Source organism: Catonella sp. (assembly GCF_057250765.1).
Genome location: NZ_DBHIEC010000003.1, coordinates 1 through 198425, shown reverse-complemented (window position 1 = coordinate 198425; position 198425 = coordinate 1). Strand labels below are relative to the sequence as shown.

The following is a 198425-nucleotide window of genomic DNA, read 5'->3' as shown; positions in this document are numbered from 1 at the left end:
CGTGATAGCCTTAATAGTAAATGTAATATGGTAACTACAAGACCGTGGGAACTTTGTTTTCCTGCGGTCTTTTGTTATAAAAAAAATTTAAAAAAATTTAAAAAAATATTATAAAAAGGGTTAAGTTTTGATGGTAAAATGCCGATAAAATACATGGACTAAGAATACTTACGTAAAGGAGAATGTTATGTGGGAAAAAACCAGACTTAAAAGAGGTGCCCTAAGCGTGACACTCGCTTTAGGACTTGTGCTTACAAGTTTCAACCCTCTTGGCGTATTTGCAAAGGAAGCAGGGGGAGAACAGACTACAGCATTCAGCGAGAGCAGAGTGCTTGCAGATGCCGGGGCGAAAGAGCTTACCTGGAAAGACAGCTACCGTCTGGATCGCACTGTGATGCAGGATGGCAATGTTATTCAGAGTGGGTCAAATGAACCAACCGGTATAATAAATCCAAATAAGAACTTCAGAGTTAATATGAGTGTTGAGCTGCCTGTAGCTACAGATGGCAACGCAAGACCATATCTGAAAAAGAACGACTTTATTCGTATCCCTATGATAGAAAAGGGAGTAAAGTTAACAGGCAATTTAGACCTTGGCAAGTTAGATGCCAAATTCATGGTAAATGGTACCGAGCATACAGTTAAGAATGCGTTTTCAGCGAAGGTAGTAGCTGACAATGCTACAAAAACTGTATACATGGTTATGACTTTACTTGTTGACAACAACGAGTTACAGGATGCAACAGACTTAAGGGCCAATATCAAGATGGACTTTGATGTTGATCAGGACAGCATGGGCAAAGATGCAAAGGGAAACTATATCTATTCTGCAGAGAAGAAGATATATCTTGGCAAGTTTGACAACAAGTTTGTTGTAGAAAAGACCGGAACCATAGACTACGACAATGGAAACGTTGATTGGACCGTAAAGGTTGAGAAAAAAGGTGCTGCTGGAGAGCAGACTTCATTAGCAGGTTATAGACTTGAAGATCCTATTGGAAAAGTAGGTGCCTATATACCTAAGACCTTTACTGTTTATGAAGCGGGTGCAAACAACGCACCCGGCAACAAGATATTTGGTGATGACGGCAGTACTTCATCAGATTTTAAATATGTAACAGGCGTGACTGATGCAGGCAACAACAATGCACTTACCTATGTATTCCCTGCGAATGCGCCAGGCAAGGCAATAGTTAAGTTTAGTACAAGCTTAATGAAGGATTCTTCAGATACATACTATACTGATCTTAGAAATGGCTTTACCAGAGACAACACTGCATATTTGTATCAGAAGGAAACAGATGGGAAATATACTGTTAAAGTTGCTGAGAACACCACAACTGTCAGATGGGGCGGAATGTGGGGAGTTAAGTATCACGGAGGCTATTCCGAGAAAAACGGAATAAGAGATGCACTCTTAAAGGATCACCTCAGTGACAAAGGAATGACAAAAGACAGCTTTGCTGAGCTTGATGAGGACGTTAAAGTAGAAAACGGCAAACATAAAGTACAGTGGGATATCGTATTTGATGCAACAGATAAGAATCTCACAAATGTAAAGCTTAGAGATGAACTTCCTCTTACCGGGCGTTATTCAAAGAAGGTAATGGCTTTTGATAAGGCAATGGTAAGAAAGTGGGATGTAACCGGACATAAGTGGCTCTATTTTGATTATGCAACCGGGACCTGGGGCACTGATGTAAAATACATCACAACTCAGCCACAGGACGGTGTATACGCGATAGGCGATCTAAACACTGTAGCAAAGTTAACAATCTGGTCAGAAGTAGAAGGCTTAAAGGGTATTGACAGATTCAGTAACAATGCAAGAGTTATGTGGGGTAAGGACAGCAAGAAGTACGTAGACCTTACAGAAGGCTTCGACATCGGTAAAAAGAGCATAATTAAAAGAGCAGAGGGTAAGTATATTGAATCTAACCCTACCTGGAATATAAAGGTCAGCAAGGGAACCGTTGATGAGAACAAGGCTAAAGGTATCAAGACCTATGTTTACGATACTTTGATTGATACAAGCATTGGAAACTCAGATGAGTACTATAAGCTTATAAATGGCACAAGTGCTGACAAGGTTGCTGCCAGAGAGAACTTCTCACTTGAAAATGGCGAAAAGAAATTCGCTTCAGGAGTGAAAGTAGCTGATATTGTATATCAGGCAGGTACTGCAAAAATGAGCTATGAGGACGGTTCATTTGCAGATAGCTTAAATAACGGAGCACTTAAGGCCACTGTACATACTCTTTACTATACAAAAGGCACAGAGAAGAAGGCTGTAGGTAAAATCTTAGAAGTAACAGGCTTTGAAGATTGTACCAAGACTCTTGATAACGAGGGTGACAAGTGGTATCCTTTCTCATTCAGAACTAATATACTTGACGCTGATTCACTTACCGGTGGCGCAAGACGTGGTAATGACAGCAACTTAAAATACAATCAGGTTATGAACTTAGCTTACCTTTATGGATCAGGTAAGGTTGGTAAAAATGGTGAAGAAGGCGTAGAATACGGAAGCTTCAGTGATTATTGGGCAAACTTCAACCATAGAATGATTCAGAAGGATGCACTCACAAGTGAAGCGGCTGAAAAGCTAATCGCAGGCGGCGAAAGCAGCTACACAGCTGCAAATGCAAATGATGTTGTAAATGGTACATCAGGTGCATATGCAAAGGACTATAAGTCTGTGATATTCCGTCTTAGCGTAAATGCTGAAAACATAAAGAAATTAGACACAAGTAAGCTTGAAGCATTTATAAAGGACAGCATAGACAGTAAGTTCAAGATAGTTCCTCTTAATGATAAGGATAAATACCTTGTATTTAAGGGAACACCTAGAACAGCCTTTACAGGAGCAGGCTATACCAATGATGCTTATGTAATAGCTGAAGGAAGTCCTGTTGATGCAAATGACGTATTCACAGCAAGTGAAAATGTATCAAACGGATATAAACTTGACACAACATTTACCCTTAAGAAGCTTGACGCTCCTTACGTTATTCTCCTTAGAGCTCAGATAAGAGACGGAGAGAACGGAGACGAGAAGAAGATTATCAATTCAAAGGGTGCTGTGACCAACGATGTGACAGTAACACTTCACGATGTAACTTTTGATGGAAGTAAGGGTAAGGATTACAGCCTTTCAAGCAGCAAGAGTGTTGACTATGATACCAGATTCTTAAGTAAGGAATATAAGGTAGAGCAGGGTGGAATCATAAGATGGACCATAGAGTACAATCCATCTATTATGGATGCTGGTACCAAGAGTGAAATCGAAGCTGCAAAGGATGACAGCGCAGCAGACAAGAAAGATATTACCCTGTACGACATACTCGAGAAGGGACTTAATGTATTCTCAGAAAATGGCAAGCCAATTCTTGGCAAGGGATATTACAGCCTTGAGATGGTTGGCAAAGACGGAAATAGCGTTCCATATTCTGATAAGTTAACAGACCTCCTTTCATTTGGTAAGGAAGGTGGTAAGGAAGCTCTTACACTTAAGATACCTAATAATGAGAGAATGAATAAGTTTATTTTCTCATATAGTACCATTCTTGATAAGAATGCACCTAAGGATATAAAGAATACAGTTCAGATTCGCATTAACGGTGAGAAGAAGTCAGAAGCTGAAGTTGCAACATATACAGTTTCAGCAGGTGTCTCACTCGATACCTTCGTTACAGAAGGCAACTTAACAGCGAAGATAGTAAAGACTGATGCCGAGACAGGAAGACCTATCAAGGGTGTTGAGTTTGAACTCACATATCCAAATGGCACTGTTAAGAAGGCAGCTACAGATGCAACAGGTGTAGTTAAGTTTGCTTCACTTGAAGCAGGAAATGGTTACAAGTTAAGAGAGCTTAGCGCTGAAGGCTATGAAGTAGACAAAAATACTTATGTATTCAATGTTGAGCGAATCACCGTTCCTAATGGCAAGACACTTACCATCGGTGGCTTTGCAGTAGAAGGCACACCTGTAGGCGAGCAGCAGTTAAAGTTCGGTGACGGTGTTGTAGGTGGCAGTGATGGTAGAACTATCGTAGCTACCAACAAGAAAATAGGTGAGTTAAAGGATGAAACAAGCTTTAACCTCATTAAGGCAGATTATGATGTAAACAAGGATGTAATAACCAAGGCAGGTGTGACAGTCAATGAAATTAAGTCACGTCTTGATGGAGTGAAGTTCACACTTACTTCAGGAAGTTCAGTAATTGCAGAGGGAACCACCTCTACACCTGCAGGAATTGTTACATTTGAGGGTCTTGCCAGTGGTAAGTACACACTTAAAGAAGCCTCTGCAAAGGCAGGATATAAGGCTCTTGATAAGACTTACACAGTGGTTGTGACAACAGCCGCAATCAATAAGGCAGCTGGTAAGGCTGTGGTAGATGAGATAGCAGTAGTGGAAAAGGATGAAAATGTTGGATTGGTTGGTGACACTATTGTAGTCCTCAATCATAAGGAGAATGTAACTCCTAATCCGGTACCGGGTCCAAACCCAAACCCAAATCCAAATCCAAACCCAAATCCAAATCCAAATCCGGGACCAACCCCAAATCCGGGTCCTAACCCAAGTCCTAACCCATCACCAAACCCAAGCCCTAACCCAAGTCCAAATCCAAGCCCTAACCCAAATCCTACACCAACAGTACCTACAACAGATATACCTAACAACGATACACCTACCTATCCATCAGACAATTTCCCAAATCCGAACGATCCAAAGAGTCCGGATGAGTTCGTTTCAGTTGATGACAACGGAACTCCAAAGGGTAGATATGTAAAGAAGAAAAAACCTGATGGAACTAACGAGTATGTAAAGGTTAATGATGACGGTACTCCTAAGGGTACAAAGGGCGGTAAGAACAGGCTCCCAAGAACCGGTGGTTCAGATACCATGGTTTATTACTTAGGTGGAGCAATGCTCATCTTCCTTGCATCAGGCATTGTTGTAAGAAGAAAAAAAGTTAATAAATAATTAAGCACTAATAAGAGATCATCGTTTTGGCACTATGCTAAGACAGTGGTCTCTTTTTTTGTTGAGAAAAATATAATAAAAAAAGATTTGAGAATGGGTTGCAATTTTTCTAAATGGTGCTATAATTGCGAATGGGTTGCAAAAGTTTAACTTTGATACATGAAAGGAAGAGAGATGAAAAATAAGAGAAGTTTGTTATTTATGCTATGTGGAATGCTGTTAATTCCACAATTTTTGGCAGATACACAGGTGCTTGCTGCAAAAAAGGCGGAAGCAGGGAATGAGGCAGTTGTTGTTAAGGATGGAGAGCCAAAGAACGATGAAAAATCTGGTGAAAAGCCTGAGGAGACATCTGGAGAGAAATCAGACAAAGAGTCTAAAGACAATCCGGAAGAATTGACGTCTTCTATCAAACAAGATAAAAGTAAAGCTGATAAAGCTGAAAACAAGGAAAAGAAAAAGGAAAAAAACAAGAAGAAAAATAAGAAAAAGAATAAGAAGAAGAGTAAGGGCAGAAATAAAAAGAATAGCTTAAAAAAGAATAAAAAGAAGAAAGCAAAAAAGGACAGTAAGAAAGGCTCTAAGAACAAAGCAAAAAAGGGTAAAAAAGGCAAGAAGAATAACAATAGCAAAAAGAGTAAAAAAGGTAACAAGGATAAAAATAATAAAAAGAAAGATAACAAGAAGGTGAATGAGGAAAAGAACTTAGACCTTAAAGAAGAAGAGGTTGGTAAGATACCAGAGACTGATAAGTACAAGCCTGTGGATAATACAGACTTTAGCAATGCAGGAATTGTAAATGAACATTCAGGAAGGAGTAATTCCTCATCAGGCAAAGAAAACAAAGAAAATATCATTAGAGAGTATACGGTTTTTGGCGAATATACAGATGTTGACGGGAAACTAAGATTCAAGGCAGGGAATGCCATATCCTTACCGGAGAGTGGCTATATAGGATTTATTGCAACCGGGGAAAATACCGGTATAGAAGATAAGCTCACCTGGGAAGGCAAAGACCTTGAGAGCATTAAAAAAGGAATCAAAGGAAACTATGTTATTACCTGTATGACTAGTGAAAATGTAGTAATCGGAGGTAAGGATTACGGCAAGCTTAAGTTCTTGGCCTACATCATAGTAGAGTAAGTGAGGATGATATAATGATTAAGAAGAATGGAAAGAGAATATTAGCATCGGTTTTATCTGCTGCCCTTGCTATTTCTTTAATTAACTATAAAGTGGATGTAAAAGCAGCTGATGAAGCGAAAAATCCTGCGTTTACAAGAGTAAAGAATGTATCAGCAGAGGCTAAGCAGGCTGATATTATGAGTAAGGCTGAAGGCATAGAGCCTAAATCAGATACTCTTAAAGCTGAAGAAGATAAGCAGGTTAGAGTCATAGTGGAGCTTGATAAGGATTCGGTTCTTGATGAGGCTAATGAAAGAAATATGAGCCTCTCATCACTTAGCGAGAGCTTTAAGGAAGAGAAGAAAAAGGAGCTTAAATCAGAGCAGGATGAAGTGATTGCGGAGATTAAAAAAAGTAATATTGAGGCAGATACTTCGGATGTAAGAAACTATGACACTGTATTTAATGGTGTAGCACTTAATGTTAAAGCAGGGGATATAGATAAGATTGATGACATTGATGGAGTAAAAAATGTATACATATCAGAGGAATTTGAAAGACCACTGCTTACTTCATCAGGTGAAATGACAGGAGCAGTCTTTGCAGGAAACTTAGACTACAAGGGCGAAGGCACTGTAGTAGCGGTGATAGACTCAGGTATTGACTATAACCATAAGGCATTTACTCTGGATGATGAGAGTAAAGCGAGGCTTTCTGAGGCGGAGGTAAACAAGCTGATTGAAGAGAAAGGGCTAAACGGGAGATATTATACACCAAAGATTCCTTACGGATACAATTATTATGACTTCAATACCAATCTCTATGACAGCTATGGAGTGATGCATGGAATGCATGTATCAGGGATAGTCGGTGCCAATGATAAGGAGAAGAACCTTTACGGAGTGGCACCAAATGCACAGATACTCGCACTTAAGGTATTTTCGGATGATTTGCAGTATCCAACTACCTTTACGGATATATGGTTAAAGGCCATGGATGACGCTATTTCTCTCGGCGCTGATGTTGTCAATATGAGCCTCGGTTCATCTGCAGGGTTTTCTGTAGAAGGAGAGAAATACCCTGAGACTGAGATGTTTGAAAAGGCAAGAAGGGCAGGTGTGGTAGTTACAGTTGCTGCAGGAAATGACGGAACCATAACCGATGGTAATTACTATGGTGTGAAACCGCTTGAAGGAAACTTTGATACAGCCCTCATTGCCAATCCTGCACTTGATGAAGGCTCATTTGCTGTTGCCTCTATGGACAATCTAAAAAAGTATTCCCGTGCAATAGGCTGGAAGGAAAAGAAAACCAATGAGTTTAAGGAACAGGCTGATGTAGTGCCTGGAGCCAATGCACCTGCTGACAAGCTTACGGGAAAATGGATAGAGCTAGCCGAAGGAAGGGAAGATGATCCTTTTATAAAGAGAAATATAAAAGGGAATTTTGCTGTAATTGAGCTTGTAAATGACACAGAAGGCAAACAGGCATTTGTAGAAAGACTTAAAAAGATAGTAGCGCTTGAGCCTTCAGCCATAGTATTTTACAATCCTGAATCAGAGGCAGAGAGGATAGGCAGAAATATAAGCCTTGGTGATGAGGCAGGCAATATAACTGTGGTAAGGATTAAGCGCAGTACATTCAATAAAATAAGCAACGCTAATAAAATGTCTATGAGATTTACCGTGGATATCTTTATGAATGAGATACCTTTCGAGAATCCATCAGCGGGCAGGCTTTCATACTTTTCATCCTGGGGGCCTACTCCTGACCTTAGAATCAAGCCGGAGATTACAGCTCCTGGCGGCAGCATTTATTCAACTGCGGAGGATGACAGGTATCAGAACATGTCAGGAACCTCCATGGCCTCACCACAGGTGGCAGGAGCCAGTGCACTTATCAGACAGTATATCAGGGAAAATCAGTTAAATGTAGACAATGCTTCTGACTTTACCAAGCTGTTGCTAATGAATACAGCAAAGCCTGTACTGTACAAAGAAGATACTCCTTACTTCGTAAGGCAGCAGGGAAGCGGTGCTCTTGACCTTAAGAATGCACTCGAGACTACTGTTGTAGTAAAGGCTGAGGGCACAAATGACAATAAGGCTGACGGCAAGCTTGAAATAAAAGAAGTAGGCGAAAAGAAGTTCAAGGCTAAATTAACCTTAGAGAACTTTGGTAGTGAGCCAAAGACTTACAGCATTAGTACAAGGGCAGTATACGAGCCTGTTACTGAAGGCTATAGGACGGAAACTCCTGAGGTTGTCTACTCTCCTCAGAGCTTTGAAGGAAGAGAAGTTACGGTTTCAGGAAAATCAAGTAATACAATTGAACTTGACTTTGACTATACAGGTGCAGATGAAATAAAGATAAACAACTTCTTAGAGGGCTTCATAGAGCTTAAAGAAGTGGATGATGAGAGTACACTTAGCATTCCTTTCCTTGGCTTTTACGGTGACTGGGAGAGTGAAAGGGCTATAGATGCTTTTCAGGTAAAAGAAGATGGTAGTGATAAGAGAGAGGTGCAGTTTTTTGTAAACAAGCTGGTTAATGCTGCTTCATCTATGTTCATTACAAGTGCTACACTAAGGCTTCCTGTAGTAAATGATACCCTCTATTTCTCGCCTTCAGGAGCTTATCACAAGGATGTAGCAGTAAGGCTTGCACCACTTAGAAATATGGATGAGATAGAGTATTCTATAATAGATGGTGATACCAATGAGACACTGAGGGTAATAGGCAAGTCTCTAAAGGTAAGAAAGCTTAACAGCCTCGGAAGAAAGACAAGCTTTAACATTATGCCTGATTCCTGGTGGGATGGAAGAATAGGAGGCAAACTTGCGACAGAAGGAGTCAATTATATATATCAGATAAAGGCTAAGCTAAATACCGGCAATTCAGGTGGTGGTAACAATGAGCAGGTATACAGGTATAAATTAAAGGTAGACTCTACAGCGCCGGAGCTTAGTGACGATATTGAAGTTAAAAGTGTAGAGGGGAAAAACAGACTAAAGAGGGTTAAATTCAAGGTAAAAGATAGTGGCAGCGGCATAGAACAGATTTACCTTAATTCACTTAAGTTTGTAGGAGAAGAGGGAAATAACCAAAGCGGACCCGCTCTCCCTCCGGGCGTAGACCCTGCACCTCCGGGCAAGAAAAAGCCTTCTTCAATTGGCAATAAGCCTGCTGCAATAGATGGAATAAGTGGAGAAGACTTAAAGCTTGGCAAGCCTAAATTCGGCAAATACCTTATTCTCAATTTTACAGATGAGGCAGAAAAAGATGGTAAAATACTGCCTAAGGTGACAGATGGAAAGCTTGTTATCTCAGATGATATGATTCCTTCAGACCCTTCAGAGAGCAGGGAGATATATGTTAACAGAAACGGCAGCAGGAATGAGGAAATAGAGGTAGATTCAAGCTTCCTTGCCGATGCCTCACATATCTACATTACAGTTAAGGATTACCTTAGCAATCAGCGTAATGTGACAGTGAAAACAGGAGAGAGTGCAAGCTACAATTCTGTTAGCTTCTTAAACTTCTATGATTCAATGAAAGACAGAGGGGTTAAGGTTTACGCTGATGGGAAACTCCTTGACGATGACAAGTATGATACACTTGACAAAAAGGTAGGCTTAAAGCTTGTAATGCCTGATGATAACTGGCATCTAAGCACGATATACATAAGAGAGGGACATTCTGTAAAATATCTTATCAGAGACAGCAGAGTTCAGCCCGGAATGAAAAAAGAATATAACTATTCTTATGATAAGAATGAACGGGCAGTTAGCTTTACCATAGACCCTCTTAAGAGCAACAAGGAGATAGTGACAAGCTTTGCTAAAGGAGCCATGCCAGAGGAAGCAGAAGAAAAGGATATAAAGGTTGATCTTAAAAAGGCGGGGCTTGGCAACTTTAAGGAAATAAAGCTTGACAATAAGGACATTACCATAGGTGAAGATGAGATTCTTAAGACGAGAAGCGGATATGTTAAGCTTGACCTTAGGTTTAAGGACGGAGTAAAGCCTGTGGTTAAAGGAGTCATCCTCCATAAAAAGGACGGAGAAAATATCATTCTTCCGCTAAAGGGCGCACTCGATCTTGATACAGGAGCCAGTGGCTACAGCTTTGCCAGGGGCTTTTCAGTTCAGATTCATTATAATTTAACTGATGATACTCAGATAGAGATAATCTATGAGGGAAGTGAAGCTGATAAAAAAAGTACACCTTACGGAAATGACCTCTATAATGACGGCTACAACGGGGTAAATAACACTAAGACCAAGTATCCTGTAGTCTTTCTTGAAAGCCCTGCCCTTATGGATGTGATACCTTCTAACAATGAAAAAACCGTAAAGGTTGAAGGCTTTATCGGTAATGTAAAGTCAGACGATAAGGTAGAGACCATAGAAGTATCACTTGTTGATGATAAGGGCAAGGTAGTAGGTGAAAAGGTGGCCTTAAGTGGCGATGATATTAAAGCCCTTGCTAAGAAATATTCATACGGTGGGAATTCACCGTACAATGGCCTTGGTTACACATTTTCAGCTACACTTCCCGTAAAGGACTTCTGTGTAAATATCAGGGTAGAGACGGTTACAAAGAAGGGAGAAAAGGCAAGCATAGTAAGACGTGCCTTCTATGATTTGACTGACCCAGTGCTTACTTATGAAGTCTTAACGAGAAAGCTCGACTCTTCTTCAGCAACCATTAAGCTCCATTCCACTGATGATTCCTTAAGACTTAAGCTCTACAATGGTGACTCACTCGTAGGCATTGTAGATAAGACAGACAGGACCATGGCTTACGGAGGAGTGGTAATTGATAAAGAAATAACAGTACCGCTGAACCTCGGACAAAATAAAATTAAAATCAGTGCTGTGGATTTGGCAGGCTTTAAGGATGAAAAAGAGATAAGTATTTTTAGAACCAAATAACAAGAGTACCCTGGCTGTAGCAAACCAATTGCATAGGATATCGATTGATTTAGATCAAACAACATATTATCTCTGTTTAATACCCCGCTTACATTAGCGGGGTATTTTGCTGCCATCATTTTATTTGCAAATCATCTAATTTATAGTATACTTTTTACATAGACTTAAAGCAGAGTGTTAAATGTTTTTGCAAGGGTTTTGCTAAGCGTAGCTGTGGCAAGCCTGTATCAATGGGAGTCAAAAGCTTTTGACAAGCACATCATGAAAAAAGTAATTTGTTAATGGGGGTTTGGTATGTATAAGGTTTTGTTCGCAGAGGATGAACTACTGGTACGTATAGGGCTTCAAAATGCGATAAAGTGGAGCGATTATTCCATGGAGTTGGTGGCACAGGCAGATGATGGCGGCCAGGCCTTTGAACTTTTTCAGAAGATAAGGCCTGATGTAGTCATTACCGACATAAGAATGGATGTGATGGACGGTCACGAGCTTATAAGGAAAATACGCGAGATAGACAAGGAATGTGCCATTATAGTAATTTCCTGTATAGATGATTTTGAGGTTATAAGAAGGCTGGTACCCCTTAAGATAAACGGCTATGTACTTAAAGCCACACTAAATATGGAGGAAATCAACAAACTGCTTCAGGAAACTAGGGAATATCTGATAAGCATCGGCAGAAGTGGCGAGGATAAGCCTGATAATGAGAATTTCTTAGAAAAAAGACTGAAGAAATACCTCCTTGGTGAAGGCAGTGAGCCCATCTGGAATGAAAATGAGAAGATGAAATATCTCTGTAAGTTTTCATTAAAGGCTGAGGATAGGGATAAAATCAATGACTCAGCTGTTAAATTTATCAACGAACTTCTCATTCATCAGTTCAAAGAGGGTGTTACCCTTATGTTTGAAAAGCCTGTTAACTTCTACATTTTCCTCCCTCTAGACAATGAAAATCTTGAAAAGAGGGTGGAAAGGGTTAATGAACTGGTGGAGAGCTTTCTTGGCATAAGACTCTCTTATACCAACAGTGTGAGACAAAGTAGGGAAAAGATACTGGACTGGTTTACAAGACACGAGAAATCAGGAGATGACGTAAACAATTCCTCGGGCTTAGATAACTCCATAAAGACAGCTATTGACTATATCAATGCTAACCACGGAGAACAGCTAAGCCTGGCCAAGGTGGCTGGTGTGGCAGGGGTATCGCCTACGTATTTTTCAGCACTATTTAAGAAAGAAATAGGTAAAAACTATGTGGAATATCTAAACGAGGTTAGACTTAAGGCTGTACTTAAGGAGTTTAAGGTAAGTGATGCCAAGATATCCTTTATAGCTGAAAAACATGGCTTTCCAAGTCAGGAGTATTTTTCAAGATATTTTAAGAAGGTAATGGGAGTGTCTCCTGCCAAATGGAGGAGGAAGAATAGTTGAATATAAAGCAAAGTAAGAAAATAAATTGGAGAATAAAAGCTCTACTCTCAATACTTGTATCTGTGATAGCTATAGTTATCATTCTTTTTGGCATTACCTATGTGTATTTTGAAAAGAAACTGGAGGATAATACTAAGAAGGTAGCAGAGGCTGCGTTTAGACAGGCTGATAAAGAACTAAAAAAGATGCTTAGTACGGTTGAAGGTGAGGTCAACAGATATGGAAGCCTCACCATTCCTTTAGAGTATTTAAGAGACGACTACAAAAATGATGTTGATAAAAGTGTAGTTTCTATGCAGATAATAAAGGAACTGGATGGGATGATGTTATTAGACCCTAATATAAGCGCTATCTCTTTAATAAAATCAGATGGAAGCTTCATATTCTCGACATCAGACAGAAGTAGAAGCGGTAAAACCTTGGTAAGTGGCAGCCTTAAAAAAGCACTGAAAAAAGCAGAAGAAAAATATCCATATATGATTTGGGTATCAAATTATGAAACTCAGGAAAACGGCGAAAAAGCCTTTAGTCTTATAGCTAATAAGCCTTCTTTTATTGGAATTAAGTACCTGGGAAAAGGAAGTGGAGGAGAAAAGGATGTCTTTATCGTAGCCGGTGTGAATGAAAAATCCGTCAGAAAAACCTATGAATCGGTGGTATATAATGGCAGTACCGCCCTCCTTGTAAATGATGACGGTATAGTAATATCAGAAACAGGAGAAGCTCTTCTTGGCAAGAAATTTGAGAGAAAGGCAGGCTTTCAGACTATTGAGCACGAACTAAAGAACTTTGACTGGAAACTCTACAATCTTGTTCCCAAAGAAGGTTACCTTAAGGATACTAAGGACATTAGAAGATTCGGTACAGTTGTCGGCTTTATCAGCTGTATACTCATACTTATAGCGGGCCTTATATGGAGCAGGAGATATACAAGGCCTATCCAGTATCTTATGGATCAGATGAAACTTGTTCAGGAAGAAAACTTTGACATCAAGCAGCCCGGACATCAGGGATGGGAGGAGCTTGACACCCTGAACTACGAGTTTTACCTCCTCGTTGTCAAACTAAGAAAATACATCTCTGATATCAAAGCAGTTGAAAGAGAAAATACTAAAAAAGAACTTTTGGCACTTCAGTATCAGATGAATCCACACTTCCTGCTTGGCTCCATTAACTCTATCAGGTGGATGGCGGCTCTTACCAACAACAGCGTGGCGGCAAACGCACTTGAAATCCTTGCCAAGATTCTTACTCCAATCCTTAGAAATCCTGACTTCTTGTGGAAGCTTGAGGATGAACTGGTATTTTGTGAGAACTATGTATCTATGATGAATATTCGTTACGGTAATACTATGGAGTATAAGGTCATCTGTGACAATTCACTTCTTAAGGAGGATTTTCCAAGGATGATACTACAGCCTATGATAGAGAACTGCTTCATCTATGGAAGTGATCCTCTTGACAAGAGAGTTATAACTGTCAATATAAGAAAAGAAGAGATGATGAAGGTCTCCATAAGTAACAGTGGCGTAAATATGGACAGGTCTAAGCTTGACAGCCTCAATGATATGCTAAGGAATAATACAGGTAATTCCGAGCATATTGGACTATCAAATGCTAAAAAAAGGCTGGATATTTTGTACAAAGATACAGGTAATATATGGCTTGAACAAGATGATAAAGGCACTTTGACGGTTGAAATAAGGTTTTAATCCTGTTAATTTATTAACTATCCTTTAAATAAGTCAAATCACATTAATTAAAGTCAAAAAAACAAACAGAAGTTTTAAGGAAATATAAAAAAATACAATGTTTTACAAAAATACATCAAGTATTCTTTGTGCAAATTGTTTATAATAAGACCGTAATACTTAAATAAAGTAGTGAAAGTGAGGAGAGTTTATGAAAGGGAAAAAGGTTTTATCGTTATTGTGTGCTGTGACTATGGCTACAACACTGCTTGCAGGCTGTGGCGGCACAAAGACAGATTCTAAGGGTTCAGCAGCAGGTTCTGCTTCTAAGGCAGCTACCTCATCAGCAAAGGCTTCAAGTACAGCTTCAAATGCAAATGCTGATACTTCAAAGCATGTTGACATTACTATCGGAGGACTTAATCTCAAGGATACTGATGAAGCTAACTGGCCTACCGAGACTGTTGAAGAGCTTGAGAAGAAGTTTAACTGCTCAATCAAGTTCAAGGGATATCAGAAGGATAGCTTAAACCTTGACTTATCAGGTGAGAACACCACAGATATCGTTCAGATTAACGAAGACAACATAGACGGCGTATTAAGAGGAAAGCATGCGGTTAATCTTGAGGATTATAAGGCTATTGCTCCTAATATCTTCGCTGATGCATTTAACTTCAGAAACAACGTAATGAAGAACTTCAAAAGCGATGACAGCAAGGGACAGTACTTTGTGACACCTCATGTTACAACAGACAATGTTGAGGAGACATTTGGTGCTATACTTCCTTTTGGCTATGCAGTAAGATGGGATTTATATAAGGAAATCGGTTCTCCTAAGATTACAAATGATGATGAGTATATAGCAGCATTAAAGAAAATGAAGGAAAAATATCCAAAGACAGAGTCGGGTGATGAGACTTATGCATACTCCATCTACAACGATGCTAAGTTACACGCTTACTTCCATAAGGGCTGCCTTTCAGAGGGATATGTTAACCTTGAGGGCGGACTTTATGTACAGAATGTAAAGACAAATGAACTTGTTTCAGATATCTACGATGTAGATGAAGGTGGTAAGGTTACTCCTTTCTGGGCAGGTGTTAAGTTCTACAACAAGCTCTACAGAGAAGGACTTCTTGATCCTGATGCATTTATCACGAAGGGCGAGGACATAAGAGAGAAATACAGCAAGGGACAGTATCTTGGTGGTCAGAACAACTGGTACTTTGGTGATTACAACAGCAACGAGAGAAAGAAAGATCCTAACACATTAAAAGAGTTTGTTTTACTTCCATCTTATATGGGTTGGGCAAATGAGCCTAACAAAGCAGGTTGGAGCGGAAAGTACTACTTCGTATCTTCACATTCACCTAACATTGAGAGAGCAGTTATGGTGCTTGATTATCTTCAGAGCCCTGAAGCTTCAAGAGATACTAACTCAGGTGTTGAGAGTAGATGGGAAGTTAAAGACGGCAAGGCAGTTCTTAAAGATGATACAAAGACAATCAAGTCAGATGGTGCAAGAGCTGAAGAGCTTACAAAGTCAGGTATCGGCGAGAGCAATATGTACAGCAGTGTAGGATATGCAGATAATGATGTTTTAGCTGACGGCGGTATGGTTAACCTTTTCCTTGCGAGTGATATACTTGCAGACACACTTACAGCAGCTGAAAAGGATATGTGTAAGACACTTAAGATTGCACTTCCATCAGACCTTCTTAAGAATGGTATCGCTGAAGGCAAGAATATCGATATGAGAGATACAAAGTCGGCTATCAGAATGGTAATTCAGGCGGCTACAAAGGATATCAACCGTATCGACGGTAACGTGGAAGAAATTACAATTAAAGCTCTTCCAAGCCTCGTACAGGCTAAGACAGATGCTGAATTTGATGCAGCAAAGGCTAAGCTTATGGAAGACTTAAAGGCAGCTAATGTTGAAAAGTCAGTAAGCTGGTGGAAAGAGAACTGGAACACAGCAGTTTCTAACCTTGACAGCATGAAGTAAAAAAGTATTACGGCGCGTCTTAAAACACGCGCCGTTTGTATATGAAACGGAGGGAATTGATGTCAAAATCAAAAGCTTTAACTGCGGCAAAACCAAGAAAAGACTATAAACTTTTATACTATGCCATTCCATTTATGATAATAGTGTTATTGTTTAACTACGTACCTATATTTGGATGGATATATGCATTTTTTGATTATGTCCCGGGCGTTAAGTTAAAAGACAGCGAATTTGTAGGTCTTGAATACTTCAAGCTCATATTTACGGATGCAAACGTGTGGAGGTCATTAGGCAACACGTTTATATTTGCCATTCTTGGCATATTGTTTTCTCCACTTCCAATGTTCTTTGCAATATTGTTAAACGAAGTAAAAAACGGTCCTGTAAGAAAGATAGTACAGACTTTTACTACCCTTCCCAATTTTATCAGCTGGGTAATTATCTTCTCTTTGGCATTTACCCTTTTTTCATCAGATGGACTTATTACTACTCTACTCTTAAAGATAGGAATAGGAACAGAGGGACAAAACCTCCTTGGTGACGGCAATGCGGTGTATATCTTCCAGTCACTGCTTGGACTCTGGAAGGGACTTGGCTGGAGTTCAATCATATATCTTGCAGCCATAGCCGGCATCGACCAGGAGCAGTATGAGGCTGCAAGAGTAGACGGAGCAGGATACTTCAGATGTGCCCTTCATATAACTATGCCTGCAATGATAGGAACCTTTGTTGTACTCTTTATCCTAAACATAGGTAATTTCTTAAATACAGGATATGAGCAGTACCTCCTTTTTAAGAATTCGCTTACAGCAGATAACATCGAGGTTCTTGATCTTTATGCTTATAGAATAGGTCTTGAAAATATGGATTATTCATACGGTGTTGCTATTAGTATTATCAAATCCGTAGTCAGCGTTGTCTTAGTAACCTTTGCCAATCTGGTAGCTAAAAAGATGCGCGGCAGTGCGGTAGTATAGGAGGAGATTATGAACAATCATATTAAGAGCTCTGCTTCAAGACGTGTGTTTCAGGTATTTAACTATATATTTCTGCTTTTTATAACGTTTATATGTATATATCCATTTTGGTATGTTGTTATTTATACACTTTCAGATCCGTCAAAGGCTGGAGAGGTTCCGCCTGTACTCATACCATCGGGATTTTCTTTGGAAAACTACAAGCAGATACTCACGTTGAATGGCTTTCTGCCTTCTCTTGGAATTTCGTTCGCAAGAACGGTTGCAGGAACCGTACTAAGCGTTGGAAGCTGTTCTTTCCTGGGCTACCTTTTCTCAAAGGAGAATATGCCTTTTAGAAAATTCCTATACCGCTTCCTCATACTTACGATGTATATAAGCGGTGGAATGATAGCTACTTATATTGTTATCAAAAGCTATGGATTGCTTAATACCTTCTGGGTGTACATCATACCTGGTATGATTTCAGCGTATAATGTAGTTCTTATTAAGACCTATGTGGAGTCTCTTCCTGCCTCCCTTGAGGAGTCAGCCAAGCTTGACGGTGCAGGAGTCCTCACTATATTTACAAAGATAATTTTCCCTCTCTCAAAGCCTATTATTGCTACAGTGGCAGTATTTGTGGCAGTTGGCCAGTGGAACTCATGGTTTGATAACCACATTTATACAAGAGGCGTTGAAGAGCTAAAGACCTTGCAGTACCTTCTTTACAATTATTTGAATGAAGCACAGAGAATAGCAGAACAGCTAAGAAATGCTACTTCAAATGCAGATGCAAGTGTACTTATGCAGGAAATTTCTTCAAAGGGCATAAGAATGTCTATCACTGTACTTGCGGCCCTTCCTATTTTCCTGTTCTATCCATTTATGCAGAAGTATTTTGTAAAAGGTATCATGGTTGGTGCTGTTAAGGGTTGATTAGTTGAAAGGAGAGAATATGAGTTACAAATACGAAGAGCTTGATAAGAGGCTTATAAGCGTTGCTCCATCGAAAAGACAGGTGGAGTACCAGCAGAGAGAGTTTTATGGATTTATCCATTTTACAGTAAATACATATACCAATAAGGAATGGGGCCTTGGGGATGAATCACCTGAGATATTTAATCCTTATGACTTAGATGCAGAGAGCTGGGTAAAGGCAGCTGTAAGTGCCGGAATGAAGGGGTTAATCCTTACCTGCAAGCACCATGACGGCTTCTGCCTCTGGCCATCCAAGTATACAGAACACAGTGTAAAGAACTCTCCGTATAAAGATGGTAAGGGAGATATAGTTAAGGAATTATCAGATGCCTGCAAGAAGTATGGCATTAAATTTGGAGTATATCTTTCCCCTTGGGATAGGAACTGTGCCGTATACGGTACAGGTAAGGAGTATGATGACTTCTATATCAATCAAATGACTGAACTTCTTACAAACTATGGGGATGTCTATACCTTCTGGATGGATGGAGCCTGCGGTGAAGGTCCTAACGGCAAGAAACAGGTATATGACTGGGAGAGATATTATGCTAAGGTTAGGGAATTGCAGCCTGAGGCTGTACTATCCATCTGCGGTCCTGATGTACGCTGGTGTGGCAATGAAGCCGGTGTAGTGAGAAAAAGCGAATGGAGCGTAGTATCAAAGCTTATGACATCTCCGGCTTTTACAGCAGAGCTTAGTCAGAAAGAAGACAACGAAGAATTTAGAAAAAGAGCGATAGATCCAACCAATGAAGAGCTTGGAAGCAGGGAAGTACTGGAAAATGAGCCTGAACTTGCCTGGTATCCTGCTGAGACTGACCTATCCATCCGTCCCGGCTGGTTCTACCATCCTGAAGAGGATGATAAGGTAAGAAGTCTTGAGAACTTAAAGGATATTTACCTAAAATCAGTTGGAGGTAATACAGCCCTTCTACTCAATGTCTGCCCTATGAAAAACGGAAGATTCCACGAAAATGACACTAAGAGGCTTGCGGAGCTGGGAGATTTCATAAGGGAGAGCTTTAAGGATAATCTTGCTGATAAGGCAGAAATTATCTCGATACCTGAAAAGGGAGACAGGGGAGAGGATATAAGCAGTGTAAGAGTAGATGACTACGAGACTTACTTTAAGACTGAGGATGGAAAAAGAGAGCTTTGCATAGAGCTTAAGTGGGAAGAAGGAGTAAAGGCTTCTTACTTGGTATTAAAAGAAAATATACTGCTAAGCCAAAGAGTTGAAACATTCAAAGTATATGAGAAGGCTAAGGAGGAGGACTATAAAGAAGTCTATGATGGAACGGTAATAGGCTACAAGAGGATTGTTGCTTTAAGTGGAAAAGAATTAACGGGCATAAAAATAGAAATAACAGATTCAAGAATAGCACCTGCCATATCTTTTGTAGGAGTATATTAAATCTCCACAGTCCACCGAGAGCTTTTTTGGGTGGCGGATGCCTAATGTGATAAAACGTAAAAAACGAGGAAGCATATACTTCCTCGTTTTTTGAACTCTTTTGCAAGCAAGAGCTAATCGAATTCTATACTTCCCACACCTGTATAAATCTAACTTATTTATCAAGGTAACGCATACGTTCCTTTTCTTTTTCCTTTTTCTTTTGAACCACTGGCTTTGGCTTCTCATAGGCATTATCCAGGTTATTTATCATCTTAGCCTTGCACTCCGCACAAAAACGTCCGGTTCTAATCATCTTGCCACAGTTATCACACTCAAGACCGATACCGGATTCCTGCGAGAAGGAAAGGCGTTCCTCCCTAATCCATTTTTTAATCTGAGGAATAGAAACCTTACATTCTTTGGCTACGGTATTTATATTAGCATGAGGGTTTTCACGGATATAATCCTTAGTTATCGCAAATTTCTTCTCGAGTTTTTTCATACAATTGGGACATAGCCTTGGACCTGAGGTGTAGTTGAACAGATTGCCACAAGCTTTGCAGTTTGTTACTTCCATCTATAATCATTCCTTTCCAAATATTATAATGCTGTACTGATGAGGGCCACAGAGGATAATGAAGCCTTAAATCCCGTTAACACCTGCTTCGCTAGCCTATGTAGCTCTTACTGAGGCCACACAAAGTACGTAAACCTTGTCACTGCCTGCATCCTTAAGTGCTTTTGCACAGGCATCGGCTGTACTTCCTGTGGTATAAATATCGTCAATGAGGAGGACATTCTTTATATAATTTCCGTAATATTTTGAATTTTTATTTACACGGAAGGCCTCTCTTAGGTTTGCCCGCCTTGCAATGTGATCAAGGTTCTTTTGAGCAAGGGTGTTCTTTGAGCGTAGAAGATAATCCTCGGAGACAGGCAGTCCAAGCCTCTCTGCTAACTTTACAGCAATCAGTGCAGATTGATTGAAACCACGAGTCAAAAGTCTGTCAGCATGGATTGGGACCGGAACCAGGATATCTACCTCCAGTTTATCTATAAGAGGGGCAAAATGTTCGTATAGTTTGTCGGCGTAATAGTCTGCAAATTCCCTCCTGCCCTTGTACTTAAAGGCGGAAAGTGAAGCCTTAACCGTGTTGTTATACGGCCACAGAGAAAAAGCCTTCTCAAAGCTAAAACTGTAGCGTAAACAGGTGTCGCAGTACTCGGCCGTCTCCGATATTATCTGTCTTCCACACTTGTAGCAAAGAGGAGGAGCTACGGGCTTAAGTATATCCTTGCACGTATCACATACCCTGTTCCCCCTTGGTATAACGATGTCATCACAGACAGGGCATCTTGTAGGATACAGCAGATTAAGCAGTCTCTTAAACATACTACCTCCAAAGTGGTGTAGGGTAGACGGCATGCTCTATAAGGTCATTTAGAGACGCCTTCACCTTCTCTCTATCCTCCTTAAAGGTAACTCCGAACCAATTAGCTGAAGTCTTTACCACCTCTACATCTATCTCGCCGTCTTTTAAGAGCTCATTAACTGCATTTGGTATGAGGAACTCAGCCTTCAAAGGATCATTTTTATCAAGGCTATCGAGAAAGGCCAAAAACTTTTTCTCAAGCAGAGGAAAGATTGAAGGGGTAAAGCCCATCATATTCATGGAAGCGGTGTCAGTTAACGAGAGACTCCGCTTATTGCCTGAAGCGTCAAGGCCAACAACTTTGTCACCTTCCCTTTCTATGCCATAAGTTTCTTCTATAGATATAAGTCTGCCACCTTCGTCGCATTTACATATGCCCCTGGTCACCTTTCCGTTGTCGCTTAGAGTGTTCTTAAGGGTATAACCAGCCAGGCAAAACCTTGGCTTTTCAAGGTTAAGTATTGTGTTTGAAAGGAAAATCTGAGATTTTACATAGGGCTCCCTTCCATAGAAATCATCGGCATTTATTATAAGAAAAGGCTCATCTATGTATTCCTTAACGGAAAGTATGGCCTGGCCGGTGCCCCAAGGCTTTGTACGGCCTTTAGGAATGTCATATCCATCTGGAAGGTCCTCTAAGGACTGGAAGGCAATATGTATAGGAACATTTGCAGTTTCCATTATCCTATTTCCGATGACTTCCATAAAATCATCATATATATCTTCTCTTATTATAATTACAATCTTATCAAAACCCGCTTTAACAGCGTCAAAAATAGAATAATCCATTATTATTTCGCCACCCGGTCCAAAGGAGTCGAGCTGCTTGATACCGCCGTATCTGCTCCCCATGCCTGCGGCCATTACTACTAAGGAAGTAATATTCATACCAAAGTCCCCCGTATCTTATCTAATCCCCAATGTGGGTTTATTACAATAATAACACAATGCTTAGTTACAGTCAAAAGGAAGATTATTCTATGAGCGTAGAATAAAATTTAATAAATTATATCTTCTACAAATGTAGTAAGAAAAAATATAAATATTACAAATATTAAAAAAATCTTAAGTAGGAAGGCCTTGCCTCCCGATAGGCTTGAATACTGAATTGTTTTGGCAAAAGCCAGTGTGGCAGAATTGCGTATTTATTACAAAAATTACATGATTTAATTCAAAAATTATCTACAAAAGGTTGACAAAAGAATTTTACTGTGGTATGATTTCATTTGTACAGTTAATAAATTTGTAACATATTGATTGTAAATTAAGTTATGAAGGTTCTTTTCAAGGAGGAAACTTATGCGTCGTAAAGATTTTATCCGCAGATGTGGGATGGGAGTAGCAGTTGTTGCAGTATCAGCAGCAATGCTTTCAAATAATGGGGAAGTTAAGGCCGGAAGTAACGCTAAGATTAGCGGACTTGCAGGTATTTCGCTTTTTGTTGATAACGCCTATGTACAGGGAGAGAACAGAGTAGTTAAGACTAAGCTTGACTCAGTAGTTCCTGTTGACAAGGTTCTTAGTTCTTTTAATTCTGATTTAGTTTCTGCATTTGGCCTTGATACCGAATCACTTGAAGGTGTAGTTGAGGATAACCAGACAGCTACAGCACCTGCGATAAGCGCAGACCAGCAGTCAGATGATTCTGACGATGGCGAGGAAGAAAATAAGAGTGCTGACGAGATGGAATCAACTGAAGATGAAGTTAAGTCTAAGTATGAGAATATTGGTATTTCAATTGCAGACCCTTATGTAAATATAAGGAAGAAAGCAGGAGAAGACAGCGAGATTATCGGAAAGCTTTATAAAGGAAGCAAGTGTGATATTCTTGAGACCAAAGGCGACTGGGTTAAGATTGAATCCGGTAATGCAAAGGGATTTATTAAGGCAGAATATTTAGCAAGAGGATTTGATGCTGAAAAGCTTATAGACGATTATGGCACAAAAGTTGCTGAGGTTAAGGTAGAGACTCTTAACGTTAGATTTGAAGCAAATACCGATTCAAGGATTGCAACTCAGATTCCGGCAGGAGAGAAGCTCCTTGTGTTAAAGCAAAAGGGTGATTGGTATGAGGTTGCTGTCAGCGATGGTGATGGTGATGATGACAGGATTACCGGTTGGGTTTTAGCTGACTATGTAAAGGTTAAGATTCAGTGGAAGCACGCTATTACTATTAAAGAAGAAAAGGCTGAAGAGGCAAGACAGGCAGCGGCTGAAGCAGCGTTAGAGGCACAGCAGGCAGCACTTAAGGCTGAGCAGGATGCAGCAGCTGCAAGACAGCAGCAGGCAGCACAGCAGGCACAGGCTCAGGCAGCAGCACAGAGACAGGCTAGACAGAGACAGACTCAGGCACAGACCAAGAATACACAGAAGGCCGTAGCACAGACACAAACACAGACTAAGGTACAGACAAGTGCTGCAGGAAGTGGAAAGGGTCAGAATATCGCAAACTTCGCACTTAACTTTGTAGGCAATCCTTATGTATGGGGTGGCACAAGTCTTACAAGAGGTGCTGACTGTTCAGGATTTGTAATGTCAGTATATGCAAATTTTGGTATCGGTCTTAACAGAACATCAAGAGCACAGGCTTCTAACGGCTATGCAGTTGGCATGGGTGAGTTACAGCCTGGAGACTTAGTATTCTATGCTGCCAACGGAAGAAGCATTTCACACGTTGCTATCTATATTGGTGGTGGAAGAGTTGTACACGCAAGTACTCCTCGTACAGGCATCATAGTATCATCTGTATATCATCAGACACCTTGCTGTGCGAGAAGAATCGTTAAATAATTAAACATGAATTTATATAGGCTATCATATCTATAGATGTATCCATTTGGATATTCTAAAGATATGGTAGCTTTTTTATTCTGAAGATATGGCAGCGTTTTTATTCTGAATATTCTGAATTAAAGAAAGTTTATAATAAACTTGACAAAGGGCGCTTTGTGTAAATTGCACAAAAAATGTAAAATTAAATTGTGCGTATCAAGGTTGTTAAAATTTCTGAGGTGGATAATCATCAAAATTTATCCACAGGATTTATGTCGAAACTAAGTCAATTAATGGTTATACACAGAGTTATCCACAATATCCACAAAAATTTAAGGTATATCCACCCTGTCAAGGATGAAAATCTGTTTTGTCTGTATTGATAAAAATGTGTAAATGCACTAAAAAAGTATATTCAGACTTGACAGATATTATTTGAAACATTTTAGATATCATAACAGTAATATTCAGATAATAAATAGAATAGAGCAGAAAATTTTTTAAGATATATTTGATTTTTATATTACTTTATTGTATAATAAAGATAGCCCGAAACCCATTTAATGGGGTATAAACCAAGGCTGTAACAAAGTATTACAGCAGAAAGAGGTATTGTATGAAATATGTTATAACAGGAAGAGGTACCAACGTTACAGACGGACTTAGGAGTGCTATTGAAGAGAAGCTTGGTAAGCTTGAACATTATTTCGCACCGGATACAGAGGTTCATGTTACCCTTAAGGTAGAGAAAGACAGACAGAAGGTTGAGGTGACTGTACCGGTTAAGGGACATATCATAAGAGCCGAGCAGGTAAGCGATGATATGTATGTTTCTATTGATCTTATAGAAGATATAATTGAAAGACAGCTTAGAAAATATAAAACAAAGATAGTTGATTCAAAGCAGAATGTAGGAAGCTTTACCTCCGAATTTATGCAGGAAGATGACTATGAAGATGAGGATGTGAAGGTTATCAGGACTAAGAGGTTCGCAGTGAAGCCTATGGATCCTGAAGAAGCTTGCGTACAGATGGAGCTTCTGAATCATAGCTTCTATGTATTTAGGAACGCAGAAACAGATGAAGTGAATGTTGTTTACAAGAGAAAAGGCGGAGATTACGGACTTATTGAGCCTGAATTCTAATATGAGATTGTGAACAAAATGTAAAAAATGCCCTTCGGGGCATTTTTTTATTGAAACATTGTAAAAGTAATGATAAAATGGATAACATGAGTAAATGTATCACGATATATAAGTGAGTCTGATTTACCGATATATATTTTAACCCAAGAAATTGGGAAAAATCGAGCAAAAGAGGAAGATTATGAGTTTTATTGAGAAGATTTTTGGAAGTCATAGTGAAAGAGAAGTAAAGAAGCTTAAATTTGCAGTGGATAAGATAGAAGAACTGGGACCTGCAATGGAAGCTTTAAGTGATGATGAATTAAAAGCTAAGACAACAGAGTTTAAGGAAAGACTCGCAAAGGGTGAGACCCTTGACGACCTCCTTATCGAGGCTTTTGCGGTAGTACGTGAGGCTGCTTGGAGAACTCTCGAGCAGAAGCCATACAGAGTTCAGATTATGGGTGGTATCATTCTTCATCAGGGAAGAATTGCAGAGATGCGTACAGGTGAAGGTAAAACTCTCGTATCTACCATGCCGGTTTACCTCAATGCACTTGAAGGAAAGGGCGTACACGTAGTTACCGTCAATGACTACCTGGCAAAGCGAGATAGTGAATGGATGGGACAGGTTCATTCTTTCCTTGGGCTTACAGTTGGATGTATATTAAATGATATGGAGCCTGAAGAAAGAAGAGAGGCTTATAACTGCGATATTACTTATGCTACCAACAACGAGCTTGGTTTCGATTATCTTAGGGATAACATGGTTATCTATAAGAATCAGCTTGTACAGAGAGACCTCCACTACGCGGTTATCGACGAGGTCGACTCCGTGCTTATTGATGAGGCAAGAACTCCTCTTATCATCTCAGGACAGAGTGGAAAGTCCACCAAGCTTTATGAGCTTTGTGATATTCTTGCAAGACAGCTTAAAAAAGGTGAGGCAAACAAGGAACTTAGCAAGATTGATGCCATTATGGGTGAAGATGTAGTCGAGACAGGTGATTTCATAGTAAATGAGAAAGATAAGAATGTAAGCCTTACTCTCGATGGTGTGGCTAAGGTGGAAAAATTCTTTAATATAGAGAACCTTGCTGATCCGGAAAATCTTGAGATCCAGCACAATATCATCCTTGCTCTTCGCGCACACTACCTTATGTTTAAGGATAAGGACTATATAGTTAAGGATGATGAAGTTCTTATAGTTGATGAATTTACAGGCCGTGTAATGCCGGGTAGAAGATATTCGGATGGTCTTCACCAGGCTATAGAGGCTAAGGAAAAGGTTAAGGTTAATAGAGAAAGCCGTACTCTTGCAACCATCACCTTCCAGAACTTCTTTAATAAGTATAAGAAGAAAGCCGGTATGACTGGTACAGCTCTTACAGAGGAAAAGGAGTTTAGGGATATCTATGGTATGGACGTTATTACCATTCCTACCAATCGCCCTGTACAGAGAATTGACCATGATGATGCCGTATACAAGACAAGAAAAGAAAAACTTAATGCCATTGTTGATAATATAGCAGAAGCCTATGAGAAGGGGCAGCCTGTACTCGTAGGTACCATTTCCATTGAAAAGTCTGAGGAACTCTCTGATATGTTGAAGAAGAGACATATCCCTCACAAGGTACTTAATGCTAAGTTCCATGAACTTGAGGCTGAGATAGTTGCTGAGGCAGGTCAGAAGGGAAATGTAACAATCGCAACCAACATGGCCGGCCGTGGTACCGATATTAAGCTTGGTGAAGGTGTGCTTGAACTTGGAGGTCTTAGAATCATTGGTACTGAGCGCCACGAATCAAGACGTATAGATAACCAGCTCCGTGGCCGTGCAGGTAGACAGGGTGACGTGGGTGAGTCTAAGTTTTATCTCTCCCTTGAAGACGACCTTATGAGACTCTTTGGTTCAGAGAAGCTTAAGACCTTGTTTGATACTATGAAGCTTCCTGAAGGTGAGGAGCTTAACCACAAGATGCTTACTGGCGCCATCGAAAGAGCGCAGAAGAAGATAGAGAGCAACAACTTCAGTATCCGTAAGAATCTCCTTGATTACGATAAGGTAAACAATGAGCAGAGAGAGATTATCTATGCGGAGAGAAGAAGGGTACTTGACGGAGACAGCATGAGAGAGGTTGTCTACAAGATGATAACCGAAACTGTTGAGAACAAGGTAAATATGTGCATAGGTGATGATTCTGTTGCAGAAGATTGGGATATTGCTGAACTTAACCGTTTGCTTTTGCCTATCTTCCCATTTGAAGAGATTAAGCTTACAGAAGAAGAGCGTAAGCACATGAGAAAGAGTGACCTGGTTCAGAAGCTTAAGGAGCAGGCAGTTAAGCTTTATGAGGAGAAAGAGGCTGAGTTCCCGGAGCCTGAGCAGTTAAGAGAAATTGAGCGTGTCATCCTTCTTAAGGTTATTGATACCAAGTGGATGTCACACATAGACGATATGGATCAGCTTCGCCAAGGTATCGGACTTGCAGCTCTCGGACAGAAGGATCCTCTTGTAGAGTATAAGTTTGCAGGCTACGATATGTTTGATGACATGACTACTGCAATCAGTGAAGATACTGTACGTGCACTTATGCATGTAAGGATTGAGGAGCCTGTTGAAAGAGAAGAGGTTGTAAAGGTAACCGGAACCAACAAGGATGAATCTGTAGGTAAGGCACCTGTAAGAAGGGCTGAAAAGAAGATTGGTCCTAATGATCCTTGTCCTTGTGGAAGTGGAAGGAAGTACAAACATTGCTGTGGAAGGACTAATTAGTTATCACATGAATAACTTTTGAATGGAGTTACAGACATAATGAAAAAAATCGAAGACTACATTAGAACAATACCTGATTTCCCTGAAGAAGGGGTTATGTTTAGGGATATAAGCACAGTCCTGTCTGACAAGGACGGACTAAGGATGGCAGTTGACCAGATGGCAGCTGCGCTCGGTGATGAAGACTTTGACATTGTTATCGGGCCTGAGTCAAGAGGATTTATCTTTGGAGTACCTATAGCCTACAATATGCATAAGGCTTTCGTACCTATCAGAAAAAAGGGTAAGCTGCCAGGAGAAACCGTATCTGTAGAGTATGACCTTGAATACGGATCTGCTGAGCTTGAAGTCCATAAAGATGCGATAAAGCCCGGAGATAAGGTTGTTATCGTTGATGATTTGATTGCAACCGGAGGAACTACAGAGGCCATATGTAAGCTTATTGAGAAGCTTGGCGGGAAGGTAGCTAAGATAGTTTTCCTTATTGAGCTTGAAGGCCTTAAAGGGAGAGAGAAGCTTAAGAACTATGACATGGTTTCTATAGTAAAGTATCCGGGAAAGTAGATTTGCTTATAGTGGGCGTCAGTTCTGTGGCGCTCATTTTGTTTTGTGAGAGTTTTGGCAGGGTGTAAGATGCACCTTAAGAGTATATACATTCGGGGGAAATATGAGTGTTATTGTTGAAATATTAAAGGCTATTATATTTGGAGTAGTTGAAGGAATTACAGAATGGCTTCCTGTAAGCTCTACCGGGCACATGATTATCTTACAGGATATTATGCCGTTAAATGTGTCAGAAGGCTTCTGGAAGATGTTTAATGTGGTTATTCAGCTGGGAGCCATTATGGCTGTAGTATTACTTTTCTGGAATAAACTATGGCCTGTTAAGGAAGTAAAGGGTAAGAAATATCTCAAAATGGGTACTATGAAATTGTGGGCGAAGATAGTTATAGCCTGCCTTCCTGCTGCTGTAGTAGGTATTGCACTCGATGACTTCATAGACGAACATTTCTACAATCCAAGTATGGTGGCAGCTGCACTTATAGTGGTAGGTGTTATCTTCATATTGATTGAAGGGAGATTTGCTTATATTAAGAAAACAACGGTAACAAAGCTGTCTGAAATAACATATAAAGAAGCTCTCATAATAGGAGTGTTTCAGCTTCTGGCAGCTATTTTCCCGGGGACATCAAGGTCTGGCGCTACTATAATAGGAGGGCTTATGTTAGGGCTCTCAAGAAAGGTTGCTGCTGAATTTACATTTTTCCTTGCTATTCCTGTTATGTTTGGAGCGAGCCTCTTAAAGACTGTAAAGTATCTGTTTGCAGGGGGGATAGCGTTCACCGGTCTTGAAGTCATGATACTTATAATTGGCATTGTTACAGCCTTTGTGGTTTCAATATTTGTAATAGGAGGATTGATGAACTATATCAAAAAGAGGAATTTCATGCCTTTTGGCTGGTATAGAATAGCCTTAGGTATAGTGGTAATAATCTACCAAGCTTTGCGCTAATCTTGATTTTTAGAGCTAATGGAAATATAATAGTCTTCATAAATATCCGATAAGAAAGGATGGTCTTTTTAGGCTTAGGTAAGGTATATGGCAGATAACGAAAAAATAGTTGTAAAAGATGCGGAAGAGGTAAGAAGTAAGATAACTGATTACATGTCTTCCAATGAGAGTATTAAGAAAAAAATGATGGCTTCTGAAAAGGAGCTTGATTCGTTTGCGGAATTTACGCCTAAGGAAGAACTTTTTGATAAGTTAGTTAAGACCATATACGAATATCATCCTTCAACAGATATCAGCCTTATTAAAAAAGCCTATGAACTTGCCGACAGCTGTCACGAGGGACAGCTTAGAAAGTCCGGAGAGCCTTATATCTGCCATCCTCTATGTGTAGCTATCATACTTGCAGAGCTTGAGCTTGACAAAGAAACCATCATAGCAGGAATATTACACGATGTCATTGAAGACACGGCCTGTTCTCCTGAAGAAATAAAGGATATTTTTGGAGAAGAAGTTCTTCTTCTGGTTGACGGAGTTACCAAGTTAACTCAGTTACAGTATTCAAAAGATAAGGTAGATGTTCAGGCTGAGAACCTTCGTAAGATGTTCCTTGCTATGGCAAAGGACATAAGGGTCATCCTTATTAAGCTTGCTGATAGACTTCACAATATGCGTACTATGGAGTATCAGTCTCCTGCAAAGCAGATAGAAAAGTCCAGGGAGACTATGGACATATATTCTCCTATTGCACAAAGACTTGGTATCAGCAAGATTAAGGTTGAACTGGATGACTTATCCTTGAAATATCTTCATCCTGATGTCTACAAGGATTTGGATGAAAAAATCAGAGAAAAAGCCCTTGAAAAAGGTGAATTTATAAAGTCTATAGAACAGGAAGTGGCTGAGCACATTAAGGCAGCAGGCATAGAAGCTACTATCGGAGGCAGGGTTAAGCATTATTTCAGCATTTACAAGAAAATGGTAAATCAGAATAAAACCCTTGACCAGATTTATGATGTATTTGCAATCAGAATAATAGTGGACAGCCTCAAGGACTGTTATGCCTCCCTCGGTGTAATACACGAGATGTATGTGCCTATTCCAGGCAGGTTTAAGGACTATATAGCTATGCCTAAGTCCAACATGTATCAGTCCTTGCATACTACTGTAATAGGGCCTAAGGGGCAGCCTTTTGAGATTCAGATTCGTACCTACGATATGCATAGAACGGCTGAATATGGTATTGCAGCCCATTGGAAATACAAGGAAGGCAGTGACGGTAAGAACAATAAGGCCAGCGAGGAAGCAAAGTATAACTGGCTTAGACAGATACTTGAATGGCAGAAGGACATGTCTGATAATAAGGAGTTTTTAAGCGTCATTAAAGATGACCTAAACCTCTTCTCGGACAGCGTTTACTGCTTCACTCCTACAGGAGATGTAAAGAATCTGCCTGTTGGTTCTACACCTATAGACTTTGCTTACAGCATCCATTCTGCTGTAGGTAATAAGATGGTTGGTGCAAGGGCAAACGGCAGACTTGTGACCATTGACTATGTTATCCAAAACGGTGACAGAATTGAGATTATAACCAGCCAGAACTCAAAAGGGCCAAGCCTTGACTGGCTTAAGCTGGTAAAGAGTACCCAGGCACGGTCTAAGATAAATCAGTGGTTTAAGACAGAACTTAAGGAAGACAACATAACCCGCGGCAAAGAGCTTATGGCTAACTACGCTAAGTCACATGCCTATGTGCTAAGTGACCTCTTAAAGCCTGAATTTATGCAGATTTGTATGCAAAAGTACGGCTTTAAGGACTGGGAGTCTATTTGCGCGGCTGTTGGTCGTGGAGGCCTCAAAGAAGGTCAGATTATCAACAAGTTAGTAGAAGAAAAGAAGAAAAAAGAAATATCTGAACTTACTGATGATGATATTCTTGATAAATACGAAGACCAGTCCGTTACCCCTGCCAAGACCAGCCGTTCAAAGGGCGGAATTGTAGTAAAGGGCATACATGATGTGGCTGTTCATTTTTCAAAATGCTGCTCTCCGGTACCGGGGGATGAAATTGTTGGTTTTGTGACAAGAGGAAGGGGGATTTCCATACACAGAACTGACTGTATCAATGTGATGAATCTTCCTGAGGAGGATAGAAAGAGGCTTATTGAGGCTGAATGGTCGCCTGAGGCCACTTCTCAGACAGATAAGCTCTACACTACTGAAATAAAGGTGTATGCAAACAACAGAAGTGGACTTCTTATTGAGGTGTCAAGAGTATTTACAGAGGCCGGCATCGATATAACTTCGGTTTCTGCGAGAACCAATAAGCAGGGAATAGCTACTCTTGATTTGATGTTTGAGATAAAGGGAAGAAATCATCTAAACAGTCTTACCTCAAAGCTTAGAAGCCTTGACGGAGTAATCGATATAGAGAGGACAGCAGGCTGATGAAGATAGAAGTTGAAAAGCTGGTGCTTGGAATGGTAAGCACCAATGTATATTTAGTATTTTACAATGGAAACTGCCTCATTATAGATCCATCTGATGAGGCAGAGAGGATAATAGACTGCATTGAGGAGAGGAAGGCAAAGTCACTTGCTATCCTTTTAACTCATGGGCATTTTGACCACATTATGGCTGCCCCTGCCCTTGCTAGGAAGTATGGCATCAAAATATATGCAGGAGAGGCTGACAGGCAGCTCTTAGAGGATTCTAATCTTAATCTATCGAGAAGATTCTTAGGCGAGGATTTTACATTAGAGGCTGACGAGTACGTAAAAGGTGGCGATGAGCTTCGGTTTGAAGGCCTTAAGTTTAAGGTCCTGTATACTCCGGGGCATACTGTGGGAAGTATCAGCTTTTATACGGAAGACCTCGCTGATAATGAGGCTTTTAAGAAGGCTGCTTTTACGGGAGATACCTTATTTGCAGGAAGTGTGGGCAGGGTTGATTTACCTACAGGAAATGAAGACACAATGAAAAGGACGCTTAATGAAGTGATTAAGAAGCTGCCTCCTGATACAGCAGTATTTCCGGGGCATGGAGCTGCCACAACCATTGAAAGAGAGATAATGCACAATCCATATTTAAGATAAATTGAATATGAAAATTACTGTAACTTTATCATAGGGTGTCAATGCTTTGCCGCCCATATCATATAATGTTTAGAAAGAAAATCGGATGATTGAAATCAGACTTGAAGACGCATCCTTTGAACAGGATATAAGACCTTTAGTTCGAGCATTTTTTAGCAGGGAAGATATGAAGGTTATTATATGTGACTTTGAAGAACCTCAAGAGGTGGACGCAAAAGTCTCTGGCTACGTGCTATCAGTTCATAATGATGAGAAGTTGATAGAAATGTGGTTCAAGGATGATATGAAAAAGACTGTAAGAAAAAAATATGAGTACAGTGAAATAGAAGAGGATAGAAGATTATACAAAAATGAACTAAAAAAGGTATTATACTCCATACTAAAAGAGTATACGGGTGAAGAGCTTCCTTGGGGAACTCTTACAGGAATCCGTCCGACTAAGATAGCCTGTGACTATATAGAAGAAGGCAGATCTGATGAAGAAGTAAGAACGTTTTACCACGAGCAGTATCTATGTGGAGAGGAGAAGACAGAACTTTCTATAGAGATAGCCAAAAAGGAGAATTCTCTTTTAAGGGGAATGGATTATAAAAATGGATACAGCATTTATATAGGAATTCCATTTTGTCCAACTACCTGTCTATACTGCTCATTTACCTCTTATCCAATTGGTACATACAAGAAAAAGGTAGGAGAATACTTAAAAGCACTTTTCAAGGAAATAGATTTTGCCTCAAACATCCTACCTCATAAAAAGTTAACTACAGTCTATATAGGAGGTGGTACACCTACCGCACTTTCTGCGGAGGAACTTGAGCTTTTAATTGACTACATCAATACGAAGCTTCCTATGGCAGGGGTTAAGGAATTTACCGTAGAGGCAGGAAGGCCTGACAGCATTACGAGAGAGAAACTTAAAGTAATGAAAAGGCTTGGCGTGAAGCGTATGTCCATCAACCCTCAGACCATGTCTGATAAAACACTTAAGTTCATAGGAAGGATGCACGATGCAGAATCTGTCAGGACTGCCTTTCATATGGCTAGAGAAGAGGGGATGGAAGATATCAATATGGACCTCATTGTGGGGCTTCCGGGAGAGAGTGTAAAGGATACCGAATATACTCTATCTGAGATAAAAAAGCTAAACCCTGATGATCTTACAGTACACGCACTTGCAATAAAGAGGGCGGCATCACTTAAGCTAAAGCTTGATGAACTTTCAGATGTCATCCCTATGGATACTGCGAGGCAGCAGGAGTTAACTTATGAATATGCAAGGGAAAACGGTTATGAGCCATATTATCTTTACAGGCAGAAAAATATAGCTGACAACCTTGAAAATGTAGGCTATGCAAGACCTGGCAAGGAAGGCCTCTACAACGTTCTTATTATGGAAGAAAAACACCCTATCATAGGACTTGGAGCAGGCTCGTCCTGTAAGTTTGTATTTAGAGATGGCAATAGAATCGAGCGTACTGAAAATGTAAAATTTGTTATGGACTATATTGAACGAATTGATGAGATGATTGAGCGTAAAAGAAAATTTTTAGAAGAATTTGGAGAGATGCTATAATGATAAAAGCTGACATCAACTCAGGCTGTAAGCTGTCCCACGAAATTGTTTTAGAAATTGATTTGGATGACTTGATGAAACACGGTATAGTTGTGAGCAATCTGGCTGAAATGGTGGCAAAGGAGCTGGGAGAGCCTTCTGAATTTGTTGAAAAAATGGCTCAGGCAGGACTTTTACACGATATAGGAAAGCTTCGAATAGCTAACTATCTCTACGGAAGGAAGGATGGAGAGCTAAAGGTTGAAGAAATTAAATATGTAAGGATGCACTCCGTGCTAAGCTATGGTATACTAAAGAAACAGGGCTACGAGCATACCATACTTGATGCAGTTCTTTATCATCACGAAAACTATGACGGCTCAGGCTATCCTAACAACCTAAAAGGAGAAAACATACCGCTTGGAGCAAGGATACTTAGGATTTGCGATGTATTCGGAGCTTTGGTGGCGCATAGGCCTTATAGGGATGCCTTCACTGTGGACAAGGCTATAAGACTTATGATAAAAGAGATTAAGAACTATGATATGGCTTGTTTTCTTGCACTCCAAAGAATAGTAAACAGCGAAAGTTTTGGCAAGTTGTCACAGATAATAGAAGATAATAAGAAAAGCAGCAAAAATATATATCAGAAAACATCAGTTAATTTAGACTTGTGGTAAGGAGAGATATGATTACAAACAGACCAAAGGGAACCCAGGACTGGTTCGGGGAAAATATGTGGAAGCGCACCAGGATAGAGGCTATAGCAAGGGAACTTTGTGCGGCTTACAATATGGGAGAAATTATAACCCCTGCATTTGAACATACTGTACTTTTCAACAGGAGCGTTGGCGATACTACAGATGTAGTACAAAAGGAAATGTATACCTTTAAGGATAAGGGTGACAGGGAAATAAGCCTCAAGCCTGAAGGAACAGCGGGAACTATAAGGGCTTATCTTGAAAATAATCTCTATGCACTTCCTCAGCCCATCAAGATGTTCTACTTTACTCAGGCTTTCAGATATGAGAGACCTCAGAGTGGAAGGCTTAGACAGCACCACCAGTTTGGTGTGGAGTTCGTAGGTTCTCCCGAGCCTATAGTTGAGGTTGAACTCATTACACTTATAAGCGAATTTATTAAAAGAATTGGCTTAAAGGATGTAAAACTTCACATCAACAGCATAGGTTATGGTAAATGCAGACAGAATTACAATGATGCCCTTGTGAACTATCTAAAAGACTATGAGTCAGAGCTTTGCGAAGACTGTAAGGTGAGGATGAAGAAGAATCCTTTAAGGGTAATTGACTGTAAGGTACCAAGCTGTAAGGCTATAGTCGAGAAGGCTCCAAGGACAATCGACTTCCTTGATGAAGAGTGTAGGGAGCATTTTGAGAAATTAAAGACTATGTTAAGTGAGCTAGGCATCCCTTATGAAGTAGATACAGGGATAGTAAGAGGGCTTGACTACTACACTAAGACAGTGTTTGAATTTGTGGATAAGGATGGTTTCACCCTCTGTGGAGGCGGAAGGTATGACGGACTTATCAAAGAAATAGACGGTAAGCAGGATATTCCTGCGGTAGGCTTTGGTATGGGTATCGAGCGCATACTTTATTTTCTTGATAAAGAGGGGGTAAGCCTTGGTGAAATGCCTCATCCTAAGCTATATGTAGGTGTGATGGGGGATGAAGTTAGGAGTAAGGCCTTTGAAATAGTTACAAGACTAAGAAATAAGGGCATTATAGTGGAAACTGATTATCTCGACCGCTCGGTAAAGGCACAGATGAAGTATGCGAATAAGCTGGGAGTAGACTTTGCTGTGGTTATTGGTGAGAATGAGATAGAGAGTGGTGTAGTTATGCTAAAAGAAATGGAAACAGGAACCCAGACTGAAGTAAAACTGGAAGATTTGGAAGCAAAGTTTATTTGCGGATAAGGAGATAAAAATTGATGGGCAGAGACGGAAACGTGATGGTGTGGGATTCTGAGAGACAGATATTTAATGAGCTTACCCCAACAGAAATCATAACCTACTTACTTCCTGACGGCAGCGTGGAATGTCAGCTTTTCTTAGGATGGCTGCCTCAAGTTAAGAGCGTTTTCCTATACAGACGCAAGAGAATGGAGATAGTGTTTGTAGATGGGATGACATATAATATTCCTAATATGCCTTATTTATATGACAAATTATTTTCAATGAGGCATGGAATTTAAGATATATTGTAACTAAGCCTTATACGGGCTTTAGATAAACTTTATAAAAAGAGGATGAAACTATGGCAGAATCAATGAAGGGTATGAAAAGGACCCACAGATGTACGGAGCTTAGTAAGGCTGACGTGGGCAAGATGGTTACGGTAATGGGCTGGGTCGCTAAATATAGGAATAAGGGAGGTCTTATTTTCATAGACCTCAGAGACCGTTCAGGTATCTTACAGCTGGTGTATGAGGAGCAGGACTGTGGAAGTGAAGTATTTGAAAAGGCAGCAAAGCTTCGTAATGAATACGTAGTAGCGGCTACAGGAATAGTAACCGAGAGAACAGCTGTCAATGAGAATATACCTACGGGCTATATTGAGATAAGGGTAAAGGAGACAAGGATACTCTCTGAGGCAGAGACAACACCTTTTGAGATAGTAAACGACCTTAAGACCAAGGAGGAATTAAGACTTAAATACAGATATCTTGACCTTAGAAGACCTGATATGCAGGAGAAGCTTATGCTAAAGAGCAGGGTTTTACGTCTTATGCGTGACTTTATGGCAGATGAGGGGTTCTTAGAGATAGAGACTCCTATTATGTGTAACTCTACTCCTGAAGGGGCAAGAGACTATCTTGTACCAAGCCGTGTAAATCAAGGCAGCTTTTATGCCCTTCCGCAGTCGCCACAGGTGCTTAAACAGCTTCTTATGCTTTCAGGCTTTGACAGATATTTCCAGATAGCAAGATGCTTTAGAGATGAGGACCTTAGAGCTGACAGACAGCCTGAATTTACTCAGGCAGACATGGAGCTTTCTTTCGTAGATGTAGACGATGTGCTTGATGTAAATGAGCGTCTTATAAAGCATATTATGAAGGAAACAAAGGGCATAGACATAGAGCTTCCTCTTCCTAGGATGAAATGGAAGGATGCTATGAATGACTACGGCTCAGATAAGCCTGATACCAGATTTGAGATGAAGCTCGTAGACGTATCAGAGGTAGTAAGAGGATGTGGCTTTGGAGTATTTACTTCGGCTCTTGAAATGAAAAACGGAAGTGTAAGAGGTATCAATGTAAAGGGACAGGCAGCCATGCCTCGTAAGAAGATTGATGTGCTTGTAGACAAGGCTAAGGGCTTTGGAGCCAAGGGACTTGCATATCTTGCTGTGAATGAAGACGGCACTTATAAGTCCTCTTTCTCAAAGTTTATGACAGAAGAAGAGCTTGATAAGCTTGTCCAGACTATGAAGGGTGAAAAGGGAGACTTACTTCTTTTTGCAGCTGACAAGACTTCACTTGTATGGAATATCTTAGGTGCACTTAGGCTTGACCTTGGAGAAGAGCTTGGACTTATAGACAAGAGTAAGTTTAACTTCCTTTGGATAGTGGAATTTCCTCTTCTTAGCTGGAATGAGGATGAAAACAGATTCCAGGCTGAGCATCATCCTTTTACTGCTCCTATGGAAGAAGACTGGGCAAATGCTGACAAGGATCCGGGAAGCATAAGAGCAAAGGCTTATGACATAGTATTAAACGGATATGAGCTTGGTGGAGGATCTGTAAGAATATACCAGGATGATGTACAGGAGAAGATGTTCGAGCTCCTTGGATTTACCAAGGAAGAGGCTCACAACAGATTCGGCTTTCTCCTTGATGCCTTCAAGTACGGAGTGCCTCCTCATGCAGGACTTGCTTATGGAGTAGACAGATTTGTAATGCTTCTTGCAGGGGCTGAGAATATAAGAGAGGTAATAGCCTTCCCTAAAAATAAGGATGCAATGGACCTTATGCTTGGTTCACCGGGCAGGGTTGATACAAAGCAGCTTGATGAACTGGGAATTACGGTTAAAGCAAAAGAAGATTAACTACAAATATATCATATTTTTTAATGCTGTGGATTGTTTACAAGATTAAATATGATGTTTCTATTGATAACATGTTAAATAAATGGTATATAGGTTATAAGGCTGTGTAGTGTCTATAGCCTATATACCAATTTTATTATATGTCACCCACATTATCTTATTGAAATCCACGAGATTCCATGTATCAAGAGATATAATGGAGGGTATTGCGGCTTTGCAGTCATTTGCCCGACAGACAGATATAAGCCGTATAAGATATTGTTGAAAATTAAGGAGAAAGCTATGAAAGTAGAAATAAGTGATTTTGGGAGAGCAAAAGATGGATCAGTAGTGAAATGTTATTCTCTTAACAATGAGAGAGGAATGAAGGTAACCCTCTTAAATCTTGGCGCCATAGTCAAAGATATAATTGTACCTGATAAAGAGGGTAAGCAGGTAGATGTAAACTTAGGCTACGATAATGTGGAAGGATATTATGATAATGCCGAGGCTCTGGGTAGCTTTGTAGGCAGAAATGCAAACAGAATCGGTGGAGCCAAGGTAATCATAGACGGAGTTACCTATGAACTTGAAAAGAATGACGGAGAGAATAATCTTCATAGTGGAAGTAACCGCTCTCACTATATGCTCTTTGATGCTGAAGTTCTTGAAGATGAGTATGCTGTAAGAGTTAGGTTTATGCGTACATTTAGGGATATGGAACAGGGATTCCCGGGCAAGGCAGAGCTAAGTATAACCTACACACTTACAGAGGATAATGAACTTATCTTAGAATACAGGGGAGTAGCTGATAAGGATACTGTTATTAATCCTACCAACCACAGCTACTTTAATTTAGACGGAGAGGGAGATATCCTCGGACACAAACTCTATGTAAATGCGGATAGGTTTACAGCCATTGGAGAAGATATGATACCAACCGGTGAACTTGTGGATGTGGAAGGCACTCCTATGGATTTAAGAGTAGCTAAGACTGTGGGAGAGGGAGTAGACTCGGATTATCACTATATTAAGCTTGCAAAAGGCTATGACCATAACTATGTATTAAATAATACTGTAGTAGAGATAGAGAAGGTGGCAGAGTTTTCTTCTGAAAAGAGCGGAATAACTATGGAAGTGATGACGGATTTACCGGGAATGCAGATATACACTGCTAATTTCCTTGAGAATAAAAAGGGAAAAGGTGGAGTAATTTACGGCAGAAGATCGGGTTGCTGCTTTGAAACCCAGTATTTTCCAAATGCCTGCAATGAGAAAAACTTTAAGTCAAGTATAATAAGTGCGGGAGAGGAGTATAGAAGCACTACAGTGTTTAAGTTTAGGTCATAAATACATCTGTTGTAAAAAACACTTAATATAGTTTTACAACATCGACTAAATAGTGTAAACTGAATTTGTATTAGACAAGTAAAAATAATATTGATTGGAGAAATGAAAAATATGAAGAAGCCCGTAATTGGAATTTCAGGAAGCCTTATAATTGACTCTTCAGGTAGCTTTGCAGGCTACAAGAGGTCATATGTAAACAATGATTATATCCTCTCTGTAATTAAGAATGGGGGTATTCCATTTATTATTCCATTTAATGAGAATGAAGAAGTTATTAAGGAGCAGATAGAAATGGTAGATGGTCTCCTGCTTTCAGGCGGACAGGATGTAGCTCCTAAGAATTATGGAGAAGAGCCTACGCCAAAACTTGGTGATATTTTTCCGGAAAGGGATGACTTTGAATATGCTCTCCTTAAGGCTGCACTTGAAGCAAAGAAGCCAATACTTGGCATTTGCAGGGGCTTACAGATAATCAACACATACTTTAACGGAAGTCTCTACCAGGATCTTAGCTATATTGGAACTGAAGTGCTAAAGCACAATCAGGTAAATTCTCCTTCAATGGTGACACACTCTGTTACTCTTGATAAGTCTTCAAAACTCTTTGATATCTTTGGAGAGGAGAAAATTAGAGCAAATTCCTTCCACCATCAGGCAGTGAAAAAGGTAGGAGACGGTCTTGCCATATCTGCTAAAGCTCCTGACGGAGTTATTGAAGCCATTGAAAAGACTGATTATCCTTTCCTTGTTGCAGTACAGTGGCATCCTGAGATGTTACACCTGACAGTGGAAATGATGAATAAATTATTTATACGCTTCATAAAGGAGGCTGCGAATGAATAAAAAAATGAAATTCTGGTCTATAGTGCTTCTTACAATCAACTCAATCATCGGTACGGGAATCTTCCTTTCGCCGGGAGGAGTTACTAAGCAGGCAGGAAGCATGGCGCCTTTTATCTATATTTGTGCTGCTATATTTGCAGCAGTGCTAGCAGTAACATTTGCGGCAGCAAGCAAATACGTAGTTAAAAATGGTGCAGCCTATTCCTATGCAAGAGCTGCATTTGGAGCCAATACAGGTATGTTCATAGGTGTAACCAGATATGTATCTGCAAGTATTGCCTGGGGAGTTATGGCTACAGGTGTAGTAAAGAATGCACTTTCAATAGCGGGCATGGATCCTAAAAATATGGTTAATGTGACCGTTGGATTTTTAGTGCTGATGCTTCTCTTATTTGTAATAAATGTTAAGGGTACAGCTTTCTTGACACTTATAAGTGATTTGTCTACAGCGGGAAAAATGGCAGCTCTTGCAATCACTATAATTGCAGGTGTGGTAATTATAATTATGACAGGCGAGAATCACATTTCAGATGTTGAACTTCTTACCAATGCCGACGGTAGTGCGCTAATTCCTGCTATGGATGCAACTGTATTTGTAACAGCTGTTATCTCAGCTTTCTATGCATTTACCGGATTTGAAAGTGTAGCTTCCGGTGCTAGCGATATGGAAAATCCTGAGAAGAATCTTCCGAAGGCTATTCCTCTTGCCATCGGTATAATTGCTGTAATTTACTTTGGTATAGTGCTTGTGGCAATGATGATAAATCCTGTTGCCCTTGTACAGTCAGAGGAGGTAGTTGTACTTGCTTCAGTATTTTCAAACAAGATAATTAGAGGAATTATTGTCATAGGCGCCCTTATTTCTATGTTTGGTATAAATGTAGCTGCTTCATTCCATTCTCCTAGAGTATGTGAAGCGATGGCTAAAGATGGTATCTTACCAGCCTTCCTTGGAAAGCGTAATGCAAATGATATTCCTCTCAATGCCTTCGTACTGACAGCAGCACTTGCTATAATTGTTCCTATGTCATTTATGTATGATATGCAGGGAATTATGATAATCAGCTCAATAGCAAGATTTGCACAGTTCATTATTGTTCCTCTTGGTGTTATCGTATTCTTTATGGGTAAACAGAAAGAAGAGATTATCGATGCAAAGAAAAATATAATTACAGATGTAGTCTTACCTATAATTTCAGTTGTACTTACAGTTATTCTTCTTTATAAGTTTAACTGGAAGGGACAGTTCTCAGTTACAGATGCTGAAGGAGTTTCACATCTTAACTGGTATGCAATCACAGCTATGATAATAGGATATGTAGTACTTCCTATAGTTGTATATATCAATTCAAATTCAAAGAAAAAATAGGAACCGGAGGTAATGGCAGTGAAAGGATTAAATACCAATATGCTTCATGGTTATCCGGTAATTGACGGATATACAGGTGCGGCTTCCATACCTAAGTATCAGACATCTACGTTTGACCAGAAGAGCTGTTATGTAGATGGCAAGAAATACAGCTATACAAGATTCGGAAACCCTACAGTTATGGCACTTGAAAGTGCAGTAGCTAAGCTTGAAGGCGCTAAGCATGCCCTCGTATTTTCATCAGGAATGGCAGCCATTAGCAATGTGCTTATGCTTGCAGGAGCAGGAGGTCATGTAATCTTCCCATGCGAAGTGTACGGGGGTACCTTCCAGTTTGCTACAGAGGTTATGCCAAGGCTTAATATGGAGGTTTCCTTCCTAGACTATGACAATTTGGAATTAGTTGAAAGTACAATAAAGGAGAATACTAAGATACTCTACATTGAGACTCCATCTAACCCTCTTCTTAAGGTAACGGACATAAGGAAGCTTGTAGAGATAGCTAAGAAGCACAAACTAATAACCATAGCAGATAATACCTTTATGACTCCTTTCTATCAGCGCCCTCTTGAGCTTGGAGTAGACATAGTTGTAGAAAGCATGACCAAGTTCATAAATGGACACAGTGATGTGGTAGCAGGAATGATTGCAACCAACAGTGATGAATACATAGGCTGTCTTGGACTTTTCCAGAAGAACTTCGGTGCTATCATGGGAGTAGAGGATGCCTGGCTTGTACTTCGTGGAATGAAGACCATGGGACTTCGAATGGAGAAGTCTGTGTCTAACGCAGCTGCTATCTCAGAGTTTCTTGCTAAGCAGCTAAAGATAAAGACAGTATATTATCCGGGAATACCATCCTGCAGATACTATAAGATACAGATGAGTCAGGCAACTTCCGGTGGAGCCGTATTATCTTTTAAGTTTCACAAGAAGGAAGATATGGATAAGTTTGTTGAGAGAATTAAAATACCTATTTACGCAGTGAGCCTGGGAGGTGTTGAGTCAATTATTTCTCACCCTGCTACCATGTCACATAAATGTATGTCTAAGGAAGACAGACTTAAGTACGGAGTAACAGATGAGATTCTAAGACTTTCCTGCGGTATTGAGGACATCGAAGACCTCATTGAAGACTTAGAGCAGGCACTTGCAGACTAAATATTTGGCTATTAAGTTACTTTGATTAAATTTAAAACCTGCATTTTCTTTTGGAAGATGTGGGTTTTATTTCATTATACAGTTAGTCTGATATATCAATGGATTATAATTATTCCAACCACTTACTTATAATAACAACAATTATATACTCAATTATCCCGTAAAGGGTAGAGAGCAAGGAAATAACCAGGTAGGCTGCAAGATTATTTATATCTGAAATTTCCGCTACGGCCATAGCAAGTGAGATAATACTAAGTAAGACACCTGCAGGAATGGCAATGTGCCTAAGTAGAGAAAGGATATCATCAAATGAACGCTTTCCGGATATAAGCACTGCACCAAGGTTGATAAAAACCAAAATAACCAAGGTTGGTAAGTCAAAAAGACCTGCGATTACCTCACTTAAATTAAGACTTGAAAGTATTCCTATTAGAAGAGCAGCTGCAATAAACAAAGCAAGTCCTGCAAACAATTTTGCAGCTACCTTCTTCTTGGAAAACTTATTCTCACGAATAATCTCGACAATATTTGTTTCAGCCTTTTCAAGGTAAATATCTTCGTTAAGATATTCACCTGAAAGCAGCTCATTTACTTTGATATTAAGAGCATCACATAAAGTTTCATAATAAGAGATATCTGGAAGACTTTTGCCTGTTTCCCACTTTGATATGGTCTTATCACTCACACCTATTTTATCTGCAAGCTCCTTTTGAGTAAGTCCGGCCTTTGTTCTAGCCATTAAAATAAAATTGCTTATTTTCCCAGTATCCATACTTTACCTCCTAATAAGTGATTGTGCCTATATTATAGAGCCAGAGCAAAGGAGAGTGCAACCTACAATTTGTAGAATAGCTCTACTATCCGTAGAATGGTACGAAAAAGGAACCAATACACTTATCTGAGTGTGTTGATTCCTTTCCTATCAAATGGCATTAAATATTCTTAACACTAACATCATTAAATTTTATTTTGTTCCATAGATTCTATCTCCGGCATCTCCAAGACCCGGAAGAATATATCCATTTTCGTTTAGCTGTCTATCGACTGCACCAATGTAAATATCTATATCAGGGTGAGCTTTGCTAAGAGCCTCAACCCCCTCAGGAGCAGCTATGAGGCAGAGAAAGCGAATACTCTTTATTCCTCTTGCTTTGAGACGGTTGATTGCAGCTATTGCAGAACCACCCGTAGCAAGCATTGGATCAACTACAAAAATATCTCTTTCATCAGCATCTTTAGGAAGCTTACAGAAATATTCCACAGGTTCTAAGGTCTCTTCATTTCTGTACATACCGATGTGGCCTACCTTAGCGTTAGGTATGAGATTAAGTATACCGTCTGCCATATGTAGTCCTGCACGAAGAATAGGTACAATACAAAGCTTCTTTCCTGCAATTTCCTTAACTATTGTCTTCTCTAAAGGCGTCTCTATTAGCTTATCAGCAAGATGAAGATCTCTTGTTGCCTCATAGCAAATGAGCATCGCTATTTCTGAAACTAAGTCACGGAATTCTTTGGTTGATGTATCCTTGACACGCATAATACCGATTTTATGCTGAATTAATGGGTGATCCATTACTATTACTTTTGACATGATATCCTCCTGAATCTACTAACTGAAATTTCTTAAACTATCTACTAAATTTTAATTCAATAAAGCAATAATTACAAGAGGGTATACAAAAATAAATAAGAAAGTATACGTATTCTACGTAGAGAAATTTAATTTCTTAAGAAATTACAGAAGAATCTTCAAAACAAAAAATGATTCCCCTACAAGCGGGGAACCACTTAAGAAAGAACTAATATTACTTGTTGCCTGATGTGCTTGAGCTGCTTGTTGTAGAAGAAGTTGTGCTTCCTGTAGTAGAGGCAGCAGCACTTCCTGTAGAAGAAGTCTTACTTCCTGTAGCAGAAGTATTCGCATTGCTTGTTGTTGAAGCACTCTTATTTGCTGAAGCAGAAGTATTTGTAGTGCTTGTTGTTGTCTCTTTCTTTCCACATCCTGTAACAAGACCTGCTGTACCAACAGCAAGTACAAGAGCTGCAGTTAAAACTAATTTTGTCTTTTTCATTTTTTTAATCTCCTTTTTGTGTTTTTGTTATTTTCCTAATTGAAAATTACAGTAACAATAAATAACACTATGAGAATAAAAAGTCAATAAAATAGATAAAAAATACACAGATTATTCACAAAATCCAATCAATAAAAATGTAATAAAAATAGCTGTCTGCAAGCATAAAACCTACAGACAGCCTTCATAAGTCTATATCCCAAATATAATAAACTGACCTATAATGAGTATAACTACTGTACAGGCTTAAGAGCTCCATCAATTTCAGCAAGAGCCTTAGCTCCACCCTCCACAGTAAAAATCTTGCTCTTATCGATTCCGGCTTCAATTAAGATACCGGTTGTCTTCTCAGCGCCTCTCTTACCTGAGTTACATACGATGTAGATGTTCTTTCCATCATTAAGCTTAGAAGTAGCATATTCCTTCATAGCTGACTCAAGAGAAGTATCATCAAGAGGGAAGATTGGCTGCCACTCAGAACCTTCAACAGCACCCTTCTTATAGTTCTCTTCTTCTCTTACATCAAGGATATGGCTGTCTGTAACCTTTAATACATCAGCAGCTGGAATGTACTGATATGCTACTGCAGAAGCGGTACCTGCAGTGGAAGTCTTACTTGTGCTATCACTTTTGCTTCCACAACCTGTTACAGCACCTGAGATACCAAGTGTAAGTGAAAGTGCAGCTACTAATGCGATAATCTTTGTATTCTTCATTTTGAACTCCTTTACTCACTTTTTTCATTTGCAAAACATACTATACCTTTTATCACGATAACTTAAATAAGTCAAATAGAAATACGAAATAAAGAGGCATATTTATTATAAATGTTTATAATCACAATAAGTTTTGATTATCATACCACTGTGAAATATATTCTTAAATATGAAGTGCTAAAAGTCATATATTGTACTCTTAAAAGTACAATATATGCGTATTTCAGGGCTTTTTATGTATTAAAAGATAAACATTATCAAAATTAGTTGACTTTAGATTGTACGTAATCTATATTTAAGTCAAGAAGAAAAAACAACACTTAACAAAACTTATATACTAAGTGAAAGAGGTTAATGATGAGAGAAGAATGGAGCGGCTTTACACCGGGGATTTGGGAAAAAGAGATCAATGTTCGTGATTTCATTCAGAGAAACTATACCCCATATGAGGGAGACGATACCTTCCTTGCAGGACCTACAAAAAGAACCGAGGAATTGTGGGATCAGGTAATGGATCTTACATTGAAAGAGCGAGCTAAAGGCGGAGTGCTTGACATGGATACCAAGATAGTATCTACAATCACCTCACACGGACCGGCATACCTTGATAAGGAGAAAGAAACTATAGTTGGTTTCCAGACAGATGTACCTTTCAAGCGTTCCCTTCAGGTAAACGGCGGTCTCAAAATGGCTATGAAAGCCTGTGAGAGTAACGGATACGAAGTTGATCCTCAGATAGTGGAGTTTTATTCCAAATATAGAAAGACACATAATGACGGCGTGTTTGATGCGTATACAGCTGAAATGAGAGCCTGCCGAAGCAGCCACATTATCACAGGCCTTCCTGACGCATATGGAAGAGGCCGTATAATAGGAGATTACAGAAGAGTTGCTCTTTACGGTGTAGACAGACTTATCGAAGAGAAGAAGAAAGAAAAAGAGACAACAAGAACTACAATGTACTCCAATATCACAAGACTTCGTGAGGAGCTTTCAGAGCAGATTAAGGCTCTTAATGAACTTAAGGAGCTTGGCAAAATCTACGGCTTTGATATATCAGGACCTGCTCACGATACCAAAGAAGCTGTACAGTGGCTGTACTTTGCTTATCTTGCGGCAGTTAAAGAGCAAAACGGTGCGGCGATGAGTCTTGGACGTACCTCAACCTTCCTTGATGTCTATGCAGAAAGAGACCTTAAGGCAGGAAAATATACAGAAGAAGAGATTCAGGAATTTATTGACCACTTCGTAATGAAACTTCGCTGTGTTAAATTTGCAAGAACTCCTGATTACAATGAAATCTTCTCAGGAGATCCTACTTGGGTAACAGAGTCAATTGCAGGTATGGGTATAGATGGAAGAACCATGGTTACAAAGATGAGTTTTAGATATCTTCATACCCTCTCAAACCTTGGAACCTCACCTGAGCCAAACCTCACGGTACTTTGGTCAGTTAAACTTCCTGAGAACTTCAAGAGATTCTGTGCTAAGACCTCAATCCAGTCTTCATCCATTCAGTACGAGAATGATGATTTGATGAGGGTAACTCACGGAGATGACTATGCCATAGCTTGTTGCGTATCTTCTATGAGACTTGGTAAGGAAATGCAGTTCTTCGGAGCTAGAGCAAACCTTGCAAAGTGTCTCCTCTACGCTATAAACGGAGGAGCAGATGAGGTTAGCGGCAAGCAGGTTGGACCTAAATTCCGTCCTATTACAGGTGATTACCTTGAGTTTGATGAGGTTTGGGAGAAGTTTAATGACATGATGGAATGGCTTGCAGGAGTATATGTCAACTCACTCAATATCATCCACTATATGCACGATAAATATTGCTATGAGAGAATCCAGATGGCTCTTCACGACAAGAACGTACATAGATGGTTTGCAACCGGTATTGCAGGACTTTCAGTTGTTGCGGATTCACTTTCAGCTATCAAATATGCTAAGGTTAAGGTCATCCGCAATGAGGCAGGGCTTGCAGTTGATTACGAGGTAGAGGGTGACTTCCCTAAGTATGGTAATGATGATGACAGAGTAGATAATATTGCCTATGATGTAGTTGACATTTTTATGGGCTACATCAAGAGAAATCATACCTATCGTGATAGCGTACCTACAACATCAATACTTACAATCACTTCAAATGTAGTTTATGGACGCGCAACCGGCTCAACACCTGACGGCCGTAAGAAAGGTGAAGCGTTTGCACCTGGAGCTAACCCAATGCACAGACGTGATACCCACGGTGCTATGGCAAGTCTTAGCTCAGTTAGTAAGCTTCCATTTAAGGATGCACAGGATGGTATTTCAAATACTTTCTCAATTATTCCTGATGCACTCGGCAAGGGAGACAAGATATTCTTTGGCGATTCAATTGAATTTGACAATAAATTTGCTTGTGCCTGCGATGAGCCAAATGTCATTATCCCTGAGGGAGAGTAAAGCAGTCTTTCAGGTATACGGATACCTGTTGATGATAAAAGAACAGTTAATTAACCAACCTGAACTTTACAGATATTTGTGAAGTATTTAGGGTAATAACAGTCTGTGAAGCAGACAAAATGAAAGGAGAATACTATGTCAGTTAGTGAAGCTCAGATTGATAACCTTGTAAACCTTATTGATGGTTATGCAGAAAAAGGTGGACACCACCTCAATGTAAATGTATTTACTAAGGACACCCTGCTTGATGCTCAGGCACATCCTGAGAAATACCCACAGCTTACCGTTCGTGTGTCAGGCTATGCAGTAAACTTTGTAAAGCTTACAAAGGAACAGCAGGATGAGGTTATTTCAAGAACCTTCCACGAAGGAGTATAAGAAGTTTGGGTGGCTGTCGCATTAAAGTAGCTTTGGTGTGACAGCCTTTTTTGGAGGCAGCTATGGGAAATGAAGAGATTAAAGGAAGAGTACATTCTATAGAGACCTTTGGTACTGTTGATGGTCCGGGAACAAGGTATGTGATATTTTTGCAGGGATGTCCAATGCGCTGTAAATACTGCCACAATCCGGATACCTGGGACTTTGCAGGTGGTAAGGAAATGACTCTTGATGAGATATTTGCAGGATATTATTCTAAGAGAGAATTCTACAGAAAGGGCGGTATAACCTGTACAGGTGGTGAACCGCTTGGACAGCTTAAGTTTGTAACTGCTTTGTTTAAGAGGGCTAAGTCGGAAGGGATACATACCTGTCTGGATACTTCGGGAATATATTATCCTCTTAAGCCTGCTAATAATGGAAAGACAGAGGAAGAATATCTAAGCAGCGGCGCTTACAAGAGTTATGAAAAGAGATTGGCTGATTTTTCTGAACTTTTTAAGGTGACTGATCTTGTACTTTTAGATATAAAACACTCCGATCCGGAGGGACATAAGGAGCTTACAGCCAATTCCATTGAGCCTGTTCTAGCCTTTGCCAAGGCGCTTGAAGAACACAAAATCCCTATTTCAATCAGGCATGTAGTAGTTCCCGGAATTACATTTAATAAAAAGGAGCTTCGAGGAGTGGGTGAAATCATGGCGGGGCTTAACAATGTAGTCGGACTAGAAGTACTTCCTTATCACACAATGGGAGTAAATAAATATAAAGAGCTTGGAATGACATATCCACTTGAAGGAGTACCAAGTTTGTCCAAAGAAGAGGCAGCGGCCGCAAAGAATATCATACTTCATTCCATGCAGGAAAAGAGAAAAAATGATGGCAGGGACTAATCCACAGTCATCATTTTTTTCTTTATTAGCATATTTTAAAAAATCAATAGTATGCTTTAGAATTCTTGTAAGGTAAGCAGCTTATAATTTAGCCTTCTCTAAACTTATCCTTATATTTCCTTGTAACTATGTAGTAGCAGACTAAATGACTTAAAAATGTAATTGTCCAAGTCACCGGATATGATATAAATAGTATGTCAAGTGTCCTAAACTTCACAAATACAGTATATATCCATACTATCCTTAGTCCACATGCACCTACCAGTGAAACTATCATAGGTAGGATGGAATATCCTATACCACGCATCGCACCAACCATTACATCCATCAGTCCGCATAAGAAATACATTGTAGATATAATGGACAGTCTTATAAGCCCATAGCTTATCACCTCAGTTTCATTGTTGTAAGCAGAGAGCAGAAACTTACCAAAGAAATAAGCAGAATTGCCAAGTACAAGACCGGTTATCGTAACAATAATCAGGCAGTTGATAAGCACCATTTTTATACGCTTAAATTTCCCGGCACCGAAATTTTGACTGGTGAAGCTTATGCAGGTTTGATGTAAGGAGTTCATTGCTACATATACAAAGCCCTCTATGTTGCTGGCCGCTGTATTTCCAGCCATGACAGTTGAGCCGAATGAGTTGACTGAGGACTGTATAAGTACATTTGATATTGAAAAGATACAGCCCTGAAGTCCGGCAGGAAGCCCTATTTTCATAATATCAATACATTTCTCGGTAGTAATCTTAATCTTATTTAGGTGGAGCCTGATTGCTCCTGTTTCGTGCTTCAGGCAAAGAAGTATGAGCCCACAGGAAACTCCCTCAGAGATAACTGTTGCAATAGCAACACCGGCTACACCCAAGCTAAATACAGTGACAAGAAGAATATTTAGAATCACATTTATCACACCTGCTATAGTCAGATAGTATAGAGGACGCTTTGTATCTCCGATAGCCCTAAGAATGGCAGCACCAAAGTTAAGTATGAGATTAAGTGGCATGCCAAGGAATAATATTCTCATATAAAGAGTGGATTGGTCTATAACATCTTCCGGGGTAGACATCATTTCAAGCAGGGGACGGGTAGCTATAATGCCTATCACAAGCAGGATGAAACCGCCAATAATGCCAAGTGCGACAGAGGTATGTACGGTTTCAGAAACAGACTTATCATCTTTTGCTCCCTGGTACCTTGCGACAAGGACATTGGTACCTATGGATAGTCCCATAAAAAGGCTGACTAGGAGATTGATGAGTGAGCCTGTAGAGCCTACAGCGGCAAGAGCAGTCTTTCCTGTAAATCTTCCTACAACTATAACATCAGCAGTATTAAACAGTAGCTGAAGTATACCGGATAGCATTACAGGGATAGTAAATTTAATTATTTTGGTAGTAAGCGGACCTTCTGTCATGTCCATACGATAAGAAATTCTAGCTGTTTTTTCCGCCATGATATCTCCTTAGAATCAAATATGTATTGATATGAGTGCCAAATACTTCTGACACTATCACCACTAATCATTGAATATTAACAATATTCATATCCTTTAATTCTATTACAGACTTGCGATAAAGTCAAAGGCAATTAATCCTCCATTTACACTGCGAAATTGAATAATAAAAGCTAATAATTATGAGATTTATGTATAGATAATTTTAGAAAATGACATAATTTTAACATTAAATTCTGTAATACTAAGTGATAAGAGACAAATAGCCTGAATAAATAGCGATTATTGGGGGGATATAATGTTTAGAATTGCCATCTGTGATGATGTTAAAGCAGTATGTGATGACATAAAGAGTGTTATTTTAAGCAGTGATAAACTAAAAAATGGAGAATTACATATTGATGTATTTAATAATGGAATAGCTCTAATAGAAGAATTAAAAGATAATATACGATATGATCTTATATTTTTAGATATTGAGCTTGGAGAGATTAATGGTGTGGAGGTGGGGCATGTCATAAGGGATGAAATCGAAGATTATAATACTAAGATAGTATACATATCCGGCAAAAATAGCTATGATAGACAGCTCTTTGATGTTCAGCCCATGACATTTATAAGTAAACCTATTGAGAAGGAAAAGGTTATCAAAGCTGTTCTTCTGGCACTTAAAATTTCAAATAGAGAAAATAAAATCTTCAAGTTTGCAAGCTTTAAGAGTACTATAAAGGTTCCTTATTCGGAAATATTGTACTTTGAAAGCTACAAGAGAGAAATTAAAATAATCTGTGTAAAAGAAACCTATAGCTTTTATGGGAAAATGGAAGAAGTAAAAAAACAACTGCCTGAGTTTTTTATACAGCCTCACCGCTCGTATATAGTAAATTATGAGCAGATTAAACAATTCAAACCAGATAAAATTATTACTTTTAACGGAGACAGAATTCCTATAAGCCAGCCCAGGCGTAGAGAGATAAAGGAAATACAGATTAGGATAGAAAAAAAGAGGATGGAAGATGAGCTTAATTAATATTATATTTGTAATAATTAATGTCTTGGGAGTTTATACAGTATATAAACTTATGGGGTTATTTTGTGGTGTTGAGAAGATAAAGAGTAAAAAAGCTTTAATAGGAATTTACTTTGTTTATTATTTATTAAGCTGTATGAATTTTATGTATATAAATATACCTCTTGTTCTACTGTCATTTAACCTTTTAATGTATTTTCTTATTAGCCTTAATTACAGAATAAGTATAAAAAAGAGGGTAATGGCGGTTGTTTACACATACCTGATTCAAATATTGGTTGAAGTTCCATTTATAATATCAGCAAACTATCTTGGATTAAATATTTTTGAAAAAACTGATTTGAAGTCAATGTATATGATTATAAGTGTAAGATTATGTACATATTTAGTGGTTATAATCTTAGACGGTTATATGATGACAAAAAGAGAAGAGACTGATATTCCTTTTTCCTCATGGATAGGGATTGTGAGTGTGCCTATAGTTACGTTAGTATTATTGATTTTATTTTTGAATATTTCTACTCTTGATAATAAAATAGAGGTTATTTTAGCAGTAACTCTCATAGCACTGGTGAATATTGCAAATTACTTTTTATATAGCAGTACATTAAATATAATGCGAGAAAATAATAGAAAGGCTATAATTGAACAGCAAAATGAATATTACGTGAAACAGTTTGATTTAGTAAAAGAGAATATGAATAATGTAGAGAGACTTAAGCATGACATGAAGAATCATATATTTGTGCTTAAAACTCTTTATGATAATGAAGAAAAAGATGAATATGAAGGTTATGTTAGGGAACTGTTAAAAGAAATGGAAGGCAGAAAAAAACTGGTAAATTCAGGAAATATTGTAGTTGACAGCATTGTAAATTATAAACTTTTAGGACTTGTAGAGAGCGATATTGAATTTTTAGTGAATGCAAATATTCCTGATAAGCTGGAAGTTTCAGATTTTGATTTAACTACGATACTTGGTAATCTGCTTGACAATTCGGTAAGAGCGGTAAAAGAAACAAAAGAGAATAAATATCTGAGTATTGATATGCAGTACAAATCCGGAAGACTTATTATCCGGTTAGTGAATTCATATAAGCATGTAGAACAGATAAAAAACAGTAAGTATTTTATTTCAACAAAAAAAGATAAACATAAACATGGAATAGGTCTGCTAAATGTTGAAAGAACTGTTGAAAAATATAATGGAATGATAGATATGAAACTTGTAGATAACAGGTTTGAAGTAATGGTGATTTTATATTGTTGAGGTTACCAAATGTATAATGCTCTAACATCGATATAAATGGTGATGTTGGAGTATTTTTTTGTGTTAATGTATTTTCAAAATATAAGTTATTACATTTAAACCTACATTTCGTTACATTTTGGGCATAGAGCTTTTTAATAGTGTATAATGAAAACAGCTTAATAAATAGTGAATACTAGGAGGTGATTCCAATGGTGTAGTAAGAATTATTAAAGAATTGCAGTAAAATCATATCAGAAAGGAAACCTAAGTATGAAAAGAAACATAATTCTAAAAACATTAGCTTTCTCACTTGCCATAACCTTATTATCAATGCAAGGAGTTTTTGCAGCTGGCGCTGAAATTCCTAATAAGTTTAAGTTAGAAGAAATTACTCCGTCAGCAACTAGAAATGACGTGATAAGGTCATATGACACATATCAGGGAGAGGTAGTTATTGTTGAAGAAGTAGTCAAACTACTAGATGGTGCAAAAGCCTATTACGTTGGACCGGTTAAATTTTTAAGACGCGATGGATGGTTTGGAAGATATAGGTACCTGGGAAAATTGAACGAGTTTAAGTTTATCAAAATGGTTAATCCGGATGGTACAGTTGTAACACCTACAAGCCAAGGTAATAAATATTAATAGCTTCTAATTTGGAATGGTACTTAGTGCTGTTGCATTAAGGAAAATACTGTATATTGTTACATTAGTGCAACAGCATAATTTTACACAATTTACTTGGAAAGAAATGGAGGCTGTTATGAAGAAGTTTATTTGCAATTGGATGCTTCCGTTACTTTTAAGTATAATAATATGTTTTACAATCTCTAGATTTGTCTTCGTAGTTACGGTATCTACTTCATCTATGGATAATACACTAAAAAAAGGAGATATTTTACTGGTAACACGCATAAATTTAGAGGAATTAGTCTATGGTGATATAATTGTTTTTAATCATCGTATATTTAATCCTAATGAAGCTGCTTATGACGAGAAATATGTGAAAAGGCTTATAGGTTTACCTGGTGACGAGATTCATATATTAAATAATCAGCTTTATATTAACAATAAAATTATTAAGGAAAAATACATATATGATGATGGAGATACGCGGATGTTTAGCGGGGAGTTTTCTGTTCCTGATAATGAATTTTTTGTACTCGGAGATAACAGAAATATCTCTTATGATTCCAGATTTTGGGGTTATCCTTATGTAAAGAAAGAAGATATTATAGGTAAAGTAGTTTTTAATTTTTCAAACCTAACATATTAGACGTTGTTTTTATTTGTATTTTTAAAATATGTTGGAGTGTTTATGATGAATTCACAGAATAGAATAGGAGATAATATTGTATGAGAAATAAAATGACTAAAATTATGAACAAGGCAGTTTGTATGAGTGCATTGTTTTTTGCATTTGTGAGCGCAAATACTTCTTGCGTTTTTGTATTTCATCAGTCTAAGATGCCTGAAAATGTCAAAAAACTTCGCAGGTTTTAGCTATGGAAACTTTATCCGAGAAAATCATGACAAATATCATTAAGGGTGGAGAGCCCATAGCTTTTAGCAAAGACGTATACGTGTATGGTCTGACTCAGCTTTTTAGAATTTTACTGAATTTATTTACAACGATTATAATGGGCTTATGTATGGGAATGCTTCCAGAGAGCTTAGTATTTGTTGTTTACTTGATGCTTATTAGATCATATTCAGGAGGTTATCACTCTAACAGCCCTTTAAGATGCTATTTAATATCAGTGATTGCTGTGACAATAGCACTTGGTAGTATAAAATTATCTGTATGGAATGTATATTCAAGTGTTCTGTTGATGGTAATTTCGAATACTATACTTTTACTATATGCACCAATAGGACATAGAAATAAGCCTTTGGACGATATTGAGACCTTGGTATATAAAAGAAGGTTAAGATGGATATTGATGGTTGTAGCTGTAATTAACATGATATTTATGTATTCCAATCAAATAACATTGGCATTTGCGGTAACCTCAGCAGTTATATTAAGTGCAATGATGCTTTTGGTACCCCCCCCTCCAATTTATTATAGATGTCTGATATATATAAAATTTGATAAAAGAATTTATTTTAAGCTTTAGTTTTGTAAAAAACTCCTTAGGCAGTGTGGTTATGGCTATCTCATATGGGCTTTTGCCAAACAAAGACTTCCTCACATAACTGTTTAAAAGTTCTTTTCCAAGCTTTCTTTCGAGGCTGTCAAAAAGCTCCTTAACACATTTTGCAGTATGCTCTTTAAGTTTGAATGCAAGCTGCATATGAAACTGTGTGAAGTAAAGTGTGAGCAAAACCTGAGAATCTTCTTTTTTACCTTCAACGCAGTCCATCTGTACTACAGGGACATCGTTTTCAGAAATATACTTTCTAAAATCAGAGTATAGGTGTCCGATTTTTCTAACACTTTTTAGTTTTGGTGCTGTTCTAACCTTTCTTTTTCTTCGCTTAACAGCCTGTGGAAGGTCTATTATTCCTACATCCATTTCCCCTGCCATAACAAGCCTTCTTAAAGTAGACTCGCTAATATTAAGTTCACTTACATTGCTCTTGGCTATATGGTAAAGTGACTGTCCTTTTTTTATGCGTGGCGAGACTATACTGTTTATCCTTGTTATGTCATAAAGAGTAAGGTCAAAACCATTTCGTGATTGTACAAGGGTGTCACAGTAAGCTAAATGAGCCTTTTTAGCATCGTAGAAGTGTTTTTCCAGACGGCAGTATCCTCTTTTTGTACATCCGTTGCACAGCTTTATAGAGGAACCGTTCCAGTGTTCACAGCTTTTTTTGTTATAATGTTCACAGTATTTTTTGGCAAGATGGCATGAGCGGCATTTTTATTACAGTCTTTGGAACCGCATACATGCTTAACATTGCATCCATTATAATCATTGCAGTCACAGATATTAGGTATTTTGACAAGTGAATGCTTTTGTATTTCTCTTGAAATGGTAGAAGGGGATTTCTCGAGGAAATCAGCAATACTTCTTGCAACGATATCTTTCAATGTAAATGCAACAGGGGTACCTGTCAGAGTAAGTGCAACACCATGTTGCATTTACGTTGAAGAACTACAGTCCAAAGTGCATAGGAAACTTATTCGCTTTTCAAGTTGCTTATTATCTGGATTTAGCTTATAATAATGGAAAGAAGGGGTTAGGGGGGAAGTAGTATTGAATACTGAAATAAAAAATGCAGTTAATTCTGCAGGGGATAAGGCACAGTATGATGAGAATGCCAAAAGGCTTTTAGGAAATAAGAGCATACTTGCACATATTCTTACAAGTACAGTTGAAGAATTTAGGGATATGAATCCCGCAGATGTAGAAGGGTACATTGAAGGAGAGCCTTGTATCAGTTCTGTTCCTGTAGAGCCCGGGCTTACTAATATAAAGCAGGGTTGAAAAAGACTAGCAGGACTTAATTCAGAAAGTATAGATATAAATGAAGGTACGGTAAGATTTGATATTGTGTTTTATGTGAGACTGAAAGATGGAGTATCGCAGATTATAATAAATATTGAGGCACAGAAAGATGCCCCATCAGGATATAATATCTTAAACAGGGGGATTTTCTATGCCTGCAGGTTGATATCTTCTCAGAAAGAGAGGGACTTTGTAAATACTAACTATGATGATATTAAGTGTGTTTATACCATTTGGATTTGTATGAATATGCCTGAAAACAGCTTGGATTATTATCAGTTGGCCAATAGGAAAGTTTTGGGTTCTAGAACGTGGGAAGGGAAGCAGGATATGATTAATATCGTATTAATTGGTCTTGCAAAAGATTTGACAGAACAGAAGAAAGAATATGAGCTACACCGTTTGCTTGGTGCATTGCTTTCAGGAGAGCTTAAAGGACAAGAAAAGTTGGAAATAATTGAAAAAGAGTATAATATTCCGATAAATGATGAAATTAGAAAGGATGTGGATGTTATGTGTAACTTGAGCTTAGGAATTGAAGAAAAAGCTACGGAAAAGACGATTGAAAGTGTTGTGATGAAGATGTACAGTAATAATTTCTCATTAGACCAGATTTCAATTGCCACTGATAAGAGCGTGGAAGAAATAAAAATGATAATCGAAAAAAATAATGAGATTTTGGCACAAGTTTAACCAATTTTAATTAGTAATGATTTATGAGGAAGTGGACACTATGTGTAACTTAAGTCAGGGAATAGTGGATAGGGTAACAGCAGAAGTAACAGCAAAGAATTTGATAGACTTTATTATGAAGATGCATCAAAAAGGCTATACACTTGAGCAGATATCTGAAATAGCAGAAAAAAGTGTGCCTGAAATCGAAGAAATTATAGATAAGAATTCTGTTTTAGTGTAATCTGAATCCGTGAAGTTAAATCCTAACTTTTATGAAAACGCCTACAATACTGTGGTTTATTGGCTGAAGAATTTTGGCGCATTCAAGGAGCAATATATACGAAAGGAAAAGTAATTCTATTAGATAGAAACAGAGAGTGTGCCTGTCCAATTTTAGGGACAGGCATTTTGCTACAATAAGTTTCACAAAGAGAACAATCAGAGCAGGTTTGATCCACCTTTCAATCCTTGCCTTTCCATCTCCCACCCTGTATAATAATCATAAGAATAAATCCTGTGGGGTGGGTAATGAAGAAACGAAAACTATTTTGTGAAATTTCTCCATTTACGTATGAAATTTCCTTGTGGAAAGAAAGAATCAAAAGAAGGATAAGGGATTTTAAGAATTTAACCAAATTCGCGAAAGACAAGAAGACAGAGAAGCTTCCTGTCCTACTTTACGAGCATAAGTCCTTGATGAGAAGAAGACTTGGAGGTGTAAGGCAGGATTTACAGGAAAATAAGGTGGTGAATCTTGGCTTGGCGGCACCTAAGGTTTCGGGGATATTGATTAGGCCTGGTGAGGTCTTTTCATTCTGGAGACTTGTGGGCAATTGCACTGCGAAAAAGGGCTACAAAGAGGGGATGACCATTTCTCTTGGCAAGGTTTCGGAAGGTGTTGGCGGTGGAATGTGCCAATTTACCAATCTACTGCACTGGATGGTGCTTCACACACCTCTTACTATCACTGAACACCACCATCATGATGGCTTTGACCTCTTCCCTGATTTTGGAAGGCAGGTTCCTTTTGGGACGGGAACTTCTATTTTCTACAATCATATAGACTATAGATTTAGAAATGATACAGACCAGACCTTTCAGATTCTTGTGTATACAACAAAAGAGTACCTCTGTGGAGAGATTCGCTCTGAAAAGGAATTGCCTGTGAGCTATCACGTGTATATAAAGGATGAAAAGTTTGTGCGTGAGGGAGAGGACATTTACAGGGTTGGAAAGGTTTATAGAAGGTGTAATGATAAAAAGACAGGAAGGCTTTTATCTGAGGATTTGTTGAAGGAAAATCATGCTAAGGTGATGTATGAGATTGAAGAGGAAAAGGAGGAAGGGGAAGTTTAATTAAGCCCTATATTTAGATATTAGTGTTAAAAAAATTTATTGAATAATGCTGAGAAATAGATTAGAATATAGCTATAAATCGTATTTGATTAGTAGTAAATACATAAGAACGAGGTGTTGTGTTATGGCAACTTCGAGTATTACAAGAAATTTTGTCATTACAGGAAAAGATAAAGTTGAGGCTTTTGCAAATGCTTTGGAGGAGTCTGCCAATGCTTTTGTTTCTGAAAGAAAGGTTTCAGCTAGACAATTAACAGATTCGGATGAAATTAAGGATCTTATGATGAAGGCAAAGAATAAGAAAACTAAAGGATAGGTTTTCGTATATAAATATTCGTGAGTATTTAAAGCATACTAATCAAAATCCCCTCTTATGTATGACCAAAACCTCATTTTATATTAAAAATTATCAATTTAGGAGCCTTGAAATCGCAAATTTCCGGGCTCTTCTTTTCTATACTTTTCATTCTAAATATGCTATATTGATACTTAAAAGATGACTTTTAGGAGAATTTTAACATGGATCACTTCATTTTACATAGCGAATACGCCCCTACGGGAGACCAGCCACAGGCTATTGAAGAGCTTGTAAATGGTTTCAAAGAGGGTAACCAATTCCAGACTCTGCTTGGGGTTACGGGTTCAGGTAAGACATTTACCATGGCAAATGTCATAGCCAAACTAAACCTCCCCACCCTTGTCATTTCACACAACAAAACCTTGGCAGCTCAGCTCTACGGTGAGTTCAAGGAATTCTTCCCTGAGAACGCAGTAGAATACTTTGTATCATACTACGACTATTATCAGCCTGAGGCATACGTGCCTTCATCTGACACCTACATAGAGAAGGATTCCGCCATAAATGATGAGATAGACAAGCTCCGCCACTCCGCTACAGCTGCACTATCTGAGAGAAAAGATGTTGTTGTGGTTTCAAGTGTGAGCTGTATATACGGACTCGGAGATCCTATCGACTACGAGGATATGACTCTTTCCGTGCGACCGGGGCAGATAAAGGACATGGAAGAGGTTGTAAAGAGGCTAGTAGACATCCAGTACACCAGAAATGATATGGATTTTAAGCGTGGTACCTTTAGAATCCGAGGCGATATAGTGGAAATCTTCCCTGTAGCATCCACAGATAGAGCCATCAGGCTTGAGTTTTTTGGTGATGAGATAGACAGGATATCAGAGGTTGATGTGCTTACAGGGACTGCGCTTGCAGAACTCTCCCATGTGGTAGTCTTCCCGGCTTCCCACTATGTAGTCGCCCCTGAAAAAATGAAAGAAGCCCTTGCCAAACTTGAAGATGAACTTGACCTCAGGGTAAAGTATTTCAAGAGTGAGGATAAGCTGATAGAGGCACAGCGTATCAAAGAAAGAACTAATTTTGACATAGAAATGATGAGGGAAACAGGATTTTGCTCCGGTATAGAGAACTATTCAGGCCCTCTTTCGGGAAGACCGCCGGGCAGTATGCCTTTTACCCTTATCGACTATTTTCCGGACGAATTTCTTATCATAGTGGATGAGTCACATATCACGATTCCACAGATAGGAGGAATGTATGCGGGAGACCGTTCGAGAAAGACTACACTTGTAGAATACGGTTTCAGACTACCCTCAGCCCTTGACAACAGACCTCTTAATTTTACGGAATTTGAAAATAAAATAGACCGCATGCTCTTCGTATCTGCAACTCCTTCGGAATACGAGGCAAAGCACGAGCTTCTTAGGACTGAGCAGATCATAAGGCCGACAGGACTTGTAGATCCGGAGATCAGTGTAAGACCTACAGCGGGGCAGATTGACGACTTGATAGCCGAGGTCAAGAAGGAAACTGAGAAGAAAAATAAGGTTCTTGTAACCACACTTACCAAGAAAATGGCAGAAGATCTCACCGACTATATGAGGGAGGCAGGCATCAGGGTAAGGTATCTGCACTCTGACATAGATACTCTTGAAAGGTCAGAGATTATAAGGGACATGAGGCTTGATGTCTTTGATGTACTGGTTGGTATCAATCTCTTAAGGGAGGGACTTGATATACCTGAGATTACTCTGGTAGCGATACTTGATGCAGACAAGGAGGGCTTCCTTCGTTCGGAAACTTCCCTCATCCAGACCATAGGTAGGGCAGCAAGAAATGCAGATGGCCATGTAATAATGTATGCAGATACAATCACAGGTTCTATGAACAGGGCTATAACGGAGACCGAGAGAAGACGAGCCATCCAGATGAAGTACAATGAGGAGCATGGAATCATTCCTCAGACGATAAAGAAGAAGGTTCGTGACCTTATCAGCATATCTAAGAAGGTTGAGGAAGACAGCTCCAAGATAATAAAGGATGCTGAATCTATGAGCGAGACTGAGCTTAAGGCCGTTATCAAGGAGCTTACCAAGAAGATGAATCAGGCAGCAGTTGAGCTGAACTTCGAGCTTGCGGCAAAGCTTAGAGATGAGATTATTGAGCTAAAAAAGCATTTGGTTGATTTGACTGCTATGTAAAGTGGGGAAAATGCCTAAAGTAAAGATATGAGTAAGTAACTGTTTTGAAAAAATAATCTTCCTGAGAGACCGAAGAGTGGAGAGGCAATATCATAAATCGCAAAAGATTTCGCGTTTAGGAAAAAGAAACTTGGAGTAACATATTATAAACTATGTTACCGCGATTGCGAATTGTGTATATTTAGCTTTCTCTTTCGGTCTCTTATTAATTTTAACAATAATTTCTGTAATTTATATTAAGTCTCCATTAACAATAAGGGTTAATTATTTATAGTTTTATTAAATACTCCTTGACAAAATATACAAAAAATAGTATAAAAAATAAGGATTAATCAGACAATATAGATAAAAACTATAATTAATATTATTTATAGGGAAAATCTATAAAACAATGATTGATTATACTTAATCAATTCACATTGAAGATAAGTTATATCTATGGTATTTGCTTGAGAATTCATTAATCAGCTGTTTCCGGCCAACTCAGCAAAATTAAATTTCGAATAATATTATGGATATAATCAGTCTGCTCTAAGTAATCGTTTAAGTAGCAACTTTTATTTATTTTATTCACGATGAGGAGAATCAGAGATGAAGAGAAAAGCGTTATTAGCGGGCTTTATGTCAGTTTCACTAGCATTTAGTTCGCTTGTAGTACCAGCAGGGGCAGACACAGCGTTAGAAAAGTTAACAGGAATTGAAAGAAAAGTTGTTTATGCTGCGGATGAAGCCAAAATTACCGTGGTTGGTATGGATAGTGAATCCATAAACCTTAATGGTGATGTTTTTAATGTTGAGGAGGATGAGTACCCTGATTTTGGTTTCGAATTGCCTGTAACAAGTGACGGGATTACAATTGATAAGAGTAAATTAGTTGAGAATATTGAATATACGCTTAGTATTTCTATTTTTAATGACAATTATCAGCCTGATAATTGTCGATTTGTTACTAAATCCGGCAAAAAGTCAACCAAGTTACTCTTTAAAATGGTAGATGGGAAGCTTAGAGAATATGATAGTGAAAATAATAAATTATCAGAAACCCCTTTAACTAAAATTACCGTACTTAAAGAACAAGATAAAAATGATGTCAAACTTCCAAACTTTGATGTTGTGTATGAGGATGGTAGCAAGGTTGAAGATGGTGTATTAATTAATATAATGGGAAATGGGGACGGTACTAAACTCCCTGTTAAAAATGGTAAAATTGCTTCAAATCTCACAATAAAATCTAATACATTGACATCAATAGGCTTCGCTAATGCAACTGTTAATTCAAAGTTGGCTAAGGTAAAAGAGTCAGTTTATGGTGATGAGACAACAGTAGATGTATTTGTCGATGATAGTGGTAAAGCATATATAATGCAAAGCTTATATGATTATACAAATAAGTCAACCCCATTTACCAAGATTACACTTATAAAGAAGACTGAAGCCCCTCTTTACACAGGCCCTGTGGTAGTCCCTGGTGGAATTCAGGTTGGGAATGTTGTGCAGCCAATTGAAATCATAAACAACATTACAGACGACAAGACAGCTCTCGGCGAGTCTTCAGGAGCAGCAGTAAAAGGCAAGAGAATTCCTCATGGTAAGGATGTAAAGGTTGCTGATATAGCTGTTGAATTTGAAGATGGCACCAAGGTTCCTGATGGTGTTACCTTAGACAACTTCCGCATGAAGGACATCTGGGCTGAGCCTGCACACTATAAAGTGAAAGACGGTAAGATATCAAGAATAGTACTTAAGGCAGATGAGCAGTATAAGCTTGGCTTTGATGTGACTAATGCTGACTATAATAACTATGAAGTTATTGGTGCTTATAAGAGTAAGAAGCTTCTTAGAGTATATGCACGTTATGAAGGCGGAGTGCTCCTAAAGTATGATTATGATGAGGGTATTGAAGCACCAGAGGAAGAGATTTCAAAGATTGTCATTAAGAAGACAGACGGTAAGCCTTCCAAGCTTCCTGTGTCTACTTCCTGCTTAATGAACCTTATACTGAGCGACCATGGATATCAGCCACAGGGCGTACTTCCTTTTAGGCTTGTAAGACTGGATAATAACAAATCAACACTGATATATAGCACCAATGATGGCTTACTTTCACTTAATGGAGAAGCTGGTGTATGGTATGAGATGAAACTTGATAAGAATCCTCTCTACAAGCTAAAAAATAAGACTGTATTTAGATTTGTGCTTAATAAAGAAGGAAAGTATGTGGCTTTACTTAAGGGATACAAGAACCCTGATAATCTGGAAGGAGTTGTGACAAGCTACTATGTAGACCTTATAAGACTTGACGGCAAGATTCCTGTAGGTCCTGCTCTTGACACTGATGAATGTGCTACAGGTGCGAAGTACAGCCTCAAAGACTACAAGATTATCTACAATACAAAGAGGGCGTTAGTTAAGGATATACCTGTACAGTTTAAGTCAGCAGCATTTAAGAAGCCGGTTAAGTTTGAAGTTTACAATGCTACAAAGCAGAAGGTTGAGAAGGTTGTTCTTTCAAAGAACGGCAAGCTTTCAGGACTTAAGCTAATAGTTGGAAATGACTACATCATTTCAGCCTTAGATAAAGAATACAGCATGAAGAATGCTTACGTAACTATCAGTAACGACGGTAAGAAGCTTATTACAAGCAAGGCTCCATACGGTGAATTCAAGGGATTTAAGCTTGCTAAGCGTGAGAAAGCGTTGACAGATGAAAAGCTAGCTAACAGAGTACCTTACAAGCTTCCTGTATATGTACTTGGCAATAACAAGAAGAAGGTTAACAATGTAACACTTAAGTTCATCTCTCCTAGAGAGGCATTTGAAGCTAAGGTAGTAGATGGATGGGTAGACCTTTCACTTCTTGAGGATACCAACTATGTCATGGAAGTAGTAAAGGGCAACTACGCTATAGATGCCTTCCCGCTTACAGTGAAGGATAAGTCAGAATTCGGCGCAAAGAAGTATGTATTTAACCACTTAAGCTGTGGAAGTGTCCAGGCACTTTACCTCATCAACAAGAAGCAGGCTCATAAGAATGACACTACTTTGGTAAGCTCTGACGGCACAACCAAGGTAACAGGCTTTAGATTTGGCAACGGTGAGTACGCACTTTCTTCAAGAGTGCTTAAGAATGTTAAGGTACCTGAGCTTAAAGGCAAGAAGTACCTTGTACTTGATGTTGACACAGTAAATATGTACAGAGTTGAGCTCTCACCTCTTGCATACGGCAATTTCAAGGTAACTACTACAGTTGCCGGCAAGAAGCCGGTTAAGAATGTGTACTACATTGATGGAGCTGGTAAGCTCCAGAAGGTTAAGTTCACACAGAAGGGTGACAAGCTTACATTCAATATGAACAGTATGGGAAGATACAATACTATAATTGAATACAAATAAATCTTGCAAGAAAAGTAATTAACAAAGTTTTAGCTAAAAGTCTAATGTGGAGCATCTGCATTAGACTTTTGGCGAATCATAAAGATATTGTAGTCAAAAGATGGTAATTATCGTGCAATCAAGACTTAATTAGATTCTTATGCTTTGGTACTTGAAGTAACAAATTATATTTGGCGGATGGTATATAAATGTAAATATATTTAGGGAAATGCAATGACTAGGAGTTAATATGAAATCTAACTTGAAGAAAATATCTGTAATAGCAGCGTTCATCCTTTCAGGCTCGGTCTTTGCAGCAACAGGCTGTAGTGGGCATCCTGCATACAAACTTAAAGACGGTGAGAGTTCCAAGGTGCGTATTATAGAGAAGGACGGCAAGCTCGTTAAGCTTGAAGTTAATCAGAATACGGTTACAGAGGCAGCTCTTGCAGCTGAAGATAAAGCAGGTAACTCAGGCTGTAAGATTAAAGGTCTAGGTAGGCAAAAGACAGAGGAAGCAATCAAGCCTGAAAATGAGCTTAAAAAGGGAATAGACATTAAGGGAAAGAGCAAAGAAAACAATAGAGAAGATAGTAAAGAAAATAATAAACAAGACACTAATCAAGACAACGAGAAAGACAACAAGAAAGACGGTAAAAAAGATAATAAATCGGATAATAAAAAGAAAAATAAAGATAAGAACAAAAAAAAGGATAAAAAAACCGAAAAAGGAAATGAGAACAAGTCAGGTAATAAACCTGCCAAAAAGAAAATCTGGGTCCCTGCAGTATACAAGACAGTTAAGCATCCTGCTGTAACAAAGCAGGAAATGACTGTCTACTGGGTATGCCAGTGTGGCGAAGTTTTCTATTCAGATGAAGACTGGCAGGCACACCGCCCAAAGCCTTGAAACGGCAAACATAGCTTTGCGGAGCAAAGAATAGAGACAAAAGAAGTTGTTGTAAAAAAGGCTTGGACAGAGAAGGTCTTGGTAAAAAAAGGATACTGGAAATACGAATAAAGGAAGGATTATGGGAAAGCAAATTATTAAATCACTTATGCTGGTGGCACTTGCAGGAGTCTTAGTACTTACAGCTAAGCCAGAGATGGTTGTAGCTGATACAAAGACAGATAGTATTGTAATTTCTAAGTCAAAGGTCAAAATGACCATAGGAAATGAGATTACGATAGGTACAAGTGAAAGTGATGACATTACTGTAAATGTATACACTTCTAACAAGAATAAGGAATTTAAAATTAGTACTAAGGATAGTAAAAAAGTTAAGATTAAAAAGTCAGGAAAAGTTTATAAGGTAAAAGCAATAAAGAGCGGCAAAGCAAATCTTAAGCTAACTTTATCAGCCAACAAAAAGGTTAGTAAAACTCTTAAGTTAAACATCAGAAAGAAGAGTGTTGCTGATTTTGGTGAGGTAATAAAGGTTACCGCAAAGAACTTTGATAAAGAAGTGCTTCAGGAAAAAGGGATTGTAATTGTTGATTTCACCACTAAGTGGTGTGGTTACTGTCAGTTTTTGGATCCTCTTTACAAAGAGGCAGCTAAAATCAGGCAGATATATAAGTTCACCAAGGTTGATGGTGATGAAGACCGAGAGCTTGTAAAAAAGCAAGGAATAGAAGGCTTTCCTACGTTACATCTCTATAAAAATGGTAAATTGATTAGAGAAGGTGGCTACTGGACGGATATGACGGTTTGGGATCTTCTTGACTGGATAGAACTTCGATAAAAGTTTCTAAATAGGTAAAAACAAAATTAAATATGATACAATTAGCAATAGGGTTAGAATGAAAACTATCGTATTGGCTGTGATCTAAGAAAAAGTCCTGTAGTCTGCTAAAAGTGGATTACAGGGCTTTTTTGCTGTCTATGGAATATATAAGAATTGCGCTAGAGAGTAAAGTCTAATGTGGAAAATCTGCATTAGACTTTTGGCAAATAATAGGGTATACTTTATATTGTTAAAGAAGCTTGGACAGAGAAGGTTTTGGTTAAAAAAGGATACTGGAAATATGAATAACAAATAAAGGAGAAATTATGACAAACAAAATTTTAAAATCACTTATGTTAGGAGCTCTTGCAGGCAGCTTGATATTTACTGCCAAGACAGAGCTTACACTGGCAGACACCAAGGCAGACATTAAGGCTGGCGCTAAGGCGGACAGCATTGTACTTTCAAAGTCAAAGGCTGAGCTTACAGTAGGAGATGAGATTACCATAGGAACAGGTGAAAGTAATGACATCACTGTAACTGTAACTGCTTCAAACAAGAATAAAGGCTTTAAGATCAGTACAAAGGATAGTAAAAAAGTCAAAATCAAAAAGTCAGGAAAGGTATACAAGGTTAAGGCACTAAAGAGCGGTAAAGTGAATCTTAAGTTTACCTTGTCAGCTAACAAAAAGGTCAGCAAAACACTTAAGTTAAATATCGCAAAGAAGAGTGTCGGAGCCTTTGGTAAGGTTATAACAGTCACCGGAGATAACTTTGATAAAGAAGTGCTTCAGGAAAAAGGGATAGTCATTGTAGACTTCAGTGCAAAATGGTGTGGTTACTGCGAGCTTTTAGAGCCTCTTTACAAAGAAGCAGCGAAACTTAGACCGACATATAAGTTTACACAGGTTGATGTAGATAATGATGAGGAGCTTACAATCAGTCAGGGAGTGACAGGCTATCCCAGACTTCATATCTACAAAGATGGCAAATTAGTGAGGATTGGCGGTTACTGGATGAACATGACAACAAGTGATTTGATTGACTGGATAGAGAATTAGTAAAATATGATGAAATATGTATAAGAAAACATATAAACATTCGTTCGAATTACCGTTGAAAAATTAATATCTTTCTGCTATGATAAACAAAGATTATAACCCATTATATCATACGAGGAAGAATATGCCAGCAAAGAAAAACACAGTAAATTCAAAGAATTTTATCAGGATAAGAGGGGCTAGAGAACATAACCTCAAAGGAATCTGCATAGATATACCAAGGGATAAATTTGTCGTAATGACAGGGCTTTCAGGCTCAGGCAAATCATCTCTTGCGTTTGACACCATCTATGCGGAGGGTCAAAGAAGGTATATGGAGTCCCTCTCTTCTTATGCCCGCCAGTTCTTAGGGCAGATGGAAAAACCGAAGGTAGAGAGCATAGAGGGGCTTTCTCCTGCTATCTCCATAGACCAGAAGTCAACCAATAGAAATCCACGTTCTACAGTAGGTACTGTGACTGAGATATACGATTATCTAAGGCTCCTTTATGCCAGAGCAGGAGTACCACATTGCCCTAATTGCGGGAAGGAAATACACAAGCAGACTGTAGACCAGATGGTTGATGAGATAATGAAGCTTCCTGAAGGCACCAAGCTTCAGCTTCTTGCCCCTGTAGTAAGGGGAAGGAAGGGAGAACACGTTAAGGTATTTGAAAGTGCCCTTAAGGCAGGCTATGTGAGGGTAATGGTAGACGGTGAACTTCATCAGCTTTCTGACGAGATTAAGCTTGAAAAGACTAAAAAACACAATATAGAGATAGTTGTAGACCGTCTTGTAATTAAAGAAGGTATAGAGAGGCGAATGTCAGACTCTATAGAGCAGATAATGAAGCTCTCAGAAGGGCTACTCATCGTGGAAGTTTCAGGCAAGGAGAGACTTAGTTTTTCATCTAGTTTCTCCTGCCCTGACTGTAATATCAGCCTTGAAGAGCTTGAGCCAAGAACCTTTTCATTCAACAATCCTTTCGGTGCCTGCCCGGAGTGCTTTGGACTTGGCTACAAGATGGAGTTTGATCCGGACCTTATGATACCTGACAAAAGCCTAAGCCTCGCAGAAGGCTGCATAGTGGTGCTTGGCTGGCAGTCCTCCAATCAAAAGGGAAGCTTTACCCATTCTACTCTTGAAGCTCTTTCTAAGGCATATAAATTTGACCTCAAAACTCCGTTTGAGAAGCTCTCAAAAGAAGTACAGGATGTCATCCTCCACGGAACAGGCGGTAAGGTACTTAAGGTGCATTATAAGGGGCAGCGTGGAGAAGGCGTATATGATGTGCCTTTTGAGGGACTTATAAAAAATGTGGAAAGAAGATACAGGGAGACCTTCTCAGAGTCAAGCAAGCAGGAGTATGAGAGCTTTATGCGCACCACCCCTTGTAAAGCCTGTGGAGGAAAGCGTCTGAAAGCCACAGCCCTTGCGGTTACTGTAGGAGATAAGAATATTTCCGATGTTACCGAACTTTCTATATTGGATGCCAAGAATTATTTTGAAAATGTGGAGCTTACCTCTACCCAGAGGAAAATTGGAGACCTTGTGCTTAAGGAAATAGTGGCAAGGCTTGCATTTCTTAATGATGTAGGACTTGACTACCTCACTCTTTCCCGTGCGACAGGTACTCTCTCCGGTGGGGAGGCTCAGAGAATAAGGCTTGCTACCCAGATAGGCTCAGGCCTTGTGGGAGTTGCCTACATCCTTGATGAGCCAAGTATAGGACTTCATCAAAGGGATAATGACAAGCTTCTTGCCTCACTTAAGAACCTACGCGATATAGGCAATACCCTAATAGTTGTTGAGCATGACGAAGACACGATGCTTGCCGCCGACTTCATAGTAGACATAGGTCCGGGAGCTGGAGAACACGGCGGAGAGATTATAGCTACGGGAACAGCTAAAGAGATAATGAAATGTAAAAACTCACTTACAGGAGCCTATCTCTCAGGCAGGCTTCAGGTACCGGTTCCGACTGAACGAAGGACTCCTACAGGCTTCCTTGAAGTAAAGGGCGCAAGAGAGAATAACTTAAAGAATATAGATGTGAAATTCCCGCTTGGTATAATGACTGTGGTTACGGGAGTATCCGGCTCCGGAAAGAGCAGCCTTGTCAATGAGATTCTCTACAAATCACTTGCAAAGAAGCTAAACAAGGCGAGAACCATACCGGGAAAGCATGATGCTATTATTGGAGCGGAGAATCTAGACAAGATAATAGACATAGACCAGTCGCCTATAGGAAGAACGCCCCGCTCCAATCCTGCGACCTACACAGGTGTATTTGACCTTATCCGCGACCTCTTTGCAGCCACACAGGATGCCAAGGCAAAGGGCTATAGCAAGGGAAGATTCAGCTTCAATGTAAAGGGCGGACGCTGTGAAGCCTGCTCAGGTGACGGTATAGTCAAGATAGAAATGAACTTCCTACCTGATGTATATGTGCCTTGTGAAGTCTGTGAGGGCAGACGCTACAACAGAGAAACCCTTGAAGTAAAGTACAAGGGCAAGTCCATATATGATGTGCTCAGTATGACGGTAGATGAGTCATTAGCTTTCTTTGAGCATATACCTACTATCAGGAGAAAGATAGAAACGCTTAGTGAGGTGGGGCTAGGCTACATCCGCCTTGGACAGCCATCCACCGAGCTCTCAGGAGGAGAAGCCCAGAGGATTAAGCTTGCCACTGAGCTTAGTAAAAGAAGTACTGGAAAGACTATCTATGTACTTGATGAGCCTACCACAGGACTTCATTTTGCGGATGTGCACAAGCTAATCAATATACTTAGGAAGCTCTCTGAGGGAGGCAATACCGTCATAGTAATAGAGCATAACCTTGATGTAATTAAGACTGCGGACTATATCATTGATATAGGACCTGAAGGTGGTGCAAGAGGAGGCAGGGTGATAGCTGAGGGTACTCCTGAGGAGGTTTCAGTCAATAAGAACTCATACACCGGTGAATACATTAAGAGGATGCTAAATCGGGAAACAGACTGGGTAGAAAAAAGAGGGAGAAAGTAGATGAAGTATTTTAGACAATTTGGCATAATTATGCTGATTACCTGTATAGCGGAGGGCATAAAATATTTTGTGCACCTACCCATACCTTCAAGCGTATACGGTCTCTGCCTTATGATGCTCTGCCTTATGACTAAGGTAGTTAAGCTTGGAGCAGTAGAAGATGCAGCGGTATTCCTTATAGAGATAATGCCGGTTATGTTCATTCCTGCAGGAGTTGGACTCCTTGCATCTTTTGATGAGCTAAAAGACATGTTGGTACCGGTACTTGTTATTACGCCTGTTTCTACAGTAGTAGTAATGGTGATATCAGGGAAAATAACGCAAGCACTGATTGAAAGGAAGGAACATGAACGGATTAATAGAAAATAGCACTACCTTTGGTATAGTAGTGAGCATTATCGGTTATGAAATAGGGCTGCTTTTAAGGAAAAAGTTCAAGCTTGCCATTCTTAACCCCCTTCTTATTTCAATCATCTTAGTCATAGCAGGAATACTTACTTTCCACATAGACTATGAGGACTACAATAAGAGTGCACAGTATTTAAGCTATCTGCTCACTCCTGCGACTGTAAGCCTTGCTATACCATTGTATAAGAATCTGACTATCTTAAAGGAAAATGTGGCAGCCATTATGACAGGCATTATATCAGGAATAATTTCTAACATGGTATGTGTTTTGCTCTTTGCACTTGCCTTTGGGCTGTCGCATAAGGAGTATATAACCCTCCTTCCTAAATCAATCACCACGGTTATAGGAATGGGAGTTGCAGAAGAATTTGGTGGTATAGTGGCTATTACAGTTGCTGTCATCATTATAACCGGTATACTAGGCAACATTATCGCCATCACAGTATTCAGGATTTTTAGGATATATGAACCGATTGCCAGAGGTATATCCCTCGGTGGTGCATCTCATGCCATTGGTACTGCAAAGGCTATGGAAATGGGTGAAATAGAGGGAAGTGTCAGCAGTCTTGCTATGATTGTAAGCGGTATACTGACTTTGATTGGAGTCTCTGTATTTGCCAACTTTATCAAATAAAACAAAAAACTACAAAAAGTTAACAGTTTTCTTAAGAATAAATGACATCTATTGAAAAACAAAATGTGTTATGATACTATACTTCATATAAGGTTATTAAAACCTTGCAAATATCTTAATCGGAGGAGAATGGGATTATGAAGAATAAGAAATTAGGCGTTTTACTTTTAGCAGCACTTATGATGAGCAATGTAGTTGTTCCACAGCCTGTTGCTACAGTGAAGGCAGCAGAGGCAGATGCGGCAGCAAACAGTGTAGCACCTGCGGGTACAACAACAGAGCCGGCAGAAGGAAATATCGAGACAGCAGACAAATTCGTGGGTCAGGACGATTTAAACGTGGTATTTTCTCAGAAGACACACCTTGTTCAGGGCAGCGGGGCAGTTAACAATTACTTTAAGTTTACAGTTAACGAGGACTCTTGGGTATTCTTAGGAAGCAGCCTCTCACTTAACAATCACGATGGTGTATCTGTTAAGTATGCACTTTATGCAGATGCAGCCTTTTCAAAAAAGGTTGGAACCTTTGAAGCTGGTTACTGGAAAGATACCAGTAAGCAGCAACTCACAGCTATACTTAAGAAGGGTACATACTATGTGAGCATCCTTTCAAAGCATGAAAACTATGGTGACTTTGATGGTAATATAAATGTAGTTGGAGTTGCAGTTCCTGTAACCAAGATTGTGAAGACCAGCTACAAGGTTAATAAAGATAAAAAGAGTGCAACAGTTACTTTCTCAACAGCAATGGGAGATTTCTTTAAGTATGCTCAGTACCGCTATGGTAAGGTAGGTAGAGACGGTGAGAAAAATGCTAACTACTGGGGTTACTTAAATAGTGTTGGCTGGAATAACTCTACTGATAGGAATGCCATCCAGTTAAAGTTAAATGCAGACAATACCGTTAAGTTCAAGGTTAAGAGAAACGGATACTACACAATCAGGGTTACAGATAAAACTACACCAAATAACTGGACTGATGTTAAGGAGGGTACAAGCTACTCAGCATTCTTTAAGGTTAAGGGATTAGTGGACAAGAAGGCTCCTAGCGTAAATGTAGTAAATGGAAGAACTTATAGAGGCAGTGTAAAAATTACTTTTTCCGATAAGGACTCAGGTGTTAAATCAGCTAAGTTAAACGGTAAAACCATTAAGAGTGGTCACATCGCATATTTTAGCGGAAGATATACACTTGTAGTTAAGGATTATGCCGGCAATACGACTAAGGTTAGCTTTAGAGTAAGATAATATAATAGTTTGCCCTGTTAGGGGTTCAATTTAATAAACAGGGTATAAAGCCATAAAGTTTTATATCCTGTTTAGTTTTAAACTTGTAAAAGAATTACACAAAATAAAAAGTAAAACTACTAAATTGTAAAAATAGAAAGGTAGGTAGTGAGATGGGACTTATTAAAGCTTTCACAGGAGCTGTAGGAGGAACACTAGGAGATCAGTGGAAGGAATATTTTTATTGTGATGCGCTTCCTGCTGACGTACTTGTAAGAAAGGGAAGCAAGAGAATAGGTGGAAAGTCATCTAATAAGCACGGCAGTGACAATGTGATTACAGATGGCTCAGGTATAGCAGTTGCAGATGGACAGTGTCTTGTTATAGTAAATAACGGAAAGGTATCCGAAATCTGTGCCGAGCCTGGTGAATATACCTTTAATTCGGGTGAGTCACCAAGTGTGTTCTCAGGCAGCTTTGGTGAGAGTGTAGGTGCCGTATTTAAGGATATGATAGGCAGATTTACCTATGGAGGACAGGCAGGAAGAGACCAGAGGGTTTACTATTTCAACACAAAGGAACTCACAGACAACAAATTTGGTACACCTAACCCTATTCCTTTCAGAGTGCTTGATGCCAACGTAGGTCTTGACATAGATGTATCTGTGCGCTGTTCAGGTGTATACTCATATAAGATTCAAAACCCTATTCTTTTCTATCAGAATGTATGTGGCAACGTCGCTGATGAATTTACAAGAGATGAGATAGACACCCAGCTTAAGACGGAGTTCGTATCTGCTCTCCAACCGGCCTTTGGTAAGCTTAGTGAGCAGGGAATCAGGCCAAGCGGACTTCCAAGCCATGCTATGGAGCTTGCAGACCTTATGGATGAGGTACTTTCTAAAAAGTGGAAGGAGCTTAGAGGCCTTGATATTATCTCTGTTGCCCTTAACCCAATCACACTTTCTGAAGAGGATTCTGCAGCAATCAAGAATCTTCAGCTATCAGGTGCATTTAGAAACCCTACCATGGCAGCTGCCAACCTCGCACAGGCGCAGGCAGAGGCTATGAAGACAGCTGCAGGCAATTCAAACGGAGCAATGATGGGCTTTATGGGTATGAACATGGCAAACCAGACAGGCGGAATGAATGCAAATGCCCTCTATGAGATGGGTGCAGCTCAGGCTCAGGGTGGTGCTTCACAGGCACAGGGCAGTGCTCCTCAGGCTGAGGGTATGCAGTGGTTCTGCCCTAACTGTGGCAATAAAAACAACGGTAACTTCTGTACAAACTGTGGTACCAAGCGTCCATAAATATTCGTAACACTCTATGCCACATAGAAGGGAAAGTTATAGGGACTCTGTGGCATAGTGGTGTATAGACCGTATTTTAATGAATAAGGGAGAAAATAATGGCACTAAGGGAGTATAAGTGCCCCAACTGCGGAGGCGCAATTAGATTTGATACAACCGCTCAAAAGATGGTGTGTCCATACTGCAACACCGAATTTGACATGGACACCCTACGTGGCTATGACGACATACTAAAGGGAGATACCGAGGGAACCATGAACTGGTCCGCTCCTGAGGGAAAATGGGATGAAGGAGAAAGAGACGGCCTCTCTGTATATACCTGTAATTCCTGTGGAGGTGAGATAGTCGGGGATGAAACTCTTGGAGCGACTTCCTGCCCTTATTGTGGGAACCCTGTAGTAATGACAGGTAAATGGGAAAAAGGACTCCGTCCTGACCTCGTTATTCCGTTTAAGTTAGATAAAAAGCAGGCCAAGGCGAAGTTTTCTCAGTACCTTGGTGGCAAGTTCCTTCTTCCTAAGGTATTCAAGTCTGAGAACCACATTGAAGAAATAAAGGGGCTCTATGTACCATTTTGGTTATATGACGCAGACACTGACAGCAGGCTTAGATTTAAGGCTACAAAGGTAAGAAGCTGGAGTGACAGCAGCTACTACTATACTGAGACAAGCTACTTCGCAGTAATAAGAGGCGGTAATCTTGAGTTTAAGGCGGTTCCTGCTGATGCATCCGCCAAGATGGATGATGTGCTTATGCAGTCAATCGAGCCTTTCGACCTTAAAGATGCTGTAGACTTTCAAACTGCTTATCTTGCAGGCTTCCTTGCAGATAAGTACGATGTTAGCTCTGATACACAGCTTCAGACAGTCAATTCACGTATAAGAAACTCCGTAGAAGACGCATTTAGAAATACAGTAACAGGCTATAGCTCAGTCACCAAGGAATGGTCTACTGTTAATATTGATAATAAGCTTACAAAATATGCCCTTTATCCTGTGTGGGTGTTGACCACGAGGTGGCAGGGTAAGCCTTATATCTTTGCCATGAATGGGCAGACCGGTAAATTTGTCGGTGACCTCCCCGTAGACAAGAGTCTGAGAGCAAAGCTGTTTGCAGGCATAAGTCTTGTAACGGCTATAATTCTCTTTCTTGTCCTATACTTTGTATTTTAGAGGGGAGGGAATGGATGATGATGATAAATAAACTTAGTAAAAAATCCTGCTTTATGGCATTGGCTCTTGTCTTTTTCCTCACACTTATAAGCAGTTTTAGCTTTCTATTCACCTCCGTATATGCAGAGGCTAAGGTCCCAAGGCTGGTTGATAAAGCTGACGTGCTTACGGACAGTGAGGAGAAAAGCCTGCTAGCCAAATTAAATGAAATCAGTGAAAGACAGCAGATAGTTGTTGCTATTTTGACTGTTAAAGATGAGACAACAGGGAGTGGTATCACTGCCTACGCAGATGACTATTACGATTATAATGGTCTTGGATATGGAAGTGGTGGAGATGGTTTAGTTCTGGTTATGGATTATGGCTCAAGAGCCTGGGCAATATCCACAAAGGGCAAGGCAATCAGCATATTTACAGATGCAGGACAAAAGTATATGACGGACAAGTTTCTGCCATATCTAAGTGATGGAGATTCATACAAGGGATTTGAGATTTATGCTGATCTTTGCGACCAATTTATCGAACAATACAAGACAGGAAGTGCTTATGATGTAAATAATCTTCCAAAGACCAGAAACCTAGCCCTAATAATAGGAGGCTCCATTATCCCTGCACTCCTCCTTGCATTTGTAGTCTGCTACGGTATGACTTCTCAGCTAAAGACTGTGAGAAGGCAGTATGCTGCTGACAGCTATGAATTAAGAAACAGCTTTTATGTAAATACTGCCCAAGATTTCTTCCTGTATAAGCAGCTTTCAAGAACCAGAAGAGAATCTTCAAGCTCCTCAGGAGGAGGAAGCAGTACACATACAAGTAGCTCAGGCAGTACTCATGGAGGTAGCCACGGCTCCTTCTAATAAATTGCTTATATCCGAATCATTTATACTATGGGCACAGACATCTTCTCCTGTATAGTGATGTAAGAAGGACAGCTTTTGAATTGTGAATGTGAGGTGATATTTCCACCAAAATGTAAATGGTCAGGATAATATAGTAATAAATTCACTTGCTAAATCTTATAAAAATCTCTATGATATTTATAGAGAACTATTAAATTAAAGGCCACAGAAGTTCGTCTGTGGCTTTTATTAATAAATATGATTTTAGAGGGAAGATATGGGACATATAGTTTTTGGAATACTGGCACAGGTAGACGCAGGAAAAACCACACTTTCAGAAAGTCTTCTGCTTTCAGCGGGAGTGCTTAAAAAGGCCGGAAGGGTAGATAAAAAGGATGCATTTCTAGACAACTACGAGCTTGAAAGAGAAAGGGGAATTACCATTTTCTCCAAGCAGGCTGAGTTTCAGGCCTTTGGTAAGGACTTCACCCTCCTTGATACACCGGGACACGTTGACTTCTCGGTAGAAATGGAGAGAGTACTGTCAGTACTTGATGTAGCAGTGCTTGTAATAAGTGCATCTGCAGGTGTTCAGTCTCAGGTGTCTGCCATATGGAAGTTACTTAAGCACTATGATATCCCCACTTTTATCTTTGTAAATAAAATGGACCAGCCTGATACTTCAAAAGAGAAGATACTAATAGAGCTAAAGGACAAGCTTGATTCCAATATAATAGACTATGTGGATGCGGATAGTGATAAAGAAGAATACGATAGATTTGTAGAAGAGGTTTCTCTTACTGATGAAGCTGTGCTTGAAACTTATATGGAGACAGGGGATATAGGATTTGCAGACATCCAAAATCTAATTAAAAACAGAAACTTCTTTCCTGTCTTCTTTGGTTCAGCCCTTAAAAATGAGGGGGTTGATGAATTCCTTAAAAGCTTTGCATCTCTTATTGTTCCACCTGTTTATGGCAATGAATTCTCAGCCAGGGTCTTTAAGATAGCAAGGGATGAAGCAGGCAACCGCCTCACCTATATGAAGCTTATGGGTGGAAGTCTTCAGGTCAGGGATATGATAGGGGATGAAAAAGTTACAGGGATAAGGGTGTATTCAGGTGGAAAATACGAAAACAGAGACAGGGTAGAAGCAGGAGAGGTCTGCGTAGTCACAGGGCTTAAAGAAACGAAGGCAGGAGCAGGCCTTGGATTGCTTAAAGGAAGTGAGATAGGAAGCATGCTTAAGCAGGTAATGAGCTACAAGGTAGAGCTTCCTGAAGATGAGCCTGCTCATGTTTTCCTTCCTAAAATCAGGGAAATCTCAGAAGAGATACCTGAACTATCAGTAAAGTACTCTGAGGAGAAGAAGGAAATTACTATCTCTCTTATGGGAGAAGTGCAGACAGAGGTTCTTAAGCATCTGATAAAAGAAAGATACAATGTGGATATAGGCTTTGGAGAAGGACATACTCTTTACAAGGAGACTATAGCTGAGACAGTATACGGAGTAGGACATTTTGAACCACTTAGGCACTATGCTGAGGTGGAACTTAGACTTGAGCCTGCTGAAAGAGGAAGTGGGCTTAGCTTTGCTTCCGATGTAAGCGAAGATGAGCTTAGCCTTAACTATCAGAGATTGATTCTTAGCCATCTTGAAGAAAAAGAATACAAGGGAGTGCTTACAGGTTCTCCTATTACAGATATGAAGATTACTCTTGTGGCAGGAAGGGCGCACCTTAAGCATACAGAGGGAGGAGACTTCAGGCAGGCCACCTACAGGGCAGTGAGGCAGGGACTGATGCAGGCAAGCTCAGTTCTTCTTGAACCTGTGTATGAGTTTAAGCTTGAAGTACCTGAAGATGCCATAGGCAGGGCGATGACCGATATAGGCAAGATGAATGGAAGTTTTACTTCGCCTGAGAATATATCTGGGAAGGCTGTACTTACCGGCAAGGTACCTGTATCAGAGGTTAAGAACTACGCCTTAGAACTTAGAGCCTATACAAAGGGAGAGGGAGTTCTTTCACTTACTCCATCTGACTACGAGGTCTGCCACAATGCTTGTGAAGTCATAGAAGCTATGGGATATTATCCTGAAGCAGACATTGAAAATACAGCAGATTCGGTGTTCTGTTCACATGGAGCAGGCTTTGTAGTGCCTTGGAATGAAGTTATTAACTATATGCATCTTCCTTATTTTGGAAATACAAAGGAGGAAGAGAGGGAAGAAGAGGCATTTTTAAGATATGCAAACAGACTACCAAGCCAGGTGGGAAGTGAAAGAGGAGAGGTCTTCCTTGGAACTGACGAGATAGACAGTATACTTAAGTCGGCCGTATCTTCCAACAAAAGGAAGGAAGAAGAGTCTGCAAGAAACCGCTGGAAGGGGAGAGCTAGGGCAGATGAATACCCTGAGGTTCAGACTGATACAAAGAGGGTTAGAAGCAGTATAGGTAAGGATGATTACCTATTGGTGGATGGCTACAATATCATATTTGCGTGGCAGGAGTTAAAAGAGCTTGCAGATATAAATATCGATAGTGCAAGGGATAAGCTCATAGAAAAACTTGCCAATTATCAGGGGTACAAAGGATGTAAGCTCATCCTTGTATTTGATGCTTATAAGGTAAAAGGGGGAAAGGAAAATGTCATTAAGCAGGGGGACCTCTGGATTGTATATACCAAAGAAGCTGAGACTGCTGACCGCTACATAGCTAAAACGAGCTTAGAGCTTACAGGCAAAGGTATGGTAAGGGTGGCTACCTCAGATGCACTTATTCAGATGATAATATTTGGAAGCGGTGCGGTAAGGACTTCAGCCAGAGAGCTTGAAGCTGAAGTAAAGTATGTGGAAGGACAGATTGCAGAAAAGCTGGAAAAGATGTAACAAGGGAGAAAATTATGGATTTAATGGAATACAAGTGCCCCAACTGTGGTGGTGCAATAAGGTTTGATACCGCAGCTCAAAAGATGAAGTGTCCATACTGTGACACTGAATTCGATATGGATACCTTAAAGGATTATGATAACATCTTAAATGGTGATGAGAAAGAGACCATAAACTGGTCAGCTCCTAAGGGAAGCTGGGAAGATGGAGAAAGAGACGGTCTTTCAGTTTATTCCTGTAACTCCTGCGGTGGAGAGATTGTGGGAGATGATACCCTTGGTGCAACCTCCTGTCCTTTTTGCGGCAATCCTGTAGTAATGACGGGAAAGTGGGAAAAGGGACTCCGCCCCGACCTTGTTATACCATTTAAGCTAGATAAGAAGCAGGCTAAGGATAAGTTTTATAATTTTCTTAAAGGGAAGATATTGCTTCCTAAGATATTTAAGGATGAAAACAATATAGAAGAAATAAAGGGGCTATATGTGCCTTTTTGGCTCTATGATGCGGCTACAAACAGCAGATTCAGATTCAAGTGTAAGAAGGTAAGGAGCTGGAGTGACAGCACTTATACCTACACAGAGACAAGCAATTATGCAGTCACTAGAGCGGGAGAGTATGCATTTAGGGCGGTTCCTGCAGATGCATCAGTGAAGATGGATGATACACTTATGCAGTCCATTGAGCCCTTTGATTTGCGTGAGGCTGTTGACTTTCAGACAGCATACCTTGCGGGATTTCTGGCAGATAAATATGATGTAAGCTCAGATATGCAAAAGACTGTCGTAAATGATAGAATCAGAAATTCAGTAGAGCAGGCATTTAGAAATACAGTCACCGGCTATAGCTATGTGACGACTGAGCAAAGCTCTGTAAATATAGACAACACATTAACAAGGTATGCCCTCTATCCGGTGTGGGTATTTACAACCAGATGGAAGGATAAGCCGTATATCTTTGCAATGAATGGTCAGACAGGCAAGTTTGTAGGCGACCTTCCTCTTGACAAGGTACTTAGGGCAAAGATATTTGTAGGTGCAACTGCCTTACTTACGCTTATATTTACCATAGCACATTTTGTAACACGCTTGTAGGAGGAAAAAAGAGTTGGGAAATATTTATGATAAAAAAGCACGTGGCTTAGTGCGTGGCAGGCTTTACCTTCTTCTCTTTCTCTTTGCTTTTATATTCTCTTTGACAGGCCTTTCTAAAATGTCCGGTATCAAGATTCTTGCGGACACGAAGTACAATGCTAAATATCCGAGACTTGTTGATAAGGCAGATGTACTAACAGATGAGGAAGAGAAAAAGCTCCTTAAAAAGCTAAATAAAATAAGCGAAGAAGAGAAGGTGGATGTAGTCGTTCTCACGGTGGAAAATGAGGCAGGAAAAGATGTTACAGCCTTTGCAGACGATTACTATGATTATAATAATTATGGCTTTGGCTATAAGGGAGACGGCATTATCCTTGTAGTTGACTATGGTACAAGAGACTGGGCTATATCTACAAAGGGCAAGGGTATATATATATTTACCGATGCAGGACAGAAGTACATATCGGATAAGTTTGTCAAGTATCTCTCAGATGGTGAGGCGTATGAAGGGTTTAAGACTTATGCCAACCTTTGTAAGAAGTTCATTGAGCAATATAGAACAGGTGCAGCCTATGATGTGGGCAATATGCCTAAGGAAAAAAGCGAAACTCCAACTGAAGACTACAGTCAGAGGAGAAAAGCTGCCAGGATGGTGGATAATGCGAAAGTGCTGTCGCCTGAGAATAAGAATAGTATAAATTCAAAGCTTGATGTGGCAAGCTCTGCCAGAAATGCAGATATATCCATACTGACGCTAAAGAACGAGGTTAATGAAAATAACATACTCTCCTACGCAGAAAAGTACTATAAGGACAATAACTTTGGCCTTGGAGCAGCTAGAGATGGGGTACTGCTTGTAATGGACTTTGGCACTAATACCTGGGCTATATACACAAATGGCAGGGCAGTAAATGCACTTCCTGATGAGGCAAAAGAGTATATGAAAAATGACTTTTTACCAGTCATCAAAGAAGGAGATATTTACAGCGGTTTTATACGTTATATTAATTTATGCGACAAAATGCTTGCCAATTATGACAGTGGTTTGACCTATGATGAGGGGCTTGTACCAAAGAAAGAAAAACTTTTAGACGTTGTAAAGGATTCAGCCCTGCCTGCCCTCTTTTTCTCACTTATTATATGTATTATCCTTACCAGACAGCTAAAGACAGTAAAGCCTGAACTGCAGGCAAATAACTATGCTAGGCAGGACAGTTTTTGTCTAACTGACGCAGAGGATCTCTTCCTGTATAAGACTCTGTCTAAGACAAGGAGAAGCAGGTCAAGCTCATCAGGTTCATCAAGGGGAGGCAGCAGCACACATAGAAGCAGCTCGGGAAGCACTCACGGAGGAAGCCATGGAAAGTTCTAATACATTCTGATATTGTGTTATTTAACAAAATACAGACAGCCTAACCTCGATAGACTGATGATAATAACTAAAATAAGGTACTGATAAAAAACGCAGTTGACATTGTAAAATAAATAGAGTATTATAGTTATCAGAGATTAAACCTATAAAATAACTAGGTGATGTAGGAATTAAACAATATAATATAAGATTATGAATTTGGGAGGAAAAAAACATGGCAACATACAAGAAAGTCACAGATCTTATTGGAAAGACACCGCTCTTAGAGCTTACCAATTACGAAGCTAAGCATAAGCTTAATGCAACCATACTTGCTAAGCTTGAATACTTCAATCCGGCAGGTTCAGTAAAGGACAGAATCGCTCTTAGCATGGTCGAGACAGCAGAGAAGGAAGGAAAGCTTAAGCCTGGCTCCGTTATCATAGAGCCAACAAGCGGAAACACAGGTATAGGACTTGCATCAGTAGCAGCATCTAAGGGTTACAGACTTATCATCGTTATGCCTGATACAATGAGTGTGGAGCGTAGAAATATAATTAAGGCTTATGGTGCTGAGCTTGTACTCACAGAGGGAGCGCTAGGCATGAAGGGCGCCATAGCCAAGGCTGAAGAGCTCGCAAAGGAGACAAAGGACAGCTTCATTCCTGCGCAGTTTGACAACCCTGCCAACCCTGAGGTACATAAAAGGACTACAGGCCCTGAGATCTGGGAGGATACAGATGGTAAGGTGGACATCCTGGTGGCTGGTATAGGTACAGGCGGTACCATTACAGGAGCAGGAGAGTATCTTAAGTCAAAGAATCCTAATGTCAAGGTTGTTGCAGTTGAGCCTACAGGATCAGCGGTACTTTCAGGCGGTGCTCCGGGACCACATAAGATACAGGGTATAGGTGCAGGGTTTGTGCCTAAGACACTTAATACCGGTATTTATGATGAGATTATTCAGGTAGAGAACGAGGAAGCCCTCGATACAGGAAGAGAAATTGCAAAAACTGAGGGAGTTCTTGTGGGTATATCCTCAGGTGCTGCTGTGATTGCAGCAAGAAAGCTAGCTGAAAGACCTGAAAATAAGGGAAAGGTTATAGTCGCTGTATTACCTGACACAGGAGACAGATACCTCTCAACTGCCCTTTTCTCAGAAGCATAATATGATGATACAAGTGTCAAATGTCTTTGACATAGGAATTATTTAACAATCTGCCTTAAATATGGAAAAACTAAGAGCTTTATTATTTACTATTCTTTCTGCGCTAGCAGCGGATTGAAAATGTATCTAATGAAGCTCTTTATTTCTGCGTAATTATTTGCTATAATAAGAAGATGTGAAAAAAGGCTCATTTACTTTATCGTAAGTATAATAGCCGTAAAAAGGTGAGAATATGAATAAAACAGAAGTATCTGAGATACGTAAGCTCTTTGGCAAAGATGGATACCGCATCGATAGCCTGGCAGCCTGCTATGTCAGCATAGAGAAGGAAAAAACCTTTGTGCTAAAAGAGGCTCTTAGCAGTCTCTCAGAGGAGGAGTTGCTTTCGCACTTAAGTATCTTCCATAAGTGCCTGGGAGGAACTCTTGGTAAGAACCTTATAAATATGGAGTTTCCGCTTGAGGCAGAGTTTGGTGAAGGGCAGCAGAAGTTCCTTTTAGAGCTTCGTGACAGCGGACTAAAAGATGAGGAGAAGCTTGAGAAGTTCTTTGACCTTATTATAGCTAACTATCCTAGCAGTGATAAATACTACATAGTTACAATCCACGGCAACTATGATGTACCAGGAAAAGGAAAAGACGGTGAGACCTTAGAAGATGCCTCGGATGTCATTTACGAGTATATACTCTGTGCTATCTGCCCGGTTAAGCTATCAAAGGCAGCTTTGGGCTATGACTCAGATGCAAACCGCATAGGCGAAAGAGTGAGAGACTGGGTGGTAGAGGCACCTGACAAAGCCTTTTTATTCCCTGCTTTTAATGACAGAGGACCTGATATTCACAGTCTCCTCTACTATACAAAGAAGGCAGAGGAGCTATACCCTGACTTCGTGGAGGCAGTGTTTGGGACAGTATCACCGCCTTCACCGGTGGCACAGACCGAGACCTTTAACTCTCTTATAACAGAGACTCTTAAGGATGAGGTAAGTCTTGAGATAGTACAGAGAGTGCAGGAAAATATAGCGGAAGTAATAGAGCTAAACAAGGAAATACCTGCTCCTGTTGAGCTAACCTCTTATGAGGTAAAGGAGCTTCTAGGTAAGAGCGGTGTTGAGAGGGAGAAGCTTGAGCATTTTGAAGACACCTTCAATGAGGTGGCAGGAGAGAAGGCTACCATAATAGCCAACAACCTCCCGGTGGTTAAACAGCTTAGTATAAAAGCTCCTGACATCGAGATAAAGGTAAAGCCTGAGAGTGCCTCCCTTGTGAAGCACAAGGTGGTTGACGGAGTTCTGTCGATTGTGATTCCTGTAGGTGAAGGAGTAGAAGTAAATGGAATCACGGTAAAGCACGTAGACAATGAAATAGAGTAAACAACCCATAAAGGGAATATATATCTTTGGAGGAGAAAAGTGGATTACAGATACGGTTATAAGAACAAGAAGGAAGAAGCCGGAATGGGAAAGAAAATCAGCCTTTTTCTGTTGGGGATAGTGATAGCCTTTATCCCCCTTATAGTAAGGGCTGCTGAGCATTCTACCAACCTCACACAGTTTCCATGGTTTGGAGGTGGAGATGAAAGTCTTGATGTCTTCCTTATAGTGAAGGGGCAGGCACTTACCATAGTTGCAGTACTTATGCTGTTTGCCCTTGGTGCCAAGCTGTTTTTAGACGGCAAGAAGATAAAGCTGCCTGTGTGGATGTATGCGGTATTTGGATATGCTGCACTTACAACCATTTCAACGCTTGTATCAAAGTACAGAAGCTTTGGATTTCACGGAATGTATGAACAGCACGAGACGCTTTGGGTTATCCTTGCCTACTGTGTTGTACTGATATATGCTTATGTATATGCCAGTGACAGCTATGGTGTTAAGTTTGTAAGGGGAGCACTTGCGGTACTGGCAGTAATACATTCTTATATAGGTATTACCCAGCTTATCGGTGAGGATTTCTGGGGAAGCAAGCTAGGACGCTACCTTATTATTCCAAGCAGCTTTGAAGGAGCAGAGCAAATCAGAGAGAACCTTAGCTTTACATTCTCAGGCTCAGGTAACCACCAGGTTTACCTTACGCTTTACAACCCTAACTACGTAGGCTCTTATGCAGCTTTAGTATTCCCTATATTCCTTGTGCTTGCTGTATTTTCAAAGAAAATATGGAAGAAGGCTTTCTGGGGAATCATTACCATAATCAACTTCCTTTGCGCTATGGGTTCAGGTTCTAAGACCTTCCTTGGTGCATTTGCGGTATCTGCTGTATTTGCTGTTATTCTCTTCAGGCAAAAACTTAAGAAGGGATGGCCTATTATGGCTGGTTTTGCCGTTGTCATCATTGCCTCTGCGGCAATATACTTTAACTACATAGGCTTGAACCTTCTTACCTACCTTAAAAATTCTTTAGCAATGCAGAAAAACGATTATCTGCTTGAAAAGGTAGAGCTTAAAAATGACCATGCGGAAATCACCTACAATGGTGTCACATTTTACATAGGCTATGACGCCTCCGGAGAACAGGCAACTGTATACTTCTCAAAGGCAGACGGAAGCAAGATAGACTACCAGACTAGCGATGACGGTTCGCTAGTGTACTTAAAGGATGATAAGCTCAAAGACCTTAGCTTCCAGTATATGAAGCCTGCAAGTGATGATGTAAAGGGATATCTCATTAACTGCAATACTCCAAAGGGTTCATTTGCATTTATGAATACCGGAAACGGATACAAGATATATACCGGCGGTGGCAAGCTCGATGATATCTACAATGCTCCTGCGGCCATAATCAAGGATCACGATTCTTTTGCCTCAGGGCGTGGATACATATGGTCAAGAACCTTTCCTGTATTTTTCAATCATCTCTTGCTGGGAAGCGGTGCGGACACATTTACCATAGCCTTTCCTCAGAATGATTACATAGGAAGGCTTAATGGCGGCTTTGGCAGTATGATTATCACGAAGCCTCATGACCTTTTCCTTCAGGTTGGAGTTCAAAGCGGAGGCCTGGCACTGCTTTGCTTCCTTGCCATTGCTATTATGTATATAGTACAGACCTTTAAGATTTACTGGAAAAGAGACTTAAACGGTGAGACAGAGACTTTTGGAGTCGCTATATCACTGGGCATTATAGGCTATCTCTTTGCGGGAATCTTCAATGACTCCTGTGTTGCCCTTGCACCTCTTTACTGGGTGTTCCTCGGTGTTGGCTATGGAATCAATGCTTATATTGCTAAAAAGGATAATGTGGGAAGTGAAACCAATGAGGGAAAAAATAGTTAACTTTTACGCTAAAAACCAGCAGTTTATAAAGAGGACTCTAATCATCCTATACGACCTTGTGGTCGTATGGGTTGCGGGAGTCCTTGCTTTGCTTTTAAGATTTGACCTTAGTTTTAGCAAGATACCGGTATATTTTATCGAAAATATGCAGAGCGTACTCTTTTTAAATATGATTGCGACAGTTCTCATTTTCACTCTGAATCACCTTTACACAAGCCTTTGGGCTTATGCGGGCGTTGTAGAGATGCTAAGAATCATTATTGCAGTTTTTGTGGCAACTGCAGCAGAAGTGGTTATAGCTTTGATAAAAGGAAAAAAGGATGAGGCCTTCTTTCTCCCAAGAAGCTACCATTTCCTATACTTTTTTATACTTTTACTTCTGACTGCGGGAATTCGTTTTCTCTACAGAACGGTGAGGATGCAGATAACCAGCAGGGCCGCTACGGGAAATGTGCAGACCTCGAGGGTAATGCTTGTTGGTGCAGGAGAGACGGGCCATATGGTTATAAGAGATGTCCTCTCAAGTGCCAGTGTGATGAAGGAGCTTTGCTGTATCATAGATGATGATAAGAACAAGGTGGGAAGCTATATAAACGGAATAAAGGTGGTCGGAGACAGATACTCTATCCCTGAAAATGTCAAAAAGTACAATATAAATGAGATAATCATAGCCATACCTTCTGCAAGCAGAAAGGAACTTAGCGAGCTTATAGGTCTTTGTACCGACACGGGCTGTAAGCTAAAAATCACTCCAAGCGTAACTGAGATTATGGAGGGCCACGTATCAGCGACTCTGCTTAGAGATGTGAGCGTAGAGGATTTGCTTGGAAGAGAACCTGTAAGTGTTGAGCTTGACCTGGTTATGGGCTATGTGAGTGGCAAGACGGTGCTTGTGACAGGGGGAGGTGGCTCCATAGGAAGCGAGCTTTGCAGGCAGATAGCAGGACATAAGCCAAAACAGCTCATTATAGTAGATATATATGAGAATAATGCCTACGACATAGAGCTGGAGCTTAGACATAACTTTCCTGAGCTTGACCTTGTTGTGCTCATAGCCTCTGTGCGTAACTTGGACAGGCTTGATTCCATTTTTGCAAAATACAGGCCAAATCTTGTCTACCATGCGGCTGCACATAAGCATGTGCCACTTATGGAAAATAGCCCGAATGAGGCTATCAAAAACAATGTTTTAGGCACATACAATACTGTTAAAACTGCCGATAAGTACGGTGTGGACAGATTTGTGCTCATATCTACTGACAAGGCGGTAAATCCAACCAACGTAATGGGTGCAAGCAAGAGAATCTGTGAAATGATAATACAGACATTTGGCCACCATTCAAATACAGAGTTTGTGGCAGTAAGGTTTGGTAATGTGCTTGGAAGCAATGGAAGCGTGATTCCTCTCTTTAAGAAGCAGATTGAAGCAGGAGGACCCGTTACAGTTACCCACCCTGACATTATAAGATACTTTATGACTATACCTGAAGCAGTTTCTCTTGTACTTCAGGCAGGAGCCTATGCTAGGGGTGGAGAGATATTTATCCTTGAAATGGGCGAGCCTGTGAAGATTCTTGACCTTGCAAAGAACATAATCAGGCTCTCAGGCTTTGTGCCTGATAAGGATATTAAGATAGAATTCACGGGACTAAGACCTGGAGAGAAGCTATACGAGGAACTTCTTATGGAGGAAGAGGGGCTTAGGGATACAGATAACAAGCTCATTCACATAGGGCGGGCAATCGATATGGATGAAGAGAAGTTTAAGGCAGAGCTTGAAGAGATTATAAAGCTTGCCTTTAGTGAGCCTTCAGGCGAAAGAATAAGAGAAGAAATAAGGAAAATTGTACCTACATATAAAGGATGAAAAGATGCCAAAGAAATTATTTAAGAAAAGAAGATGGAGAGCAAAGGCTAAATCAGACCATGGTGGAAAAGGAGGGCTTAGTTTTTCCTCTAAAATCGTCTCTACAGACGGAGTTATCTGTCTTGTGCTAGGGATAATCTGTCTGATTATGCTGATTGCAGCGGTTGTCATATCAACTCTTGCCAGAGGAGCAGCTGATATCTATGTGGGAACCATAGGCGTGATTGGATTTGTGATTTCGCTTACCTGCTTTATTATCTCACTAAAAACTATGAATGATGAATATATAGCAGAAACCATACCTAAAATAGCTGTAGGAATCAACTTCCTTGCACTTTTAATCTATCTTGGACTCTATGCTTATGGCTTGTTCATTGGAATGGTATAGAATGTTCACAATTTGTTAAAATTAATTACAAACGGACTTCATATTTGTACGGTATACTCTAGACATCAGTTAAGGAACAGCAGATAAGTTCCAAGCTGAATATAAATTTGCTAGATTCCCCAATTTGTATAGATTTACTTTTTTCATTTGCAGGTTGGTGACTCCCTGTTTACCAACCACTCCTCTCTTTTTTATAAGGATAGCGTTAGCTGTCCTTATTTTTTTTTGGCTTAAAATATTAAGGTCAAAGAAATTGTAAGAATTATTTAATACATATATGATAGAAAGATGATATACTCTAGTATAGGTCGGAATTTTTTCATGTTTAAAACTAATCCGGATAATCAATGAATATAACAAACACAGGAGTAGATATATGGATACTAAAGCAAAGATTCTGGTAGTAGATGATGATAAAGAAATAGCTGATTTGGTGGAGATTCACCTTGTAAGTGAAGGCTATATAGTTAGAAAGGCAAATGATGCTGTTACAGGACTTGCTATGCTTAAGGCGGACGAAGATATTTCACTTGCCATATTAGACATCATGATGCCCGGTATGGACGGTCTTTCTATGGTCAAGAAGATTCGTGAAACCAACAATATCCCTATCATTATGCTCTCAGCCAAGTCTACAGACCTAGACAAGATAGTGGGACTCGGCAATGGTGCAGATGACTATGTGACCAAACCGTTTAATCCGCTTGAACTCACTGCCAGAGTTAAGGCAAACCTTAGAAGATTTACAGAGTTTAACGCAGAGAAAAAGGGTGGAGGTGCCGCAGATGATGAAATCATCGAAGTTGGACCGCTTTATATCAATAAAAGCACAAGAGAAGTAAGGACATACGATAAAGAGGCAAAGCTTACGCCTATTGAGTACGACATACTCTGCCTTCTTGCAAGTAATCCGGGAAGGGTATTCTCTACTGATGATATATTCACAAGGGTATGGAATGAGAAGGCATTTGAAGGCAACAACACAGTTATGGTTCACATCAGAAGACTAAGAGAAAAGATAGAGATGGACGCAAGAAATGCTAAAATAATCAAGACAGTATGGGGAGTAGGATACAAGATTGAAAAATAAATTGTTTCGCAGTGTCAGAATAGAAATAGTAACCTATGTAATAATAAGTCTGATACTCTCTTTGATAACGACCCTGCTTATTACTTTTGGATTATTTATGCTGAGAGATTTTATAAAGAGAGATTCACAAAACCTAAACAGCCCGGTACAAAGTGCGGGTACAACTGCATCCGTACAGGGTGATGCCTCGCAAATGGATAATGCAGAGGAGGATATAAGAGTAAATGAAAATATCAAGACTATAAACGGCCGTACTGACGATAATATTCTCAGTCGTTACCAGGAGGATGTAAGGATTAAACTCTCTGAAAGCCGTAGATTTGCGGGCTTTATTGTCATTGAAATGATAGTCTGTTTCATCTTCTTTTTTTCTGTGTATTTTGTCTTTTTTACAAAGAAGATAGTAGACTATTTTGAACAGATAGACAGGGGGATAGAAGAATTTTCGGAGGGAAACTTCGACATTGAATTCGAGGTAAGAAATGAAGATGAGCTATCCAATATGGCACGTAACCTTAATAGAACAACAGGAGAGATAAACCGTATTCTTGCAAAGGAGAGGGACGAGGAGAAGAGCAGAAAGGAGTTTATTACCTGTATAGCTCATGACCTGCGTACTCCACTGACCTCTGTAATTGGCTATCTCCAGCTGGTTATGGCAAAGGCTCACGCAAGCAGGAGTAATGAGGAGCTTCAGATAAAGAATGAAGAATATGTCAAAATTGCTTATGAGAAGGCTATCAGGCTTCAGGGGCTGATAGAAGAGCTATTTTCATTTACAAAGACAGATTCAACAGAGCTTAGGCTTCATCTTACTGAAATAGATGTGGTAAAGCTAATGGAACAGCTTGCCGATGAATGTTATCCGAGTCTTCAGGAAGCGGGACTTGCTCTTGAATTTAAGACCTCTGCTGAGGTCATTAAGATAGAAGCAGATGGAGAGCTTATGGCAAGGGCAATAGCGAACCTGCTTACCAACGGCATAAAATACGGTAAAGACGGCAAGAAGATTATCATTGACTTGTACAGAGAAAATGAAAACAGCGATTTACACATTAGAATAATCAACTATGGAAGGCTGATTCCTGAAAAGGACATAGACCATATTTTTGATAAATTTTATAGGGTTGAGGATTCGAGGTCCCTGCAAACCGGAGGGGCAGGGCTAGGGCTTGCTATCACGCAGAATATAGTTAAGCTTCACGGAGGCCGTGTCAATGTAAAAAGTGACCTCTCCGGAACTGTATTTGAAATAGTATTGCCTGCAAAATAGGAGAATAACGGCGTGAAAAAAAGATTGTTTTATGTCTTATCCGTATTATTTCTTTCAATTATTTTAATGACATCAGCAAAGGCAGAGGGTAAGGTAAGAGGGTTATCTGTAGAAAAGAGTGCAGAGACAAGAGGAGTCTCTTCAATTGGAGACATTGACATAGAGTACGGTGTAGCCGGCTATATCCGCGTATCCTCTACGGTAAGAGTTAAAGTAAGTATAAAAAAAGCCAAAGAAGACTTTAATGGAAGTGTATATCTAAAATATTATGCTATTGGGGACAATCCATCTTCTTATAGTGAGGAGATTAGCATAAAAAAAGGAGAGAATGCGGAGGTTTATTTCTATCCTTTTATCAACAACTCTGACCCGAGCTTTAGAGTATCATTTATGGATAGCACCGGAAAAGAACTTGAGAGTTACGAAGATGATATTGATGCGAAAGATGCTGATGGGGCGTCGGAGATAGTTGTTGCGAGCTTTCTTTCAATGGATGCTGACGCAGTCCTACCCGGCAGCGAGAATTTTAGAGTTAAAAGAATATATCTTAAAGAAGATGATGTTACAGGAGATTACCGGGCACTTAGTTCCTTTGACCTTGTGATAAGGCCGGATGATTATGAACATGTCTTTAAGACGGATACGGTGGATATTCTAAAAGAAAGAGACAGACAGGGCGGTGTGAGTATAACCGAGAGTGAGATGTCTGAGTTTAATATTAAAAGGCTGTATTTGGCAAGGGAAAATCAAAATGACTGGGTATGGAGAGCTGAGAGAGTTCTTGTGCCTGTTCTTGACAACCTGAATATAAAGTCAGGCAAGTATATAGCAATTATAGTCATATATATAATAGTGGTTAGCCCTGTGACATATCTAATATTGGCACGTAGAAAAAAGAGAGTACAATACTGGATATTTGTACCGGTATGGGCAGTTATTTTTACTGTTATCATCTATATGGTGAGTACAGACAGTCGTATAGATGGTATCTACATGAACTATGTATCTGTACTTGACCTAAGAGAAGGCAAAGATAATGAAAATGTTTCGTTCGCAGTAACAAACTCATCCAATACGCCATATACGCTTGAGGTTAACAATGAATATAAGGTGGGCAGCCTGTATGGAAGCTTTACTGAGCCAGCAGAAAAAACAGTAAGCAGAACAGTCTATAACATAGAAAATAAGCATGATGGAACTGATATTAATGTACTAGAGTCCGCTGCCTTTGACACCTTGTATTTAAGGGCGAGGGGAACACCTAACATAGTTGCAAAAAGTGCAGGGAAGTTCTATAGGGACAACACTGTATTAAAGGGAGAATTTACCAATACTCTTGGCACTGACTTAAGTAAGGTATTTGCTGTATATGATGACGAAATCATATATTTGGGTGATGTGCCAAAGAATGAGACCAAGAGATTTTCAGCAGAAAAAGAAAGTGTTTACCTTAATGATCTGACTGGAGGTCTTCAGGACTCGGTATATCTAAACAGGATATTTGACTTTGCTTATGAGGGAGAAAACCCTAAGATTCAAGCACTCATGACTTCTGTACTTGATAAAGTCTCCATACTTGGACATGAGAAGCCTGCCTTTGTTGCTCTTGCAAATAACCGTCTTAGCGGGGAGTTCTCTTCTGATGTGAACACTGCTAAAGGCTACACATTGGTAGTGCTTCCGGCAGAAAAAACAGTAGACACCGGTGTAGAGTATGATAACTTCGTGAATTCTATAGGTAAACTCCCTATGTACATGTACGATAAGAGCTACAGTTTTTCAAATGATGCACTGGTAAATAGAAACTCTGTTGATATTACCTATGACGTGGATATCAAAAAAAAGGTGAGGGACCTCAGGCTATTTGCCAGATACAAGGAAGAGGTAAACCCTTGCAGGGTATATGCCCTCAACAAGCTGACAGACAGATATGATGTGGTTTTTGAGCCTGATGAGGATTATATAAACAGAATTAAGGAATATGTAAATACCGGTGGGAAATCAGGCTTTAACAAAGGTAATGATCAGGAATGTTATATGGGTGATGCCTATGTAAAGGATGGCAAGCTGACTCTGCGTTATGAGATAGACCAAACTGCCTATGATGAAATATCTTCATTTACCATACCGAATATACCAAAGATATCAATGGAGTATGAATAATGATAGAGATAGATAATTTAGTCAAAAGCTTTGGGAAGACCAAGGCACTGGATGGGATTTCACTGAGAATCGGAGATAGTGAGATATACGGCTTCGTAGGGGCAAACGGCGCAGGCAAAACTACTACTATGAGGATAATATCAGGTCTTATCCCTGCTGATTCCGGGAAGGTAACAATAAACGGACTGGATAGTGTAAAGAATATCAGGCAAATTAAAAGCAAAATAGGCTATGTACCTGATTACTTTGGCGTGTACGATAACCTAAGAGTCACAGAATATATGGAGTTTTTTGCGGCAGCCTATGACTTGACCGGGAGAGAAGTAGAGAAAAGATGCCTTAGGCTTTTGGATGAGCTTGGGCTGGGAGATAAGCCTGACTTCTTTGTCGACGACTTATCAAGGGGGCAGAAGCAGAGACTGGGGCTTGCCCGTGCCCTGGTTCACAATCCTGACATTTTAGTTCTTGATGAGCCTACATCGGGCATGGATCCAAAGGGAAGAATAGAGACAAGGGACATACTAAGAAGGCTCAATGAAGAAGGTAAGACCATCATCATAAGCTCTCATATTTTACACGAAATATCGGAGCTTGTTACCGGACTTGCAGTTATAGAAGAAGGCAAAATTGTTATGAGTGGAAGCATAGAAAGCATTGAAACAAAAATGCACATAGAAAATCCAATCATAATGAAGGTTATAAAAAATGCTGACATTGCAGCTGAAGTTCTTAAAGAAGATGAAGCAGTGCTTAACCTCACAATAACAGAAGATAATGAGTTTTACATAAGCTATGGCGGTTCTGATGAGGATGAGGGATATCTTCTTAAGAGACTTGTGGAAGCTGGTGTTATGATAACTTCTTTTTGTAGGAGAGGACACGACCTTGAATCTGTATTTATCAAGATAATGGAGTAGCTATGGGAAGATATAGAACAAATGCTGTATATACAAAGGAGCTAAAACAGTCTGTTAGAAATATAAAGTTTCCTATAACAGTCGGGCTTTATTGCTTTATAGTGGCTGTCATAGGGTTGTTTACCCTTGTAGCAATCTCGGCTTACGGATATCCTATTTACAGTACGTATACGATTCAACAGGACTTTATTACGTTCTATTCAGTCTTATTTGGACTGGAATTCGCTCTAGTTATATTTGTAGTCCCTGCCATAACCGGAGGTGCTGTCTCAGGAGAGAGAGACCATGGAACTCTTGATTTGCTGCTTGCTACCAACCTTGGACCCTATAGGATAATAATGGGTAAGCTGATATCTGTAGTCAGTAAATTGCTGATTTATGTAATTTCAAGCCTTCCTATCCTTGCCCTTATATTTACTATGGGCGGAGCAGGACTTACAGACCTTTTGATGTATATGTTGCTTATATTGCTTACTTCCGTATACATAGGAAGCTTTGGAGTACTTATGTCTGTAATATTTAGAAAAACAAGCACTGCTATGGCAGTAACCTACGTATGGATAATGTTCATTACCCTAGGCACAATATCAGCAGCCCTAATGAACAATGCAATAAAGCCCTCAATCAATAACAGCCTAAACCCTGTGTTTCTTCTTAATCCTGTCATCACGCTTTTTTCATTGCTTGATGCCCAAATAGGTTTGCCTGAGATTGTAGGCAATTATATCAAATTTGAGAACAATACCTCTTTTATTATGAACAACTGGCTCATGATAAGCATAACAGTTCAATTTATGATTACGCTTTTTAATGTGTGTTTGTCAACACATTTATTAAACCCGTTTAGAAGGAAATTGAGGAAACAAAGCTAAGGAATTTCTTTGATAGCTCTGTTTCTTTATAAAGGTTCTCATATTGTGAATCAGTTAAGTCATCAATATAGTTTTGCTCATAGTTTTTATTAAAGCCCTTATCCGCAAGGAGGTCTACAGCCTTGTTATAAGCTATGGCAGCCGTTACCTCATCGCCATATCGTCCGACTATTACAGCGCCTCTTATATTTATCTTCACCACATATACCGGCTTCGGATATTGCTTTTCCATCCTGACGCCGGTATATCTGTTTATTATCTTTATATTTTCATACCTAAAGTCCAAATCATCCCCATTTACAAATACATAATCCCTGCCTGCAACCGCAAAGTTTCTTATGCCATAGCGGCTTAGTATATTTACCTGCATACCGTAGTCTGCTACAAAGAAATGCCTTCCTCTTCTAAGTATCTTGTGATTGGAATAGTAGAAGAGTTCATCTGCTGAAAACTTCATTATGTCACTGGTAGAGAGGTAGTATTCAAAGTATCTCTTTCTTAAGTATATAGGATTTTTCACATATAGACCGTTATCACGAAAGTTGATTATGGTAACCCACTTTTCAAAATCAAGGGTGGCGGTCTCATCATAGTCGTCTATGGCTTTGTGGCTTTCGGTAGAAGTAAGGGCAATAGCCTCTTTATAAGCGGAATTTGCAGCCTTTTCACTGTCAAAGCTGCCTAGGCTTATATGCTTATTTTTATACGTAAAAGAAGCAACAAAACGTTCATTTCCTTTTGAATCAACTCTTTTATATACTCCTCTTAGTAAATTTTCCACCTAAAAACCTCCTTTAAAAAGAAAATACCCCTTTATAATATTACCATGGTTTAAAATCCATGTCAAATAAAAATAAAAAAATCAATTCTATAGGAAGTACAAATTTACGTCAAAACTAGGCTTTTCTTTGTACATAAAGTACGAAAATAAAATATTGCACAAAATATAAGTCGGTCAAAATAAACAAAAAAATGAAAATTTGTTGACAAATCCTAACCGTGCACTTATACTTACGGACATAGTTTATGTAATAATTCTGTAACATATTCGCAACATATACATAATCTATTAACTAGTAAACATTTTCACAGTAGGAGAACCAATATGAAGAAAGAGTTTAAGTGGATAATTTTAAGTATGTTAACTGTCTGCTTATCACTAAATATGTTATCAACAGCGAACTCATATAGTGCTAAAGCAGAAAATAACGAAGCTAATGAAATCGTCGTAGCTGACGGTGAGGCTGATAAGACTCCTTTATCTGACATAAAGTCAGCAGAGGATGAGGCAAGGAAGGCAGCAGAAGTAGCAAGGCTTGCAGCAGATGCTGAAAGACAATCAAGAGAAGCTGCAAGAAAGGCTGAGGAAGAAGCTGCAAAAGTAGCAGCAGAGAATGCAAAGAAGGAAGAAAGGAAGAAGGCTGAAGAGAAGAAAAAGGAAGAAGAAGCTAAAAAAAAGGCCGAGGAAGCAAAGAAGAAAGAAGAGGCTGATAAGAATGCTTACAATATCAAGATGAGTGCAAAGGATAAGGAAAACCTTTACCGCCTTGTACAGTCTGAAGTAGGCTATATGGATGAAAAAAGTAAAATCTATGTTGCGAGCGTGGTACTTAACAGAGTTAAACATAAAAGCTTTCCTAACACAGTCACAGGAGTTGTTCTTGCACACAATCCAAGAACGGGCGTTTACCAGTTTTCGCCGGTTAAACCTGGCGGAAGATTCTGGAGATGTAAGGTAACAGATTCTACCAGAAAGGCTGTAGACAAAGTTCTTAAAAATGGTGACTATTCAAATGGCGCAATTGCATTTGTGGCAAAGAGATATACTACCTATAGGGCAGCATCCTGGTTTGACAATACACTTCATCATTTATTCCACCACAATGGACAGGACTATTACAGATACAGATAATAAACAAGGGACTTACAGCTAGATGCTGTAGGTCCTTATTTTAAAACCTTACAATAATCTTAAGATGAGTGATAAGTGAATCGTTTTATGTTATACTACTATTTAGTTGTGTCAGTTTAGCTGAAAGGAAGCAGTTAGACCGCTATATAGGGCAGGATTGCTTACGGGTAAGTTATGGTATCAAATGTTGAAATTCTATATGAAGATGATAATATCATCGTATGTATAAAACCAGCAGGGATGTTGTCGCAGGGGGATAAAAAAGGTAATAAAGACCTAGTGAGGGAATTAAAAAAGCATATAGTAGTAGAAGCGCTAAAGCGTAAAATAAAGCTTACAGGTGAGCCTTATGTCGCTGTGGTACACCGCCTTGATAGGAATGTAAGGGGTATAATGGTATATGCCAAGTCTAAGAAGGCTGCGGCAGTACTTTCCAAGCAGATTAGTGAAAATAAGCTGGCGAAGATATACATGGCTGTGGTTAGCTTTGATTCTGATAGGGTTAAGCCTGAGATAGGTGCGATAAGGAATAAGGTCGATTATATTCTGGCAGATAAATTAAAGAATATTTCATCCATAGTGGGCGAGGATTTAGAGGGTGCGGAAAGAGCAGAACTTAATTACGAGGTGTTAAGAGTAGCAGGAAATAAAGCTCTAGTAAGAGTGGAGCTCATAACAGGAAGGCATCATCAGATTAGATTACAGCTGTCTGATGAGTTTAATGGCATAGTCGGAGATACCAAGTATAATGATGATTACAAAGCAGTTGAAGGATGGGCGGAGCTTGCCCTTGAGGCTGTTAGCCTGGCGTTTACACATCCTATAAGCGGTAAAAAATTAAGCTTTTCAATACCTACACAAGGAAAAGAGTTTGGAGAGATTTAATGCAGAAAATTATATATAAACTGATAATAATGATAGTCCTGTTTGTGCTCTCTGCAGGATATTTTATAAGCAATATAAAGGAAACTTCCTACTCGGAGAGGACGGAGACAACAGAGATGTCTGCTGCAAGTTTCCCTACGGTATATATGCTAAGAGGTGGTAAAAAGATTAATCTCCTACATGGCTATGGGCAGGAGATTGATGCACTTGGAGTAAGGCAGGAAATCACTCCGCTTGAGAACAACAAAAGTATAGACTTTTTAATCAATGACTATAACAACAGTATTGTCAGGGTAGAGTATGAGGTAAAGGATAAGATAGACAATATTGTTATAGCAAACGGTGAAATGGAAACGCCCGAGATAGATGGAGAGGGCAAGAGGAAGATTTCTATAAGGCTTGATTCGGAGCTGACAAAGGATACTGAGTTTGCTCTAAAATTAAGGCTTGTTAATGAGGATGGAAGAAAGTTTATATTCTTTACTACCATTAAGTTTACAAGAGGAGATAAGTTCGCTGATAATTACAGTTTTGCAGAAAAATTTTCGAGTGCCGCCATTAGTAAGGCTGATGAAAAAGCGATAAAGCCGTATCTTGAAACCAATGCAAGTATGGATAATATGAGCTATGCAAGGGTTAACATCCATTCCTCTTATGAGACTGTGACCTGGGGTAAGCTTGTAGTTGAACGGCTTACAGAGCCAGTAGTTACAGTCACTGAGAACTCGGAGAACATCACGGGGCTGGTGTATAAGTACATTGCAAAGACAGCTGGAGAGGTTCCAAATTACTACTCTATAAAGGAATACTACAGGGTAAATAAAGTAGAGAAGGTTACGTATTTACTGGCATTTGAAAGAGATGTGGAAGAAATATACAACCCTGAAAAGACCTCTGTGGCAAGGAGCCAGCTAAAGTTTGGCATTACAGCTAATCCTGATGTTGATTTCAAGATGGATGCCAAAAAAGAATATATTGCATTTGAGAGGGAGAGAGACCTTTGGTACTATGAAACGAAAAATAATAAGATGAAGAGAGTTTTTTCGTTTTTTGGTGATGACTTCTTGGATGAAAGAACTTATTATGACAATCATGCCGTTAAGGTGCTTAGAATGGAAGATAATGGAGACTTATACTTCATAGTATACGGTTACATGAACCGAGGCGTATATGAAGGAAGAACAGGCATAGTTCTATATAAGTATCTAAGGGCTGATGACAGGATTGAGGAACAGGCATATATACCTGTAAGCCTGCCTGCACAGTTTTTTGAAGAGGGGATATCAGACTTTAGCTTTGTAAGTACGGAGCAGTTTTTCTATTTTTCACTCTATGATAAGATATATTCGTACAGTCTGATAAAGAGGAAGCTCTCTGTCCTTGCTGAGAATATATCGGGTGGTTCATATCTTGCCCTCTCAGAGAATAACCACATAGTATGGCAGGAAAGTACAGACGCCACAAAGGTTAAGAAGCTAATTATTATGGACCTTGAGACCAGAAGAAGAACAGAGATAGATGCTAAGGAAAAGACGGTGCTTAGACTCTTAGGGAAAATCTCTGGCAACTTTGTATACGGCGTAGCCTACAAAAAGGATATTGTAAATGGAAAAGACGGTATCATCAACATTCCATATAAGAAGTTAATCATATCGGATGTAAATGGTAAAATACTGAAAGACTATGAGAAAAAGAAGATTTACGTAACAGATATAGATATAGTAAATGATACTATAGAGCTTGAAAGGGTTAAGAAGCAGGATGGTAAGCTCGTTAGGATAAAGACTGATCACATCCTAAACAACATAGATAAGCCAAACAAGGAAGTAATGGTAGTGGATAGAAGGACTGATAAGTATTTAACAGAATACTATCTCACCCTGCCTTATGGACTCAAGCTTGAGAAGATTCCTCAGGTAAGCAGCTCTACCTTAAATACCGTTATCACTAGAGACCTTACCATAAGGCTCGGAGAGAACGGAAAAGAAAGCAAGGAGAAATATTTTGCCAACGTGGCAGGAGACTTTAGTGAGTCTTCCTACAAGGCAGCAGACATGATAAAGGTAGCTGACGAGGGTATGGGCTATGTGCTTGACATTGCAGGAGGCCTTGTCTGGGAACGTGGAAGAGTGAGTGCGTCTGCAAAGGCTGAAGATGTGGATGTGGACTACGTTTATGAGGAAGATGACAGTGTACATTCTGCTATCAGGCTCTTCCTTACTGCAAAGGGAATATATATTTCTACTGAGGATTTAAATAAAAAGGGAACTATTATGGATATCCTAAGGTCTCAGTCTGAAATATCCCCTATCAATCTGACAGGAGTTGATTTTGACAACATCCTATACTACATAGCCAAAGGTAGCCCTGTAATTGCAATGAAGGATGGAAAGACCGCTGTACTCCTTACGGCATATACGCCTCAGAAGATTGAGATAATGAATGTAAAGACAGGTAAGAAGAGCCAGATGGAGCGAAAAGAAGCAGAGAAAATGTTCAAGGCGGCAGGCAATGTCTATATATCCGCTCTGAACTAGGAGGTTAAGCATGTATGATATAATAATTGTAGGTGCCGGTTTTGCAGGCGCTGTCTCTGCAAGAAAGCTTGCAGAGGCAGGAAAAAAGGTACTGGTTATTGAAGAGAGAGACCATATAGGGGGGAATGCCTTTGACGAGGTTGATGAGCATGGAGTGCTTATACATACCTACGGGCCTCATATTTTCCACACTAAAAGCAAGGAGGTATACGACTTCCTTGGTCAGTTCACTGAGTGGCTGCCATACCATCACAAGGTGGTGGGCAATGTATACGGCAGGTACATACCGATTCCGTTTAACTTAAACAGCATAAGGTTAGTATATGATAAGGAAAAGGCAGAAAGCCTCATAGACAAGCTGATAAGTACTTATGGAAGGGAGGCGGCCATCCCTATCCTTAAGCTTCGTGAAAATGAGGATGAGGAGATTAGAGAGCTTGCTGACTATGTGTATGAAAATATCTTTGTGAAATACACAGGTAAGCAGTGGGGAGTTAAGCCAAATGAGATAGACCCTGCAGTTACGGCAAGAGTTCCTGTCATCCTAACCGAAAAAGACGGTTATTTCACAGATGAATACCAGGCAATGCCGGGGGAGGGCTACACTGAGCTTTTTAAGAAAATGCTTGACCACCCTAATATTGATATAAGGCTTCAGACCTCGGAGAAGGACTGCTTAAAGCTTGAAGAAGGCAAGATTTTCTTTGAGTGTACTGAGTTTGACGGAGATGTAATATTTACGGGGATGACCGATGAGCTCTTTGACAGATGCTTTGGAGCCCTGCCTTACAGGTCATTAAAGTTTGATTTCAGCTACCACGATGTAGACTCCTTTCAGCCTGAAGCAGTAGTAAATTACACGGTGGATGAGGACTATACAAGGATAACTGAATTTAAGAAGATGACGGGGCAGAAGGTTATTGGAACAACAATAATGAAGGAATATTCCCTTGACTATGCACCTGATACCGGGCTTTTACCTTATTACGCCATCTTAAATGATGAGAATAAGGCTCTTTATGAGAAATACGCAAATCTCGCAAAAGAATATAAGAATCTGCATCTCCTTGGAAGACTTGCAGAATACAAATATTACAATATGGATGCAATTACAGAAAAAGCCCTAGAGCTTTGTGAAAGGATGGTATAATGAAAGTATTAAGTGTTGCAATACCCTGCTACAATTCAGCAGAATATATGAGCCACGCTATAGACACCCTGCTTACAGGAGGGGAAGATATAGAAATCATAGTGGTTGATGATGGTTCTACAAAGGACAATACCCTTGAGATAGCAAAGGAGTATGAGAAGAGATTTCCAACCATAGTAAAGGCTATACATCAGGAGAATGGTGGACATGGACAGGCTGTAAATACAGGCTTACTTAACGCTACAGGCGTATTCTTCAAGGTGGTTGACTCTGATGACTGGGTGGACACAGGTGCGCTCGCAAAGGTTATGGATTTTATGCGCTCTGTAATCAGAGGCAATAAGACTCTAGACATGCTCATTTGCAACTATGTGTATGAGAAGGTGGGATATGAGCCAAGCCCTATGGGATATGCAAACTGCCTCCCTGAAAATAAATTCTTTACCTGGTCTGATGTAGGCAGGATAAGGAATTCTCAGTACATCCTTATGCACTCTGTATTCTACAGAACTGCCCTTCTTAAGGAGATTGGACTTAAGCTTCCTGAGCATACCTTCTATGTGGACAATATTTTCGTGTATTATCCTCTTCCTTTTGTAAAGACTATGTACTATATGGATGTTGACCTTTACAGGTATTTCATAGGAAGAGACGACCAGTCAGTCAATGAAAAGGTGATGATTGGCAGGATAGACCAGCAGATTAAGATAACCAAGATACTTATAGGCTCACATGATTTGTCTAAGATAAAAGAGGGCAAATTAAAGAAGTATATGGCAAACTACCTTGCTATGATGATGACTATATGTACAGTTTTCCTCATAAAGTCTGGTAAGCCTGAGAATCTTGAAAAGAAGAAGGAAATCTGGAGATACCTAAAGGCCAAGAACCCTAAGATGAATCGTATGATAAAGCATACCCTCCTTGGTGCTATTATGGGAATGCCTGGCAAGGGTGGAAGAAAAATTATCATTTGGGGCTATGAGGTGGCTAGAAAGATATTTAAGTTTAACTAAAAGGAAATTAAGAGGATGAAAACCAGAGAAGAAGCGGCAAGCTTTGGGCTTACATTTCCGGATACTTATATGGAAATGCCATTTAAGGATACTAACTGGCAGCTAATTAGAGTAAAAGGCAGTAAAAAAGCCTTCCTTTGGATATATGAGAGGGAAGGCTTCATAAATCTCAATGTAAAAGTCTCTCCCGAGTGGAGGGACTTTTGGAGAAATGCCTTTAAGTCGGTGATAGCAGGCTGGCATCAAAATAAAGAGCATTGGAATACCATTATCCTAGACGGCTCTATCCCTGAAAAGGATATAAAGAACATGATAGCTGAAAGCTATGCCCTGATAACAGACTCGCCTACCAAGAGGATATATGAGGCTGTAAAGAAGATACCTAAGGGGAAGGTGGCTACCTACGGCCGTATAGCAGAGCTTGCCGGAGATAGGAAGATGGCAAGGGCAGTAGGCAATGCCCTGCACAAGAACCCCGAACCTGATGTCATTCCCTGCTTTAGGGTGGTGAACGCTAAAGGAGAATGCTCAGGCTCCTTTGCCTTCGGGGGCCCTGACGCACAGGCAAAGAGGCTAAGAGAAGACGGGATAGAAGTCGTGAATAACAGGGTGGATTTAGAGAAGTATGGATGGTGAGGGGGATTCAATGATTTATTTTACATCTGATTTGCATTTTTATCATAAAAATGTGATTAAACATGCTAATAGACCATATAGTGACGAAGATGAGATGAATAAGAGTAAACAGGTAAGAGGACTGCCTTTTGATGCGGTACTTCCGCCAGTAACCAAAAGAGATGACTTTAGATCGGCGTTTAAGGCTTTACGTGAAGAAGCTGCCGATGTACCTGAGATGTCTCTTGAAGAGATCAACGCTGAAATATCTGCTGCAAGAGCTGAGCGTAAAAGGGGGTAGTCAGTGAAATTTGGCATTCCACTTCAAAGCATACAGATGGAAATTGCAACAACTTGTTGCAATTTCAAAGAATACCAATCAAATAGGGAGATGCTATGTCTTTAGTTATTTTTTTAGCGCAAAACTTAGCAAAAATAAATAGTAAAATGTGCGTTGTTGAGCCGGAGAATATGGGAGATTTTTTGTATGATTTCAAAGATAGCTTTGAAAATTACAATTATTACTATAAATTTGAACCATATGGAGAAACATACATTGAAAATGAGAATATAAGAATGATAAAAATATTTTCAATCTCTATAACAAGATGGGTAGAAAATTGTAAAATTGAGGAAAGTAAATTGATTGATAAATATAATCTCAGTTTTACTAAAATAAAAAAATATGCAAAAAAACTAACTGAGCTTTGTGACTTTGCGATAAGCAATGGGTATGGGCTGCTTGGGCAAGGAGATTAGTATATTTAGTAACAACAATGGTCTAAGTACCAATTAAAGGGAATTAAATTTGTGACACCACTGGTGACACAAATTAGAAAAGGATATTATTGGGGGGGTATAAATGAAATTTTTCCACATTTCAGATCTTCACATAGGGCTAAAACTTATGAATAAGGACCTGAGTGAAGACCAGAGCTACATTTTAGATGAGATAGTAAAAGAGGTTAGAGATAAAAAGCCGGATGCCATAGTTATAGCAGGGGATGTGTACAACAATTCGGTGCCCTCCTCTGATGCGATAGAGATATTTGACAGCTTCATATCGAAGCTTGTGGCAGTAGCGCCAAAGATGCATATTATGGTTATTAGCGGGAACCACGACAGCGCAGTCCGTATCAATCAGTTCAGGAAGGTGCTTTCAGGGTATAACCTGCATCTTATAGGGCTTCCGCCTAAGAAGGCAGATGAACATATTGAAAAGGTGGTACTTGAGGATGAATATGGGAAGGTAAACTTTTATCTTCTCCCTTTTGTGCGCCCATCTTTTGTAAAAAATGTATTCGGTCTGGATGAAAATGAGAATAACCTCACCTACAATGAGGCTCTTCATAGGCTTATTGAGAGGGAGAACATAGATGAAGATGAAAGAAATGTACTGGTTAGCCATCAGTACTATCTTCCCCTTGGTAAGAATCCTGAGGAAGTAGAGAGGATGGACTCTGAGATTAAATCAGTAGGAAACATAGACCTTGTAGATGCCGACATTCTGGAAAGATTTGACTATTCAGCCCTTGGCCACATACATAAGCCTTGGAAGCTGATAGGAGACTGCCACAGATACTGCGGTACTCCCCTTGCCTGCTCTGTAAGTGAGGCAGGACAGGAAAAGGGCATAGTTATGGTGGAAATGCTTGAAAAAGGCAGGATAAATACGGAGGTTCTTCCGCTTAAACCTCTTAGAAACATCAAGGTAGTTAGGGGAAGGCTTGAAGAAGTCATAATGATGGGAACTGAGGACTATGTGACAGTTATTTTAACTGAGGATGATACTACAGATGTAGACGCGGCTGACAGAATAAGGGAGAGATTTCCGAACCTCCTTGAGATAAGGAGGGAGGCTGTAAAGAAGGTAAACAGTAGTAGTCTAACTGAGATTTCAGATGAACTAAGCGAGATAGATAATTGTAGAGCATTCTTAAGTGAGATGAATGCTGAAGAAGAGAAAATCCTCACTGAGATAATCAATGGCTTAAAGGGGGTGTAGTCTATGAGGCCTAAAAAGTTAGTTATGCAGGCTTTTGGTTCTTACGGTAAGAAGACCGAGATAGACTTTACTAAGCCTGTGCAGAATTTATTTTTAATTACAGGAGACACAGGAGCAGGCAAGACTACCATCTTCGATGCCATTGTCTTTGCCCTCTTTGGAGAGGCAAGCTCAGGGAATAACAAGAAGTCTGGAGAGGAGCTTCAGAGTCAGTTTACAGACTTTGCAGACGAGCCTTTTGTAGACTTTACCTTTACTGAAAGGCTTGGAAGTGCTGAGGCGGAATTCAGGGTTAAGAGGATACTAAGGCATAAGAGACCTTACAAGAGAGGGCGAGAGGGCTTTACTGATGAGAAAGAAAAGGTATCCCTATTCTACTCTGATGGGGAGGAGTATTCTCAAAACCTAAAAGAAACCAATGCGAAAATAGAAGAGATAGTGGGGCTTACAAAGAGCCAGTTCATGCAGGTCTCGATGATAGCACAGGGAGAATTTATGGAGGTGCTAAGAGGAGATGATAAGCAGGCCGTGTTTAGAAAACTCTTTGGCACTGAGATATATAAAGAACTGACTGCACAGTTAAAGCTTAGAAGCGATGCTAAGAAGGCTGAGCTTAAGGACTTTAGCTCCAAGTGTGAACTGCTGATTGGTGGGATCAGGCTTCCTGAGTGTGTTATAGGGGATTATTCTGCCCTTAATATGAAGAAGGATGTTGACATTACCGATATTGAAAAGGCGGCAGACGGGCTTGAGAGCCTCTGTGACGAACTTGGTATCATCCTTGAACATAAAGAAAAAGAAGATAAAGAGGCCTTCTTAAAAAGAGATAAGATAAATAGGGAGCTAACTGAGGGAAGGCAGCTTTTGGGCTTCTTTGACAGCCTTGTTAGGGCTGAGGCTGAGGTAAGAGAACTGGAGGCTAAAAAAGAGGATATCCTTAAGAAGGTGAGTCTGGTTAAGGAGATAGAGGCTGCCTATGAAGCGCAGTCCCTTTATGCAGGCTTTAAGGAGGCTGAGAAAGCCTATCAAAATGCAGTAAATGAACTGGAGATAAACAAAGAAAAGCTGCCTGAACTAATCTCTGCCTTTGAGAATATCAGTCTGGCTGAGAAGAAGGCTAAGGAAGAATTATCTACAGTTGTAGAAAGGTTTAATACAGTATCTGAAAAGGTAAGGGCAGCCTTAGAGCAATTTAAGAGCCTTAAAGAGAAGAATAGAGAAAAGGGGATTAAAGAGGCTGAGGGAGAGAAGTTAGCAAGTGCAGTAGAGGAAGCAAAGAAGAGGCTTGTAGAATTTGAGAGCCTTGAAAAATCCTGGACTGAGGCTCTAAAGGAGGTGCCAAGCCTTGAAAAAAGAGGACTGGTGGCTGAGACTAAGGCGAGGACTCTTGCCAAGGTTCTTAGTGAACTAAAGAGCCTGATAGAGGGTTTTGATAGTCTAAAAAATGAAAAAGAAAAGTTAAATACATTAAAGGCAGCCTATGAGGATGAGCTTCTTAGCTTTAAGGAGGCTGAGGACGAACTGATCCCTAAGAGGAGGCTGTTTTATGAGCTTAGGGCAGGCCTGCTTGCAAGAGACCTCCTTAAGGAGGGAGAGCCTTGCCCTGTGTGTGGCTCCCTCTCTCATCCTTCACCCTGCCCTCTTCCTAAGGGACAGGAGGAGATAAGAAAAGAGGATATTGAGAGGCTTGAAGAAAGGGTGTCAAAGCTAAAAGACAGTGTAAACACAAGGCTTTCAGAATATGAAACCTCTAAGACCAGGACGGGTGAGAAGGAAGAGCATTTAAAAGCTGACAAAGAAAAGCTGATTAGTCTGGTAAAGGAAGAGCTATTTACTGACGCCAAGCCTTATGAAGAAGTAGGGCTTAATGAGCTTAAGGCTGAACTAGAGGCATTTTCAAAGAAGCTTCTAAAAGAGCAGGGTGAAATAAATGCTAAGGTCAAAGAATTAAAGCTCATAGAGGAGAAGCTTTCTACAGCTGAAGAAAAGAAAATCCTTCTGAAAAAAGAAGAAGAAGCTGTAAAGGAAAAAGAAAGTGAGACAGCCAAGGAGGTTGCAGGCCTTATATCCCTTATAAAGGAGATTGAATCAGGACTCGAATTTAAGAGTAAAGAGGAGGCTCTGGCAGCTAAAGAGGCTGAGGATGAAAGAAGGGTAAGGGCTGAGAGTCACTCTAAAGAGGTGGAGGAGAAGAGCGAGGCCTCAAAGAGCTTAAAAGAAAGGACGGAAACCCTTATCGCGAAGCTTTCGGAAGACTGCCCAAATCTTCTATATAGCTGTCAGACTAAGAGAGAAGACTATGAAAAAGCCCTTGTCCAGTTTGGCATCTCTGAGGAAAGGTGGTCTCTCCTTGTAAATGAGTATGAAAAAAGCGATAGGGAGAGATTTCAAAATGAAATAAATACCTACGAGGGCAATATGAAGGCGGCTCTAGGTATGGTCACAAACCTGAAGGAGGCTGTAAAGGATAAGGAAAAACCTGATACCCAAAGCTTAGAGAAGGACTTTGCCACGGCTGATGAGGTGTATAATCTTCTCCATACGGAGTTGGAAGAGATAAGGGCTGACTACAGGACTGACAGTGAAATCCTTGATAAGCTTAGTGCTTCGCTAAGCGGCAGGGGAGAGGCGGCAAGGGAGTATGGAATTATAAATGCTCTCTACTCAAAGCTCTCAGGCAATGTGACCGGAGGCAGGATGGACATAGAGACCTTTGTGCAAAGACAGTATCTGGAGAAGATTCTTATCTCTGCCAACAGGAGATTTAGCTCTATGACAGGAGGACAGTTTGAGCTAAGGACTTATGAAATAGAGAAAGCAGGTCAGGGTACTAACAAAGGACTAGACCTTATGGTATACTCATATATAACAGGTAAAAGCAGGGATGTGAGAACCCTGTCAGGTGGAGAGTCATTTCAGGCAGCCCTCTCCCTTGCCCTTGGTATGGCAGACCAGATACAGGCAAGAATCGGTGCTGTACGTCTTGACATGATGTTTGTGGATGAAGGCTTTGGCACCCTTGATAACAATGCAAGAAACGAGGCTGTGAAAATCCTTAAAAACATGGCAGGAGGCTCAAAGCTTATAGGAATTATTTCTCATGTCAATGAATTAAAGCAGGAAATAGAAGAACAGCTAATAGTAACCAAAGACGAGAATGGAAGTAAGGCCAGGTGGCAGCTAAGCTAAGGAGGCATTATGGGGAAGTATTTGATGGCACTAGACCAAGGGACAACAAGCTCAAGGAGTATACTATTTGACAAGGGTGGAAATATAGTATCCAGTGCACAAAAGGAGTTTACGCAGATATACCCTGAGCCGGGACTTGTAGAACATAACCCAAGGGAAATCTGGTCATCACAGTTTGCTACAGCTATAGAAGCTATGGCTAATATAGGTGCAGGTTGTGAAGACATTGAAGCAATAGGTATTACCAATCAAAGGGAGACAACTGTAGTCTGGGATAAGGAGACAGGTGAGCCTGTGTACAATGCCATAGTCTGGCAGTGCAGGCGTACAGCGCATATGATAGACGAGGTGGTAAGAAAAGGCTATGGAGACTATATCAGAGAGGCTACAGGTCTTATTCCTGATGCGTATTTTTCAGCGAGTAAGATAGCCTGGATACTTGACAATGTAAAGGGGGCAAGACAAAAGGCGGGAGAGGGTAAACTCCTCTTTGGTACAGTTGATACCTGGCTTATCTGGAATCTTACAGGTAAAAAGGTGCATGTGACCGACTTTAGCAATGCTTCAAGAACCATGCTTTATAATATACATAAACTCGAATGGGATAAGGAAATACTTAAGATATTTGATATACCTGAAAATATGCTCCCTGAGGTAAAGCCAAGCTCATATATATACGGAGAGACAAAGTCAAGCCTCTTTGGAGGCAGCATACCTATAGCAGGTGCTGCGGGAGACCAGCAGGCTGCTCTCTTTGGTCAGTGCTGCTTTGAAAAGGGAGATGTGAAGAATACCTTTGGTACGGGAAGCTTCATCCTTATGAATACGGGAAGTGAGGCAATTAGCTCAAAATCAGGACTGCTTACAACAATAGCAGCCAGTACAGGTGACAAGGTAGAATACGCCCTTGAGGGCAGCGTGTTCGTGGCAGGTGCTTCTATCCAGTGGCTTAGAGACGGCCTTAGGATGATTAGGACTTCTGCTCAGTCAGAGGACTATGCCTTAGAAGTTGAAGATGCTGACGGAGTATATGTAGTTCCTGCATTTACAGGTATGGGTGCACCTTACTGGAATCAATATGCCAGGGGGACAGTGTTTGGTCTTACAAGAGGAACCTCAAAGGAGCATCTTATAAGGGCAACCCTCGAGTCCATAGCCTATCAGTCAGCCGATGTATTTAGAGCTATGGAGGAGGATGCGAAAGTTAAGATTAAGGGGCTTAAGGTGGACGGAGGTGCTTCTGCCAACAACTTCCTTATGCAGTTTCAGGCTGATATTATGGATACCTATGTAAGAAGGCCTAAGTGCGTGGAGACAACTGCTCTTGGGGCTGCTTACCTTGCAGGGCTGGCAACAGGCTATTATGAAAACAAAGAAGAGATAAGAAAGAACTGGCAGCTTGGAAGGCTCTTTGAGCCTCATATGGAAGAGGGAAGGAGAGAAAGAAAACTAAAAGGCTGGAAGAGGGCTGTAAAATGTACACTTGACTGGGCGAATGAAAAGGATTAAAATGATACGTTATGACATACAAAAATAAGCGGATTATAAATATTATGCAAGGACCTTGCAAAGCCTTAGAAATCCTGTATCAATGAATGTCAAATTATTAGAATCGAAGGTGGAAGTTAAATACTTTGCCTAAAAATATGTTATATAAATGAATGTCAAAATTATTAGAATCGAAGGTGTAAGTTAAATGCTTTGCCTATAATTATGCTATATAAAGGAATAAGAGTATGAAAAAGTTAGGTGTACTTTCTGTAATCTCTGGATTTTCAGGAGTAGGTAAGGGAACTATAGTTAAGAAACTTGTGGCAGAAGAGGACTATGCACTCTCTATATCAGCTACATCAAGAGCACCAAGAGAAGGTGAAGTTCATGGAAGGGAATATTTCTTTTTGACAAGAGATGAATTCCATAGTATGATAGAGAGCGACGGTCTTATAGAGTGGGCTGAGTATGTGAACAATTTCTATGGTACTCCAAGAGAGTACGTAGAAGAAAGGCTTGCTGAGGGTAAGGATGTCATCCTTGAGATAGAGCCGCAGGGAGCGCTTAAGGTGAAGAAGAAGTATCCTGAGGCTGTGCTCATCTTCATAGTTCCACCAAATGCTAAGGAGCTTGAAAACAGGCTTATAGGCAGGGGAACTGAAGAAGCCGGCACTATAAAGAAGAGGCTTAAGAGGGCTGCGGAGGAAACAGAGTATATAGATAACTATGAGTACATAGTTGTAAATGATAATCTGGACGATGCAGTTAGAGACATCCACCATATCATTCAGGCGGCTTCTCATACGAGAATGAGGGCTGAAGGCTTCATTGAAACTCTGACCGATGACCTGAAAAAGAGCTTTTAACCGGGTAGTTTTAAGAGCAATCTTAGCAAATATAGAAAGGAATAATAATCATTATGATGTTACATCCATCTTATTCAGACCTTATGGAAGTTGCAAACAAAGATGTGGAAGAGGGCGAGAGCAAGTTAGTTAACAGCCGTTATTCCATAGTACTTGCTACAGCAAGGAGGGCAAGACAGATAATTTCTGGTTCTGAGCCTTATGTTGCAGCGAATGAAAAGAGCAAGCCACTCTCAATAGCCGTTGATGAGCTTTATCACGAGAAGGTAAAGATTGTAGGCGGTGAGGAAGCGGAAGAAGAGGAATAATTAGAGAGTTTTAGTATTTTATGAGGGCCGTTGCAGAAGGAATCATCCGGGATGCGACTGCCCTTTATGTGTATAATGATTAATCTAAGATGAATGGAGGTGATTTTGGTGTACGCTGAGGTGGTGGTTGGAATATCAGTTGACAAGCTTGATAGGACATTTTGCTATAGGATACCGGAGAGCTTTGGAAACTCTGATGCCCTCATAGGCACCGAAGTCATAGTTCCATTTGGGAGAGGAAATAGAGAAACTAAGGCCTTTGTGGTTGAAGTAAAAGAGGATACTGACATAGATAAAAGCCTTGTGAAGGATATCTTAAGGAAGTCTGAAACCGGTGTTCAGATAGAGGGTAAGCTGATAAAGCTTGCCTACTGGCTTAAGAGCAACTACGGAGGTACGGTAAATGAGGCTCTTCGCTCAGTACTTCAGGCCCCAAGGAAGATAGAGAGAATAAAGGAGAGGACTGTATCTCTTCTTAAAGATAGAGAAGAGGCAGAAGACATCCTCAGGGAATTTGAAAGAAAAAAATATACGGTCAAAGCTAAAATCCTAAGAAGAGCTATAGAGAGCGACTTTAACTATGAGAGGTTTATAAAGGAGGAGAAGGCCTCCTCCTCTGCCTTCAATTCGCTGACAAAAGACGGAATTATAGAGATAAAGGAAGAATTACTATACAGAAAGCCTGTAAAGACAGGAGAGAAGAATTCTGATAAGGTCGAGTTAAATGCCGAGCAAAAAGGGGCGGTTGACAAGGTTATAAATGACTATAGGAAGGGAATAAAAGGAAGATATCTCCTTTTTGGTATAACCGGCAGCGGCAAGACTGAAGTCTATATGGAGATAATGGAGGAGGTCATAAGCCGGGGGAAACAGGTTATCTTCCTTATACCTGAGATAGCACTCAGCTTTCAGATGGTGGAGAGGCTGTCTGCGAGGTTCGGAGAGAGAATATCCATAATGAACTCAAGGATGTCACAGGGAGAGAGGTATGACCAGTATCTAAGGGCAAAAAACGGAGACATAGATATAATAGTAGGGCCAAGATCCGCTCTCTTTACCCCATTTAATAACCTTGGACTAATTATAGTGGATGAGGAGCACGAAGGAAGCTACAAGAGCTCCAAAACTCCAAGGTATCACGCAAGAGAAGTGGCGCTTTATAGGGCGAAGGAGGAGGGGGCAGCTATAGTACTTGGCTCAGCCACTCCAAGCCTTGAAGCTGTGAAGTTGGCTTCGGATAAGGAGATAGAGGTGCTTATGCTGTCAAGTCGTCCAGCAGGGGCCATTCCTCCCGAGATTGAGATTACAGACCTTAGAGAAGAGCTTAAAGAAGGCAATAAGTCCATTATTAGCAGGAGGCTATCTGAGCTTATAAAAGACAGGCTAACTAAGGGAGAGCAGACCATATTGTTTATTAACAGAAGGGGATATGCGGGCTTCATCTCCTGCAGGAGTTGTGGTGAAGCCATCAAATGTCCTCACTGTGACGTGAGTCTTACCTTTCACAGACCTGACAGGCTGGTCTGCCATTACTGCGGCTACGAAGAGAAGATGCCTGATAAATGCCCAAAGTGTACTTCGCCTTATATAGGTACCTTTGGTCTTGGTACTGAGAAGGTAGAGGAAATAGTTAAAAAGGACTTCCCCACTGCCAGGGTGCTTAGGATGGACGGGGACACGACTACGGGGAAAAACGGCCATGAGGCTATACTTGAGAGCTTTAAGAATGGAGAAGCTGATATCCTCATAGGAACTCAGATGATAGTAAAGGGGCATGACTTTGAGAAGGTAAGTCTGGTTGGCATACTTGCTGCTGACTTATCCCTGTTTTTAGGAGACTTCAGGGCAGCGGAGACTACCTACGAGCTCCTTGTACAGGCAGCAGGCAGGGCAGGAAGAGGAAGATATAGGGGGAAGGTGGTCATCCAGACCTACAATCCTGACCACTATGTGATACAGGCTGCTGCAACAGGTAATTATAAGGACTTTTATTCCAAGGAAATAAGATATAGGAAGTTTGGAGAATACCCGCCTGAAACCCATCTCCTTGCAGTTATTCTCTTTGCCGCAAAAGCTGAGGAGGTAAGTAAGGGTGCTGAGAATCTCGCAGGCTTTTTAGAAAGGAAAAAGTCAGAGAGTTTTGCGGTAAATGGACCTGTATGGGCTGCCATTCCTAAGCTTAGGGATATCTATAGAAAGATAATCTACCTAAAGTCGCCTGATAGAGATGAACTGGTTAGACTTAAGAACCTGCTTGAAGACTATGTAAAGAAGAGCTCTGATTTTAGCAAAGTCAGCGTGCAGTTTGACTTTGAGCCGCACGGCAATCCATAAACTTTACATAGGCTATAATATAATGGTATAATAATCAGCAAGACATTGATAAATAAAAATTTAGAATAAATGGAGGAATAATGGCACTTAGAAATATAAGAACAGTTGGAGATGAAATCCTTGAAAAGAGAGCCAGAGAGGTGAAAGAGAATACCCCAAAGATACAGGAGCTGATAGATGACATGCTTGAGACTATGTATGATTCTGACGGAGTAGGTCTTGCAGCCCCTCAGGTGGGTGTGCTAAAGAGGATATTTGTTATTGACTGCTCAGAAGAAAGAAACCAGCCTTTTGTGTTTATTAATCCTGAAATCATCGAGACTTCGGGTGAGCAGACAGGAACGGAGGGCTGTCTTAGCGTTCCCGGCAAGGCTGGTATAGTAACCAGGCCTAACCATGTAAAGGTAAAGGCGCTAAATAGGAACTTTGAAGAGTATATCGTTGAGGGAGATGAGCTTTTTGCAAGAGCTTTAATCCATGAAAATGAGCATTTGGACGGACATTTATACACCGAAAAGGTTATTGGCAATGTGTACAATGCAGGAGATGCGGAGGCTGAAAAGGCTGCAGAGATAGCGGCAGGACTTCCTGTAGATGAGGAGAACTAATGAAGATAATATTTATGGGAACACCTGATTTTGCGGCAGCTTCCTTAGAGGCTTTGATAGCATCAAGACATGAGATACAGGCTGTAGTTACACAGCCTGACAAGCCTAAGGGAAGAAAGGGAGAGCTTACTCCGTCTCCTGTGAAGGTCATTGCCGAGAGAGAAGGGATAAAGGTATATCAGCCACTAAAGGTAAGGGATGAAGAGTTTGTAAAGACTTTAAGAGCTTACAATCCTGATGTGATGGTGGTGGTAGCCTTTGGGCAGATTATACCTTTAAGCATACTTCAGATGCCAAAATATGGCTGTGTAAATATACATGGCTCACTGCTCCCTAAGTACAGAGGGGCAGCTCCCATACAGTGGGCTGTACTTGATGGAGAGAAGGAAACCGGAATTACTACCATACTTATGGATGAGGGCATTGATACAGGCGATATCCTACTTAAAAAGACAATTAAAATAGATGCGGATGAGACTTCCGGAAGCCTCTTTGACAAGCTTATGGCACTTGGAGCAGAGACTATACTTGAAACCCTTGATGAGCTGGAAAAGGGAAGCCTTACCCCTACAAAGCAGGGTGAAAGCCCTACAGCTTATGCTAAAATGCTTACCAAGGCGATGGGGCTTATTGACTTTACAAAGCCTGCAAAAGAACTTGACTGCTTTGTACGAGGAATGGATCCTTGGCCTAGTGCCTATACTCTGCTTGCAGGCAAGACACTTAAGTTGTGGAAGGTAAGAGCTGTAGAGGGAAGTGGCAAGGCAGGAAGTGTAATAGGGATAGGCAAGGAGAGCTTTACCATTGCCTGTGGCGAAGGTGCTATAGAGGTGATTGAGGTACAGCTTGAGGGTAAAAAGAGAATGAGTGCGGGTGATTTCCTAAAGGGAAGCACTCTTAATATAGGACAGGAACTTGGTGTATAATTATGGCTGTTAATGAAAGAGAAGTAGTGCTTGATATGCTCCTTTCCCTAAGGGAAGGTAAGCTTAGCCACACTATACTTAAAGATACTCTTGATAGTTACCTCTATCTTGATAAATCATCAAGGGGCTTTATTACAAGGCTTTATGAGGGAACCATTGAAAAAAGGCTGTATCTTGATTTTATTATAGACGGATATTCAAAAACCCCTGTGAAGAAGATGAAGCCTATTATTATGCTTCTCTTAGAAATCTCTGTTTATCAGCTCTTCTTTATGGACAGGGTGCCTGACAGTGCTGCTATCAACGAGGCGGTAAAGTTAGCAAAGAAAAGAGGGCTTACGGGGCTATCGGGCTTTGTAAACGGAGTCCTTAGAAATATAGCAAGAAATAAAGAAAATATAGCATTACCCGATAAAGACAAAGACTTAATCAAATACCTTGAAATAAATCATTCTACACCGAGGACTGTGGTGGAGTATTTGATTAAAGACTATGGTAATGAAGTGGCAGAGACAATCTTAGAGGCATTTGAAGAGAAGAGGCCTTTGGTTGCAAGAGCCACAAAGAACAGGGAAGAACTCATTAAGAAGCTTGAAGCTGAAGGAGTTAAGGTAAGTACTGATACAATTTTCCCTGAAAGCCTTAAGATACTTGAGTTAGACAGTCTTAGCTACCTTGAGAGCTTTGAAGAGGGAGACTTTGTGATTCAGGATGAAAGCTCTCAGTCCATAGGTAAGATAGTAAGTCTTCCTAAGGGGGCGAGAGTGCTTGACCTCTGCGCTGCTCCTGGAGGGAAAAGCCTGTTGTTTGCAGAGATGGAAGAGGTAGATGAGATAATCTCCTGTGACATCTCAGAAAGTAAGACAGAGCTTATTGAAGAAAATGTAAGACGGATAGGGGCTTCTAAGATAAAAACAAAGGTAAATGACGCCTCTTTGTACAATCCTGATTTTGTGGATGGATTTGACCTTGTTATCTGCGACCTGCCTTGCTCAGGACTTGGAGTTATGGGCAGGAAGAGGGATATAAAATACAATGTAACAGAGGATAAGATAAGAGAACTTGCCAAACTTCAGAGGACAATCTTAGGAAATGCCGTAAGATATGTAAAAAAAGGTGGAAGGCTTATATATTCCACCTGTACAATGACGAAGGTTGAGAATGAGGAAAATTTCACATTTATTTCAGAATTTAAAGGCTTTTCAGCGGTGGATTTTTCGGATAAAATAAGAGGGTACGTAGATAGATATAAAGACGGCGAAAGACTTGTAAATGAAGCTAAAAAAGGCTTTATAAGGCTGATTCCGGGGGAACTTGGAACAGATGGATTTTTTGTTTCAGAATATATGAGGGAAGAATAATTTGACAGAAGGAAGAAAAGATATTGTAAGCCTTGATTTTAGTGAGCTTCAGTCTCTAATTACGGAGCTTGGAGAACCCAAATTCAGGGCGAAGCAGGTGTATGAGTGGATACATAAAAAGCTGGTAAAAAGCTATGACGAGATGACCAATGTTCCACTTAAACTAAGGAATAAACTTGAGGAAAGACTGCCATTTACTGAGATTACAGAGGTGGCTAGAAAAGACTCAGCATCAGGAGATACATCCAAGTTTGTCTTTAAGCTATATGACGGCTATGTGATTGAAAGCGTACTTATGAAGTACAGATATGGCAATTCAGTCTGTATTTCGTCACAGGTAGGTTGCAGGATGGGCTGCACCTTCTGCGCTTCTACCCTCTTAGGACTGTCCAGGCAGCTTGCACCATCTGAGATGCTCTCACAGATTTATACCATTCAGAGAGAAACAGGCGAAAGAGTGAGTAATATAGTTGTGATGGGTACAGGAGAGCCTCTTGATAACTTTGACAACCTGCTTAAGTTTTTGGAGATGATTACGGATGAGAATGGTCTTAATATTAGCCAGAGGAATATTACAGTTTCCACCTGTGGACTTGTCCCCAATATAAAGAAGCTTGCAGACAAAAATCTTGCTATTACTCTTGCGATTTCCCTGCATGCGCCTACGGATGAAGACAGAAGAAGGATAATGCCTATAGCGAACAAATACACGATTAAAGAGATACTTGAGGCTACAGACTATTATTTTGATAAGACCGGAAGGAGGATATCTTACGAATACAGCCTGATAGACGGTGAAAATGATACTCCGGAAAATGCAGAGAAGCTGGCGGCGCTTCTTAAGGGAAAGAACTGCCACGTAAACCTCATACCTATTAACCCTATAAAGGAAAGGGCTTACAAGAGTTCAACTCTAGGGGGAGTGCTTAGATTTAAGAAGATACTTGAAAATAAAGGAATAAATGCTACTATTAGAGAGGAGATGGGACAGGATATAGATGCAGCCTGTGGACAGCTTCGAAAAGAATATATGGAGAATGAGAATAAGTAAGCTGTAATTGCTGTGGGGAAGAAAGGAGTTTAGTTGCAGCATTACTTTATTATACGGTGAAGGCATAATTGTCTTGTGAGTATAGAAGGGAGACACATAGATGAAAACATTTTCTGAATCCAGAGCCGGAAAAAACAGAAGTGTTAATCAGGACAGTTTACTATGTGAAGAAGGGGCAGTCGGTGAACTTTCCAATCTGTTCATAGTGGCAGATGGGATGGGAGGTTACAATGGGGGTGACTTTGCTTCAAGATTCTGTGTAGACAGCGTAAAAGATTACATTCTGAAGAATAACGGGGGTTCGATAATATCCACTATAAGGTCAGCTATAACGGCGGCTAATGAGGGGATAAGGGAAAAGACCAAAGCAAACGAAGAGCTAAAGGGTTGTGGTACTACGATTGTACTGGCTACCATTAAGGACGACATTTTATACATTGCAAATGTTGGTGATTCAAGGCTCTATGTGATTCAAAACGGGGCTTTGTCTCAGATAACCGAGGATCATTCGGTAGTTGAAGAGATGATAAAGAGTGGGTTAATAAAGAAAGAAGAAGCAAGGTTTAACCCACATAAGAATAAGGTCACCAGAGCGCTTGGAGTTGAGCCTGACCTCGAGGTAGACTTCTTTGAGGTAAAGCTAACAAAGGGAGACCGGATTTTCTTATGCTCAGACGGTGTTTCCAATATGATGGATGAGAGGACGTTGGAGGAAATAGCGGGAGCTGACAAAGAATTATCGGAAATTTGCAAAAAACTAATAGAAACTGCTGTAAACAATGGCGGAAAAGACGACGCAACAGTAGTAATGATAGAGGTGTAAAAATATGTTAAACAAAGGTAGATTAATCGGAGAACGTTATGAAATTATCAGTCTGGTCGGTTCAGGCGGAATGGCTGATGTGTACAAAGCAATGGATACCAGGCTTGGCAGACAGGTAGCCATAAAGGTGCTTAAAGAGGAGTATAGCTCTGATAAGAACTTTGTGTCTAAGTTTAGGGCAGAGGCTCAGGCTGCTGCGGTGCTGTCACATCCTAACATAGTAAATGTCTATGACGTAGGAGAAGATGAGGGCCTTCACTATATCGTAATGGAGCTTGTTGAGGGTATAACACTTAAGAAGTTTATTGAAAGAAAGGGCAAGCTTGAGCTAAAAGAGGCTGTGGGCATTGCCATTCAGATAGCACAGGGCATGGAGGCAGCGCATGCCAACCATATCATACACAGGGATATCAAGCCTCAGAACATTATTATCTCAAAGGAAGGCAAGGTAAAGGTCACAGACTTTGGTATAGCCAAGGCTGCTACCTCCAACACGATAGCTGCAGGACAGGCAGTAGGCTCGGTTCACTACATCTCTCCTGAGCAGGCAAGAGGTGGATATTCAGATGAAAAGAGTGATATATATTCACTTGGAGTTACCCTTTATGAAATGATATCCGGCAAGATGCCTTTTGCCGCAGATAATACTGTATCAGTAGCTCTTTTACATATCAATGAAGAGGCTGTGCCTCTTAGAGAGCTTGATCCTGAGGTACCTGTAAGCATAGAAAAGATTGTTCAAAAATGTATGCAGAAGAAGCCTGAGCGCAGATATCTCACAGCTACAGAGCTAATTGCCGACCTCAAGAAGGCAATTGCTGAACCGGAAGGAGATTATGTCAACTTTTCTCAGGCGGCAGTTACTGATTCTCCTACTATAAACATATCAGGAGAGGAGCTTGAGACCATTAAAAAGGGCAGATATAATAACACTAACAGGGCAGGTGAACCTGTCAAAAAGCGTGAACCACGCAATATCCGTGAACTTCCTGAGGATGATGAGGAGACCATTGACCCTAAGATGGAAAAGCTCATCCTTTTTGGAGGAATTGCGGCTATTGTGATACTTGCTATCGTGGTTATAGTACTTTTGGTAAAGGGATTCAACCTCTTTGGGGGTAAAGGTGGAGATTCATCGCTTATTTCTAACAGCCAAAGCCAGGCGGCATCACCTTCGTCAATAGCTTCTGAGACTGCATCAAAATCAGCAGTTATAACAGTTCCTGCACTTAAGGGACGTACACGTGCTGAGGCAATTTCCATCCTTTCAGATGCGGGTATTACTAACTACAAGTTTGAATCTGAGAGCTCAAGGGAATTTGAAAAAGAAACAGTCATGGATGTAAAGCCTGCTGAAGGGTCTGAGATTAAGAAGGATGACGAAGTTATTATCACAGTCAGCAAGGGTGAGGATACAAGCAGTGTTCCTGATATAAGAAATGCTACCAAGGACAGTGCAATAGCTACTCTTGAAGGCTTGAAATTTGTGGTTAAAGTAGAAGAGAAGGCAAGCGATACAGTTGATGAAGGAAGCGTTATAGATACGATTCCTGCTATAGGTTCAGCTGCCAAAGAGGGTGATACTATCACAATCCTGGTTAGTACCGGACCTGAAAATAAGCAGACTCTTGTACCTAATGTGGTTGGAAAGACCGAGGAAGAGGCAACTACTACACTTAGCAATTCTGGATTTAAGGCTTCTATAGCGTATAAGGAAGATGACAGCGTCAAAAAGGGACTTGTTATAAGCCAGAGTATACCAGGTGGCAATGAGGCACAGTCCGGAAGCACCATTACACTTAGTATAAGCAAGGGACCTAAGCCTGTATCTTATACTTATTCAGCTTCGCTTACCATAGATGAGAATCCTTTTGCTGAAAGCGGAGAGAGTGGAGACATCGAAGTAAGGATGGATCAGGATGGAAAGACATCCACAGTCTACTCAGGAACACTTAGCTATGACGACTTCCCGCTTCGTATCGAGGATATAATCGGTTCAAGTGACAGTGAAGCAGTCTGCTACCTCATTGTAAATGGTGAGGTATATGATGGCAAGGTATGGCGTATCAAGAATTGGAGTAAGGCTGCGAACTAATGGAAGGCAGAATAATAAAAGCAATTGCGGGATTCTACTACGTACATAATGGAGAAGAAGCCTATGAATGCAGGGCTAGAGGAATATTTAGGAATAAGGGTATCAAGCCGCTGGTGGGAGACATTGTGGAGATTGAAGTCTTGTCTGATGAGGATAAGAAGGGTAATCTCATAGAGATAAAGGAGAGAAAGTCTTTTCTTATCCGTCCTGCCGTGGCTAACCCTGACCAGGCCCTTATAGTATTTGCAGGGGCTAAGCCTGCACCCAACCTCAATCTTCTTGACAAATTTCTGACGATGATGGAGATAAAGAGGATTCCTGTTGCCATTGCAATAAGCAAGAGTGACCTTGCAGATGAGGCTAAGCTATCAGAACTTAGAGAGATTTACTCTCCTCACTATAAGGTGATTGAAATAAGTGTAAAAGAAGAGCTGGGGCTTGATGAGGTAAAGGATTACCTTATGGGCAAGTTTACAGTGCTTGCAGGGCCTTCAGGAGTGGGCAAGTCCACGCTTACCAACTACCTTGTGCCTGAGGCCAATATGGAGACAGGGGAAATCAGCAGGAAGATAGAGCGTGGCAAGCAGACCACAAGACATGCAGAACTCTTTTACATAGGAGAGGGTGGTTATATCTGTGACACACCGGGCTTTGGGAGCCTTGAACTCTTTGACATAGATAAGAGGGAGCTTAAGGACTATTTTCCTGACTTTGAAGACTATGTAAAGGACTGTAAGTTTAACGGCTGTATCCACATAGGAGAAAGAGACTGCGGTGTGAAAACAGCTCTCTCTGAAGGAAAGATATCAGAAAGCAGATATAAGAACTACAAGTTGATTTATGAGGAATTATCAAACAAGAGGGGATACTAATATGGAATACATACTTTCACCTTCAATACTCGCGGCAGACTTTGGTGAGCTTGCCGGGCAGGTAAAGCTTACAGAGGAAAACGGAGCAAAATACCTCCACCTTGATGTGATGGATGGAAGCTTTGTGCCAAGCATATCATTTGGAATGCCTGTGATAAAGAGCCTTAGAAAATACAGTAATCAGGTATTTGATGTACATCTTATGATAGAGAGTCCTGAAAGATATCTTGAGGACTTTAAGGCGGCAGGGGCTGATATTATTACAGTGCATGCGGAGGCCACAAAGCACTTGCACAGGACAGTAACCAAGATAAAGGAACTGGGCCTTAAAGCGGGAGTGTCTATAAATCCCGCCACGCCTCTTTCTGCTATAGAGCTTGTACTTTCTGAAGTGGATATGGTGCTTATAATGAGTGTAAACCCGGGCTTTGGAGGGCAGAAGTTCATACCTTTTACCATAGACAAGATAAAGAAGCTAAGAGAAATGGCCCCTGATGTAGACATCGAAGTTGACGGTGGAGTAAATCAGGATAACATAGGAGAGCTTGTAAGAGCCGGAGCCAATGTAGTGGTTGCAGGAACTGCTGTGTTTGGTGGAGATATAGCTGTAAATACCAAGAAGATGATTGAGAGGATGTATGAAGAAGGTACTCATTGTAACAGGGGGACGAACTGAAACTGACTTTGTTAGAGAAGTATATGAAGAGTATGAGCCTGATGTTGTTATAGCCGCAGACAGAGGGATGATGGTGGCAAAGGAGATAGGGATAATCCCTGACTATGTAGTGGGTGACTTTGACAGTGGAGATGGAGAGGTGGTTAACTACTTCAAGTCTCTTTTTGAAACTCATGGTAAGCCTATTGTTAAGGCATTTAACCCTGAAAAAGATGAGACAGACACCGAACTAGCCATATCCTTATCACTTACTCTTAATCCTAAGGACATAGTCATCCTTGGAGCTACAGGGACGAGACTTGACCATACCTTAGCCAATATTGAGCTTTTGTACAAGACTTTGGCAGGTGGAGTAAGGGCAAGAATAATGGATGAACACAATGTAATAAGTATTCATGATAAAGAGATTAGCTTAAAGAAAGCTGAAGCTTTTGGAGGGTATTTTTCTCTGATTCCTTTTACTGAAACTGTGAAGGGACTAAGCATCAGAGGAGCCAAATATGAACTCGAGAACTTTATTCTTAGCTCAGGTAGCAGTCTTGGAGTGAGCAATGAATTTGAGAAAGATAGGGTTAAAATTAGCTTTGTATCTGGCATATTGATTCTCTTTCAGACTGATGACAAGAGGCTTGTAGTTAAGGGAAAGATGTAAAACGGGGGTATTATGAAGAGGGATTTACAAGATATGATTCACGAGCTCACCTACTATCTTGAGCTCATAATAGCTATAATTATGAGTATAATTATAGCCGTAATGACATTTAAGCTTTTGGCTGTAGCAGTTCCTGACTTTTTTGTAGGAGAGAAAATAGAACTGGGCTTTTTCCTTGAAAAAGCAATGATGTTAGCGATTGGCCTTGAGTTCGTAAAGATGCTTTGTAAGCATACTCCGAGTACAATCATTGATGTACTTCTCTTTGCCATAGCTAGGCAGATGATAGTTGAGCACACTACTCCTCTTGAAAATCTAATTACTATAGTGGCTTTGGCAGCCCTGTTTGCTACAAGGAAATACCTTCTCTGTCATTTTGATGAGACTGAAAAACGAGTGTACAGAGGAAGTCAGAAGACAAAGATTACCAACCACATGGCAAGAATAAATATTCCTATCGAAGAGGGGGATACTCTTGCAAAGGTGGTTACGACTGTGCTTAACAGGGAAGAGAGAACCATAGCCATTGGTGCCTGTGTATGGTACAATGATTTTGCCCTAAGGATAGACAGCATGAATGGTGACAAGGTAACCAGAGTAGAAGTAATTAAGTCAGTGTAAAGGAAGAAAAATGAATATTCTTGATAATTTAAATCCGGAACAGATGAAAGCAGTGGTACATGAAAATGGTCCACTGCTCATTTTAGCAGGTGCAGGCTCAGGTAAAACCAGAGTGCTTACCAGGCGTATAGCCTATCTTATAAAAGAACATGGGGTAAATCCCTGGAATATACTTGCACTTACATTTACCAATAAGGCTGCAAAGGAAATGCGTGAAAGGGTGGATTCACTTATAGAAGAGGGTGCAGAGAATATATGGGTATCAACCTTTCATTCAGCCTGTGTGAAGATACTTAGAAGATTTATAGACAAGATTGGCTATGACAGAAATTTTAATATTTATGATACCGATGATACCAAGGCTGTAGTAAAGCAGGTATTAAAATCTCTCAATATCGACAATAAGAAATTTCCTGAAAAGACCTGTCTGAATATCATTTCAAATGCTAAAAATGAATTTATAGATGCGGAAGAATTTGCTGCCAATGCAAGCTATTCTGACAATGTCTATGCGAGGGTGTATATAGAGTATGAAAAGCGTATGAAGAATAACAATGCCCTTGACTTTGACGATATACTGGTAAAGACTGTGGAGCTCTTTATACAGGATAAGGATACCCTAGACTATTACAGGAGGAGATTTCGCTATATTCTGGTTGACGAGTATCAGGATACCAATGTGGTTCAGTTTAAGCTCTTAAAGCTCCTTGCAGCCCACGAGAATGAGAGGGGTGAAATAGAGAACAACCTCTGTGTAGTTGGAGATGATGACCAGTCCATATATAAGTTTAGAGGAGCTGATATAAGGAATATACTTAACTTTGAGAAGATATATCCTGGGGCTTTGGTTATAAAGCTTGAGGAGAATTACCGCTCAACAGGCAATATACTTGAGGCTGCAAACGGTGTCATAAGCAACAATTCAGAGCGTAAAGATAAGAGACTGTGGACGAGTAAAGAGAGCGGCGCTTCCATCTCTTATAAGACCTATGATACAGGGGACAGAGAGGCAGACGGAGTGGCCAATATAGTAATGAGGACTGTAAGTGAGGGAAAGGCAGCTTATTCAGACATTGCTGTACTTTATAGAACCAACGCCCAGTCCCGTGCCATAGAAGAGAAGTTTGTATACAATAATATACCTTATAAGCTATATGGAGGAACCAACTTCTATAGCAGAAAAGAAATCAAGGATATACTGGCCTACCTTAAGGCTATAAACAATGTCACGGATGATACTCAGGTAAGAAGAATATTAAATGTGCCTAAAAGAGGGATAGGAAGTACTACAGAAGAGAAAATAGCAGAATATGCAATAGACAAAGAAATCTCATTTTTTGAGGCCTGTATGAGGGTACAAAGCATACCGGGACTTAGCAGGGCTGTAGCCAAGGTGGAGAAGTTCGTAGCCTTTATAGAGGCAAAGGTAAGGGAGTTTAGGCACTGTAAGAGCCTTAAGGAAGAGCTTGAGACTCTGATTGAAGAGATAGGCTATGTGGAAGAGTTAAAGCTTGAAGGAACTGATGAGGCAAAAGGCAGAATCGACAACATAGATGAGCTTATCAACAAGATTGCAGTATATGAAATAGGTCTCAATGACTCCGACGAGAATAGGCTTTCGGGCTTCCTTACAGAGGTATCTCTTTTAACGGATGCTGACAACAAGGACAGCGAAAACGAGAATATGGACAAGGTCACTCTTATGACACTTCACTCGGCTAAGGGCCTTGAGTTTAAGGTGGTTTTCATAGTGGGCATGGAGGAAGGATTATTTCCGAGCAAAATGTGCATTTACTCAGGTGATGAGAGTGAACTTGAAGAGGAGAGAAGACTCTGCTATGTGGGTATAACCAGAGCTATGGAGAAGCTTTACCTCTCAAATGCAGCCTCCAGAATGTTAAGAGGGGATATACAGTGGAACCCTCCATCAAGATTCATAGGAGAAATTCCTGAACATCTCTTATCAACAGGTGGTGACATTAGCCGTACAAGAAGCTTGAGAAATGAAAGTCTCTATGCAGGAAGCGGCAGCAGGTATTTAGAGAGAAATACCGTATCATTTACCCCTTCAAAGGATAAAAGAAATCTCTTTTCGGGAAATCCATATATCAATAAGGGATTTGGCAGTGAGTCTAAGACCTCTGACAAGGTTGGCGAGGGAGACAGGGTAAGCCACGCTAAGTTTGGAGAAGGAGAAGTCCTTGAACTAAATAAGGAAAATGATGTGGTGACGGTGAGCTTTGATAAAGAAAGCTTTGGCATCAGGAAACTGAAGCTTAGCATGGCAGGTCTTAAAAAAATTAACTGACAATAGTATTATTTTAAAAAATATGCTATACTGATATTATCATAAAGAAAAGGAGCAATATTATGGATAAGAAAATTGAAGAACTATTAAACACAGTGAAGCTTAATGCTCTCATTCACCCTGCAAAGGATGAAGAGACAAAAAAGGACAACCCTTATGTAGTTGCTCTTGTTATTGTAGGTGCCGTAGCGCTTATCGCAGCTATAGCATACGCAGTATATTACTTCTTTGTTCCGGACAAGCTTGTAGATTTTGAAGATGATTTTGATGATGTTTATGGGGATGAAATCTTCGATGAGCATGAAGCAGAAGCAGAAAAGGAAGAGAAGGAGAACGCTGCTAACTAAAGGGCAATGAACAAAAAAGACAAGAAGGAATTCATTGAGGAAGTAGCGAGTAGGATAAGGTCTCTAGATTATATAAAGATTGAGGATATACCGGAGATTGACCTTTATATGGACCAGGTTATTAAGTTTATGGATGACCATTTTGCATCGCTTAAAAGATATGACGGTGACAAGATGCTTACCAAGGCCATGATTAATAACTACACCAAAAACAAGCTGCTTCCTTCCCCTGATAAGAAAAAATATGGCACGGACCATATGCTGCTTCTGATTTTCATTTATTATTTTAAGAATGTATTGTCCATTAAGGATATCAATAGCATTCTTACACCACTTACCGAGAATTTCTTTTCAAAGCAGGATAAAGATGTCTCGTTAAGTGATATTTATGATGAGGTTTTTGAGGTTTGCAAAGGTGCTACAACCGATATTTCGAGGTCGGTACTAAAGACATTTGATAGGGCGAAGGATAGCTTTGAGGATGAAGAAGATGAAGAGAAGAGAAGGTATCTCACCAACTTCGCTTTCATTGCTTCGCTTTGTTTTGATGTGCATGTTAAGAAAACTATTGTTGAAAATATGATAGATAGAGGATTATTAGATTTTAAGGACGGTGCAAATAACGGAAGTAAAAAGGATAGACGATGAGCAAAACTCTTAAGATTTGCATTAGAGTATGTGTTACTATAATAATTATTCTGATGTTGGCTGTACTGGGACTGCTCGCTGTACTTACAATTACCGAGTACAAGCCAGGCAACATAGAGAAGCTCTCCTTAAAGGGACAGGCTTTTGATGAGGCAGGTCTTGCTAAAGAGATTAAGCTCCTTAGCTGGAATGTAGGATACTGTAACCTTGGTGCTACTGCCGACTTTTTTATGGATGGCGGCACAAAGGTGGTAAGCCAGACTAAGGAAGAGATGAATGTAAACGTCAACAAGATAACACAAGAATTAAGAGATGAAGACGCTGATATTACCTTACTTCAGGAAGTAGATAGAAAGTCATACCGAAGCTACAATGTAGATGAAGAAGATGTTATTTTAGGTATGTTTCCGGATAGGCTGTCTTCGTTTGCATATAACCACAAGACATTATTTATACCTTACCCTATTCCGCCGCTTAGGAATGTAGCAGCAGGACTTATGTCACTTAGTGGGCTTAAGGTTGAAAGTGCGGAGAGGATAAGTCTGCCTAGTCCGTTTAAGTGGCCTGAAAGTACCTGTAATCTCAAAAGATGCCTTCTCATTGAGCGGCTTCCTATAAGCGGAAGTGATAAAAAGCTGGTTGTCATCAATCTTCATCTTGAAGCCTATGATGATGGGACCGGTAGGGAGGCTCAGAACAAGTATCTTATTGAGACTATGAAAAAAGAGTATGAGGCTGGCAACTATGTAGTAGCCGGTGGGGACTTCAATCAGACATTTTCAGGAGTAGATGTAGGCAAGTACGAAGTAGGTGCCACAGGAGTATGGAAACCGGGCTTGTTTGATACGAAAGAGCTAATAGATGACTTTAGTCCTTATATGGATGCCTCCACACCAACCTGTCGTTCTCTTGACAGAGCCTATGATAAAAATGACAAGAATTTCCAGTTTTATGTAATAGACGGCTTCATTGTTTCTAAAAACGTGGAGGTCATATCTCATAAAACATTGAGGCTTGGTTTTGAGAATTCAGACCATAACCCTGTGGAAATGGTAATAAAGTTAAAGTGATATCACAAGGCAAGGATGATAGTAGATGCAAAAACCTCCCTGAGGGATCGCACTGCGGCGGATATGTAGATGTCGCTCACGCGACCCGCCGCAGGCGGTGAATCCTGCGAAGCAGGATTCTTTCTCATTATCTTACGATATCTCCATAGCACTCAGGTCTTCTGTCTCTCATAAGGCCCCATTCAAGCCTTGCAGCATTTATTTCATCTAGGTCAAAGCTGTGTACAAGCACAGTTTCGCTTGTTCTATCGGCACTTTCTACCAGCTCTCCCGTCATATCTGTAATAAAAGATGAACCATAGAAGGTAAGGGATGAGGTCTGATTGTTGTTAGCCTCACAAGGGATAACGTTTTCTGTGCCTATCCTGTTGGCCGCGGCCACAGGGATGATATTGGCAGCAGAATGTCCCTGCATGGTTCTCCTCCAGTGCCCACAGCTGTCTGTATTAAGCACAGGCTCAGAGCCGATTGCAGTAGGATAGAGGATGATTTCTGCTCCGTTTATAGTAAGGCTTCTTGCGGTTTCAGGGAACCACTGGTCCCAGCATATTCCTACACCAACCCTGCCTACTGAGGTATCAAAGACCTTAAAGCCGGTGTTTCCCGGTGTAAAATAGAATTTTTCCTGATAGAAGTGGTCATCAGGTATATGGGTTTTTCTATATATACCAAGAAAGTTTCCACTATCGAGCATGGCAACTGTGTTGTAGAGAACATTGCCGTCTTTTTCGTATATGCTTATAGGGAGTACTGTTCCGGTTTTTTTACTTACTGTGAGGAAATGCTTTACAGCCTCATTTTCCATTACAGGTTTTGCGAATTCATAGTAGTCGTATCTTCTCTCCTGACAGAAGTATTGCCTTTCAAAGAGTTCAGGCAGGAGGATGAGTTTAGCACCCTTACTAACTGCTTCCATTACCAGATTTTCAGCTTTTTTAATACTCTCTGCCGGATTTACTGAGCAGCTCATCTGAACTGCAGCCACTGTTAGTTTTCTCATTATTTATCCTTTCTATTCTTAGCTAGAGGAACCTGTCCTGTAATGCAGTGAATGTTGCCTCCACCTACGAGTATACACCTTGATTTGATTGGCACTATGTCGTGTCCGGGGAAAAGCCCTTTAAGAATATCCACAGCTTTACCATCATTTTCATCGCCAAAGGCGGGTACAAGAACACTTCCATTTGTGATATAGAAGTTTACATAGCTTGCAGCAAGTCTCTCGCCGACACTCCTTTCTGCTTCGCCGTCTTCAAAGTCATAGCCTTTTATATCTTCCTCAGTTACCAATATAGGTTTTTTTGGTATAGGAAGCTTATGAACTCTTAACTTACGTCCTTTGGCATCGCATTCCCTCTCAAGGAGATTTAAGTCTGCAAGGCTCATCTCATACTGTGGGTCTTTTTCATCATCTGTCCAGGCAAGAACTACTTCGCAAGGCTTTACAAAGGCACAGACATTATCAACGTGTTCATTGGTTTCATCGTTATATATGCCGTATGGAAGCCAGATTATCTTCTTTGCTCCAAGATAGGTAAGAAGGACATTTTCTATCTCTGATTTAGTAAGCCTAGGATTCCTGCCCTTACTTAGTAGACAGGACTCAGTTACAAGGATGGTACCCTCACCGTCTGAGTGTATGGAACCACCCTCCAGTACAAAGCCTTTATTATGTAAGTCATAATAATCATAATTGTATTTTTTGCAAAATGAGGATGCAAGGGCATCATCATGATCATAGTTAGGAAAAAGCCCGTCTACATCACCGCCCCAGGCATTAAACACCCAGTCAACTCCTCTTACCTCTGAATCGTTTATAACAAAGGTAGGGGAGGTATCTCTAGCCCAGGCATCATCTGTATCTGCTATTATTACCTCGATATTTCCGCCAGGCGCAAAGTCGTCTTCATTAAAATAATCATAAAGCTCATCCCTATGCGCTTCATCACAGACTAAAAACATTTTCTCGTGTTTGATTATATTTTTTATTATCTTTGCAAATGCAGGCTTAGCTTCTCTGCCACTGTAAGGAAAGCTTCCTGCTCTTGTTGGCCACACCATAATAGTTCCAAGATGAGGCTCGTATTCACCAGGCATATAAAATCCGTCTGAAGACGGAGTAGTTGAGAGTATCATAATGTCTCCTTAGTTAAATCTAATTTCGTGATTATTGTACCATTTACAGATAATTATTACCAGCATAATTAAAAAAAATTAAATTAATAGTAGATATTTTCGATATGATTTTGTGGAATTTTAAAACTTAACTACCTAAAAACTAAAAGGGAAAATATTTATATTGTGATTTTTTTGAAAAGTTTTTATATGAAAATTAAAGGGATACTTGAATATTTAGGGGTTTCAGTGTATATTTATTAATATTGTTCGGAGGCTGGAGGTACGCGATGGAACTTAAGAAATTTGACAATAGAATATGGCTGTCATCTCCAACCATGCACGGTGAGGAGCAGGCTTTTGTAAAAGAGGCTTTTGACACAAACTGGGTTACAACCATAGGCAAAAACATCGATGAACTTGAAAGCGGAGTCTGTAGATACCTGGGAGGTGGACTTCACGCCGCAGCTCTTGCATCCGGGACCTCAGCACTGCATCTTGCATATAAGCTTGCGGGTGTAGGCGAAGGTGACAGGGTGTTCTGCTCAGATTTAACCTTTGATGCCACGGTAAATCCTGTGTCTTACGAAAAGGGAGAACAGGTATTTATAGATAGTGATATAGAAAGCTGGAATATGAGTCCTGTGGCGCTTAGGAAGGCTTTTGAGAAATATCCTGATACAAAATGCGTGGTTGTGGTTAACCTCTATGGGATGCCTGCTAAGCTTGACGAAATAAGAGCTATCTGCGATGAACACGGAGCTGTTCTTGTAGAAGATGCTGCTGAATCATTCGGAGCATCATACAAGGGAAGAAAGACCGGCACATTTGGACATTATAACGTAATAAGCTTCAATGGGAACAAGATAATAACCACTTCAGGTGGAGGAATGCTTATTTCTGAGGATGCAGCTTCTATAGATAAGGCAAAGTTTTTAGCTACTCAGGCGAGGGAACCATATCCTTGGTACCAGCACGAGGAACTTGGCTACAATTACAGATTGTCCAATATCCTTGCCGGCATAGGCAGGGGACAGCTTCTTCATTTGGATGAACATAGGGAAAAGAAAAAAGAGATATATGAGATTTACAAGGAAGGCTTAAAGGATCTGCCTGTGAAGATGAATCCGATACTGGAGGAAGCAGAGCCTAATTATTGGCTTTCATGCCTCATTATAGATGAAGATGCAATGGCGCCTCAGGATAGGAGCAGATTTAGACCGAATTATGTGGGAGATAAGAGCGGAGGAACCAATTCTTTTGCAATAAGGGAAGCGGGCTTTTTGGATGAAGCCTTAAGCCCTATAGAGCTTAGGAAGAAAGAAAAGTACAAGGGAGTAGACTTTAAGGACAAGCTTTATCTAAGAGAGGCTGGCAAGTCTTCTCCAGAGGAGATTAGAGATGTGCTTGCTGCTTACAATGTAGAGAGCCGTCCTATATGGAAGCCTATGCATTTACAGCCTTATTTTAGAGGCAGGGATTTCATTACGTATAAAGGAAGCATAAGAGAACTTGGTGCTGGCTTTACGGATGTAGGCTCGGATATATTTGACAGAGGACTATGTCTGCCAAGTGACATAAAGATGAGACCTGAGGAACAGGAGATCGTAATAGAAATAATCAAGAGCTGTTTTGACTAGAGAAATCATCCCACCCATTGATGAATTTAGGCTTGAAAAATGGGGATATTAGTAACTTTGAAACCTGAAATGAATTAGAAGAGGTGATTATTATTATTAGTTATGATGGTTTTTGGAAGGTTTTAAATGAGAGAGGGATTTCGCAGTATAAATTGATTATGCAGCATGGTGTAAGTAATTCGCAGCTTAACCACATAAGAAAGGGTGGGCATATTACCACCGCAACAATAAATAAGTTGTGTAAGCTGCTTGATTGTGAAATAGGCGACATTGTTGCCTATGTGCCTGATGGTGATGAAACCGAAGAAACAAATGAGGATAAAGGGATGCAGTAGCTGCATCCCTTTATTTAGTACTTATATCGCTTAAGCGGCTTGGACACGGAACTCTTTATTGTATCTTATAACATACTATTGAAATATGTACTTCAAAGAGTTATACTATAAGTATTGGATTTAGTGGGCATAAGGTAGTTTGCCCCCAATATTTAGTAATTATAGAAAAGGATAAAAGATGACAGAAGAAATTTGTTATATGTGCAGAAGACCTGAAAGCAAAGCAGGGAAGCTGCTGCACCTGCCACCCAATATAACTATATGCAACGACTGCCTCCAAAAGACAATCAATGCGTTTAACTCATATCCTATGGCGGATTATTTTAATATGAATGGCTTTACTCCGGATATGTTTAACGGGGTAAATGGCGGTAATGGTGCTGATGTAAATAATAATGGGTACAATAAGGATGGTGTTGTTACTACTGCTTGCGAGGATGGTGACAAACCTATAGAAGGACAGGATGGAGATAAGAAGGATGATGGAAAGCAAAGTCCTCCTGTGTTTAGCTTTGGTTTCATGCCCGATATGTTTGGCGGACAGAGCAATCTAAAAAAGAAACCCAAGAAAAAGAAGCCTAAGGCGGAAATTGACTTTAACAATATCCCTGCGCCTCATATTATCAAGGAAAAGCTTGATGAATATGTTATAGGTCAGGAGCTTGCAAAAAAGCAGATATCAGTTGCAGTATACAACCACTATAAGAGAGTAGCTGCGGAGAAGAACAGAAAAGAAGAAGATATTGAGATAGAGAAGTCCAATATGCTTATGATAGGACCAACCGGAAGTGGTAAGACCTACTTAGTAAGGAATCTTGCAAGGCTATTACAGGTGCCTATAGCCATAACTGATGCTACTACTCTTACGGAAGCAGGCTACATCGGAGATGATGTGGAGAGCGTACTAAGTAAGCTTCTTGCTGATGCTGACAATGATGTGGAGGCTGCAGAGCATGGAATCGTGTTTATCGATGAGATAGATAAGATAGCTAAGAAAAAGAATACGCACAGCAGGGATGTAAGTGGAGAAGCCGTGCAGCAGGGACTATTAAAGCTCCTTGAGGGTTCTGAGGTAGAGATACCTGTGGGCGCAACAAGTAAAAATGCAATGGTTCCTATGGCAACAATCAATACAAGAAATATACTTTTTATTTGCGGTGGAGCCTTTCCCGATCTTAGCGATATAGTAAAGGCAAGGTTAAATAAGCAGGCGGCCATTGGCTTTAAGGCTGACCTAAAGGATAAGTATGACAAAGAGGAAAATATCTTAAGCAAGGTGACTACGGATGACCTAAGGAAGTATGGTATGATACCTGAGTTCCTTGGAAGACTTCCTATTGTATTTGCAGTGGATGAGCTGAATAAGGATATGCTTATCAGAGTGCTGTCAGAACCAAAGAATGCTATACTTAAGCAGTATGAAAAGCTTCTTGAACTGGATGAGGTTAAGCTTGAATTTTCTGAAGATGCCAAAGAGATTATAGCTGAAAGGGCACTTGAGAGAAAGACAGGAGCGAGAGCGCTTAGAGCCATTATAGAAGAGTTTATGCTTGACATTATGTATGAAATACCAAAGGACAACAATATAGGCAAGGTTACTATAACAAGGGACTATATCGAAGGAAAGGGAAGTCCTGTTATAGAGGTTAGGACTTAATTAATCCATTAAATCTGAAAAAAGTTTTAAAAATGTTTGATTTTTGGCAAAATGTAACCGAAATGTAACCGCAATTGCTTATAATAGGGGAATAGGCAGAGGAGGTATTTATGAGCGGCGTAGGCACCAAGAGAATTCATTTTTCCGAAGAATTTAGAACAAGCATAATAGCTATTGACGAGTATAACAGCGTTGATTTTTGTGGAAAACTTTACAATCCTTTCCTTAAGCAAAGTGTAGAGGTTAAAAGTTTTCATCATCTTATAAAAGAAATTGATACACTTATGGATGAAATAGGGTGTCCAATGAGTGGAATGGAGAAAAGAAGCTTCAAGAAAAGAACTCAGTCCGACGAGAGGGAAACCCATATATCTGAAAAGGAGCAGGTTCCAAGAGGAAAGGCTGCGACATTTGCTATTAGAATTCAGTACAGAAATAACGCAAGCTGGCAGGGAACTATCAAGTGGATTGAAGGAGAGGCAGAAGAGTGCTTTAGAAGCATGTTAGAGCTTTTTTGGCTTCTTGACAGTGCACTTGGGAGGGATTAGATGTTGTTAAAAGTAATGTCTTGTAATTTGTAAAATTATGTGATATACTCATAGAGTTGTTTATATTAATAGATTGGCAAAATCCAATCAACAAAGTGAGGAAGGTGAATAATATGAGAGAAGGTATCCATCCAGAATACCATGAGTGTAAGGTAACATGCAACTGTGGAAACGAGTTCACTACAGGTTCAACAAAGGAGTCTATCCACGTTGAAGTTTGTTCAAAGTGCCATCCGTTCTACACAGGTCAGCAGAGAACTGCAGCTGCCCGTGGAGCTATTGATAAGTTCAATCGTAGGTACGGAATTAAGCAGGACTAATAAAAACAGAATAAGAACGAGACTGTCGCAGAGACGAAGGCGTCAACATAACATACTGTTATGGAAGGACGGAATCACAAATGCGATGGTCTTATTTTTTTAGGAGGAAGTATGAAGGGTTCGGGGATGAGCGGATTAGCTGTTCTTGAAGGCATATTGGTAAAGAACAGAAGCAAATATGCACTTGCAGTCCGTAAGCCTGATGATGATATTGAGGTTCTGACCGGTAGGGTTGATGACATAACAGAGAAAAATACTGCCTTGTCACTGCCTTTTATTAGAGGGATAGTAAACTTTGTGGAGATGATATGCCTGATAATCAAAAATTTTTCGGTATCTGAGAAATTCTATGACAAAGAAGAAGGCGGAAAGATTGACAGTAGGGAGACTAATGAGCTTTTAACAGTTATTGCGGTTATTTCGCTTGCCATAGGACTTTTCTTTGCACTGCCTTACGGCATTTCACTTTCGTTTTATAATGTCATAAACTCAGATATTGCCCTTACCTTTATCGAGGGCATAATGAGGCTTGTGCTTTTGGCATTATATATATTTGGAATATCAATGCTTCCGGAGATTAAAAGGGTGTACATGTATCTGGGAGCATTGCATAAAGCAATGAACTGTGTAGATAAGGGGCTTCCTCTTACAGTCAGCAATGTAAAGAAAATGAACAGAAGAAACTATATGTGTGCCGCTACATTTTTGGCGGTAGTCATAGCACTTAGCATACTTGTTTTTATGTTCGTAAGAATAGATAATATTATGCTTAGAATAGTAATTAGGCTTCTCACAGTACCCGTTATAGCAGGTCTTACTTATGAAATTATGGAGATAACAGCAAGGGGGAAAAATAGTCTGGCAGATATCCTTAACCTGCCTGCTATGCTCATCCAGAGCGTGATTACAGCTGAGCCTGAAGATGAGATGATAGAAGTAGCCATTGAATCAGTGGCGGTTGTTGCTGAGGGTAAAGAGGTTGTAAAAGAGGAAGAAGCGGAAATAAACGGAGATATTTATAAGCCTTCAAGGACTGCTAAGTCAGGGATAAAGAGAGTAAGCAGAGAGATGGCACAGAAAGTAGATAAGGCTTACGAGACGAAGAGGAATAAGAAGAGTGCCGTCGTGCCTCAAAAAGAAGGAAGCAAAACTGTAGGCAAAGTAAAGCCTGAAAAGAAAAACGATACTGGAATTAGCCTTGCTGAAAGGGCAAAGCAGTCACTAGATGTTAAAGAAGGAGTTAAGACAGTAAAAATATCTGAGGATGATGATGATGAAATACTAAATGCCTTAAACCATTTTTTCAATAACAAGAAGGAAGAGGAAAAAAAGCGTGGAAAGAGGAAAAATGGATAAAGTGGAATATAGCCTAAAAGGGCTTCTTGCAGACGGTACTAAAATGCTTACACAAGCGGGAATAGATGAGGCAGAACTTGATGCCAGATATATATTAGAGCATATTACCGGTCTTAACAGTGCACAGTATTTCATACATTCAGAAGATATAATAGAGAAAGATAAGGCAGAGGAATTCTTTAGGCTTATAGAAAGAAGGAGCAAAAGAATCCCTCTTTCTTACGTGATTGGGACAAGAGATTTCTTCGGACTTACCTTTAAGGTAGATGAAAATGTACTGATACCCGAGCAGGAAACTGAGATTTTGGTGGAAGAGGTAAGAAAGCATTCTGAAGGGAAATCCGTGCTTGATATGTGTACAGGGTCAGGCTGTATAGCAATATCTATAGCATTATTTGGTAAGCCCTCTAAGGTGGCAGCCTCTGATATTTCTGAAAAAGCCCTTGAAGTGGCAAGAGAAAATGCTAAGAGCCTTAAGGCGGGTGAGATTAGTTTTATACAGGGAGATATGTTTGAAAATGTCACAGATAAGTTTGATATAATAGTATCAAACCCTCCATACATCGAAACAGGGGAAATAGATGAGCTTATGCCTGAGGTAAGGGATTATTTACCAAGACTTGCTCTTGACGGTGATGAAGACGGGTTAAAATTCTACAGAATTATCAGCAAAGAGGCTGTAAAAAAATTAAATAAAAATGGTAGAATTTTCTACGAAATAGGATATAATCAAAGTAGAGCCGTAGCCTCTATCTTACTTGAAAATGGTTTTACAGATGTAAAGATAATGAAGGATTATTCAGGCTTAGATAGGATAGTTATGGCAAAATTGGACGAAAAACTATAGGAGGCTGCCATGAAATACAGAATAGAGAGAGATTCTATGGGCGAGGTAAATGTTCCGGAGAAGGCTCTGTGGGGAGCACAGACGGAGCGTTCTCATAATAACTTTAACATAGGTACGGAGACTATGCCCCTTCCTGTAATCAGGGCATTTGCTATACTTAAGAAGGCTGCTGCAGAGGTCAATCTTGAACTTGGAAAACTCCCGCTTGACAAGTGCGAGCTTATAAGAAAGGCCTGCGATGAGATATACAAGGGAAAGCACGATAAAGAATTCCCGCTTAAGGTGTGGCAGACAGGCTCAGGCACACAGAGCAATATGAATGTTAACGAAGTAATAACCGGCAGGGGCAACATGCTTGCAGGCAAGAGGATACTTCATCCTAACGATGATGTAAATATGTCGCAGAGCTCCAATGATACCTTTCCTACAGCTATGCATATAGCAGCGGTAATGGAGATAAAAAGGGTACTCTTACCGGCCATAGAGAAACTCATACTTACATTTGAGAAGCTTGAAAAGGAAAATGATGACATAGTTAAGAGTGGAAGGACTCATCTGCAGGATGCGACTCCAATCAAGTTTTCCCAGGAAATAAGCGGCTGGAGATTTATGCTTATTAACAGTCTTGGACAGATAAAGGCTTCGATGCAGGGCATATACAAACTGGCTCTTGGCGGAACTGCTGTGGGAACAGGGATAAATGCGCCAAAGAATTTTGACAGGCAGGTGGCTAAGAAGATTGCAGAGCTTACAGGTGAGCCATTTATAACTGATGAGAATAAGTTCCACGCACTAACCTCAAAGGATGCGCTTGTTACCTGCCACGGTGCAATCAAGGGACTTGCAGCCAACATGATGAAGATAGCCAATGATGTGAGATGGCTCGCTTCAGGGCCAAGGCTTGGCCTTTGTGAGATATTCATACCTGAAAATGAACCGGGAAGCTCTATTATGCCGGGCAAGGTAAACCCAACGCAGTGCGAAGCAGTGACCATGGTGGCTGTCCAGGTAATGGGCAATGATGTGGCAGTAGGAATGGCGGCCTCTCAGGGAAACTTCGAGTTAAATGTATTTATGCCTGTGCTCATATACAACTTCTTGCAGTCTGTGAGACTTCTTGGAGATGCAATTAACTCATTTAACGACAACTGTGCTATGGGGATTAGAGCCAACCGCGAGAAAATGCGTGATAATCTACACAATTCTCTTATGCTTGTTACCTGTATTTCCCCTTATGTGGGCTATGATAATGCTGCTGCTGTCGCAAAGAAAGCATATAAGGAGGGGATTAGCCTAAAGAAGGCCTGCCTTGACTTAGGCTTTATGGATGAAGAGAGCTTCGATGAGGTATTTAAGCCTGAAGAGCTGGTATGAAATAGATAAGGAATGTAAGAAGCAATCCTGTATTAATGGGTGTTCAATACTTATGACACCCACATCACATGATAAATATGTAAAAAGGAGGAAGTTATGGATTACGGAAAGGTTTCACTTGAAAAGCATGCACAGTGGAAGGGTAAGATAGAGATAAAGGTAAGAGCGGCAGTTGACAGTGCAGAGGCACTTAGCCTTGCCTATACGCCGGGAGTAGCTACACCTTGCCTTGAGATACAAAAGGATGTAAACAAGTCATATGAGCTTACAAGAAGATGGAATACCGTTGCTGTAGTGACTGATGGGACTGCAGTTTTAGGTCTTGGTGACATTGGCCCTGAGGCAGGTATGCCTGTTATGGAAGGAAAATGTGCACTTTTTAAGGCCTTTGGAGACGTAGATGCCATACCTCTTTGTGTAAGAAGCAAGGATGTGGATGAGATAGTAAGAACTGTAGAACTGCTTGCAGGCTCATTTGGCGGGGTAAACCTTGAGGACATATCTGCTCCAAGATGTTTTGAGATAGAGGAAAGGCTTAAAAAATGTACAGACATTCCTATCTTCCATGATGACCAGCATGGAACTGCTGTGGTTACCCTTGCAGGTGTATTAAATGCGCTTAAGATTGTTGGAAAGAATATAGAAGATGTTAAAATAGTTACCTCCGGAGCGGGAGCTGCGGGTATAGCCATCATAAAGCTTTTGATGGCTATGGGACTTAAGAATGTAATAATGACTGACAGAAAAGGTGCTATTTATAAGGGAAGAGAAGATCTGAACCCTATAAAAGAAGAGATGGCAAATATAACAAATTTTAAAATGGAAAAAGGAAGTCTTGAGGAAGTGATAAAAGGTGCAGATATATTTGTTGGGGTGTCTGCTCCGGGAACTCTTACAAAAGAAATGGTAAGATCCATGGCAAAAGACGCTGTTATATTCGCCTGTGCCAACCCTATACCTGAGATATTTCCTGATGAAGCAAAAGAAGCAGGAGCAAGGGTGGTTTCCACCGGACGTTCAGATTTTCCTAACCAGGTAAACAACGTGCTTTGTTTCCCAGGCATCTTTAGAGGAGCTCTTGATGTAAGAGCGAGCGAGATAAATGATGAGATGAAGATTGCAGCGGCAAAAGCCATAGCAGGACTTGTTTCGGATGATGAATTAAATGAAGACTACATTCTTCCAAAGGCATTTGATGCCAGGGTAAAGGATGCAGTTGCCGGGGCCGTCTCTGAGGCTGCAAAGAGTACAGGGGTTGCAAGATTGTAGGCTTTACGGTTATAATACAAGGATGCAACTGTACTTATATTATTTACATTTAGGAAGGAAAATTGATGTTTGAAAGTATTGAAACCCTCGCAGGAAGGTATAAGGAAGTAACGGATGAATTAGCTTCAGGTGTGGCTGCATCTGATCCAAATAAGTTTAGGAGTCTTATGAAGGAACAGTCAGACCTACAGCCTATCGTAGAGAAATACAATGAATATAAGGCAAATAATAAGCAGATAGAGGATTGCCTCAAGATGATAGCTGAGGAGAGTGATCCTGAGCTAAAAGAACTTGCAAGAGAAGAACTTTCAGAGGCGAAGGCTTTGGTGCCTGAATTTGAAAAGGAACTCAAAGTTCTTTTGCTTCCAAAGGATAAGAACGACGATAAGAATGTAATAGTTGAAATCCGTGCAGGTACTGGCGGAGATGAGGCGGCTATATTTGCTTCAGAGCTTTACCGTATGTACTGCAAATACGCAGAGAATAACCACTGGAAGCCTGAGATATTAAGCTTCAATGAGAACGGGCTTGGAGGCTTTAAGGAAGTTACTTTTCTTATCAACGGTAAGGGAGCTTTTTCAAAGCTTAAATATGAAAGCGGAACCCATAGAGTACAGAGAGTTCCGGTGACAGAGTCTAACGGTAAGCTACAGACATCTGCAGCAACTGTTGCAATATTACCGGAGGCAGAAGAGGTTGATGTAAACATTGACCCTAATGATATCAAGTTTGATGTATTTAGGGCGTCGGGTAACGGTGGACAGTGTGTCAATACAACCGATTCAGCTGTTCGTTTGACACATATTCCTACAGGGATAGTTATATCCTGCCAGGATGAGAAGTCACAGCTTAAGAACAAAGACAAAGCAATGAAGGTACTCCGCTCAAGACTCTATGAGCTTGAGTGTGAAAAGGCACATGCCGAAGAAGCTGCCAACAGAAAGAGTCAGGTGGGAAGCGGCGACAGGTCTGAAAAGATTCGCACGTACAATTTCCCACAGGGAAGGGTTACAGACCATAGAATTAAATTTACGACACATAATATAGATGGGGTTATGGGCGGAGATTTGACAGAAATTATCGAAAATCTTATAGTAGCAGATCAGACTGAAAAACTTGCAGCAATGGGTGAAATGTAAACTATAACTTAGCAAGGGAGTGCGAAGATGATTAGTGAAAGGAAGCAGCTTATAGATAATACTTCCTCCATTACTGAATATTTAGGAAATTGGCTTTGGAATGCACTTGATTTGGAAAACACAAAACTAAATGCCGATGAAATGTTAAAGTTTCTAGGTGAAATGTGTAAGTGTGAACGAGCCTATGTATTTGAGATTGATTACAGTAATGAGACGATAAGCAATACTTATGAGTGGTGTGCAAAAGGAATTACACCACAAATTGAAATGCTTCAGAATGAAAGCATACAAATTGTTGATTTCTGGCTGGACTTATTTAGGCAGAATAAGAATGTAATTATACCTGACGTTGAGGCAATTAAGACTGATGCCCCATCTACTTATGCTGTCCTAAAGCCGCAGGATGTAAAGTCACTTGTGGCTGTTCCTATATATTTAGGCAATGATGTGGTAGGCTTCTTAGGTGTGGACAATCCTGAGAAGCTTGATGAGGATGAGACAATTCCCATACTTAAGAAAATAAGTTCACTTTTTTCATTTATAGTTAAGCACAGAAATGCCGAGAAAAAGATAACTTTTGATAAATACCATGATCCTCTTACATTAGCATATAATAGAGAAGCTTTTGAGGAGGACTTTAAGAAGCTTGACGGATGTAGGCAGTTAGGCATAGTTTCGTGTGACCTTTCTGAACTGGAAACAACTAATGATGAGCGTGGATATCAGGAAGGCAATATCTTGTTATGCCGCTTAAACGCTCTTCTTGGTGAGGTATTTGCAGGGTATAAGATATACAGGGTAACAGGTAACCGTTTTCTGGTTGTTTGTCCTAATATAGATAGTGCTTATTTTGACAAGCTGATAAAGAATCTTGAAGGTGAAATAAATAACAAACATATACCGTTAGTCTTTGGTTCTTACTGGTCTAATGAGAATCCTCTCGTGCCGGTAGAGGTAAGGGCTGTTGCGGAAAGTGTACTATACAAGAATAAAGCGATATATTTTAGTAAGCCTGATCCTGTAACGGGAAGAACCCGTGACAGGAGAATGATGAGTTTAGATAACTTTGTAGATCATTTTAATGACAGTAGAAACAGTATGTTGTATAGATTTATTGAAAACAACTACTTTAGTCTGGACGTGTTTTTCAAGGCTCTTGAGCTTGGCGACAGCCACCCCTACTTTGGTGACCTTCAGAAAAATGTCTGGTTTATTTCAGACACTATAAAGGAAAAATGGGGCTTTGAGAACAACATAGTGCATGATCTTCCTGAGGAGTGGAAGCAGTTTATAACACATAAGAAAGATCGTGAATTCTACGAAAAAGATTTTAGTGAATTTATAAAGCAGAAAAGGGACGTATATGACCTTATATACCGTGTTGTAGACAAATATGGCGAGGAGGTCTGGGTACGTTGTGCGGGATACATTAAGTGGGATAAAGAAATGGAGAAGCCACTGTTTTACAGTGGTAATGTGTCGATACTTAGCAATGCCTTTGAAACTTGTCCTATAACTAACTTCCAGAAAGAAAAAGCTGCTGTACGCGACATCAGTAGTCTGTTTTTTAAGGGAGATAAGTCTTCCTGCCTTTGCTTCCGCCTAAATGGATTTGGTGAGATTAATGAATTGAGGGGGAGGTCAATCGGTGATAACCTTATAAAGGATATTGCTACAGAGCTTCTTGCAAGCTTTGATGATAGAATCAAGTTTTACAGACTCGATGGGCTGCGCTTTATGGCGGTGATTGCAGGCAATGCCGATTATACCCTTGATGAATGCTCGAAGAAAATAAAGAAGATTATATCCGACTCTTATGCTGAGTATAACATTCCTATCCGTTATCCTTGCTCCGTGGGCATTCTCGGCGAACTAAACGCTGATATGTCAGCCATAGAGATTATTACTGATGTAATGAGTGTACTTGACATAGCAAAGCACAAGCCTGAAGAGGATATCATTTATACAGAAAAGACCATGAGTTCGCATCGTGAACAAAAGCAGATGCTGCTTGATATAAGTAAGGACGTAGCAAATGACATGAACAACTTCAGGGTTGTGATGCAGCCGATAGTGTCAGCAGAGACTCACAGACTGATAGGTGGCGAGCTTCTGCTTCGTTGGAGCTATATGGGACAGAATGTATCTCCTATGGTCTTTGTGCCTATACTTGAAGAGAATAACCTTATGTCCACTGTAGGGAAATGGGTGTTTAAGCAGGCTGCAAAGATTAGTAAGAGGATATGTGCCTACATTCCTGAATTTACTTTGGACTTCAATGTCAGCTACTACCAGATAAAGGATGAGACTTTGCTGCCATATATGAAGCAGCTTTTAGAGGACTATGAAATGGATGGCTCACGTCTTGTACTTGAACTTACGGAAACCCATTATCATGATGATCCTATTAAGCTGTTGAAGTTCATTGAAAGCTGTAAGGATATGAATATGATGATGGCAATTGATGACTTTGGAGTGGGATATTCCTCTCTTGAGATGCTCCTTAAATATCCTGCCAATATAGTAAAGCTTGACCGCTCACTTATGAAGAAGATGTCGGATTCGTCTGACAGTAAGGTCTTCATATCTACCATTGTGTCTGCCTGTCATAACTTTGATAAGATGGTATGTGTGGAAGGAGTGGAGACAGAAAAAGAGCTTAATATCGTTACCGAAGCGGGCTGTGATTCCGTACAGGGCTATTATTTCTATAAACCAATGGAAATCCCTGATGTCTACAAGCTTTTTGCGACAATTTAATAAACAAAAGCTATAATGAACCACTGATTAAGCAGATGTATTCTACATCCTGTGAGGTCGGTGGTTTTTATGTATAAAAAATATCTTTATTTAGGTGATATAAAGGCTGTTAAATGTTAATGCTCTCTAGTACGCGTAACTTCAACTAAAGATTATGACAAATATAAATATCGTTGTAATCCACTATAGATAAGGGTTTACAATGATTTATGCCATAATTTATTGGCTGAAATATTGAATTTTCAAGGTTCAACACACCATATTGGTGTGGGAAGTCTTAGTTACTAAAATAAGGATAAATATGTGCCTGTGGCAGGGTGGTTGCCTTTGTCACGGGCTTTTAAAATATTGAAAAGTCATAAAAATAAGGTGTAAAAATTATTGAAAAGTCATAGAATTTATGCAATAATACTATTGAAAAGTCATAAAATTATGGCTTAAAATGCATTGAAAAGTCAGAATGGAGATGAAAATATGTTGATTAGAAAGATTGAAAGCCTGATTAGAGAGCACCTACAAAGCACTTCTAATAAGGTTTTACTTATTGATGGAGCCAGACAGGTAGGCAAAACCTATATTATCCGTTATGTAGGAGAAGAGCTGTATAAAAATTTCATTGAGATTAACATGATTGAAGATTCGCTTAAGGATAGACTTTTTGAAAGAGTAAAAACTGTTGAGGATTTTTATTTTCAAGTCAGTATGCTAGCAGGAAATAAGATGGGACAAAAAGAAGACACTCTTATTTTTATTGATGAGATACAGGCATATCCCGCTCTACTAACCCTGCTTAAGTTCTTATCGCAGGATGGTAGGTTTACATTTATAGCAAGTGGTTCATTGTTAGGAGTTACCTTGTCGCAGACGACTTCCATACCTATGGGGAGCATAAGAAAGGTAAGAATGTTTCCGCTTGATTTTGAAGAATTTTTATATGCCAATGGATTTAATGAAATGACCATATCATTTCTGCGTAAAAAATATGAGAATGAAGAGGCACTTGATGAAGCCACTCATAATAAGATTATGGAATTATTTCGTAAATATCTACTGGTAGGAGGACTTCCGGAGGCAGTAAATTCGTATATACAAAACCCCAATATTGTGCTTGTGCGTGAGATTCAAAATGAAATTAGGGAATACTATGCCGCTGATGCTTCAAAGTATGATGAAGAAAATAAGTTAAAAATACGAAGAATATACGATATGCTTCCTTCGAATATGGAAAACAAAAAAAAGCGTATTGTGGCAAAAAACATTGAGAATAAAAAAGGAAAGACATTTAACGATTATAGTGATGAGTTCGAATACTTAATTAGCGCAGGGATTGCACTAAATGTTCAGGCTATATCAAATCCGAGCTTTCCGCTTGTGCAGTCAAGCAGTAAGAATCTGCTAAAGCTATACTTAAATGATGTAGGTATATTAACAAGTGTTCTTTATGGAAATAATATCAGAGCAGTGTTAGATGATGAAAGAAGTATAAATCTTGGCTCGGTTTATGAAACAGTAGTTGCAAGTGAGTTAATAGCACATGGATATAAGCTGTTTTACTATGATAATAGGGACAAGGGAGAAGTCGATTATCTGATTGATGATTATGACAGCCTGTCAGTGGTGCCTGTTGAGGTAAAATCAGGTAAAGACTATACCGTGCATAGTGCTTTAAGTAATTTAAAAAAAAATGAAGCTTATAATCTTAAAAAGGCGTATGTATTGTCAAATGAAAGAGAAATTATTAAAAAGGATAAGATTATATATATGCCGATTTATTATGTAATGTTTTTTGAAAATTTAGCCGGTAGAAGTAATTGGGGTGAATTGAAAAAGTAACTTCTGCATCTAGGCTTCAATATTTAAATTGAAGCTCAGACTGGAACTTACTTTTTCAAATAACAAAAATTAATTTACAGCTACAAAAATGAAGATGCAGAAAGCGGAGATAATTACTTTGTGGATATTTATCATTTTAAGGGCTGCTTTGACAAAAGCAAGATAAAGGTAAACCCTGATGAGGTAACGGATTACAGATTTGTAGATTAGGATCACCATTAGTTTGAAGTGAGTTTGAAGTTGACTTTGAAGTGAGTTTGAAGTGAATTTGAAGTTGACTTTGAAGTGACTTTGAAGTATTATTGAAGTAGTTCAAATAAAGAGGTGACGTTATGTATTTAGATGAGATAATTGGCGATGTGAAGCTTGAAGGTGACAAGTTTGAGAGCAAGGCAATCCTAAATAGAGAGGATGTTATCGGCTGGCTTAAAAGTATTGCAGGATTTGCCAATGCATCCGGAGGAGATTTTTATATTGGAGTGGAGGATAAGACCAATAAGTTGATTGGTTTTGATAGGAAGGGCGCAGATAATGAAAGGAACTACTTCAACAATCAGGTTAATGAACATTTGACACCAAGACCACAAATGAAAATATCCTTCATAGGATATAAAGTAAATGGTAAAGAACGCTTTATAATTAAGATAGCGATTGATGAATCGGCAGTTAAGCCTGTAATATTAAAATATAAAAATATCCCTTCTATTTTTATACGGCGTGATGGATTTACAAACGGTGCAACCTATGAAGAAATAATCGAAATGAGCGTTAAAAGTAAGAAAACCCAGTATGATATATTGGTTTCTGATATAAAATATGAATCAGATAAATTCTTGGATCTTCATAGGTTTTATAAAGAACATAATAAAGGTAAAGTACTAAAAGAAAAGGCGTTACAGTCACTTGGCTTTGTAAATGAGGAAGGGTACCTATTAAATGGTGCAGTCTTATTTATGGATAATTATGATGGTAAGAAAACAGAAGTACAGTGCTCAGTTTTCTCAGGATTTAATAAGGGAAGTGACAGGGTTATTACAATTAATAGGTTTAATGGCAATATTACCTCGACCATTGATTATATCATTGAATTTGTGAACCTGAGAATGAATCATAGTATGGTAAAGCTTGATAATACCCGTGTGAATATAGATTCATTTCCTTTAAGAGCTTTGTTTGAAGGTGTTATAAATGCGGTTGCCCATAGGGACTACTATTTGGATGGCACTCAAATACAGGTTGATATGTTTAAGGATCGTTTGGAAATATCTTCTCCAGGTGGATTTTATAGGGGTGAGAAGCTGGGGAAAACTTATGATTTATCAGGAATTATTTCAAAAAGAAGAAACGAGTTGATTTGTGGAGTATTGGTAGCTTGCAATGTAATGGAGGCAGCAGGCACGGGTTTTGATAAGATTGTGGAGGAGTATGCATCAGCAGATGAAAAACATAAACCATATATTTACTCAAGATCGGATCATTTTACCCTGGTTCTTCCTGATTTGACTTATGATAGAGGGATTGAAAATGATGTTGTGGAAGGTTTGAGCTTTGTACCCGTACCTGATGGAACAGACCTAGATGAAAAGGTAATAAATTTTTGTTATCTTAATGCACATAAGGTATCCGAAATAGCTGAATACCTGGGAGTAAGTGATTCAAGTTATTTTAGAAAGAGAGTTCTAGGCAATCTTGAAAAACACGGCTACCTTATGAAGAGCAAAGCTTCAAGGGCAGCATACTATAAAACGAACCCTGATATGGTTAGCGTTTAGTGAAGGTTTTTCTACCTCAAAGCCGGCAGAATGGAGGTATTATGAGAGTTAGTTATTATGCAGTTTTTAATTATGATGAATATGATAAAAGTGAAGAAAAATACGGAATATCAATTACATTTCCTGATATTCCGGAGGCAAATACTTGTGCAAGGAACTACGCTGAAGGAGCCAATATGGCACTGGATATACTGCAGCTTTGTCTGATTGATAGTGAAATAGAAGCATATCCCAAGCCGTCTTCTATAGAAAATATTAGGTTAGGCAAAAATGAGAAAGCTGTTCTTATACAATATGATACGGATAAAATTGATATTTCAAAGTTTAAATTTTTTAATGAATAAAGCAACTTAAATAATAAAGAAGTTTACGATAGCATTAGTCGTACAGTTTTTTTTCTGATCCATGAGTAAGCTCTGGCTTAAGGGAGAGACAAGCTGGAACCATCAGCATATTTTATAAAATACAACTTAAAAGTTGTATTTAAAATCTTGACTATTTAAGATGGAATATATGGATTAATCTAAGGATTATTTTGCGAGTTAATGCTTGTTTTGTGAGAATTAAGAGAAGCGAAGCTGTGGCAATCCTGTGCTATAGCGTGCCAAATACTTTTGTCCCTCATATAAACTTATAATAAGTGAACATAGGCTATAGTGGGATTTAAACCTGTGGATAAAGTGAGGAAAATGTTGAAAAAATCTCTGGAATAGGATATATTCATTTATATAGATAATGCTCATTTGATTATTTTAAAAAGTCTATTTAAATACAACTTTTATACTTTTAAAATTAAATTCCCTTGCTTTACTTAGTAGACAATATTATTATGAAAATATAGAAATGAAGAGGTGGTTCATTATGTCAAATGTTTTGGATAAGTCCGGAAATGACAGCCTAAAGTATCGTAAACTCTACAACTGGGCGCATACCCTGATTCTTAGCGGAGTGATAAAGGATGGAGAGAAGTTCCCATCGGAGCACGTGCTTGAGAAAAAGTTTGGCTATTCAAGACAGACAGTAAGGAATGCGCTAAAGCAGCTTGAACAAGAAGGACTGATTACAAGAGTAAGAGGAAGCGGCACCTTTGTTTCTTACAAAAATGCAGAAAGTGACAAGGAAAAGAAGCATATAGGACTTATTCTTAGCTACTTTTCGGATTATCTCTTCCCGCAAGTGTATGAGGGAATCAGGTCGGTTCTTGAGGAGAAAGGCTATATCATAGATGTGGCGGTTACCAAAAACAGACTCAATGATGAAGCTATCTACTTGGAAGGATTTTTAAAAGCAGGGGTATCGGGGCTTATAATAGAAGGTACCAAGTCAAGCTTTCCAAATCCCAATATAAGACTTTATAAGGAAATAGTGAAAAAGAAAATACCAACAATATTCATACATAACCACTACTCAAATCAGAATTTTAGCAGTATAGAGATGTCGGACGCGGAGGCTGGTTATGAGCTGACCAAACACCTTATAAAGAACGGACATAAGAGAATAGGAGGGATGTTCAAGTATGACGACATCCAGGGTCAGGAGAGGTATAAAGGCTTCATAGAATGTCTTTCAGACTATGGCGTCAAGTTTGATGATGACTATATCAGATGGTACTCAACTAAGGATATGGCGGAGAAACAAAGAGATAAAATATTTGCAAAAACATTTAGAAAAGCAAAAGATTGTACAGCAATGATAATGTACAATGATGAGATAGCCTACTCTTATCTGGATTTCTTAAAAGATAAGGGGGTATTAGTACCAAGGGACTTATCAATGGTTTCGTTTGATGATGCCAGGCTTGTAGAAAATGAAAGCCTTAAGATTTACTCTGCTGTGCACCCAAAGGCTGAGCTAGGGATGACTGCGGCAAAGAAATTGATAAAAATGTTAACAGACAGCCATTGGCAGAATAAAAATTACTCCCACAGATTTCCCGTTGTACTTAACGATGGTAATTCTGTAAGGGACATAATAGAAAAATAACAGGAGGGAATAATGATGGAAAAGTTATATTTTGTAGTAGGTTCACAGGATTTATACGGTGATGAGTGCCTTAAGCAGGTGGCAGATGACAGCAAAGAAATGGCAGAATTCTTAAATGAAAAGCTAAAAGGAATAGTAGAGGTAGAACTGCTTCCTACAGTTGAGACCTCAGAAACATGTATTCACAATCTCCGCAAGGTGTCAAATGATGATGACTGTGTAGGTGTAATCACCTGGATGCATACATTTTCACCTGCGAAAATGTGGATAAAAGGCTTGCAGGAGCTTAGAAAGCCTCTTCTCCACCTTCATACTCAGGCAAATGAAAAGCTTCCTTATGACAGTATAGATATGGACTTTATGAATCTCAATCAGGCTGCACACGGTGATAGAGAATATGCCTTTATTTTGGCAAGAATGGGAATCACACACGAGGTTGCAGCGGGATTTTACAAGCATTCAAATGTAATTGCTAAGATTAAACGTTTTGCAGAGGTAGCTAAGGCTATAGCATTTTCAAGGAAACTTAAAGTCGCTTCCTTTGGTAACAATATGAGAGAAGTTGCTGTTACTGACGGCGACAGGGTAGAGAGCCAGATTAAATACGGCTGGGAGTGTAATTATTACGCAATTGGTGATATAGTAGATATAGCAGCTAAGGTGTCAAAAGAAGAAATCGATGCTAAGATGAAGGAATATGCTGACAAATACACTATGGCTACCACAAACACAGAGGCTGTAAGTGAGCAGGCAAAGTATGAGATTGCCATAGAAAAGTTCTTAACAAAGAATAAGATAGGAGCATTTGCTGACACCTTCCAGGATTTACACGGGCTTAAGCAGCTTCCGGGACTTGCTGTGCAGAACCTTATGACAAAGGGCGTTGGCTTTGGTCCTGAGGGGGACTACAAGATATCAGCTATGTCAGCTATACTTATGAAGATGGCTGAGGGTAGGGAAGGTGCTACAGGCTTCATTGAAGATTACACCTACGACCTTACAGAGGGAGAAGAGCTTGAACTTGCTTCCCATATGCTTGAAGTACCACCAGCATTTGCAGCCACCAAGCCTGAAATTCAGGTTCATCCACTGGGTATAGGTGGAAAGGATGATCCTGCAAGACTTGTGTTTGACGGTGTTACAGGAGATGGAATTCAGGTAACCATGGTGGATATGGGAGATAGATTTAGAATAATCTGTGCGGATATAGAACTTGTAAAACAGCCTAAGCCAATGCCTAAGCTTCCTGTGGCAAGGATAATGTACCGCCACAAACCTAACTTTAACATCGGAACTTCCGCTTGGTGCTATGCAGGAGGTGCTCATCACTCAGTGGTATCTACAGCGCTTACAAGAGATGATATAGCTATGTTTGCAAGGCTAACAGGCACAGAACTTATTACAATAGGAGATGACACCACAGAAGCTGATTTACAGAAGTTCTTTATGAAATAAGGAGGCCGTTATGCTAAACGAGCTTAAACAAAGAGTTTACGAAGCAAATATGCTTTTGCCTAAGTACGGACTGGTTACCTTTACCTGGGGCAATGTATCTGGCATAGACAGGGAAAAGGGGCTTATGGTCATAAAGCCAAGCGGAGTTGAATATGATAAGCTAAGCCCTGAGGATATGGTTGTAGTTGACCTTGATGGAGGCAAGGTGGAGGGAGAACTTAACCCTTCCTCCGACACCAAAACCCACATTGAACTCTACAAGGCTTTTCCAAATATAGGTGGAATAGTGCATACTCATTCTCCTTATGCAGTAGGCTTTGCGCAGGCAGGTGAGGACATACCTTGCATGGGTACCACCCAGTGCGATTATTTCTATGGGAATATTCCTTGTATAAGGCATCTTACCAAGGAGGAGATAGATGAGGATTATGAGAAGAATACCGGTCTTGTGATAGTAAAGGCCTTTAATGAAAAGAATATCAATCCTGACTATGTTCCTGCCTGCATCTGTAAGAGCCACGGCCCATTTTCCTGGGGAAAGACACCTTTTGAGGCTGTGCATAACGCGGTAGTTATGGAGGAGGTAGCCAAGGTGGACATCTTTGCTAAGATAGTAAATCCTAAGGCGAAAAATGCTCCTGCTCATTACCTTGAGAAGCATTTTACAAGAAAACATGGACCAAATGCGTATTATGGACAGAATTAAGGGCAAGTAAAACTATATTATTGGTGTCTGTGCTACGGATGTATTTAGGTAGCAGTCAGTGAAACGGAGAATATATGGGAAATGAAGCGATTTGCAGTGAGAAAGCCGAGCTTATAAAACAAGGGAGGACATCCCTTGGTATAGAGTTTGGCTCAACCAGGATAAAGGCTGTACTTGTTGATTTTAGCGGAGAGGTTCTGGGTGTTGGTGTCCATGACTGGGAAAACTCCCTTATAGATGGGATATGGACTTATCCCTTAGATGAAATCCACGCAGGGCTTAAAAAATGTTACACCTCTCTTAGAAAAAATGTAGAGGAAAAGTATGGAGTTACTCTGAAAAAAATAGGCTCAATAGGCATAAGTGCCATGATGCATGGACTTATGGCATTTGATAAAGAGGGGAAGCTGCTTACACCTTTTAAGACTTGGAGAAATAGTGATACCGAGACGGCTGCTGATGAACTGACTAAGGTCTTTGATTTTAATATACCTCTTAGATGGACTATAGCCCACATTTATCAGGCAGTTCTTGATAAGAAGGACTATGTGAAAGAGCTTGACTTTGCTGTAACCCTAGCGGGATACATACATTTTAGGCTTACAGGTGAAAAAGTTATAGGTGTAGGCGATGCAGCAGGTATTTTCCCTATTGAAAATGGGAATTACAACAAAAAGATGATTAAAGACTGTGAAAAGCTCGTACTGGATAATGGTTATGGCATAAAGCTTATGGAGATTTTGCCAAAGGTGCTCACTGCAGGGGAGAATGCAGGTAGTTTGACATCTGAGGGAGCAGCATTTCTTGATGAAAGCGGAAACCTGGAGGCAGGAGTACCTCTTTGTCCGCCTGAGGGAGATGCAGGAACGGGAATGGTGGCTACTGGCTCAGTAGCAGTAGGCACTGGAAATGTATCTGCAGGCACATCCATTTTTGCCATGCTTGTGCTTGAAAAGGGCTTATCAAAGCTTTATAGAGAGATAGATATGGTTACTACACCAGACGGGTACCCTGTAGCTATGGCACATGCTAATAACTGTACCTCAGACTTAAATGCCTGGGTGAATATATTCAGGGAATTTGCAGAGCTTTTTGGAATAAAGGCAGATATGGGTGAGCTGTATGGCAAATTATATAATGCTTCCTTAAGCGGAGATAAGGACTGCGACGGACTTCTTTCTTATGGCTATTATTCGGGAGAGGGTATAGTCCACCTGAATGAGGGCAGGCCATTATTTGCAAGAATGCCTGAGAGCAAGTTTAACCTTGCAAACTTTATGAGATCTAATCTATATGCTTCACTTGGGGCGGTTAAGATTGGGCTTGATATTCTCCTTAAGGATGAAAAGGTTAGGGTGACTAAGATTATGGGGCATGGTGGGCTCTTTAAGACACCTTTGGTTGCACAAAGCTACCTTGCAGCAGCAGTAAATGCCCCTGTTACGGTTATGGATACTGCAGGAGAGGGAGGCCCTTGGGGAATGGCTGTACTTGCTTCTTACCTCCTAAATAAGGATAACATGAGTCTTTCTGAGTATCTGGAGAGGGTTATATTTAAGGATGCGAAAGGAACAACCATAGAGCCTGATGCCGGAGATGTAGCAGGACTTGAGGCTTATATGGAAAGGTACAAGGCGGGGTTAGAGGTAGAGAAAAGGGTAGTGGAAGTGTTATAAGGATAAATATGAGCCTGTGGAAGGGTGATTACTTTTGTCACAGGCTCTTGAAATATTGAAAAGTTATAAAAATCAGGCATAAAAGATATTGAAAAGCCATATAATCTCGCCTCAAAAGTTATTGAAAAGTCACATATTCTATGTAATAATGATACTATAAAGTCATTGATAGGCGTTACTCAGTAGCATAAATTCATTTACCTTGTGGTAAATGTAAGTTAAAAATAACAAACGGAGGGTATACTATGAAGATTTTTGTGGACACAGCCAATGTTGAAGACATAAGAAAAGCAAATGACATGGGGGTTATTTGCGGAGTTACTACCAATCCTTCTCTTATCGCAAAAGAAGGGAGGGACTTTGGTGAGGTAATTAAAGAGATTGCTTCCATTGTAGACGGACCAATCAGTGGAGAGGTTAAGGCTACAACCACCGATGCGGAAGGCATGATAAAAGAAGGCAGAGAGATAGCTGCTATTCACAAGAACATGGTTGTAAAGATTCCTATGACTGTAGATGGTCTTAAGGCTGTTAAGGTACTTGCTACTGAAGGCATAAAGACTAATGTAACTTTAGTATTTAGCGTCAATCAGGCTATACTTGCAGCCAATGCAGGTGCAACCTATGTGTCACCTTTTGTTGGAAGGCTGGATGACATCAATCAGCCGGGTATTGACCTTATCCGCCAGATAGCTGAAGTATTTAGCATATATGGATATGAAACAGAGATAATTGCCGCATCTGTACGCAATCCAATCCATGTTACCGACTGCGCTCTTGCAGGAGCAGACATTGCAACCATACCATATAAGGTAATTGAGAATATGACAAAGCACCCTCTTACAGACCAGGGGATAGCAAAGTTCCAGGCTGATTATAAGGCTGTATTTGGTGAATAGTTTACATGATAATGAAGGAAATATACTTTGTTAGCACTCAATAAAAAAGAGTGCTAACAAAACCTTGACAAAGCTTTAAATCAGTATTATTATAATAATCGAACAGTAAATAGCTGTTCGATTTTTAGCTTTTAAACGACTAAACATCAAAAATAAAAATAAATATACGAGGTGAAATAATATGGGAAATATTGAAAAAGGTTCATTATCAATTACTTCGGAAAATATATTTCCGATTATCAAAAAATGGCTCTACTCCGACCACGATATCTTTTTAAGGGAGTTAGTATCCAATGCCTGTGATGCTATAACCAAGCTTAAAAAGTTAGATGGTATAGGAGAGTGGAAGGCACCTGAGGACAATAAATATAGAGTAGATGTAATCACTGACAGCGAAGCAAAGACTATAACAGTCATTGACAACGGTATTGGTATGACTGCTGACGAGGTGAAGAAGTACATCAATCAGATAGCATTTTCAGGTGCTCAGAGCTTCCTTGAGCAGTATAAGGACAAGACAAGTGAGGAGCAGATTATAGGGCACTTTGGACTTGGTTTCTACTCAGCCTTCATGGTAGCAAGAAGAGTTACTATAGATACTCTTTCATATAAAGAGGGAGAAAAGCCTGTACACTGGGTATCAGACGAGGGCATAGACTTCACTATGGAAGATGGTGACAGGACGGAGCGTGGTACCAAGATAACTCTTTACTTAAATGATGACTGCTATGAATTTGCCAATGAATACAGGGTTAAGGAGATTTTAGAGAAATACTGTTCATTTATGCCTGTTGAAATCTACTATACCAATGCCAATGCGCTTAAGTCTGAAAAGACTGAGGTGGTAGATGACAAGGAGGCAGAGAAGAAGGAAGATGCTCCAAAGCCAATCAATGATATCCATCCACTTTGGACAAGACATCCTAACGAGGTAAGTGAAGAGGACTATAAGGAGTTCTATAGAAAGGTATTTAGAGACTATAAAGAACCGCTTTTCTGGATTCACCTCAATATGGACTATCCTTTCAACCTCAAAGGTATCCTCTACTTCCCTAAGATTAACAACGAGTACGAGGCAGCAGAGGGAACCATTAAGCTTTACAACAACCAGGTATTTATAGCAGATAACATTAAGGAGGTCATCCCTGAGTTCCTGCTTCTCTTAAAGGGTGTAATTGACTGCCCTGACCTACCTTTGAATGTATCTAGAAGTGCGTTGCAGAATGACGGATTTGTTAAGAAAATATCAGACTACATAACCAAGAAGGTGGCTGAGAAGCTTTCAGGACTTTGCAAGACAGACAGGGAAAATTATGAGAAGTACTGGGATGACATCAGTCCTTTCATCAAGTACGGCTGCTTAAAGGATGATAAGTTTGAAGAAAAGATGAAGGAATTCATCCTCTTTAAGGACTTAAACGACAAGTATGTAACCTTTGATGACTATGTAAAGACTATAGAGCCTGAAAAGGTCGAGGAAGAAAAGACTGAAGAGGAACAGAAAGAAGACGGTGCAGAGACTGAGCCGGAGAAGCCTAAGAAGATAATCTACTATGTGACGGATGTGCGTGAGCAGAGCCAGTACATCAATATGTTTAAGGAAAACGGATTAAATGCCGTTATACTTGAACATAGGATAGACCAGCCTTTTATCAATGCTCTTGAGATGAAGAATGATGACCTTAAGTTCGAGCGTATCGACTCCAAGGTAAATGCTTCTGCTAAGAATGAGCTTCCTGAGGAAGAAGTAAAGGCTATGACAGAGAGCCTTTCAGAGCTTTTTAAGAAGGCACTTGATAAGGATAAGCTTGAAGTTAAGGTTGAAAGCCTCAAGAATGAGAATGTTTCTTCTATGATAACCGTATCAGAAGAAGTACGCAGGATGCAGGATATGATGAAGCAGTACGGCATGGGAGCCATGGGAGATTCTCCTTTTGAGATGGGAGAGGTGCTTGTGCTTAACAGCAACAATGCTCTTGTTAAGTATCTTCTTGACCATAAGGAGGAAGCCGATAATGATAAGGTAAAGCTCTTCTGTGAACAGCTTTACGACCTTGCAGTTATAGCCAACCGCCAGCTTTCCCCTGAGGCTATGACTAAGTTTATAGCAAGGAGTAATGAGGTGCTTAAGCTTTTGGCTGAATAAAAATTTATAAATGGGCTGTCGCCTTAATGTATACATGCAAGATATAAGGAGTTGATGTTATGGATACAATCGAAAAAAGTGAAACAATGAACTCCTTGTATATGTTTTTGACATAGGGTCAAGGGGTGATACCTACAAGAAGCCGTATGTATGATGAGAAGAGCAATTTAATGATAGATTGTAGAAACAATGCAGGAGATTTATAAACAATGGAGGCTTATAGATATTAGCTTATCTATAAGTCTTTTGTTAACTTATCAGAGAAGGATTAATGCTGGATAATCCTGTTAATCTTGCATAAACATCACTTTTTTTTACTGAGAAATTAAATTATAGACAAAAAATGCCGATAATGTTATTATGGTTGCGTAATATATACAAAAATAAAGGAGAAAACCTATGAGGAAATTTAAGACAGCATTGGCAATTACTTTATGTGCAGGACTTTGTGTTAGCTCTGTGACAGGAGTTTCTGCTAAGACAATGGCTGATCCATTACTTGACAAGAAGAATCCTGACTACCAGTATCAGTTTGATGAAGTCAACGTAATGAAAGCATGGAAGCTATTAAAAGAAAAAGGTTATTCAAAGGTTAAGGTCGGCGTTATAGACACAGGCGTAGACACACACCACGAAGACCTAAAGAAGAACTTAAAAGAATATGTTCGTGTTACTAAAGGCGTAGAAAAGAAGGCTACAGATGATGCAGATATGCACGGAACCCACGTGTCAGGAATAATTGCAGCCACCTATGGCAATGGCAAGGGTGGAGCAGGTGTAGCTACAGGCTATGACAATGACATGGTTGAGCTTTATGTAGCTAGTGTACAGGATGACGATGGTCAGATAAATGATGTAGACCTTATAAGGGCTATAGAGTATATGAAGGAAAAGGGCGTTAAGGTAGTAAACATGAGCCTTGGCGGCTACAGCTATTATGACAACGTTCACAAGGCATTGAGGGCAGCCTATGATGCGGGTATGGTATTTATAGCTGCATCAGGAAATGAAGATACCAATAAGGACAGCTCACCTGCTGTATTTACAGAGGTTTTATCTGTCAATTCATCCGACTACTACAATGAGCCTTCATATTTTTCAAACTATGGTATGTATTCAGATATATCCGCACCGGGCTCAGCAGTGCCTAGCACAATCCCAGGCAACAGATATGTACCATTTTCAGGGACATCAATGGCTTCACCTGTGGTAGCGGGAGTTGCGTCACTTGTACTCTCTGCCAACAAGGACCTTACTCCTAGGCAGGTATACAACATACTTTGCGGTACTGCCAACAAGTCTAAGATGGGAAGCAAGTTCTTTGACGATAAAGAGTACGGCTATGGTATTGTAGACGCTTATGCAGCGGTAAAGGCAGCATATGAGATGAAGGAGCATCCTTCAGATAAGGTAGATGGTATCTTTGTAAAGAGCAAGACACTTACTGTGCCAAAGGGCTACGAGGTAGCGGTGGAAACACTGATATCACCTTATACAAGTACAGCTGATATCACCTGGTCAAGCAGTGATGAAAAAGTGGCTACAGTTGATAAGGATGGCTATGTTAAGGGCTTAGCTGCAGGGCACACAACAGTGACTGCAAAGGCAGGAGACAAGGAAGTAAATGTATCTGTTAATATTTCAGAAGATACAGCTCCTACCAGCATTGAAATATTAAAGGCAAAGAAGGTTATCTCTGTTGGCGAAATGGCAGTTCCTACTGTAAAGATAACTCCAGAGGATGCATTTGTTACTGAGTATTATGCAACAAGCAGCGACAAGAATGTAGCAGTAGCTTACTCAAACTTCGGTGTAAGAGGTATTAAGCCTGGTAAGGCAACTATTACCTTAAGAACAGTGAACGGACTTGAAGAAAAGTATGAGGTTATTGTTAAGCCTGCCGTTTCAGATATCAAGATAACAAAGAAGACAGCTAAGCTTCAGGTAGGTAAGAAGTTTAAGTTTGCTGCACAAGCTCTCAATTCATCAGGCAAGACTGATGTGGCTGAAAAAGGCGTAGAATGGGCGGTTACTGATACAAGATATGCAAAGATTGACAAGAAGACAGGTGAGCTTACAGCCAAGAAGGCAGGTAAAGTCTTTGTAAAGGTCACATCTAAGGGACTAATAGAAGACGGAACTCACAATATGTCTAAGATACTTAAGGTAGACCTTACCGGTAAGGCAAAAGAGATGCCTAAAAAGCCTGCTGATAAGGCAGTGAAGAAGTCTAAAAACATGGTTAAGGCAAGCCATATAGTAAGTTCTGAGGCTATGCTTAAGTCAAAGGCAAGTGATTTGATTGATACAGCTTATGCTGAATTTGATTCAAACCGTACAAAGTATACTCCTGAGGTTTTTGATGCTGTGGTAAAGGTTAGGAAAGAAGCTCTTAAGTACATCTTAGATGCGAAATATGATACAGAGCTCTTTACTGGTGGTGTTGATGAGGAAACAGAGGAAGATTCACAAGTACCTACAGGCAAGCTCGCTGACTACGCTAACCAGCTTAGGGCTCTTGCAGGATACGACATACTTAAGACAGGTCCTAAGTACAACTTTGCTAAGCTTAAAGATGATGTTTACAATACTGTCAAAGAGGCTTATAAGGCCGTAGATAAGAAGGGACTCAATGAATATTATATTCAGATTGTAGATGCAGCATACACCAAGGCTTTGGCGGATATTAAGAAGGCAAAGAATGTGCTTGAGCTCTCTCTTGCAGAAGGCAAAGCGGCTAAGGCTCCTGCGCCAGATGATCTTGAGATAAAGGGCATAAGAAACATCACAGACTATGATGCAGTGTACACAAACAACGACATCAAGGTAATGAAAACGATACTTAAGAGACAGCTTGATTCTTATGTAAATGGTGCGCTTAAGAAGGCGGGCTATAAGAAAGACCTAAAAGGACTTAAAAAGGATCTTAAGGCCTACAAGAAAGACATTGACAATACTCTCTATGTAGGCGAGATGTTCACCAAGACAGAAAACTACATCAAAAAGATGGTTAAGAAAACAGGCGTTCAGTACGAAAAAGTATCTATAGGAGATATGAATAAAGCTAACGCAGAGATTGATAAGGTTATGTCAGGATTTGATATAAAGAATTACTCCGCAAAGGGCTGGGACAAGGTAAAAGCTGCTTATGACGATGCAAGCGATACCTTAAACAGTGCCTGGTACAAGGGTGAGCTTTATAAATTAGGTAATAGGCTTAAGGCAAAGATTAGCAAAGTAAAGACTCTTAAAGAAGAGAAGGCGGCTAAGGCAGCCAAGGCTTCTAAAAAGAATAATGCACCTGCTAAAAAGACAGGTAAATAAACTTAGCTAACCGGGGAATAAAGAGTTTTAACATATGTGGCATATTGTAAAGGCCGGTGGCTGACCTTTGCAATATGCTTATGGTGGTTTATGGGATGGATTGGAGAAGGTGATGAATAAAGAGACATTTAACTTTGATTCGGCTGATGGGAAGCACAAGATTGCGGCCTATATTTATACTGATGAATTAGTTAAGCCTAAGGCTGTGATAGAACTTTCACATGGCATGTGTGAATATATCGAACGTTATGAGTGGGTTGCAGACTTCTTTACAGCCAGAGGCTATGTATTTGCCGGCAATGACCATTTGGGACATGGTGGTTCATCAAAGCCTTGTGAATACGGTGACTTTGATGAGGAGCATATTGAGCTTGACCTTAAAAAAATGAATGATATCTTAAGGGAAAGGTTTCCGCTGCTGCCTATTATTTTATACGGACATAGTATGGGGAGCTTTTTTGCGAGGTGGTATGCAGCAAGGTATCCGGATACTATAGACGGACTGATTTTAAGCGGTACTGCAGGGCCATCGATTAAGAACAGTGCTGGAAGGCTGCTTGCAGCATTTTTGGCCAGAACCCATAAGGAAGGCTATGTTTCTGATTTGCTCATTAAGCTTAGTTTTGGTAAGTTTATAGATAGAATCCCTGATGCCAAGACACCTTGTGACTGGATTACACACGATAGGGAGCTTATAGATAAATACACTAAGGACCCTAAATGTAATTTTAATTTTACTGCAAAAGGATATCATTCCCTTCTTACTGCCCTTACGGTGGTAAGTAGAAAGGAATGGGCAAGGAGCCTGCCAAAGGATATGCCTATCCTTCTTATATCGGGGAAGGAAGACCCAGTAGGCGACTATGGTAAAGGTGTAAGAAAGGTTACTGAAATGTTAAGAAATGCCGATATTAAGGATGTGACCGAATATATCGACCCTACAGGAAGGCATGAATTGCACAATGAAGTAAACAGGGCAGATATTATGAAAGTAGTTGCTAAATGGCTTGATGAAAGATTTAGTTGATTTTGGGAGAAGATATGTCAGAACTTATTGTTAAAGCTGGGGAGACTCTGGTAAGTGCCGGGCAGTCATTTGATAAGCTTTGTATTATGAAGTCCGGTAAGATAAGGGTTTTCTGTGAGGGTGGAAGCTATGAGCTTGGCCCGGGGGATGTGGTTGGTATATGCGAAGTGCTCTCAGAAGTGCATATATTATCATATATTGCAGTGGAGGATACTAGCTTTTTTGTTTATCCGGTTACGGGTATAGAATCTATAGATTTGTTGATTAATTCCAATCCTGATATTGCAAGGATATGTATTCGTTCCTGCTTTAGGCAGATAACAAGAATCATACATTCATACAGGACTGAGCAGGTAAGGTGCAATACTATCTATGACAACTTAACAGCCTGTTATAATCTCTACTTGCACCTTGCCGAAAAGGCAGGGGTAAAGCTTGAGCCTAACAAGGGAATAGAGCAGATTGAGGCATATTATAATATTGAGGATATTGATTATTGGCTGATGGGGTATTATGAAGGCCTTAATAAGATATATGCAGGAAGAAACTTCAAGGCTCTTATGGCTGAGCCGGATGTATCTATAGGAATGATTAAAAAAGGCTGCATTGATGTAAGGAAAGCAGTTCACCTGATAAGCGAAAGGCATCAGTTTATAAGAAAATGCTTAAGAGGCTTTTTTATTGAAAAAGAAGGAGGTATCTTCTATAAGCTTTTGGAAGTGTATAAGAAGATTTCTTCAGATGTGTTCATTAAAAACAGCTTGTTAAACAAGATGGCTATTATGATAAGTGAGTCGGGCAAAGTCACGCTTAATGCCAATGACGAGCTTGCTATAAAGATAAAAGAATGTACTGATTCATTCAAAGCCATAAAGCTTGCTAATTCTCTTACGGTAGCAATGGAAAAAGAAAATGAAGAAGGTGATTTGATAGAAAAGTTCTATGAGTCACTAGATACCATACTGGACTTTGCTGAGATAGTTGGACCTGAGAGAAGATTTTTTAGAATTAATATAAATAAACTAAAAAAACTAAAGGATAAAAATGCAATTGATGATGAAACTACTGCGCTTAAAAGAGAAATAACAGCAGAATTTTATCAGATATATACTGAGGTTTTCTTTAAGAGCCTTGAAAAAGAAATTACTCCTGTTATCAGGATGTTTCTTTACTTTGGATACATTGATGAGATACTTGCGGGAGAAGAGTATACCAAGGCCTTGTATAAATTCTCTGAAGAGCTTAAGGAGAACGATCCTGCCGTAACGGGAGTATATACCTTCTATGACTGGCTGTTAGCAGTATACAGGGGGGAAAAGAAGCCTTGTCGCAACGAGCTTGAGGTGGATTTCTCTGACTATGTAAGGACACTTAAGTCAACCAAGAAAGTCACCAATTCCGAGGCTGAAAAGCTGATGGAGGACGGAGAAGCAAAAGTATGCTATGAGCTTGACAACATATTTAAGACAGCAAATAAGATAACCTGTGGACGTGTATCCACCTTCTGCCCGGTATTTTATGCAGACAATATCTTAAAAGAATTTGAAAGCTGTATGGTAAAGCCGGACATTATAAGAAAGAACATAAATGCTATAAAGAGCGTGGACTTTTCAGCATTTTATAGGGAAACTCTGCCTATCGGTGACGGTGACCTTATGGCAAAGGAGCATATCCACGTAGAAAAGCTTCCTGACTTCATCCTCATGCCTAATGCAGGTGTAAGAGGTATAATGTGGCAGGAGATAGAAGGAAAGGTAAGAACCACACCTAGCAGGATGTTCATATCTATACTGCATATGGATGACCTTCTAAGTACCATGATTAAGATGACCGGTGAGTTCCGCTGGGAGATCTGTAAGAGAGTGCAGGGAGGACGTTGGAACGATGTAACCGACCCTTCGCTTACCAGCTTGTACTGTGATTATATACAGTTCTACCGTAAAAACAGCAACCTGACTCCTAGCGCTAAGGAGAAGATAAAGATTTCACTTCAGCGTTGCCGCAACAGCTTCAAGGATATGTTTGTTCAGGATTACCTCACCTATATCCTATATGAAGGCAAAGGTTCTCCAAGGCTTAACAAGGTTGCAAGACAGATACTCTTTGAATTCTGTCCTCCTGATGAGGAAGGAATAAGGAGGCTTGCCAATAATCCAACCTATATGGAACTTATTAAACAATGGGAAATTAAGAGAGAGCAAAAACTGCAAAAATACGAACATCTTGAAAGAAGGCTGCTTAAGGAAACAGGAAGTATACCTTTAAGCCTAAAGATGGAGATTGACTTTGTAAAAGGAAAACAATAAATGACAGCCGTCTTGTAAATATATATACAGGGCGGCTGTTTTTTACCTGATAGGATACAAGTGTCAAATGCTTTTAACACCACAATCTTGATAGGAAATATCTCAAAAATATCTATGTAAATTACAGCAATTTGGTTGTCCACTGGGACAAATCCCATACATCACTTGCAAGCCCTTCATAGAATTCAGGCTCATGGCAAACCATAATTATGCTGCCCTTATAGGATATAAGGGCTCTTTTTAGCTCTTCCTTGGCATCCACATCCAGGTGGTTGGTAGGCTCGTCAAGTACGAGGATATTGCTTTTTCTGTTAATAAGCTTGCAAAGCCTTACCTTAGCCTGCTCTCCACCACTTAATACCTTAACCATACTTTCTATGTGTTTGGTGGTAAGACCGCATTTACTAAGGGCACTTCTAACCTCGTACTGGCTAAAGCCCGGGAATTCTTCCCAGATTTCATTGATACAGGTGTTATTTCCGTTTCCGCTCATTTCCTGCTCAAAGTAGCCTAGTTCCTGAGAATCACCAAGCCTCACCTCTCCTGAAAGAGGCGGAATTAGTCCCATAATGCTCTTAAGCAGGGTAGTCTTTCCTATTCCGTTAGCGCCTTCAATAACGACCTTCTGACCTCTTTCCATGTAGAGGTTCATAGGCTTACTTAGAGGGCTGTCATAGCCTATAACAAGGTCTTTTGCCTCAAGGATGACCTTGCCGCTAATTCCCGCTTCAAGGAAGTTAAATACAGGCTTTGGTTTCTCTCCGGCAAGCTCAATTATATCCATCTTATCAAGTTTTTTCTGCCTTGACATAGCCATATTTCTGGTGGATACCCTCGCCTTATTTCTTGCCACAAAGTCCTTAAGGTCAGCAATTTCCTTCTGCTGTTTGTTATAGGCAGCTTCCTGCTGCGCCTTCTGCATCTCATAGACCTCAAGGAAGTTGTTGTAATCACCCACGTATCGCTTTAGTTCCTGGTTGTTCATGTGGTAGATGATGTTGATTACACTGTTTAAGAAAGGAATATCATGGCTTATCAAGATGAAGGCATTTTCATATTCCTGTAAATATCTGGTAAGCCAGGCAATATGCTCCCTGTCGAGGTAGTTGGTAGGCTCGTCAAGAAGGAGGATGTCAGGCTTTTCAAGCAGGAGCTTAGCCAGAAGAACCTTGGTACGCTGACCGCCCGAAAGCTCTGTCACATCATTGTCAAGTCCTATATCGCTAAGACCAAGGGCGGCAGCCACTTCCTCCACTTTTGAGTCTATCATATAGAAGTCGTGCATGGTAAGTAAGTCCTGGATGGTACCGGTTTCTTCCATTAGTTTATTAAGGCTCTCTTCATCGGCTTCACCCATCTCCAGATAGGCTTCATTCAGTCTTTTTTCAAGGTCAAAAAGGTAGTCAAAGGCAGACTTTAAGACGCTTCTTATCGTCATCCCCTTGGTGAGAACAGCGTGCTGATCCATATAGCCGACATGGCAGTTTTTAGCCCATTCGATCTTACCCTCATCAGGCATCTGCTTACCTGTAATTATATTCATAAAGGTAGACTTACCCTCGCCGTTGGCACCAACAAGTCCTATGTGTTCTCCTGCCAAAAGGCGGAAGGACACATCATTAAATATCGCTCTGTCACCGAATCCATGTGTTAAATGTTCTACATTTAATATACTCATAATCTAACCTTTCAAATATTAGTCTAATATTATACTTTATGCCCCCATTGATTGTGTTCCCATTCTTAATAAATACGACTTCTATGACCGACTTCAACGAGTACTAGAACCAATTCACTTTCTCGAATTTCTGCCAAAATGCGATAATCTCCTACTCGGTATCTCCATCGTCCGCTTTTATTCGCTGTAAGTCCTTTTCCGTGTAGGCGGGGATTCTCGCATCCCATAAGGTTTTTCTCAATCCAAGCCTTAATTATCTTTTGTGTTTGTTTATCCAGTTTTTTGAATGATTTATCGAATTTATCGGTTGTAACAATCTGATAAATCATAAGTCAAGCTCTTTCCAAAGCTCGTTTATTGGTCTTGTTTTTAATCTTCCCGCTTGCTTTTTAGCTTCATACTCTTCAAACACTTTCAAATCGTATTCGTCCTCAATTTTTTCAAGCATTGTAATTCTAATAATTTCGGACAATGTGGTATTGTTATGTTTTGCATAGGATTTAAAGATGTTCAATTCTTTTTCTGGAACTCTCAAACTAATTGTAGACATATTTATTCTCCTTTTTTATATGTAATACGATTGTATTATGGTTGCCGTAAAAAGTCAAGAACTAAAGCTGGACAAAACTAATAAACAACCTATTTGCAAGCCATAAACAATGTGGTATAATATGAGCACTTAGTAAATTTTAATCATATTGAATAGGAGAAGGAAGTATGAACGATCAGTATTTGGAAGAGGGCATCAAATGCCTCGACACAGGCAAAAATAAAGCTATAAGGGCGGGCTTGATAGCTGGAGTGGTATTTAGCTTTATTTTAGTTTTAATCAACCCTGCACTTATAATAACCCCTATTGTGGCTATAGCAATCACGGTATTCATATTTTCAAGGCTTAAGATTGAATATGAATACATATATGCGGATGGACAGATTGATTTTGACAGAATTAGTGGGAATGCTAAGAGAAAGACCTTGATGAGGGTGGATATTGAAAATGCTGAGGTTATAGCTCCCACCAATTCGGATTCTATAAAGGCATATAACCACAATGACAGAATAAAGGTCAAGGATTTTAGCTCGTATGATAGCAATGTAAGTACATATTCAATGATAGTAAGTAAAAATGGAGAGCTCTATAAGATAATATTTGAGCCCTCCGAAAGAATGCTTAAAAGTATGAAGTACAAGCAGCCTAGAAAGGTTAAGGAGTACTAATCTTTCTGCAAAAATTAATAAATGAATCCAGGGCTTCGTTAGCCGAATATTCTCTGAGATAGGTAAATCCTATCTCTCTTTTTTGTATTGGGAGAGAGAGAGGAATGGTGGTTAAACTGCCTTCTTTAAGCTCCTTCTTTACAAAGTCTGTTATCACGCAGGCTATTCCAAGACTTATTTTGGCAAACTCGATGAGAAGGTCCATGCTGCTGACTTCTAGGATATGACCTGTAAGCATCTGCCCTGTGGATAGCTCATTTCCCCTAATGTACTCGTCTATATAGCGTCTTGATACATTGTGCTGGTCAAGGAGCATAAGATTAGCGTATTCAAATGGATTGGAGGCAGCCTCAGGATGCCTTTTTTTGAGATTCTTTAGATAATCGGGAGTGGCTACAAAGCCATCTTCAACCATCCCTATAGGTGCAAATACAAGGTTTTCAGGCCTGCCGCTTTCGCCGACAAGCCCTATATCCACCTTGTGATTCTGTATGAGGTTAAGTGTCTGATAGGTAGATTGGCAGCTTATTGATATTTTGACATGAGGGTATAACTTGATAAACTTCTCAAGATAAGGCATGAGTACATACTTACAAAGGGTAGTGGAAACACCAATTTTGAGACTGCCAGTACCCAGCTTTTTGTTTTTCTTAATCGTATCCTCTGCCTGTTTTAGGTGCTTAAAGGCAGCATTTGTCTGCTCGTACAGCATTTTGCCTGAGTCAGTAAGGGTAACTCCTCTTGAGCTTCTTACAAAGAGCTTTGTCTCTAAGTTTTGCTCAAGCCTTGTAACAGCCTTACTTATGGCAGGCTGACTTATGTATAGCTCCTTTGCTGCGTGGGATATATTCCCTGCCTCCGCAACTGTATTAAATATATGATAAAGTGATAGATTCTGCTCCATGTTATTTTCCATAGCTGTCTCCTTTTTGATGCTTGTATCATTGCATAACCATATTTCATAGCAATTATGTTTATTATGTATTTTTATTATACTATATGTCTTGCTATAATACAAGAATACTTAGAATAGAAAGGGGTATATTATGGGAATGACAATGACTCAGAAGATTCTCGCTGACCATGCAGGACTTCCTAAGGTGCATGCAGGAGAACTTATAGAAGTAGGGCTTGACATGGTGCTTGGCAATGATGTAACTGCGCCTGTTGCCATCAAAGAATTGTCAAAATTTAAGGATAACAAGGTATTTGACAAGGATAAGATTGCCCTCGTTCCGGATCATTTTACTCCTAATAAGGATATAAAATCGGCAGAAAACTGCAAATGTATGCGTGATTATGCCATAAGCCATGATATAACCAACTACTTTGAAGTAGGCTGTATGGGTATAGAGCATGCTCTTCTTCCTGAGCAGGGAGTGGTTACAGCAGGAGACTGCATTATAGGTGCAGATTCTCATACCTGTACCTACGGCGCATTGGGAGCCTTTTCTACTGGTGTCGGAAGTACTGATATGGCAGCAGGTATGGTTACAGGCAAAGCCTGGTTTAAGGTACCTTCAGCTATCAAGTTCGTACTTACAGGTAAGATGAAGAAGTGGGTTAGCGGTAAGGATGTCATCCTTCACATTATAGGAAAGATAGGAGTGGATGGTGCTCTTTACAAATCTATGGAATTTAGCGGAGACGGAGTGAAGAACCTGACCATGGACGATAGATTTACCATAGCCAACATGGCGATAGAAGCGGGCGCAAAGAATGGCATCTTCCCTGTGGATGAGCTTACCCTGGAGTATATAAAAGAGCATTCCACAAAGCCATACAAGGTATATGAGGCTGATGTGGATGCGCTCTATGATGAGGTCATTGAAATAAATCTCTCAGAACTTGAGCCTACTATTGCATTTCCACACCTCCCAGAGAATACAAGGACTATAGGTGAAACGGGAGAGGTTAAGATAGACCAGGTAGTCATAGGTTCTTGTACGAACGGAAGGATATCAGATATAAGGGTGGCAGCAGATGTAATGAAGGGAAGGAAGATTGCACCGGGGATAAGGGCAATTGTCATCCCTGCTACCCAAGAGGTCTATCTTACAGCCCTTAAAGAGGGACTGATTACTACCTTTGTACAGGCTGGCTGCATCGTAAGTACCCCTACCTGTGGACCTTGTCTTGGAGGACATATGGGAGTGCTTGCAGCAGGTGAGCGCGCAGTATCTACAACCAATAGAAACTTTGTAGGCCGTATGGGACATACTGAAAGTGAGGTCTACCTTGCAAGCCCTGCAGTGGCTGCTGCAAGTGCCATTACAGGTAAAATAAGTTCGCCTGAAGAACTGGGATTATAGGAGGGATTATGGAAGCAAGAGGATATGTTCATAAATACGGAAATGACGTGGATACAGATGTAATCATTCCTGCAAGATATCTAAATACCTCAGATCCAGCTGAGCTTGCGGCAAAATGCATGATAGACATAGATGCAGACTTTGTAAACAAGGTAAAGCTAGGAGATATAATGGTGGCAGGAGATAACTTTGGCTGCGGCTCTTCAAGGGAACATGCGCCTATAGCCATTAAAGCATCAGGTATAGCCTGTGTAGTAGCAAAGACATTTGCAAGGATCTTCTACAGAAATGCTATAAATATAGGTCTTCCAATCATTGAATGTCCTGCGGCCGCAGAGGCAATCAATAATGGTGATGAGGTTGAGATTGACTTTGACACAGGTATAATCAAAGACCTTACCACGGGAGAGAGCTTTACAGGACAGGCTTTTCCGGACTTTATAAAGAAGATAATAAAGCAGGGTGGTCTGATAAACTATATAAATTCTGAGAAGTAATAAGATTTGTGTACAAGTATAAGTGTAATGTTAAGAATGTTGTGTTTTATGAATACTTGGATTAGCTGTGCCAAGTGATTAAGAGAATGAGTGTGTTTAAAGTAAAAATAAATATATTATAAGTATTATAATTTAATGGACTTATGCCGATATTAGGTGTGAGCCCTTTTTTGTTTGTAGAGAATTTCTATAAACTTCACAATAAACAAAATGTAGTACAGAATTATGAAAGAGCTAATTGAAATGCTAAAAACAATCGAAGAAGCATTTTAATGAATTATAACTCCGTAACCTGTTAATTTTACTGAAAGAGTGGAGAAAAACTATGAAATCTGTAAAGCTTACCTTTGGAAGCCTTGTTCTTGTTGCAATATTAGTTGTTAGCCTTATTAGTAGTGGATTTTCGCAGACGGTACTGGCTGGCAATATTACAATCAAAGCCACATCCAATATGGACCATGCGGAAGTATACAGTGTAATAACCAGGCTGAAGTCTGATGGTGGACTTGAGGTATTATCCCAAGGGCCTGTCACAAACGGTGCAGAACTTAGTGCTACTATAGATTCTTCCGAAAAAGTATGCTTTATATTTTTTGGTAAACCCGAAAAGGGATACCTTATCACCGGTGCTGGTACAGGTGGAAAAGGTAACATGTCACATATATCAGAACTAAGGGATCCTGCAAAGCTAGGCAGAACAGAAGCGAAGGTTCCTGAAGAGATACTACAGAAAATGGAGCAGGAAGGATACCTCATAGCTTGGGGATATACAAGAGGTAACGGGCAAGGTAATGGAAAGATTAATGATAGTGTAGATGGATTTAAGCCTTCGGTTATCTCAAGCATACGTAATACCTCGGAAGAAATTGAACCAGGAAAGCCTATTACTATGGAAATAGTGATAAGGCCTGATAAGGCATTCCGTCGTGCAGATGACCAGCGTAAATACTGGACATCTATTCCTGAAGGTGAGGCCACAGTAACGATTGATGGTAAAAAGGTTTTGCCGGTTACGGGAATAACAAAGGAAAATGAAAACTTATATAAGGGAACTATATCATTTGTTCTTGGAGATGAGGATGCCAGTGTAAATACTCACACAGCAGTTGTTAACGCAAACGTTCATTATACAGCAGAACTTGCCCTGTCAAAAGCAGGCAGTGCATACTCGGGTGAACCTGTTAAGACTACAACAATAGTAGAAGCACCTCCAGCAACAGTAAGCTTTAGCCTAATAACCGGTCCTTCCCGTAAACTTATGTATGACCTTAATTATGAAGGTGCTGAGACTATAAAGCCTGAGTATCACGAAAGTGGGACAAGTGTGACTGTAAGACCTAACATCTATGTGCGCCCTGGCTATGAGTTTGGTGGCTGGGATACCTTAGACTCACAGGGCAATGCAGTAAACCGTAAGCCTTCTGATACCTTCATTATGCCTGACAGGGTAACAGGCACCAAGCTTATCGCTAGATGGAGACCTTATCTTACAGTAGACTGTGCTAACGGAAGTGCAGTGTATAGCGTTCCTTATGAGGTAGGAAGTCTGGCTACCCCTATCAGACCTTTGAAGAAGGACTATTATTTCTCAGGCTGGAAAGTAGACAATGGTAAACAATACGGTGTAAGTGAAGACATCATTATGCCTGATAAACCGCTTAAAATAACTGCGACTTGGTACAACACCATATCAAGTATAATTAAGCCTGTAGTGAATGCACCTGTGATTCCTGATGAGAAAGCAGAAGATAAGCCTGTAAAAAAGACTGTGGCTGATAACAACACAGAGAAAAAGCCTTCTCAGAGCAAGAAGAGCGAGTCAGAGAGTAAGGCAGAGAAAAAATCAGAGAAGAAGCCGGAAAGTAAGGCAGGAAATAAGAAATCTTCAAGCAGCAAGCCTGAAACTAAGAAGACCTCTGAAAGTAAGACTGAGAAAAAGAAGGCTTCAGAAAGTAAAGTCGAGAATAAAAAGTCCTCAGAGAGCAAGTCAGAGAAGAAGTCTACGGAGAGCAAGACTGAAAATAAGAAGTCTTCAGAGAGTAAGTCAGAAAAGAAGCCTACAGAGAGTAAGGCTGAAAATAAGAACGAGAATAAGAAGTCTCAAGAAGGGAAGGCAGATACCGGTAAGAAAGATATTGGCAAGACGGATGAGGCAGGTAATGGTGCTGATGGTACAAAGGAAGGCACAATAGATTCCGATTCAGATGGCAAAAAGGATGTAGCTCCTGATGAAACAGCTGAAAGTCCTGAGAACAAAGAAAATACAGATGAGATAACTGAGGAAACAAAAGAAGAAGTGGCTGATAAGGACGAGGCAGAGAAAGAAGAGGAAGAAAAGAAAGAGACAGAAAAGAAAGACACTCAGAAAGATACAAAGAAGAAGGAAGCTTCTGACAAAGAGAAGGATACGAAGAACTCAGATTCCAAACCAGCTAAGAAAGAAAGCTATAAAAAGGAATCTGGTAAAGAAGCTAACAAGGATTCCGATAAGAAAGAAAGCTCTGGCAAGGATTCCGGCAAGGAATCTAGTAAAGAATCCGATAAGAAAGAAAGCACTGATAAGGCCTCTGATAAGAAAGACGGATCTTCTGCAGAGTCCGGTAAAAAGTATAATTCTTCTGCTGAATCTGGTAACAAAGGTTCTTCCTCTAATGAATCTGGCAATATTGATGGACAAGTTTCACAGTCTGTAAAGGAAAATGTTTCTGTAAGTGCATCAGGAAAGGGTGGAGCAGGAATAATTGATCCAAATACAGGACTACCAAGAGACTTTGTGAATGGAGCTACTTCAAGAAGTGAAATAAACAAAACCCGTGCATTTGGCGTGGGTCAAGACCAGGGCTTTGAGATTCTGTTATATGATGAACAGGGTGTTCCACTTTACGGTAATAAAGCAGGTGTCTTGATTTACCGCGGTAAAGTCCTTAAGAACAGTAACATACTTAAGAACGGTAAATTACTTAAGAATGGTAAGTTGCTTGTGGACGGGAAAGTATTCACAATTGCTGCAAAGACTCTCCCAGTAACCGGAGGTAGAGTAAATGTAGAATTTTGGCTTGGACTTTCTATACTCTCTGCACTTGGTGCATATAAGCTGTTAGAAACCAAAAGAAAGAAAGCTAAATAAGATATCAAAATTCTGCACAGAATTATTTTATTAAAACAAACCAGGGAACTCTGATTAGGGTTCCCTTTTGGCTTTGTATTCTAAAATATCTTTTTAACAGGCATTCATTCTGATTTATTTGGTACTTGAAAATTTGCCTAAAATATTTTACGATAATGAAATCCCAATTATAAAGGAGTTAATAAATGCTAAAAATAATTAATTTACGAAAATCTTTCAGGGACAAATCGGTTCTAAAAGATGTATCCTTTGAAGTGAATCCAGGTGAAATAGTGTGCCTTTTAGGAAATAATGGTGCGGGTAAGACGACTATTATAAATTGTATATTAAAAATGATACGACCGGATTCAGGAGAGATAATGCTTGATGATAAGAAAATAGATAAATGTAAAAATAGTGAATATTTCAATCATGTAAGCGCCCTACTTGAATCCAGCTCCAATGTATATGATTACTTAACGGGTGTGCAGAACATAGAGTATTTTGCTGGATTGTCTAAAATAGATAGTAAAAGCCCTGAGATAGAAAAATACATAGATGATTTTGAATTAAGAGAAGCCATTAATAAGCCTGTTGGAGAATATTCAAGAGGGATGCAGCAAAAGTTAGCTCTTATAATTGCTCTTATGCAGTCGCCAAAGCTTTTACTCTTAGATGAACCAACATTGGGGCTCGATATAAAGAGTAAGAACGCTGTTATAGATAAGTTAAACCAATTGGTAAATGAAAAGAAAATGGCAGTTATACTTACCACGCACCAGATGGAAGTAGTACAGAAGCTAAATGGCAGAGTTTTGATACTAAAAGATGGAAGCGTCAAAGTGTTTTCAGACATAATAGAAGAGGAAGTTTCAGGATATATAGTATCTTATGTTAAAGATGGCGAGATAGTAGAAGAATTCGTTGAAGGAAATTTCTCGGAAGTTTATGATAGCTTTCAAGATGAAGATATAGTAGAGATAGTTAAGAAAAAGAAAAATATGGAAGAAAAAGTTATGGAGGCATTAGATGAATCTAATTAAAGCAGAATTTAGAAAGACCCTAACCGAGGCGATAAGCTATTATCCGGATTATATAGTAGGGCTCATTACGGATTTTTTTGTACTGATTATTGTAATAAATACAGAAGGAAATACTACAGAAAAAGTATTTGGTTACATTCTCTGGATACTTGCAAGTGGTGTTATATCAGAGGCTTCTATGTGCATATCTACCGAAAAGCAGCTTGGAACTTTGCAGAATATTATGATAAAGCCTTATTCCATAGCACAGATAGTTACAGTTAAAACCATAGTGTGGTTTAGTATAAATGTAATAAAAGCCATTATAACAATGGTTGTAGCAATGATATTTTTTGGTATTGATAATTTATTCAGGCTGGAGTATCTGTACATAGTAATTCTTGCTTGCATAGGAATCATGGGATTATCATATGTACTTGCTTCTGTAACACTTATGTTCACCAAGGTTGCTTCATTTGTAAATATAATAAGTTATGGATTTTTGTTTCTATCAGGAAGTATAGTTAAAATACCTGATTTCCTTGCGTATACTAATCCAATATCATATGGGGTAAAATATGCATCAGTGATATTGAAAAATGGTATATGGGTTATGGATACAGTTATATTCCTAATAATATGTGGAAGTTGGCTGCTTGTGGGATATTTGATTTTTAGATTCATGTTTAATAGATGTAAACAGTTTAAGTGGACGTATTAAATGCTTTGTAAATAGATAAGCTTAATAATGTAATCTGATGAGCCTAGATACAAACTCCGAGTCCTATTAATTTGACAAAAATCCCATCTCTATGCTATAATCTACCAGTTACCGGCATCTCTTACGGAGATGTCTTTTTATATGAAAGGTGGAATTATAATTTGAAATTTAATGAAATGGAACTTGATGAGCGTATATTAAAGGCTGTAAAGGAGCTTGGCTACGAGGAGGCAACTCCTATCCAGACTGAGGCCATACCTGTAGCTATCACAGGAAAGGATATCTTAGGCCAGGCACAGACAGGAACAGGAAAGACAGCAGCATTTTCTATACCTATCTTAAATAATATTGATTCGAGCAATAAGCATTTGCAGGCTGTAGTACTTTGTCCTACCAGAGAACTTGCACTTCAGGTATGTGGAGAGATAAGAAAACTATCCAGATATATGCATGGCATCAAGCTGGTGCCTGTGTACGGCGGACAGGACATAGTTAAGCAGATAAAGTCCTTAAAGCAGGGAGCACAGATTATAGTTGGAACTCCTGGCCGTGTAATGGATCACATGCGAAGGAAGACAGTGAAGTTTGACCAGGTTAAGATTATGGTTCTGGATGAAGCAGATGAAATGCTTGACATGGGCTTTAGGGATGATATAGAGACCATCCTGGCTGAAGTGCCTGAGGAGAGACAGACCATGCTTTTTTCAGCTACCATGCCAAAGCCAATCCTTGACATTACAAGGAAGTATCAGAAAAAGGCACAGAATATAAAGATTGCTAAAAAAGAGCTTACAGTTGAGAACATAGAGCAGTATTACTTTGAGGTAAGAAGAAACTACAAGGATGAGATTCTTTCAAGACTTCTTGATATCTACAATCCTGAGCTTAGCATAGTATTTTGCAATACCAAGAAGAAGGTAGAAGAGGTTGCAAATGAACTTCAGGGCAGAGGCTACTTTGCAGAAGGACTTCACGGAGACCTTAAGCAGCAGCAAAGAGACAGGGTAATGGGCAATTTCCGTAATGGAAAGACTGAAATTCTTGTAGCTACTGACGTGGCAGCTAGAGGACTTGACGTAAAGGGAGTTGACCTTGTTATCAACTACGATTTGCCACAGGATGATGAATACTATGTACATAGAATCGGAAGAACCGGAAGAGCCGGTAAATCAGGCCTTGCCCTTTCCTTTGTAAGTGGTAAAGAGGTGTATAAGCTTAAAGAGATTCAGCGTTACTGCCATACCAAGATTAGGCTTAAGCCTGTGCCATCACTTGATGATGTTACCAATACAAGGGTAGACAGCCTCTTTAGCGAGCTTTCAGAGATTATTGAAAATGAAGACTTAACCAAGATGACAGAGCTTATCGAGCAGAAGGTAAATGAAGAAGACTTCACCTCTCTTGATGTGGCAGCGGCCTTCTTAAAGCTCTATCTCTCTTCTAAGGAGAGCAGCAGTGATGAAGCGTCCGATTCGGATGTTGATTTTGGTGCAAGCAATGAAAGCGGTATGGTGAGACTCTTCATCAACATTGGAAAGAAGGACAGGGTTAAGCCTGGTGACATCCTTGGTGCAATAGCAGGTGAGTCAGGCATCTCAGGCAAGCTCGTAGGAGAAATCCAGATGTATGACAAGTACACCTTTGTAGAGGTCCCTGCAGAAAATGGCAAGGAGGTTCTTCATGCTATGAAGAATGCTAAGATTAAAGGAAAGAAGATAAACATAGAGCCTGCGAATGCGAGGTAATGACATGAAGACGGAATATGTGGAGCTAAGGGATGAATATGACATAAAGGAAGGTATAAAGAAGGCTGCCGATATCATAAAGAGAGGCGGCCTCGTGGCCTTTCCAACGGAAACTGTGTACGGCCTTGGTGCTAACGGACTTGACGAAAATGCAGTTCCAAAGATATATGAGGCAAAGGGAAGGCCTACCGACAATCCTCTTATCCTGCATATTAGTGAATTTGATGAAATAAAGAGTATAGTAAAGGAAATACCAAAGACTGCCCTTATCCTTGCTGAGGAATTCTGGCCGGGACCTCTTACTATGGTGCTTAAAAAGAGTGACATCGTGCCTTACAGGACTACAGGAGGACTAGAGAGCGTTGCGGTAAGGATGCCTTCCAATAAGATAGCAAGAGAGCTTATAAAGGAGGCAGGAGTACCTATTGCGGCTCCAAGTGCTAATTCATCAGGAAGGCCAAGTCCTACCAAGGCTTCACACGTCATCCTTGACCTTGATGGCAAGATAGATATGGTGATTGACGGAGGGGCGGTTGACATAGGTCTTGAATCTACAATTGTAGATGTAACAGGAGATGTACCTGTAATACTTAGACCGGGCTTCATTACTGAGGAAATGCTCTCTGAAGCCATAGGCAGGGTAGAGATTGATGAAGTGGTTAAGAGCCTTGGCCCTGATAAGGACTTAAAGCCTAAGGCACCGGGTATGAAATACAGGCATTATGCACCTAAGGGCAGGATGACCATATACAAGGGTAAGCCTGAAAGGGTAGTAGAGAGAATAAATGAAGAAATAGCAAAGTCTGCGGGAAAGAAAACTGCTGTACTTGCAACTGATGAAACAAAGATGAATTATAAGGCTGATGTGGTTATATCCGTAGGCAGCAGGGAAGATGGAGAAAGCATTGCGCACAATCTTTTTGATGCTCTTAGGAGGTTTGATGATGTTGGCGCAGAAGTCATTTTCGCAGAGGGATTTGATGAGAATAGGCTTGGCTTTGCCATCATGAACAGGTTGCATAAATCTGCGGGATATAATATCATAATGGTATGAGGGTAAAGGGATTTTATACTTTTTACCAACATCTTTTGGATTGTACAGGAGGTAACTGTGTACGATAGAATTATATTTGTATGTGAGGGAAATCATTCCAAGGGGCCAATGGCAGAGACCATATATAAAAGCCTTACAGAGAATGAGAATATTCCCGCTATATCAAGAGGGCTTGTTGTACTTTTTTCAGAGCCTGTCAATGAAAAGGCTGTCTCAGTCCTTGAGAATCACGGTCTTACCTGTGCGGTGGAGTTTTCAAAGGAGCTTACAAAGGAAGATATAACTGAAAATGCACTCATTCTCACGATGACTGACAAACAAAAGAAACAGGCTGTAGATAAATATGAGATTGAAAACAATATATTTTCAATAAAGGAGTTTAACGGCGAAGAAGGGGAGGTTAAAGACCCTTATGGTGGTACTCTGGTTGACTATGAGGAGTGCTATAATGAACTTCTGAGACTGATTAAAAAAACTATATACAAACTTGATGAAATGGGGAAATGATTATGGAGAACAAAGTAATAGCTATTGGGAGTGACCATGGCGGGTTTGAACTAAAGCAGGAGATTATTAAGCATCTGACTAAAAAGGGAATTGGCTTTGAAGATTTTGGCTGCTTTTCTGAGGCTTCCTGTGACTACACTGACTATGGAAAGGCTGTGGCAGAGGCTGTAGCAGCAGGGAAGTACGAAAAAGGGATACTTATCTGCGGTACAGGTATAGGCATATCCATTACAGCCAATAAAATAAAGGGCATCAGATGTGCCCTTTGTAGTGATTGTTTTTCAGCAGAAGCTACCAGAGAGCATAATGATGCCAACATCCTTGCTCTTGGCGGCAGGGTAGTTGGCGTAGGACTTGCTCTAAAGATAGTTGATACCTTCTTAAATACGCCATTTTCCAATGAGGAAAGGCACATAAGAAGAATTAGTAAGATAGAGAGCTGAGATATTCTTCAAGTGCATATATAGGCTCCTGAAGTAAAGAGTATTCATCATTGTAGATATAATCGAGCAGGGCGTGGAAGCTGTTAAGAGCTCTTACCTCTTGCTCTTTTGTTATGTAATTTTTCTCTACTGCTTCGGCAAATTCATCCAGATCAAGGATTCTTATGCTGTTGTCAGGATAAACGACTAAATCAATGAGCAAATCAGTGAAATTAATGTTATTCCTATCAAAGCTAAGTTCGGATATATCGTTATACCAGTATAGAAGCCTTCCGTCACCGTCAAAGAGTTTGCTTACCTTTATACCAAGCTTAGGGTAATAGGCAGAAAAACCACCCGAAATGTCAGGACGAGTACGGATGGCTCTCCAACCTGTGACAACCAGCTCATCAGACACATAGTAAATGGTATCATTTGTTAACGATATTACTTCATCAGGTATATAGCGTTTTCTGTTAACTATATAAGTTTGATAAAGATCAGTACTAAATTTAATCATTTTTTGCCCTCTCTGACTGTGTTAAAATTATATAATCTATGGTATCATTTTAGTTAGAATAAGTAAACCATATTTATAGGAGAAATATATGCATATTCCAAATTTTTTGAAAAAAGATGATGTTATAGGAGTGACCGCACCATCTGCAGGCTTTATAGAACAGGCAGACCTTACAAGGCTTGAGAGTGCAAGGTTTAACCTCTCTGAGAGAGGCTATGAGCTTATAGAGACTGATAATGTGAGAAAATGCTACAAGGGGAGAAGTTCTACTGGAAAGAAGCGAGCTGAAGAATTTATCTCTCTCATAGAAAATAAGGATGTAAAATACATTGTCTCAGCAAGTGGCGGAGACTTCCTTATGGAAATGCTTGAATACCTCGACTATGACAAGATTAAGGCTAATCCTAAGTGGATTCAGGGATATTCTGACAATACAGGACTTATATATCCTATTACCACCATCTGCGATATGGCTACAGTGTATTCAGGAAATATTGGAGACTATGGGATGTCTCTCTGGCATGCGGCAGTTAGAAACAATCTGAAGATATTAGAGGGAAATGACATTGTACAAAAGGAATTTGACCTCTTTGAAAATGAATATGTAAAGAAGATAACAGGCTTTGAGGGCTATAATCTCACTGAGAAGGTAAAGTATGAGTTTGTTTCTGAGAATAAAGCTGAGAATTTTAGCGGAAGGCTGCTTGGAGGCTGTCTTGATGTGCTGATTATGCTCTGTGGCACCAAGTATGACAAGACTGTTGACTTCGTAAGGAAATACAAGGAAGAAGGCATAATCTGGTATCTTGAGAGCTTCGCGCTTTCATCAGCAAGACTTCAATGTGCACTTTGGCAGCTAAAGGAAGCGGGCTGGTTTGAGGGAGCTAAGGGCTTCTTGTTTGGAAGACCTTGCTTTTTTACGAAGGAGTATGAAACAGACTTCAATGAATCAGTAAAGACAGCTCTTGATGGCCTCAATCTGCCTATAATAACGGGCTGTGACATAGGCCACAGGCCACCAAGGCTGACTATGATAAATGGTTTGAAGGCAGAGGTTAAATTTGACGGCGAACACTTTGAAATGAGATATCCGGAGGTAAGAGAGTGAAAAAGAACTTTTTTGCCAGATTATTTGGGCATTTATCTACAGTTGGAAAGCATAGGTCACTGGTCAGAAAGCATTGCTTTAAGCTGGGACTTTACCGTCAGGGGCTTATGCACGATTTATCAAAGTATTCATTTGTAGAGTTTTGGACAGGTGTTAAGTACTATCAGGGAGATAAAAGTCCTAACTTCGCTGAAAGAAAGGCAAATAACGGCTACAGCTATGCCTGGCTCCATCACAAGGGGAGAAATAAGCATCATCTTGAGTACTGGATAGACTATGACCTAAGCGACGGTGCAACCATGATGGGGCTTGAGATGCCTGCCTGCTTCCTTGCAGAGATGTTCTGCGACAGGCTTGCGGCAAGCAAGACTTACAGGGGAGAGAGCTACAAGGATTCAGACCCTTATGAGTACCTGATGCTTGTAAAAGACCATTATATAATTCATCCAAAGACCTTGTCTGAGCTTGAAAAAATGATGACCATCCTAAAGGATGAGGGAGAAGAGGCGGCATTTAGTTATATCAGAAAAGAAATCTTAAAAAAATAAACTGAAATTTATAAAAAAGATAAATACAAATTATAAGTAAAATGCTGGACTTCCTCTTTTTGATATGTATAATTATTCTCAAGTCAGAAAACTAATAAACAACTCCTATATCAGTGGGTGTCAAATGCAAATTTTTGACACCCACTTCATATAGTCAAGGAGTCTGAAAAAGGAGAAAGAAATGGGTAAAAAGTACAGCTCTGTGCAAGATTTTCTAACTAAAAAAGGTATTGAAATCTCATTCAAACGTTATGGGATTGATGTCTTAGGCTCGATGGCTATGGGACTTTTCGCATCACTTTTGATAGGTACGATACTAAATACAATCGGTCTCAAGCTTGGGATACCATTCTTTTCTGAGACTATATGGCCTATAGCCAAAGAAATGACAGGCCCTGCTATAGCGGTGGCAATTGCGATGGCTCTTAAGGCTCCTAATATGGTGGTGTTTTCATCCCTCATTGTAGGCTATGCGGGAAACCAGCTTGGAGGCCCTGCCGGTGCTTGGATTGCAGCTTGGCTCAGTGTGGAGCTAGGCAAGATTGTATCCAAGGAAACAAAGGTAGATATAATAGTTACTCCTGCTGTAACCATAATATCAGGAGTTAGTATAGGGACTTTCTTAGGGCCAGTGATAAACAACCTGATGAGCGGTCTTGGGAAAACCATCATGCTTGCAACTTCCCTTCAGCCATTCTGGATGGGAATAGTAATATCAGTAATTGTCGGCATAGTCCTAACCCTGCCAATAAGTTCTGCCGCACTTTGCATGATGCTTTCTCTAGCAGGACTTGCGGGCGGAGCAGCAACAGCGGGCTGTAGTGCCCAGATGATAGGCTTTGCCGTAATGAGCTTTAAGGAAAACGGCTGGAGTGGACTACTTGCTCAGGGGCTAGGTACTTCTATGTTACAAATCCCCAATATTCTTAAAAACTGGAAAATATGGATTCCACCTACACTCGCATCTGCCATCACAGGGCCTATTGCCACTACGATTTTTAAGATGGAGAACATACCTCTAGGTTCAGGCATGGGGACCAGCGGATTGGTAGGACAGATAGGAACCATTACTGCTATGGGTGAGGCAGGTGCATCTGCCTTTACAATCTATACAGGAATAGTGGTGGTTCATTTTCTTTTGCCTGCTATATTAAGTCTTATATTTTGCAAAATTCTGAAAAAAATTGGATGGATAAAAGAAGGAGATTTAAAATTAAACTTATAGAAAAATTAAATAAAAAGATTGCAGGGTTCATAAAAAGAAAACTATCTGCAGGCTGTGGAGTGGCCTGGGAATGTGACTTAGAGCTTAGAGCCGACATTGAGAAGCTTCTTAAACAGGAGAATATTGAGTTTGAGGAAATTGCAGAATTATCCGCTTGACAGAATTGGAATAATGTAGTAAGATTTCTGTCAAAGATATTCTCTTATTCAGAGTGGCGGAGAGTGAAGGCTCTGTGAAGCTACGGCAACCCCTGAGATATGGAAGGTGCCAACCTGAGCGAAGTTATACTTCGAGCAATAAGAGGATTTGATTATTTTTGTCAAGTCCAATGAGGTTAATTAGAATAAGAGAGGTTATCGAAAGATAGCCTCTTTTCTTTATGAAAAACAATATCTTTATAGAAAAACTCAGTATTATGGAAAAGGAGAAACTATGGATAAGTTTATTTTTACATCAGAATCAGTTACAGAAGGACATCCTGATAAAATCTGTGATGCGGTATCAGATGCCATACTTGATGCCTGCCTGGCAGAAGACCCTATGAGCCGTGTTGCCTGCGAAACAGCTACCTGTACAGGTTTTGTGCTTATTACGGGAGAGATAACCACCAATGCTAAGGTGGACTATGCCAGGATTGCAAGAGATACAATAAAAGAGATAGGCTATGATGATTCAAGAAAGGGCTTTGATGGTGAGACCTGCGCAGTTCTTGTGGCAATAGACGGCCAGTCACCTGACATAGCTATGGGTGTTGATAAGGCATATGAAGTACGTGAGCAGGATATGACAGAGTCTGAGCTTTCTGCTATAGGAGCGGGAGATCAGGGAATGATGTTTGGTTATGCTTCAAATGAAGGTGATGAGCACATGCCTTATGCCCTTTCTTTGGCTCACAAGCTTACAAGAAGGCTTACAGAGGTTAGGAAGAACGGCACCCTCCCTTACCTTAGGCCTGATGGCAAGAGTCAGGTGTCAGTGGAATACGATGCAAATGACAAGCCTATAAGACTTGAGGCCATTGTTGTATCAAGTCAGCACGATGAAGAGGTGAGTCAGGAAAAAATCAGAAAAGACATAAGAGAGGAAGTAATAAACAAGGTAGTGGATCAGTCAATGGTAGACGAGCACACCAAGATATATATCAATCCTACAGGGCGCTTCGTAATAGGAGGACCTCACGGTGATGCAGGACTTACCGGAAGAAAGATAATAGTAGATACCTACGGTGGTGCTGCAAGGCATGGCGGCGGTGCTTTCTCCGGAAAAGATGCTACCAAGGTAGACAGAAGCGGTGCTTACGTGGCAAGATATGTAGCTAAGAATATAGTTGAAGCAGGCTATGCAGACAAGGTAGAAATCCAGCTTTCATACGCTATTGGCGTAGCAGAGCCTACTTCAGTTCTTGTAGATACCTTCGGTACAGGTACAGTCAGCGAAGAGAAGCTTGTGGCTGCCGTTAGAGAGGTATTTGACCTTCGTCCTGCAGGGATAATCAAGATGCTTGACCTTAGAAGACCTATATACAGAGGAACAGCAGCTTATGGACACTTTGGAAGAACTGATATAGACCTTCCTTGGGAGAAGACCGACAAGGTAGATGAGCTCAAGAAAATACTGGGATAAAAGGAAGCAAAGTTTTGAAACTCTCATGCTTGTGGAACTAAGTCTTTTGTAGTACCAATCTTCTTGACATCAAAAAAGACTTCATAAAAGCCGGTGGCAGATATGAAGTCTTTTCTTTTATTCTTAAAACAGAATATAAAACAATACTTCAAAATGTATAATGCAAGGTCAAAAGTATAAAAACGGTGAAAGCTTGATTGCAAGAGAATTTATTATCTTTTGACACCCACATCATTTTAATAAAATTTTTCAAAAATCACATATAAAGTAAAGTTCTCTCAATTACTCTACAGAAAGCAGATAGTAGTACACAGGCTGTCCGCCAAAATGTACTTCAACATCAAGTCCCTTATAAATGTCTGCAACCTTTTCAGAGAGTGCATTCGCAGCAGACTCGCTTACATCGTTTCCGTAGTAGAGGCTGATAATGCTGGAATCTCCGTCTACAAGGTGGTCAAGCATTTCAAGTACGGCTCTGTCAACTGAGTCACAAACAGATATTATTCCTTCATCGCCTATACCCATGATGTTGCCCTGGCTGATGGATTTGCCGTCAATTGCAGTATCACGGACTGCGTAAGTAACCTCTCCTGACTTAGTGTACTGCAAGGCATCTGTCATCTTTTCGGTATTTTCCTCTACATCCCCGTCATTTACATAATTTATAACAGCTGAAATACCCTGAGGTACAGTCTTGCTTGGGATAACTACTACATTCTTATCTTCAGTAAGTTCTTTAGCCTGATTTGCAGCAAGGATGATATTCTTGTTGTTAGGCAGAATGAAGATATTGTCTGCATTTACCTTTTCGATAGCGGTTAGGATATCATCTGTACTTGGGTTCATTGTCTGTCCACCTTCAAGCACATAGTCAACTCCAAGCCCCTTAAATATCTCGCTAAGACCTGAACCTGCAGATACAGCTATGAAGCCGTCCTTCTTTCTCGGCTCACTTGCCGCCTTTTTTGCTTCCTTCTCAGCTTCTTTTTCTCTGTTTGCTATCTGGGTAGCGTTTTCAATTACTCTTTCGTGATGCTCCTCACGCATGTTGTCTATCTTCATACTCGTAAGCTGTCCGTAGGTAAGTGCCTTCTGGATAGCAAGTCCCGGGTCGTTAGTATGTACGTGAACCTTAACTATCTCATCATCAGCCACCACAACTATACAGTCTCCAAGCCCCTCAAGATAGTGCTTAAAATCAGCCTCATCCTTTTCAGTAAACTCTTTTTCTGACATTATGATAAACTCTGTACAATAGCCGAACTTGATGTCAGCAGTCTCAATATCATCAGTGATTCCGGACTTTCCTGATGAAACTGAGGCAGTTGTGATGTTGCCGTCTGCAAGTGGAACTACTTTACCAAGGATAACATCATAAGCACCCTTAAGTACTTCTACAAGGCCTGCACCGCCTGAATCCACAACGCCTGCTTCTTTAAGCACAGGAAGCAGTTCAGGAGTCGAAGCAAGAACCTTTTCCATGTGTGAAAGGACTTCACCAAAGAATTTGGCTATGTCATCTGTAGTACCTTCAAGCTCGGAAGCCTTATCAGCGCCACCCTTAGCAACTGTGAGTATAGTTCCCTCCTTTGGCTTCATTACCGCTTTATAGGCTGTTTCTGAAGCTTTAACAAAGGCAGAAGCAAGAACTGACACATTTACATTATCAGCATGTGCAGTTATTTCTTTACAAAAGCCTCTTAAAAGCTGTGAAAGAATAACACCGGAATTACCTCTTGCTCCTCTTAGGGAACCGCTTGACATAGCCTTTGCGATATTTTCAATGGTTGGCTCTTCTACCATAATCACAGCCTTTACAGCAGACATAGCTGTAAGGGTCATGTTGGTACCGGTATCTCCGTCAGGAACAGGGAATACATTTAGCTCGTTAATTCTCTCTTTTTGAGACTCAAGTCTCGCGGCACCCGCCAGGAATGCTTTCTTTAACAATTGTGCATCTAATCTAGATATTGCCACTTGTCATCCTCCTTAGTCTACGACTCTAACACCTTCAACATATACGAAGATGTTCTTAACCTTCATGCCGGTAAATTCTTCAACCTTGTATTTAACATTTTCAATAAGGTTGTCAGCAACAGCAGAAATACTTACACCATAAGCTACAATTATATGGAGCTCGGCAGTAATCTCATTATTTTCAATTGTAATTTCAACACCCTTACTAAGATTGTCTTTCTTAAGCAGGGTTGCAAGACCGCTAATCATACTTAGGGAGGCCATACCAACTATGCCAAAACATTCGATGGCAGCTGAACCCGCATAGCTTGCGATAACGTCTTCGTTTATCGAAACCTCACCTATATTTGTATTTACATATCCTTTCATAAAACCTCTTTTCCATGTGATAACACATTGATTTTGATGTTTTGTGCATACTACAAGAATTATACCCATTATGGAATAAAAATTCAAGTTTGATATCTGACTTTATTTTTTTTGATAAATATGTTAGTATTAGAGTATGGCGTTTATGCAATGTTTTGACACGAAAGCTGCCAAGATGGGCGTTGAAAGAGGCAGTTCACCAGGGATTGTTGTGGATTTTTTCTATATTAACAATCACACAGTATATTTAAGATAAGGAGAGGGATAATGTCTGAATTAGGAAACACTGATGAGAAGGCTTATAAGAGTATGAATTTTATAGGGATAGTCAATATTTCACTTGGTATAGTTATGGTAGTGGTTTCTGCTGTATGCGGAGCTTTTATCATAGCGGGCGGAGCGAAGCTTATTAGGGACAAAAAAGGAATAACTTTTTAATGGAGATATTTAATGAAGCTAAGCGCTAAGGAAAAATTTTCGAGAATAATTGATGCTATGCTCTATGGCGATTTTACTACCAAGAAGTATTTGTACGGAATAGTATTATTTACCATAGCTACCCTTGTAACCGGGATAATGGCTGTCTTTGGTGCGGGGATATGGTTTGGGCTTTCTGCAATGCTTGTTGGAGTAGTGGATTTGATATGGTGGCAGTCAATGACTCTTACCGCCAATGACCTGAAAGAACAGGGCAGTAAGGAAAGGTATTTGCAGGAAAAAAAGACAAAGAAGCTTGAGAAGGAAAAAGAAAAAGCTGAGGAAAAGGCAAGGAAGGAAGAAGAAAAACGCCTTAAAAATGAGCCTCAGAGCGAGGTAGAAAAGGCACTTGGTAAGGCAGAAGAGGGAGCCGATGAGAATGTCGGCTATAGGATAAGCAGCGAAGAGATAAAATATGTATTAAAAAAGTATAAGGCAAAAAAAGACCACAGAGAGATAATCATTGACTCTTGTGAATCTTTGGGACTTAAGGAAGCCCCTGCTTATATCTGGGCTGATAAGAAGAAGTATTACTTCCTCATCCTTGGAGACGGAGAGCCTCTTAAGCTTGATTACCCGCTTGAATACAACCTTAAGCTTCATTATGAAGTCGGGGTAAAGGCCAATCCTGATGCTGAATATAAGAAGTTTAAGGGAGTGAGCGTTGTAGCCATTGCCTTTGCACCTTTTTTACCTGATTACTACCAGAAAAGAACGGACACAGGAACTGCATTTTATAAGAATCTCTACAGGCTTGGGAAGGACATGTATTTTACCAATACCTCAGCCAAGAATGTGTTTGATATCACGGGAGCAGACTTTGAGATAAAGGATGACGTGACTGAGGATATGCGCCATGGAGAAGACTTTAAGAACGCATACAAGGCCAATATTCTCTGGAGAGACGGAGCCATTACTTCCAATGAGTACAAGAATATCATCACAGGGCTTTTAAGCAGCCTTGCGAGAGCCGATATAAGGTTTGATGACTTTAACAGAATACTCGAGCAGATGAGGGAATATAACTTCATCACCAAGGCTTATAAGGACTTCTACATAGACTACAGGAAAAAATACAGAGAAAAGATGGCAAAATAGAATAAAAATGATTACGAAACCTTTTGCAGGGCAGCTTGCAGAAGGTTTTTATCATAAGTATAATATCTAATAAAGAATTATAAAATTAAAAATAATCTGACTAATACTTGAAATTAATAATTATATCAGATAAAATAAAAAGTCAAATATATAATATTAATAAGGAGATAGAAAAAATGATATGAAAAACGTATTTAAAATTAGTATAATAACAATTGTTTGCTATATTATTATATATATATTATATTATTTTAGTGTTAACTTGACAGGTGTTTATAATTTGATTTGGGATTGGATGAACTTTTATCTCATTTTACCGATTACATGCATATTTTCGGTATGGGCAGTATTATTGTACAGGGATGTTACAAATATATTTTTAATATCTGGTACAGTACTGGGAATTATTATAGGAAATGTGGCTGGAGAGATATCAGAACAAAAATCACCAATAAGTGTTAATAAAGGTTGGATATTTTATACTTCTGTTTTATTCATATGTTGTTTGGTTGGATACCTTGTTGATATAAAAAGAGAACTTAATAAAAGACAACTGATAACAACTGGGATTAAATTTATGCGTATTGTATTTATAAGTGTATTAGTGCTGGTTTTTACTATTAGTTTTACTTTGGCAAAATGGACTTTGAGTTATTGGAAAGGAGGAGAAGATGGCTATATTGAAGGATATAATGTAGGACTTTCTGATGCACAAAATCACAAACCAATGAAAGAAAATACACCATATAAAGGCGGTAAATATTCTTTTGGTGATTTGGAGTATAAAGGATATATCATGCATTGGAGTTCTGGATACAAAGAAGGATATGAGACAGGAAAAAAATAAAAAAACTGCCATCAGATAGTTTTGTTCTGATGGCAGTTTTTGCGCAGTATAGGGATATTGTTGTGCGCCTAGTGGCGCACTTTTCTAACGATGTAGTCTCGAATCTGTCTGGTAGTATATATTCGTTACTTATTTCACAAATAAACAAAAATGAACAAATGACCAATATTGTGTTTATGTCCAAAAAATCACCCAAAATACCTTGTCAAGATGTTGATTTTTTTATTATTTTAAGTATAATCAAGACAATAACATATTAAACCCATATAAATTTGTGAGTATAGCTTTCCGCATAAAAATGATGCTGGTTATTTCCAGCTAAAATGTGCAGAAATGTTAAGCTACAAGTGGATTTGGAAAATATGTCATTCACATTAAAGGAGGAAGAAGAATGAAAAAGGGGCTTAAGAAGTTTTTGGCTCTGGGGCTTTCCACAGTTCTTACAGTAGGAGCGCTTGCAGGCTGTGGAACACAGGGTGACTCAGGCAAATCAGGAAGCACAGGAAAGGCTTCGGGAAGCACAGCCGGAAGTGCATCAGGAGTAGTACTTAACGATGGTGGTACTTATCCTGTAGTGAAAGAGGGCAAGCTTGAACTTTCCGTATTTACTATGAGCATGCCTAATGTACAGGATTTTGCAACCAATGACTTTACAAAGTTCTTGGAGGAAAAGACAGGAATTCATATTAACTTTGTGACAGCAGGAAGAGATGAGTATGAGGAAAAGCTTAATCTCCTCTTACAGTCAGGCGACTATCCTGACGTAATACTTGGAGGCGCACCTAACCTTGCTAAGTACGGTGTTAAAGAAGGAGTTATTATCCCTCTTGATGACTATCTTACCGAAAAGAATGTACCTAACTATCTTAAGATAGTTGCTAACTATGATATCAACAAGACAAAGGAAGCAGATGGAAAGATATATTCCTTAGGTGGAGTAAATGACTGCTACCACTGCCAGTACGCAAGAAGAATGTGGGTAAATCAGAAATACCTTAAGGAAATGGGAGTTGAGATACCTACTACTACAGAAGAGTTTAAGAATGTATGTAAGAAGTTCTTAGAGTATAAGAAGGGTGGAATTGCAGTTGCAGGTGCGGCTCAGGGCTGGCATACCCGTATGCAGGACTGGCTTATGGGTGCATTTACCTTTGTGCCAAGTAAGTCCGCAACCCTTAGTGCAAGAGACTATGTAGTCCTTAATGATGAAACAAAAAAGGTTGAAACTGTAGCTATTACAGATGCTTATAAGGCCGGCCTTAAGTATATGAACGAGCTGTATAAGATGGGAGCTATCTATGATGGTAACTTCACTCAGACAAGTGAACAGCTTAGAACCCTTGCCAATCAGGCAGATGCACCTATCCTTTTCTTTACAGCAGGTGTTAACTCAGACGTTATAGACCCTGAAAGCAACAACGAGCTTTATAGAAACTACGTACCTGTAGCCCCTATTAAGGGACCTGATGGAACCCAGATAGCTTGGACCATCCACAACTCAGGCTTTAACTCAGGCGGTTTTTGTGTAACAGATAAGTGTAAGAATGTAGAAGCAGCTCTGCGCTGGGTAGACTTCTTCTATAATAGTCCGACAGGTGACCTTTGTTCTCAGTATGGTGCTGAAGAAGGAAAAGACTGGGTGCTTAATCCTAAGGGAAAGGTTGGCTTAAATGGAGAGCCTGCACTTTATGAAGTACTTAACCTTTACTCATCAGATCCTCAGAACCACGACTGGCAGGATGTAGGACTTAGAGTTGCTCCTGCTTCATACCGTCTTGGACAGGCAGTTGATCCAAATGTAGACCCTTATTCACCTGCTGGACTTGAGAAGCTCTTGTTTGATACATCAAAGAACCTTTACGAGCCATACGCCAACAATACAAAGCTCCTTAACCTCTCAGAGCTTAAGCTCACAGATGAGGAGAGTACAGCGGTATCTACAATGGCAGTTGAGCTTGAGAAGATTATTGAAGAAAACTCTGTTGCATTTATAACAGGAACCAAGGATATAGACGCTGAGTGGGATAGCTACAAGGACGCTGTTAATAAGGCAGGAATTGAAGAAATCCTAAAGACATATCAGACAGCGTATGACAGACAGACTAAATAGTGTTTTTGCCTGAAATTAGGCAGATGAGATTAAGGAAGCTGTCCACACTTTGGACAGCTTCCAGACATTTAAGTGACTTATGTGAGGACAGGAAGTGATTAAGAGGTAAGAAAGGAATTATGCAGCAATGGCAAAAAATAGTGCTACGATTAGTAAAAGTAATAAGATTAAGTCTGCAAACTGGCAGTTTTGGGTTATTATAGCCGTTCCAATCATTTACGCGATAATATTTGCCTATATCCCTATGGCGGGTATAGTTCTTGCATTTCAGGACTTTTCCATCAGGAAGGGTATATTTGGAAGCGAATGGGTGGGACTCAGATATTTTAAACAATTCCTGACTTCAACAAGTAGTGTTTTGGTTATCAAGAACACCTTGATTCTCGGTATATATTCATTTTTAGCTTCATTCCCTGTACCTATCCTGCTTGCGATAGGAATCAATGAAATGAGGGCAAAGAGATACAAGAAGGCTGTGCAGATGGTTACTTATGCACCATACTTCATATCCATAGTTGTACTTGTAGGTATGATGATGCAGATGATGGACCTTAGAAGCGGTATTATCAATGTATTCATACAGAAGTTAGGATTTTCTCCGATAAATTTCTTTGGCGACCCTAAGATATTCAGGCATCTCTATGTATGGAGTGGTGTATGGCAGTCTGCGGGCTATGCTTCTATCATTTACCTTGCAGCGCTTTCGGGAGTAAGTAAAGAACTACAGGAAGCTGCTATAGTTGACGGGGCGAACAGAGTTAAGAGAATACTGCACGTAGATATTCCTGCAATCCTGCCAACTATTATAATCATGCTGATATTTAACTGTGCAAGCATAGTGAGTATAGGTCTTGACAAGGTCTTCCTTATGCAAAACTCTCTAAATGCTTCAGTATCTGAGGTTATATCAACCTTTGTGTACAAGGTGGGTGTAGTTAACTCCAATATCGGATTTTCTACAGCTGCCGGACTCTTCCAGTCAGTTGTATCATTTGTACTTCTTGTAATAGTCAATAGGGTATGCAAGAAGATTACAGAGAATAGTTTATGGTAAAGAGGTGATATAATGGAAAATACAAAATTCAGATACATGAGCATAGGTGACAAGACCTTTACAGTTGCCAACTATGTAGTGCTTACAGCGATATTTTTGATAGTGCTTTATCCGATTATCTATGTGGTTTCAGCCTCATTTTCCAGCCCTCAGGCAGTTATTAGCGGAAGAGTTCTCTTGCTTCCTGTAGAGCCTACCTTAAGAGGATATGAGGCGGTATTTCAGAATGCAAAGATACTTTCGGGTTTTGCCAACTCAATATTTTATCTGGTTGCGGGAACTGCTATTAATATAATAATGACAATACTCTGTGCCTACCCACTCTCCAGAAAGGAGTTTAGGGCAAGAGGAGCGGTGGCTATGTTCTTCATCTTTACAATGTACTTTAGCGGTGGTATAGTGCCATCTTACATCCTTGTAAAGAGCCTCCACATTATGGATACAAGGTGGGCTATGATAATACCTACAGCTATGTCTACCTACAATATGATAATCTGCAGGACCTACATAGTAAATTCTATTCCTGACGAGCTTTACGAGGCTTCTCAGATGGATGGCTGTACACCTTTTAAGTATATGATGAAGGTAATCGTACCTCTTAGCAAGCCTATAATTGCAGTTCTTGTACTCTACTACGGAGTTGCAAAATGGAATGATTATTTTAACGCAATGCTTTATCTCTACAAAGAAGGTCTTCAGCCGCTTACCATAGTTATGAAGGAAATCCTCATTCAGAACAAGGTGGATTTGACTAAGGTGGGTAATGCTTCGGCTGTAGCAAAGCTTCAGGGAATGTCAGAGCTTCTTAAGTATTCTACAATAGTAGTAGCATCTCTCCCTGTTATGCTTCTTTACCCTTTGATTCAGAAGCATCTTGTTAAGGGTGTAATGGTTGGAGCAGTGAAAGGATAAGTATGGAAAATTATATATTGGAATGTTGCGTAGACAGGCTCGCATCAGCAATAAACGGTGAAAAGGGCGGTGCAAACAGGTTCGAGCTTTGTGCCAATCTTGTAATAGGCGGAACTACTCCAAGCTTAACATTATTCAGGCAGGTTAGGAAGCATACTAACCTGCCCGTTCACGTACTTATAAGAAACAGATTCGGAGATTTCTGTTATAATGATGACGAGATAGAAGAAATGTGCGATTCCATAAAAGCCTTTGCAGATGAAGGGGCTGATGGAGTTGTGGTTGGAGCCCTTACTCCAGATGGTGATTTGGATGAAGATGCCATAAAGAAGTTCATATTAAGAGCTGGAAGGGCTAAGGTGGTCCTTCACAGAGCTTTTGATATGTGTAGGGAGCCATTTGCGGTACTAAGTAAAGCTAAAGAGCTTGGGATTGACACCATCCTTACTTCAGGACAGAAAGGAAACTGCGTAGATGGAAGCCCTCTTATAAAAGAGCTGATAGAGAAGGCGGGTAAAGACATCAACATACTTATAGGAGCAGGCGTCAGTGCTGATGTTATTAAAAAGGTATATGAGATGACGGGAGGAACCAACTACCATATGTCAGGAAAGAGGGTAATAGACAGCAGGATGGCTTACAGAAGAGAAGAGGTCAATATGGGGCTGCCCTCTCTAAGTGAATATGATATCTGGGAGACTTCTGCCGAAGAGATAGCTAAGGCTGTAAAGGTGTTAAAGGAATTATAAGAATTTTGAAACAGGAGGATATATGTTTTCAAAAGAGTTTAATGAGAAGATAGAGGAGAGACTTAGGCGCAGAATAAGTGAATTAGGCCTTGATTTATTAAAGGATGAGCTGGCTGGCTTAGAAGACAGGGAAGAAAGAGATGTAATGGAAGCCTTGAAGTATTTATATGCCTACATGTCTCTTAGTGACATAGGTGACTACAAGGTGGAGACCTTTCTTGATTTTGCAAGGCATGGAGCCTTTCTCTTTAATGAGGGAGAGTTTAAGGGAGCGGCAAATGAAGAAATGTTTGCCGAATATGTACTTGGAGCAAGGATAAATAATGAGGATATAGTTGAGAACAGAAAAATCTTCTATGACAGGGTGAAGTCTCTTATCAAAGGCAAGACTATGAAGGAGGCTGTAATCGACATAAATTACTGGTGCTCATCAAAGGTAACCTACAGGTCCACAGACGGAAGAACAGCCAATCCGTTGACGGTCTACAACAACACTTATGGAAGATGTGGAGAGGAGTCCACCTTTGGAGTTTCAGTCTTTAGAAGCGTAGGCATACCTGCTAGACAGGTCTATGTGCCTCTCTGGTCTCATTGTGACGACAACCACGCCTGGGTGGAGGTATGGTGTGACGGGAAATGGTACTTTCTCGGAGCCTGTGAGCCTGAGGATGAGTTAAATCAGGGCTGGTTCTTAAATGCTTCTAAAAGAGCCATGATGGTCCATGCAAGATGCTACAATCCTGAGCTTGAAAAAGATGTAAATGAGGCTGTAGGTATACCTGTAGCTGTAAATGCCCTTAGCACCTATGCTCCAACCAGAGAAATCTTTGTAAAGGTTATGAATGAGGCGGGAGAGCCATTTTCCGGCACCAAGGTGTATTTTAAGGTAATTAACTACAGTATGCCGGGGGAGATAGCTGTTACCTGTACCGATGAAGAAGGTGTAACAAGACTTAAGACAGGTAGAGGCAGCCTTTTAATCTCTGCCTTCGAAGATGGAAACTACGGTGAAGTCTTAGTGGATACTGCTGAGGATATACAGATAACATTGGTGCTAAGCCCTGATGGCTATAAGAAGACGGAAGGTTCATTTATTATGAGGGCACCAAGCCTTGTAAATAGTGGAAAGGCTGAGAACAAAGCAAAGTCTGAAGCAAGTGATACAAGGAAAAAGGAAGAGGCTGAGAAAAGAGCTTATAAGGAAGCAAGCTTGTTTGACAGGGAAGCTGCTGAAAGGACCATCAAGAGGTTTAAGGGAAAGGATGAGGAGATTCTTAGCTTTGCCCTTCTTAAATCCTGTGAAAACCAGAGAGAATTACAGAAGTTCATATCAGAAAAGAGAGAAATCCCTGACAAGTGGAAGGTGGGACTGATTGACAGCCTTACACAAAAGGACTATCAGGATACGGAGGCAGAGACACTTTTTAATCATTGTCTTTATACTGATGAGAAGCTTTTTGACAAGTATCCTCGGGAGATATTTTATAAATACATACTTTGTCCGAGGGTGGATTTTGAGATGATACGTCCTTACAGAAAGTTTCTGTCTGAGAGATTTGAGGGTGAAAAGGTATCGAACATCGATGAGATTAGGGTTTTGTTTAATGAAGTTGATGAAAAACTTAAAGAAAAGCCTGAACTTGAGTATAGCAGCCTTATAAGCTCTGCTTTAGGTGCCTTTAGCATAGGTTATGCAAGTGAAAAATCAAAGAGGGTGATTTTCATACAGCTTCTTAGAAGCCTTGGTGTACCATCAAGGCTGAATCCTAATGACAGGAGGATGGAAGTGTACCTGGATGATGGCTTCATTGCCATAGAAGAAGAGAAGGAAAGCCCTAAGGGAAGCCTCGAGCTTGACTTTGAAGCAGGTGTCAACTGGAGTTATTATGATAATTTCAGTATCTTAGCCTACTCTGAAGGAGAGTTTAAGCCACTTTATCTGGATATGGAAGATATAAAGGAGGATGGGGGTGTACTTAAGTTAAATGCGGGAACCTACAGGCTTATTACAAGCAACAGGCTTCCAAATGGCAATATATTTGCAAAATCAGTGCTTGCAGAAGTAAAAGAAGGAGAGATTACCAAACTTCCTGTGACATTTTACGAAGCGGGCATAAGCGATATGCTTTCTGACTATCCTATTAGAAACATAGAATTTGAAACTGAAAAGAAAGAAAAGACTTCGATTGGTGAACTCACAAAAGATAAGAACGGTATCTTTATCTGGCTCTCCGCAAAGGCGGAGCCTACAGAGCATATCTTAAATGAGCTTCACGATAAGAAGGAGTTGTTTAATAAGCTTAAAACAAAGCTACACCTCGTAGTTAAGTCTAAAGATGAGCTTGAGGATGCCAATATAAAAAGGATTGCAGAAGAGCTTAGCAACAGAGATATCCTTTTTGAAAGCTTTGATACAGAGGCAGGAAAGCTTGCCAGAGAGCTCTACCTTGAACCGGGACTATACCCTCTTATCTGTGTAGTGGATAAGGAAGGAAGGGGAGTTTACGGAACTGCAGGCTACAATGTGGGAACAGCAGATATGTTACTAAAAATATGCGGATATTTAGAGGAGGAGAATCATGAATCAGGTCATTAAAGATAGAACAGAGCGTACAAAGTGGTACAACAGTGCAAGATTTGGAATGTTTATCCACTGGGGTTTATATGCTATTCCTGCCAGAGGTGAGTGGGTTAGAAGCGTATATGAAATACCTAAAGAAGAGTATGAGCCTTATTTTGATGAATTTTATGCTGAAAACTACAACCCTAAAGAATGGGCCAGGCTTGCCAAAGAAGCCGGAATGAAATATGCAGTCCTTACTGCAAAGCACCATGACGGATTCTGTCTATATGATACTAAGCTTACAGATTTTAATTCTGTGAAAGCACCTTGTAAAAGGGATCTTGTCAGGGAGTTTTTAGAGGCTTTTAGAGCAGAGGGAATAAAAGTAGGACTCTATTATTCAATAATTGACTGGAGACACGAGGACTTCCCTCATTACGGCGATATGCACCATCCTATGAGGAATAATGAAAAATGCAGTAATGAAAACAGAAACTTTGACCGCTATCTTGAATATATGTTTGGGCAGATAAAAGAGCTTCTTACCAACTATGGTCACTTAGACCTTATGTGGTTTGACTTCTCTTATGGAGATATGAAATGTGACAAGTGGAAAGCGAAAGAACTTATGGAAATGGTTCGCTCAATCCAGCCTCATATCATAATCGACAACCGTCTTGAGGGCAGTGCAGAGGATGCAGGCTCAATAAGGACTCTTGAGCCTACAACATACTCAGGCGACTTTGCTTCCCCTGAGCAGATGATACCACCTGAAGGAATCAGAGACGTGGCAGGGAACCCTCTTCCATGGGAAGCCTGCATCACACTTAACAACCACTGGGGATATTGTTCCTATGACAAGCATTATAAATCAGCTAAGATGGTTATAAGAATGCTTGTTGAATGTGTAAGTAAGGGAGGAAACCTCCTCTTAAATGTGGGACCTAATGCAAAGGGTGAGATTCCGGTAGAATCCGTGGTCATACTTGAAGAAGTAGGCAGGTGGATGAAGCAAAATGGAAGAAGTATATATGATTGCGGATACGCAGAGCTTCCAAAGCCTGAATGGGGAAGATTTACAAGGAAGGGCAATGTTCTCTACGCCCATGTAATGGAAGAACAGGCAGGAGCAATCTGCCTTCCTAACTTGGCTGGAAAGATAGAGAAGATGCGCCTTGTAAAGGACAATTCCGTTATAGATGAAACCTTTTACTGGAACTTAAAGGAGTTCTCAGAGCATTCCTTCTTCTTCTTTTCACCTACCGCCGCAGACTGCTATCCACTTCCTGATGAGATAGATACTGTGGTTGAGATATTTCTTAAGGAGGAATAGATGAGCGTAGTCTTAGGAAATGTAGGAAATACAGAGGTTATTTTTGTAAAAAAGGGGGAGAAGGGCTATCCTTATGAAGAGAGGGTGGGCACTGTCTTTAAGGCAGACTATCTTGATACGCTCTTGCTGCCGCTTGAAAAGGATAAGAAAGTCCTGTTTGTAGGTCTTGGTAAGGAAATTGTAAAAGAGCCTTCCACATCTATGGAAATCTCTGCAAAGGCCTGCAAGGAACTTAAAAAATATGAGATAAGTGAATACAGCTTCAATGTAGAAAACTTAAGGCTTAATAAGGAGAGCTTTGTAAACTTTGCAAAGGGGATTTATCTTTCTATAAAGGCAAAAAGAAGCTACAAGAGCGATGCTAAGATAGAAGAGGCTAAGGTAGGTATAGTAGGCACAAACTTTGACATAAGCCCTCTTCTAAAGAAGGCAGAGATAATCAGCGATAGCATTATATTTGCAAGAGACATGGTAAATGCTCCGTCAAACTACCTTCACCCACAGGAGTTTACAGAGGAAATAGCCGAGTTTGTAAAGGATACAGCCATAGAAACTGAGATATTGGATGAAGAAGAGCTTAGGAAGCTTAAAATGGGTGGAATCCTTGGGGTAGGGGGAAGCAGTGCCTTCCCTCCTTACCTTGTAGTGCTTAGATACAGGGGTAATCCTAAGTCTAAGGAAAATACCGCCATAGTGGGCAAGGGAATAACTGTAGATACAGGAGGCTACTGCCTTAAGCCTTCACAGTTTATGGCAGGCATAAGGGGAGATAACGGCGGTGCTGCGGCAGTTGTGGGTGCGATAGCCATCCTTGCAAAGCTAAAGGCTAAGGTGAATGTAACTGCCATTGTGCCAACAGCCGAGAACAAGATTGCCCCTGACAGCTATGTGGACGGAGATGTGCTTACATCCTACAGTGGTAGAACGATAGAAGTCTGCGATACAGATGCAGAGGGCAGGCTCATTCTCGCAGATGCAGTTACCTATGCCGTAAGAAATGAAAAGGCTACAAGGGTACTTGATATTGCAACCCTTACTGGTGCTGTAGTAGGAATGTATGGCTTTACCATAGGAGGAGTGGTAACTGACTCTGATGAGATGTGGGAGGAGTTTTACAGGGCTTCTCTTAAAACAGGAGAAAAGAATGCCCGTATACCTTTTGGCAGAGAGCATGAGAAGATGCTTGAAAGTGACATAGCAGACATCAAGAACCTTGGTGGAAAATTCTGCGGCACCATAACTGCGGGGCTATTTATCAGAAGCTTTGCCGAGAAAAAGCCTTGGCTTCATATAGACATAGCCGGTACAGCCTGGGTGGATACACCTGACTATGCTTATCAGGACAAGTATGCAACTGGAGTGTGTGTAGATACTATTGCTGAGTGGCTGATGGGATAATAAGTTGATGGAATAATTAAAAGATGTTTGGAACTATCCATATCCAGGGATGAGAGGTTATTATTAATTATGAATGAGAAACAGTGTAAATATTGTGGAGGAGAACTGGAAGAAGGTACATTCTATGGTGCTAGAAGTTTTTTCGTGCCAAAAGGGAAAAAGATTCCTGCTACCTATATGAAAAGGTCTTTTGATAAGCAAGGAGCTATAAGAATTCCGCCATTTTATTTTCCTCTGTTTGCTCCTAAGGAAAATCCACTTGCTTATGCTTGTAGGAATTGTAAAACTATAATGATTTTTTATGAAGTCAATGAAGAAGAATAAAATATAAGACAAGAGTTCTTATGATAATTAACAAGGACTGGTAGCTAAATATAGCTGTCAATTCTTGCTATATATAACATACAACAAGTTTTGCAAATAAGGTGAATTGAAAAAGTAGGTTCCACATCTAGGCTTCTTTATTTATATTAAAGTTCAGACTGGAACTTATTTTTTCTAAATTGCTAGATTTTCAAAGTAAGTGCAACACTTTATAAAAATAGTAAATGCAACACTATTGCTAGATAAAATGATAAAATTATATCAATATAATCAGACTGAATATAATCAAATTTGGTTTGATTTTGTTGCTTTTGGTGAAAAAAGGGTATAGCAAACAGACATGAAACCACATCTTTCAGGTTAAATGCAACGGTTTTTAGTGTTGCGTTTACTTTGAAAGGTATTTACTTTACTCTCATTTAGTGTTATTCACTGATATTAAGTTCACTTTCATTGTTCTTGACTATATGGTAAAGTGACTGTCCTTTTTTTATGCGTGGCGAGACTATACTGTTTATCCTTGTTATGTCATAAAGAGTAAGGTCAAAACCATTTCGTGATTGTACAAGGGTGTCACAGTAAGCTAAATGAGCCTTTTTAGCATCGTAGAAGTGTTTTTCCAGACGGCAGTATCCTCTTTTTGTACATCCGTTGCACAGCTTTATAGAGGAACCGTTCCAGTGTTCACAGCTTTTTTTGTTATAATGTTCACAGTATTTTTTGGCAAGATGGCATGAGCGGCATTTTTATTACAGTCTTTGGAACCGCATACATGCTTAACATTGCATCCATTATAATCATTGCAGTCACAGATATTAGGTATTTTGACAAGTGAATGCTTTTGTATTTCTCTTGAAATGGTAGAAGGGGATTTCTCGAGGAAATCAGCAATACTTCTGATTGAAAAACCCTGTGCAAGAAGGGTTTCAATTTTAATGCGTTCAGCGCCTGTTAGATGTTTCTTTTTGTTCATAGGAACTCCTTCCTATAATGTCAAGCCCTAAATCATTTAATTTCAGGCTTTTCTTTAAATATTTACCTCATAAAACAGAGCAAAAAATGTATGACAGTCATTGTATTTTATACTGAACAGCTAAAAGAGAGTGTGGTTTATAAAGCATCCCATTGTTTTGCTTTATAAAGGCTATAAATCCTCTGCTAACTATGATGGTGAACCTTCCGTGTCTAAAGGGATTGTGTCCCAACTTCCTTCGTCCCACCTGTCCATACACCGAGTGCCTGCTAAGCTTTCTAACAGGGTCATGCCCTACGGAGAGAACTACTGCAAGCTACAGCTCTTGTTTGTTTTTTGATTTTACTGACCTGTCTACTCCGCAGGGTACGGATATTCCGTGGACGCTTACCCTGCCTCGCTTTGCTGGTCATTGTGATGATGTAGCGCTTGTAGCACTCCATCGTTATCGGGTTTCCTTCCAGAACCCTGCCCGATCTCGGAATAATCCGACACCCGGCAAGGCTCTGGAATAAATTTTGCTGTCGACTGTTTTACGCTACAATAGCTTCCTTATTTTCCGGACGTCTAATGTCCATCAACATCTTCTTCGGAGCATATTTCGTACCAGTATTCAGAATCGTATAGATAATCCTCAGAAGCTTGCAGGCTATCACAATCAATGACTGCATCTTTTTCAACGGATTATCGGCTCGTGTCGTATAATACATATGGAGTTCTTTGAATTCCTCTGCATGGGCCACTGCTGACTTTGCTGCCTGGAATAACCAATATCTGAGTCGTTTGCGTCCTCTATGACTGATTTTGGTTTCTCCCTTATGCTTTCCTGAACTGCATGCCACAAGGCCTAATCCGCTTAATTTCTGTATTTCCTTAACATCATCAAATCTTGAAATATCTCCCATCTCTGCAAGAATACCGGAAAGTGTATTTTCTCCAATCCCAGATATCTCCAGAACGTTACCTGTATGCGGTATCTCCTGACATTTCTGGTTGATCTGGTTCTCTATAACAGCAAGTTCAACATCCAGTTCCATGATTTTCTGCACGAACCACTTTACAGCTGTCTTGCTTGCAATAGATCCATCCTTAATCCCAACACTTGCTTTTGCGTACTGTAAGATTTCTCTGGCTCTGCTGTACCCGCGTCCTCTAAGTTTAGCAGCATGCCAAATCTGTCTTATCCCTTCTTCTCCAAGTGCGGTCAGTTCATCCGGAAATGGTGCCTCTTTCAGCAGTTCAAGGCTAAATGCTCCATCGACTTTTCCCAATGCTTCCTTATACTCCGGGAAATATATCTTCATCTCCCTGTGCATCCGGTTGATTGTTCGAATTCTGTCTTCATTCAGTTGGTCTCTGAACATGGATAACCTACGAAGTTCAGCATAGATTTTTTCTGGAAGATATGGCATACCAAAGTTGCCATCCTTGACAAGATTTGCTATCAGTTTTGGATCCTTCCTGTCATCCTTGAGCTGGCTGTTATCTTCAACCTCCTTTGTCTGCTTAACAGCATAAGGGTTTACCTGAACAACACTGATTCCATTTGCAATCATCCAGGTAGCAAGGCAGAACCAGTAGTGACCGGTCGGCTCTAAGCCAAGTACTATCTGACTCTTATCATGTTCAGCAGCTATCTTTACTGCCCATTCTTTTGCACTCTGGAATCCCTCATAATCATTGTTGAAAGAATATGCGGACTTACTGAGTTCCCGTCCTCTGGTATCAATTGCTCTCACATAGTGCGTTTCGCTGCCTACATCACATCCCAAGATAAGCATGTCATCGCTGATAAAAGAGAGTTTTTTATTTTTATCGAACTTACCATTGGTTTCCAACTCACGCCAGGTTGAAGCTGTGAGATTTTCCTTAATCACCTCCGCTTTTTTCAAAAGCTCCTGCTGTTCAAAAATATTTGCTGTTACTACTTGATTTTTTTTCTTTGTGCCTTTAATATTCATTTTAGATACCTCTTGTGTTTTTTAGATTTTACCAACTGGCAGGTCAGTAATAATCTAAATTTACTTGAGGTATTTTTTTATGTCAATCTCTTGACCTATTTATAGTATACAGGAAGCTTTCGTTGTTGTATTTTTAGTTACCTATGAATAAAAACAAATATCTGGAATAAAAACAAGGGCTAATTTGGAGTGCTACCATGTACTTCAGATTAAATGCAA

At 39.9% G+C, this 198425-nt stretch carries 162 protein-coding genes and 1 riboswitch; of the genes, 141 read left to right on the top strand and 21 right to left on the bottom strand.

Translation table 11 applies throughout. From position 1 onward, the window contains the following. Nucleotides 1–187: 187 nt before the first annotated feature. The 9 genes from ACO6HM_RS02840 (at nt 188) to ACO6HM_RS02800 (ending at nt 19533) form a co-directional block, all read left to right on the top strand. Nucleotides 188–4990 (top strand): SpaA isopeptide-forming pilin-related protein, encoded by a 4803-nt coding sequence (locus ACO6HM_RS02840; RefSeq protein ID WP_485389672.1) that lies wholly within the window; start codon nt 188–190, stop codon nt 4988–4990. A gap of 174 nt (nt 4991–5164) precedes the next feature. Further along, nucleotides 5165–6133, top strand: a complete 969-nt coding sequence (locus tag ACO6HM_RS02835; RefSeq protein ID WP_485389671.1) for a hypothetical protein — start codon at nt 5165–5167, stop codon at nt 6131–6133. A gap of 14 nt (nt 6134–6147) precedes the next feature. Then, nucleotides 6148–11052 (top strand): S8 family serine peptidase, encoded by a 4905-nt coding sequence (locus tag ACO6HM_RS02830; RefSeq protein WP_485389670.1) that lies wholly within the window; start codon nt 6148–6150, stop codon nt 11050–11052. A gap of 294 nt (nt 11053–11346) precedes the next feature. After that, nucleotides 11347–12483, top strand: a complete 1137-nt coding sequence (locus tag ACO6HM_RS02825) for a response regulator transcription factor (RefSeq protein WP_485389669.1) — start codon at nt 11347–11349, stop codon at nt 12481–12483. Beyond that, on the top strand, nt 12480–14195 hold the full coding sequence (locus ACO6HM_RS02820) for a cache domain-containing sensor histidine kinase (protein ID WP_485389668.1): 1716 nt from the start codon (nt 12480–12482) through the stop codon (nt 14193–14195). Before ACO6HM_RS02825 ends, ACO6HM_RS02820 begins: the two co-directional genes overlap by 4 nt. 190 nt (nt 14196–14385) lie before the next feature. Beyond that, entirely contained in the window at nt 14386–16182 is a 1797-nt protein-coding gene (locus ACO6HM_RS02815) for a type 2 periplasmic-binding domain-containing protein (protein WP_485389667.1), read from the top strand. Nucleotides 16183–16241: 59 nt separating this feature from the next. Next, nucleotides 16242–17159: an ABC transporter permease gene (locus ACO6HM_RS02810; protein WP_485389666.1), complete on the top strand. Its 918-nt coding sequence runs from the start codon at nt 16242–16244 to the stop codon at nt 17157–17159. A 9-nt stretch (nt 17160–17168) separates the two neighbouring features. Continuing rightward, nucleotides 17169–18077 (top strand): carbohydrate ABC transporter permease, encoded by a 909-nt coding sequence (locus ACO6HM_RS02805; RefSeq protein ID WP_485389665.1) that lies wholly within the window; start codon nt 17169–17171, stop codon nt 18075–18077. Between the two features lie 19 nt (nt 18078–18096). Further along, nucleotides 18097–19533 (top strand): alpha-L-fucosidase, encoded by a 1437-nt coding sequence (locus ACO6HM_RS02800; RefSeq protein ID WP_485389664.1) that lies wholly within the window; start codon nt 18097–18099, stop codon nt 19531–19533. Between the two features lie 154 nt (nt 19534–19687). Here ACO6HM_RS02800 and ACO6HM_RS02795 read toward each other — a convergent pair whose 3' ends face one another. From ACO6HM_RS02795 to ACO6HM_RS02785, 3 genes are all read right to left on the bottom strand, one after another. Continuing rightward, on the bottom strand, nt 19688–20092 hold the full coding sequence (locus ACO6HM_RS02795) for a flagellar protein (protein ID WP_208428217.1): 405 nt from the start codon (nt 20090–20092) through the stop codon (nt 19688–19690). 96 nt (nt 20093–20188) lie between these two features. Then, nucleotides 20189–20908 (bottom strand): double zinc ribbon domain-containing protein, encoded by a 720-nt coding sequence (locus ACO6HM_RS02790; RefSeq protein ID WP_485389663.1) that lies wholly within the window; start codon nt 20906–20908, stop codon nt 20189–20191. Nucleotide 20909: 1 nt separating this feature from the next. Continuing rightward, nucleotides 20910–21836, bottom strand: coding sequence for a nucleotidyltransferase family protein (locus ACO6HM_RS02785; protein ID WP_485389662.1), 927 nt, complete (start codon nt 21834–21836; stop codon nt 20910–20912). A 411-nt stretch (nt 21837–22247) separates the two neighbouring features. On the opposite strand from ACO6HM_RS02785, the gene ACO6HM_RS02780 reads away from it, so the two are divergent. The 16 genes from ACO6HM_RS02780 (at nt 22248) to ACO6HM_RS02705 (ending at nt 42548) form a co-directional block, all read left to right on the top strand. Beyond that, nucleotides 22248–23738 (top strand): C40 family peptidase, encoded by a 1491-nt coding sequence (locus ACO6HM_RS02780; RefSeq protein ID WP_485389661.1) that lies wholly within the window; start codon nt 22248–22250, stop codon nt 23736–23738. A gap of 598 nt (nt 23739–24336) precedes the next feature. After that, complete coding sequence (gene hpf / locus ACO6HM_RS02775; protein ID WP_208428221.1) at nt 24337–24864, top strand: ribosome hibernation-promoting factor, HPF/YfiA family; 528 nt, start codon at nt 24337–24339, stop codon at nt 24862–24864. Nucleotides 24865–25045: 181 nt separating this feature from the next. Beyond that, the gene (gene secA, locus ACO6HM_RS02770; RefSeq protein WP_485389660.1) at nt 25046–27619 is read left to right on the top strand and encodes a preprotein translocase subunit SecA; all 2574 of its coding nucleotides are present in this window, start codon (nt 25046–25048) and stop codon (nt 27617–27619) included. Between the two features lie 39 nt (nt 27620–27658). Then, complete coding sequence (locus ACO6HM_RS02765) at nt 27659–28183, top strand: adenine phosphoribosyltransferase (protein ID WP_485389659.1); 525 nt, start codon at nt 27659–27661, stop codon at nt 28181–28183. Between the two features lie 112 nt (nt 28184–28295). Then, a complete protein-coding gene (locus ACO6HM_RS02760; RefSeq protein ID WP_485389677.1) occupies nt 28296–29132 on the top strand; it encodes an undecaprenyl-diphosphate phosphatase in 837 nt (278 codons plus the stop codon). Between the two features lie 153 nt (nt 29133–29285). Then, entirely contained in the window at nt 29286–31577 is a 2292-nt protein-coding gene (locus ACO6HM_RS02755) for a RelA/SpoT family protein (RefSeq protein WP_485389676.1), read from the top strand. After that, entirely contained in the window at nt 31577–32224 is a 648-nt protein-coding gene (locus ACO6HM_RS02750) for an MBL fold metallo-hydrolase (protein ID WP_485389658.1), read from the top strand. Before ACO6HM_RS02755 ends, ACO6HM_RS02750 begins: the two co-directional genes overlap by 1 nt. 85 nt (nt 32225–32309) lie before the next feature. Continuing rightward, a complete protein-coding gene (gene hemZ / locus ACO6HM_RS02745) occupies nt 32310–33797 on the top strand; it encodes a coproporphyrinogen dehydrogenase HemZ (RefSeq protein ID WP_485389657.1) in 1488 nt (495 codons plus the stop codon). After that, entirely contained in the window at nt 33797–34456 is a 660-nt protein-coding gene (locus tag ACO6HM_RS02740; protein ID WP_485389656.1) for an HD-GYP domain-containing protein, read from the top strand. The genes hemZ and ACO6HM_RS02740 overlap by 1 nt, the downstream gene beginning before the upstream one ends. Nucleotides 34457–34464: 8 nt before the next feature. Next, a complete protein-coding gene (gene hisS / locus ACO6HM_RS02735) occupies nt 34465–35715 on the top strand; it encodes a histidine--tRNA ligase (RefSeq protein WP_485389655.1) in 1251 nt (416 codons plus the stop codon). Nucleotides 35716–35729: 14 nt separating this feature from the next. Then, nucleotides 35730–35993 (top strand): hypothetical protein, encoded by a 264-nt coding sequence (locus ACO6HM_RS02730; protein WP_485389654.1) that lies wholly within the window; start codon nt 35730–35732, stop codon nt 35991–35993. Between the two features lie 62 nt (nt 35994–36055). Further along, on the top strand, nt 36056–37846 hold the full coding sequence (gene aspS, locus ACO6HM_RS02725; RefSeq protein ID WP_485389653.1) for an aspartate--tRNA ligase: 1791 nt from the start codon (nt 36056–36058) through the stop codon (nt 37844–37846). A 282-nt stretch (nt 37847–38128) separates the two neighbouring features. Then, the gene (locus ACO6HM_RS02720) at nt 38129–39175 is read left to right on the top strand and encodes an aldose epimerase family protein (protein WP_485389652.1); all 1047 of its coding nucleotides are present in this window, start codon (nt 38129–38131) and stop codon (nt 39173–39175) included. 111 nt (nt 39176–39286) lie between these two features. Further along, nucleotides 39287–40018 carry a gamma-glutamyl-gamma-aminobutyrate hydrolase family protein gene (locus ACO6HM_RS02715; protein WP_485389651.1) on the top strand — a complete coding sequence of 244 codons (732 nt, stop codon included), beginning with the start codon at nt 39287–39289 and terminating at the stop codon, nt 40016–40018. Continuing rightward, the gene (locus ACO6HM_RS02710) at nt 40011–41387 is read left to right on the top strand and encodes an APC family permease (RefSeq protein ID WP_485389650.1); all 1377 of its coding nucleotides are present in this window, start codon (nt 40011–40013) and stop codon (nt 41385–41387) included. Before ACO6HM_RS02715 ends, ACO6HM_RS02710 begins: the two co-directional genes overlap by 8 nt. 18 nt (nt 41388–41405) lie before the next feature. Beyond that, nucleotides 41406–42548 carry a trans-sulfuration enzyme family protein gene (locus tag ACO6HM_RS02705; protein ID WP_485389649.1) on the top strand — a complete coding sequence of 381 codons (1143 nt, stop codon included), beginning with the start codon at nt 41406–41408 and terminating at the stop codon, nt 42546–42548. 109 nt (nt 42549–42657) lie between these two features. Here the strand turns inward: ACO6HM_RS02705 and ACO6HM_RS02700 are convergent, their stop codons facing one another. The 4 genes from ACO6HM_RS02700 to ACO6HM_RS02685 all read right to left on the bottom strand — a co-directional run bounded on the left by ACO6HM_RS02700 (nt 42658) and on the right by ACO6HM_RS02685 (nt 45339). Next, nucleotides 42658–43320 carry a helix-turn-helix transcriptional regulator gene (locus ACO6HM_RS02700; protein WP_485389648.1) on the bottom strand — a complete coding sequence of 221 codons (663 nt, stop codon included), beginning with the start codon at nt 43318–43320 and terminating at the stop codon, nt 42658–42660. A 192-nt stretch (nt 43321–43512) separates the two neighbouring features. Next, nucleotides 43513–44142 (bottom strand): uracil phosphoribosyltransferase, encoded by a 630-nt coding sequence (gene upp, locus ACO6HM_RS02695; protein ID WP_485389647.1) that lies wholly within the window; start codon nt 44140–44142, stop codon nt 43513–43515. Nucleotides 44143–44356: 214 nt separating this feature from the next. Beyond that, nucleotides 44357–44623 carry a hypothetical protein gene (locus ACO6HM_RS02690; protein ID WP_485389646.1) on the bottom strand — a complete coding sequence of 89 codons (267 nt, stop codon included), beginning with the start codon at nt 44621–44623 and terminating at the stop codon, nt 44357–44359. 233 nt (nt 44624–44856) lie between these two features. Continuing rightward, complete coding sequence (locus ACO6HM_RS02685; protein ID WP_485389645.1) at nt 44857–45339, bottom strand: rhodanese-like domain-containing protein; 483 nt, start codon at nt 45337–45339, stop codon at nt 44857–44859. A 357-nt stretch (nt 45340–45696) separates the two neighbouring features. Here ACO6HM_RS02685 and pflB point away from each other — a divergent pair, with 357 nt between their 5' ends. The 3 genes from pflB to pflA all read left to right on the top strand — a co-directional run bounded on the left by pflB (nt 45697) and on the right by pflA (nt 49055). Continuing rightward, nucleotides 45697–47784: a formate C-acetyltransferase gene (pflB, locus tag ACO6HM_RS02680; protein WP_485389644.1), complete on the top strand. Its 2088-nt coding sequence runs from the start codon at nt 45697–45699 to the stop codon at nt 47782–47784. A 135-nt stretch (nt 47785–47919) separates the two neighbouring features. Further along, a complete protein-coding gene (gene grcA3 / locus ACO6HM_RS02675; protein WP_035039570.1) occupies nt 47920–48162 on the top strand; it encodes an autonomous glycyl radical cofactor GrcA3 in 243 nt (80 codons plus the stop codon). Nucleotides 48163–48224: 62 nt separating this feature from the next. After that, complete coding sequence (pflA, locus tag ACO6HM_RS02670; protein ID WP_485389643.1) at nt 48225–49055, top strand: pyruvate formate-lyase-activating protein; 831 nt, start codon at nt 48225–48227, stop codon at nt 49053–49055. 88 nt (nt 49056–49143) lie between these two features. Here pflA and ACO6HM_RS02665 read toward each other — a convergent pair whose 3' ends face one another. Beyond that, nucleotides 49144–50514 (bottom strand): MATE family efflux transporter, encoded by a 1371-nt coding sequence (locus ACO6HM_RS02665; RefSeq protein ID WP_485389642.1) that lies wholly within the window; start codon nt 50512–50514, stop codon nt 49144–49146. Nucleotides 50515–50812: 298 nt separating this feature from the next. Between ACO6HM_RS02665 and ACO6HM_RS02660 the strand changes: the two genes are divergently transcribed. The 6 genes from ACO6HM_RS02660 (at nt 50813) to ACO6HM_RS02635 (ending at nt 54916) form a co-directional block, all read left to right on the top strand. Further along, nucleotides 50813–51544 (top strand): LytR/AlgR family response regulator transcription factor, encoded by a 732-nt coding sequence (locus tag ACO6HM_RS02660; protein ID WP_485389641.1) that lies wholly within the window; start codon nt 50813–50815, stop codon nt 51542–51544. Continuing rightward, on the top strand, nt 51531–52814 hold the full coding sequence (locus ACO6HM_RS02655) for a sensor histidine kinase (protein WP_485389640.1): 1284 nt from the start codon (nt 51531–51533) through the stop codon (nt 52812–52814). The genes ACO6HM_RS02660 and ACO6HM_RS02655 overlap by 14 nt, the downstream gene beginning before the upstream one ends. Before the next feature lie 252 nt (nt 52815–53066). Further along, a complete protein-coding gene (locus ACO6HM_RS02650) occupies nt 53067–53441 on the top strand; it encodes a hypothetical protein (RefSeq protein ID WP_485389639.1) in 375 nt (124 codons plus the stop codon). Nucleotides 53442–53559: 118 nt separating this feature from the next. After that, on the top strand, nt 53560–54072 hold the full coding sequence (lepB, locus tag ACO6HM_RS02645; RefSeq protein WP_485389638.1) for a signal peptidase I: 513 nt from the start codon (nt 53560–53562) through the stop codon (nt 54070–54072). Nucleotides 54073–54152: 80 nt separating this feature from the next. Continuing rightward, nucleotides 54153–54299, top strand: coding sequence for a cyclic lactone autoinducer peptide (locus ACO6HM_RS02640; protein ID WP_485389637.1), 147 nt, complete (start codon nt 54153–54155; stop codon nt 54297–54299). A 2-nt stretch (nt 54300–54301) separates the two neighbouring features. Further along, on the top strand, nt 54302–54916 hold the full coding sequence (locus tag ACO6HM_RS02635) for an accessory gene regulator ArgB-like protein (RefSeq protein ID WP_485389636.1): 615 nt from the start codon (nt 54302–54304) through the stop codon (nt 54914–54916). Here the strand turns inward: ACO6HM_RS02635 and ACO6HM_RS02630 are convergent. Then, on the bottom strand, nt 54821–55327 hold the full coding sequence (locus tag ACO6HM_RS02630) for a hypothetical protein (protein ID WP_485389635.1): 507 nt from the start codon (nt 55325–55327) through the stop codon (nt 54821–54823). The two genes, ACO6HM_RS02635 and ACO6HM_RS02630, sit on opposite strands and share 96 nt — an antisense overlap. A 675-nt stretch (nt 55328–56002) precedes the next feature. Between ACO6HM_RS02630 and ACO6HM_RS02625 the strand changes: the two genes are divergently transcribed. The 30 genes from ACO6HM_RS02625 (at nt 56003) to ACO6HM_RS02480 (ending at nt 93902) form a co-directional block, all read left to right on the top strand. Continuing rightward, nucleotides 56003–56233, top strand: coding sequence for a hypothetical protein (locus ACO6HM_RS02625; protein ID WP_485389634.1), 231 nt, complete (start codon nt 56003–56005; stop codon nt 56231–56233). A 75-nt stretch (nt 56234–56308) separates the two neighbouring features. Further along, nucleotides 56309–56947, top strand: a complete 639-nt coding sequence (locus ACO6HM_RS02620; RefSeq protein ID WP_485389633.1) for a hypothetical protein — start codon at nt 56309–56311, stop codon at nt 56945–56947. A gap of 40 nt (nt 56948–56987) precedes the next feature. Next, nucleotides 56988–57170, top strand: a complete 183-nt coding sequence (locus ACO6HM_RS02615) for a hypothetical protein (RefSeq protein ID WP_485389632.1) — start codon at nt 56988–56990, stop codon at nt 57168–57170. Nucleotides 57171–57457: 287 nt separating this feature from the next. Next, complete coding sequence (locus tag ACO6HM_RS02610) at nt 57458–58285, top strand: VanW family protein (RefSeq protein WP_485389631.1); 828 nt, start codon at nt 57458–57460, stop codon at nt 58283–58285. A gap of 124 nt (nt 58286–58409) precedes the next feature. Continuing rightward, a complete protein-coding gene (locus ACO6HM_RS02605) occupies nt 58410–58601 on the top strand; it encodes a hypothetical protein (protein WP_485389630.1) in 192 nt (63 codons plus the stop codon). A 203-nt stretch (nt 58602–58804) separates the two neighbouring features. Further along, nucleotides 58805–60796, top strand: coding sequence for an excinuclease ABC subunit UvrB (uvrB, locus tag ACO6HM_RS02600; protein WP_485389629.1), 1992 nt, complete (start codon nt 58805–58807; stop codon nt 60794–60796). A gap of 591 nt (nt 60797–61387) precedes the next feature. After that, a complete protein-coding gene (locus ACO6HM_RS02595) occupies nt 61388–64189 on the top strand; it encodes a hypothetical protein (RefSeq protein ID WP_485389628.1) in 2802 nt (933 codons plus the stop codon). Nucleotides 64190–64418: 229 nt separating this feature from the next. Continuing rightward, nucleotides 64419–65078, top strand: a complete 660-nt coding sequence (locus ACO6HM_RS02590) for a hypothetical protein (RefSeq protein WP_485389627.1) — start codon at nt 64419–64421, stop codon at nt 65076–65078. 121 nt (nt 65079–65199) lie between these two features. After that, complete coding sequence (locus ACO6HM_RS02585) at nt 65200–65913, top strand: thioredoxin family protein (protein WP_485389626.1); 714 nt, start codon at nt 65200–65202, stop codon at nt 65911–65913. A gap of 308 nt (nt 65914–66221) precedes the next feature. Continuing rightward, the gene (locus ACO6HM_RS02580; RefSeq protein ID WP_485389625.1) at nt 66222–66956 is read left to right on the top strand and encodes a thioredoxin family protein; all 735 of its coding nucleotides are present in this window, start codon (nt 66222–66224) and stop codon (nt 66954–66956) included. Nucleotides 66957–67080: 124 nt separating this feature from the next. Next, nucleotides 67081–69966: an excinuclease ABC subunit UvrA gene (uvrA, locus tag ACO6HM_RS02575; RefSeq protein WP_485389624.1), complete on the top strand. Its 2886-nt coding sequence runs from the start codon at nt 67081–67083 to the stop codon at nt 69964–69966. Continuing rightward, nucleotides 69967–70335: a CidA/LrgA family protein gene (locus tag ACO6HM_RS02570; protein WP_485389623.1), complete on the top strand. Its 369-nt coding sequence runs from the start codon at nt 69967–69969 to the stop codon at nt 70333–70335. Beyond that, nucleotides 70313–71008 carry an LrgB family protein gene (locus tag ACO6HM_RS02565; protein ID WP_485389622.1) on the top strand — a complete coding sequence of 232 codons (696 nt, stop codon included), beginning with the start codon at nt 70313–70315 and terminating at the stop codon, nt 71006–71008. The genes ACO6HM_RS02570 and ACO6HM_RS02565 overlap by 23 nt, the downstream gene beginning before the upstream one ends. 137 nt (nt 71009–71145) lie before the next feature. Then, nucleotides 71146–72255, top strand: a complete 1110-nt coding sequence (locus ACO6HM_RS02560; protein WP_485389621.1) for a hypothetical protein — start codon at nt 71146–71148, stop codon at nt 72253–72255. Between the two features lie 152 nt (nt 72256–72407). After that, entirely contained in the window at nt 72408–73547 is a 1140-nt protein-coding gene (locus ACO6HM_RS02555) for an SPFH domain-containing protein (protein ID WP_485389620.1), read from the top strand. A 98-nt stretch (nt 73548–73645) separates the two neighbouring features. Next, entirely contained in the window at nt 73646–74719 is a 1074-nt protein-coding gene (locus tag ACO6HM_RS02550) for a TFIIB-type zinc ribbon-containing protein (protein ID WP_485389619.1), read from the top strand. Between the two features lie 14 nt (nt 74720–74733). Beyond that, nucleotides 74734–75576 carry a TPM domain-containing protein gene (locus tag ACO6HM_RS02545; RefSeq protein WP_485389618.1) on the top strand — a complete coding sequence of 281 codons (843 nt, stop codon included), beginning with the start codon at nt 74734–74736 and terminating at the stop codon, nt 75574–75576. Between the two features lie 259 nt (nt 75577–75835). Then, nucleotides 75836–78448 (top strand): NYN domain-containing protein, encoded by a 2613-nt coding sequence (locus ACO6HM_RS02540; RefSeq protein WP_485389617.1) that lies wholly within the window; start codon nt 75836–75838, stop codon nt 78446–78448. A 14-nt stretch (nt 78449–78462) separates the two neighbouring features. Beyond that, complete coding sequence (locus ACO6HM_RS02535) at nt 78463–79539, top strand: TFIIB-type zinc ribbon-containing protein (protein WP_485389616.1); 1077 nt, start codon at nt 78463–78465, stop codon at nt 79537–79539. A gap of 13 nt (nt 79540–79552) precedes the next feature. Continuing rightward, the gene (locus ACO6HM_RS02530) at nt 79553–80911 is read left to right on the top strand and encodes a TPM domain-containing protein (RefSeq protein WP_485389615.1); all 1359 of its coding nucleotides are present in this window, start codon (nt 79553–79555) and stop codon (nt 80909–80911) included. 214 nt (nt 80912–81125) lie between these two features. Further along, on the top strand, nt 81126–82058 hold the full coding sequence (gene cysK / locus ACO6HM_RS02525; RefSeq protein ID WP_485389614.1) for a cysteine synthase A: 933 nt from the start codon (nt 81126–81128) through the stop codon (nt 82056–82058). Nucleotides 82059–82290: 232 nt separating this feature from the next. Beyond that, the gene (locus tag ACO6HM_RS02520) at nt 82291–83430 is read left to right on the top strand and encodes a DUF4317 domain-containing protein (RefSeq protein ID WP_485389613.1); all 1140 of its coding nucleotides are present in this window, start codon (nt 82291–82293) and stop codon (nt 83428–83430) included. A gap of 39 nt (nt 83431–83469) precedes the next feature. After that, nucleotides 83470–85332, top strand: a complete 1863-nt coding sequence (locus ACO6HM_RS02515) for an O-antigen ligase family protein (protein WP_485389612.1) — start codon at nt 83470–83472, stop codon at nt 85330–85332. Beyond that, nucleotides 85313–87199, top strand: a complete 1887-nt coding sequence (locus ACO6HM_RS02510) for a polysaccharide biosynthesis protein (RefSeq protein ID WP_485389611.1) — start codon at nt 85313–85315, stop codon at nt 87197–87199. The genes ACO6HM_RS02515 and ACO6HM_RS02510 overlap by 20 nt, the downstream gene beginning before the upstream one ends. A gap of 4 nt (nt 87200–87203) precedes the next feature. After that, nucleotides 87204–87587, top strand: coding sequence for a hypothetical protein (locus ACO6HM_RS02505; protein ID WP_208429331.1), 384 nt, complete (start codon nt 87204–87206; stop codon nt 87585–87587). 376 nt (nt 87588–87963) lie between these two features. After that, entirely contained in the window at nt 87964–88677 is a 714-nt protein-coding gene (locus ACO6HM_RS02500) for a response regulator transcription factor (RefSeq protein WP_485389610.1), read from the top strand. After that, on the top strand, nt 88667–89950 hold the full coding sequence (locus ACO6HM_RS02495; RefSeq protein ID WP_485389609.1) for a sensor histidine kinase: 1284 nt from the start codon (nt 88667–88669) through the stop codon (nt 89948–89950). Before ACO6HM_RS02500 ends, ACO6HM_RS02495 begins: the two co-directional genes overlap by 11 nt. 12 nt (nt 89951–89962) lie before the next feature. Then, nucleotides 89963–92113, top strand: a complete 2151-nt coding sequence (locus tag ACO6HM_RS02490) for a hypothetical protein (RefSeq protein WP_485389608.1) — start codon at nt 89963–89965, stop codon at nt 92111–92113. Then, complete coding sequence (locus tag ACO6HM_RS02485) at nt 92113–93030, top strand: ABC transporter ATP-binding protein (RefSeq protein WP_485389607.1); 918 nt, start codon at nt 92113–92115, stop codon at nt 93028–93030. Before ACO6HM_RS02490 ends, ACO6HM_RS02485 begins: the two co-directional genes overlap by 1 nt. A 2-nt stretch (nt 93031–93032) precedes the next feature. Beyond that, the gene (locus tag ACO6HM_RS02480; RefSeq protein ID WP_485389606.1) at nt 93033–93902 is read left to right on the top strand and encodes an ABC transporter permease; all 870 of its coding nucleotides are present in this window, start codon (nt 93033–93035) and stop codon (nt 93900–93902) included. Here the strand turns inward: ACO6HM_RS02480 and ACO6HM_RS02475 are convergent. Beyond that, the gene (locus tag ACO6HM_RS02475; RefSeq protein ID WP_485389605.1) at nt 93874–94683 is read right to left on the bottom strand and encodes a hypothetical protein; all 810 of its coding nucleotides are present in this window, start codon (nt 94681–94683) and stop codon (nt 93874–93876) included. The genes ACO6HM_RS02480 and ACO6HM_RS02475 overlap by 29 nt on opposite strands. Nucleotides 94684–95007: 324 nt before the next feature. Here ACO6HM_RS02475 and ACO6HM_RS02470 point away from each other — a divergent pair, with 324 nt between their 5' ends. The 28 genes from ACO6HM_RS02470 to ACO6HM_RS02335 all read left to right on the top strand — a co-directional run bounded on the left by ACO6HM_RS02470 (nt 95008) and on the right by ACO6HM_RS02335 (nt 126268). Beyond that, a complete protein-coding gene (locus ACO6HM_RS02470; protein WP_485389604.1) occupies nt 95008–95814 on the top strand; it encodes a cell wall hydrolase in 807 nt (268 codons plus the stop codon). A gap of 174 nt (nt 95815–95988) precedes the next feature. Next, on the top strand, nt 95989–96699 hold the full coding sequence (locus ACO6HM_RS02465) for an RluA family pseudouridine synthase (protein WP_485389603.1): 711 nt from the start codon (nt 95989–95991) through the stop codon (nt 96697–96699). Then, entirely contained in the window at nt 96699–99236 is a 2538-nt protein-coding gene (locus ACO6HM_RS02460; RefSeq protein WP_485389602.1) for a hypothetical protein, read from the top strand. Before ACO6HM_RS02465 ends, ACO6HM_RS02460 begins: the two co-directional genes overlap by 1 nt. 10 nt (nt 99237–99246) lie before the next feature. Further along, the gene (glf, locus tag ACO6HM_RS02455) at nt 99247–100386 is read left to right on the top strand and encodes a UDP-galactopyranose mutase (RefSeq protein ID WP_485389601.1); all 1140 of its coding nucleotides are present in this window, start codon (nt 99247–99249) and stop codon (nt 100384–100386) included. Next, nucleotides 100386–101402, top strand: a complete 1017-nt coding sequence (locus ACO6HM_RS02450; RefSeq protein ID WP_485389600.1) for a glycosyltransferase family 2 protein — start codon at nt 100386–100388, stop codon at nt 101400–101402. The genes glf and ACO6HM_RS02450 overlap by 1 nt, the downstream gene beginning before the upstream one ends. A gap of 15 nt (nt 101403–101417) precedes the next feature. Beyond that, nucleotides 101418–102038: a methylated-DNA--[protein]-cysteine S-methyltransferase gene (locus tag ACO6HM_RS02445; RefSeq protein WP_485389599.1), complete on the top strand. Its 621-nt coding sequence runs from the start codon at nt 101418–101420 to the stop codon at nt 102036–102038. A 10-nt stretch (nt 102039–102048) separates the two neighbouring features. After that, on the top strand, nt 102049–102318 hold the full coding sequence (locus ACO6HM_RS02440) for a hypothetical protein (protein ID WP_485389598.1): 270 nt from the start codon (nt 102049–102051) through the stop codon (nt 102316–102318). 95 nt (nt 102319–102413) lie between these two features. Further along, the gene (locus ACO6HM_RS02435) at nt 102414–102776 is read left to right on the top strand and encodes a hypothetical protein (RefSeq protein ID WP_485389597.1); all 363 of its coding nucleotides are present in this window, start codon (nt 102414–102416) and stop codon (nt 102774–102776) included. 103 nt (nt 102777–102879) lie between these two features. Beyond that, nucleotides 102880–104022: a metallophosphoesterase family protein gene (locus ACO6HM_RS02430; protein WP_485389596.1), complete on the top strand. Its 1143-nt coding sequence runs from the start codon at nt 102880–102882 to the stop codon at nt 104020–104022. A gap of 3 nt (nt 104023–104025) precedes the next feature. Continuing rightward, on the top strand, nt 104026–107211 hold the full coding sequence (locus tag ACO6HM_RS02425; protein ID WP_485389595.1) for an AAA family ATPase: 3186 nt from the start codon (nt 104026–104028) through the stop codon (nt 107209–107211). A gap of 9 nt (nt 107212–107220) precedes the next feature. Further along, nucleotides 107221–108720 (top strand): glycerol kinase GlpK, encoded by a 1500-nt coding sequence (gene glpK / locus ACO6HM_RS02420; RefSeq protein WP_485389594.1) that lies wholly within the window; start codon nt 107221–107223, stop codon nt 108718–108720. A gap of 227 nt (nt 108721–108947) precedes the next feature. After that, nucleotides 108948–109568 carry a guanylate kinase gene (gene gmk / locus ACO6HM_RS02415; protein ID WP_485389593.1) on the top strand — a complete coding sequence of 207 codons (621 nt, stop codon included), beginning with the start codon at nt 108948–108950 and terminating at the stop codon, nt 109566–109568. Between the two features lie 56 nt (nt 109569–109624). Continuing rightward, complete coding sequence (gene rpoZ, locus ACO6HM_RS02410; protein ID WP_208430366.1) at nt 109625–109876, top strand: DNA-directed RNA polymerase subunit omega; 252 nt, start codon at nt 109625–109627, stop codon at nt 109874–109876. A 108-nt stretch (nt 109877–109984) separates the two neighbouring features. Beyond that, nucleotides 109985–112210 carry a replication restart helicase PriA gene (gene priA / locus ACO6HM_RS02405; RefSeq protein WP_485389675.1) on the top strand — a complete coding sequence of 742 codons (2226 nt, stop codon included), beginning with the start codon at nt 109985–109987 and terminating at the stop codon, nt 112208–112210. Between the two features lie 80 nt (nt 112211–112290). Beyond that, nucleotides 112291–112818: a peptide deformylase gene (gene def / locus ACO6HM_RS02400; RefSeq protein ID WP_485389592.1), complete on the top strand. Its 528-nt coding sequence runs from the start codon at nt 112291–112293 to the stop codon at nt 112816–112818. Further along, nucleotides 112818–113744: a methionyl-tRNA formyltransferase gene (fmt, locus tag ACO6HM_RS02395; protein ID WP_485389591.1), complete on the top strand. Its 927-nt coding sequence runs from the start codon at nt 112818–112820 to the stop codon at nt 113742–113744. Before def ends, fmt begins: the two co-directional genes overlap by 1 nt. Before the next feature lie 2 nt (nt 113745–113746). Continuing rightward, nucleotides 113747–115105: a 16S rRNA (cytosine(967)-C(5))-methyltransferase RsmB gene (gene rsmB / locus ACO6HM_RS02390; protein ID WP_485389590.1), complete on the top strand. Its 1359-nt coding sequence runs from the start codon at nt 113747–113749 to the stop codon at nt 115103–115105. A 1-nt stretch (nt 115106) separates the two neighbouring features. Further along, nucleotides 115107–116156 (top strand): dual-specificity RNA methyltransferase RlmN, encoded by a 1050-nt coding sequence (gene rlmN / locus ACO6HM_RS02385; RefSeq protein ID WP_485389589.1) that lies wholly within the window; start codon nt 115107–115109, stop codon nt 116154–116156. 100 nt (nt 116157–116256) lie between these two features. Next, entirely contained in the window at nt 116257–116979 is a 723-nt protein-coding gene (locus tag ACO6HM_RS02380) for a Stp1/IreP family PP2C-type Ser/Thr phosphatase (protein ID WP_485389588.1), read from the top strand. A 4-nt stretch (nt 116980–116983) separates the two neighbouring features. Further along, nucleotides 116984–119074 carry a Stk1 family PASTA domain-containing Ser/Thr kinase gene (gene pknB / locus ACO6HM_RS02375; protein WP_485389587.1) on the top strand — a complete coding sequence of 697 codons (2091 nt, stop codon included), beginning with the start codon at nt 116984–116986 and terminating at the stop codon, nt 119072–119074. After that, on the top strand, nt 119074–119946 hold the full coding sequence (gene rsgA, locus ACO6HM_RS02370) for a ribosome small subunit-dependent GTPase A (RefSeq protein WP_485389586.1): 873 nt from the start codon (nt 119074–119076) through the stop codon (nt 119944–119946). Before pknB ends, rsgA begins: the two co-directional genes overlap by 1 nt. 1 nt (nt 119947) lies before the next feature. Beyond that, entirely contained in the window at nt 119948–120622 is a 675-nt protein-coding gene (gene rpe, locus ACO6HM_RS02365; RefSeq protein WP_485389585.1) for a ribulose-phosphate 3-epimerase, read from the top strand. Then, the gene (locus ACO6HM_RS02360; protein WP_485389584.1) at nt 120585–121274 is read left to right on the top strand and encodes a thiamine diphosphokinase; all 690 of its coding nucleotides are present in this window, start codon (nt 120585–120587) and stop codon (nt 121272–121274) included. The genes rpe and ACO6HM_RS02360 overlap by 38 nt, the downstream gene beginning before the upstream one ends. A 12-nt stretch (nt 121275–121286) precedes the next feature. After that, nucleotides 121287–121895, top strand: coding sequence for a hypothetical protein (locus ACO6HM_RS02355; RefSeq protein WP_485389583.1), 609 nt, complete (start codon nt 121287–121289; stop codon nt 121893–121895). A gap of 10 nt (nt 121896–121905) precedes the next feature. Further along, complete coding sequence (locus tag ACO6HM_RS02350) at nt 121906–124203, top strand: ATP-dependent helicase (protein WP_485389582.1); 2298 nt, start codon at nt 121906–121908, stop codon at nt 124201–124203. A gap of 62 nt (nt 124204–124265) precedes the next feature. Beyond that, nucleotides 124266–124550: a hypothetical protein gene (locus tag ACO6HM_RS02345; protein ID WP_485373610.1), complete on the top strand. Its 285-nt coding sequence runs from the start codon at nt 124266–124268 to the stop codon at nt 124548–124550. Between the two features lie 6 nt (nt 124551–124556). Continuing rightward, nucleotides 124557–125198 (top strand): DUF1836 domain-containing protein, encoded by a 642-nt coding sequence (locus ACO6HM_RS02340; RefSeq protein ID WP_485389581.1) that lies wholly within the window; start codon nt 124557–124559, stop codon nt 125196–125198. Then, nucleotides 125195–126268 (top strand): endonuclease/exonuclease/phosphatase family protein, encoded by a 1074-nt coding sequence (locus ACO6HM_RS02335; RefSeq protein ID WP_485389580.1) that lies wholly within the window; start codon nt 125195–125197, stop codon nt 126266–126268. The genes ACO6HM_RS02340 and ACO6HM_RS02335 overlap by 4 nt, the downstream gene beginning before the upstream one ends. A gap of 127 nt (nt 126269–126395) precedes the next feature. Here ACO6HM_RS02335 and aguB read toward each other — a convergent pair whose 3' ends face one another. Next, on the bottom strand, nt 126396–127268 hold the full coding sequence (aguB, locus tag ACO6HM_RS02330; protein WP_485389579.1) for an N-carbamoylputrescine amidase: 873 nt from the start codon (nt 127266–127268) through the stop codon (nt 126396–126398). Continuing rightward, nucleotides 127268–128407 carry an agmatine deiminase gene (gene aguA / locus ACO6HM_RS02325; RefSeq protein WP_485389674.1) on the bottom strand — a complete coding sequence of 380 codons (1140 nt, stop codon included), beginning with the start codon at nt 128405–128407 and terminating at the stop codon, nt 127268–127270. Before aguA ends, aguB begins: the two co-directional genes overlap by 1 nt. A gap of 266 nt (nt 128408–128673) precedes the next feature. On the opposite strand from aguA, the gene ACO6HM_RS02320 reads away from it, so the two are divergent. The 23 genes from ACO6HM_RS02320 to ACO6HM_RS02210 all read left to right on the top strand — a co-directional run bounded on the left by ACO6HM_RS02320 (nt 128674) and on the right by ACO6HM_RS02210 (nt 160755). Further along, the gene (locus ACO6HM_RS02320) at nt 128674–130023 is read left to right on the top strand and encodes a DegT/DnrJ/EryC1/StrS family aminotransferase (RefSeq protein WP_485389578.1); all 1350 of its coding nucleotides are present in this window, start codon (nt 128674–128676) and stop codon (nt 130021–130023) included. Nucleotides 130024–130106: 83 nt separating this feature from the next. Next, complete coding sequence (locus tag ACO6HM_RS02315) at nt 130107–130358, top strand: helix-turn-helix domain-containing protein (protein WP_485389577.1); 252 nt, start codon at nt 130107–130109, stop codon at nt 130356–130358. Between the two features lie 178 nt (nt 130359–130536). Further along, complete coding sequence (clpX, locus tag ACO6HM_RS02310) at nt 130537–132015, top strand: ATP-dependent Clp protease ATP-binding subunit ClpX (protein ID WP_485389576.1); 1479 nt, start codon at nt 130537–130539, stop codon at nt 132013–132015. 110 nt (nt 132016–132125) lie between these two features. Beyond that, complete coding sequence (locus ACO6HM_RS02305) at nt 132126–132563, top strand: hypothetical protein (protein ID WP_485389575.1); 438 nt, start codon at nt 132126–132128, stop codon at nt 132561–132563. 113 nt (nt 132564–132676) lie between these two features. Further along, nucleotides 132677–132883, top strand: coding sequence for a 50S ribosomal protein L31 (gene rpmE / locus ACO6HM_RS02300; protein ID WP_485377360.1), 207 nt, complete (start codon nt 132677–132679; stop codon nt 132881–132883). Between the two features lie 111 nt (nt 132884–132994). Then, a complete protein-coding gene (locus tag ACO6HM_RS02295) occupies nt 132995–134239 on the top strand; it encodes a DUF1385 domain-containing protein (protein ID WP_485389574.1) in 1245 nt (414 codons plus the stop codon). Then, entirely contained in the window at nt 134232–135086 is an 855-nt protein-coding gene (gene prmC, locus ACO6HM_RS02290) for a peptide chain release factor N(5)-glutamine methyltransferase (protein ID WP_485389573.1), read from the top strand. Before ACO6HM_RS02295 ends, prmC begins: the two co-directional genes overlap by 8 nt. A gap of 9 nt (nt 135087–135095) precedes the next feature. Beyond that, nucleotides 135096–136460, top strand: a complete 1365-nt coding sequence (fumC, locus tag ACO6HM_RS02285) for a class II fumarate hydratase (protein WP_485389572.1) — start codon at nt 135096–135098, stop codon at nt 136458–136460. A 96-nt stretch (nt 136461–136556) separates the two neighbouring features. After that, nucleotides 136557–137729, top strand: a complete 1173-nt coding sequence (locus ACO6HM_RS02280; protein WP_485389571.1) for an NAD(P)-dependent malic enzyme — start codon at nt 136557–136559, stop codon at nt 137727–137729. A 65-nt stretch (nt 137730–137794) separates the two neighbouring features. Beyond that, nucleotides 137795–138868, top strand: a complete 1074-nt coding sequence (prfA, locus tag ACO6HM_RS02275; protein WP_485389570.1) for a peptide chain release factor 1 — start codon at nt 137795–137797, stop codon at nt 138866–138868. A 27-nt stretch (nt 138869–138895) separates the two neighbouring features. Further along, the gene (locus ACO6HM_RS02270; protein ID WP_485389569.1) at nt 138896–141628 is read left to right on the top strand and encodes an EAL domain-containing protein; all 2733 of its coding nucleotides are present in this window, start codon (nt 138896–138898) and stop codon (nt 141626–141628) included. Nucleotides 141629–142102: 474 nt separating this feature from the next. Beyond that, complete coding sequence (locus tag ACO6HM_RS02265) at nt 142103–143461, top strand: ATP-binding protein (RefSeq protein WP_485389568.1); 1359 nt, start codon at nt 142103–142105, stop codon at nt 143459–143461. Between the two features lie 332 nt (nt 143462–143793). After that, nucleotides 143794–145233: an ATP-binding protein gene (locus ACO6HM_RS02260; RefSeq protein ID WP_485389567.1), complete on the top strand. Its 1440-nt coding sequence runs from the start codon at nt 143794–143796 to the stop codon at nt 145231–145233. 41 nt (nt 145234–145274) lie between these two features. Beyond that, nucleotides 145275–145577, top strand: coding sequence for a type II toxin-antitoxin system HicB family antitoxin (locus tag ACO6HM_RS02255; RefSeq protein WP_208429287.1), 303 nt, complete (start codon nt 145275–145277; stop codon nt 145575–145577). 517 nt (nt 145578–146094) lie between these two features. After that, nucleotides 146095–147216 (top strand): GntR family transcriptional regulator, encoded by a 1122-nt coding sequence (locus ACO6HM_RS02250; RefSeq protein WP_485389566.1) that lies wholly within the window; start codon nt 146095–146097, stop codon nt 147214–147216. Between the two features lie 12 nt (nt 147217–147228). After that, entirely contained in the window at nt 147229–148671 is a 1443-nt protein-coding gene (araA, locus tag ACO6HM_RS02245) for an L-arabinose isomerase (RefSeq protein WP_485389565.1), read from the top strand. Between the two features lie 10 nt (nt 148672–148681). Beyond that, the gene (locus tag ACO6HM_RS02240; protein ID WP_485389564.1) at nt 148682–149377 is read left to right on the top strand and encodes an L-ribulose-5-phosphate 4-epimerase; all 696 of its coding nucleotides are present in this window, start codon (nt 148682–148684) and stop codon (nt 149375–149377) included. Between the two features lie 74 nt (nt 149378–149451). Continuing rightward, a complete protein-coding gene (locus ACO6HM_RS02235) occupies nt 149452–151053 on the top strand; it encodes a xylulokinase (RefSeq protein ID WP_485389563.1) in 1602 nt (533 codons plus the stop codon). Between the two features lie 245 nt (nt 151054–151298). Next, nucleotides 151299–151952 carry a fructose-6-phosphate aldolase gene (fsa, locus tag ACO6HM_RS02230; RefSeq protein ID WP_485389562.1) on the top strand — a complete coding sequence of 218 codons (654 nt, stop codon included), beginning with the start codon at nt 151299–151301 and terminating at the stop codon, nt 151950–151952. 181 nt (nt 151953–152133) lie between these two features. Next, nucleotides 152134–154098, top strand: a complete 1965-nt coding sequence (htpG, locus tag ACO6HM_RS02225) for a molecular chaperone HtpG (RefSeq protein WP_485389561.1) — start codon at nt 152134–152136, stop codon at nt 154096–154098. A gap of 399 nt (nt 154099–154497) precedes the next feature. Continuing rightward, complete coding sequence (locus tag ACO6HM_RS02220) at nt 154498–157422, top strand: S8 family serine peptidase (protein ID WP_485389560.1); 2925 nt, start codon at nt 154498–154500, stop codon at nt 157420–157422. A gap of 112 nt (nt 157423–157534) precedes the next feature. After that, nucleotides 157535–158449, top strand: a complete 915-nt coding sequence (locus ACO6HM_RS02215; protein WP_485389559.1) for an alpha/beta fold hydrolase — start codon at nt 157535–157537, stop codon at nt 158447–158449. A 14-nt stretch (nt 158450–158463) separates the two neighbouring features. Next, the gene (locus ACO6HM_RS02210) at nt 158464–160755 is read left to right on the top strand and encodes a cyclic nucleotide-binding domain-containing protein (protein ID WP_485389558.1); all 2292 of its coding nucleotides are present in this window, start codon (nt 158464–158466) and stop codon (nt 160753–160755) included. A gap of 121 nt (nt 160756–160876) precedes the next feature. On the opposite strand, the gene ACO6HM_RS02205 is transcribed toward ACO6HM_RS02210, so the two are convergent. From ACO6HM_RS02205 to relB, 3 genes are all read right to left on the bottom strand, one after another. Beyond that, nucleotides 160877–162433 carry an ABC-F family ATP-binding cassette domain-containing protein gene (locus ACO6HM_RS02205; protein ID WP_485389557.1) on the bottom strand — a complete coding sequence of 519 codons (1557 nt, stop codon included), beginning with the start codon at nt 162431–162433 and terminating at the stop codon, nt 160877–160879. 65 nt (nt 162434–162498) lie between these two features. Then, nucleotides 162499–162762, bottom strand: coding sequence for a type II toxin-antitoxin system RelE family toxin (locus ACO6HM_RS02200; protein ID WP_485389556.1), 264 nt, complete (start codon nt 162760–162762; stop codon nt 162499–162501). Next, the gene (gene relB / locus ACO6HM_RS02195) at nt 162759–162983 is read right to left on the bottom strand and encodes a type II toxin-antitoxin system RelB family antitoxin (RefSeq protein ID WP_208429268.1); all 225 of its coding nucleotides are present in this window, start codon (nt 162981–162983) and stop codon (nt 162759–162761) included. Before relB ends, ACO6HM_RS02200 begins: the two co-directional genes overlap by 4 nt. A gap of 167 nt (nt 162984–163150) precedes the next feature. Between relB and ACO6HM_RS02190 the strand changes: the two genes are divergently transcribed. Next, entirely contained in the window at nt 163151–163651 is a 501-nt protein-coding gene (locus ACO6HM_RS02190; protein ID WP_485389555.1) for a DUF6106 family protein, read from the top strand. Here ACO6HM_RS02190 and ACO6HM_RS02185 read toward each other — a convergent pair. Continuing rightward, nucleotides 163638–164567 (bottom strand): LysR family transcriptional regulator, encoded by a 930-nt coding sequence (locus ACO6HM_RS02185; RefSeq protein ID WP_485389554.1) that lies wholly within the window; start codon nt 164565–164567, stop codon nt 163638–163640. The two genes, ACO6HM_RS02190 and ACO6HM_RS02185, sit on opposite strands and share 14 nt — an antisense overlap. 130 nt (nt 164568–164697) lie before the next feature. On the opposite strand from ACO6HM_RS02185, the gene leuC reads away from it, so the two are divergent. From leuC to rpiB, 9 genes are all read left to right on the top strand, one after another. Then, nucleotides 164698–165963, top strand: a complete 1266-nt coding sequence (leuC, locus tag ACO6HM_RS02180; protein WP_485389553.1) for a 3-isopropylmalate dehydratase large subunit — start codon at nt 164698–164700, stop codon at nt 165961–165963. A gap of 8 nt (nt 165964–165971) precedes the next feature. Beyond that, nucleotides 165972–166460: a 3-isopropylmalate dehydratase small subunit gene (leuD, locus tag ACO6HM_RS02175; protein WP_485389552.1), complete on the top strand. Its 489-nt coding sequence runs from the start codon at nt 165972–165974 to the stop codon at nt 166458–166460. A gap of 325 nt (nt 166461–166785) precedes the next feature. Continuing rightward, a complete protein-coding gene (locus ACO6HM_RS02170; protein WP_485389551.1) occupies nt 166786–169587 on the top strand; it encodes an InlB B-repeat-containing protein in 2802 nt (933 codons plus the stop codon). 185 nt (nt 169588–169772) lie between these two features. Further along, complete coding sequence (locus tag ACO6HM_RS02165; RefSeq protein WP_485389550.1) at nt 169773–170609, top strand: ABC transporter ATP-binding protein; 837 nt, start codon at nt 169773–169775, stop codon at nt 170607–170609. After that, nucleotides 170596–171309, top strand: coding sequence for an ABC transporter permease (locus tag ACO6HM_RS02160; RefSeq protein WP_485389549.1), 714 nt, complete (start codon nt 170596–170598; stop codon nt 171307–171309). The genes ACO6HM_RS02165 and ACO6HM_RS02160 overlap by 14 nt, the downstream gene beginning before the upstream one ends. Before the next feature lie 176 nt (nt 171310–171485). Then, entirely contained in the window at nt 171486–173054 is a 1569-nt protein-coding gene (locus ACO6HM_RS02155) for a DEAD/DEAH box helicase (protein WP_485389673.1), read from the top strand. A gap of 4 nt (nt 173055–173058) precedes the next feature. Further along, a complete protein-coding gene (locus ACO6HM_RS02150; protein WP_485389548.1) occupies nt 173059–174108 on the top strand; it encodes an L-threonylcarbamoyladenylate synthase in 1050 nt (349 codons plus the stop codon). Nucleotides 174109–174165: 57 nt separating this feature from the next. After that, nucleotides 174166–174615 (top strand): arsenate reductase/protein-tyrosine-phosphatase family protein, encoded by a 450-nt coding sequence (locus ACO6HM_RS02145; protein WP_485389547.1) that lies wholly within the window; start codon nt 174166–174168, stop codon nt 174613–174615. Between the two features lie 2 nt (nt 174616–174617). Continuing rightward, nucleotides 174618–175058: a ribose 5-phosphate isomerase B gene (gene rpiB, locus ACO6HM_RS02140; protein WP_485389546.1), complete on the top strand. Its 441-nt coding sequence runs from the start codon at nt 174618–174620 to the stop codon at nt 175056–175058. Here the strand turns inward: rpiB and ACO6HM_RS02135 are convergent. After that, the gene (locus ACO6HM_RS02135; RefSeq protein ID WP_485389545.1) at nt 175039–175557 is read right to left on the bottom strand and encodes a DUF402 domain-containing protein; all 519 of its coding nucleotides are present in this window, start codon (nt 175555–175557) and stop codon (nt 175039–175041) included. The two genes, rpiB and ACO6HM_RS02135, sit on opposite strands and share 20 nt — an antisense overlap. An 88-nt stretch (nt 175558–175645) precedes the next feature. On the opposite strand from ACO6HM_RS02135, the gene ACO6HM_RS02130 reads away from it, so the two are divergent. From ACO6HM_RS02130 to metK, 5 genes are all read left to right on the top strand, one after another. Continuing rightward, a complete protein-coding gene (locus ACO6HM_RS02130; protein ID WP_485389544.1) occupies nt 175646–176665 on the top strand; it encodes a S66 family peptidase in 1020 nt (339 codons plus the stop codon). Further along, nucleotides 176662–177213, top strand: coding sequence for a DUF5662 family protein (locus tag ACO6HM_RS02125; RefSeq protein WP_485389543.1), 552 nt, complete (start codon nt 176662–176664; stop codon nt 177211–177213). The genes ACO6HM_RS02130 and ACO6HM_RS02125 overlap by 4 nt, the downstream gene beginning before the upstream one ends. Nucleotides 177214–177394: 181 nt before the next feature. Next, nucleotides 177395–178438, top strand: a complete 1044-nt coding sequence (locus tag ACO6HM_RS02120) for a PTS sugar transporter subunit IIC (RefSeq protein ID WP_485389542.1) — start codon at nt 177395–177397, stop codon at nt 178436–178438. Then, entirely contained in the window at nt 178402–178596 is a 195-nt protein-coding gene (locus ACO6HM_RS02115; RefSeq protein ID WP_485389541.1) for a putative Se/S carrier-like protein, read from the top strand. Before ACO6HM_RS02120 ends, ACO6HM_RS02115 begins: the two co-directional genes overlap by 37 nt. A 41-nt stretch (nt 178597–178637) precedes the next feature. Next, nucleotides 178638–178741: riboswitch (SAM riboswitch) on the top strand. A 129-nt stretch (nt 178742–178870) separates the two neighbouring features. Next, complete coding sequence (metK, locus tag ACO6HM_RS02110; protein ID WP_485389540.1) at nt 178871–180061, top strand: methionine adenosyltransferase; 1191 nt, start codon at nt 178871–178873, stop codon at nt 180059–180061. A 282-nt stretch (nt 180062–180343) separates the two neighbouring features. Here metK and ACO6HM_RS02105 read toward each other — a convergent pair whose 3' ends face one another. Beyond that, nucleotides 180344–182038, bottom strand: coding sequence for a DAK2 domain-containing protein (locus tag ACO6HM_RS02105; RefSeq protein ID WP_485389539.1), 1695 nt, complete (start codon nt 182036–182038; stop codon nt 180344–180346). Between the two features lie 12 nt (nt 182039–182050). Next, entirely contained in the window at nt 182051–182407 is a 357-nt protein-coding gene (locus tag ACO6HM_RS02100; RefSeq protein WP_208429228.1) for an Asp23/Gls24 family envelope stress response protein, read from the bottom strand. A 267-nt stretch (nt 182408–182674) separates the two neighbouring features. On the opposite strand from ACO6HM_RS02100, the gene ACO6HM_RS02095 reads away from it, so the two are divergent. From ACO6HM_RS02095 to ACO6HM_RS02045, 11 genes are all read left to right on the top strand, one after another. After that, nucleotides 182675–182845 (top strand): hypothetical protein, encoded by a 171-nt coding sequence (locus ACO6HM_RS02095; protein ID WP_485381048.1) that lies wholly within the window; start codon nt 182675–182677, stop codon nt 182843–182845. 12 nt (nt 182846–182857) lie between these two features. Continuing rightward, nucleotides 182858–183982, top strand: a complete 1125-nt coding sequence (locus tag ACO6HM_RS02090; RefSeq protein WP_485381049.1) for a hypothetical protein — start codon at nt 182858–182860, stop codon at nt 183980–183982. Nucleotides 183983–184163: 181 nt separating this feature from the next. Next, entirely contained in the window at nt 184164–184829 is a 666-nt protein-coding gene (locus tag ACO6HM_RS02085) for a hypothetical protein (RefSeq protein ID WP_485389538.1), read from the top strand. 391 nt (nt 184830–185220) lie between these two features. Beyond that, nucleotides 185221–186939: an extracellular solute-binding protein gene (locus ACO6HM_RS02080; RefSeq protein ID WP_485389537.1), complete on the top strand. Its 1719-nt coding sequence runs from the start codon at nt 185221–185223 to the stop codon at nt 186937–186939. A 127-nt stretch (nt 186940–187066) separates the two neighbouring features. Further along, the gene (locus ACO6HM_RS02075; RefSeq protein WP_208429224.1) at nt 187067–187993 is read left to right on the top strand and encodes an ABC transporter permease; all 927 of its coding nucleotides are present in this window, start codon (nt 187067–187069) and stop codon (nt 187991–187993) included. 12 nt (nt 187994–188005) lie between these two features. Next, nucleotides 188006–188905, top strand: coding sequence for a carbohydrate ABC transporter permease (locus ACO6HM_RS02070; protein ID WP_485389536.1), 900 nt, complete (start codon nt 188006–188008; stop codon nt 188903–188905). A 2-nt stretch (nt 188906–188907) separates the two neighbouring features. After that, a complete protein-coding gene (locus tag ACO6HM_RS02065) occupies nt 188908–189654 on the top strand; it encodes a copper homeostasis protein CutC (protein ID WP_485389535.1) in 747 nt (248 codons plus the stop codon). A gap of 22 nt (nt 189655–189676) precedes the next feature. Further along, nucleotides 189677–192250: a transglutaminase-like domain-containing protein gene (locus ACO6HM_RS02060; RefSeq protein ID WP_485389534.1), complete on the top strand. Its 2574-nt coding sequence runs from the start codon at nt 189677–189679 to the stop codon at nt 192248–192250. Beyond that, nucleotides 192234–193550 (top strand): alpha-L-fucosidase, encoded by a 1317-nt coding sequence (locus ACO6HM_RS02055; RefSeq protein ID WP_485389533.1) that lies wholly within the window; start codon nt 192234–192236, stop codon nt 193548–193550. Before ACO6HM_RS02060 ends, ACO6HM_RS02055 begins: the two co-directional genes overlap by 17 nt. Further along, the gene (locus ACO6HM_RS02050; protein WP_485389532.1) at nt 193551–194948 is read left to right on the top strand and encodes a leucyl aminopeptidase family protein; all 1398 of its coding nucleotides are present in this window, start codon (nt 193551–193553) and stop codon (nt 194946–194948) included. A 69-nt stretch (nt 194949–195017) separates the two neighbouring features. After that, nucleotides 195018–195272 carry a PF20097 family protein gene (locus ACO6HM_RS02045; RefSeq protein ID WP_485389531.1) on the top strand — a complete coding sequence of 85 codons (255 nt, stop codon included), beginning with the start codon at nt 195018–195020 and terminating at the stop codon, nt 195270–195272. Between the two features lie 661 nt (nt 195273–195933). Here the strand turns inward: ACO6HM_RS02045 and ACO6HM_RS02040 are convergent. Beyond that, on the bottom strand, nt 195934–196245 hold the full coding sequence (locus tag ACO6HM_RS02040; RefSeq protein ID WP_485389530.1) for a helix-turn-helix domain-containing protein: 312 nt from the start codon (nt 196243–196245) through the stop codon (nt 195934–195936). Nucleotides 196246–196778: 533 nt separating this feature from the next. Beyond that, a complete protein-coding gene (locus tag ACO6HM_RS02035; RefSeq protein WP_485389529.1) occupies nt 196779–198206 on the bottom strand; it encodes an IS110 family RNA-guided transposase in 1428 nt (475 codons plus the stop codon). Between the last annotated feature and the right edge of the window lie 219 nt (nt 198207–198425).

Bases quoted from the DNA above. Each gene is read 5' to 3' on its own strand.
- ACO6HM_RS02335 (WP_485389580.1), top strand. From the start codon at position 125,195: ATGAGCAAAACTCTTAAGATTTGCATTAGAGTATGTGTTACTATAATA.
- ACO6HM_RS02355 (WP_485389583.1), top strand. From the start codon at position 121,287: ATGAAGAGGGATTTACAAGATATGATTCACGAGCTCACCTACTATCTT.
- ACO6HM_RS02150 (WP_485389548.1), top strand. From the start codon at position 173,059: ATGAAGACGGAATATGTGGAGCTAAGGGATGAATATGACATAAAGGAA.
- ACO6HM_RS02130 (WP_485389544.1), top strand. From the start codon at position 175,646: ATGCATATTCCAAATTTTTTGAAAAAAGATGATGTTATAGGAGTGACC.
- ACO6HM_RS02780 (WP_485389661.1), top strand. From the start codon at position 22,248: ATGCGTCGTAAAGATTTTATCCGCAGATGTGGGATGGGAGTAGCAGTT.
- ACO6HM_RS02750 (WP_485389658.1), top strand. From the start codon at position 31,577: ATGAAGATAGAAGTTGAAAAGCTGGTGCTTGGAATGGTAAGCACCAAT.
- fumC (WP_485389572.1), top strand. From the start codon at position 135,096: ATGAAATACAGAATAGAGAGAGATTCTATGGGCGAGGTAAATGTTCCG.
- ACO6HM_RS02790 (WP_485389663.1), bottom strand. From the start codon at position 20,908: ATGTTTAAGAGACTGCTTAATCTGCTGTATCCTACAAGATGCCCTGTC.
- ACO6HM_RS02540 (WP_485389617.1), top strand. From the start codon at position 75,836: ATGGGACATATAGTTTTTGGAATACTGGCACAGGTAGACGCAGGAAAA.
- relB (WP_208429268.1), bottom strand. From the start codon at position 162,983: ATGTCTACAATTAGTTTGAGAGTTCCAGAAAAAGAATTGAACATCTTT.
- ACO6HM_RS02350 (WP_485389582.1), top strand. From the start codon at position 121,906: ATGAATATTCTTGATAATTTAAATCCGGAACAGATGAAAGCAGTGGTA.
- lepB (WP_485389638.1), top strand. From the start codon at position 53,560: ATGAAGAAGTTTATTTGCAATTGGATGCTTCCGTTACTTTTAAGTATA.
- ACO6HM_RS02305 (WP_485389575.1), top strand. From the start codon at position 132,126: ATGAGCGGCGTAGGCACCAAGAGAATTCATTTTTCCGAAGAATTTAGA.
- ACO6HM_RS02720 (WP_485389652.1), top strand. From the start codon at position 38,129: ATGAAAGTAGAAATAAGTGATTTTGGGAGAGCAAAAGATGGATCAGTA.
- ACO6HM_RS02730 (WP_485389654.1), top strand. From the start codon at position 35,730: ATGGGCAGAGACGGAAACGTGATGGTGTGGGATTCTGAGAGACAGATA.
- ACO6HM_RS02635 (WP_485389636.1), top strand. From the start codon at position 54,302: ATGGAAACTTTATCCGAGAAAATCATGACAAATATCATTAAGGGTGGA.
- ACO6HM_RS02640 (WP_485389637.1), top strand. From the start codon at position 54,153: ATGAGAAATAAAATGACTAAAATTATGAACAAGGCAGTTTGTATGAGT.
- ACO6HM_RS02765 (WP_485389659.1), top strand. From the start codon at position 27,659: ATGAAAAAAATCGAAGACTACATTAGAACAATACCTGATTTCCCTGAA.
- ACO6HM_RS02095 (WP_485381048.1), top strand. From the start codon at position 182,675: ATGTCTGAATTAGGAAACACTGATGAGAAGGCTTATAAGAGTATGAAT.
- ACO6HM_RS02040 (WP_485389530.1), bottom strand. From the start codon at position 196,245: ATGAACAAAAAGAAACATCTAACAGGCGCTGAACGCATTAAAATTGAA.
- upp (WP_485389647.1), bottom strand. From the start codon at position 44,142: ATGTCAAAAGTAATAGTAATGGATCACCCATTAATTCAGCATAAAATC.
- hemZ (WP_485389657.1), top strand. From the start codon at position 32,310: ATGATTGAAATCAGACTTGAAGACGCATCCTTTGAACAGGATATAAGA.
- ACO6HM_RS02710 (WP_485389650.1), top strand. From the start codon at position 40,011: ATGAATAAAAAAATGAAATTCTGGTCTATAGTGCTTCTTACAATCAAC.
- ACO6HM_RS02565 (WP_485389622.1), top strand. From the start codon at position 70,313: ATGAACGGATTAATAGAAAATAGCACTACCTTTGGTATAGTAGTGAGC.
- ACO6HM_RS02795 (WP_208428217.1), bottom strand. From the start codon at position 20,092: ATGGAAGTAACAAACTGCAAAGCTTGTGGCAATCTGTTCAACTACACC.
- def (WP_485389592.1), top strand. From the start codon at position 112,291: ATGGCACTTAGAAATATAAGAACAGTTGGAGATGAAATCCTTGAAAAG.
- ACO6HM_RS02560 (WP_485389621.1), top strand. From the start codon at position 71,146: ATGAAGAATAAGAAATTAGGCGTTTTACTTTTAGCAGCACTTATGATG.
- aspS (WP_485389653.1), top strand. From the start codon at position 36,056: ATGGCAGAATCAATGAAGGGTATGAAAAGGACCCACAGATGTACGGAG.
- ACO6HM_RS02785 (WP_485389662.1), bottom strand. From the start codon at position 21,836: ATGAATATTACTTCCTTAGTAGTAATGGCCGCAGGCATGGGGAGCAGA.
- rpe (WP_485389585.1), top strand. From the start codon at position 119,948: ATGGAATACATACTTTCACCTTCAATACTCGCGGCAGACTTTGGTGAG.
- ACO6HM_RS02665 (WP_485389642.1), bottom strand. From the start codon at position 50,514: ATGGCGGAAAAAACAGCTAGAATTTCTTATCGTATGGACATGACAGAA.
- clpX (WP_485389576.1), top strand. From the start codon at position 130,537: ATGACAGAAGAAATTTGTTATATGTGCAGAAGACCTGAAAGCAAAGCA.
- prfA (WP_485389570.1), top strand. From the start codon at position 137,795: ATGTTTGAAAGTATTGAAACCCTCGCAGGAAGGTATAAGGAAGTAACG.
- ACO6HM_RS02755 (WP_485389676.1), top strand. From the start codon at position 29,286: ATGTCTTCCAATGAGAGTATTAAGAAAAAAATGATGGCTTCTGAAAAG.
- ACO6HM_RS02450 (WP_485389600.1), top strand. From the start codon at position 100,386: ATGAAAGTATTAAGTGTTGCAATACCCTGCTACAATTCAGCAGAATAT.
- ACO6HM_RS02090 (WP_485381049.1), top strand. From the start codon at position 182,858: ATGAAGCTAAGCGCTAAGGAAAAATTTTCGAGAATAATTGATGCTATG.
- ACO6HM_RS02220 (WP_485389560.1), top strand. From the start codon at position 154,498: ATGAGGAAATTTAAGACAGCATTGGCAATTACTTTATGTGCAGGACTT.
- ACO6HM_RS02700 (WP_485389648.1), bottom strand. From the start codon at position 43,320: ATGGATACTGGGAAAATAAGCAATTTTATTTTAATGGCTAGAACAAAG.
- pflB (WP_485389644.1), top strand. From the start codon at position 45,697: ATGAGAGAAGAATGGAGCGGCTTTACACCGGGGATTTGGGAAAAAGAG.
- ACO6HM_RS02445 (WP_485389599.1), top strand. From the start codon at position 101,418: ATGAAAACCAGAGAAGAAGCGGCAAGCTTTGGGCTTACATTTCCGGAT.
- secA (WP_485389660.1), top strand. From the start codon at position 25,046: ATGAGTTTTATTGAGAAGATTTTTGGAAGTCATAGTGAAAGAGAAGTA.
- ACO6HM_RS02715 (WP_485389651.1), top strand. From the start codon at position 39,287: ATGAAGAAGCCCGTAATTGGAATTTCAGGAAGCCTTATAATTGACTCT.
- ACO6HM_RS02580 (WP_485389625.1), top strand. From the start codon at position 66,222: ATGACAAACAAAATTTTAAAATCACTTATGTTAGGAGCTCTTGCAGGC.
- ACO6HM_RS02205 (WP_485389557.1), bottom strand. From the start codon at position 162,433: ATGAGTATATTAAATGTAGAACATTTAACACATGGATTCGGTGACAGA.
- ACO6HM_RS02250 (WP_485389566.1), top strand. From the start codon at position 146,095: ATGTCAAATGTTTTGGATAAGTCCGGAAATGACAGCCTAAAGTATCGT.
- cysK (WP_485389614.1), top strand. From the start codon at position 81,126: ATGGCAACATACAAGAAAGTCACAGATCTTATTGGAAAGACACCGCTC.
- pflA (WP_485389643.1), top strand. From the start codon at position 48,225: ATGGGAAATGAAGAGATTAAAGGAAGAGTACATTCTATAGAGACCTTT.
- ACO6HM_RS02055 (WP_485389533.1), top strand. From the start codon at position 192,234: ATGAATCAGGTCATTAAAGATAGAACAGAGCGTACAAAGTGGTACAAC.
- ACO6HM_RS02835 (WP_485389671.1), top strand. From the start codon at position 5,165: ATGAAAAATAAGAGAAGTTTGTTATTTATGCTATGTGGAATGCTGTTA.
- ACO6HM_RS02460 (WP_485389602.1), top strand. From the start codon at position 96,699: ATGCAGAAAATTATATATAAACTGATAATAATGATAGTCCTGTTTGTG.
- glpK (WP_485389594.1), top strand. From the start codon at position 107,221: ATGGGGAAGTATTTGATGGCACTAGACCAAGGGACAACAAGCTCAAGG.
- ACO6HM_RS02255 (WP_208429287.1), top strand. From the start codon at position 145,275: ATGAGAGTTAGTTATTATGCAGTTTTTAATTATGATGAATATGATAAA.
- ACO6HM_RS02470 (WP_485389604.1), top strand. From the start codon at position 95,008: ATGAAGAAAGAGTTTAAGTGGATAATTTTAAGTATGTTAACTGTCTGC.
- ACO6HM_RS02170 (WP_485389551.1), top strand. From the start codon at position 166,786: ATGAAATCTGTAAAGCTTACCTTTGGAAGCCTTGTTCTTGTTGCAATA.
- ACO6HM_RS02585 (WP_485389626.1), top strand. From the start codon at position 65,200: ATGGGAAAGCAAATTATTAAATCACTTATGCTGGTGGCACTTGCAGGA.
- pknB (WP_485389587.1), top strand. From the start codon at position 116,984: ATGTTAAACAAAGGTAGATTAATCGGAGAACGTTATGAAATTATCAGT.
- ACO6HM_RS02615 (WP_485389632.1), top strand. From the start codon at position 56,988: ATGTGTAACTTAAGTCAGGGAATAGTGGATAGGGTAACAGCAGAAGTA.
- ACO6HM_RS02815 (WP_485389667.1), top strand. From the start codon at position 14,386: ATGAAAGGGAAAAAGGTTTTATCGTTATTGTGTGCTGTGACTATGGCT.
- ACO6HM_RS02360 (WP_485389584.1), top strand. From the start codon at position 120,585: ATGAAGAAGGTACTCATTGTAACAGGGGGACGAACTGAAACTGACTTT.
- ACO6HM_RS02260 (WP_485389567.1), top strand. From the start codon at position 143,794: ATGTATTTAGATGAGATAATTGGCGATGTGAAGCTTGAAGGTGACAAG.
- rpiB (WP_485389546.1), top strand. From the start codon at position 174,618: ATGGAGAACAAAGTAATAGCTATTGGGAGTGACCATGGCGGGTTTGAA.
- ACO6HM_RS02085 (WP_485389538.1), top strand. From the start codon at position 184,164: ATGAAAAACGTATTTAAAATTAGTATAATAACAATTGTTTGCTATATT.
- ACO6HM_RS02555 (WP_485389620.1), top strand. From the start codon at position 72,408: ATGGGACTTATTAAAGCTTTCACAGGAGCTGTAGGAGGAACACTAGGA.
- ACO6HM_RS02500 (WP_485389610.1), top strand. From the start codon at position 87,964: ATGGATACTAAAGCAAAGATTCTGGTAGTAGATGATGATAAAGAAATA.
- ACO6HM_RS02050 (WP_485389532.1), top strand. From the start codon at position 193,551: ATGAGCGTAGTCTTAGGAAATGTAGGAAATACAGAGGTTATTTTTGTA.
- ACO6HM_RS02240 (WP_485389564.1), top strand. From the start codon at position 148,682: ATGCTAAACGAGCTTAAACAAAGAGTTTACGAAGCAAATATGCTTTTG.
- ACO6HM_RS02165 (WP_485389550.1), top strand. From the start codon at position 169,773: ATGCTAAAAATAATTAATTTACGAAAATCTTTCAGGGACAAATCGGTT.
- ACO6HM_RS02480 (WP_485389606.1), top strand. From the start codon at position 93,033: ATGGGAAGATATAGAACAAATGCTGTATATACAAAGGAGCTAAAACAG.
- ACO6HM_RS02280 (WP_485389571.1), top strand. From the start codon at position 136,557: ATGGATTACGGAAAGGTTTCACTTGAAAAGCATGCACAGTGGAAGGGT.
- ACO6HM_RS02465 (WP_485389603.1), top strand. From the start codon at position 95,989: ATGGTATCAAATGTTGAAATTCTATATGAAGATGATAATATCATCGTA.
- ACO6HM_RS02590 (WP_485389627.1), top strand. From the start codon at position 64,419: ATGAAATCTAACTTGAAGAAAATATCTGTAATAGCAGCGTTCATCCTT.
- ACO6HM_RS02320 (WP_485389578.1), top strand. From the start codon at position 128,674: ATGGAACTTAAGAAATTTGACAATAGAATATGGCTGTCATCTCCAACC.
- ACO6HM_RS02200 (WP_485389556.1), bottom strand. From the start codon at position 162,762: ATGATTTATCAGATTGTTACAACCGATAAATTCGATAAATCATTCAAA.
- ACO6HM_RS02510 (WP_485389611.1), top strand. From the start codon at position 85,313: ATGAGGGAAAAAATAGTTAACTTTTACGCTAAAAACCAGCAGTTTATA.
- fmt (WP_485389591.1), top strand. From the start codon at position 112,818: ATGAAGATAATATTTATGGGAACACCTGATTTTGCGGCAGCTTCCTTA.
- ACO6HM_RS02550 (WP_485389619.1), top strand. From the start codon at position 73,646: ATGGCACTAAGGGAGTATAAGTGCCCCAACTGCGGAGGCGCAATTAGA.
- ACO6HM_RS02505 (WP_208429331.1), top strand. From the start codon at position 87,204: ATGCCAAAGAAATTATTTAAGAAAAGAAGATGGAGAGCAAAGGCTAAA.
- ACO6HM_RS02080 (WP_485389537.1), top strand. From the start codon at position 185,221: ATGAAAAAGGGGCTTAAGAAGTTTTTGGCTCTGGGGCTTTCCACAGTT.
- ACO6HM_RS02100 (WP_208429228.1), bottom strand. From the start codon at position 182,407: ATGAAAGGATATGTAAATACAAATATAGGTGAGGTTTCGATAAACGAA.
- ACO6HM_RS02210 (WP_485389558.1), top strand. From the start codon at position 158,464: ATGTCAGAACTTATTGTTAAAGCTGGGGAGACTCTGGTAAGTGCCGGG.
- ACO6HM_RS02805 (WP_485389665.1), top strand. From the start codon at position 17,169: ATGAACAATCATATTAAGAGCTCTGCTTCAAGACGTGTGTTTCAGGTA.
- prmC (WP_485389573.1), top strand. From the start codon at position 134,232: ATGGATAAAGTGGAATATAGCCTAAAAGGGCTTCTTGCAGACGGTACT.
- ACO6HM_RS02075 (WP_208429224.1), top strand. From the start codon at position 187,067: ATGGCAAAAAATAGTGCTACGATTAGTAAAAGTAATAAGATTAAGTCT.
- ACO6HM_RS02120 (WP_485389542.1), top strand. From the start codon at position 177,395: ATGGGTAAAAAGTACAGCTCTGTGCAAGATTTTCTAACTAAAAAAGGT.
- ACO6HM_RS02345 (WP_485373610.1), top strand. From the start codon at position 124,266: ATGGATAAGAAAATTGAAGAACTATTAAACACAGTGAAGCTTAATGCT.
- ACO6HM_RS02570 (WP_485389623.1), top strand. From the start codon at position 69,967: ATGAAGTATTTTAGACAATTTGGCATAATTATGCTGATTACCTGTATA.
- metK (WP_485389540.1), top strand. From the start codon at position 178,871: ATGGATAAGTTTATTTTTACATCAGAATCAGTTACAGAAGGACATCCT.
- ACO6HM_RS02215 (WP_485389559.1), top strand. From the start codon at position 157,535: ATGAATAAAGAGACATTTAACTTTGATTCGGCTGATGGGAAGCACAAG.
- araA (WP_485389565.1), top strand. From the start codon at position 147,229: ATGATGGAAAAGTTATATTTTGTAGTAGGTTCACAGGATTTATACGGT.
- ACO6HM_RS02740 (WP_485389656.1), top strand. From the start codon at position 33,797: ATGATAAAAGCTGACATCAACTCAGGCTGTAAGCTGTCCCACGAAATT.
- ACO6HM_RS02430 (WP_485389596.1), top strand. From the start codon at position 102,880: ATGAAATTTTTCCACATTTCAGATCTTCACATAGGGCTAAAACTTATG.
- ACO6HM_RS02535 (WP_485389616.1), top strand. From the start codon at position 78,463: ATGGATTTAATGGAATACAAGTGCCCCAACTGTGGTGGTGCAATAAGG.
- ACO6HM_RS02810 (WP_485389666.1), top strand. From the start codon at position 16,242: ATGTCAAAATCAAAAGCTTTAACTGCGGCAAAACCAAGAAAAGACTAT.
- ACO6HM_RS02830 (WP_485389670.1), top strand. From the start codon at position 6,148: ATGATTAAGAAGAATGGAAAGAGAATATTAGCATCGGTTTTATCTGCT.
- ACO6HM_RS02660 (WP_485389641.1), top strand. From the start codon at position 50,813: ATGTTTAGAATTGCCATCTGTGATGATGTTAAAGCAGTATGTGATGAC.
- ACO6HM_RS02380 (WP_485389588.1), top strand. From the start codon at position 116,257: ATGAAAACATTTTCTGAATCCAGAGCCGGAAAAAACAGAAGTGTTAAT.
- ACO6HM_RS02485 (WP_485389607.1), top strand. From the start codon at position 92,113: ATGATAGAGATAGATAATTTAGTCAAAAGCTTTGGGAAGACCAAGGCA.
- ACO6HM_RS02190 (WP_485389555.1), top strand. From the start codon at position 163,151: ATGAACGATCAGTATTTGGAAGAGGGCATCAAATGCCTCGACACAGGC.
- rpmE (WP_485377360.1), top strand. From the start codon at position 132,677: ATGAGAGAAGGTATCCATCCAGAATACCATGAGTGTAAGGTAACATGC.
- ACO6HM_RS02295 (WP_485389574.1), top strand. From the start codon at position 132,995: ATGAAGGGTTCGGGGATGAGCGGATTAGCTGTTCTTGAAGGCATATTG.
- ACO6HM_RS02520 (WP_485389613.1), top strand. From the start codon at position 82,291: ATGAATAAAACAGAAGTATCTGAGATACGTAAGCTCTTTGGCAAAGAT.
- ACO6HM_RS02800 (WP_485389664.1), top strand. From the start codon at position 18,097: ATGAGTTACAAATACGAAGAGCTTGATAAGAGGCTTATAAGCGTTGCT.
- uvrB (WP_485389629.1), top strand. From the start codon at position 58,805: ATGGATCACTTCATTTTACATAGCGAATACGCCCCTACGGGAGACCAG.
- ACO6HM_RS02065 (WP_485389535.1), top strand. From the start codon at position 188,908: ATGGAAAATTATATATTGGAATGTTGCGTAGACAGGCTCGCATCAGCA.
- rsgA (WP_485389586.1), top strand. From the start codon at position 119,074: ATGGAAGGCAGAATAATAAAAGCAATTGCGGGATTCTACTACGTACAT.
- ACO6HM_RS02685 (WP_485389645.1), bottom strand. From the start codon at position 45,339: ATGAAGAATACAAAGATTATCGCATTAGTAGCTGCACTTTCACTTACA.
- leuD (WP_485389552.1), top strand. From the start codon at position 165,972: ATGGAAGCAAGAGGATATGTTCATAAATACGGAAATGACGTGGATACA.
- ACO6HM_RS02440 (WP_485389598.1), top strand. From the start codon at position 102,049: ATGATTTATTTTACATCTGATTTGCATTTTTATCATAAAAATGTGATT.
- fsa (WP_485389562.1), top strand. From the start codon at position 151,299: ATGAAGATTTTTGTGGACACAGCCAATGTTGAAGACATAAGAAAAGCA.
- rsmB (WP_485389590.1), top strand. From the start codon at position 113,747: ATGGCTGTTAATGAAAGAGAAGTAGTGCTTGATATGCTCCTTTCCCTA.
- uvrA (WP_485389624.1), top strand. From the start codon at position 67,081: ATGCCAGCAAAGAAAAACACAGTAAATTCAAAGAATTTTATCAGGATA.
- ACO6HM_RS02595 (WP_485389628.1), top strand. From the start codon at position 61,388: ATGAAGAGAAAAGCGTTATTAGCGGGCTTTATGTCAGTTTCACTAGCA.
- ACO6HM_RS02135 (WP_485389545.1), bottom strand. From the start codon at position 175,557: ATGATTAAATTTAGTACTGATCTTTATCAAACTTATATAGTTAACAGA.
- ACO6HM_RS02160 (WP_485389549.1), top strand. From the start codon at position 170,596: ATGAATCTAATTAAAGCAGAATTTAGAAAGACCCTAACCGAGGCGATA.
- glf (WP_485389601.1), top strand. From the start codon at position 99,247: ATGTATGATATAATAATTGTAGGTGCCGGTTTTGCAGGCGCTGTCTCT.
- ACO6HM_RS02045 (WP_485389531.1), top strand. From the start codon at position 195,018: ATGAATGAGAAACAGTGTAAATATTGTGGAGGAGAACTGGAAGAAGGT.
- ACO6HM_RS02155 (WP_485389673.1), top strand. From the start codon at position 171,486: ATGGAACTTGATGAGCGTATATTAAAGGCTGTAAAGGAGCTTGGCTAC.
- ACO6HM_RS02235 (WP_485389563.1), top strand. From the start codon at position 149,452: ATGGGAAATGAAGCGATTTGCAGTGAGAAAGCCGAGCTTATAAAACAA.
- aguB (WP_485389579.1), bottom strand. From the start codon at position 127,268: ATGAGAAAACTAACAGTGGCTGCAGTTCAGATGAGCTGCTCAGTAAAT.
- ACO6HM_RS02340 (WP_485389581.1), top strand. From the start codon at position 124,557: ATGAACAAAAAAGACAAGAAGGAATTCATTGAGGAAGTAGCGAGTAGG.
- ACO6HM_RS02610 (WP_485389631.1), top strand. From the start codon at position 57,458: ATGAAGAAACGAAAACTATTTTGTGAAATTTCTCCATTTACGTATGAA.
- ACO6HM_RS02655 (WP_485389640.1), top strand. From the start codon at position 51,531: ATGAGCTTAATTAATATTATATTTGTAATAATTAATGTCTTGGGAGTT.
- ACO6HM_RS02825 (WP_485389669.1), top strand. From the start codon at position 11,347: ATGTATAAGGTTTTGTTCGCAGAGGATGAACTACTGGTACGTATAGGG.
- htpG (WP_485389561.1), top strand. From the start codon at position 152,134: ATGGGAAATATTGAAAAAGGTTCATTATCAATTACTTCGGAAAATATA.
- ACO6HM_RS02270 (WP_485389569.1), top strand. From the start codon at position 138,896: ATGATTAGTGAAAGGAAGCAGCTTATAGATAATACTTCCTCCATTACT.
- ACO6HM_RS02690 (WP_485389646.1), bottom strand. From the start codon at position 44,623: ATGAAAAAGACAAAATTAGTTTTAACTGCAGCTCTTGTACTTGCTGTT.
- ACO6HM_RS02650 (WP_485389639.1), top strand. From the start codon at position 53,067: ATGAAAAGAAACATAATTCTAAAAACATTAGCTTTCTCACTTGCCATA.
- ACO6HM_RS02265 (WP_485389568.1), top strand. From the start codon at position 142,103: ATGTTGATTAGAAAGATTGAAAGCCTGATTAGAGAGCACCTACAAAGC.
- rpoZ (WP_208430366.1), top strand. From the start codon at position 109,625: ATGTTACATCCATCTTATTCAGACCTTATGGAAGTTGCAAACAAAGAT.
- ACO6HM_RS02630 (WP_485389635.1), bottom strand. From the start codon at position 55,327: ATGGCAGGGGAAATGGATGTAGGAATAATAGACCTTCCACAGGCTGTT.
- ACO6HM_RS02035 (WP_485389529.1), bottom strand. From the start codon at position 198,206: ATGAATATTAAAGGCACAAAGAAAAAAAATCAAGTAGTAACAGCAAAT.
- ACO6HM_RS02605 (WP_485389630.1), top strand. From the start codon at position 58,410: ATGGCAACTTCGAGTATTACAAGAAATTTTGTCATTACAGGAAAAGAT.
- ACO6HM_RS02545 (WP_485389618.1), top strand. From the start codon at position 74,734: ATGATGATGATAAATAAACTTAGTAAAAAATCCTGCTTTATGGCATTG.
- ACO6HM_RS02185 (WP_485389554.1), bottom strand. From the start codon at position 164,567: ATGGAAAATAACATGGAGCAGAATCTATCACTTTATCATATATTTAAT.
- ACO6HM_RS02840 (WP_485389672.1), top strand. From the start codon at position 188: ATGTGGGAAAAAACCAGACTTAAAAGAGGTGCCCTAAGCGTGACACTC.
- ACO6HM_RS02425 (WP_485389595.1), top strand. From the start codon at position 104,026: ATGAGGCCTAAAAAGTTAGTTATGCAGGCTTTTGGTTCTTACGGTAAG.
- ACO6HM_RS02115 (WP_485389541.1), top strand. From the start codon at position 178,402: ATGGATAAAAGAAGGAGATTTAAAATTAAACTTATAGAAAAATTAAAT.
- hisS (WP_485389655.1), top strand. From the start codon at position 34,465: ATGATTACAAACAGACCAAAGGGAACCCAGGACTGGTTCGGGGAAAAT.
- ACO6HM_RS02060 (WP_485389534.1), top strand. From the start codon at position 189,677: ATGTTTTCAAAAGAGTTTAATGAGAAGATAGAGGAGAGACTTAGGCGC.
- ACO6HM_RS02070 (WP_485389536.1), top strand. From the start codon at position 188,006: ATGGAAAATACAAAATTCAGATACATGAGCATAGGTGACAAGACCTTT.
- leuC (WP_485389553.1), top strand. From the start codon at position 164,698: ATGGGAATGACAATGACTCAGAAGATTCTCGCTGACCATGCAGGACTT.
- hpf (WP_208428221.1), top strand. From the start codon at position 24,337: ATGAAATATGTTATAACAGGAAGAGGTACCAACGTTACAGACGGACTT.
- gmk (WP_485389593.1), top strand. From the start codon at position 108,948: ATGAAAAAGTTAGGTGTACTTTCTGTAATCTCTGGATTTTCAGGAGTA.
- ACO6HM_RS02435 (WP_485389597.1), top strand. From the start codon at position 102,414: ATGTCTTTAGTTATTTTTTTAGCGCAAAACTTAGCAAAAATAAATAGT.
- grcA3 (WP_035039570.1), top strand. From the start codon at position 47,920: ATGTCAGTTAGTGAAGCTCAGATTGATAACCTTGTAAACCTTATTGAT.